Source organism: Streptomyces sp. NPDC000878 (genome assembly GCF_053599695.1).
The window spans coordinates 1-230,686 of record NZ_JBSFMT010000001.1 but is presented as its reverse complement, the minus strand read 5'-3'; the positions used below and the strand labels follow the sequence as shown (position 1 = coordinate 230,686).

Sequence of the window (230,686 nt, the reverse complement as noted above, 5' to 3'; positions counted from 1 at the left end):
GAATTCGTCGGTGTACATCTGGTGGATCGCGGTGTCGGACATCTCGCCGGTCCACACGCGTACGTCGTCCACGAGGCTGTGCGCGTAGTCGCTGTACGCGCCCGAACTGATGCGTCCGCGGCCGATGTTGAACGTGCCCGTGGCCTGCCACGGCTGGGTGAAGACGATGCCGTCACCGGTGTCGTCGTCGGTGTCGGTGTCTCCCTGGGCGCCTTGCCGGACTCCGTTGACGTAGAGGCGCAGTTGGTGGTGGGCACCGTCGTAGACGCCGGTCAGCAGGGTCCACTCGCCGGGGTCGACGAGTTGGGCCGAGGCGATGTTCGCGGGCACTGTCACGACGGCACCGCTCGTGGTGTCGGCGGTCGTGCGGCCGAACACCCACATGCCCTGGGTGGAGCCCGCGGTCTGGTCGTACCACAGGCCCCAGGAGTCGCGTACGCCGCCGGACTGGGTGACGATCCGCATGTGGTGGGCCACCGAGGTGTCGGACAGCGCCGCCGCGTCGAGCCTCGCCCAGGCGGCCACGGTGAAGTCGCCCTGCGAGTCCACGATCGGGCCGGGAGCGGTGGCATCGGCGGTCGAAGTCCCGTCCAGGGAAAGGACATTGCCCCGGCCGCCGTCGGTGTCGGTGGTCCAGGTGCCACCCGAGCCGACGGTGGCGGTGTGGCCGTAGCCGGAGGAGTCGGCGGTACTGGTGCCCGAGGTCTCCTCCATGGCCCAGTCGGCGGCCAGCGCGGGCCGGGCCTGGCCGCTGCTCGCGTCGGTCATGGCCTGGAGGTCGGCGATCTCCTGCTCGAAGAGGGTGCGGTTCCAGACGGCCACCTCGTCGACCTGGCCGGGGAAGTAGTCGGAGAACGCGCCGCCGTACTGGCCCCGGGCGATCTGCAGTCCTCCGGTGGACTGCCAGGCGGTGGTGTAGGCGACGGGGTCGCCCTGCGGAACGCCGTTGACGAAGAGCTGGATGGTCTGATCCTGCGCGTTGTACACGCCCATCAGGTGGGTCCAGACACCGACTTCGGGGGTCGTGGTCGAGGTCGAACGGACGATCGTCGGCGCCGCGACATCACTGGCGTACCGGTTGAAGACCCAGGCGTTGTAGGAAGTCGAGTAGTAGAGGGCGAACGCCGATCCGTTGGTTCCCGCCTGGGAAAGGGCCACGGCGTTGTGGGAGGTGCCGGTCAGCCGGACCCACGCGGAGGCGGTGAAGCTCTTGGTGGTGTCCAGCACGGAGGAGACGGTGGCCGCGTACGAGGAAGTGCCGTTGGCCTGCACCGACTTGCCGAGCCGGGCGTGGTCGGACCAGGTTGCGGACCCGGCCAGGGTCGCGGCCCTGCCGCCGATCGCGTCGGCCGCCGTCGTACCGGTTCCCTCGTCCATGGACCACTGGGAGACCGGACCCGTGCCGGGAGAGACCTTGAAGTTGTAGGTGTAGCTCTGCGAGGAGATGTTCCCCGCCGAGTCCCAGGTCTGCACGGTGAGGGTGTTCAGGTCGCGCACGTCGGGAACGAGCGAGACGGTGTAGCTGCTCGTCGCGGTGGTGAAGGTCTTGGTCCGCACCGGGTCGTCGTTCAACTGATAGGTGTACTTCACCACGTCCGAGGCGCCGTTGGCCTTGAGAGTGAAGGACGCGGGGACACCGACACCTCCGTAGGCCGTGCAGTCGTCAGGGCTGTCCGGGCTCGCGCACTCCTGGTACGTCGTCGAGTCCACGTCCGGCTGGACGGGAGCCGTGGTGTCGACGCGGAACCAACAGCCGGGACTCCAGGCCGAGTACATGTAGCCGGTCGTGCCGTCGAAGGAGTACTTGTACTGGCTGCGGGCGCGGAACCAGTACGTCTGCCCGTTGGTCAGGGCCGGTGTCGTCCATGTTCCGGCGGTGCCGGAGGCCGTGTACGCGGAGGGACTTCCGGAGCCCGCCGACGGATCGGTGGCGCTCGCGTCGTAGCGGTACACCTCGAAGTTCGGGCGCAACGTCGACTGCGAACCGTCCGCCGACTTCGGCGCCGCCGCCAGCGTGGGCGTCGTGTCACGGATCACCGCCGCTGTACCGCGACTCGCGGCGCATGCCAGGTTCGGGTTCGACATCTTCACCCCGGTCGGGGCGCTCGGCTTGGACACGAACGTCACCGACAGGGTGGGCTTGGTGTCCGACGGGGAGGCGAACTGCTTCCACGCGATCTCGTCGTTCTCGTCGGCTGCCCGCAACCCGAGGGTAGTGGCCGAGGCGGACTGGCCGGCCGTGTAGCTGACCGCGCTGGTGGCATCAAAGGAAACGTTTCCTCCCGGGCAGGAGGACGAATACCCCTTCGCGGCACTGACCGAGTCCACCTGCGCGGCCCACGACGGCTGCGCCGACCATTTCGTCGACGCCGAGATCGACCCGGTGCGCCACAACTGCACCGACTTGGCCGTGCAGTTCGCCGACCACACCTCCAGCGCCGTGAAGGTCGCCGACAGGATCTTCCTGCCGCCCAGGGTGTGGGTGTCGAACTGGTACAGCGAGCGCGCCTTCTTGTTGTCGACCCAGGCGTCGTAGCCGACGCCGAGCGAGTGCGAGGTCTTCCAGAAGGACGTGGAGGGCGAGGTCGACCACACCGTCGTCCACCCGGTCAGCGAGGCGCTGGTCGTCTGCGGGTCCAGCACCACGGGGTAGGTGGTGTCGGGGTCGTCGAGGAACGCCTGGTCGGGCTTCAGGGTCAGCGCGTCATCCGAGACCGTCAGGTCCATGGCGGTGGACCTGGCTCCGGGAGCCGGACCGTCCAACGCGTCGGCGTCCGCACTCCCGGCCTCGTCGGACGCGTCGGCTGTGGCGGCTGTGGCGGCTGTGGCGGTGAACGACGTCTTCGAGACCTTGGACGACGTGGCCGCGGCCGGGGCGGGTGCAGGGGTCGAGGAGTCGTACATCAGGGCTGTGCCCGTGGTGAACACCGGGCGCCCCTGGTCGTCCACGAACGCGGCGCCGCCGGAGTCCGTGTCATGGGCGGAGACACCATCGACCGAGACGGGGAACCTGATGCTCGACAACTCCTCCGCCTGGGCCGCTTCCCGTGACTTGACCACCAGGTTCTCGCTGAAGCCGTCCGGCGTGGCCTGGACGACCAGGTCCGTCCCAGGCATGACATCCGCGTACGTCGCCGTGGAGCCCGACAACGTCGGTGCGGGCAGGGTCCACGGCGAGTCGACCCGGTAGGTCTTCCCGCCCTGGCTGATGCTCGCCAGAGCTTCGCGGGATCCGCCCCCGGAGAAGGTGACGTCGGCCGCGGCGGCTTTCGGTACGACTTCGCCGGACGAGGTCGTCTCCAGGTCGGTGTCGACGGGCACCCACCCGGACGCCTTTTCCACCCGCACCGGTACCGGATCGAATTCGACGGTGAATGTGCCGTCCGGCTGCGCCTTGACGAGTTGCGTGGGAGTCGTCTCCGCACCTACCTCGATAGGAGAACCGGATTCCGCGGCTTTCGCCGATGCGATCGCCTCGGGCGACAGATCACCGGTATCGGCTGCCGCCGCCGAGGCTTCCGACGCTGTCGCGGCGACCGCCTGGGAATTGCCGACGCCCAACATGGACACAAGAAGTACTGACGCGACGAGCCAGGCTCGTCCCCCACCCCGCCACATAACCCCCGCCTTGCTTTACAGGTTCCTCACAGCCGGGCGATCAAAGCTCGGGGGGTCATCTCACGTCAACCACTCCCCGTCGGCACAAAATCGAATAATTCCGCCCATGTGTCGCATCGGGCAGGTAAAGGGAAGGAGTAGAATGCACGATGGGAAGGACAGCGAAAGGCAAACGAAGCCCAAAGAGGATTACCCCTGACGACTCAGGGACCCAAGGGATCGACAAGAAAAAGAAAAATACCGACCCTTCGTCGAGCGGGCAGGGGGAAGCGGAGAATTTTCCTTTACTCGCTTCATGCCGACGCCCTGGGGCAGAGCTAGTACTACAGCCGGTGGTTTCACGGTGAGTGAGCGCGTGCGGCTCGGGTGCGGTAGTGGCTGGTTCGGGCTCGGGTCTGGTGGCGGGTGCGCCAGCGGTGCCAGTGCATGGCGAGGCAGGTTCGGGCGGTTCGGGCGGGGGCGAGGACGATCCGGTCGTACAGGCGGCGGATCTCGTTCACGGTCGGGGGTCGGGAGTCATCGGTGGGGCGGGTATGAGCCGGCTCCGGACGGTGACCAGGAAGGCCATGGCGAGCATGCACACGGTGGTGTGCCGGTACCACGAGCACCACTTGCGTACCTCGTGCTCGTCCAGCCCCACCTGTCCCTTGGCGACCTGGAACGACTCCTCCACCATCCAGCGCTGTCCGGCGGCGGCGACCATCTCGGCCAGGGTCGTGTCCGGGTGGGTGTGGCACAGGAAGTAGGCGGTCTCCCGGACGAGTTCGCCGGTCTTCTTGTCCTTCTTGTTGGGCACGGTCGAGCGGCGGATCAGCAGGTGACGTTCCCACTCCGTGGAAAGGGAGGCGAGTTGGACGGCGGCCCAGTCGTACTCGCGAGGGCCCTTGGCGCCGTCGGCACAGGACCGGCGCTCGAAGGCATCCTCCGGCACCAGTGCCCACAGCTCGCGGGCCTGCCGGGTGCGGCCGTCGGGCAGCGGCAGCACCTCGTCCTTCGGGACGGCGAGCACGTAGCGGACCTGGTGTTCCTCCAGCCAGGCGCGCAGCGCCCGGCACTGCCCGTATGCCTCGTCGGCCAGGAAGTAGGTGAACGCCACCGAGGCCGCCAGCGCGCGCTCCAGCATCCGCCGGGCCAGCTCCGGCTTGGTGGCCACCGCGCTCGCGCGTTCGGGCGGGATGCCCTGCTCGGCGCACCGGCGTTCGTGCTCCGCGGTGGCGCCGGCCCAGTTCCTGCCGAGGTAGAGCTCGGCGTCGATCAGCGTGCGACCCCGGCGGGACCCGTACGACAGGTGCACGCTGACCTGGGCGTTCTCGACCCTGCCCGCAGTCCCGGTGTATTGCCGCTGCACCCCGGCGGTCTTGGTGCCCTTCTTGATGTCGCCGGTCTCGTCCGCGATCAGCACCGCGTCGTCGGCGGCCAGGGAGGCGACCGCGACGGCGCGGACCCGGTCGCGCAGTTCGTCCGCATCCCACGCGGCCTTGGCCAGGAAGCCCTGCAACCGGTCCGGATTGGGGTGGCCGGCAGCCTCGGCAAGCTGCCACAGGTTCTTGCGCGGCACCTCGCTCAGCAGCCCACGCACCATCGCCCGCAGATTCTCCCGGGAAGCCGGACGCGCAAACACATCGTCCACCGAGGCGCACAGCGCCTCTAACTCCCCCTCAAGCGACCGGACTTGGCCCTCAGTCAGCTCGTCCGTCCGCACCACGCCCAGCGGCAGTTTCAACCCCACGAACGGAGCAACGAGCCAACCACCGTCACGTCACGTGAACCACCGGCTGTAGTACTAGTCGCCGCCCTCCCCCACCGGCGGCCAGGCATCCCCCCAGTCCGTGTCACGAGCGGCCCGATAGAGCACCCCATGCCGCTTGGTGACCGTGGCCCGGCGCAGCGAAGGCTCCGTCTCGCACAGGTCGAGCAGCACCTGGCCCTTGCGGATCTGCGGCTTCCGTACGACACGGGCGGTGGCCGGAGTCACCGGGAAGCGGGTCGCGGCCACGTAGCTGAACTTCTCGTCCTCGTACGGCAGGGAGCCGCCCTTCACCTTGCGGTGGAGGGAGGAACGGCTGACCCGGGCGGAGAAGTGGCACCAGTCCTCGCCGGGGACGATCGGGCAGGCCTCGCTGTGGGGGCAGGGGGCGGCGATGTGGAACCCGGCACGCACGAGCCGCTCGCGGGCCTCGATGATCCGGAGGTAGCCGTCGGGGGTGCCGGGCTCGATGACGACGACGGCCTGGGCGGCACCGGCCGCCGCGTCGACGACGGAGGCACGGTCGGCCTCCGTCAGCTCACCCAGGACATAGGAGATCGTGACGAGATCAGTGCTCTCGATTCTGAGCGCCGCTCCAATCCGAGAGCGCTGCCACTCCGCCCCCTTCAACTCCGGGTTGGCGGCGGCGATCTCCCGCCCGAGCGCGAGCGCGGGCTCGGCCCAGTCGAGCACGGTCACGGGCCGTACGCCCTCCCACACCGCGTTGACGGCCCAGGTCGCGGCCCCGGTCCCACCCCCGACGTCGACATGACTACCGGGCGCCCAGCCAGGCGCCGCCTCGGCGAAGGCGTCCAGCGCCGAGCACACCGCCTCAAAGGTCGCCGGCATCCGATACGCGGCATACGCGGCCACGTCCGACCGGTCCCGCAACACGGGCGCATCGGTCGGCGTCCGCCCCCGGTAGTTGGCAATCAGCCGCTCGACCGCCTGCGCGGCCACCTTCGGCGGCAGTCCGTCGAGGAGCCCGGCGAGGGAGGCGCGTAGGGCGTCGGCTGGGGAGACGGGGCTGTTCACGGGGTGATTCTAGAGGGGGTATGTGAGGGGGACGGGTTCCCCTCGGGAGCGGCTGTGAGCCGCGCGAATGGTGCGCATGGGTGGGCATGGCTGGGCCTGATCTGAGGGCACCCCCTAGCACCCCCTCAAGCCTCAAGACTTGCCTCATGCAATCGAAGGTATATACCGTTGATTGCATGACGGGGCGCTGGGAGATCGAGATCGAGCCCGAGGTGCGGGATTGGCTGGAGTTGCTTCCGTTCCGCCTCTACCGGCGGGTGGAGGACAAGACGGACCGTCTCTTGGACGAGCCGACGACGCTCGGTGAGCCGTACTCGCGTCACCTGGGCGGCAAGCTGCGTGAGCTGCGCTTCGAGCTGGACGGCGAGGCCGTACGCATCCCGTACTGGCTCGCCCCCGGACAGCGGATCGTTCTGTTGACGGTGTTCCGGAAGACGAGGATGCGTGAGGCGGCGGAAGTCGAGCGTGCGCAGCAGGCCCAGAAGCTCTGCGAGGCCGAGCACGACCACGCCGAGCACACCTACGATCGACGCAAGGAGGACTGATGAATCACAGCACCTGGAGAACGCGCCGGGCCCGACAGCTCGCGGGTGAGACGGTGGAGTACGACCAGGAGTACGTCGACGCACGGCTGGCCGGCGATCTCGGGCAGGCGGTCTACGACCGTCGGATCGAGCTTGGCCTGTCCCAGGCCGAACTGGCCGAGCGGGCCGGGATGACGCAGCCTCAGGTGTCCCGAATGGAGGGCGGCGACACCGTGCCCACTCTCCCGCTGCTGCGACGCCTGGCCAAGGCCCTGGACGGCACCCTGAACCTGGCCATCGACGAGGGCGACTCCCGCGTCACCTTCACCCCGCACGCCGCCTGAACCCGGGCCCCGCCCCCGCTACCTTGCCCCCATGCCCGACGAATGCTTCCAACACCCCCGCCTAGCCGCCATCTACGACCCCCTCGACCCGGATCGCGGCGACCTGGACGCGTACGTCGACCTCACCACCGAGTTCTCCGCCCGTCGCGTCCTCGACATCGGCTGCGGCACCGGCGTATTCGCCCTGCTCCTCGCGCACCGGGGGATCGACGTGATCGGCGTCGATCCCGCCCTCGCCTCCCTCGACGTCGCCCGTGCCAAGTCCGGTGCCGAGCACGTCCGGTGGATCCACTGTGACGCGACAAGCCTGCCGCCCCTCCAGGTCGACCTCGCGACGATGACGGCGAACGCCGCCCAGGAGATCGCCGACCCGGACGCCTGGCAGCGCACCCTGCGCGGTGCCTACGCCGCCCTTCGTCCCGGCGGTCACCTCGTCTTCGAGACGCGGGATCCGGCGAAGCGAGCCTGGGAGCAGTGGAACCGTGACTCCTCGTACCGTGTGACCGACATTCCCGGTGTCGGCGCGGTGGAGACGTGGGTCGAGCTGACCGGCGTCAACACCCCACTGGTCAGCTTCCGTTGGACCTTCGTGTTCGGCGCCGACGGTGAGGTGCTGACCTCCGACTCCACCCTGCGTTTCCGCGAACGGGACGAGATCGAGGGCGAGTTGCTCTCCCAGGGTTACCAAGTGACCGGCGTGCGCGACGCGCCCGACCGTCCAGGACGGGAGTTCGTGTTCCTGGCGCAGCGGCCGGCACGGTGACGCGCCCTCATCTTCCCCGCACCCCCCGAGCCACCCGATCCCCCACCCCCACCCTCGGCCCGTTCCCCACGCGCCCCCAACTCCGCTTCGGATGCACCGCGTTGGTGAGCAGTACCGCGAACGTGTCCGTGGCCCGGTCCAGGACCAGGGACGTGCCCGTGAAGCCCGTGTGGCCCGCCGCTCCTCGCCCCGCCAGCTCCCCCATGAACCACGGCTGGTCGACCGTGAAGCCCAAGCCCGGCCGCGTCAGCAGGAGTTCCACGTAGTCCGGGCCCAGGATGCGGGCCGGGCCGTACGAGCCGCCCGACAGGAGGCAGCGGCTGAAGACCGCCAGGTCGTGGGCCGTGGAGAACAGGCCCGCGTGGCCCGCCACCCCGCCCAGCGCCCACGCGTTCTCGTCGTGGACCTCGCCCCGCACCATCCCCCGTTCCGCCTTGCCCCACGGTCTGCGCTGGTCCTCGGTCGCCGCCGCGTCGGGGCAGGGGCCGAAGTCGGTCGCCGTCATACCGAGGGGGCGGGTGATGCCCTCGTGGATCAGTACGTCCAGCGTGCGGCCCGTGATCCGCTCCAGGACATACTGGAGCAGGAGCATGTTCAGGTCGGAGTACGCGTACACACCCGGCCTTGACGACGGGGCCTCCGACCTCAGCAGTGCTCTGCGCGCCGCGTCGTCCGGGCAGTCGTACAGCGGGAGTTCGGGGCGCAGGCCCGAGGTGTGGGTCAGTAGCTGGCGGACCGTGATGTCGTGTTCGCCCGCCGCCGTGAAGTCCGGCAGGTACGCGGCCACCCGCGCGTCCATGCCCAGCGTGCCGCGCTCCAGCTGCTGCACCGCCGCCACCGCCGTGAAGAGCTTCGTCACCGACGCCAGGTCGAAGGCGGTGTCGACCGTGGCCCGGACCCTGGCCCCCGGCGGGAGTTCCACTCCCGTGTCCGTGCGTTCGTCGTACGACGCGTACCGCACCGCCCAGCCCGCCGCCGCCCGCACCGCGATCACCGGGCCGCGCCCGACGATCACCACCGCGGCCGGGGCCCACGGGCGCTCGCCGGTCGTGAGGGCGCGTACCTCTCGTACGAGGTGACGCATCTCCTCGGGGTCGAGGCCGGCCCGTTCCGGGGTGTCGACGCGCAGTCTCGGTGCGGCGCTCAGCTCTCCGCTCCCTCCAAGGTCGTACGTGCGTTCCAAGGACGGCACATTCCCACGAAGCAGCCGACCGCCACCAGTGCTGCCGCCAACTGGACGACGGCCATCGGGACGGCGGTGTCCTCGCCCGCGATGCCCACCAGCGGGGAGGCGACCGCGCCGATCAGGAAGGAGGTGGTGCCGAGCAACGCCGACGCGGCGCCTGCGGAGTGGCGCGTGCGCAGCAACGCGAGCGTCTGGGTGTTCGGCATCGCCAGGCCCATCGCCGACATCAGGACGAACAGGGCCGTTGCCACCGGGAACAGGCCTGCCTCGCCGAACACTCCCGTCGCCATCAGAAGGAGTGCCGTCGCCGCGAGCGTGATGACCGCCAGGCCCACCGCCAGCACCTTGTCCATCGACACCCGGCCGACCAGCACCTTGCCGTTGATCTGGCCGACGATCACCAGCCCGACCGAGTTCACGCCGAACAGCAGGCTGAACGTCTGCGGGGAGGCGCCGTAGATCTCCTGGATCACGAAGGGGGACGCGGCGATGTACGCGAACAGGGCCGCGAAGGCGAAGCCGCCTGCCAGGACGTATCCGCTGAAGACGCGGTCCGCGAGGAGGGTGCGCATCGAGCGGAGTGCTTCGCCCACTCCGCCGCCGTGGCGGTCGGCCGGGGCGAGGGTCTCGGGGAGGCGGAACCAGACCAGTACCGCCAGTGCGATCCCGACCACCGTGAGGACGGCGAACACTCCCCGCCAGTCCGTCACCCGCAGGATCTGGCCGCCGATGAGCGGCGCGACGATCGGGGCGACCCCCGAGATCAGCATGAGGGTGGAGAAGAAGCGGGCCATGGCCACGCCGTCGTAGAGGTCTCGTACGACCGCCCGCGCGATCACTATCCCGGCCGAGCCCGCCAGACCCTGGACCAGCCGGAAGGCCACCAGGAACTCCAGGCTGGGCGCCATGCCGCAGAGGACGGTGGCGACCACGTACACCGCCAGGCCCGCCAGCAGGGGGCGGCGGCGGCCCCAGCGGTCGCTCATCGGGCCGATCAGGAGCTGGCCGAGGGCCATGCCCGCGAGGCAGGCGGTGAGGGTCAGCTGGACGCTCGCGGCGGGCGCGTTCAGCGAGGTCGTGACCTCGGGGAGGGACGGGAGGTACATGTCCATGGCCAGCGGGGGCGTCGCCGTCAGCCCGCCGAGGGTGAAGGTGACGAGGAGGCCGGTGCGGCGCAGGGAGCGGTCGGGGGCCATGGGCAGGGGGACGGGTGTGGGTATCTCTCCCTGGGAACTTCTCTCGTCCCGCGCGGTTCGGCCACGCTCGGGCATACGCCCCTCCCTTTTCGAGTGATCCGCCGCCTATGCTCTCAGCTCGTAACAGGCTGTTCGTACAGCGTGTTCGAGGTCACAGAGGCCGTAGAGGTCCGAGAGGCCGTTGAGGTCATAGAGGCCGTTGAGGGTTCATGGAGATCACGGGACTAGGGGCTGGCATGTCGGCTGAGCGCGTGCGGTGGGGAATTCTGGCTACGGGCGGGATCGCGGCGGCGATGGCCGCGGATCTGGTGGACATGCCGGACGCGGAACTCGTGGCGGTCGCCTCCCGCTCGGAGGCCTCCGCGAAGGCGTTCGCGGAACGGTTCGGGATCCCCCGGGCCTACGGCGACTGGGCGTCGCTGGCCGAGGACGCCGACGTGGACGTGGTGTACGTCGCCACTCCGCACTCGGCGCACCGGGCCGCCGCCGGTCTGTGTCTGGAGGCCGGGCGGAACGTGCTGTGCGAGAAGGCGTTCACGCTGAACGTGCGGGAGGCCGAGGAGCTGATCGCGCTGGCGAAGGAGCGCGGCGCCTTCCTGATGGAGGGCATGTGGACGTACTGCAACCCGGTCGTCCGGCGGCTGAAGGCGCTCGTCGAGGACGGGGCGATCGGTGAGGTGCGTACCGTGCAGGCCGACTTCGGGTTCGCCGGGCCCGTGTCGCCCACGCACCGGCTGCGTGACCCGGCGCAGGGCGGCGGGGCGCTGCTCGACCTGGGCGTCTACCCGGTGTCGTTCGCGCAGCTGCTGCTCGGGGAGCCCGACGGCATCTCGGCGAGAGCGGTGCTCTCCGAAGAGAACATCGATCTCCAGACGGGAGCACTGCTCTCCTGGGAGAGCGGCGCTCTCGCTTCGGTGCACTGCTCCCTCGTCGGCGGTACGTCCGTCAGCGCGTCGGTCACCGGCACCAAGGGCCGGATCGACGTGCCCGACGGGTTCTTCTTCGCGGACCGGTTCGTCCTGCACCGCGACGGCCGCGACCCCGAGGAGTTCGTCGCCGACCCGGACCACGGCGCCCGCAACAGCTTCCGGCACGAGGCCGCCGAGGTGATGCGCGCCCTGCGGGCCGGCGAGACCGAGTCCCCGCTCGTCCCGCTCGACGGCACCCTCGCCGTCATGCGGACGATGGACACCATCCGGGAGCAGATCGGCGTCCGCTACCCCGGCGAGGCCGCCTGATGACCGACAGGGAGCAGCCGAGGATCGCGGTCGTCACCGGCGCCGGTTCCGGCATCGGGCGCGCGGTCGCGCTCGAACTGCTCGGCGCCGGCTGGTCGGTGGCGCTCGCGGGCCGCCGTACCGAGCGGCTGGAGGAGACGGCGGCGCTCGCGCCCGAGGGCACACCCGAGGACGCCTGTCTCGTCGTACGGGCCGACGTGGCCCAACCCGACGACGTGGCCGCCCTGTTCGCGGCCGTGCGGGAGCGGTTCGGGCGGCTCGATCTGCTGTTCAACAACGCGGGGACCTTCGGTCCTGGCGGGGTGCCGTTCGAGGATCTGGCGTACGAGGCGTGGCAGCACGTCGTGGACACCAACCTCAACGGGGCGTTCCTGTGCGCGCAGGCGGCGTACCGGCAGTTGAAGGAGCAGGATCCGCAGGGCGGCCGGATCATCAACAACGGGTCGATCTCCGCGCACACGCCCCGGCCGCACTCGGCGCCGTACACCGCGACCAAGCACGCGCTGACAGGCCTGACCAAGGCGCTGGCGCTGGACGGACGGCCGTACCGGATCGCGGTCTCTCAGATCGACATCGGGAACGCGGCGACGGACATGACCGCGCGAATGCAAACGGGCGCCCTTCAGGCGAACGGCGAGGTGGCGCCGGAGCCGGTCATGGACGTGGCGGACGTGGCACGCACCGTGCGGCACATGGCGGAGCTGCCGCTGGAGGCAAATGTGCAGTTCGCGACGGTTCTTGCGACATCGATGCCGTATGTGGGGCGCGGCTGAGCGGCACCCATGCACATGTTCGAAGTATCAACCTACACAACTGGAATTGATTGCTCCGTAGCGTTCGGGCCGGTCGCGGGCATATGCTCAGCACGCCTTCTCCACCAGAGCTTCACACTTGATGCTCTGAGGTTCCGGTAGTACGCGCAGTGCAAGCAGCGTAAAACGGACCACACCGAGGGGGGGAGGCGACAGCCGCTCCATGGCGCATCCGGGTGGGGGTGGACCTCGCGTGGGACCGCGAGGTACGCACCGGGTCATGGGGCGGCTGTCGTGTGCTCGGGCACACGAGCACGACAGGCGACGCGCCTTAAATCTTCGTGAGTGTTTCGGCCCCGATTTCTCAGTCCCCGCACACCGTTTACCCAGTTCTCCACAAAGGTTCCTCCCTAGCTTGTGGCAGCGCCCACATGGGGCGCCAAGAACCTTTGAGGAACGGGATGTTTGGCATCTATCTCAAGCGTGAGCTGAGCCGGCGCAAGAAGGCGGCTCTGGTCATCGCCATGGGTCTGGCGCTCGGTATCGCGCTGGTCATCACCGTCAACTCGGTGTCGGCCGGCATGCAGCAGGCACAGGAAAAGGTCCTGCAGTCGCTCTACGGCCTCGGCACCGACATGACGGTCACCAAGGCCAGGACGGCACCGACCGGCAACAGCCAGTCGGACAGACCGAACTTCGAGTTCGACGCCAGCTCGAACGACTCGGACGACACCCAGAGCAGCGACCGTGTGACGACCCAGGGCGGACAGACCCTGAAGTCGGCGCTGGTCACCAAGGTCGCCGACCAGAAGGGCGTGTCGGCGGCGGTGGGCGCGCTGAGCCTCAACGTCACCAAGGTCGACGGCTCCTTCACCCAGGGCAAGGCGCAGACCGACAGCTCGTCCTCGTCGTCCGGCTCCTCGTCCTCCGGTCAGCAGGGCGGTCCCGGTGGCGGCCAGAACAGCAACTCCGGCAGCACCGCTCCGCCGCAGGTGCAGGGCGGCGGCGCGTCGTTCGACGTCAACTCCTACTCCGTCATGGGCATCGACGTGACGAACCAGGAACTCGGCCCGCTGGCCACCACGACGATCACCAGCGGCAAGACGTTCACGACGGCGCAGGCCAACGCGAAGGTCGCGGTGCTCAGCAAGTCGTACGCCAAGGAGAACAAGTACACGGTCGGCAAGACCGTCACCATCTCCGGTACGAAGTACAAGGTCATCGGTATCGCGACGCCCGAGAGCAGCGAGTCCACGACCGACGTCTACCTGCCGCTCAAGCAGGCCCAGACCCTCGGCGACTCCGCGAACCTGGTCACCACGATCTACGTCCAGGCGACCGACTCGAAGCAGATCGACACCGTCAAGTCGACCATCCAGAAGAACATCTCGGGTACGACCGTCACGACCTCCGCCGATCTCGCGGAGACCGTCTCCGGTTCCCTCTCCACGGCCTCCAACCTCGCGACCAGCGTCGGCAAGTGGCTGTCCATCGCGGTCCTCGCGGCGGCGTTCCTGGTGGCCGCGCTGCTCACCTCCTCGGCCGTGTCCCGCCGGGTGCGTGAGTTCGGCACGCTGAAGGCGCTGGGCTGGCCCTCGCGCAAGGTGACCCGGCAGGTCGTCGGCGAGTCCGTCGTGAACGGTCTGATCGGCGGCGCGCTCGGTATCGCCCTGGGCCTTGCGGCGGCGTACGCGGTGACCGCGGTCAGCCCGAAGCTGACCGCGCAGCTCGGCAACACCGGCGGCGGCGGTGGCGGCATGGGTGGCGGCCCCGGTGGCGGTGGCGGCCCGGGTCAGCAGTCGGCGTCCAACACGATGGAGATCGCGCTGTCGGCGCCCGTCTCCCTCACCACGATCGCGCTCGCGGCGGGCCTCGCCATCACCGGCGGTCTGATCGCCGGGGCGATGGGCGGCTGGCGGGCCTCCCGGATGCGGCCCGCGGACGCGCTGCGCAGCGTGTCGTAACCCGCCCGGTAATTCCCCCCGGTTCACCGGTTCGCCGGTCCATCGGTCCATCGGTTTTCCGGTTCTCCCGTTCCCCTGCCCCAATTCCCGTACGTCACGGAGTCGTTCATGTACAAGCTCACCGGTGTCACCAAGAGATACACGCGGGGCAAGGAGACGGTGGAGGCGCTGCGCGGCATCGACCTCGTCATCGAGGACGGCGACCAGCTCGTCATCCAGGGTCCCACCGGCGGCGGCAAGTCCACCCTCCTGCAGATGATCGGCGGCCTGGACCGGCCGACCGAGGGCAGTGTCGAGCTGGACGGTGTCGACCTCGGCTCGATCAGCGAGGCGAAGCTGACCCGGCTGCGCGCCGAGAAGATCGGCATCATCTTCCAGGCGTTCAACCTCATCCCGACGCTCACCGCGCAGGAGAACGTCGAGACGGCCCTCGCGCCGCTCGGCGTGAAGCCCGCCGAGCGGCGCGAGCGGGCGGCCGAGGCGCTGGGTTCGGTCGGTCTCGGCGACCGGCTGACCCACGCGCCGACCGAGCTGTCCGGTGGTCAGCAGCAGCGGGTTGCTATCGCGCGCGCCCTGGTCAAGAAGCCGAAGGTGTTGCTCGCGGACGAGCCCACCGGCAACCTCGACGAGGGGACGCGGGACGACATCATGGCGCTGTTGGAAGGGTTGTGGCGGGAGCATGGGCTGACGTTCATCATGGTCACGCATGACTCGTCGATCGCGCGGCGTGCGCCTCGGGTGGCGACGATCAAGGCGGGTCAGCTGACTGTTACTGAGCAGGATCAGTACGTCAGTTGATTGCTCCGTGGGGTAGGTAGTTTTTTGGCTGCGGGGCGGTGGGGGCTGGTCGCGCAGTTCCCCGCGCCCCTTTGAGGCACGGCCCGCTCACCGTTCCAGCAAGTGGTCGACCTCGGTCAACTGGGCTGCGGTGAGCGGGCCTTTCTTTATTGCGGCGGCGTTTTCCTCGGCCTGGGCTACCGAGCGGAAGCCGGGGATGGGAATGGCGTGGGGGCTGCGCGCCCAGAGCCAGGCGAGGGCGCCCTGGGCGAGGGTGCGGCCGTTGCTGGTGAGGACCGAGCGGAGTCCGTCGACTCGGGCCAGCCAGTCCGGGTCGGCGCCCGTGCCTGCCGTGAAACCCGGGAGCCAGGCGGGCGGGGCGTTACGGATGTCCCCGGCCTCCAGGGCCTGGCCGGCGGCCCGCTTGCCTGTCAGCAGCCCCATGGCCAGCGGACTGCGGTTGATGCTGGCGAGCCCCAACTCCTCGCAGAGGGCGAGCATTTCGGGGGCGTCCTGCATGACGTTGAGACAGTGCTGTACGGCGGCACAGTGCGGGCCCTCGGCGAAGATGGCGGCGCGGGCCGGGTCGTCGGTGCTCCAGGCGTAGGCGCGGATGAGCCCTTCGGCCACCAACTCCTCGCAGACGTCACGGAGTTGGGCGGCTGCCGTCAAGTCGCCCTCGGACAGGTGCAGTTGGTAAAGGTCGACGTAGTCGGTGCCGAGGCGGGCGAGGGAGGCGGTGAGGGCGCGGCGGACGTACTCGGGGCTGTCGTCCTGGCCGTCGGCGACGCGGGTCCGCTCGTCGAAGAGGTTGCCCCATTTGGTGGCGATCACGACGTCCGTACGGTGCTTGCCGAGGGCCCGGCCGAGGACGCGCTCGCTGTGGCCGGTGCCGTAGACGTCGGCCGTGTCGAAGAAGGTCACGCCGAGATCGAGGGCGCGCCGGACCGCCCGTACGGACTCGTCGTCGTCGACCTTGCCCCAGCCGAGGGGCTGTCCGTCGGGCGCGGCCCACTCACCGCCGATCGCCCAGCAGCCGAAGCCGAGGGGGCTGACCTCGATGCCGGTGCGGCCGAGGGTGCGGGGGTGCGCGAAGGTCTCCGTGGTCGCCGTTGTCTCCGTGGTCTCCATGGCTGAAGACGTTAGGAGTTGGAGTTCACTTCAGCGCAAGGGGGTGGGCGATCCGGTGACTCGTACGGGTGTCAGGCCTGGCCCGTCTCGAAGCGCAGGATGCGGCCGTCGTCGACCGTGAAGGTCCACTTGGTGCGCATCTCGCCCCAGGTGTCGTTGCTGTAGTTGGCGACGAGGACGTGGCCTCCCTTGGACTCGTTGGCGACGTCCATGTGCCCGTGGGAGGAGAAGATCTCGCGCTCGGTCCAGTCGGCGAGGTCGCGGTCCGAGCCGTCGTCGGACATGGTCGCGTCGGGGGCCAGGACGGCCTGGAAGGCCTCGCGGTCGTGGGCGTTCACGGCGCTGACGAAGGCCCGGACGGCCGGGTCGCTGAGCTTGGCGGTCTGAATCGTCATGCGGGCCAGACTTGCACCGCACCCGGGCGCCCGCCACCCGAATGTTCCTTCGCCCCCGCCGCCCCTACCCGACCCATCCCTGGGGGCTGCGCCCCCAGACCCCCGCTATCGGCCTGAACGGCCTCGTCCTCAAACGCCGGACGGGCTGGATGGTGCTGCCCGGGGCTGGCATGTTCAGCGCCGGCCGGGGCTGGTTCTTCAGCCCGTCCGGCGTTTGAGGGCGAGCGCGTTTCAGCGCGACAAGCGGGGGTCTGGGGGCGCAGCCCCCAGGGGACGGGAATGGGTAGGGGCGGCGGGGGCGAGAACCCGGTTTTGTCGGCCCCCTACGACGCACTCGCGTTCGACCGTCCGAAGAACTCGATCTCCGCGATGGCCACCTGTTTCTCGGCGGACGCCGCATGCGCGGAGCGGAGTACGAACCGCACCGACGTCACCGCCCCCACCCGGAACGCCCGCCGCTGCCCGCCCGCACCCTGGTCGAGGGTGAGCATCCGCGTCGTCTTCTTCCCGTCGGCGGTCGTGATCTGAGCCTCGATGCGCTTCGGGAGGGCCGACTCGGTGATCGTCTCGGGGCGGGACGAGACACCGGGCGTGATGATGACGTCCAGCAGCCGGGTCGGCTCGGTGAAGCGCGCCTCGATCCACTGCCCGTCGCCGGACTGGGTGACCCCGGGCCCCCACCAGGTGTTGCTCCGCTTGTCGAAGACCAGTTCGGGCTTGTGGCCCGGGTACGAGCGCGAGGCGGTCACCTTGTCCGGGTCGACCGGGGCCCGCTTGGCGAAGTGGTCGCGTATGCCGTTCACCGCGTCGCCGACGTTCATGATCGCCACGATCGCCAGGGTCAGCACCAGCACGCCGACCACCCAGTTCAGGACGCGCCCGAAGCCCCGGCGCAGTCGCGGACGGTCCCCCGCCCACGGCGTCTCACCATTGCGGAGGTCGAGCAGCCGGCGCCACCACGGCCGCCGCAGACCGGGCTGGTCGGGGCCATGGCCCGACATGGGCATGGCACAGCGACCGCAGAAGTGCCGGTCGGGCATGTTCGGCGTGGCGCACCAGGGGCACGGCAGGCCGCCCTGTACGCCGGGATCCCGCCCCGGGGTACGGACCTGCGGGCGGTCGGCGACCGGGCGGCCGGGCAGCACCGGAGCGACGGACGGTTCCGGGGCGGCCCGGGGTTCGGGGTCGGCGACCGGCACGAGGAGGGACCTGGCGCGGGCCGCCGCATCGTCCGGCGCAGGCTCAGGCGCGGCGGGCACCGCGGACGCGGAGGATGCGGAGGACCCGGAGGATGCGGCAGACGCGGAGGACGCAGCAGACGCGGAGGCATTGTCCGCGCCCGGTACCGACGGCTGGGGCAGGGTGTCGTCGTCGGCCCCCTCCGGAGCCCCCGGAGCCCCCGGCCGCTCGTCCGTGCGTTCACCGAGCCGCTGATCCAGCCGCTCGTCCAGTCGCTCCAGCCGTTCACCCAGCCGCTCCAGCCGTTCCTCCGACCGCTCCGGCCGCTCCGGCTGTTCCTCCGTCCGGGCCGGCTGTTCCTCCATCCGGGCCGACGCCCTACGAGGCGGCACCCCGGTGCCATCGGGCCCCTGGCGGGAGAACGCGTCCCGACCGGGTGCGGGGGCCGTGGACGCCCCGCTCGCCGACCGGGTCTCCTCACGACGCGTACCCGCCGTGCCCGCCGCACCCACAGGCTCCCCCGCCGGCACGCGTACGGGATCGGCGCCACCCCGGGCGGCGCTCTCCCGGTCCGACCAGCTCAGCACCGCCCCGCAGGCGTCGCAGAAGGACTGGCCGGGCTCCGCCCGTGTTCCGCATTCGGCGCAGCTCTGGCTGGTCATCTTTCCGGGGTCCTTTCGGCGGCGGTCACCTTGACCGTGTAGGGCATGTGGGCGGGTCGGGCTGCGGCCACGAGGCTGTCCAGCCGGTGTTCGTCCGCCGGTGTCGGGGCGGGCAGCCGCAGGGTGACGTGCAGATGGGGGCGGGGGTCGCCGGGGACGGGTCCGAGGGGGCGGGCGTGCCAGTCGGCGGCGCCGCTCTCGGTGATCTCCGGGATCACCCCGAAGGCGAGCCGTACGGCCTCGGACAGGCCTCGTACGGTGCCGCGTACCCGGTGCAGATACGCGGCGGCGGCGACGGCCGCACGCAGCCGGTCCTCCGGTTCGGTGCCGTCGATCTCGGCGCCGACCCAGCTGCCGAGCCAGGTGGTGAAGTCGAGGGGGGCCAGGGACGGCGTGAAGTAGGAGTCCAGGCAGTCCAGGGCGTTGAGGATCGGGGCGACTACGTCGTCCAGCCCGCCGACGAAGCGTTGCGCGAGGTCGTCGTCGGCGAAGACCGCCGGGAGCATCGCGCCGATGGGCGCGGAGGAGCCGAGTCCGTCGATAGAACCTCTCAACGGTCCCTCCCACATGGGAAGTTTGGGAAGTCAACGAGATTCATGCACCGTCTCCGATCACACGCACCCGGTGGTCGAAGGAGAACACCAGGGAGGGCGGGGCGAGATCGATCCGGTTCGTCGCCTCGCCGCGCTTGCCGGTGAGCGGGTCGGCCGGGTGCAGCTGCACCTCGTCGACCAACTCCACGCCGGGTACGCGTTGCAGGACCGCGAAGACCTCGCCGGACTGCACGGGACGCCCGAAGGGCCAGCCCTTGCCGTCGGTGCCGCCGGTGAGCGGGTCGAGGTGGCGGTAGAGCGCGTCGTGCGCCTTGCGTCGTACGCGGTCCGTGTCCACGCCCCGGAAGGCGTGCACCGTCGCGACCACCGTCACCCCCTGGTAGAAGGGCGGCCCGACCGCCAACCGCGTCCCGATCAGGCGTCGTTCGTCGAGATGGCGGGTGATGCGCTGCAACAACGCATCGCCCGGGACGAGTTGCTCGAAGCGCAGGCGCCCGCCAGGATCCGGAACCGCCTGCGGCACCACCAACACCCGTACCGCATAAGCCCCGTACTCACCCTCCTCCCCCTCCAGGCAGGTGATGCGGGCGGTCTCGGGGGCGGCTCGGCGGGCCAGCTCCTCGTAGTCCCGGAGGGTGACCGCACGTTCCTGGGCGCGCAGGGTGATCGGCGCCCTCACCTTCGCCTCCTCGACGGTCTCGCCGTCGACGCCGCCGCGCGCGGCCTCCCGGTTGATCACCTCGGAGACGTACGGGATCGAGCTGCGCAGCACCTGTACGGCGCCCCGGGCGACGTTGCCGGACCTGCCGCCGCCGGTGCGGTAGCGGCGGGCGCGCAGGACCGCGCCCTTGGGCGGGACGGCTCCGTACTGGCGCAGGGTGCCGTCGGGTTCGCGGACGGCGGGGCCGAAGGCGATCTCGCCGGTCGCGGCGTCGAGGGTGAGATGGCGGTCGTCGGGGGCGGAGGCGGAGAAGTGCGGGACGACCTGCCAGTCCGTCCAGCCCTCGGCGCCGGCGGCGGACTGGAGGAGCAGGGGCGGGTCGTCGCCGACGACGGGCGCGTTGGCCAGGCGAAGGCGCTGGCCGGGCAGGCCGCTGGACTCGCCGAGGGCCTCGTCGTACACGGTGTCGGCGTGGACGGCGCGGGTGGTGCCGCCCATGGTGAAGGCCTCGGCGGACCGGATGGTCGGTGAAGTGGTGTAGAAGGGCTGGTTGTTGAGGGGTTCGGTGACCCGGCAGCGCAGCCAGCCGGCCTCCCGGCCGCCGGTGCGGGAGAGGGTGTGGCCGCCGGGGATGTGCAGGATGACCTCGCCGGGGCGGTTGAGGCCGCCGGTGCCGTCGCGGTCGACCTCGCAGGCCGCCCAGCCGTCCTCGGTCCAGGCCTCCCACAGCAGCGGCGGCTGGCGCGGGTCGACGCCGACGCCGTCGACGCGGCTGTCGAGGTCGAGGGCGATCGCGCAGTGCGGTACGGCCGCGCTGAGCCCGAACAGCATGCAGTCGCCGGGGCTCGGGGCCTCGGCGAAACACAGCACGTCCTTGCCCTCGGTGAGGTCGGCGGTGCGGTCGGCGACGGGCACGCCGTCGTTCTGCACCACCAGGTGCCCCAACTCGCAGGGCACGATGGCCAGTTCGCGCTCCGTGGCGAAGACGACGGCCTCCTCGCTCTCGGTGCGGAGCGTGGCCGCCTCGGTACCGGTCGGCAGCAGCACGGTCTCCTCCTGCGGCGCCGACAGCCAGAACGTCACGTCCGTGCGGGCCGCCGAGGGCGGGAAGAGGGTGATGCCGACCAGGTCGAGGAAGGCGAGGTGGTTCTTCTCCGGGACGCGGTTGAGGCGGTAGACGATCTGGTCCGCCATGTGCGCGACCGTCTCCACGAGGGTGACGCCGGGGTCGGAGACGTTGTGGTCGGTCCACTCCGGGGCGCGCTGCTGGATGTAACGCTTGGCGTCGTCGACGAACTGCTGGAAGCGGCGGTCGTCAAGGTTCGGGGAAGGCAGGGCCATCGGTGATCAGCGGTCGCTTTCAAAGGAGTTGCCCAGATCGCCGGAGCCACCGAAGTCACCGGATTCACCGGAGCCACCGGACGCGTCGGGCTCCTCGTGGGAGGGGATGACGTAGAAGGGGAAGACGAGACTGCGCGGGTTGTTGGTGCCCCGGATCGAGTAGCGGACGTCGATGAACAGCACGCCCTGTTCGGCACCGGCGGTGACCTCCACGTCGTCGACCTCGATGCGCGGCTCCCAGCGGTCGAGGCTGGAGTACACCTCGTGCTGGATACGCCCCGCGGTTGCCTCGTTGACCGGCGCGAACACCAAGTCGTGGATGGCACAGCCGAATTCGGGCCGCATCGGCCGCTCCCCCGGCGCGGTGGCCAGCACCAGCCGGATGGCCTCCTCGACCTCCCGCTCCCCGCTGACGAGGGCGATGCCCCCGGTGGGCCCGATGCGCAGCGGGAACGCCCACCCGGAACCGACGAACTGCTCGGCCATCTTCAGACCCACCTGCCTTCTTCTGCGCACACTTCTCAGGACCAGGACACTTGTCGGTTGTCACGGGAGCGGGTACGGCTTGTTGTTGACCGCCACGATGCCGTCCAGCTTGAGGTTGAAGGCCCGAAGGCTCACGTTGGCGATGGAGTTGACCTGGACGGTGCCTTTCGCCTTGAGGCTGAGGGCGCCGACCGCGTCCACGTTGACCGCGCCGCCGAGCGACTTGAGGCTGACGATGCCGCGGCCCTGGAGGTTGAGGATGCCGCCGCTCCTGATGTTGATGGCCCGGCGGGCGCTCAGCGTCAGATCGGTACCGGCGTCCACGGACACCGAGGTGCCGCCCGTGATGCTGACGGACCCCTTGCTGTCCACGGTGATCTCGGTCTTGGTGCGGTCGAGGTTGATGGTCAGCCGGTCGTTGCCGCTCGCGATGCGCACCCCCTGCTTACGGAGGCCGGTCTGCTGGCTGAGCAGGTCGACCCGGTTGCCCTCCCGGTCGGACAGGGTGTGCCGGATCGCCTTCTTCTTGAGCGGGTCGTGCAGCCACACGTCCTTGACGACGGTCGGCTTGTCCCGCCCGTTGTAGAGCCCGCCGACGACGAACGGATGGTCAAGTGCCCCTCGGTCAAAGGCGACCAGCACTTCGTCTCCCACATCAAGCGGAAAGATCCCGCCCCCGCCCTTCCCGCCCAGCTGCACGACCCGCGTCCAGTCACTCACGTACGCGTCGTCCAGCCACGGGAACTGAAGCTTCACCCGCCCTTGTTTCAGGGGGTCCTGTACGTCCGTGACCAGCGCGTTGGCCACGCCGGGCAGCCGGGGTGCGGTGGTCGCGGCGCCGCCGGAGGCGAGGCCGAACAGGGAGCGCCACTGGCGTCCGCTGACCGTCACGAGGGTCTCGTAGTGGTCGCCGTCGCCGAAGACGTGCCGTACGGAGGTGCAGGTGTACTTGCCCTCGAAGGGCTTGCCGACGTCGGCAAGCGTCACCGGAACTCCCGGCCGCAGCTTGGGATTTCCCCGCACGGTGACCTCCAGCTCGGCGAAGGAGGAGGTGACGTCGTCGGCGAGGGCGCCGGCCGCGAACTTGACCTCGGACTGACGGTCGTACGGCGTGTCGGTCTCGACGAGGATGCCCGCCTTGAAGGGCGCGGAGGCCTTCTTCGGGGTCGTGCCGATGCCGATGAGCGGGGTGGTGGCGGCGGGCGAGGTGGCGGTGAGCTTCTTCTTCGTCGTCACGTCCCATCCCCGCGCCTCGACCTTGGCGATCTGGTCGGCGGAGGTGACGGCGGCCCGGCAGCGCAGGACGTCCCCCGTACCGGCCTCCAGCACGAACGGGCTACTCGAACCCGGGGTGCTGACCGGCGGCGCGCCCGACGCGGGATCGGGCTTGAGGAACTGGAACTTCCCTTTTTCATCAAGGGACATGACCATCTCGTTCTCGTCGGCGAGCCGCGCGAGGAAGTCCCAGTCGGTGATGTTGGCCTGACTGATGAACTCGTAGACGGTCTTGGTGGCCTCCACCTTCCCGACCTGAACTCCCGCCGTGGCGACGACCTTTCGGACGATGTCGGAGGCGGTCTGATTGCGGTAGGCGGCCACTCTGCGCTGCCGCATCAGCCGGTGCCCGGGGTCGTAGCCACGGATGATGGTGAAGGTGCCGGTGCCGTCGTAGTCGGTCTCCATACCGGTGACCTCGCCCGTGATCAACGGGTCGGAGGCCCCCTTCCCGGCCGCAACGGGCGCCAGGACCACGGGAGTTCCGAAGTCGACGCCGAGCTTGCCGAGAACGAGGTGGTAGGGGTCGCGGAAGGTGAGCCGGAAGGCGCCGGGCACCCCGGCCCCCAGATCGACCCAGCCGCCGACAAGCAGGGAGGCGATGTCGTCGGGCAGCTTGGCGCCGCCGATCTTGACGCTGATGAGGCTGGAGAAGGCTATCTGGACCATCAGGCGCCCACCTCCTCGGCGGCCGGCAGGACGAGTTCAAGTCCGTTCGGCAGCCGGTTGGGGTCGTCGATGCCGTTCAGCTCGGCGATGGCGCGCCAGGCGCTCGCGTCCCCGTACTCCCGCCAGGCGAGCGACTGCAACGAGTCCCCGGCGACGACCCGGTGCACGCGCTGCGCGGTGAGCGCGCCCGATGTCGGGTTCTGCCCCTTGGTGTTGCTGGGAATCTCGTGCAGATGTACCTGACAGGTGGCCCGGATGGGCACACCGGTCGTCCCGAAGAGGGTGTAGGTCGCGTCCACGGCACTGACGTACGCGGTGAACCGCGCGGTGGAGAACGACCCCCACTCGAAGACGGCCCAGGGCGTCGACGACTGGTTGGCGGCGATGCTCTTCGCGGTCGTCTCACAGCAGGCGAACAGCGCCTCGACCTTCTTCAGCACGCTGTTGCTGGTCGGGTCGTCGGAGGAGTCGAGGAAGATCTCGACGGTCATCTCGCGCGGCAACGGCCCCTGGAACTCCGGCAGCGAGCCCTTGCGGACGGCCGCGGTGGGAGTGGTCTTCCACTGGGCGCGGCGGCTGAGCGAGAGCTGGGAGGGGTTGAAGTCGAAGCTGAAGTTCTTGATGAGCGCGCCGGGTGTGGTGCTGTAGCCGATCGGCGGCTCGTGAATGGCGAGCGTGGCCCGCACCAGGCTCTTCCCGGCACCGCCCTTGCCGCCCTTGCTGCCCTTTGCCATGTGGTTCCTGCCTCTTCCCGTCCTCTTGCCGTCCTCTTCCCGTCCGCTCGCTCAGTCCGTGAAGCCGTGGTGGGTGATCTCCAGGACCTCGGTGGCCACGCTCGGGTTGGCGGGGTCCAGGGAGGGGCCCTGCCAGCTCACGGGCAGTACGTCGATCAGCCCCCAGCGCGCCACCTCCGAACCGTCCGCGCGCAGCGCGGCGATCTGGGCGGTGGGCCGGGTAACTCCCGTGGTCACGCTGGAGATCCAGGCGGCGACCTTGGAGGTGTCCGGCGTCAGCGGCCGGGTCAGCCGGATGTTCGAGAACGTCACCCGCGACGGAAGCGCCCACACGAACCCGTTGTTGCCGCCCTCCTGGTGGTGCTCGATCTCCACCGCGGACGACAGGCCCTCGCACCCGTTGAAGTAACCGAGGCTCTCGCCGTCGATGGTGAGGGTGAAGAAGATCGTGGAGCCCGGGTCGGTATCGGTGGGCATGGGGGCCTTTCAACGGACTTGTCGTCGACGGGAGTTCGGTGGGGAGTTGAGGGAGCTGTGTGTCAGTGACGGGGGTCGCGCAGCTTCCCGATGCGCTCACGGTCGAGACGCAGTTCGGTACGGACCTTGCGGGTGACCCTGTCGATCAGACGGTGGGTGAGTTCGTCGAGCTGATGGTCGTCCAGGGCCTTCGCGTCGAAGGGGGGAGGGGACTTGGGCTGCGACTGGGACTGGGCTTGGGACTGGGATCGGGCTGTGGGTGGTGGCGGTGTCTGGGGGGCGCTCCGGGACGCGGGCATGCGCCGCTGGATACGGACGGCGGCGGGTACGGGGGCCTGCGCGGGTGCGCTGGTGGTGATCGGCGGGCGCGGCGGCGCCGGTGGAGCGGAGTGCGTTCGCTGTACGGGGGTGCTGCTGCCGGAGACGCCGTGCGCGACCGGGGGTGGCGGCAGGGGCACGGGGGTGTGTCCGACGGGGGTGGCGGTCGGGTGGCCGGCGGTGGGTGCGGCGATAGGTGTGGGGCGCTTCAGGGGTACGGCCTTGCGGGCGACGGGGAGTGCCTGGGGGGCGCCTGTCGCGACGCGGGATGGCACGGGGACCGTCGTGGTCAGGGGGTGGGCGGAGGAGAGGGCGCGCTGGATTCGGGGTGGGGCGGGGCGTACTGGGCGTACGGGGGCTGCGGCTGCCGGGGGCACGGGGGCTTCGTTCGGGGTGGGGAGGCTCGGCGTGGGTGCGTTGTTGGTGCCGGGTGCTGCAACTGCCTTGGCCGGTACGGGGATCGAGGGTGCCGGGGGTGGGGTTGCGGCGCGCTGGACGGGCGCACCGGGTGCGGGCATCGGTGTCGGTGTCTGTATCGGTGTCGCGGGGGCACCGGCGTTGGTTCCGGGGATGGCGGGGGCCGTCGGTTGGGCACGCCTCGCCAAGGGGGTCGCGTCTGCGGGCGGTGCGGAGAGCGGCGCTCCCAGGGAGGTACGGCGGCGGGGCGCGGGCGGTGCCGGGGTGGTCGACGTGGGCTGGGCCGCACTCCGGGTCCCGGCGGCGGCAGGCGCTCGCTGGATCGGGGCGGCCAGTCCGGCCAGGGGCTTGGTCTGGGGGTTCGGTACGGGAGTGGGGGCCGCCGCCGAGTTCGTCGGGGCGTCGGCGTGCGGCGCCTGGGCGGGAGCCGGGGGCGCGCTGCGGGGGACGGCGTCGCGTGGGGTGCTGGGGGCCGTGGGCTCTGGCGCCTGGGCTGCGGAAGTACGCGCCGGGGCGCCCGAGTTGGCGGCTCGCGTGCCGACGCCGACGGAGGGCGTCTGTCGGACCGGGGTGCCGGACGCCGCGGCCGGGGGTGCGGTAGCGGTGACCGAGGGCGCGGGGGTGGAGGCCGGGATCGCGAAGGACGTGACCGGCATCGAGGAGGCGGGGTCTGCGGCTCGCGTGCCGACGTCGCCAGAGGGCGTCTGCCGAACCGGGATGCCGGAGGCCGGGGCCGAGGTCGAGGTCGCGGAAGAGGCGACCGAGGGCGCGGGGGCGGCGGCCTGCAACGGGGAAGCGGGGTTGGCGGCTCGCCTGCCAACTTCAGCAGAGGGCGCCCGTTGGACCGGGGCCCCGGACACCGGGGCCTGGGATGCGGCAGCGGCAACCGAGGACACGGGGGCGGTGGTCGGGATCGCGGAGGACGCGACCGGCATCGAGGAGGCGGAGCTGGCGGCTCGCCTGCCAACGTCAGCAGAGGGCGCCTGTCGGACCGGGGCCCCGGACACCGGAGCCGGGGGCGCGGCAGCGGCAACCGACGACGCGGCAGCGGTGGTCGGGATCGCGGAGGACGCGACCGGCATCGAGGAGGCGGAGCTGGCGGCTCGCCTGCCAACGTCGGCAGAGGGCGCCCGTTGGACCGGGGCCTGGGATGCGGCAGCGGTAACCGAAGGCGCGGGGGCGGTCGCCTGCATCGGAGAGGCCGGGTTGACGGCTCGCGCGCCAACGCTGGCAGAGGGCATCTGCCGAACCGGGGCGCCGGACGCCGAGGCCGGGGTCGCGGAAGAGGCGGCCGGGATCACAGGGGACGCGACCGGGATCGCGGAGCTGGTCTCCGGTGCCGTCGAGGCGGCGGCTCGTTGCACCGGGGGCGGGTTCAATCCCGCCGGGGCCGGGTTCGATGCCGCAGAGAGACCAACCGGTCCCGGAGGTACGGCACTTGGGCTCGACGGCGTGACGACGGGGCGTGTTGGTGCGACACCCTGTGCGACAGCAGGAGTGGTTGACGGCCCCGCAGAGGCGGAACCGGGGCTTGGCGGCCCGGCAACCGGGCGTACCGGAGCGGTGGTTGGCCCAGCTGGACCGGCGGCCCGTTGCACCGCCGGGGGCGTGATCGGCACGGACCCCCGGGAGGAGTTCGGAGCGGAACCCTGGGATGCGTCAACCGGCCTTGTCGGAGCGCCGGTTGATGCCGCAGAGCTGGGCGACGTCTGCGCAACGGCCGCGTTCGACGCCGAGGACGCAGCGGAACGCGACGCCACCGGCCCGGTGCCGGGCACGGCAGAAGTGGTCGCCGACCCCGGAGACACGGAACGGGAGCCGGAGCCGGACGGTGCGGCAACGGGGCCCGCCGGAACAGCAGTTGACCCCGCCGAAGCAGCAGACCTCTGCACCGCGGCCCGCGCATCGACCGGCCGTACCGGCACGTCAGCCGCCGCCCCCGACGCCTCGGGGGCCAACCGAACCGACGCGGCACCCGAACCCGAGGAAGCCGCAGTCGGACGTACAGGAGGAGTGGCCGATGCCGTCGAGGTGACGGTCGGCCCCGCCGGAAGCGCGGCCGAGTCCACCGAGTTCGAGACGCCTGCCGAGGACTCCGGGGCGGCACCCCGAGACACGGGAGCGGCAACCGGAGCATCCGGAGCAGCAGCACCCGTACCGCCACGGGAACCCCCGGTAGGCGCCCCCGCAGCCTTCCTGGTCGCCACCGGCAGGCTCCGCCGCTGCACCACCGGCGCACCGGAAACCCTGGTCAGCGGCACAGCACCGGCCACGGACGAGGACACGGCAACGGAGGAAGCCCTGGAACCGGCCGCACCCGCACCCGCCTCTCCACCCGCCCCCGAGCCGGAACCCGCACCCGCACCTGCACCCGCGGAAGACCTCTCACCGGCAACAGGCAGCGCCCCTGCCGAGGCAGGAGCCGCCCCGACAACCGGGCGCCGCTGCACAACCGGCACAGCCCCCACAACGGGCCGTCGCCCGACAACCGGTACCGGTGCCGGTACTGGCACCGCACCCGCACCCGCACCACCAGCCGAGCCCGCGCCGACGGAAGCCCCCGAAGCTGCCGCCCCGCCCCCCGAACTCCCCACCACCGGCACAACCCGAGGCCCCGCCGCCCGAGCGACCGCCCCCGGAAAACTCACCCGCTGGACGGAAGCCACTCCAGAGGCTCCACCCGTCTGCTCGCCACCAACCGGCTCCTCCTCCGTCATCGCCAACGGCAGTGACAGTGAAGGCAGTTCAAGGCCCGTGCCCGGGCCCCGTGACTCGGCGAGTGCCCCCTTCACCAGGCCGCTCGGTGCGTCGTCGAGGACGGCGTGGGAGAGGGTTCCGGTGAAGGAGGGGTTCTGCCAGGTCGTGAGCCGGGCGGCGAAGCCGGCGTCGGCGACCCCCGGGCGGCCGACGGTGGTCGCGCGCTGCATCGGCGGCAGCGCGGACCACCCGGCCGACGGAACACGAGCCCCGGGACCGGGCAGCACATCCCCGGCCCCGGACTCGGACTCGTTCCCGTCGTCAACTCCCCTACCAGGGAGGGAACTTGCTGCCGTCCGGGACGCTGCGGCTTCCTCGGCCCCCCGACGACGTGCCCTCAACCGCCCGACGATGCCCACGCCCTCACCCCTCGCCCGCGGCGCGCGTGACAAGGGCCGCGATCTGGTCCGTGTAACGGCGCCGGTCGCGGTGTTCGAGGTCGAGGATCTCGTCCATGCTCCAGTGGAAGTGGTAGGCGACGTACGCGATCTCCTCGTACAGCCGGTCGGTCGCGTACGTCACGATTCCCCCAGGCGGCTCCCGCCGAGTTCGACCTCGAAGGGCTGCTCGCAGTGCGGGCAGGTCACCCCGGCGCGGGTGTGTCCCTCGGCGTTGATCTGCCGGTAGAAGTCCTGGAGGAAGGCGAGGTCGGAGGCGAACATGTTCTCCACCACGCCGTCGTGGACGAGCGGCAGCGAGCCGAGCCGGGTGACGACCCGGCCGAGCAGGACCACCGACAGATACGCCGGGTTCTCCTGAACGCGCATGTCCCGCAGGGGGATCAGCTCGTCCCGGGCCGTGGCCAGCCGCATCACACCGTCGCGGTGCACCGTGCCGGCCTCGTCGACGTAGCCGCGCGGCAGCTCGAACTCGAACTCGGTGCGCAGCCGTTGGGGAGTGGCGGCGGCGACCTGTTCGGTCGCCGGTGCCGCCTCCGCCCCGAGGGAGGCCGGACCGGGGTCGGCCATCGCGACCCCGGCCTGCCTGGGTGACGTACGGCGCATTACTCGATGACCAGTTCTTCGAACGTGATCGTGACCGTCTCCTGCAGCGCGGACGCCTCGCCGGCCTTCACCGTGCTGGTGTCGATCTTGCTGCACCAGGCGTTGCGCATGTTGTAACGCTTGACCGGGTTGTTCTGGTAGTCCATCACCATGATCGTGGCGTTCTTGCGGGCGGTGCTCATCTGCCCGGCGACCGACTCGGTGATCCACTGGTTGAAGGCGGCGGACTGGGTCATACCGCGCACGACCGTGCAGGTGCCCGCCTTCTTCACGCCCGGCAGCTTCTTGGTGACGGGCTTGCCCTGGGCGGAGACCTGCTGGTACTCGATGACGTCCTGCTCGATGCTGAGGCCGCTGACCTCGGCGAGGTACTCGACCATCACGCCGTCGATCTGCAGGCCGAAATTGTGTGAGGTGAGGGCGTCACCCGGCTGGAGACTCATCTGGCTCTCTTAACTCTCTTAATTCTCTGTGTGTCTGGGGGACTTGACGATCACGTGCGAAGCCAGAGCGGGCCTACTCCTCCAACTCCCCGCTGCCGCCCGAGAACTGGGCCAGCCGGAAGATCACGAACTCGGCGGGCTTGACCGGCGCGATGCCGATCTCGCAGACGACACGGCCGAGGTCGACCGACTCCGGCGGGTTGGTCTCGTCGTCGCACTTGACGTAGTACGCCTCCTCCGGCCGCTGGCCGAAGAGCGCGCCGCTGCGCCACTCGTTGACGAGGAACGCGGAGACGTTGCGCCGGATCCGGGCCCACAGCTGGTGGTCGTTCGGCTCGAAGACCACCCACTGGGTGCCGATCAGGATCGACTCCTCCAGGTAGTTGAAGTAGCGGCGCACGTTGAGGTAGCGCCACGCCGGGTCGGAGGACATCGTGCGGGCACCCCAGACGCGGATACCCCGGCCCGGGAAGGCGCGGATGCAGTTGACGCCGATCGGGTTGAGGAGGTCCTGCTCACCCCGGGTGATCTGGATCTCCAGGTCCACCGCGCCGCGTACGACCTCGTTGGCGGGCGCCTTGTGCACCCCGCGCTCGGAGTCGTTGCGGGCCCAGATGCCGGCGATGTGACCGCTCGGCGGGATCATGCGGGACTGGCCGGTGGCCGGGTCGAAGGCCTTGATCCAGGGGTAGTACAGGGCCGCGTACTTGGAGTCGTAGCCGGCCGTCTCCTGGCGCCAGACCCGGACCTGACGGGCGTTCAGACCGGGCGGCGGGTCGATGACGGCGACGCGGTCGCCCATCAGCTCGCAGTGGGCGATCAGACCGAGCTGTACGGCCTTCACCGCCTCCAGGTCGATCGCGCCGCGCTGGTAGGCCGCCATCAGGTCGGGCACCGCGACCATCGAGATCTCGTCGACCGCCTCCAGGCCACCGAAGCCGGTGCGGTCGGCGGAGTCGCCGAGGTACTCGGCGGGGCCCGCGTGCGCGCCCTCGTCCTCCGCCGTCGCCGGGACGACCGGGGCGGGCGCGGCCGGGGCGGCGAGCGCCACGGTCTGGTTGTCGGGGCGGGCGAGCTGCGCGGCGGGCGCCGACTCCTGCACGGTGATGAGCTTGGAGCGCTCCTTCACCTGCGTGACGACGTAGTTGCGGCCGCCCTTCTTGGCGGTCACGTCGAAGGTCTCGACGGGCTTGTCGCCGTCCTTGACGATCAGCTTGAACCGCTCGGCGGGGCCCTCGCCCTCCGGGTCGGCGACCTCGACGCTCAGCGAGCCGCCCGCGATCGCGGTCACGCTGAAGGTGCCGAGCTGCTTCGGCTCACCGGCCGGCAGCGCGGCCCGATCGGCCGCGCCCGCAAGGGACTTGGCGGGCACGGAACCGCCCGCAGCGCCACCGGGCGCACCCCCGACGCGGACGACGTACGCGGCCGAGCCACCGTTGTTGAAGAAGCCGTAGACGCTGTGGGCGAGGTAGTAGCCGTCGGTGAAGTCCCCGAAGGCAGCGACGTACTGCGTCCAGTTGGTCACCAGCGTCGGCTCGTTCAGCGGGCCGGTCGGCGCGAGTCCGACAAAGGCGGCGACCGAAGTGCCCACTCCCTCGATCGGACGCGAGCCGCTGGCCACCTCCTCGACGTATACGCCGGGCGACAGGTAGGACGGCATGCTCTGATCTCCTCGGGGTACGAGACAGGACGTCTCCCACCTTCACGCGCGCAAAGGGCCCGGCGGAACGGCCTGCGGTACCTGATGCGGGGCAACTTCTGTGCCCACAAGGGCAATCCACGCGGCCTGCGACCCCCGGACGCCGTCTGTCCTGCCCGTACGTCTGCCCCTGCGGCTCTCCCGGCAACCCTCCCGCACGGGTAAGGCTGGGGGGCCGACCGGTCCGGATCGCGGCCGAGTTCACCTACACAACCGGGAAGTGAACAACCCAGTGAGCCTTTGGACTTCCCTGGAGCCCGCCTCCGCGACCGTCGACCCCGGCGGCAGCACGACCGTCCGGCTTCGCCTGCGCAACACCGGTGACGTCGTCGACGAGTACCGCTTCGAAGCGGTCGGCCCCATCGCCCCCTGGACGACGGTGGAACCGCAGACGCTCCGCCTCTACCCGGGTACGACGGGCTCGGTGGACCTGACCTTCGCCCCGCCCCGCACCCCGGACGCGACGGCGGGCCCGAACCCGTACGCCATCCGCATCACGCCGACCGAGCACCCGGAGGCGACGACCGTCCCCGAGGGCAATCTGACGATCACCCCCTTCAGCGAGGTACGGGCCGAACTCGTCCCACCGACCGTGAAGGGCCGCTTCCGGGGCCGCCCGAAGCTGGCGGTCGACAACCTCGGCAACACCAAACTCACCGCCTCCATCAGCGGCAGCGACAACGGCGACAACCTGTCGTACGACATCCACCCGGGCAGCGTCCAAGTCGAGCCGGGGCGAGCGGTGTTCGTCGACGCACGCCTCAAGCCCCGCCAGATCATCTGGTTCGGCAGCAAGGAGGACCGGCCGTACACACTGGCCGTGCAACGCTCCGGCGCCGTGCCGATCGACGTCGACGGGACGTACGTACAACGCGGATTCCTGCCCCGCTGGTTGGCGACCTTCCTCGGGGTCTTCCTCGCGCTCGCCATCACCTTCGTGATGCTCTGGATCTCCTACAGGCCCCAAGTCACCACCAGGGCGACGGAGTTGACGGAGGCCGGCGTCGTGAGCACCCTTCCGCCGCCCAGCCCCACGGCCTTGGCCACGGCGCCGCCCGTCGCGCCCAGTGAGGAGCCCGTCCAGGAACCCGTCGTGAGCGCACCCCCGCAGGCGGCGGAGACCCCGGCCGCCGGGGGCGGAAGCGGGGACGGGAGTGACGGCGGCGGTGGCGCGCCGGAGAAGGAGACCAAGGCGCCCGAGGTGACCGCCGCCACGGCGGTGACGCAGCTGGCCGCGCGCAGTGCGGGCCGGCACATCTGCTACCGCGCCTATGTCGCCGACCAGGGCTGGCAGGAGCCGGTGTGCGACGGTGCCGAGGCCGGCACCACGGGCAAGGAGCTGCCGATCAAGGCCCTCAACATCGCCGTGTCCGGCACCAAGGGAACCCGGGGCAGCGGTGCCTTCCAGTACAAGAACTGGAAGGGCACGAAGTGGACGGGCGCGGCGGACGGGATCGACAACTACCTCGGCAGTACCAAGGAGTCGGACGAACCCCTGCAGGGCCTCACGATCCAGGTCCTCGACGGCTCCGTCTGCGGCAACCCCCATGTAGAGGACGGCGGTTGGCTGGGTCTGGTCTGCACCGACCCCGGCAAGTGGAAGTACATCGGGAGCAACATCGAGCAGCACAAGCAGCTGGAGGCGGTCCGCTTCACCGTGTGAGCCGAACTCTCGGGTGAGGCACGTCGGGGGTCGGGGGTCGGGGAGTCATGATCCGGTGGCCTTCCCTGTCCCTGGAGTGCTGTCCGGCTACCAGGAACCCTCGCCCGGCACCAGCCGCCCGGCCTTGCGGTACTCCCGTTCGGCGCCCTCCACCAGGTCCGCCGTCGTGACCGGTCCACCGCGTCCGGCGGCGGAGTAGGCGGCCGTGACGACCGCGCTGCGGATCGAGCCGCCGGCCAGTTCGAAGGCGCCGGCGACCCGCGCCGCGTCGGTGCCGGGGGCGCACGGCACCCGGGCGAGGCTGTGCCGCCACAGGGCGAGGCGCTGGCCGGGGTCCGGGAACGGGAAGTCGACCACCAGGTCGAGGCGGCGGGTGAACGCCTCGTCGATGTTGGCGCGCAGGTTGGTGGTGAGCAGCGCGATCCCGTCGAAGGACTCCAGCCGCTGGAGCAGATACGCGCTCTCCATGTTGGCGTACTTGTCGTGCGCGTCCTTGACCTCGGAACGCTTCCCGAAGACGGCGTCGGCCTCGTCGAAGAGGAGCACGGCGTCGGTACGGTCGGCCTCGGTGAAGATCCGTTCGAGGTTCTTCTCGGTCTCCCCGACGTACTTGTCGACGATGGAAGACAGCTGAACTACATACAGATCCAGGCCCAGTTCGGCGGCGACGACCTCGGCGGACAGCGTCTTCCCGGTGCCGGACTCCCCCGCGAACAGCCCGAGCACGCCCCGGCCCCGGCCACCGCCCGCGCTGAGCCGCCAGTCACCGAGGACCTGGTCGCGATGGCGGGCGCGCAGGGCGAGTTCGTGCAGCTGGGCGAGCGGTTTGCCGGGGAGGACGAGATCCGCCCAGCCGACATCGGGCCGGATGCGCCGGGCATGCCGCTCAAGCCCGGACGCCGACTGCTGCCGCGCGGCCAGCCGCAGATGGGCGGCGGTGACCGGGGTCCCGTCGAACCCGGCGAGGCGCTGAGCTGCGCGGGCGGCCCGGGTGATGTGGTCGACGCCGAGGCGGTAGGGGGCGACTGTGGCCGCCAGGTCGAAGCCCAGGTTCGGTGGTTCGTCTCGGGCCGGGTGGGCGAGGCTCGGGTCGTCGGGGCTAGGGGCGGCGAGGCTCGGGTCGGCATGGCCTGGGCCAGCGGGGCTCGGGGCGTCAGGGTCCGGGCCAGCGGGGTCCAGGCCGGCGAGGTTCGGGCCAGCGGGGTCCGGGTCGTCGAGGTTCGGGTCCTCGGGGTTCGGGGCGGCGGGGTTCGGAGCGTCAGGGCCCGAGCCAGCGAGGTTCGGGTGCTCGGGGTCCAGGCCAGCAAGGCTCGGACCGTCAGGGTCCAGACCGGCGAGGCTCGGGGCGTCAGGGTCCAGGCCAGCGAAGCTCGGGTCCTTGGGGTCCAGGGCAGCGAGGCTCGGGTCCTCAGGGCCCAGACCGGCGAAGCTCGGGCCGTCGGGGTCCGAGCGCCGGCGCAGCGCGTCCCCCCAGGTGTTCACCTGGCCGGCGCGCTGCCTGGGTGACTCCAGGACCAGGGGGTCGTCCTCGGACCACTGGGGGTCGTACGGGCGGGAGCCGGTGAGCAGTACGGGTACGTCCGACACGTCCGGGCCGGTCAACGCCCTTACGAGGGTGGCGGGTTGGTCCGACAGGGGGGACACGACGACGACCCGCCCGCTGAGCCGGGCCTCGCGGAGGAGGTCGGGGAGCCGCTCGTCGGGGCCGGAGAAGTGCAGCGCGCCGAGTCCGGCGGTGCGCAGGGCCGCCGCGACGCAGGCCAGGCCGTCGCCCTCGCGGTGCTCACGCAGATAGACGGTGGGCGGCGGGGCGGTGGACGCCTTGCCTGTCAGCAGTGCCGCCAGTTTGTCGGTGAACTCGGTCGCGTACGAGGGGTACGAGGCGTTCGGTGCGAGGGGGCGTACGTGACCGGCGAGGGCCGCGTCCAGGGTGTCGTCGCCGAGGAGGTGGGCGGCGACCCGGTCGGGGACGCGCAACGAGCGGCTGGGGAAGGGGCGCTCGGGTTCCTCGACGACCAGGAGGCCGAGCGCGGTCAGGGGCGCCGAGGGGTGGAAGCGGGCCCTGGCGGCCGGTTCGTGCACGGGGAGTCCGCACAGATCGAGGGCGAGCCCGGTGGTGGCCCGGCGACGGCCGACGTCGTCGTTGAGATAGCCGTACAGGGGCTCGAAGGAGCGGTCGAGGTCGGGGGCGAGGGCGGCGAGGAGGATGTGGACGTCCAGGGCGACGAGGCCGAGGCGGGCGGCCAGCCGTGCAAGTGGGTCGTCGCCGTCGATCGTCGCCAGACTGTTCCCGGGTGCCTGGGGGACGGGCCGTCGGAGCAGATGCCGTATCGCCTCCTCGGACAGATACAGCCCCCGCAGCGGATCACCGGCCGTCGGATCGTCGGCGCTGCGGCGCTCGACCAACTGGGCTGTCTGGGAGCGGAGTTGGAAGAGGCGGGTGAGCAGCCCGGAGGAGGTGGGTGCGAGAGTGGGGACGCCGACCGTCACGGAGTACGCGTCCCCGTTCGCCCCGCCTGACCTGCATGCCCTGCTTGCCCCGTCTGCCCCGTCCGGCCCTTCTCCAAGTGCCGTGGCTGATGGGCGCGTTCGGGTGAGTCCTCCAGGGAGCCGTCGATCGCGCGGACGCGGACGGCGGCGCCCTCGGTGACCGGGGGTCCGGCGTCGTACTCGGGGAAGCCCGGGAAGGGGGCCGTGACCACGAGGTCGAGGGACGGCTTGAGTTCGCCGCCGAGGGCGGACCAGATCTCGGCCAGGGACCGGGACTCCGTATGGGTTCCGGACACGCTGAGCGGCACGGACAGACCCAAGTCACCGAGAGCGCCGGGGAGTTCCTCGGGGGACAACAGCTCGCGGGGCAGCAGGTTGGTCAACACGGCCGACAGCAGCCGGTGTTCGTCCTGGGGCTGCCTGGTCCAGGCGGTGACGAGGTACGACAACCGGAACCAGCGGGGCGGCTGGCGGCGCCGTACGATCACGTCGCGTTCGTCGCGGACGGAGACGGTGCCGCGCTGGCGGCGGGCGACGTCCTCGCGGATGTCGTACAAGTAGGCGTTGATCGCCGGGCCGTTGCGGCGGGCGGCCCAGTCGCGGGTCGGGGCGTCGAGGAAGACGTCGATGCCGGATCCGGCCAGGGCGCCACCGCCGAGCAGCCCCTTGAGGACCTCGTCCACCTCGTGGATCACTGTCGCGCTCCCGCCGCCCTGCCCGTCGTACCCCCGTGTGCCGTGCCCCTGTGTGCCGCACATGTCTCATGGCCATAGTGCCGTCCGGGGTGCCCGTCCGCGCAGGCACGCAAGGGACGGACGATGGGCACGAGTTGGTGTCCGCGCGCCGCGTTCGATTGCCCGTTCGGTCAGATGTAGCCTTCGCGCAGGGCATAGGCCACGGCATGCGCCCGGTTGCGCAGGTGCAGCCGGGTGGTGAGTCCATGCATCACGTTCTTGACCGTGCGCTCGGAGTAGGACAGCTTGCTGGCGATCTCCCCGGTGTCGAGTCCCTCGGCGACGAGGCGCAGGACATCGACCTCGCGCGGCGCGAGGCCCGAGGTGGGGGCACCGGGCTGGCCGGCCGCCGAGCGATGCAGTGTGCCCACCTGGCTGATGAGCCGGCCGAGCAGATCGGAGGGCAGGTCGCCGTCGCCCCGGGCGGCGGCGAGCACGGCCTGTGCCAGCCGGTGTCCGGTGGCCTCGTGGCGCCAGACGATGGCTCCGACGCCGCACTCGATGACGTCCAGGAGTTCGTTCTCGCGCAGCATGCCCACCACGAGAACGGCTTTGGCGCCCTCGCTGCGGACGAGCCGGCGCAGCCGCGACAGCGTGGCCTCGTCGAGGCTCTCGCTGACCAGCAGGGCAACGATGCCGGGTCCGGTGTCGGTCTCCTCGCGGAGGTCGACGACCGGGTGCTGCCGCAGCTGGCTGACCGCGCCGGCGCGGGAGATCGGGTCGGACGCGTGCACGGCGACGGGTACGCGGCGCCCGGGTTCGGCGGGTGCGGTACCGGCGGTCCTCGTACCGGGTCCCGTACCGGCGGCCCTTGTACCGGCCCCGGTGCCGGGGCCCGTGGTGCGGAGTGTGGTGCGCAAGAACTGCCCCCAGGGTCAGGTGCCGCCACCTGTGAGCGGTCGGTGGCAGACGTGCACAGCCAACACTTCTGTTGCTCATGGGGCGCGCACAATCGTGGACCACCACGAGACACACCACGAGATCGGCCGGCGGTTCAACCTTTTCGGCCTGTCCGGCCCTCTAGACCAAGAGAACTCGGAGAACCCGGAGAACCCGGAGAACCCAGAAGACCAAGAGAACCAAGAGAACCAAGAGAAGCGAGCGAACCAAGAGACCGGCCGGTTCCCACCCGCGACAGGACTACCCACGACAGGAGGCAGGCATGCAGCCCCCATCCTCACCGCTCTCATCGCTCTCACCGCTCTCCTCGCTGTATGAGCGCCGGGAGGCCCTGGCACTGGTGGCCGACGAGGCCGCACGCGCCCGCGCGGGATCGGGCCGCCTGGTCCTGCTGCGCGGCGCCACCGGCACCGGCCGCACCGCACTCCTGGAGGCCGCCACCGACGACGCGGAGGCGCACGGCATGCGCGTCCTGCGCGTCCGCTGCTCCCCACAGGGCAGCACGACGGGCGCCCATCTCCCTGTCGTAGAACAACTCCTCTCCCCCATACAGGAGTTGTGCGAGCCGGCGGCCACCGCGGCGGACGAGCCGCAACCGGCCGCCGCCCGGCTCTGGCGGTTGCTGCGCGCGTACGCGGCCGAGGGCCCGGTGCTGGTCGCCGTGGACGACGTACACCTCGCGGACGAGAACTCGCGGTGCTGGCTGATCGAGGCGGCGCGCAGGGTCGACCGATTACCAGTACTGCTGCTGGTGACGGAACGCAGCCAGTACGACGTGGCCCCGCCGTCCGCCGGCCTGGTCCACACCCTCTCCCCCGCCCTCGTACGCACCCACACCCTCGCCCCGCTGAGTCTGGACGCGGCGACGGACCTGGTGCGTTCGGCCGTGGGCGACGTGCCGAAGAAGTGGGTGGCGGACTACGTACGGGCGAGCGCGGGCAACCCGCTGCTCCTGCGTGCCCTCCTGGAGGACGTGAGCGCCGCCGCTGCGCCGGCCGCGCTCCCGGAGACGTGCGCGGCGCTGTATCCGGGTGCGTACCCGGCGGCGGTGTCCTGGTGGCTGGAGTGCGCCGGGGCGGCGACGGCCGAGGCGGCGCGGGTGCTCGCCGCGCTGGACGAGCTGGACGGGCTGCCGGAGGGTGTCGACGTCGACCTGTTCACCGAGACCGTGGAGACCCTCGGAGCCGACCCGGCCCGGGTACGGGGCTGGCTGACCGCCATGCCCCGGCTCGGCATGCTGCGCCGCGGCGACGACGGCGGCCTGCCCCGCTATGCCCACCCGCTGCTGCGGGACGCGGTGCTCGCCGGCTGGTGCGCCGCCGACCGGCAGGCGGCGCACGGGGCGGCGGCCGAGGCGATGCTGCGGCGCGGTATCCCGACGGCGACGGTGGCCAGGCTGCTGCTGCGCTCGGGCACGATGGGCGAGGTGTGGGCGACGGACGCCCTGCTGGACGCGGCGGGCGGCGCCGTCCGCGACGACCGTACCGAGGACGCGGTGGTGTTGATGCGCCGGGCGCTGGACGAGCCGATGTCGGACGGCCGCCGGGCCGAGGTGCTGACCGAACTGGGCTCACTGGAGTTCGCCTCGGTACGTTCCTCGGCGGGCATCCCACGCCTGACCGAGGCGATGCGCCTGCCGGGCCTGCCGCAGTACCGCGTCCAGGCGGCGGTGGCCCTGGGCACGGCGCTGGCCAGACGCGGCGAGACACGCGCGGCGGTGACGCTGCTCCGCAACCTGGACGGCCAGCTGACGAACCACCCGGACCTGCTCCGCACGGTCCAGACGGCCTCGGCACTCCTGAGCGACCACGACCAGACGATCCGCAAGGAGATGTACCGCTGGCTGCGCGACACCGCCGAACACTCCCCGGAGGCACTGGGCCCCGCAGGCCGCGCCCTCCTCGTACGGTACGAGGCGACAGCGGGCCTTACGTCGGCGGACGACGCCATGAAGCAGGTACGCGCCCTGCTGGCGGAACCGGCCGACCCCCTGGCGGAGCCGTTCCTCCTGGGCACGGCGGCAGCGGTGGCCCAATGGGCCGACGAACTGGACGAAGCCGAACGCCTGACCGACCGAGGCCTGACCGGCCAACGCCCGACCCTGCTCCATCCGATGCACGAGGCGCTGCTGAACGTCCGGGCGGACATAGCCGCCGCCCGCGGGGACTACGCGCAACTGCTGAGCGAGCCGGAGTCGTGGCGGAGGGACGGCGCGGGGACGAGTGATGTCTCGAGGCCGGGGTCGGGGTCGGGGTTCAGGTTCGGCCTGGAGTGGGCAACGGGGGCAGAGGAGGCCCCGTGGAGTGAAGGGAGTAAGGGGAGCGAGGGAGGCACTGGGAGCGAAAGGGACAATGAGGAGAGGGCCGAGCCCGGAGCCGCCGGCCCCGGCGCCGCCCCCGGAACAGGGCCGACGAACGTGGAGGCACACGTCCTACTGGCACTCGTCGAGACGGGCCGCCTCGCCGAGGCCCGGCAGCTGGCCGACGCGTTCGACCTTCGCGAGTCGCACGACTCCTGGGAGCTGAACCGTTTCCTGTACGCCCGGGGCGTGGTGCGCGCCACCTCCGGTGATCCGGCCGGCGCGCTGGGGGACTTCCTGGAGTGCGGACGCCGCCAGTCGGCACGCGACGTACTGAGCCCGGTGGTCACACCGTGGCGGGCAGCCGCCGCACAGTGCAGGCTGGCGCTGGGCCGCCCCCGGGAGGCCCTGGCACTGGCGGAGGAGGAACTGCACCTGGCCCGGGTGTGGAACACCCCACGCCTGGTGGGCCGTTCACTGCGGGTACTCGGCACGGCAACAGGCGGACGCCACGGCCTGGACCTGACGGACGAGGCGGTACGAGTCCTGCGCGAGGTCTCCGTCGAAACGGAACTGATCCCGACCCTGATCGCCCGGGGCCGCCAGCTCATCGCCGCCGGCGAACGCACCCGAGCCCGCAAGTCCCTCCGCGAGGCCGCCGAACGAGCCGAACGCCTGGGCGCCGTACGCCTACGCTCGGCCGCCGACGAGGCCCTCCGCGAGGGCGGCGCCCGCCGCACCACTACGACACTGACGGCGAGCGAGCGCCGGATAGGAGAACTGGCGGCAGACGGCCGCACGAACACGGAGATAGCGGAGCTGCTGCATGTGGCACGACGGACGGTGGAGACACATCTGACCAGCGCTTACCGGAAGTTGGGGATCCGGAGGAGGGCGGAGCTCACGGTGGCACTGGGTCGCGCCCCCGGCGCCCGTAGCTGACGTCAGTGGCTGCCGTAGCTGACGTCAGCGGTTGTCGGCGCCTGCAGCGAGCAGCCCGTTGATCACCAGGGTCGCCAGCGATTCGGCGGTGGCGGCGAGCTGTTCCGGTGTGGCGGGGTGGGGCCGGCCCAGCCGTCGGGCCAGCGGAAGGTCGATCATCCCGGAGATGGGCGGGAAGACCGCGAAGAACAGGACGTCCATCGGGATGGGCGCCATCCGCCCGGCGGCCACCAGTCTGTCGATGCTGGGCACCAGGGTCTGCAGGGTGGGCCCGATGTAGTGGTCGTACAGATAGTCGAGGCGCTCGGTGTCCCGGGACAGCTCGTCGACGAAGACCCGACCGAGCTGCGGGGTGTCGACCGAGGTCAGATAGAACCCGGTGACGATACGACGAAGCCGCTCGGCATCGTCGGGTGCCTGGCCCGGGGGCTCCTCCAGCGGCAGCTGGGCCAGCTGCGCGCCCAGCGCGAAGTCGACCACCGCGCGCCAGAAGGCCGCCTTGGACCCGTACCGGTCGTTGATGAAGTTGTGACTGACACCCAGCCGCCGGGCCAGCTCACGGGCGGAGGCCCGGTCGTACCCGAGCTCGGCGAAGGCTTCGAGGCCCCGCTTGAGGATGCTCGCCTCGTCGGGGAGGGCACGGGTGTCGGCGCTGGGCCGCCCGGGCCGCCGAGCAGATGCGGACTGGGACTGGGATTCGGCTGCTGTTCCCACGTGATGGCCTCCCTGACTGATTGAACGCACGATCACCTTACTTGACGGGTGTCAGATTAAGGGTAATCTGACAAGTGTCAGACGGGCTGGATCCGACGCATCCGTCCACGCCCCAACCGGAAGCCTGACCTGCCCTCCCCCGTTTCCCTGTCTCCCCCGCCTCCCTTCATCTGGAGCCTCGCCATGCCCAAAACCACCGCCACCACCGCCGCTGCCGCTGCCGCTGCCGCTGCCGCTGCCGCTGCCGACAAGCTAGACGGGGCCACCGTGTCTCCTCTCCCTCCTCCGGAGGGGCCTCCCCGCCACCGCTGGTGGATCCTCGCCGTCATCGGCGTGGCCCAGCTGATGGTGGTCCTGGACTCGACAATCGTGAACATCGCCCTCCCCTCGGCCCAGCAGGACCTGGGCTTCTCGGACGGCGACCGCCAGTGGATCGTCACCGCGTACGCCCTGGCCTTCGGCAGCCTGCTCCTGCTGGGTGGCCGGATGGCGGACCTCTTCGGCCGCAAGATGACGTTCCTGGTGGGCCTGGTCGGCTTCGCGGGAGCCTCGGCGATCGGAGGGGCGGCGGGCAGCTTCGAAATGCTGGTGGGCGCACGAGCCGTACAGGGGTTGTTCGGCGCACTACTGGCCCCGGCGGCCCTCTCCCTCCTCACGACGACGTTCACCGACGCGAAGGAACGCGCCAAGGCCTTCGGCGTGTACGGCGCGATCGCCGGCGCGGGCGGCGCCATCGGCCTGCTCCTGGGCGGCGTACTGACCGAACACCTGGACTGGCGCTGGACCCTGTACGTCAACATCGCCTTCGCGGCGGTGGCGTTCATCGGCGGGGTGGTGCTGCTCCAGCGCAGCACTCGCGACAAGACGGCGAAGGTCGACGTCCCGGGCGCGATCCTGGTCTCGGCGGGCCTGTTCTGCCTGGTCTACGGCTTCTCGAACGCGGAGACACACGACTGGAGTTCCGCGGCGACTTGGGGCTTCCTGGTGGCAGGCGCGGCGCTGCTGGCGGCGTTCACCTGGTGGCAGACCCGCTCCCCGCACCCGCTCCTCCCCCTCCGCGTCCTGCTCGACCGCAACCGCGGAGCGTCGTTCATCTCGGTCCTGCTGCTGGGCGCGGGCATGTTCGGCGTCTTCCTCTTCCTGACGTACTACCTCCAGCAGACGTTGGGCTACACCCCCATCGAAACGGGCCTGGCCTTCCTCCCGATGATCGCCGCGCTGATGCTCGCCTCGACGGTCGCGACGACGGTGCTGGTCCCCCGCATCGGCCCGAAGCCGATAGTCCCGCTGGGCATGGGCCTGGCGGCGGCCGGCATGGTCTGGCTGACGGGCCTGAGCCTGACCAGCGGCTACGCCGGCGACATCATGCCGCCGCTGGTGGTGGCAGGGCTGGGCCTGGGCCTGGTGATGGCTCCGGCGATGGCTCTGGCCACGGAGGGGGTTCGGGCGGAGGACGCGGGGGTTGCTTCGGCGGCTGTCAACACGATGCAGCAGGTCGGGGGTTCGCTGGGGACGGCGCTGCTGAACACGCTGTCCACGAGCGCGGTCGCGAACTACCTGGAGGGGAGGAACCCGAAGGACCCGGCGGTGCTCGCGCAGGCGGGCCTGGAGGGGTACTCGACGGCTTATTGGTGGTCGGCGGCGTTCTTTGGGGTGGGGCTGGTGGTTAGTGCTGTGCTTTATCGGCGGGGGGTGCCGGCTGCGGATGCGGGTGGGGCGCAGGTGGTGCACATGTGAGGCATGGGAGGCCTGAGTGGTTTGGGGGTGCCTGGCGTTCCGAGGACGCCAGGCACCCCGATGCCGTTCTAGACCTAGACCTGGTCGTCGGCGTCGGTATCGGCGTCCGTCGCCGCCAGCACCGTGACCCGGGTACCACTGCGATCGAGTACGGCGAAGGCCACGTCCGCCGCGTCATGGTGGAACCAGTCCGTGAACGCCATGAACCGCAGCCATCGGCAGTCGGCGGCGTGCCGCACCGCATCCGGGAACGGGGTGTCGTCGGGCAGCCCCATCAACGCGTACAGACTGTTCCAGGCATGCAGTCGGGCGTACGCGGCACCCTGCCCCTGGCCGTTCACCCCACCGTTGTGTGCTGCCGCGAACAGTTCGTTGATCACGTCGTCGGCTGTGGTGTGGCAGGTGAGCGCACCGCCCCGGCGTGTGCCCTCACCTGCCAGGCACTCCAGGGACAGCTCCTTGATGAACGCGATGTTGAAGTCGTCCGGTTCAAGCGTTCCCTGCAGCGTGAAGAAACGCGCCTCGGGCTCGCGGGACCAGCCACTGACGGTGAAGGGCTCGGCGACCGTCGCCGCGCGCCCGGCGTCGGGACTCTCGACGGCCGTACGCCCGGCTGCCGTGCCGCTGCCGGTGGGGGCAATCTCCGGGAACCGGGACCGTAGCTGGTCCGGGGTTTTCACGGACCCAAGGCCCCGGACACGAACCCCGAACCGATGCTCGACGTCCAGGCGAGTCCTCGGCGGCCGGGCCAGCGGGTGCCCCAGCTCGCGCAGCCGCTCCGCGTATGCGTCCAGGGCGGGCCGGCCCCGCCCCGCGCCGATCATGGCGAGTTCGCCGAGAACGCAGGCCCGCACCTCCACCGCGGGGTCGTCGAGACGCACCGGCAGCTCGCCGAACAGGGCTTCCAGGTCCCGCAGTTGTTGGGTCTTGACCAACTTCTCGGCCACCGATCGCCTCACCCGGTCGCCTTCCGCCCGCTGCGCGGGTCGGAGCGATAGCAGCCCCGCGATGTCCACGGCGAACCTCGCGCAGTCCCGGGAGCGTGTCTCGGCGAGGGCATCGGCGATCCGTCCGACGGCCCGCACCGCGGAGGGCCCCTCAGACCTGTCGGACCCTGCACCGAACGCCGTGCGGCCCAACTTCTCCGCCGCTTCATACAGTTCCTCCGGGCGGGACTCGGCCAGCTGTCTATCCGGTATGAAGGAGGAGGAATTCAGCGACATCCGAACCTCTCCAGGGCAACCTGTCCAACCAACGGTCGCGACACATCGACGACGAACACCGCCTTCTCTACCCAACCTCCTCACATCCAGGACTCATTCTCCGACACCAACTCCGCCGGTTGATATCCATAGGGGCATCAAGCTCGCCGTCCGAGACGAGGCGACCGTGCCGATCGCAGCCCGAAATCAATGGCTCTGGACCGGCAGGTGGCCCTTCGGTCCTCTCTCACCAATCCCGAGTGGCAATCAGCTCCTCTACATCCGCGTCCGTGAACCCGTAGGCCGACGCGACAAACCAGAAGTCCTCAGCTATCACTTCGCGCGCGACCGTCTCGATCTCACTCCCAGCTGCATCGAACTCGGCCTCCAGCAGGTTGAACTCCTCCGTCGCGGCCTGTGTGAGCACATACAGGGCCGCCAGGTCCGACGGCTGTTCAGCCTCAATCCGCTCGCACAGCCGAAGCAGAATCGCTCTGCCCTTGTCGACGATGTGATCGGGGAAGTACGAGTCCTCGTACATCTGCCGCAGAAACGCGTGCCCCGCTACCTGCTGAGTTGTGATCGGCATAGCGCTTTTCCATCCCGTAGAAGAACCGACGCGCCGATCATGCACGACACCACTGACAACGACGGTACTCATTCTCCAAGGCGACCTCCGTCCGCTCCGCCCCTCGTTGTGATCCGCACCCTGACCTAAGATGACGAGAACCATCTCAGCGGCCCGACGGGCTTCCTGATCCGCCCGGCGCGGCGGACATCGGAGGACATGCCCCCACCCGCACGAGTCTTCTTCGTGCTGCCTGGGGGCATTTTCTTGCTGTTCCGTGAGTCTGCGGCGTCCGTGGCCGCCCGCCTCCTCGAAGGGTCGCTGGCGCTGCATCTGACCGAGAACTTCCGTCACCAGCACGGCCGGAGGCCCGCAGCAGCGGAAATACGGTCCTGGGAACGAAGCCTTCCGGCGCTCGTCAACGCACTCATCGAGGCCGGGCTCGACGACGTCGAAGTCCTCATCGAGTACAGCCTCCCCCTCACCAGCAAGCGCGCGGACGCCGTACTCGCCGGTGTGCATCCGACCACGGGCGAGCCGTCGTACGTCGTCGTCGAACTCAAGCAGTGGAGCGCGGCCTACCCGGAGGAGGACGAGCCTCTGCTGTGCCGGATCGACGCGTACCCACAGCCCGTTCTCAACCCGATCGAGCAGGTCCGGGGCTACTGCGAGTACCTGCTGTCGTTCAACGGCGCGCTGGAGCGGATGCCCAGGGCACTGGCCGGTGTGGCGTACTTGCACAACGCCACCGAGTTCGGGGTCGCCGGTCTGCGGGCCGTCACCGAGGACCTGCACGGCCGGATGTACACGGGCGAACAGCGCGGCGCCTTCCTGAACTTCCTGCGCTCGCGGCTCGCCGCGAAGCCCGGAGCGGAAGCAGCGGACGTACTGCGCGACGCCAAGATCCGGCCCTCCAAGCAGCTGATGTCGGTCGCGGCGGCCGAGATCCGCGACCGCGAGCAGTTCGTGCTCATCGCCGAGCAGCGGGTCGCCTACGAGCAGGTGATGTCCGCCGTACGCAAGGCCAAGCGGTCGAACCACAAGCAGGTGGTCGTGGTGACCGGCGGTCCCGGCTCCGGCAAGAGCGTGATCGCGATGTCGCTGCTGGGCGAGCTGTACCGACGCGGGGTGCCCGCACTGCACGCGACAGGGTCGCAGTCGTTCACGAAGACGATGCGCAGGGTCGCGGGGGCGAAGAAGCGCGAAGTCCAGCAGCTGTTCAAGTACTTCAACAGCTTCATGGACGCGGAGCCGAACGACCTCGACGTGCTGATCTGCGACGAGGCCCACCGCCTCCGGAAGACCTCCGCCAACCGCTACACCAAGGCGGAACTCCGCACCGGCCGCCCCCAGGTGGCGGAACTGATCGACGCGGCCCGAGTGCCCGTGTTCCTCCTCGACCAGCACCAGGTGGTGCGGCCCGGCGAGATGGGGACCAAGGACGAGATCAGGCGGGCCGCCGCCGAACAGGGCCTCGACTGCACGGTGGTGGAGCTGGACAGCCAGTTCCGGTGCGGCGGCAGTGACGCGTACGAGAAGTGGGTCGTCGACCTCCTCGGCCTGGAAGGCGGCACTCCCGGCCAGTGGGAGCCGGACGGCAAGTTCGAGCTGCTGACCGCCGAAAGCCCCCAGGAGCTGGAGGACTTCCTCATCGCACGCCGCGAGGAGGACTACGGCGCCCGAATGTCCGCCGGTTACTGCTGGAAGTGGACCACCAAGGTCACCCCTGACATGGCCACCCTGCCCACCGACGTCGTCATCGGCGAGTGGGCCCGCCCCTGGAACGTGTACGGCGACCGGTCCCTACTCGGGGCGCCGCCCGCGCCCCTGTGGGCCACCGACCCGGCCGGCTTCGGCCAGGTCGGCTGCGTCTACACCGCGCAGGGCTTCGAGTACGACTGGTCGGGCGTGATCATCGGGCCCGATCTGGTGTGGCGAACGGACCGCTGGGTCGTGGACCGGTCCGCGTCGAAGGACCCGTCCTTCACGAAGGCGACATCGGAGGCGGACATCAGCCGACTCATCCGCAACACCTACAAGGTGCTGCTGACCCGGGGCATGATCGGCACGATCGTGTACTCGACGGACCCGGAGACTCGGGAGAAGCTGCGGTCGCTTACTCAGCCGGTGTCTGGAGTGGGGGCGCCCGCGCTCGTGTAGTGCCGTGTATACGGAAGGCTCGACCACGGCGTTGCGGTCCGTGAACAAGAGGCCGTGCACATGTGCGTGCACGGCGGTATGGGGCGAGCGATGTGTGAGCGGTCGTGGCGCTGTCCCACTCACAGCCCGTGCTCCTCCATGAGGCCCAACAAGTTCCGCTTGCGTCTCTGTACGGTCCGCAGGGCGGCGACGTACACGGCGAACTCACCGGGTGTGCCCAGCCGTCGGTGACAGTCTCAGATGCTCAGCAGCAGGCTGACAAGCTGCGCGTAGACGCCGTTGCCGGTCTGCTTGGTGAGCGGCTCGGCCAGGCGCAGGTAGACGCCGAGCGCGTCGGCGGGACGGGTCGCGCTTGCCTGGTCGGCGAGGGCGAGCCGCTGCCGGTCGTGGGTAGTGGCACCGTCTTCGGCGGCGGCCTGCCAGGCTGCCTCGACATCCTTGTCGTCGAGCAGGGCGTCGACCAGGACAGGGCCGCCGTACCAGCCCCCTTGCCGCCGCCCCGCGTCGGCGCGCAGCAGGGCCAGTGCTCCCTCGCGTTCTGCAGGCCAACAGTCGGCAGCCCGCGCCGCGGCGCGCAACTGCTGGTACGCGAGCAGGGTGCGACGGGCGCCGAAGTGATCCCGGCGCAGGACGACGGCGTCGGAAAGCCGGGCCGCCTGCTCGTATCGCTCGTGGAGATAGTCGACGAGGGCTGTGTCGACGGTGTCGAGGTCCCGGGCTTCCCGGACTCCGCGTTCCGCGTTCCGCGTTCCGCCCAGTGCAGGGCCTCGTCGGGGCGTCCGGCGGTGTCCAGCTCGCGGGCGATGACCAGGTGCGTGTGGCCGTTCGCGGCAAGGTCGGCCGCGTGCACGGCGATCACCGCGTCGACGTCGCCTCCCGCCTTGGCCAGGCGCTCCATGAGGTGCTTCTCGGCCCAACCTGTGCGCCTGCGCCGCCACGCCTCGGTCGCCAGCTCTCGCAGGACGGTCATCCCACGTTCGCCGAGGACATCCTCGTAGTCGAGCGGATCGATGTCAGTGATGCCGTCGAAGTCGCCGAGCACGTGGCCGACCAGCCAGCGGGCGAGCTCATCCGGATCGAGGTGTGCCGCACGGCACGCGTCGAGATGGGCGTCGGCGAGGGCGGCGCCGACCTGCCCGAGCCCTCCATCGGAGTCGTCCACGCTCTCCAACGCCTCGGCCAGCATCCGCATCGCCTCCCGCGCCAGAGTGATCGCGTCGGGGGCCCGGCCCGAGCCCGTGAGCGCCCTGATGGCGGACACCGCATGCCCGGCCTGGTCGGCGTAGGCTCGGGCATCCGCGTACTCGACGTACCCGTACTGCGCGAACGGACCGATGTCTAGCAGCTCACGGATGCGCGCCCGGACCGCGGCGAGGTCCCCGCGGGCACTCGCGGCCCGCAGCTCCAGGCGGCGCCGCAACTGACGGTCCTCGCCGAGCTGTTCCCGTACCAAGGCAAGCAACTCGCCTTGGGACAGGGCTGACAGCCAGGCGTCGAGTTCCTGCGCTCGATTCCCGGCTGCCCTGCGCTGTCGCGGCAGGCTCTCCTTCTGGGCAAGCGCGGTCAGGCCGAGGGCGACCAGATGCTTGCAGAAGTTGCCCTCCAGCCCGTATGGGCAATCGCACTCACCGGTCAGCCCTCCGGGCCCGTCCAGGATCAGCTCAACCTCGTACCGGTCCGTGCCGTGGACGGTCGCGGTGATCCAGCCGTCGCCGACCTCGACCCCGGACACCGCGTCGAGGTATCCGAGCCCGCGCTCGTAGGAACGGGCGCCGGCCAGCGTCTTGAGGTTCGCCTCAGTAAGGCTGCCCATGGCTCTTTCCACCCTTCCTGGCGTAGTTCTGGCGACCGTCAGCTTATGACTGCTGCTCAGTTCAGTCCGCCGGTGCATCGGAAAGCCATTCTCAAGAGCACACGGTCCTGCATATGTCGACGAGCAGCACCTTGTAGGTGTTGCGTACGCGATGCACGAACTTCCCCGAAACACGGGCGCCGACAGTGCCCTCGCCGACCTTCCTGGCGGCGATCCAGACACGGTCACGCCGCACCGGGCTGGGGCGGGGGTCACACAAATCCAGTCGTATTGTCAGTGGCTTCTGGTAGACCTTGGACCCCTGGTCGCCATCCGTGCTCCCGGCCTGCTGGTGGCATCACGGACGAACTGCATCACAGAACTCTCTTGCGGAGTCACCTCGTGAGGAGGACCGGAGACGGAGGTGCATGCCGCGGTCAGCGACCCAGCTACGGTACCGGCAACCCAACGACATGAGATGCGACGCCACTTCCTTCAGAGTGAACCGAATGGAGAATCACCGTGAGTGAAAGGGAAATTCCGACAGGATGGATCTGGGTTCGCTTGGCAGACGTACTCAGCGAGCCACTCTTCAACGGCCGATCCGCGAGGACCGCAGCCGATGGATTTCCTCTTCTGCGTCTCACAGCACTCAAACGAGGAGGGGTGGATTTCTCTGAACAGAAAAACGGCGCGTGGACGCAGGAGCAGGCCGCTCCATTCCTCGTCTCCGCTGGGGACTTCCTCGTGGGTCGCGGGAACGGATCTCTCAAGCGAGTTGGACGGGGAGCCCTCGTGCAGCATGCGCCTCCCCCTATAGCCTTTCCCAGTACCATGATTCGCGTCAGACCGCATCCGGGAGTCATAACTCCCGAATTTTTAGCATACGCCTGGGAGTCTCCACTCGTGCGACTCCAAATCGAGAAGGCTGCGTGCGCCGCCGCAAACCGCGCCTACACGATCACCCACGACACCTTGTCGAATATCCGTATCCCGCTGCCACCAATAGCAGAACAGTGCCGCATCGTCGAAGCCCTGGAAACTCATCTCACCCGCCTCGATTCAGGACAACTCGGCCTCCAGCGGAGCATCTCACTCATACCGAAACTCCGCTCAGCTGTCCAAAATACCGCAATTTCTGGATGCATCCCGGCCGCTCCTCCCCCCACCCAATGGAGATGGGGAAACCTGGACGACGTTATTGCACGGATCGAGACAGGGAGACACCTTCCCTGCGAACGCCGACCTGCCGAAGAAAATGAGTGGGGCATAATCAAAGCCAGTGCCATGACGCGGGGGATTTTCGAAAATGACGAAAACAAAGCCATTCAGGGTGACATTAAAGTCGACCCACGGAACGAGATAAAGCAGAATGACATATTGGTCAGCCGTGCCAATACCAGCGACCACGTAGGTGCCGCAGTCCTTGTAGGCGAATGCCGTCCACAGCTGCTACTCAGCGACAAGAGCCTTCGCCTTGTCCCGAAGGATGGAATAGAGAAGAAATGGCTAATCCAGATTCTCTCGTCACCCTATGTCCGCAGAGAGATTTCACATAAGGCCACTGGCACCCTGAAGTCCATGCACAATATCACTCAACAGAATCTGATGCGTATACAAATACCCATCCCACCTCGCGAGGAACAATCAAGAATCGGTGAAGCGCTCAAAGCTGACATCGAGCGCATTGATCGACTGGCGGAGCAACTAGAGTCACTTCGGTTTCGGCCGGAGCACCTAAGGCAGTCCCTCCTGGCCTGCGCCTTCGAGGGCGAACTCGTTGACCAGGATCCCGCCGACGAGTCGACCAGTGTCCATCTCACTCGCATCCGGGCCGAGAGGGAAGCCCAAGGCCGCACGAAACAATCGGCGCGCCGACGCACTCACAGACCTGGGCCTTCATCATCCTCACCCCTTATCCACACTGACATTCAGCTGGAGTTCGAGCTTTGACAGGCACAATGCCCACCCAAATAGGTAAAAAAGTCAACCCGTTGGCCGCCAAGCTCTGGGAATACTGCAACGTCCTCGGTGACAACGGCTTATCCACCGCCGAGTTCGTCGAGCAGCTCGCGTATCTCATTTTCCTCAAGACTACTGACGAGATCGCGCCGGCCGGATATAACTGGAACTCTCTGGCGGAAAAGGAAACTTCGAACCTCGGAGACCACTACCGTGCCGTCCTCGCCGAACTCGCCAAGGCGGACCCTGCCACCACAGTCGGCAGCCTCTTCGCCGGGAGCCAGAATCGAATCCCGAATGTCGACCTTCTCCGAAAACTGATCGTCGATCCGATCGATGCAGTGGACTGGGAAGGACCGATCGCCAATCTCACGGGCGACGCGTTCGAGGTCCTGCTTGCCAGGAGCGCGGAAGACACCAAGACCGGAGCGGGCCAATATTTCACTCCACGCCCGCTCGTCAACGCGATAATTGATGTGATGCAGCCGCGGCCGACCGACACCATCACAGACCCGGCCTGTGGTACTGGCGGTTTCCTCATCGCCGCGCACCGCTACATTCTCGAGCATCATTTGCAGGAACTTTCCCCACAGGAAATTCTTGCCCTTGGCTCGGGCAGGATATGGGGGCAGGAGCTGGTCCCGAACACCGTTCGCCTGGGGGTGATGAATATGCTGCTGCACGGCCTGGGATCCGCCGCCGGGCAGTCGCTCGTGATGACGGAGGACGCTCTTCTCAGGCCGCCGAGTCGGCACGCTTCCCTCGTCCTTGCCCATCCCCCGTTCGGCAACACGCTTTCGATAACCACCGTAGACAGAAACGGCATGCTGGAGAGGGAGGATCCTCACTATCGACGCAACGATTTCGAGATAACCACCACCAATAAACAGATCAACTTTCTTCAGCACATCATGTCATTGATGGAGATGAATGGACGCGCAGCTGTCATCGTCCCCGACAATGTGCTGTTCGATAAAAGTGGCGCTTATTTGACACTGCGCCGTCGACTGCTCGAGCATTTCGACCTGCATACAATTCTGCGACTTCCCACCGGTATCTTCTACGCCAGCGGCATCAAAGCAAACGTCCTATTCTTCGATAAAATACCTCGCATCGACGGAAAGCCCAATACTTCTCAAGTCTGGGTCTACGACTTGCGAACCGACATGCAGTTTTCGCGCAAGCAGAAATCACTACAACAAGCCGATTTGGCCGATTTCGTCGAAGCGTACCTACCAGGAGGATCTCACTCGGACAGGTCCGAGACGGAGCGCTTCAGGTGTTTCCCCTACGCCGAACTGATCGCCCGCACCCATCTCAACCTGGACATCGTCTGGTCGGAGGAGCCAGCCCCTGACGACACCCACAGCGTGCTTCCCCCAGAGGTGATCGCCAGAGAGATCGTCGAGAACCTGGAATCCGCTCTGAGCCAGTTTGCTTCCATAGCCGACGCGCTGAGTGGTGAGTCTTTGCCTCAAACGGACAGGTAGCAACAACCGTTCTTCGACCACGAGTTGGCTGACTCCGGACATGTGGAGCAGCCACTCACCATGTAGGCCGGAGCGAGGAGGGCAGCTCGGGACTTCGCAGCAAAACCTCCATCCACCGCTCCGGCCAGGAGAATCAGTCCGATCCGAGGCTGTAGCGACTACGCCCGCACAGCACTCGGTGGTATTCGACGCACTCTTCGTCGATGGCATGCCGGGGATCGCGTATCAGGGGGCTGATCAGTTCCCCGTCTCTGCTTCGCCGCACGTTCCACTCCTCGTCGATGAAGAGGAAGAGCCTGTCGAACTGGACATGATGGTTGGGGCAGAGACACAACAAGTTGGACAGTTCGTCCGGTCCGTAGTGCGGGATTCCGAGTCCCTGGATGTGCGCAGCTTCGCTGTAGTGTCCGAAACGTGTCTCCAGCCGCACTCCGCATACCTGGCACCCGTGCTGATAGAGCAGCTTGATGTCCTCGACGAGGTGGAGGTCTCGATCGGGGCGCGACGAATTCACCTGTCGCCGCTTTCCGTGCCCAGCGGACTCATCCCCGCCCTCTCGGCCCTCGGCCTCCCCTCCTGCGTTCCCGCTGGCATGGGCGTATCCGGCCAGGCCGAGGCGCGTCAGCAGAGCACCTTGGTCGACATCCTGGAAGTAGGTGGTGCAGAGCAAGCCGATCGCTTCGGCACGGGTGAGTGGCTTCTTCAGCAGCTTCGCAACCTCTGGCCGAAGCCCTGCCACGATTCCGGACTCGGCCAAGGCCACCGCCAACGCCGAGTCGAGCCCCTCGTCGTCTGCACCTTCCACCTCCCACAATCCGCTGCTCCGCAGGTGCCGAAACGGGCTCTCAGGTGCCACCTCGGTATCAGAGCCACCGAACTCCAGCAGGAGAGGACCGATCTCGGTTCTGAAGTCGTCCCACGGCACAAGGCGGCTCTGCCCCGATACGAGCCGACCGATGGACCACAACAACGTCAGCGCTCCGTGGTGCGTACGTGACTCCTCCGGCACGCTGGCGTCCAGGGTGCCCAGGGCGCGCAGGAGCCCCTCGCGCCCCAGCTTGACTGCCGCCGCCACAGCAGCCTCTCCGCTCGTAGGCCGGCCTACGGCGGTCACGTTCCCGCCCACCAGCTCGTCCAGCAGCCCCAGATGGCGCCGCCGCTCCGCAGCCCGCACCAGCGTGAGGTAGCGCACCTCCTTGCCCACGGCCAGCGCGGTCAGGATCGGAGCCGCCGGGATCCTGAACTCCACGACATCACCCAGAACCATGATGTATTCCCAGGTCCGCCCGTCCTTGAGCTCCCCCCAGATGGCTCTGGCCAACTCGGGATTGCGGAGCAGCCTCAAGATGCGGGCTTTGGCGATGAACTCCTTCTCGGCGTAGAACAACACCTCGTCGCCGACCTTCTGCCCTCGCAGTGCGACGCCTTTGGCATGGCTTTCCTTCTTGACAGGCGTTGCCCCCCACAGCCGCGCCACCCCGTCGGGAAAGAGTCGCTTGAGTTCTACCGTGTCCTCGCCCAGGACGTGCTCATACTCCGCGAGCCGGATGCCTTTCCGTATCGAGCGCTCGAAGTTCTGAGGCCCACGGAGGCCGGGCCCACCCCTGGGCTGCAGCAGCCACTGCACCGAGGCGTCGGCTTCCTTGGCGAGGTCCGTACCATCCCGATTGTCCGTTACTGGGCCAGCCTCGAAGATCGGGCGGTCACCATGCTCATTCCCCATGGCGATCAGATTTTCATACTAACGAGGGCTATCCGTCAGGGCCTTGGCCGTCCAGTCGCAGACGGCTCTGCTTGAGAGGCAGTCGGGCACTCCCATGTAACGACGGTTGATCACCGACGTGGGCCAGCACCTTCCGTACCCCAACCGCTACGATCTGAGCGGGGAATTTTGCTGCCTGAGCAGCAGTAATCGAGACAGAGCGACACGAAGCGGGGATGGCACATGCGGGACGGCCGGTGGACCGCGGTCACCGAATCCGAGTTCCAGCATGAACACCGGGGCCTGGAGGCCATCCGCGAGAAGCTCGCGGACAACGACCCGTGGCGGGCCTGGTCGAACTTCACCTTCACCGCGCACACGGGCCACGTCCGGGAGGTGGACCTCCTGGTGATCGCCCCGGGCGGGGTCCACCTGATCGAGCTGAAGGACTGGCACGGCTCCGTCGAGTCCCGCAACGGCACATGGCTGCAGACCCAGCCCAGCGGCCGGCAGATCCCCCACGGCAACCCGCTGCACCTGGCCAACAAGAAGGCGAAGGAACTGGCCGCGCTGCTGCAGCAGAACGGCGAGCGGGTGTGGGTCTCGGAGGCCGTCTGCTTCACCGACTCCTCGCTGCGCAACCGGCTGCCCGCCCATGACCGCAACGGCGTCTTCACCGTCCCCCAGCTCACCGAGATGCTGAAGGAACCACCGAAGGACGAGTACCGCCGGATCGACGCCGCACGCTCGCGCCGGATCAAGGCGGCCCTGGAGCGCATCGGCATCGCGCGCAGCGACGCCGAGTACAAGGTCGGCCCCTACCTGCTCAGCCGGAAGGCGTTCGACTCGGGCCCGACCTGGGCCGACTATCTGGCCCAGCACAGTGAAATGCCGGAAGCCGCCCGCGTCCGTGTCTACCTGCGCGAGCGCGGCTCCGACGCCGAACTCCGCGCATCCGTCGAGCGGGCGGCCCGCCGCGAAGCCGCTGTGCTGCGCCACTTCCGGCACCCGGGTGTCGTCCAGCTCAAGCAGTACGACCCGTCCGGGCATTCCGCGGGCCCCGCGCTGATCTTCGACTTCGATCCGCGGACCCTGCGCCTGGACGAGTACCTGATCCAGTACGGCGAGAGGCTGGACATCCTCAGCCGGATGGCGCTGGTGCGGCAGCTCGCCGAGACGGTGCGTTCGGCGCACGGCCGGCGGATCTTCCACCGCACCCTGGCGGCCCGCGCGGTCCACGTGATCCCGCGCGGCCGTACCCGCCGGGGCGACTCCGAGAGTGAGACCGGCGCCTGGTCCAACCCGCACCTGCAGATCTCGGACTGGCAGGTAGCCGTCCAGCGCAGCTCCGAGCACGGTGTGACCGGCAACGGCGAGCGGTTCGCGCCGACGACCTTCTCCCGGGCGGGCGCGCATCTCGCCGAGGGCGCGGACCCGTATCTGGCCCCGGAGCTGACCGCGCTCAGGCCCGACCCGGTCGCCCTGGACGTGTACGGACTCGGAGTGCTCACCTACCTGCTGGCCACCGGCAGGCCCCCGGCCGCCAGCCAGGCCGAACTGGTGGCCCGGTACGAGGCGGGCGAAGGCCTGCGTCCCAGTTCCGTGGTGGACGGTCTCTCCCCGTACATCGACGAGCTGGTGCAGGCGGCCACGGCCTACGACGTCTCCGCCCGCTTGTCGTCGGTGGACGACTTCCTGGAGATGCTGGAGGTCGTCGAGGCGGACCTGACCGAGCCTCCGTCGGCCGAGGCCCCGCGCCCGGCCGAACCCGAGAAGGATCCCCTGGACTCGGTCGCGGGAGATCTGCTGGCGGGCCGCTGGGAGGTCAGGCGCCGCCTCGGTACGGGTTCGACGAGCCGCGCGTTCCTGGTGCGGGACCTGACCGCCGGCCCGGAGGTGCGCTTCTCGAAGTCCCTGGCGGTGCTGAAGGTCGCGACCTCGGACAGCCGCGGCGCGGTACTGCGCCGCGAGGCCGAGGTACTGGGACAGCTGCGCCCCGACTCCCGGGTGATCCGCCTGGTCGAGCCGGAGCCGCAGAACATCGGGCCCCGCACGGTCCTGGTCATGGAGTACGTGGGCGACGAGCGCGACGACAGCGCTGAGCCCTCCGCACCGGGCGCGAAGCGCCGGCGCCGGGAGGAGACCGTCGCCCGGCAGCTGCGCGAGTTCGGCCGCCTGTCCGTGGACCAGCTGGAGGCGTACGGCGACTACCTGTTCGGCGCGGTGGACTTCCTCGAGGGCGAGGGTGTGTGGCACCGCGACATCAAGCCGGACAACATCGCGATCCGCATCCGCCCCAACCGCACCCGCGAACTGGTCCTGATCGACTTCTCCCTGGCCGGATACCCGGTGAACGAGACGGCGGCCGGTACGGACGGCTACCTGGACCCGTTCATCGGCACCCTCACCGACCGCTCGGTCTACGATGCGCACGCCGAGCGGTACGCCCTGGCCGTCACCCTGCACGAGATGGCCTCGCGCGAACTCCCGGTGTGGGGCGACGGCAGGGTCTCGCCGCGCCAGACCGACCCGGAGAAGGAGCCGCACCCGAGGATCGCCGCCGACGCCTTCGACTCGGCGGTACGGGGCGGCCTGGTCGCGTTCTTCCAGAAGGCCCTGCACCGGGACGCCTCCCAGCGCTTCCCGGACCTCAAGCCGATGCGGGACGCCTGGAAGAAGATCTTCCTCGACATGGACGAGGCGAAGCCCTCGTCCCGCCGCCCATCACAGCACGCGGCGCAGCCCGCACAGGGCGAGGCGGCGCAGCCCGCCCCGGACGCGGCCATCCCGGAGGCGGAGGAGGAGAGCGCCGAGCAGCAGCGCGAACGGCTGGCGGGCCGGGTCGACCGGGACACCCTCGTCTCGTCGTCCGGTCTGAGCCCCGCCGCGGAGTCCTTTGTCTACGGCCTCGGCGTCAACACGGTCGGCGAGTTGCTCGACTACAGCCAGCGCCAGCTCGTCAACGCCCCCGGTCTTGGCGCCAAGACCCGCAAAGAGGTCCTCAGCCGCATCAAGCAGTGGCGGCTCAAGTTCGCGGAGCAGCCCACCGCGCCGCTCACGCCCGAGGGCCGCAAGGCCGCGAAGGAGGAGCTGTCCGCCGCTGAGGCTGCGGCGGCCGGCGCCGTGGCGGCGAACGGCGGCGCAGGAGCGCACTCGCTGCCGGAGCGCGCGCTGCGCAGCGTCAGCCTGGACACCCTCGCGACGGTGTTCGTACCGCCGCTGCGCAAGGACGACTCGAACCACAACGAGTGCGAGATGGTACGGCTGCTGCTGCGCCTGCCCAACGAGCAGGGCATCCTGCCGTCGGAGGTCGGGGTCTGGCCGACGCAGACAGACGTCGCGCACGTGCTCGGGCTGTCGCGGGGCCGTATCCCGCAGATGCTGAAGAACCAGCGCACCCGCTGGAAGAAGCATCCTGCGGTACGGGCACTGCGCGCCGAGGTCCTGGAGTTGCTGCGCGACCTGGGCAGGGTCGCTTCGGCGGCGGAGATCGCGGACGCGTTGACCGTGCGTCGCGGCACCCAGCTCCAGGAGCGCGAGCAGCGCCGGGCGCTGGCCCTGGCCGCCGTACGAGCAGTGGTGGAGGTCGAGCAACTCGTCCCGGAGGACGCCGAGTTCGGGCACACCCCGAACCGCGACGCCGCCGACGAGGGCATGGGCGCGGGCCTGTTGGCCCTGGAGGTGGGTTCTGACGACGCGCCGGACACACCGTCCGCGCCGGGCCTGCTGCACTACGCCCAGCGGCTCGGCCGTATCGCGGACCGGATGGCCGAGCTGGACACCCTGCCCACGGCGGCGACCGTGGTGGCGGAGCTGGGCGCCGTACCGCCGCCGAGCGCGACGGTGCAGTGGGACGACCGGCGGATGGTGGAGATCGCGGTGGCCGCCTCCCGCCACGCCGCCGCGACACCCCGCCTGGAGGTCTATCCGCGCAAGCTGCCGCTGGTACGCGCGCTGCGCCTCACCCAGGCCGGCCTGGTCCCGCTCATCCCCGGGATGGCGGAGGCCGAGCAGCCCGGCCTGACGGGAGAAGACGTCCACGAGCGGGTACGGGCCCGCTTCCCGGAGCTGCTCAACGAGCGCGGCGGCCACGCCCTGCCCACGGGAGGCCCGCTGACGAGGGCGCTGCGGCAAGCCGGCTTCGACCTCGTACTGTCGACGCGCAAGGGCACGGGAACGCTGCGCTATCTGCCGAGCAGTGCGGACGGCGTGTCGATCTACCTGTCGTCGGACGCCCGGCGGCGGCCGACGGGCACCGTCTCCGCGCACCGCTACTCCGACGACCCGGACCTCGCGGCGGCGGGCACGGCCGAGGACCGGCTGAAGGCCTCGGCACGCCGGGACGGCTTCCGTGTACTGACGGTGCCGACGGAGTGGGCACGGGACGCGATAGACGAACTCGGGCGCGACGACTTCGCCGGCGGGGCCGTGGTGGTTTCGGCGGCCGAGTTGTTCGTACGGGCACTGCACGAGTTGGTCGACCCTCGCCCCAAGCCCAGCTGGGAGACGATCCTGCGCGCGGACGTGGCGAAGTCCGGGTCGCCGGGGGCGATGAAGTTCGCCGAGTACGTGGGTACGGCGTGGGGGCTGGTAGAGCCTCGGATCGGCGAGCTGCTGGTGCCGGGGGCTGCGGGTTCCGCGAGTCCCGCCGGAGGCGGGGTGGCTGCTCCGTTGCTGCTGACGGACGCCGGTGTCTTCGCCCGGTACGACGCGATGGGCATGCTGGAGCGGCTGGCGGAGCGGTCGCGTGGCGGTGGCCGCGCACTGTGGCTGCTGTGCCCGCAGAGCGACCCGGCCCGGCCGCCCCGGCTGGGGACGGTGGCGGTGCCGTACCAGGCGGGGCTGGGCGAGTGGATCGTACTGAACGAGTTCTGGGTGCAGAACGCGCACCGGGCCGAGTCGAAGAGCGCCGTGGCCGCTGGCCCGCAGGATTGAATCGCTGAGCGTGTGCCGCACACAGGTCCGCTCGCGTGTGGGTGTGAATGACGACAGGAGACGTGACCAGGTGATCGACCGCAAGTCGAAGGCACTGCTGACAGACCTGATCAAGCAGGTCAAGGCGGTCGAGGTCGACCTCGACCAGCAGGTCCGGGACGGCGAGTCCGTCCTGAAGCCGCTACGCACGGAGTACGGCAAACTCCAGAAGGCTGACCCCAAGGGGAGCCCCAAGTGGGGGGCCTGGCTGGAGGAGCGGCTGGCCGAACTGCCGGAGGAGCGCGCCGAGCTGGTGCAGGCGGCGGAGTCGGTCGCCGGGAGGCTGCGGGCCGAGTACGACCAGGCGTTCAAGCTCGGCCGTACGGGGGCGACTTGGGGCGCGTGGCTGGACGAGCGGGTTACGCAGGTCGCGGTGGCTTGGGTGCTGGGCACGGTGTTCGTGCGGTTCTGCGAGGACAACTTGCTCATTCCGGAGCCGTATCTCACGGGGCCGGATACTGAGCGGCGGGACTTGGCGGAGGCGCGGTACCGGCAGTACGTCGAGGACGATCAAGACCCTACGTTCCGGGGGTGGCTGGAGCGGGCGTTCGCGGAGTTGGGCTCCGGGCAGGCCGGCAAGCTGCTGTTCGACGGGCGGCGCAACCCGCTGTATCAGATCCCGGTTTCGCACGATGGGGCGCGGGCTCTGGTGGAGTTCTGGCGGGAGCGGGGGGAGGACGGGGAGCTTGTTCATGACTTCAGCGACCCGCTGAGGGAGGGCGGCACGGAGGGGTGGGACACGCGGTTCCTGGGCGACCTTTACCAGGACCTGTCGGAGGCTGCCCGGAAGACGTATGCGCTGCTCCAGACTCCCGAGTTCGTGGAGGAGTTCATCCTCGACCGGACTATGAATCCGGTGGTGCGGGAGATGGGTGGTCGGTTTGGCGAGCTGAAGATGATCGACCCTACGTGTGGGTCGGGGCACTTTGTGCTCGGTGCGTTCCGGCGGATGGTTCAGCTTTGGGCAGAGCGGGAGCCTGGGCGGGATGTGCATGAGCGGGTGCGGGATGCGTTGAACTCCGTGCACGGGGTGGACATCAATCCGTTTGCGGTGGCTATTGCGCGGTTCCGGTTGCTGGTGGCGGCTATGGCTGCTTCGGGGGTGCGAACACTGGAGGAAGCGGGGCGGTATGACTGGCCGCTCCATCTGGCGGTGGGCGACTCGCTGATCAAGGCTCGGCAGCTTGAACTGACGCTGGGGGATGAGGAGTCGGGGGATCCGCTGGCGGAGTTCTCGTATGCCACGGAGGACTTGGACGAGCATCCGAGGATTCTGGAGCAGGGGCGGTATGACGTGGTCGTGGGGAATCCTCCCTACATCACGGTCAAGGATAAAAAGCTGAACGAATTGTATCGGAAGCTTTATGCGTCCTGCTCGGGAAAGTATGCACTTTCCGTCCCCTTTGCTGAGCGCTTTTTCCAGCTGTCGAGGGTAGGTAAACCCGGCGGTCACGGGTACGGCATGGTTGGCCAGATCACCTCGAACTCATTCATGAAGCGAGAATTTGGAACGAAGCTAATCGAGGAATACTTCGCACACAAGGTGGAACTAACCGAGGTTATCGACACCTCCGGGGCATACATTCCAGGACACGGGACACCTACGGTAATCCTCATCGGGAAGCGACGATCGGGCAGCGTCCGCACCCAGACCATTCGTACGGTCCGTAGCGTCCAAGGCGAGCCCTTCGCACCAGGGAACGGCGAGGACGGACTGGTATGGAAGGCGATTGTCAAACATATCGACCAACCAGGATCCGCCTGCCAGTGGGTATCGGTGGACGACCTGGAGCGCAATCGATACTTCGGCAGACAACCGTGGGTACTCGCTGATGGCGGACTGGAGATGATTGAAAAGCTAGGAGCCGCCTCAACAGCCCCCCTATCTCGCGCGACTGAATCCATTGGATTCGCAGCCATCACGGGAGATGACGAATATTTCGTCCTCCCACACCCGCTGGCAACATGGATTCGCGGCCGCAATCTTCCAAGGCGGTCATTCGTTACCGGAGACCAAGTGCGCGACTGGGGTTGCCATTTGGATGCCGATGCCATCTTCCCTTCAGAGGCATCAGGCGAGCAACGTACGACTCTAGAAACGAGAACCCTCTGGCCGGGGCGCCAAATTCTGCGCAACGGTCTAATGTTCTCCACCACCAAGGAGCAACGTGGCCTCCCGTGGTCTAACTACGCCTTCCACCAGGAAGGTCGACTCACGGCAAAATTCTTGATCACGTTCCCATTCGTGGCCACACACAACCACTTTACACTTGGCCGCGAGGGCAAGGTATTCAATCGACACGCACCAGTAATTAAGCTGCGAGACGGAGCGAGCGAAGAAGAACATCTACATCTAGTCGGCCTACTCAATAGCTCCACCGCCTGCTTTTGGCTCAAGCAAGTGAGCCACAATAAAGGAAGTACCGTGGACACCAAAGGAGCACGCCAGTCGACGATCCCGTTTGAAGATTTCTATGAGTTTACTGGCACAAAATTGCAGGAATTCCCTCTTCCCTCCAGCTATCCAACAAGACTCGCAGCCTCTCTTGACGCCCTCGCCCAGCAACTAAGCGCCACCAGCCCTACCGCGCTAGCAACACCCGAAAAACCTACTCCTGCCGCTTCGCTTCTCCGCAAAGCCCAAACGCAATGGGAATCTACCCGCGCCCGAATGGCCGCCCTCCAAGAAGAACTAGACTGGCAGGTTTATTCCCTCTACAACCTGCACTCGGAGGACCTTCGCGCCCCCGAGTCCGAAGTCCCTGGACTCGCCCCTGGCGAGCGAGCCTTCGAGATCGTTTTGGCTCGGCGGGTAGAAGAGGGTGAGGCATCCGACGAGTGGTTCAAGCGGCACGGGTCCACCCCTATCACCGCACTCCCCGACCATTGGTCGGACGCGTACAGGGCCACCGTCCAGAAACGCATAGACGCCATTGAGTCGTCCCGCGCCATCAGCATGGTCGAACGCCCTGCATACAAGCGCCGATGGGTGACGGGGGGTTGGGACGCGCTCCAGGAGAAGGCTTTGCGCTCCTGGCTACTCGACCGCATCGAGGCCCGCAAACTCTGGTTCCAGGACGGCCAACCGACGATCCTCACCCGCGCCCAGCTCGCCTCCGCACTCGCCCTCGACGAGGACTTCGTCTCCGTCGCCAAGTTGTACGCCCCCCGCAAGGAGCTGGCGACCGTCGTCGCAGATCTCCTCGCCAACGAGCACGTCCCCTTCCTCACTGCCCTGCGCTATAAGCCCACCGGCCTGAGGAAGCGCGCCGACTGGGAGCACGTCTGGGATCTCCAGCGTCAGGAAGACGCCGCCCCGGACGAGCCCGCAAAGCGGAAAATCCGGGACTCCATTCCCGTACCGCCGAAATACACGTCAGCCGACTTCCTCAAGCCGTCCTACTGGCGCGCCCGTGGAAAGCTCGACGTGCCCAAAGAGCGGTTCATCTCCTACGCCACCGGCGCGATCTCCGGCACCCCGGACCTGTTCGGCTGGGCAGGCTGGGACCACCAGGAGCAGGCACAAGCCCTCAGCACGTACTTCACGAACCACGACGAACTGTCCGACGAACAGATGACCCCGCTGCTCGCCGGCCTCCTCGAACTCCAGCCCTGGCTCACCCAGTGGCACGGCGAGTTCGACGCACTGTACGGCGGCTCCCCCGCAGCCTTCTTCGCGGGCTACCGGGCGACCAAGCAGGGTGAATACGGTCTGACCGACGACGACCTGCGCGCCTGGCGTCCCGGGAAGCCAGCCAGGGGCTGATCACCCCGGCGTGCCTTCCTTGCCTTCCCGCGAGGAGGGCACGCCATCGTCCCGGACAGACAACGGCTCGGCCGCGTGCACCCGTAGCGCCGGGCCCTTGTCCAGTCCGAGAACAACGGCGAGTCCGCCAGCCGCGTACGGCTCGGTGCGAACCGAATGGACGGCACGCCACACGCCCCACATCCGTACCCGCTGCCCGGTCCGCACCATGACCGCCGCAACCTCTCTCTCCACGGGGTCGGCCACGATGTCCGGCGCCTTCAGCTCGACCCACACCGTCTTCCCGATCCCGCCCGCGCGCTCCTCGACGCCCCAGCGGTAAGCCAGCGCCTCCACCAGCAGCAGTCCGCGCCCGCCGATCTCCTCGTCGTCTGGCGTCCGCACTTCGGGCCTCCCCGAGCCCGCGTCGCTGACCTCCAGCCGCAGCAGGCCGTCCTCCAGCAATCGCGCGATCCGGACGCCCACCTGCCGATCGCTCGGTACGCGCACTCGGAGCGCGTTGGTCACCAGCTCTGAAAGCACCAACTCCGCTGTCTCCAGGGCACCTTGACTCACGCCCCACTCGCCAAGCACGGCGTGCGCCAGCGCCCGTGTTCTGGGCACGCTGCGACGGCAACGGGTTAACCGGAAGGTGACTTCGTTCGGTGCAGCCATAGCAGCCCCCAGAGGGTCGAAGCGCGGTCGGAGCCCCATAGAGACAGCCAGTTGGGCCGTGGGACGCCGATGTCCATGCCCAGCAGGATGTATGCGCATCACCCGAATCTGCAACGTTGCCAACTAGGATGGCAGCAATCTTCCATCTTTCGAGTTAATCCCACCCAGATGCATCCACGACTCTGCTAAACGTGTTGGCATGCTTGCCAAGAGCACCACCCCGAACCCCTCGACCGTGCTCGGCCGCCAACTCGGCGACGAACTACGCCGGTTGCGGGAGGCGGCCAAGCTGACCACCACTCAGGCAGCCGAGGCCCTTGACTGCACCAAAGGCAAGATCAGCCGGATCGAGAACGGCCGAGTGGCGGTCCGCCTTCCGGACCTGACGGCGATGCTGCACGCCTACGAGGCGGCGGACCCCGAACTCCGTGAGCGGCTGAGTGCGCTGGCCCGTAAGGCCAACCGCCGTCGTAGGCAGGGATGGTGGAACCAGTACGGATCTGTTCTCGCCGACACTTACCGCGACTACATCGCCCTGGAAGCCATGGCCGGAGAGATCCGCACCTTCCAGGCACAGCTTGTTCCCGGCCTGCTCCAAACCCCGGACTACGTCCGTGCCGTGACGGTGGCCTCGCGGCAGTGGCAAACGGCGGACGAGATCGAGAAGTTCGTCCAGGTACGCCTCGCCCGGCAGGAACGACTCATCGGCGACTCTCCCTTGCATCTCTGGGCTGTGCTGTCAGAGGCCGTTCTTCTTCAACAGGTCGGCGGACCCCAGGTAATGCAGACACAGTTGGAGCACCTCCTGGCCAACTCCGAGCATCCCAACGTGACCATCCAGGTCCTGCCGTTCTCGCGCGGAGCGCACGCGAGTATGTTCGGCCCGTACGTAGTACTGGGTTTCCCGGAGGAGGCAGCGCTCGACGTGGTGCTGGCGGACAACCCGACCGGTTCCATCTGGCTGGAGCGGGAGGCAGAAGTCGCCCGTTACCAAGACCTGTTCGATGCCGCTCGCACGTCCGCGCTCTCTCCGATGGAATCCCGCGCCGTCATCCAACGCAGGGCCAAGGAGCACAGAGCATGAAGCGCGCACGCCACAGCACGCCGGACCTGTCGGGCGCGAGGTGGCGCAGCAGCAGCTACAGCGGCGGCAACAACGAGTGCGTTGAGATCGCCGACGGCATCCCCGCCCTCATACTGATCCGCGACAGCAAGCACCCCGCCGACCGCGTGATCGCCTTCTCCCCCCACACCTGGCACGCGTTCATCGCGCACCTGAGCTGAACCCGACCACCCGCAAGGCCCGGCAGCTCCTGCGGTGGAGAGCGGGACTAGGCGCCCTCCGATGGCGTCAGCCGCCCCGGATCAGGGTCCCCACCTCGTGCTTGAGGAAGGCGTCCTGGCAGAACTCGAAGTGGTCCACCCTGCGTAGATCGAAAACCTGCCGGATACCTCGCTGCCGGGCCAGCGCGACGACGTCGTTGAATCGCTGCTCGAAGTGAATCGAGAAGAACACGCGTGTTCTGTCGCTGATGGCCCTGATGCGGTCGACGCGCTGGAAGAACAGGTCGTACTGGCCGTCCGGTTCCCAGTAGGCCCACAGATCCGCCGCGTGGCGCTGGACTTGCGCCAGATCCTTTCCGCTGATCTTGTGGAGGTATTCACAGACGTTCTGGAACTCGATGAGCGTTTCCGGAATCTGCGCAATGCGCTTCAATTCCGCCAGCGGCTGCTCCGGGTTGAGATGAGCCATTTTTTCTGAAATGACCATGGTCGAGTGGTTGATGTTCGGGTCGAGAAGCAGCACCGACTTGATCTTGGGCTGCCGCTCCGGGTGCTCCCGCCACAACTCGGCCAGGCGGAACAGCATGTCGCAGCCGACCGAGAACCCCACCAGGGTGATCCGCTTGTACGGGTACTGACGCTGGAGATTGTTGATGGCTCCGCTGATGAGGTCGGTATGGGCGGCTATACCGATCGGGCGATAACGGTCGTCCCGCGCTTCATCGGCGTTGTGCCCGAACAGGGTGATGGCGGCGGTGTGCTGCCGGGCGACGTTCATGAACGGACGGAAGTCGTCCGCGTCCAGCCCGAGTCCGTGCAGCAGGATGGTGAGATCGGCGGATTCCGTGCGGCGCTCCAGATACCAGAGTTGTCGGCCTATCACGGCGTTGTCCGAGGGAAGGTCCTCCTCGAAGTCGTCCGCGTGGATGTCGAAGGAATGCCGCACCACTTCGCGGCGCAACTCGCGGCGGCGCTCGGCGAGTCCACGGGCCCACCAGGCGAGGGAGAAGACGGTTGCCACGGCAAGGGTCACCAACGTGCCACCGGCGACCACATGACTCCAGGTCCAGCCGATGACGGAGCGAGCCTCATCGCTGTAGATCCCGATGGCGGTTCCCACGACGGCGCCCACCAGGGTGACGGCCGCCTTGTACCGACCGATGAATCCTGCCGCCCTTTCGATGAACTGCGAGCCGTGAATCACTGTCCCCCACCCTGCCCTACAAGCTCCGTCAGTCCGTCGCGCACGGTCACGGTGCCCATGAAGTGGGCGTCGGACACGTCAGCGACATGAAGCGGCCGTGTGCTGCTGTTCTGATAGGCGTGCACGACACAGCCCTTCCGCGCCAGTGCATGGCTGGGCTCCATGCTCAGCAGCACGCCCGGGGTCTCCAGAGCGCGCAGTACCGTCTCGACGACCCGGCTCCTGACGTCGTCGCTGTACTGATAGAGAACGAAGTTGCAGGTCACCACATTGATGCGATGGACGCGCAGAAACGCCTCCAGGGCAGGGAAGTCGAGGATGTCCAGCGGCTGCAGTGCCACCTCCGTACCAGCCGTCTCCGCCTGGCCCAAGGACCACTGCACCTCTTCGAATCGCTGCTCGTAGTAGTCCGACGGGCCATGGCAGGCGCGCACCCAGTCGAGCGTCGGCAGCGGTGGGCGGTCGACGCCGCCGACGTAGTCCAGTGGAATCCCCCGGAAGGGCAGGGGCTCGGGGTTCCAGTGCAGATCTCCCGCGAACCGGTCATAGATCGCCTTGTTGTTCAACTGGCGCGGAAGCAGTCCGATGCTGGTACCGAGGTCGAGGACACGGACCTGTTGGATGTTCCGGAACCTGGCGAAGGCCCCTATGACAAGCTGCGGGAGGAGGAACCTGCGGGCTCCGGTGTAGGAGTTCGAATGGCTTTCCATCAGGCGTATGAGATCGAGCGCCCTTTCCGACAGAGCGCGCGCGAGGGCGGGTACACGCTGCGAAGCGGACAGTTCGGCGCGGAACACGTCCGCCGGCCCTCCGTCCTGGAGCGCCAGTTGCCGTACGGCTATGCCAAGCAGGGTGATGGCGTGGGCGTCGCTGATGTGCGGCCGCTGTTGCCACATCGCGGACAGCAACCGGTCGAGGCCGCCGGATGCCTCGGACTCGGCCACTTCACTCAGACACTCGTGGAACAGGGACCAGCCGTGGTTGCCCTGCTCGTGCTGCCCCATGTCAGCCAGGGCTGTGAGCAGCGACTGCTTGCGCGTTGAGAGCACGGGCCTGCACTCCTTCGCAGACGGAGGATGGGAGATCACGCAACCGCCATGTGATTCGGCAGCCGTAGCTGTGCCGGGGAGAGTCCTCGCAGCGTGTGACTCTCCGCGAAGCGCTCCACCGCGCCGAACACCTCCGGGGACACCCCAAGTCGCTGTAATCCCGCCAAGGCCAGCAGCATGACCATCCGCGCGCGGTCCCCCACACCAGGGGCGGCCAGACCGCGCCGTGCGGCGTCGATCCAGTCCTGGCGCGTGGGTGCTGTCGCGGTACGGCCGATGAGAGCGGCGACGGCGTCGGACGTGGCCTTGTCGTCCATGAGCGCCGCCACCACCGCGACGGGGACCACCCAGTCGTCGCCGGTCTGGGCGTCGAGCATGCGCAACTCCAGATGGCCGCAGGCACGGACGGGCGGAACCAGGGACTTCAGGTGATGGAAGACGTCGTCGACGTGTACGGGCCGTGGCCCTGTACCCCGCAGCCACCGCCTGAGAGACAGCCCGGCGGGCGCCGGCTCCCAGATGGTCGAGCGGTCTTCGGCCGGGACGGGGCCCTTCTGCTGTATGGCCATCACCTGCGCGTCGAGGGCGAACCGGGTCCATACACCACGTGGGTCGCCGCCCGACGGCAACGGTCCGTTACGGAACCGGTCCGTCCGGAACCGCAACAGCTGCCGCCCAGAGAGCGCGATTGCCTCACGGGGGCCGCAGACCTCCAGGACGGGTGAGTTGGCGAACACTGCCATCAGCAGCGGACCGAGCGAATTGGCGATCAGCCACCTCCGGGACCGCCCCCGCCACCCGTCGGAGTCGTCCCCGGCGTCCACGTTCACCTGCACGGACGCGGTGTTGCACAGCAGAGCGTCGCCGGCGCTTCCGAGGTGTGCGTAATAGCGCTGCAGCGCCTGGTAGCGCGGCAGCGCGACGGTGAACCGAGGGGGCCGATGGTCGAGCCCGGCTCCCACCAACCGCATCCCCACCTCGTGCGCTCGGCTGCGCAGGAAAGCCAGATCGACAGCCGTGGAATCGATGCAACTCTGAAGCGAGGCATACGGGAGACCGCTCAGCTCCAGTTGCCCACCGGGCTCCCACGAGACCTGGCCGCCTTCCGGCAGGGGTCTCCCGACCAGCCGATCGACCTCTGTCAGCTCTTCGGGACTCGCTCGGCGTGCCGGATCATCCACCGGCAGTACGAGCCACTCCAGCTCTACGCCAATCCGCCCCACCCGATCTCGCGACAGTGAGTGATCGAAAATCAGTCGCTTCGCGTCCAACTCACTCAACGCACTTTTCAAAGAAGCACGCCCCCCGGTCGTTGGATGTTCAAGTCGTACCGCCATCATTACGCCAGACACTTTCTACCCGCGTCCAGAGGGCGAAGGCGCGCGGAGTGAAAACCCCCAGATAAATCCCGATTCCGCCACTGGCGGACCGGGTATTGGACTATGGTCTTGGGTCTCCGACAGTGGGGGTTCGACCCGTGCTCACAAAGAGAGTGGCTGATTCCATGACTACCATTTCGTCCCCCGCCCCCTTGACGCACAAGCGTTTCGGACAGTTGACCTATTTGGAGCGTATGGCCGACTCTCATAGGATCAGTGTCTTCTTTCACGGTCTCGGGTTGGATGCGACGGATTATCAGGAGTACCTGGAGACCCATGAGACCCATGGGATTGCCGTCAGCCTGGCCGGCTACGCCCCGGGGCGCACGGATCCACTCCCTCCGGTTCCCGCCAGCCAGCATGTCGAGATGGTGGCGGGCCTGGTCGAGCTGATCAGCCGAAACAATCCGGACAAGCGGATCAACCTGATCGGTTTCTCGCTAGGTGCCGACCTCGTGCTCCAGCTTGCGGAGTGGTGGACGGCCGACCCGGGGCGCACGCGCCCTCCGATCTCCGGCGTGCTCTTGCTCGACCCCAACGTGAATCAATCGACCATGACCATCTCCCGGCTTTTCGCATCAGCGGATCGACGTGACCCGACGCCCGCCCTGAAGGAGCTGGTCGGGTTGGCACGGGATCCTGATGTGCTGCGCTCACTGTGCGGCTATGCCATCAAAATTTCGTCGAAGGATTTCAGCCAGGTGCATCGACTTGCCAATGACATGATCCGGTACTGGGACCCGGTCGGATACGATCAGTTTGGGGCCCGTGTCGCTCGCGTGGCTGAAATCTCGGATGCGGTGAGCATCGCACTCTCTGCCGATTACAGAGAGCATCTCACGGGAATGAAGAATGCGGTGCGACGTAAAAGCTCTCGAGCGGATGATGTGGTCTTCAATATCACGGAGCTGGATCATTTCGGGCTCATTGAGAATGATTTCCTGTCGCGTGAGTTGAAGTCGATGGGGTGAGGGCGGCGAATCGCAGGGATCTGAGCGTCGCAACAGCTCCCCCGAAATCACTCAGCGCAATCAGTTCGATACTCACATTCTCCATACTATGGTTCACTTGAGTATGCTCAACACGAGCAACCTCGAAAGGTGACCCATGCCAGGCTTCGTAGGCCGCACATCCGAGCTGGCCGCCCTGAACCGCCACCTCGCCTGGGTGATCGACGGCCGAGGCGACCAGCGCGGCCGGGCCCTGCTGCTTCGCGGCCGGCGTCGGGTCGGTAAGTCGCGGCTCGTGGACCTCTTCTGCGAGCGCGCCCAGGTGCCGTACGTGGTCCACCAAGCCACCCGAGGCGAGGACGCCCAACGGGAACGGGCTCGCTTCCTCGCCGAGGTCCGGCACTCCGCACTGCCCGACACCGCCCTCCTAGCCGGCGTCACGACCGTCGCCGAATGGGACACCGCCCTGCGCCAGCTCGCGGCGGTACTCCCGGACGACGCTCCCAGCATCGTCGTACTCGACGAGCTGCCATGGATGCTCGAAGGCGACCCGGTTCTGGAAGGCACCCTGCAGACTGTGTGGGACCGGGTACTGAGCCAGAAGCCTGTGCTCCTCATTCTCATCGGCGGCGATCTCGCCATGATGGAGCAGCTCTCCGCCTACGGCCGTCCCTTCCATCAGCGCGGGGTCGAGATGGTTCTCGCTCCCCTCTCCCCCTCCGAGGTCATGGCAATGACCGGGCTCCCGGCCGCCGACGCCTTCGACGCCCATCTGATCACCGGCGGCCTGCCCCTCATCTGCCAGGAGTGGCAGGAAGGCGAGAGCCGCCCCGATTTCCTCTCCCGCACCCTCGGCGACCCCACCTCCCCCCTCCTCGTCTCCGCCGAGCGGGCACTGGCCGCCGAGTTCCCCACCGCCCTCCAGGCCAGGCACGTCCTCTCCGTGATCGGCAGCGGTGAGCGGACCTTCGGGACGATCGCCGCGAAGGCGGGAGCGGCCGATCGACCGCTCCCGCCCGGCTCGCTCAACCCCGCCCTGCGCACCCTCGCGGGCAAGCGACTCGTCGCCGTCGACACCCCTCTCTCCACCCACCCCGGAGACCGCGACCGCCGCTACCGCGTCGCCGACCCCTACCTCCGTTTCTGGCTGGCCTTCCTGGAGCAGGGGATCCCTGAGATCGAGCGCGGGCGCAGCCGGATCGTGGTCAAGGCGGTCGAACGCGGATGGACCTCGTGGCGCGGGCGGGTGATCGAACCCGTCGTGAGGGAGTCCCTGGCCCGGCTGCTCCCTGACGACACGTGGCCGCAGGTGCGGGAAGTGGGCGGCTGGTGGCCTCGTACGAACAATCCCGAGGTCGACCTGGTGGGGGCGGACCGGTCGCCGGCGCGCGAGATCGGGTTCGTCGGCTCGATCAAATGGCATGAGCGCGGCTCCTTCGACCGCCGCGCCCTGGCCGCGTTGGCCCGGGACGCCCTGGCCGTACCCGGTGCCGACGAGGACACTCCGCTGATCGCGGTGTCCCGCTCCGGGTTCACGGTGGACGGGCTGGCTGCGACGTACGGGCCCGAGCAACTGATGGAGAGCTGGGGTTCCGTGACGTGAGCTCGCTCCTCCACGCCGGGGGACGCGTGCCCGTCACGCCTCCGCCGCGGGCGGACGCCATTCCCCCGACGTGAACGCGCTCAGCAGTTGCCTGCCGGCATTCGTGAACGGGTGCTCGGAACCCAGGCCGCGTTCGCGTCTGGCCACGACATCCGTCATCAGCTCGATCCCCGCGTCCACATGACCGAGCGCGGTGCGGGGTCGGGAGAGAAGCTGCTGGGCCGAGAGTGTGATCGGGTAGACGGGGCCGAAAAAGACGCCGGGAGTCGTCGGTGACATGCCATATCTCGTGGTCGGCCTCGTCGAAGCGGCCCAACAGGTACAGCGCCCAGGCGCGGTTGTGGTCCGGGGCTCGCTCCGAGTGAGCGCGGAGGGTCCCTTCCTCCGCTCTCCTTCCGCACGCGCACGGTCCATGTCAGACGCACCCGATACGATCGAAGACCGTCCGTGCCCATATGAACGGCGACGGACGGTACCTCCGGGACGACGAGCCGCGCTGAGCGTCACGTCATGTCCCGGACGACGGGGGACGCGCCGCGCTGCCCGGTGGACGTAGACGCAGACCGTAGGACACAGAAAACAGGAGACACGAGACAGAGATGGCCCCGACCGCCGCCACGGCCCCCCTCCTCCGCGATGTCATCGACATCAAGCCATCGATCTCCACGTCCGACTTCGTCCTGAAGCTGGCCGAGGCAGTCACCAGGGAGGGCGCCGAGCGAGCACTGCGGGACTACGTCGTCACCGAGCGGCTGCTCGAGAACTTCGACGACGCCATGAGTCTGATCAAGAGCGCGCTGGACGGACAGACGTCGAAGGCCGCGTACCTGCACGGCTCGTTCGGTTCCGGTAAGTCGCACTTCATGGCCGTGCTGCACGCCCTGCTCCGGGGCGACGAGACCGCCCGCGCCCGGACCGATTTCGATCCCGTACTGGCCAAGCACGAATGGCTGAGCACCGACGGGAAGAAGTTCCTGCTCGTGCCCTACCACATGCTCGGGGCCAAGTCCCTGGAGCAGCGGGTGCTCGGCGGGTACGTCAGTCACGTCAAGGCACTGCATTCCGAAGCGCCCACTCCGCAGGTCTACCGGACCGACTCCCTCTTCGCGGACATCCGCGCGCTGCGGGAACGTATGGGCGACGACAAGTTCATCGAAGGGCTCGCCGGAGCCGCGTCCGGCGAGGCCGACTCCGCCGCCGACGAAACCGCCGACGAGTGGGGCGACTCCTTTGCCTGGTCCCCGGCGCTCCTCGAAGCCGCCCTCACCGCCGAGGAGTTGGACGGCGGCGAAGTGAACCTCAATCTGGTGAACCCGACCACCCCGGCCGAACTGCGCGCCAAGCTCGTGCACGACGCGAGTACCAGCTGGTTCCCCGGCTTCGCCAAGAACGCGGCCGAGGACGAGCACGGCTTCATCTCGCTGGACGCCGGCCTCGCCGTCATCGCCGAGCACGCGAAGTCACTGAAGTACGACGGGCTCATCCTGTTCATGGACGAGCTGATCCTCTGGCTCGCCAACCGTATCCACGACCAGAAGTTCGTCTCCCGCGAAGCGGACAAGATCACCAACTTCGTGGAGGGCTCCGACTCCCGCCGTGCCATCCCGATCGTGTCGTTCATCGCGCGCCAGCGCGATCTGCGGGAGCTGGTCGGCCAAGAGGTCTCCGGCGCGGCTGAGACCGCGATCCAGGACAGCCTCAACCTGGCTTCCGGCCGCTTCGACAAGATCACCCTGGAGGACCGCAACCTCCCGCAGATCGCCCACGCCCGTCTCCTGAAGCCCAAGGACGCGGAGGCCGCCGCCAAGCTCGAGGCGGCGTTCGCGAAGATCAAGCGGGTCGGGCCGCAGGTGTGGGACGTACTGCTGGGCTCCGAGGAGGGGACGACCGGCGCCGACGAGGCGTCGTTCCGGCTGACGTACCCCTTCTCCCCCTCCTTCATGGACACCCTGGTTCACATCTCCTCGGCGCTGCAGCGCTCCCGTACCGGTCTGAAGCTGATGGGCCAGCTGCTCGCCGACCATCGCGACGACGCGACGTTGGAGCAGCTCATCCCGCTCGGTGACCTCTACCCGGTCATCGCGGACGGCGGCGACAAGCCCTTCGTCGACAGTCTTAAGGTGGAGTTCCAGGCCGCGGACAAGCTGTACAACACCAAGCTGCGGCCCTACCTCCTGGCGATGTACGACGTCACCGAGGAGGACATCGAGCGCTACCGCCACCGCCGGGAGACCGTGACCGATCAGGGGCTTCTCCAGCGGTGCAAGGCGTTCGTGGGCGACGACCGGCTGATGTGCACGCTCCTGCTGTCCGCGCTGGCGCCCAGCGTGCCCGCGCTGCGGGATCTGACGATCCGGCGGCTCGCGGCCCTCAACCACGGCTCGGTCATCTCCCCCATCCCGGGTGCGGAGGTCGGGGCGATCCAGTCGAAGGTCGACGAGTGGGCGGCCCGCTTCGCGGAGATCAAGCCCACCGGCACCAAGGTCAACCCGGGCGTACGGCTCGAGTTGGCCGGCGTGGACGTGGACTCCGTCCTCGCCAACGCCAAAGTCAACGACAACCGCTCCAACCGACGTGCCCTCGCCAAGCGACTGCTCGCCGAGGAGCTGGGAATCGACCTTCAGGAACGGCTCACCGCGGACGAGCTGAAGTTCGTCTGGCGTGGCTCGAACCGCACCGTGGAAGTCATCTTCGGCAACATCGCCGACCACGACGACCTGCAGGACCACGAGTTCGCCCCCAGCCAGGACGGGCTGTGGCGGATGATCATCGATCTGCCGTACGACGAGGGCGAGTACGGGCCGCGCGAGGACGCCAACCGCATGGCCGAACTCCGTCGGCTTCCCGGCAATCGGCCACGGACCGTGGGATGGATTCCCACCCATCTCTCCACCGGCCGCTTCCAGGACTTCCAGCGGCTGGTCGTCATCCACTACGCCCTCGCCGACCAGCGGCGCTTCGACACCAGCTACGCGCAACACCTGAACGCCGACAACCGGGCGCGTGCCAAAGCGCTACTGGAAAATCAGCGTGACACCCTCACCAAAACAGTGAAGGCGGCCTTCAAGCAGGCGTACGGCCTCGCGGCCAAGAAGCCCGGCGACGTCAATCCTGATTTCAACGAGCACCTGGAGCCGCTGCCCGACGTGCCTGATCTGCGTGTCTCCATCGGGCAGTCCCTGCACGACGCGGCCCGGCACGTCGCGGGCAAACTGCTGGCCCACCAGTTCCCCGCACATCCGGACTTCGACCCCGACGGCACGGGTACCGTCGTCAAACTCGCTGACGCGCGGGCCGTGTTCGGGTATGTCCGCGCAGCCTCGGAGGCCGGCGACCGGCAGGCTGAGATCCCGGCCAACCAGCGTGCGCTCATGCGGCGCATCGCCGCGCCGCTGGGGCTCGGCCAGCAGAAGGAAGCGTACTTCCGTCTCTCGACCCGCTGGCCGGAGCACTTCGCCCTCCAGGCGCGTGGCGAGGCCGGTCCCGGCGACCTGAGCGTCGTCCACCTCACCGAGTGGATCGACCGTCCCGCGACGATGGGTCTGGAGCCGTTCCTCGCCCACCTGGTCATCGCGTCGTACGCGGAGATGGACGACCGGGTCTGGGTACGGGCGGGTGCACTGCTCGACCCCCCGCCCGAACTCTCCGCGATCAAACCGCAGGACGCGCTGCGTTCCCAGCCGCCGCCTGAGGAGCATGTCTGGGAGGAAGCCGGGAGCCGCTACTGGGAGATCTTCGGCGAGGAGCCGCCCAGGCTCCGCCGGGGCCGGATGGTCGGACAGTTCGCCCGGCGGATCACAGAGCAGGCCCGCTCATATCAGCCGCACGCGGCCGATCTGGTGGCGCAGTTGGAGAAGCACACGCCGCTGCTCGGTCTGGACGGCACCGACGAGTCCGGCCGACTGGCCATCGCCCGCCGGGCCCGGGACCTGCTGGACGAACTGCGCGGGCTGGATCAGGGTGTGGCCGGCGGTTCCGCTGCGGCCAAGCAGGTCATCTCCGCATTCGCCGGCTTCGATCTCGGCGATGTGCCGACGAGCCGCTACGGTGCGTCGATCAAGCAGGCCGAGGCCGTCGCGGCTGCCTTGGCCACCGCCGCTTGGGACATGCTCAAGCTCGCGCCCAACTACGGTCCGCAGGGCGAGGCGGTGCTGGAGGAGTTGCGTGGCGCGGCGCGTATCGATCAGCGCACCAAGGACCTCAAGGAGGCGCTGCGGGAGGCGCGGCGGTCCATCGTCGCCGTTATCGAGCGCAGCCAGGCACACACCGCCGACCCGCGTAGGGCGTACACCGCGCCCACGCCGGCCGAACCTCTCACAAAGCCCGACGCGATCAGTCTGAGCACCGACGCCGGCCAGCCTCCCGTGCCCTCCGCCCACCCCGACATCGGCATCGGACGACGTACGGGACGCCGCTCGGGCGGGGGCCGGACCACGGCCTCCCGAGCGCTGGCCGAGTTGAGGGCCGAACTGGACGAACTGGCGGCTGCCGAGCCGGATGCTGAGATCGAGATCAGCTGGCGGGTCGTGGAATGAGCGGAAGGCAGCGGGCGGAGAGGGCGTGGGACCAGTGAGTGCGGCGGCCGTGACCACCACGAGCGCGGTGCGGCTCAACGCCGCGACCATCACCCAGTACCTGGCGTCGCAGCCCGGTCTCAAGCCGGACAAGCGCAGGGTCGTGCTGCTGCGGGCCGCGCCCTCCTGGGACGGCCCGGACGAGCTGCCCTGGGGTGAGCAGCGGCGGGCCACGGTCGCGGCGGCGCCTTCTCCCCTCGGCGTGTACGAGCTGCTCCTCGCGCATCAGAAGCCGTCGGCCACCGGGCCCGACGTGCTGGTGGTGCTCACCGACCGGGAAGAGGCGGAGCTCGGGCCCGACCTGCTGGCCAAGGTGCACCGACAGCGGGTCAACGCCGTCGACACCTGGGACGTCGTACGCGAAGCATTCGGTGCGAGCGCCTCCGACCACCGGCTGTTCGAGGAGAACTGGGCTGCCGAGGCGTTGCTGGACGCCGCTCCGCCGCACGGCGGATGGCCGAAGCTCGCGGGCGGTGTGCTGTCGCGGCGTGAGGCCTTGACCGCGCTCGCCCTGCGCAGGCTGGGCATCGGCCGCTACGACCCGGATGCCCAAACCTCCCGCGCCGTTGCGGCAGGCGGTGACGAGCTGGACATCCACATCCTGCTGCGATGGTCCCTGGTGCCGGGCGGCCCCGAACGGCTCCTGGCGCTGCGCGCGCCCGAGCGGGCCGGGCTCGTGCAGTTCCTCGGCGAGGAGGAGCAGGCCGGGCGCGCCGGGCAGGCCCTGCTCGCCCTCGTGACGGCGGAACACGGGCCCGACGCCGTCGCGTTCGGGCTGGTCTGTGCGGCGCTGTGGGGACACGCGGACGCCGCGGCGGACGCGGAGGACTACCGGGCCCGGGGAAGGGCCGAGCGCTGGTTCGGAGAGGAGCCGCCCGCCCAGGGTGAGCATCTGGACGTGCTCGCGGCCGCCTTCGGGCGGTCCTGCGAGGAGTTCGTCTCCGCCCTGCTGATGACGGGACGATCGGAGAGCGACGAGGCGGCGGAGGCCCGGCGGCTGACGGGTTCCGTGCTCGACCGGGCGGCAGCCCTTGTACGCCAGTTGAGCGCGGAACGGGCGGCGGGCGCAAGTCCCGTACTGGCGGCGGGGATTGAAGCCCGTTTCACGACTGCCGGCGAGGCTCTGGTGAGCGGTGCCCCCGAGCGGGTCGTAGCCGCACTGAAGGCCCTCTACGATCACCGGCTCGCCCGGGACCCCGACAACAACGTCCGTATCGGGCGGGTGCGCATGGCGCAGCGGCTGGCACGGTGGCTCACGACCAGCCCGCCGACGGAGACAGACACGGTGGCGGATGCCATCGCCCGTCACGTCGCCGAGACGGGCTGGGCGGACCTGGCGCTGGAGCACATCGAGTCCGGAGGCGATCCCGACCCGGTACTCCGGTCCGCGTACGACGCGGTATGCGCCTCGGCGCGCGACCGTCGGCGCGAGATCGACCGGCACTTCGCCCAGGTACTCGCCGCCCGGGCCGCAACCGACCGTGGCCCCGGTTCGATGCTGGCCGTGGAGACGTTCCTCCCCGAGGTCGTCGCCCCGGTGGTGAAGGCCGGGGAGCGGAGGGTGCTGCTGCTCGTGCTCGACGGGATGAGCGCCTCAATCGCCGCCGAGCTGGGCGAGCAACTGCGCGACCACTGGGCCGAGTACGACCCCCTGCCCGGAGCGAAGGACACCCCGCGCCGCCGCGCGATGGCAGCGGCGCTTCCCACGGTCACGGCCGTGTCGCGGACCTCGCTCTTCGCCGCGCGGCTGATGAAAGGTACGCAGGCCGACGAAAAGAGGCTGTTCCCCAGCCACAGCTTCTGGGGCGGGGAGGACGTGGCGGTCTTCCACAAGGACGATCTGCGTGCCGAGAGCAGCGGTGAGCCGTTCGGGCCCGAACTGCACGCCGCTCTCGTCGGCGACCGCACGCATGTGGCAGTGGTCCTCAACACCGTCGACGACCGGCTGGCCTCCGAGCAGAAACACGGGGACGGTGCCTGGCGACTGTCCGACATAGGGGGCTTGCGAGCACTCCTTCGGTCTGCCGCCGAGCATGGCAGGGCGGTGATCCTCACCAGCGATCACGGCCACGTCATCGATCGGCGCGCCGTGCGGCTCGACGCCGAGGACGTCCGGTCCGCTCGGCATCGTGGGCCCGGTGGTCCGCTCGCCGCACAGGAGGTCGCTCTGACCGGTCCACGCGTCCTCGACCCCGGACCGGAGAGCAGCGTCGTGGCCCTCTGGGATGCCGACGCCCGCTACACCTCCCGCAAGGCGGGGTACCACGGCGGAGCAGCTCTCGCGGAGTTCGCGATCCCGGTTCTGGCCTTTCTGCCCTTCGGAGCGAAGCCGCCGAGCGGCTGGCGTGAGCTCGCGAGCCAGCAACCGACGTGGTGGTCGCCGACCTCGCAGGCACAAGCGCAGCCGTCGCAGGTCCGTACCGCCGCGGTCCCCGTGCCAACACCGAAGAAGTCGCCCAGGCGGTCCAAGAGCGAGGCGGAACTCGCCAAGAGCCACGAGTCGTTGTTCGACGTGGCGCTGGTCCCCTCCGACTCGGCAGACGGCGCCCTGTTCTCCGCGGCCCCCGTGTCACCGGACGACGCGCTGGTCGAGGCGTTGCTCAAGTCCGAGGTCATGGCGGCGCAGGTGCAGTTGCTCGCCCGCAAGCCGGATCTGTCCCGGGTGGAGAAGGCCGTACGCGCCCTGCTGGACGCGGGTGGCACGCTGCCAGTGACCGCTCTGGCCCAGCGCATCGGTCTCCCGGCCAGCCGACCGGCAGACGGGTTCGCGGCCGTGCTGCGGCAACTGCTCAACTACGACGGCGTCCAGGTGCTGGAGACGCTGCCGGACGGGCGGACCCTGCGGCTGCACATCGGGCGGCTGCGGGATCAGTTCGAGCTAGGGTGACGGGTCGGGAGCCGATACCTCTCGGTAGCGGCTCCCGTCTGCCGTCAGGTGAATTGGCGCAGCAGGCCGACGAACTGACGCAGTTCCTCGCAGCGCTGCGGTGACAGTGGCTCCGCGTCGAAGTGCGCGATCCGGTTGCGGATGTTACGCACGCGATCGAGCTGGTGCACGAACTGGACCCGGTTCACACCGGTCCAGTTGAGCGCCTGCCAGTTCTGGTCCGCCGCTGTGCACATCGCCTCCAGTCGCTGCCCGTTCCTGTTGCGCTGGTCACCGTCGAGCAGCTTCACGTACTGCCCGAACCCGAGGTCCGAGATCTTCCCCGTCTTCTGGTCGTTCCGCTGCACGCCTCGGATGGCGTCCTCGCTCATCTTCGCTCCGAGGCACTTGCGCAGGAGAAGCTCGATCTCACCGACGATGAAGAAGGGCCATGCCGTGGCGTCGAAGCGCTGGGTGATGTCCGTGGCCGTGACGACGCCGCTGATACGGCCGTTGTTGGCCCTGACCAGCACATAGCCGTGCTCGCAGATGGTGGGGAGCATCGCGAAGAAGTTGTCGTGGGCGTGCACGATCGGGGGGTCCGCCACGATCGCGTTGGCCAGCACCGCCTCCTTGTTCGTGTCGTACATCTTGGCCACCGAACGCCAGGTGACGACCCCGACCACCGTGTACTGGTCCTCCAGCACCGGGATCTGGGAGTAGTTCTTCGTGTACATGATGTACGTCGCCTCGGTGAGCTTCGAGGCGGACGTGATGGAGTCGACGCCGTCGTTGGCACACGGAAGGTCGCCGATCCTGAAGGGCTGCTGCGGCAGAGCGCCCGGCAGCAGACCCGACTCGTCTTCCTGGTCCTCGTCGGCGCCCTCAGGCTGCTGCTCGGCGGCGGTCTCCCGCGCCACGATGTGAATCTCGGACTGTCTGGCGCAGTTGGCGAAGTACGGCAGGGTCGCCAGACCAGCGTCCTTCAGCACCTGATCGATGTGCAGCTCGGCCTGCATGTTGCGCACTCGGGCACCGAAGTACGTCAGCAGTTCCACAAGAGGGATGCGCTGCCCCTTGAGCGCGAGCAGTTCCTCCTCGGAAGGGGTTCGGAGCACGGCCGCGTCACCAGCCCTTCACGTCGGCGTCGCCGCGGAAGACGGTGCGCTTGCCCATGGCGGACACCACGAGGTCCACCAGCTGCTTGGACCGGTTCTCGTAGAAGGCCTCGAAGTCTCCCCCGTGCAGGGCGACCGGGTCGATGAGGTGGGTGGCGACGACATCGTCGAACCACTCGGCGCGCATGCCCGATTCGAGCGCCAAGGTCTTCAGATATCCGCCGGGTGAGCCGGCCATGCTCTTCGAGGCCCGCAGCGACAGAGGTGTCTTGTTGACGATCGAGTTCGCCCGCGCGCTGTAGTCGCGGTGGTTCTTGTCGATCCACGCCTTGGGGAAGATCTGTCGTACGTCGACGCTGTACTCGGCCAGGCGCGCGGCGTTCAGCGGCGCCTCGGTGAAGTACCAGTCCACCGCTCCCTGCTTGACCAGGAGCGCGTAGATCCCCTTGTAGGCGGCGCTGTTGCGCGTGGAGAGGGTGTCCAGACGGTCGTCGAGAAACGCCGCCTCCGTGATCGTGTCGGGGACGACCTCGGTGTTGCCCTGCAGTCGCTCGAGGAGCTGCTCCACGTCACGCGTGAAGCGGCTTTCCGTCGACCCGCCGTACATCTCGCCGAGCACCCCGCACCAGTACCACTGAGTGATCAGCTCGTCGCCCATACCGGAGTCCGTCCCGGCGCCCAGGATGGTCCGTACGGCGGCCAGCGGCACGAGCTGGGTGCGGTACGGCAGGTCGGCGGCGCGCACGATGCACTGCTGCTCCAGGAAGCCGCCCACCCACTCGAAGGCCTCCGCCACCCGTGGCGCCAGCCGCACGAAGTCGGCGAGCGGCAGTTCCAGCAGATCCCGGCGCTTGCAGGCCACAGCGCTGCGAGAGTTGGACTGCTTGAGCTCCCAGGTGCGGACCAGCGCCACTGCCTGCAGGAAGTCGCTACTGCTCAGCCCGTCCTCGACGCCGGCCTCCATGCGGCCGAACACCGGGTAGGAGGAGGTCAGATGCTTCTTGATCCCGTGCCAGACGTCCGGGAGCTTGTAGTAGTCGCCGTTCTCCGCCACGTACACCCGGTTGCCGGCGTAGGTCGCGGTCAGCAGCTCGAAGACGTTGAGCGGCACACCACCGGTGTTCACCCGCTCGAAAACGGCGCAGACCGCATCCATGGTCGTGGAGGAACCGAGCTTGATCATCGGCACCTGAAAGGACCGCATGCGATTGAGGACGTGCTGTTGGAACTCCCCCCACAGGCCCCAGTTCGTGACATCCGCCTTCACGAACTCCTGGTGCCAGGCATTCACCCGCTGGGTGTCGAAGACGTAGTGCAACGGGAAGTAGCCGGCCGCGCACTCCCCCTCGATGGTGCTCAGGTCGATGACTTCCCTGCGGTTGAAGCCGGTCTTGAGGATCCGGTCCTCCGGCACGGACACGATGGCGTCGTCACGGTCGGCCGGTGATTCGACGGCCTTGGCGATGTCGACGTAGTACCAGCGGCTCAGCGGCTTGTTTCGGGCGTCCACCGTCTCCACCGGACTGTCCCGGTGCAGTGCCTGGAAGAGCGAGGTCATCCGCTGCTGGCCGTCCAGCAGCAGAAGGTCGGGCATCCGCCCCGCCGCACCCTCGGCACCCTTTAACGTCCGGGTCCGGAAGATGGAGGTGCCGTTGGTCTGCAGTGCCATCACCACACCGAGCGGATAGTCGAGGGTCACGGTCGCGATGAGCGCCTTGATGCGTTCGTCGTCCCACTTCCATTCGCGCTGGAAGTCCGGAAGCTGCAGGGCGCCGGAAGCGACCTCCGCAAGGACGTCACTGAGATTCAGACTGTCGAGTGCCACGCTGTGTCTTCCCGTGTCGGACCTGAACGGTGAAATGTCACCGGTCACCGTCGGTGAACAGACCATTCCACCAACGGAGTTGGCGGGAGTCAAGATGAAATTGACCAACGGGCCACCAGGCCAGGGGCACCAGGGTCCGGAGCAGGTTCTGGCGGTCGGTCGCTTCTTCGGACCGTTTCGGTCGGTGCTGCCGCACCCGGGAGTCCGATCCGATGGGAAACTGTCGGGGTGAGTACAGACAGCCCCGGTCGAAGCGGACCCGTCAGCGCGGCCAGACGTCGCGACGTGATCGACGCATTGCGACGCGGAGCCGTACCTGAGAGCGGGCTGGATCTGCTGGCGACCGGCCTCGACCGGTTCCAGGCCGCACTCGACGCGGAACTCGACGCCGTGACCTCAGGGGCCTCGGTGTTCAAAGCGGTGCGAGGTGAGTACGGCTCGGGCAAGACGTTCTTCGCACGCTGGCTCAGTGAGCGTGCCAAGCGGCGCAACTTCGCGGTCGCTGAGATTCAGGTATCGGAAACAGAGACGCCCCTGCACAAACTGGAGACCGTCTACCGCCGTCTCACCGAACGGCTGACCACGTCCGGCTTCCCGCCGAGCGCTCTCCGCCCGGTCGTGGACGCGTGGTTCTACGCGCTGGAAGAGGACGCGCTTGCCGCGGGGACAACCGAGGCCGGCCTCCCCGAGGCAGTCGAGCGGCTGATGACGGCCCGCCTCACCGAGGTGTCCCGGCATGCCCCTTCGTTCGCGACGGCCCTGCGGGGATACCGTGCCGCCGTCTCCGCAGGTGACGAGGCCACCGCCTCAGCCGTCATGGCCTGGCTGGGCGGGCAGCCGCATGTGGCCGCAGCGGCCCGCAGGGCCGCCGGGGTACGCGGCGACCTCGACCACTTCGGCGCTCTCGGCTTCCTGCAAGGGCTGCTCACGGTGCTCCGCGACTCCGGCCACACAGGCCTCCTAGTCGTCCTCGACGAGGTCGAGACCCTGCAGCGGGTCCGGTCCGACGCACGCGACAAGGCCCTGAACGCACTGCGGCAGCTCATCGACGAGGTGCACTCCGGGCGCTTCCCCGGGCTCTATCTGCTGATCACCGGGACTCCGGCCTTCTATGACGGCCGACAGGGGGTGCAGCGCCTCGCACCCTTGGCCCAGCGGCTGGCGACCGACTTCACCACCGACCCGCGCTTCGACAACCCGCGCGCCGTGCAGCTGAGACTCCCGGGCTTCACCCTCGAATCACTCGTGGGACTCGGACTGACCATCCGGGACCTGTACGCGTCCGGGTCCTCGGAACCCCAGCGTGTGAAGGAGGTCGCGGACGACGCGTACGTCGCCGACCTGGCCAGGGCCGTCGGTGGAGCGCTCGGCGGAAAGGTGGGCGTTGCGCCCCGGTTGTTCCTCAAGAAGCTCGTCGGTGACGTGCTCGACCGCATCGACCAGTTCGAGGACTTCGATCCTCGCAGGGATTACGCGTTGACGGTCAACGTTGCTGAGCTGAGCGAGGTCGAGCGCAACGCCGCGGCGGCAGAGAGTGCCGACGACGTCGAGCTGGACCTTCCATGAGCGAGGGCGCTCCGGATGATCCCCTTGACCAGCTTCATCCTGGGCTGGTCCACCACATCGTGAACACCTTGGGCTGGCCTGGTCTGCGCCCGCTCCAGGAGGAGTCGATCACACCGTTGACGGCCGGCTCCGACGCCGTACTTCTGGCTCCCACCGCTGGGGGGAAGACCGAAGCCGCGTGTTTCCCTCTGCTGTCGCGGATGGCACAGGAGAAATGGGACGGCACGTCGGTGCTCTACGTGTGTCCGCTCAAGGCCCTGCTCAACAACCTGCTGCCACGGCTGGAGACGTACACCTCGTGGCTGGGGCGCACGGCCGCTCTCTGGCACGGCGACGTCTCGCAGACCCGCCGAAAGCGGATCCTGCGCGAGCGACCGGACCTGCTGCTGACCACTCCGGAGTCCCTGGAGGCCATGCTCGTCAGCGCGAACGTGGACCATCGGGCGTTCTTCTCCGGGCTACGCGCGATCGTCGTCGACGAGGTGCACGCCTTCGCCGGCGACGACCGGGGGTGGCATCTACTGGCCGTGCTGGAACGGCTGGAGCGGGTTGCCGGACGCCCGGTCCAGCGTGTCGGTCTCTCCGCTACGGTCGGAAACCCTGAGGAGTTGCTGACCTGGCTGCAGGGCGCGACGGCCGGAAAACGCGCAGCGCAGGTGGTCGCTCCGCACCTCCGGGAGGAAACGCCGGACCTGCCTCCGCCCGGTGACATCCAGCTCGACTACGTGGGGTCCCTGGCGAACGCCGCCACAGTGATCACCGCACTGCACCGAGGCGAGAAGCGTCTGGTGTTCTGCGAGTCACGCAAACAGGTCGAGGAACTCGGCGCTGCGCTGCGCTCGAAAGGCGTGACGACTTTCCTGTCCCACGCGTCGCTCTCCGTGGACGAGCGACGGCGGGCAGAAGAGGCATTCGCGGAGGCCCGGGACTGCGTGATCGTCTCCACCAGCACGCTGGAACTGGGGATCGACGTCGGCGACCTCGACAGAGTCATCCAGATCGACGCCCCCGCCACCGTGGCCTCCTTCCTGCAGCGCCTCGGACGCACCGGACGGCGGCCCGGGTCGGACCGCAACTGCCTGTTCCTCGCCACCACCGAGGCCGGCCTGCTGTCGGCCTCGGCGCTTCTTCTGCTGTGGTCCCGCGGCTGGGTGGAACCCGTCAACGCGCCCCGGGAGCCTCGGCACATCGTTGCCCAGCAGGTCCTCGCGCTGTGCCTGCAGGAGCACCGAGTCGGCGAACGCCTGTGGCAGGAGTGGTGGGGAGGTCTCGGGCCTTTCGGTCCCGCTGCCGAGCCCATCGTGCGTCACCTCATCAACGAGGGCTACCTCGACCAGGACGGCGGGATGCTGTTCATCGGCCCCGAGGCCGAACAGCGTTTCGGGTACCGGCATTTCATGGACCTGACCGCTGTGTTCACCGCCGCCCCGGAGTTCACCGTGTTGTCGGGCCGGACGGAGATCGGCACAACGGATCCGGTGCTGCTGACCGGCGAGGTCGTCGGCCCCCGGCGGCTGCTGCTCGCGGGCCGCAACTGGCAGGTCACGTACATCGACTGGTCCCGGCGTCGATGCTTCGTCGAGCCGGTCGAGGGGGGAGGACGGGCGCGCTGGGGCGGCGTCGGCTTCGCCCGAAGCGCTTCGTACGAGCTCACGCGAGCAGCGCGCGAGGTCTTGCTGGGCACTACTCCTCCGGTCAGGTGTACCCGTCGCGCCGAGAGCGCCCTCGCTCAGGTACGCGAAGACGGCGCCGAACTGGTGTGGGGCGATGGCAACGTCATCGTGCGAGGCGGACGCGACACCAATGTGCGGTGGTGGACGTGGGCGGGCTACCGAGCCAACGCCACCCTGGCCGCCACTCTCACCACCATCGCCGACCCTTTGCAGCGTCCCACAGATACGTACGTTCGACTGCGCGAGGACGTCACTCCCGGTGAATGGAAAAAGGCCGCCAAGGAGGCACTTGAGCATCTGTGTTTGCCGGTGGTGAATCCTCGCGCGCTGGACGGGCTGAAATTCAGCGCGGCTCTTCCTCCACGCCTGGCCGAGGCGACACTCGCTACTCGTCTGGCCGACCTGAATGGTGCCGCAGCCTCACTCCGCGAGAGCGTCAGGTTCACGGCCAGATAGGAAGCGTGTACGCGCAGGTGGAGGTCACCGGCATGTGCGATCCGAGCGTGGGTTCAGGCAGCAGCTGCCTGCGAGGCCTGTCTCGACATGGGCGTCTTCGACCTCGGCGACTCCAACCTCGACCTCCTGATGCCCCAGGACATAGAAGATCGCCGAGGCCCTGAACCGCGAGCGGTTCGCGGCCGAGGAGTGGGAGCGAGTCGCCGAGGTGGAGCAGGCCGTCGCGGAGGGTGGTGCCGCCTCGTAGCTGTACGAGAAAGGGGTGAGCCCCCACCACCAAGCGGCACCGGAGGCTCACCCACTACACCCACCCAAAGGCCAATCACCTCACCCAAACGCCAACTTATCGTTCCACCCCGACCCAATAACCGTCTTCACCGGAGCGTTGGTATTAGTAGTAGACGGGTGATAAACGGACATGTGCCCGTCAGAAGCAAACCGAGCCCAAATATCCGGCACCCCATCCCCGTTGATGTCCGGAACCCCAATAGCCGAATTGACATTGGCCTCCGTCCAACTGGTCCCGAACGCCTCGTCCCCGTTGACCGCATTGGCCGCCAGCATCAGCGAGTTGAGGTCGACGCTCCCCGCCCCCGCAGCCCCCACCTTCCCCCGCCGCAGATACATGCTCCCGTTGTCCAGGTTCCGCCACAGCAGGTCCGCGATCCCGTCCTTGTTCATATCGGCCAGGTTGACGATGTCCCGCCGAGCCCACGCGTCCGCGTTCATCTGTGTCGCCGTCTGGACGCTGCCGCCCGTGTAGCCGGACAGCACCCAGAACCCCGCGGCCGTGCGCAGCACCAGGTCCGGCAGCTTGTCGCCCGTGATGTCGCCCAGCGCCTTCAGTTGGGTCCAGGTCGACGGCGCCGGCGCGTTCGACGGCAGGCGGATCTTCATCCGCTGCCCCACGTCGAACGAGCCGTAGCCGTCGCCCGGGTAGAGCCAGAAGCCGCCGTCCGGGGTGCGGGCGAAGAGGTCCGTCGTGCCGTCGCCCGGGTACGTGTCCTGGTGGTGGGCGATCAGCGCGGCCTTGTTGCCGAGCGTCGACGCCGCGTCGTACCAGTGGCCCGGCGGGTTCAGGGTCACCGTGCCGTCGGCTGCCTTCGTGTACGACGAGACCAGTGAGCCGTACAGTTCGCCGTCCGGCTTCTGGCCCGCGTACGTCCGCAGGACACCCGCCGCGTCGATGACCATCAGGTCGGGGGTGCCGTCGCCGCCCGTGTCGCCCGGGGTGTCGGCGTTCTCCTTCGGCGGGACGTACGTCGTGTAGTCCGTGCGCACGCTCGGGTTGCCGAGGCTGTCGTAGGCGTACACCTGGAGGGTGTTCGGGCCGGCGTTGAAGGGCTTCAGGTCGGGGACTGTGGCTATGCCGTTCGCGTCGGCGTTGACCGACTGCGGGCTGACTCCGCCCCACGCGTACTGGAATCGGACCGCGCCCGGTGACTCGAAGGTGATCGGGCCGGTCAGGCCGAAGTTCACCTTCGCCCAGGTCATGCCGTCCGGGGTGGACTCGAGGAACACGTCACTGGTGACCTCGGGCTGGGACGGGCCGCTCGGGTCGACCGTGATGCGGCAGGGTTCGGTGCCCGGCGGGTAGTTGGTGGACGTCGCGCCCGCCAGGTCCTCGCCCAGGGCGTCCCAGGAGAACGTGGTGTTGGTGGTGATGTCCTTGAGGCGTGCGTCGGTGACCGGGATGGTCAGCGAGGAGGTGCCGCCGGACGCGCCGATGGTGACGTATGTGCCGGCCGGAACCGTGCCGCCGGTCTTCCAGAACCGGAAGCGGACCTTGCTCATGTTGCTGTCGGGGTCCTTGGCGGTCACCGACAGCGTGATGTTGGTCTTGCCGACGGTTATGCCCGCGCCCGGTCCGGGTGTGCAGGCGCCGCCGGGCTTGGAGGTGCCCTTGGTGGGCTCGGACGGCGGGCGGTTGTAGACGGCCTCGATGGTCGCCGAGGTCGCCCTGAACTTGCGCCAGGTCTGGGTGTCCGACTCGCTGGTGGCCCGCATGCCGAGGGTGACGGTCGAGTGGCCCTTGTCCGTGGCGTACTGGGCGGCGTCCTTCACGTTGAAGGCCTCGTAGTCGTCCGGGCAGGAGGACGCCGACCAGCCGTGGGCGAAGGACCTGCGCTGGAGTTCGTCGGACCAGCTCGGCTGCGCGTTCCAGGTCGTGCCCGACGAGATCGAGCCGGTGCGCCAGATCTGGAACTCGCGGTTGGTGCACGACCAGGAGTGGTTGTTGAGCACCTTGAAAGTGGCGCTGGTGATCTCCGCGCCCTTGATGCTGCTGGACCAGTCCATGCGCCAGAAGGAGCGGGCGGTGCCGCCGGTGTCGTCCTCGTGGCCGACGCGGGCGTCGGAGGTGCCGGAGGAGAAGTTGGTGCCGTTGAAGAAGCTGGTGCTGGGGTACGGCTTGTAGGCCACCGTCCACGCGTCCCAGCCGGGGTTCAGCGGCGGATCGACGTACAGCGGGTACGTGACGCCCTTGCGGTCGGCAAGCCCTGTGGCCGCGACGCCCAGGCCGAGTCGGGCGGCACCCGTGTTCTCGCCGTCCAGGGTGATCGGCAGCGGCGCGGAGTGGGCGCCCGGCTCGATACCGGTCAGGCCCGACAGCTTCAGCACATCGGCCGGGGTGGCGACCGACGTTCGGTTCGGGGTGCCCGGGGGCAGTTCGGGGTCACGGCCGCTGGAGTCCCACGCGAACGGCGTCGGGATCGAGCCGACCTCCTTGCCTGTTTCGTCCAGGACCCGGACCCTGCTGGCCTTGCGGTCCTGGCGGAACACGGCGGTGTCGGAGCGCAGTCCGTACGTGACGGTCTTCAGCGCCTCCTGCCGTGCCGCCTCGGGGGTCTTGACGATGAGGACCTGCGCCATACCGCCCTCTTCGCGGGCCACCAGCAGCAGGTCCACGCCGGGCAGCACCTCGGAGTAGAGGGCGCGCGGTCCGTCCAGCACCGGCTCGGGCAGGGCGCCCGGCCAGGTGTACGCGACGGTGTGCTCGCCCAGCTCCACCTCGGCGAGGACCGTCTCGCCGGACGTCTCACCCGACTTCCCGAGCCCGCCCAACGCCTCGACGCGGGCGAACGACCGGTCGGCGCGCGCCTTTCGGTCGGTGCCGCTCGCGAAGCGGACCGGGACGACGGGGTTCGCGGGTGCGACGCCGAGTCCGCGCGGGGCCTCGGCCGTCCGCTTGAGCTTGTTGTCGACGGAGGCCCACGCGCCCGCGGCGTTCTTCGCCCGGGTCGGCGCGGCCGTGATCCGGGTCTTGAACTGTCCGTCGGGCAGTGCCCAGGTCAGTGCGGTGGCCGTGGTCGCCGTGTCGACGAGCACCTGCTTGCCGGTGCGCCTGGCCTGGGCCATCGCGGTGGCCTCGTCGCGCGGGCCGGTCGAGGCGCGGGTGGCGTCGGTGGTGGTGCCTCCGGCGCGGGCCGGCGGGGTGTCTTCCGGCTGCCACCACGGCAGCAGGGCAGCGGTCAGGGCGGCCAGCACGAGGCCGAGGGTCAGGGACAGCCGTGTGCGTGTGCGCACGAAGGGGCTGAGAAATCGGGGCGGCGCAGTCACGGCGGTCTACTCCCGTGGGAACCAAGCAGATGGAGGGCAACGAGAAAAACGCAGACAGCCCCGTCCGGCAGGCCGCGGGGTTGAAGGCGGGCACACGATCACACATTCGCCGTAGCACGTCTATGTGTGAATAAGTTAAGGATTTGTTATGAAACTACGAAACTGATGTGGCGGTGTGTCACCTGTGCCCGGTTCAGGGCTTTTCGGAGGCCACATTGGCGATGATCAGGTGATTCCTCCGGTCCGCCCGATGAGTCGCCGACGGGGGGTTCTGGTGCGTTTCACACCGTGACCCGGATCACTCGGCAGGACTTTTCGGCCCTTTGGCCGATCTTGAATTGTGCGGGGGACATGACACAGAGTGCGCACGCACGCGTCTGAGCCTGACGTGTGTTTTTGGTGAATTACCAGGTGGGGGTCGACGCGTATGCGTGCTTCAGGTCGGCTGTCATGGCTGGGGCCAATACGCCCAGTCCTGACAGACTCACAGAGACGGCGTCGGCGGCGAAACCGCACGGCGACCGTTCTTCTGTTGTCCTCGGTACTGACGGTGACCAGTCTGGGCGGTGAGGCACTCGCCGTCCCCGGCCCCGACATGAGCCGCGAGAAGTCGATCGCCGAGGTCGACCTCCCGGACCTGCCGGAGGCCACCGAGGTCGACGGCGACGAGGCCGCGGACAAGACCCTCACCCTGGCTCCCCAGAACCCGGTCGTCCCGTACACCCCCGACGCCATCGCGCCGTGGACCTCCGGTACCGGCAGCGCCACCCTCTCCACGGCCGACGCGCCCGGCACCACCAAGCCGGTCAGCAACAACCTGCCGGTCGCCATCGGCGTTCCGGCAGGCGGTGACCCCGCCGACCTGGCCGGCAACTGGACCGTGGGCGTGGCCCCGCAGACGACCTCGCAGGACGCAGGCGTCTCCGGCATCGTCATGAAGCTCACCCCGCCGGCCACCGTCGACCCGGCCGCCGAGGTCGCGATCAGCATCGACACCACGGGCTTCGCCGACCTCTACGGACCGCAGGCCGCCGACCGCTTCGGTCTGATGCTGCTGCCCGACTGCGTCTACTCCTCGCCCAACGAGGGCGACTGCGCCGACGCCGGCGGTGTGACCACGATGTCCGTCCCCCAGGGGGACAAGGACGTCAGGAACGGCAAGGAGAACTTCCAGCGGCTGCGCAGCACGGTGAAGACCGTGGCGGCCAAGGACGCGCCCACCAACACCACGACGGCCAGGAACGCCAAGACCCGCAAGATCCTCGGCGGCAACATCCCGGTCGCCGGCCTCGTCGGCGAGGGCTTCGTCTCCTCGAAGACGACGAAGGCGTCGCAGGCCTCCTTCCAGGACGGTGTCCAGCCCGCGGTCTCCGCGAACGGCGGCGGCACCGTCGGCGGCCTCGACACCGGCTCGTCGGTGTCCGGTGACTTCACGGCCTCGCCGCTGCTGTCCTCCGGCTCCTGGTCGTCGGGCTCGTCCTCGGGTGCCTTCACGTACTCGTACCAGGCGCAGGTCCCGGAGACCGCCGGCGGTCTGATGCCGAAGGTCAACCTGGCGTACTCCTCGCAGTCCGTGGACGGCCGTACGTCCTCGACGAACAACCAGGCCTCCTGGATCGGTGACGGCTGGGACTACAACGCGGGTTCCATCACCCGTACGTACGCCAACTGCCGTCAGGACTCCAAGAAGGCGGGCTCGAACAACTCCACGCACCGCACCGCGGACCTGTGCTGGGGCTCGGAGAACGCCACCCTCTCCCTCGGCGGCATGACCACCGAGCTGGTGTGGGACGAGACCAAGGGCAAGTGGTTCACGGGCAACGGCGACGGCTCCACCGTCCAGTTGGTCAAGGGCGAGGCCACCGGCAACGGCGCCAGGGACGGTGAGTACTGGGTCGTCACCACCAAGGACGGCATCAAGTACCACTTCGGCAAGAACAAGCTGCCGGGCTGGTCCGACCGCGGCACCGCCGCCGACGACCCGACCACCAACTCGGTCCTCACGGTCCCGGTCTACGGCAACCACTCCGACGAGGACTGCTACAAGGGCCCGACGACCACCGACTGGACCAACTCCTACTGCACGCAGGGCTGGCGCTGGGGCCTCGACTACGTCGAGGACGTCCACGGCAACGCCATGTCGCTGTGGTGGAAGAAGGACCAGAACTACTACGCCCGGAACTTCAACTTCAAGGAACCGGTCGTCTACGACCGCGACGGCTGGCTCGACCACATCGACTACGGCCAGCGCAGCAGCAGCATCTACACGGAGACCGCCCCGGCCCGGGTCGGCTTCTCGGTGGCGGAGCGCTGCTACACCGTCGCGGACGTCACCTGCTCCGAGGCCAACTTCACGTCGAAGGACCCGCGCAACTACCGGCCCTGGTTCGACACCCCGGCCGACCTGCGCTGCGCGTCCGGCAAGAAGTGCTGGAACGCGGGCCCGACCTTCTGGACCCGTAAGCGCCTCGACAAGATCACGACCTCGGCCCAGCGGCGCACCGACACCGCCGCCCGCCAGGTCGTCGACGAGTACCAGCTGAAGCAGAGCTTCGCCAAGCTGAAGACCGGCCCGAACACCGCCCTGTGGCTGGAGTCCGTCGAGCGCACCGGGTACGCCCGCAACGGCACCACCGACGCGAAGGTCACCCTCAACTCGGTGCGGTTCGAGTCCAACGCGGAGGACATGCCCAACCGGGTCAAGGCGGTCCACGCACACCGTCCCGGCTTCTCCCGGCTCCGTATCACCCGGGTCATCAACGAGTACGGCGGCGAGACCATCGTCCGCTACAAGCCGGTCGAGGGCGACTGCCTCACCGGCGACCTGCCCGTGCTCGACGTGCAGCCCGGCGACGACCGCGCCGCGGAGCTGGCCCAGCTGCAGGCCCAGCTCAAGACGAACAACCGGCTCTGCTACCCGTCGTTCTGGAACCCCGACCCCGAGGTCGAGGACATCGACTGGTTCCACAAGTACGTCGTGGACACCGTCGAGGAACTGCCCAACATCGACGGCAACTTCACCACCAGGACCGAGTACAAGTACAAGAACCCGGCCTGGAAGCTCGCCGAGGCCGAGTTCACCAAGAAGTCCCAGCGCACCTACTCGCAGTTCGCGGGCGTCGAGCAGACCACGGTCCTGACGGGGCCGATCAACGACGAGGGCACCGCGGACACCGCCGGCCAGCGCTCCAAGGCCGTCACCCGCTACTTCCGGGGGCTCGGCGACACCGTGTCCGTGAAGGACATCACGGGCGCCGAGATCGCCAAGGACGAGGAGCCGTTCGCCGGCCGGATCGCGGAGGAGCTCAGCTACGTCGACTCGACCAGGGCGGACTCCGACTGGCTGACCCGCTCGATCACCAAGCCCGCGGCCACCGAGCTGGCCAAGCGCAACCGTGAGGACGGCCTGACCCCGCTGCGGGCCTGGCGGGTCACGGAGCCCGAGGAGATCGCGTACACGAAGTCGTCGGGCACCAACTCCGACGACACGCGCACGGTGCGGTCGGTGAAGACGACGACGTCGTACGACCCGACGTACGGGCTGCCGGTCCAGGTGGAGTCGGTGGGCGACACCGGGAAGTCCGGTGACGAGTCCTGCACCAAGTCCGAGTACGTGCACCAGACCGGCAGGAACCTGATCGGTCTGAGCAAGCAGGTCCTTGTCTCGCCGACCACCTGCGCGGCCGCGAACTGGAGCGACCTCACGACGCTGAGCGGGGCCACCCGCACCGCGTACGACGGCGGGGCCTACGGCGCGACGCTCGCCGCGGACACCCGTGCTCTGGCGACGGAGACCTGGTCCCTCAACGGCACCGGCACCGGCTTCCAGACCAACGGGACGAGGGGCTTCGACGCGGTCGGCCGTGTCATCCGGCAGACCGACCCGGACCAGCTGAACCAGCCGCTCCAGAAGTCCTCCACGATCACCTACGCCTCCGAGGGACCGGCCACGGGGCAGGTCTTCAAGGTCACCACGACCAACCTGCTCGGTCACAGCCAGATCCAGGAGCTGGAGCCGGGCCGCTCGACCACGCTCAGGACCACGGACGCCAACGGGCATGTGAGCGAGGCGAAGTACGACCCGCTGGGCCGGCTCTCCGAGGCCTGGGCCGCGGGCCGCACCCCCGGCAGCGGCGTACCGGACTTCCGCGCGGTCTACACGATCCCGCCGGAGGAGGCCGACGCGGAGGACCCGAACATCAAGATCCGCAGGCCTCCGTACGTCACCACCTACACGCGGGGCTACGAGGACCGGATCGAGACCTCCGTCACCCTCTACGACGGCCTCGGCCGCGAGCGGCAGACGCAGGAGGAGGCCGACAACGACTCCGGCTGGCTGATCACCGACACGCTGTACAACACGTCCGGTGAGGTCTACCAGACGAACAACGCCTACCTGACCCAGGAGGCCAGGCCGGGCGAGCTGTTCACCCCGGTCACCGACACGGCCGTCCCCAACATCACCCGCTACACCTACGACGGTCTCGGCCGTGTGCTCCAGGAAACCCCGTACATGAAGTACGCGGACCCGGTCACGAAGGAGTCCAGCTCGAAGGCGTACCCGGAGCGGGGCGTCCGCTACGAGTACGGCGAGGACTGGTCGAAGGTCGTCCAGCCCGTGGGCGACTCGTCCTACCGCGTCTACACCGACGCGACGGGCCGGACCGTCCGCACGGACACCTTCAACCCGGCGGCTCCCGGCGGGTTCACGTCGACGCGCTACGAGTACAACGCGCACGGCCAGGTCGCGAAGGCCACGCCCTCGGCGGACCCGACGCACCCGTGGTCGTGGACGTACGACCACAACGGCCGGATGGAGACGTCCACCGACCCCGACGCGGGCACGACCGGCGTGGAGTACGACGCCCGCGGCCGCGTCCTCACGACGGCCAACGCCCGTGGCGTCAAGGTCTGGAACAGCTACGACGAGCTGTCGCGCCCGAAGCAGCAGCGCCTGTCCGGCTCGACCGGCACCGTGCTCGCCGACTTCACGTACGACACCGCCCCGGGCGGCAAGGGCATGCCCTCCGGCGCCACTCGCTACACGGACACGCTGGCGTACACGCAGTCGATCGGCGGCTACACGAAGGACTACCAGCCGACGTCGACCACGGTGTCGCTGCCGCAGTCGATCGTCGACACGTGGGGCTTCGCCAAGGACTACAAGTACGAGTACGCGTACTCCGACACCGGCATGCTGGAGGAGCAGACCCTGCCCGCGGTGGGCAGGTTCGCCTCGGAGAAGCTCGTCGTCCGCTACAACAAGGACGGCAGGGCGCTCTCCGTCTCCGGCAAGGACTGGTACGGGGCGGAGACCGCCTACGACGCGTACGGCCAGGTCCTCCGCTCGACCCTGGGCGCCCAGCCGTACCGCGTCTGGACGCAGGCGTCGTACGACGAGGGCACCGGCGAGCTCAAGGAGCAGTCGGTCTACCGCGAGAAGTCCGGCACCGGCACGGACACCTCCGTCGTCGGCGGCAACCTGGTCTCCGACCGGGCGTACACCTACGACCCGGCGGGCAACGTCACCTCGATCGCGGAGAAGTCCGTCGGGATCGAGGAGCGGCAGTGCTTCGTCTACGACCCGATGGGCCAGCTGAAGTCGGCCTGGACCTCCGACGACCAGGCGAACTGCACCACCCCGAAGGACGCCGACGGCACGCTCAACGTCGCCGCGGGCAAGGACAACTCGGGCTACTGGCAGGAGTACGAGTACGACCTGCTCGGCAACCGCACCAAGCTGACCGAGAAGGACCTCACCGGCGCCACCGCCAAGGACGCCACCAGCGGCTACGCGTACGGCAAGGCCGACGGCACCCAGCCGCACACGCTCACCAAGGTGACGAAGACCTACACCACCCCCGCGGGTGCGCAGGTCAAGGCCGAGGCCACGCGGCTGTACGAGCTGACCGGCGAGACCAAGTCGGTCACCTCGATCCAGAACGGTGACAAGCAGGACCTGACCTGGACGCCGGACGGCAAGGTCGACCGGATCACCGGTGCGGGCACCGGAGGCAGGACCCCGTACGTGGGGCTGGCCGACAAGTGCCTCGACCTGAAGTCGGGGACGACCACCGCCGGCCAGCCGATGCAGCTCTACCCCTGCAACGGCTCGGTGGCGCAGAACCTCAGGTTCACGCCGACCCCGGCTCCTGTCGGAGGGACGCAGACCGACCCCGACCGGGGCACCCTGTCGCTCCACGACTCCTGGTGCCTCCAGCCCACCTCGAACGCGGTCGGGGCGGCGGTCCAGATCCAGAAGTGCGGCACCACCGCCGCGCAGGTGACCGCCCAGGAACTGCAGCGCAACACGACCGGGCAGCTGACCCACAAGGCCTCGGGCCTGTGCCTGGCCGTCCAGGGCGCGAACTCGGCCAACTCCACACCGATCGTCCTGGCGACCTGTGACAGCTCGTCGTCCGCGCAGATCTGGCAGCCGCAGAACGAGACCCGGCACATCTACGGCGCCGACAGCAACCGTCTGCTCACCATCAAGGGCAGGCAGGCCACGCTGCACCTGGACGAGGCCGAGGTCACCGTCCAGCGGGGCGGTGTCCTGGTCAACACCCAGCGCACCTACTCCGCCCCCGGCGGCGCGGTCATGCGCTACGCCTACGGCACCGGTTCGGAGACCCTGGTCGCCCAGACCTCGGACCACCAGGGCAGTGCGTACACGGAGGTCGTCCTCAGCGGCGGCATGTCGGTGCGCATCCGCAAGCAGGACCCCTTCGGCAACGAGCGCGGCACCGCCGGTGTCAACCTGCAGAACCACAAGGGATTCCTCGGCAGGACCAGGGACGACGCCTCCGGTTTCCAGCCGCTCGGCGCACGTATGTACGACCCGGTGGTCGGACGCTTCCTGTCCGTCGACCCGGTGCTCGACCCGAACGACCCGCTGCAGTCCAACGGGTACTCCTACGCGCAGAACAACCCGGTCACGTACTCCGACCCGAGCGGTCTGTCGATCAGCCTGACCGCCTCGGAGAAGAGCGCGGCCCTCGCGGGCGCGGGTCTGTCACCGTCGCAGGTCGCGCAGGCGCAGGCCATGATGGGCAAGTCGCTGTCCTCGGTGATCCTCGCGATCGCCTGGGAGACGCTGAAGGACTTCATCGGCATCAACGACGCCATGGCCTGCTTCGGCGGGGACATGTGGTCGTGCGGAAGCCTGATCATCGGCGCGATCCCATGGACCAGGCTGGGCAAGATCCCGTCGGTCCTGAAGGCGATCAACCGCACCATCGACGCCATCCAGGCCTTCAAGGCCGCCAAGAGGGCGGCGGAGGCCGTCCTGAAGGCGGCCAAGGCCGCCGAGGCCGCCGCGCTGCGGGCCAAGAAGGCGGCCATCGAGAAGGCGAAGAGAGAGGCCGCGCAAAGAGCCAAGAAGAAGGCGGCCGAGGCGGCCAAGAGGAAAGCCGACGAGGCTGCCGCCGCGAAACGGAAGACGGGCAACCCGGTACAGAAGCAGGCGCAGGCCAAGGCGGCTCCGAAGGCTTCCTCCCACCCCGGTGGAAGCGGCAAGGGCTCCGGCGGCGGTGGCGGTGGCGGCAAGTCCGGCGGTTCCTCCCGGAGCAACGGCGGTACCAGCGGCAGCGGCGGCTCGGGCAAGGCGGCCGACTCGCCCGGCTGCAACAGCTTCGTGCCCGGCACGAAGGTGCTGATGGCCGACGGCTCCACCAAGGCCATCGAGAAGGTCAGGACCGGCGACAAGGTCGTCGCGACAGACCCGAGGACCGGGGAGACCCGCGTCGAGACGGTCACCGCCGAGATCAAGGGCCAGGGTCTCAAGCACCTGGCAGAGGTCACCGTCGACACCGACGGCGGGGCCGGTTCGAAGACGGACCGGATCACGGCGACCGCCGAACACCCGTTCTGGGTCCCCGAGCTGGGCCGGTGGCTCGACGCCACCGACCTCAGGCCCGGTCAGTGGCTCAGGACCAGCGCCGGTACGCATGTCCAGATCACCGGAGTGCAGCGCTGGACGTCGCTGGACTCCACGGTCCACAACCTGACCGTCGGCGACCTGCACACGTACTACGCGCTGGCGGGTGCGGCACCTGTCCTGGTCCACAACGACAGCTGCCCGACCGGCACCGGCAACTCACCGACCTACGTGGGCACGCCCAAGGACCCCGGGGTTCCTGAGCTCGTCGACGCGATCGAGGCTCGTTACCCTGGCCACGTGAAGGCGGTCGAGATCAAGATCGTCGGCGCGGACGGGAAGGACATCACCGACTTCGACATCGTGACCCGCAACGCGGTGATCCAGGTGAAGACCGGCACCGGCAAGGGCTCCGCCGGCGACCACGAGCGATACGAGTCGGCGACCGACCTACCGGTCATCAGTTTCATCTGGCCGAGCAAGAAGTTGAGGGGATCGGTCGTCCAGAGCCAGGAGAGGGCGGGCCATATGGTCACGACCGACCTCGAAGAACTCCTGGCGGTGATCGCCCCATGAGACGTGCGAGAACGGGGAGGTAGCCATGTCCTGGCCTTCCGTGGTCCTGCTGGCGAGCGCACGCGAGTGCGCCGCCATCGAGGCCGAGGTGCGGTCACTCGGAGTCGAGAAGGACCCGCTCAGTGACGGAGACTTCCTGCACTGGAACGGGAACTCCTACGCTCTGGACTTCTCGGGCGACGTCCTCTCGGACTTCGAGCCGGACGAGATCGAGGACGCGCGGGGGAGGATCGGGGAGGAACCCCGTGCGATCTACGTGTCCTGTCAGTCCATGGACGCGGCGCGCATGTTCCTGTCCTCCGTCCTCCGGGGCTTCTCGGGTCTGATCGACACGAACCACGGCGACGTCGTCGAGTTCGCCGAGTTCGTCGATCTGGTCGAGAAGCACCCGCGGTGGGACTGGCGCCGAACGGAGATCGCCGAGCTGCTCGGGCTTCCGTGAGGCTCCGCGAAACGAGGAAGGCCCCGCCGAACGGAGACGTTCGGCGGGGCCTTCCGGCGTGAGATGAGAGGGCAGACGAGTCGGGCTGTACGCCGGGTTCTGTGCCGAGGGTCCTCGCGGACGTCTCGGCGACGGCCATCCATCTAGGGCCGGCGTTGCCGCCGGCCTCGTGCGGTCTACCCGCGGACTCGGGCGGGCAGCCCTCGAACGTCCGCGCAGAACCGCCTTTTACAGCGGCTCCTTTTGACCTTGCTCCGGGTGGGGTTTACCTAGCTGCCCAGGTCGCCCTGGGCACTGGTGGTCTCTTACACCACCGTTTCACCCTTACCGGAGATCGAAATCCCCGGCGGTCTGTTTTCTGTGGCACTGTCCCGCGGGTCACCCCGGGTGGCCGTTAGCCATCACCCTGCCCTGTGGAGCCCGGACGTTCCTCGGGGAGCGCCCCCGAAGGGGAGTCCACGCGGCCGTCCGCCCGGCTCGTCTGCCGTGTCGACCATGCTACCGGGCGCCCGCCCCGACGCGGTCCAGTGGCCGTCGCCAGGACCGATCCCGCCAGGATCAGGGCGAAGGCGGCGAGGATGCCGGCGGTCAGGGGTTCGTCCAGGAACAGGGCGCCCGCCGCCACCGCTACCGCCGGGTTGACGTACGTGAACACCGTGGCCCTCGTCGGGCCGGCCTCCTTGATCAGCTCCAGGAACGCCACGAAGGCGAGGGCCGTGCAGACCACGCCCAGGACGGCCAGGGCGGCCAGGACGTCGGGGGACGGAAGTGTCGCCGGACGGGTCAGCACCGCCGCCGGGGCGTAGACCAGAGCCGCCAGGGCCAGACAGGGCGCCGTGAGGTGGAGTGACGGGACGTCCTTCAGGTGGCGTGCCACGATCAGCGGTGCCGTGGCATAGCCGACGACCGTCAGCAGCACCTCCGCCAGGGACCGCGCGTCGCCGCCCGTCAGGTGCGGGATCGTCAGGACCGCCACGCCCGCCAGGCCCAGGGTCAGGCCCGTGAGCCGCCGGATCCCCAGCCTCTCCGTGCTGCCGAAGAAGCGGGCCAGCGCGAGGCCCACTATCGGTACCCCCGCGATCAGCAGGCCCGCCGTCGAGCTGGACAGGTGGCGTTCCGCGTCCGTCAGGGTCCACCAGGGGCCGATGATCTCGATGACCGCGAAGGCCAGCATCGGGCGCCAGTACGTGCGGATCGTGCGCGGCAGGCCGCCCTGGCGGATCGCGAAGGGGAGGAGGAGCGCCGCGCCCAGCGTGCAGCGTACGAACACCACCGTGGACGGCGACAGGTCCGCCTCCACCGCCACCTTGATCAGCAGATACGGGATGCCCCAGACCACTCCCATCAGGGAGAACAACAACCAGCCGCGTGCAGTCATGCGGGCAAGTGTCGGCTGCCTCCCCGCCCGCCGTCTTGAACGCTGTTGCGGTACGCCGCCGGGGTCACCCCCAGCACCCGTCGGAACCAGCGGGTCAGGTGTGCCTGGTCGGCGAAGCCGACGAGTGACGCCACTTCGGCGGGCCGTAGTCCGGTCTCCAGCAGACCCCTGGCCCGGGTCACGCGGTACTGGGCGAGCCAGGCGTACGGGGGTATCCCGACCGTCGTGCGGAAGGCGCGGAGGAGTTGGTAGCGGGAGAGGCCCAGGTCGGTGGCGAGGTCGGCGAGGGAGGGCGGGGTGGTCAGCTCGTCGGCCAGACGGGTGCGTACGGCGTGGGCTATGCGGTCCGCGCCGGGGATCCGGTCGTCCGCCGGGCGGGCCGTGGAGTGGCGGCGGGCCAGTTCCGCCAGGAGCCAGGACAGCCGGGACTCGGTCTCCAACGGGTCGGGGCAGGCGCTGAGTTCGATGTGCGCGATGTGGAAGGCGGCGGCCAGTTCGGGGTCGTCGACGAGCGGCTCGCGGAAGTGCGGGAACCGGCCGTCGAGGGTGCCGTCGGTGAGGAGGGCCGGGTCGGCGTACAGGGCCCGGTAGGAGTACCCGGCGGAGGTGGCGGGGCCTCCTGTGTGGATCTCTCCGGGCTCCAGTACGACCAGGGAACCGGGGTCGGTGCAGATGCGGCCTCCCCGGTAGTCGATGACCTCGACGCCACTGGAACTGACGCCGACCGTGAACTCGTCATGGGCGTGCGGGGCGTAGACGTGGCGGTCGAAGCGGGCGGTGAGCAGGTCAAGGGCGGGGCCGCAACGGCCCAGTCTCGCTCTGGTCCACAGTGCCTGTTCCCGTCTGCCCCCGGCTGCGTTCACCGCTCCACGTTACTGCGCGGACGTCAGAGGAAGTCTGTCGTGTCCAGGTGCGGCATCGCGCCGATGCACCGCCCCGGGACCGAGGGGCGTTCCCTCGTTCGTGGTACGTCCTGACAGGCGCCGCAGGTTCTCGCTTGACCCTGCCGCAACGTCAGCGTTTCTACTGGTCCCATGCGGATCGGAGAGCTTGCCATCGCCGTCGGGGTCACGACTCGGACCGTGCGGCACTATCACCACCTGGGGCTGTTGCCCGAGCCCGAGCGGCTTGCCAACGGTTACCGGGACTACACGTTGCGGCACGCCGTCGTGCTCGCCCGGATCAGACGGCTGACCGAGCTGGGCCTCGGGCTCGCCGAGGTGCGGGACGTGCTCGCGGACGAGGCCGGGCGGGATCTCGTCGAGGTGCTCGCCGAGCTGGACGAGGACCTGGCCCGGCAGGAGGCCGCCATTCACGAGCGGCGGACGCGGTTGCGCGTACTGCTGCGCAATGCGGAGTCGCTGTCCGCCGAAGGGCCCGTCTCGCCCGAACTGGCCGCCATGTTCGCCGAGTTGGCGCATGTCTCCGACTCCCCCATGGCCGCCAAGGACCGCGAGATGCTCGCGCTCATCGAGACCACGGCGCCCCCGGAGGACCGGAAACGGCTGATGGACGCGCTGGGCGGTGCCTTCGCGACGCCGGAGGGGGCGGCGCGGGCGCACGAGGTCTATGTGCTGCTCGACGCCCTCGTCGACGCCTCGGCCGACGATCCGCGCGTGGCGGAGGCGGCCCGCGCCCTCGCCGGCTGCCTTCCCCGCGAGCTGTTCCTGGAGGCCGACATCGACCTCTCCCCCTCCCGGCTTCGCGCGAGCGGGGGGACCCCCGCCGACAGTTTCCTGCGCGCCGTCTACGACGACTTCGCGCCCGCGCAGGCCGCCGCCATCCGCGGTGCGCTGCGGATCGTCACCGGAGGAGAGACATGAGGATCGCAGGCATTCTGCTACGGCACGAGGGGCGGCTCCTCGTGAGCCTGGTCCTGTGGCTGACGCGGCGCCGGCACGGGATCGGGGACGGCGGACAGGCCTTCGGATACGCACGGGGGCAGGGCTCGACGATGTTCGCGTTCGCCTTCGTCTGCCTGGTCGAGACGGTCGCGATGTTCGTGCTGCTGCGCAGCTGGCCGATCGCGCACTGGACGGTACTCGTCCTGGACGTCTACACGATCGAGTTCGTCATCGGACTGCACGCGGCCTCCGTCGTCCGCCCGCACGTCCTCGACCTCAACTCGCGCTCACTGCGCGTCCGTCATGCCGCCCACGTCGATCTGAGGATCCCCCTGGAGAAGATCTCGACCGTACGCCGTGAGCTGCGGCTCACCCACCAACGGACCGAGGGCGAACTCAACCTCCCCATCGGCTCCCAGACCACCATCACCCTCGAACTCGCCCAGCCGGTCGCCCACTTCACCTTTTTCGGCCGCCGACAGGACATCCGACTCGTCCGCTTCCACGCCGACGAGGCCACCGAACTCGTACGCGCGCTACGGGCCGTCATGCCGGAGCGAACCGTACCCCCGCCGTCCCGAGTTCTGCCCTCGTGAGGCGTACCCGCAGCCGTTCGCCGAGGGGCAGCGGGGCGCCGTCGCCCTCGATGCGCGCGACCACCGCCGGAGACTCCAACTGCACTGTCCCGACCGTGGGTTCGTGTTCCCGCACGTCCACCACGCATCCCTCGAAGACCTCCCCCACCCGGTCCCTGAGCAGCGCCGCCTCGACGATGTCCACGCACCCGCGCTCCACCGCGCCCGCCCGTCTGCCGCCCTCGGCCATCTCCTTGGGCAGCGCGTCCAGTGCCGCCGACACCCAGTCGGGCGGGGGCTGTTCGGCGACGGCGGCGAGGCAGAGTTCGGAGGCGTACCGGTCGGCGAGGCGGCGCAGTGGGGCCGTGCAGTGGGCGTAGGGGGCGGCCACCGCGGAGTGGGTGGTGATCGGCGGGAGGTCGCCGTCGCGGAAGACCGTGTAGCCGGCGCCTCTCAGCAGCGTCGTGCACTCCTGGAGGAAGGCCGCGTGGTGGGGGCGGCGCGGGTCCAGGGAGCGGATCAGGGCCGCGTACGAGACATGGTGCGGCCAGTCGATGCGCAGGGCTTGTGCGGTGCGGCGCAAGCGGCCGACCGCGCCGTCCGGGGCGGTGGGGAGGGTACGGAGCACTCCCGTGCCGTACGTCAGCATCAGCTCGGCCGCCGCCATCCCCGTCAGGAGGGAGATCTGGGCGTTCCAGCCCTCGGCGGGCAGGGGTGCGCGGTAGGTGAGGGAGTACGTGCCGTTCTCCTCGACCACGATCTCCTGCTCGGGCACGTTCAGGGAGATGCCACCGCGTTCGACCTCCAGGCGTTCCCTGGCCCCGCCGATGTCCTTCAGCAGGGCCAGCGGCTCCTCCGCCGTCCCCGCGTCCAGTTGCCGCTGCACTCCCTCGTAGTCGAGTTTGGCCCGGCTGCGGACCAGGGCCCGGTGAACGTCCGCGGCGACGGTACGGCCGTCCGCGTCCAGGTCGATCGTCCAGAGTGCCGCCGGCCGGGTCCGTCCGGGCAGGAGGCTCGCGGCGTCCTCGCTGAGCGTCGGCGGGTGCAGCGGGGTCTTCTCGTCCGGGAAGTAGAGGGTCGTGACCCGGCGATGCGTCTCGGTGTCCAGGGGTCCGTTCGGTACGACGAAGGCGGCCACGTCCGCTATCGCGTACCGGACGCGGAAGCCGCCGCCGGGGCGGCGGGCGAGGTGCATCGCCTGGTCGAGGTCGGTGGAGGTGGGCGGGTCGATGGTGAGGAACGGGATGTCCGTGGCGTCGTCCGGCTCCGGGAGCGACGGAGACTTCGCCGTGGCCTTCGCCATGACCTTCGCCGTCCGCTCCGCCTCGGCCAGGACGGCGGGCGGGAAGCTCTCGGGGACGCCGAGTTCGGTGCGCAGGGCGGTGAGGGCGGCCCGGAGGGGGGCTTCGGGGGCGCCGGTCACGCGGATGTGGCGGCGGGGCATGAAACGAGCGTAGGCACAATCCGGCCCACCCGCCTCGCCACGCGACCGGTCCACTCGCCTCGCCACGTAACGGGCCCACCTACCTCGCCACGTAATCTGACGCGAGTCGAGCCCGCGTACCCGTTTGGAGAACTCACCGTGCTTGTCCTGCTGCCTCCCTCCGAAGGCAAGGCCTCTTCCGGGCGCGGCGCCCCGCTCAAGCCGGAGTCACTGTCCCTGCCCGGCCTCGCCGACGCCCGCGAGGCCGTCCTCGGGGAACTCGTCGAGCTGTGCCTCGGTGACGAGGACAAGGCGCGCGAGGTGCTCGGGCTCAGTGAGGGGCTGCGGGGCGAGGTCGCCAAGAACACGGAGCTGCGGACCGCCGGGACACGGCCCGCCGGGGAGATCTACACCGGTGTGCTGTACGACGCCCTCGACCTCGCCTCCCTCGACGCCGCCGCGAAGAAGCGGGCCGCACGGTCGCTGCTGGTCTTCTCGGGGCTGTGGGGTGCTGTTCGGGTCACGGACCGTATCCCCTCGTACCGCTGCTCGATGGGGGTGAAGCTGCCCGGGATCGGCTCGCTGGCCTCGCACTGGCGTGCGCCGATGGCCGCGGCGCTGCCGGAGGTGGCCGGGGGTGGGCTGGTTCTTGATCTGCGGTCCTCCGCGTATGGCTCCGCCTGGAAGCCGAAGGGGGAGGTTGCTGGGCGGACGGCGACCGTGCGGGTGTTGCATGCGCCGACTCGTAAGGTCGTCAGCCATTTCAACAAGGCGACGAAGGGGCGGATTGTGCGGAGTCTGGTGAGTGTGGGGGCGGTGCCCTCCGGGCCGGGGGAACTGGTGGAGGCGTTGCGGGATTTGGGGTACGTGGTTGAAGTTGAGGCGCCCAAGAAGGTGGGGACAGCTTGGGCGCTTGATGTGTTGGTGGACGAGATTCACTGAGCGGTTGGTTGTTTGTTGTCTGCTGCGCCGTCGTGGCTTGTCGCGCAGTTCCCCGCGCCCCTGAAGGCCGATAGCCGCGCCCTATTGCAGCATGTGCAACGTTCTTTGCGTGTGCTGCAAACTGCGGGCAGGATGGCGCGCATGCCCGCTTCCCTCGTCCCCTCCGTCCTCGACCTCGCCCCTGTCATCCCCGTGGTCGTCGTTGAGGAGCTGGTCGATGCCGTGCCGCTGGCCCGGGCGCTCGTCGCTGGGGGGCTGTCGGCCATTGAGGTCACTCTTCGTACCCCCGTCGCGCTCGATGCCATTCGGGCCATCGCCGACGGGGTCCCGGACGCGGTGGTCGGTGTCGGTACCGTCGTCTCGCCCGTGCAGGTGTCCGATGCGCTGGCCGCCGGGGCGCGTTTCCTGGTCAGCCCGGGCTGGACCGACGTACTGCTGGAGTCGATGCGGGCGTCCGGGGTGCCGTTCCTGCCGGGGGTGTCGACGACGTCGGAGGTCGTGGCGCTGTTGGAGCGTGGGGTGCGGGAGATGAAGTTCTTCCCGGCCGAGGCTGCGGGCGGGGCCGCCTATCTGAAGGCTCTGGCCGGGCCGCTCCCCCAGGCCCGGTTCTGTCCGACCGGGGGGATCGGTCCCGCGAACGCCCCCGAGTATCTCGCGCTGCCCAACGTCGCCTGTGTGGGCGGGAGTTGGATGCTTCCGGCGGATGCCATCGCCGCGCGCGACTGGGACCGGGTCGAGGCGCTCGCCCGCGAGGCGTCCGCCCTCAAGTAAGCAGCGCGGCGCCTCAGCGCAGGTGAGACGTGTCGTTGAACAGCCGTACGCTCGCATTGCCGTCCGCGTAGTACGCCACTGCCGACAGTGAGGCCGCCGAGAGTTCCATGCGGAACAGGGACTCGGGCGGGGCGCCAAGCGCGAGGCGGATGAGGGTCTTGATGGGGGTCACGTGGGTGACCAGCAGGACCGTACGGCCCGCGTGGGCCGCGATCAGCTTGTCGCGGGTGACGGCCAGTCGGCGTGCGGTCGCCGCGAAGCTCTCGCCGCCGCCCGTCGGTTCGGCCTTCGGGGAGGCCAGCCAGGCGTTCATGTCGTCCGGGTAGCGCTCGCGCACCTCGCCGAACGTCAGGCCCTCCCACGCACCGAAGTCCGTCTCGCGCAGCCCGTCGTCGATCGTCACGTCGAGGCCCAGGCGGGTCGCCACAGCGGCGGCGGTCTCACGGGTGCGGGTCAGGGGGGACGCGATGATCGCCTCGATCGTGCCGCGCCTGGCCAGGGACTCCGCCACCCGCTCGGCCTGGTCCCGGCCCACGTCCGAGAGGGACGGGTCCGTGCCGCCGCTGCCCGAGAAGCGCTTCTGGGGGGTGAGGGGGGTCTCGCCGTGGCGGAGGAGTACGAAGGTGGCGGGGGCGCCCATGTCCGCCGGGGCCCAACCTGTGCTGGGGGTGGCTACGTTGCGTGCGGCGCGGGCGTCGGCTTCGGCTTTCGCGTCAGCGGTGGTCGTCACAGTTGCGGTCAGTGGGGGCTGGTCGCGCCCGCGCGGCGGAGCCGCATGTGTCACAGCCCCGCGCCCCTTAGGTGGGACGCCTGAGCCTGCGCTGCGAAGTTCCGCCGTCGAATCCGCCGCCGACCACTGCTCGCCCCGCTTGCCCGCGTCCATCGCCTCGTTCGCCAAGCGGTCCGCGTGCTTGTTCTGCTCCCTCGGGATCCACTCGTACGTCACCTGCCCGGCCGCCGGGAACACCCGCGCCGCCTCCGCGGCCAGCGGCTTCATGTCCGGGTGCTTGATCTTCCAGCGGCCCGACATCTGCTCGACGACCAGCTTGGAGTCCATCCGGACGTGGATCTTGGCCGTGGAGTCCAGTTCGCGGGCCGCGCGCAGGCCGGCCACCAGGCCGCGGTACTCGGCGACGTTGTTCGTGGCGACGCCGATGTACTCGGCCACCTCCGCCAGCGTCTCGCCCGTGGCCGCGTCGATGACGACGGAACCGTAGCCCGCGGGCCCCGGGTTGCCCCGGGAACCGCCGTCCGCCTCGACGATGAACTCCCGCACGCCACAAGCTCCTTGCTCATCCAGCAGAACAGAACTGCTACAGACCTGACTCCGACGTGCGCACCAGGATGCGACGGCAGTTCTCGCAGCGCAGTACGGCGTCCGGAGCCGCCGCCTTCACCTCGTTGACCTCGGTGATGTTCAGCTCCAGGCGGCAGCCCTCGCAGCGGCGCTGGTAGAGACGGGCGGCGCCGACCCCGCCCTGCTGCGAGCGCAGCTTGTCGTACAGCTTGAGGAGGTCGTCGGGCACCACACCCGCGATGACCTCGCGCTCCTTCGTCGCCGTGCCCACCTCGCCGGCGAGGGACTCGTAGGCCGCCTCGCGCCGGGCGGTCGCGTCGTCGATCTTGCCCTGGACGGCGCCGACGCGCTCGGTCAGCTCGGCGACGCGCTCCTGCGCGGACTCGCGGCGCTCCATGACCTCCAGGACGACATCCTCCAGGTCGCCCTGCCGCTTGGCGAGGGAGACGATCTCGCGCTGGAGGTTCTCCAGGTCCTTGGACGAGCTGACGGCACCGGAGTCCAGGCGCTGCTGGTCGCGGGTGGCGCGCTGGCGCACCTGGTCCACGTCCTGCTCGGCCTTGGTCTGCTCGCGGGCGCAGTCGCTCTCCTCGGTCGTCGCGGCCACCAGCAGGTCGCGCAGCTGCGTGAGGTCCTTGGTCAGCGACTCGATCTCGGCGTGCTCGGGCAGCGACTTGCGCTTGTGCGTGAGCTGCTGGAGGCGTACGTCGAGGGCCTGGACGTCGAGAAGTCGGATCTGGTCGGCGGGCGCGGCGTTCAGTTGGGGGCTCCCAGTGCTTCAGAGGTGGTGGTGGACGCCGCGTGGGCGGTCCAGGGGTCGGTGACCGTGGCGGAGACGTGGACGCGAAGGCCCCATCCGTTCCGGTCGGAGATCTCGTCGAGCTGGGCGGCGGCCAGCTCGCACCAGGGCCACTCGGTGGCCCAGTGCGCGGCGTCGAGCAGCGCGAGGGGCTTGTGGGTGCCGTCGGCGCCACTGCCATGGGCGCTGTGGGCGCGTGCCTCCGACACGGGGTGGTGGCGCAGGTCCGCGGTGAGGAAGGCGTCGACGCCGGCCGCGCGTACGTCGTCGAAGAGGCTGTCGCCGGAGCCGCCGCTGACGGCGACCGTGCGGACGAGCGCCTCGGGGTCGCCGGCGACCCGGATGCCCTGCGCGGTCGCGGGCAGCCGTTCGGCGGCGCGTGCGGCCAACTCGCGGACGGTCAGCGGGTGGTCCAGCTCGCAGACCCGGCCGAGGCCGCGCCGGCCTGCCGGGTCGGAGGAGTCCGGTACGAGCGGACGTACGACCCGCAGGCCGAGGGCGCCGGCGAGGGCGTCGCTGACTCCCGGGTCGGCGCGGTCGGCGTTGGTGTGGGCGACGTGGAGGGCGATGTCGTGCTTGATGAGGGTGTGCACGACCCGGCCCTTGAAGGTGTCCGCCGCGACCGTGGTCGTACCTCGGAGGTAGAGCGGGTGGTGGGTGACCAGCAGGTCCGCGCCCAGCTTCACCGCCTCGTCGACGATGTCCTGGACGGGGTCCACCGCGAACAGGACCCGCGAGACCTCCTGGTCGGGGTCGCCCACGACGGTGCCGACCGCGTCCCAGGACTCGGCCCGCTCGGCGGGCCAGAGGGCGTCGAGGGCGGCGATGACTTCAGACAGACGGGGCACGAACGCAAGGCTACCTGGCTGGTCTGTACGGCTGAACCGGTACGCCCGCCCCACCGCCGTCCCCACCGCCGTCCCCACCGCCGTCCTCACTGTCACCCCACCGCCGTCCCCACTGCCGCCCCACCGCCGTCCCCGGTCCCGGCCAGCACACGCGTCACGGTTTCCTCAGGCGAATCGTTCCTTGGCCACCCTTATGTGTGAAGTGGGAGCCGCCCGGTCCCACGCCCGTGCGTGCGAAAACTAGCTTCGTCGCTGGAGGTGACCGATCGATGACAGCCTGTGCGATCGAACCCGGCACGGAGGACGGGTTGTCCCCGGGGGCGGAGTGCGTGATCACTGCGGACGGTGCCTACGCGGCCCGGCTCGCGCGGAGCGGCGACTCCTGGTTCCCGGAGCGCTGGACACTCGACGGACCCGAGCCGTACGCCGTACCACTGCCCGGCAACCAGCCGGAGGAGCCCGGCACGCAGGTGCTGCCGATGGGCGACGGGCGGGTCCTCATCCACCGCCTCGTCGACGGCCGGCACACCTTCGCGCTGCTCTACCCGACCGGCCCCGGCACCGGCGAACTCCCCCTCGGCGCGGTCGAGTGCCCCGACGCCGGCACCCCGCTGCGGCTGCTGCCCCCGGCGCCGGGCGGCGACCGCGCGTACGCCCTCGCCCTGGGCCGGCGTTCGACGACGGTGTGGCTGGTGGCGGGCGGCGCCTTCGGGCCCGAGTACGTCACGGAGGTCCCCGGGCGCTGCTCGGGCGGGGTCTGGCTGGACCGTACGGGCCGGCTGCTCGCCCTGGACCGGGAGGTCGCGGGGCGGACGAAGGCGGTCGTGGTCGATCTGGAGCGCCACGGCGAGGTGTCACCGCTGCTCCAGATCTCGGCGGAGAGCAACGACCGGCTACTGCTCGCGGACGCGGACAGCGGGCTGCTGCTGATCGGCTCGGACGCGCCCTCGCCCGGCGGGCCGGAACGGCTGGGCTGGGGAGTGCTCGGCAGCACCCTGCCGGTGCGGTTCCCGGAGTGTCTGCGGGTCGAGGGGTGCGCGCTGACTCCGTTCGCGATCCAGCCGGGGCAGGTGCTGACGCCGGAGGGGTGTGGGGTGGCGCTGCGGATCGACGGTTCGGCGGGGAGCTGGGTCGGGGTGTGGCGGCCCGCCGGGCGGCAGGTGCGGCACTTTCCGGCACCGGAGGGGTGGCTGCGGGGAGTTGGGCTGTGGAGCAGGGACGGGGAGCTTCAACTGCCGTACGCGACGGGGGAGGTGCCGTGCGGAGTGGCCCGGGTGCGGGCCGAAGAGCCGGAGGAGGAGGCGGAAGGGGAGGCGACGCCGGGTCCGGAGGAGAGTGCTCCGACGCCCGTCGTGGTGGCTCGGCCGGTGCCGCTGCAACAGGCTCCGCTGGCGCGGCTCGTGACGAAGGCCGAGAAGCCCGGTAACGAAGTGACGAAGCTTGTAACAAACTAGTTCCGGTCGGCGTGTGCGGCTCGTGTCACCCCGAGGCGCGCCGGTTAAGATCGTCCGGCTGTTAGAAAGATCATGTTGACGGGGTGAACCATTCCGATGAACGACGCAAGCAACAAGCAGCCGATGTCCGCCGACGCCCACGAGAGTACGGGCCACGGCAAACACCGGGGACCGGTCTCGGTCCAGAACGACGAGGCGACCCCGAACGGCCGTCACCGCAAGCCGTCCGAGCAGGCCGAGAACAGGGCCTGACGGTACGTCGAGCGACGGTACACAAGCTGTACACGGCTCCGCCCTTCTCGTATGGGCGGAGCCGTTGCCGTTTCCGTAAGTCGCTTGCTACTGCCCGCGTTTACTGCCCGCGTTTGAGTCCGAGCACCTCCGCCGCCGCGAACGTCTCCCCCGTGGGCCGCTGCGCGTAGTGCGGGGTGAGGAGCGCGTCCAGTTCGTCGTAGGTGAAGGTGTCCTGCTTGCTGTCGAACTTGGCGGCCACCCGCGGGCGTTCGACGACGGCGACCATTCCGCCGTGGACGACGAGCAGCTGTCCGTTGACGTGTTCGGCGGCGGGCGAGGCCAAGTAGCCGACGAGCGGGGCGACATGCTCGGGGGCGAGGGGGTCCAGGCCACTGTGGCCGCCGTCCGGCTGCTCGAAGCCCTGGAAGACGTCCTCGGTCATACGGGTCCTGGCGCGGGGGCAGATCGCGTTCGCCGTGACGCCGTACTTGGCGAGGGCGAGGGCCGTGGAGGTGGTCAGCCCGACGATTCCGCCTTTCGCGGCGGCGTAGTTGGGCTGTCCCGCCGAACCGGCGAGGAACGCCTCCGAGGACGTGTTCACGATCCGCCCGTACACCGGAGCACCGCTCGCTTTGGACCGTTCGCGCCAATACGCGGCGGCGAAGTGGGTCGTGTTGAAGTGGCCCTTGAGGTGAACTCGTATGACGGAGTCCCACTCCTCCTCCGTCATGGAGAAGACCATGCGGTCGCGCAGGATGCCCGCGTTGTTGACGAGGACGTCCAGCTTGCCGAACTCGGCGATCGCCAACTCGACGAGTTCACGGGCCTGTTGGTGGTCGGCGACGTCTCCGGTGTGGGCGACCGCCGTGCCGCCCGCCGTGCGGATCTCGGCGGCGACCTCCTCGGCGGGGGTGGCGGACGCCTCTCCGGAGCCGTCCCGGCCGGGCTGCCCGTAGTCGTTGACGACGACGGCCGCGCCGAGCCGGGCCAGCTCCAGCGCCTCGACCCGGCCGAGACCGCGCCCCGCGCCCGTGACGATCGCGGCGAGCCCCTCAAGTGGCAGTGACATCCTCACCCCTCCGCCTTCAGCTCTCAGGTGTCAGATCTCGATGCACGTACGCAGCGCGGTTCCCGTACGCATCTGGTCGAGGGCCTCGTTGATGCCGGAGAGCGGTACGCGGTGGGTGATGAGGCCTTCGAGGTCGACGCGTCCGGCGCGCCAGAGGGCGATCGTGCGCTCGTAGGACCGCAGGACGTCGCCGCCGCCGTACATGGACGGCAGGATGCGCTTCTCGTCGAAGAACAGCTCGAACATGTTGAGTTGGAGGTTGTCGTCCATGGCGCCCGCACCGACGACGACCATGGTGCCGCCGCGCCGGGTGGTGTCGTAGGCGGTGCGGGCGGTGGCGGAGCGGCCGACGACCTCGAAGACGTAGTCGAACCCCTCGCCGCCGGTGACCTGTTGCTTGGCGTCGGCCAGCTCGTCCGGCGAAACGGCTTTCGTGGCACCGAACTTGAGCGCGGACTCCCGGCGCGAGACGACCGGGTCGACGGCGACGATCTCGGCGGCGCCCTGGAGCCGGGCGCCCTGTATCGCGGAGATGCCGACGCCTCCGCAGCCGATGACGGCGACCGACGAACCGGCCGCCACATTCGCGGTGTTGATGGCGGCGCCGAGTCCGGTGGTCACCCCGCAGCCGATGAGGGCGGCGATGTCGAAGGGCACGTCGTCGGGGATGGGGACGGCACAGCCGGCGTCGACGACGACCTCCTCGGTGAAGGTTCCGGTGCCCGCCATGCCGAAGACATCGCCGCCGGGGCGACGGAAGTTGGGGGTGCCGGCGTTCATGAACCCGGAGAGACACAGTTCGCTCTGCCCGCGCTTGCAGGCGGGACACGCCCCGCAGGCGGGCAGCCAGCACACGACGACCCGGTCACCGGCCTTCAAGTGCCCGACGCCGTCCCCGACTTCGAGGATCTCGCCGGCGCCCTCGTGGCCGGGGACGAAGGGCGCGGGCTGTGGCAGTACGCCGTTCATCGCGGAGAGGTCCGAGTGGCACAGCCCGGTGGCCCGTACCCGGATCCTCACCTTGCCGGGACCGAAGCCCACGGCCTCGACGTCGTCGAGGACATCGAGCTTGTCCTGCCCGATCTCGTGCAGTACGGCTGCGCGCATGATGCGGCTCCCCTCAGGAATGTGCTCGGCTCAACTCACGGGCGTACGACTCACGGACGTGTGGTTCATGGACGTGCGGTTCATGGACGTACGACCCACTGACGTACAGCTCATGCGGAGTGTTCGACGACGGTGTCGGCCAGTACCGGCGCGTCGTCCCGTTCGACGGCGGTGACCGACACCTGGACGCGGTCCGGTTCGGGCGTCCACATCCGGATGCGCAGGGTTTCGCCGGGGAACACGACCCCGGCGAAGCGGGTGCGGTACGCGCGGACCCGGCCGACGTCCCCGCCGAGCACCGTGTCGACGACCGCCTTGAGGGTCATGCCGTACGTGCACAGCCCGTGCAGGATCGGCCGTTCGAACCCGGCGCGGGCGGCGAACTCGGGGTCGGCATGCAGGGGGTTCCAGTCGCCGGAGAGCCGGTAGAGCAGCGCCTGGTCCTCCCGGACGGTCCGCTCGACGACCTTCGCGGGCTCACCGTCGGGCACCGGAAGCCGGTTCGAGGGCCCCCGGTCGCCGCCCCAGCCGCCCTCCCCGCGTACGAAGATCTGCGCGTCGCTCGTCCACAACGGACCGTCGGCGTCGGCGACTTCGGTGCGCATGACGAGGATCGCGGCGCTGCCCTTGTCGTACACGGCGGCGATGCTCCCGGTGGCGAGCGCCCTGCCCTCGACCGGGATCGGGCGGTGGACCTCGATGCTCTGGCCGCCGTGCAGGACGTGGGCGAGGTCGACGTCGACGCCGGGCATCGATAGGCCGCTGATGACGTCCGGGGAGTCGTTGCCGGCGACGGTGGCGAAGCTGGGCAGGACGTGCAGCCGGGATTCGAGGGTGTAGCGGAGTTCGCCGGGGTCGGTCGCGGGGACGCCGGCGCCGATGCCGAGGTGGTAGAGCTGGACGTCCTTGCGGCCCCAGGCGATCTCTGCGGACCGGGGTTCGGCGGCGACGGCCTTGGCGGCGTCAATGGGCATGGGACTCCTGATCAACTGGCGGAACGGACATCGCAGCAGTACGAACATCTCGCGGAACTGAGACCTCGGTACGGTCGTCCGCACCGTCGGCCGCACCGAGGTCGATACGGGCCGTTCTAGAACGCGTTCCAGTCCGGCGCCTTCTGTTGTATAGCCGAGCGGTCCTGAGTTGTGAAGGCTCCTGACACCCCGTCAGCTGTGTGCATGATTCACGGGACCGGGACATTTGTCCTGCCGGAGTCCGTACATCGGCATCTGCCCGGGGCGACGATCGCTTCGTACGCTGTTGTCCATGTTCAGGATGCGAGGGGCCGTCCGGCAGGCCGGCGAGTGGCGGGCCAGGAAAACGCACCGACGGACGCGCCGACAGGCGGAGCCGGAGAACCCGGGCCCGCCGCCGACCGGCTTCGCCCTGCTGCCCTGGCTGCTGATGGGCCTGGGCTCCTTCTCCAACCTCCTCCAGGGCCGCACCCCGCTGCCCTGGATCGGCGCCCTGGGCCTGCTCACGTTCAACTCCCTCTACGTCTACGTCACGTTCCGCGCCTTCGTGAAGGAGAAGCGGGACGCCAGGTCGACGCGGGTCGCGCTGGCCCTGATGGGCGTGGTGACCTGCGCGCTGGCGATCGTGTACGGCGGCAGCTGGCTGTACTTCTTCCCGCTGCTCGGGCTGGCCACGGGCGCGGCGATGCGGGGCCCGTGGCTGGGCCGCGCCGGACTCGCGCTCACCGCCCTCGCGGCGGCCGTCTCCGCGGTGCGGGACGGCTGGGACGCGCTGAACGTCGCGTACGGGACGTTCCTGTCGACGATGGTGACGGCGGCGATCCTGTCCCTGACCGAGGCGGTACGTGAACTGCGGTCAGCACGTGAGGAGTTGGCGCGCCGCGCGGTCGAGGAGGAACGGCTGCGGTTCTCCCGCGACCTGCACGACCTGCTGGGCCACACCCTGTCGGTGATCGTGGTGAAGTCCGAGGCCGCCCGACGCCTCGCGCCCCGGAACATGGACGCGGCCCTGCTCCAGATCACGGACATCGAGTCGGTGGGCCGCCAGGCCCTGACGGAGATCCGCGAGGCGGTGACGGGCTACCGGCAGGGCAGCCTGGCCACGGAACTGGACCGCGCGGACTCGGTCCTGACCGCGGCGGACATCACCCCGGTGATCCACCGCTCGGGCCCACCCCTGCCCGCGTCGGCCGAGGCACTCCTGGGCTGGGTGGTACGGGAGGCGATCACGAACGTCGTACGGCACAGCGGCGCCGCCCGCTGCGAGATCAGGGTGGAGGGCACGGGCGAACGGGTGCGCCTGAGCATCGCGGACGACGGCACCGGCGTACAGCCGCCCGAAGGGTCCACACGTCCGGGTGTCGGCGGCACCGGACTGAAGGGCCTCAAGGAACGCCTGGCGGCGGCGGGCGGCTCACTGGAGGCGGGCCCGACACCCCGGGGCGGCTTCCTGGTGACGGCCGAACTCCCCACGGAGTCACCCACGGAACCCCCCACAGAGGTGCCCGCAGAAGTTCCCGGAGAAGTTCCCGCAGAGGTGCCCTCGGAGCTTGCCACGGAGATGCAGGAGTCGCCGCCTCCCTCCCAGCTCAGCCCCCACCCCCGCCCTACCCTTAACCCGTGAACGAGATGCCCCGGGACCACCGTCCCGCGAAGTCCGTCAGAGTCCTGCTCGCCGAGGACCAGGGAATGATGCGAGGCGCTCTCGCCCTGCTGCTCGGGATGGAGCCGGACATCGAGGTCGTCGCCCAGGTCGGGGCCGGGGACGCGATCGTCGACGCGGCCCTCCTGCACCGCCCGGACGTGGCGCTACTCGACATCGAACTGCCCGGCATGAGCGGCCTGGACGCCGCCGCCCGGCTCCGCGACGAGGCCCCGGACTGCCGCGTACTGATCCTGACCACCTTCGGCCGCCCCGGCTATCTGCGCCGGGCCATGGAGGCGGGCGCCGCCGGTTTCCTCGTCAAGGACGGCCCCGTGGAGGAGCTGGCGGCGTCGATCCGCCGCGTACTGACCGGCGAGACGGTCATCGACCCCGCCCTCGCCGCCGCCGCGCTCAGCGCCGGCCCCAACCCGCTCACGGCCCGCGAGGGCGACGTCCTCAAGGCTTCGGCGGACGGCGCGCCGGTCGCCGACATCGCCGCCAGACTCCACCTCTCGGAGTCGACGGTCCGCAACCACCTCTCGGCCGCGATCGGCAAGACGGGCACCCGCAACCGGATGGCGGCGGTACGGGAGGCGCGCCAGCAGGGGTGGCTGTAGCCCCCTCCCCCGGCACGCACGCCACGGCGATACCCATGAGCAGGTCAAGAACCAGCAAGAACTAGTTAGTACGCCAAAACATCGGAATAGTTGCCCAGGCACACAGGTTCATCTCACACGTACCCCGTCCCCACGGCGAAACGCCACGATCACCGCCCTGCCTGGAGGCCCCACCCCATGACGCACACGACGACCGACCGGCCCACCGGGGAAACCGGTGACACCGGCAGAACGGGCGGGGCCATAGTCCCGGTGCTCGCCTTCGCGGGCATTGTTGTCGCGGTCATGCAGACCCTGCTCGTTCCCGTCATCAAGGACCTGCCCCAACTGCTGAGCACCTCGCCCAGCAACGCCACCTGGGTGCTGACCTCGACGCTCCTCTCCGGAGCCGTGGCCACGCCGATCATGGGCCGGCTCGGTGACCTGTACGGCAAGCGGCGCCTGCTGATCGCCAGCCTCTCCGTGATGGTGGTCGGCGCCCTGGTCAGCGCGCTCACCAGCGACCTGCTGACCATGATCGTGGGCCGGACCCTCCAGGGCTTCGCCATGGGCGCCATCCCCCTCGGCATCGGTCTGATGCGCGACATGCTGCCCCGCGAGAAGCTCCTCTCGGCGATGGCCCTGATGAGCTCCTCCATAGGCGTCGGCGGCGGCCTCGCGCTCCCCCTCGCCGCGCTGATCGCCCAGAACTCCGACTGGCACGCCCTCTTCTACGGGGCCGCCGGCCTCGGCGCTCTCGCCATCGCCCTCACCCTGTTCGTCGTACCGGAGTCCCGGATGCGCGCCGAGGGCACCTTCGACGTGCTCGGCGCCATCGGACTCTCCGTCGGTCTCGTCCTCTTCCTCCTTCCCATCACCAAGGGCAGCGACTGGGGCTGGACCTCCGGCACCACGCTCGGCCTGTTCGGCGCGTCCGCCCTCGTACTCCTCCTGTGGGGCGTACTGGAGCTGCGGCTGAAGGCCCCGCTGGTGGACCTGCGGACCACGGCCCGCCCGGCGGTGCTGTTCACGAACCTCGCCTCGATCATGGTCGGCGTCTCCTTCTACGTCGTCTCGCTCGTCCTGCCCCAGCTCCTCCAGCTGCCCACCTCCACCGGCTACGGCCTCGGCCAGTCGATGGTCATGGCGGGCCTGATCGTGGCGCCGCTCGGCCTGACGATGATGTTCACGGCCCCTGTCTACGCGCGGTTGTCCGCCAAGTACGGGCCCAAGGTCACCCTGATCCTCGGCCTGCTGATCATCGCGATCGGCTACGGCGCCGGCCTCGGCCTGATGAGCGCGGCCTGGCAGTCCCTCGTCATCGCGGTGATTCTGGGCGCCGGTATCGGACTCGCCTACTCCTCCCTCCCCGCCCTGATCGTCGGCGCGGTCCCGGCCTCCGAGACCGGCGCGGCCAACGGCCTGAACACCCTCATGCGGTCCATCGGTACGTCCGTGTCCAGCGCCGTCATCGGCATGGTGCTCGCCAACACCGCGAACCATGTGGGCGGGGTCGCGATCCCCACGATGCACGGGTTCCGCGTCTCGTTCCTGATCGCTACGGGGGCTGTGGCCATCGGGCTGGTGCTGGCGCTGTTCCTGCCGGGGCGGCGGCCGGTGAGCGGGCTGCAGCTGCGGGCCAGCAGCGAAGAAGACGCTGCGCTTGGGCGCGCGGACGCGGCGCTCGGCGCCGGGTTCCGTGGGCGGGTTCTGGGGGCGGACGGCGTTCCGGTCGCGCGGGCCAAGGTCACGTTGATCGACCGGCGTGGGCGGCAGGCCGGCGCCACCTTGTCGGCGGAGGACGGTAGCTATGCGCTCGCTGTTCCTGCTCAGGGGGCGTATGTGCTGGCCGCGCGGGCTTCTGGGTATGGGCCGCATGCATCGTCTGCGACGCATGCGGGTGGGGTGGGGGCGGTTGACTTGGACCTTTCCTTGCCCGGGGAGACCGTCAGCGCGTAAGCGCTCCGCGCGAGCGAGGGGCGGGGCGGGGTTGTGTGTTGGCTGCGGGCCCGTGGGAGCTGGTCGCGCAGTTCCCCGCGCCCCTGTCCACGCACCCCCCGTCGTTTCGTCGCCCGGGTTGTACGGCAGCATGGGGGGCCCGCACGCTCGTACGACCGAAGGGACCCCCCATGCCCCCGGCGCCCAAGCCCGAGATCCTGGCCGCGTTCGAAGGGGCCAAGGGGTTCATGCCCGTGGATGAGGGGCTCGCGCTGTACTCGGCCGCCGTTGAGGCGGGGGCGCTCGGGCTGCCGTTGCTCGAAGTCGGGACGTACTGCGGGCGTTCCACCATTCTGCTCGCCGATGCGGCCCGTGCCGCCGGGGTCGGCGCTGTCACCGTCGATCATCATCGGGGCAGTGAGGAGCAGCAGCCGGGGTGGGAGTACCACGACCCCGACACGGTCGACCCGGAGCTCAAGGTCATGGACACGCTTCCGCTGTTCCGACGGGCCCTGTACCAGGCCGGTCTGGAGGACCACGTGATCGCGGTCGTCGGGCGGTCGCCGCAGGTGGCGCGGGTATGGAACTCCCCGCTCGGCCTCGTCTTCATCGACGGCGGGCACACCGACGAGCACGCCACCGCCGACTACGAGGGCTGGGCCCCGCATGTCGCCGAGGGCGGACTGCTCCTCATCCACGACGTCTTCCCCGACCCCGAGGACGAGTTCACCGGCCAGGCCCCGTACCGGATCTACCTCCGCGCCCTGGCCTCCGGCGCCTTCACGGAGGTCTCCGCGACCCGCTCGCTGCGCGTACTGCGACGAACGGGGGGCGGGGTCTGAGGGCCGGTTAGAGTCGCAGACGTGTCCTACGCAGGCCCCGGCTTCGAGCCGCCCCAGCCCCCTCGTTCCTTCGTGCGCCGTCCCCTGGCCGTCGCCCTCGCCGTGCTGGTGCTGGGTGGGGCGGGCGGGTGGTTCGTCTGGGGGGCCGTCGCCGATGACGGCGGTGACGGGAAGGGGGATGTGCTGTCCAGCGGTGACTACGAGCCCCTCTCGCCGATCGGGACGCCCGGCATCAGCGTCCCCAGCGAAAGCGAATCCGCCGGCCCCCTCGCGGGCAAGGTCGTCGTCGTCGATCCCGGGCACAATCCCGGGAACTTCAAGCACACCGCCGAGATCAACCGCAAGGTGGACATCGGTACGAACTCCAAGGAGTGCGACACCACCGGTACCGCCACCAACAGCGGTTACACGGAAGCCGAGTTCACCCTCGATGTCGCGCGGCGGCTGCGGACGGTGCTCGAACAGCAGGGCGCCACCGTGAAGTTCACGCAGGACGGCGACCTGGCCTTCGGGCCCTGCGTCGACGAGCGGGCCCGGATCGGGAACGCCGCGCGCGCCGATGCCGTCGTATCCATCCATGCGGATGGGAGTTCGGCCGGTAATCGGGGGTTCCATGTGATCCTGCCGGGGGCCGTGCACGAAGGGGACGCCGACACCCGGCCGATCGTCGCCTCCTCCAAGCTGCTCGGGCAGGACATCAAGGACGGGTTCGTCCGCGAGACCGGCTCCGCGCCCTCCAACTACATCGGCGGCGGCACCGGTCTCGACACCCGTACGGATCTCGGCGGTCTCAATCTGTCAACGGTTCCGAAGGTGTTCATCGAGTGCGGCAACATGCGCGACAGCGCGGACGCGGCCCTGCTGACCAGCGGGACCTGGCGGGAGAAAGCCGCCCAAGGGATCTCTGAAGGAATCGTGAGTTTCCTGCGCGGTTCGTGATCAACGCGTGCATCCCGGCGGACAGCCCGCTCGGACGGACGATAATGTCGTGCCCCTACGAACGATCGATTGACGACGACACGACCTACGAAGGACCTGAGGACCTGAAGTGAATATCCGCTCCCTCACTCGAGGCGACGGCGTGGTGATCGGAGCAGCGGTGTTGCTGTTCATCGCGTCGTTCCTCGACATCTACTCCGTCGACGGTGCCACGGGCCTCGACATGCCGAGCGCCTGGGCCAGTGGACCGGTCCTGCTGGGCGTCGTCCTCGCCGGTCTCATCGGCGCCGCGCTCGTCGTGGTGTCGCACGGTCTGCCGCAGGTGCCCAAGGTCGCGGGCATCGACCTCGGCCAGTTCGGTGTCGCCTTCACCGTCTTCGCCGCCTGGAGCGCGCTCGGCAACATCTTCGACCCGGCGGGCGGCGCCAACAACGTCGGTGAAAGCGCCAGTTCGGGCCCGGACGCCGGCACCGGTCTGATCCTCTCCCTCGTCGCCACGGTCGTCATGGCGGCTGCCGCCGTCGCCACCCCGCTGGTCCCGGCCCTGAAGGGCGCCCTGGTCGGCGCCCCCAAGCCGCCCGCCCCGCAGCCCTACGGCGGCCAGCCCTACCCCGGTGGCCAGCCCCAGGGCGGCTACGGCTACCCGGGCGCCGGCGCGCCGCAGCAGCCGTACGGCAGCCAGCCGCAGGCCGGTCAGCCCTTCGGCGCCGGTGCGGGTGCCGGTGCGGGCGCGGGAGCCGGTCAGCAGCAGGCGCAGGCCCCGGCCGCCGACTTCTCCCCGTTCTGGTTCGCCGTGCCGGTGCCGCGTCCGCTGTTCGCGGAGGACGGTTCGCCGACGCCGATCGCCGAACTGGCCCCCGGTACCTGGTACCTGGCCGTCGAGCAGCGCGGCCAGGGCCTGATCGCCCAGACGCAGGACGGCCGCCGTGGCGTCCTCCAGGACACCTCCGGCATCCAGCGCGGATAACCCGTCGAGCCCGTCGCGAGCCGCCGCGGCCCCTTGCCCTTCCGGGTGAGGGGCCGTTGCCGTACAGTCGCCGCCGGCATTCTCTTGTCTGACGTACCGTCAGGAGGCAGGCATGCGGCTCGGTCTCGCGCTCGGCTACTGGGGGCGCGGCCCCTCCCCGGACCACGTTCCGCTCGCCCAGGAGGCCGAACGGCTCGGCTACGACTCCGTGTGGACGGCCGAGTCCTGGGGCTCGGACGCGTTCACCCCGCTGACCTGGATCGCGGCGCAGACGTCAAGGATCAAGCTGGGTACGGCGGTTGCGCAGATGGCGGCCCGCTCGCCGACGACCACCGCCATGCACGCCCTCACCCTCGACCACCTCTCCGGCGGACGCGTCCTCCTCGGGCTCGGGCTCTCCGGCCCGCAGGTCGTCGAGGGCTGGTACGGGCGCCCGTTCCCGAAGTCGCCGCTCACCGCGACCCGGGAGTACGTGGATGTCGTACGCCAAGTCCTCAGGCGCGAGGCACCCGTTGAGGTGTCAGGGCGCTTCCACTCCCTGCCCTACGACGGGCCGGACGGGGCCGGTATCGGCAAGGCCCTCAAGTCCATCACCCACCCGCTGCGCGCCGAACTCCCTGTGCTGCTCGGCGCGGAGGGGCCCAAGAACATCGCGCAGACGGTCCGTATCGCCGACGGCTGGCTGCCCCTGTACTGGTCCCCGCTGCGGACCGAGCTGTACGAGGCCTCGCTCGTCGGTGCCGCCGACAGCTTCCTCGTCGCGCCCATGGCCCAGGCCCGCGTCTGCTCCGACGTCTCCGAAGGGCTGCTGCCCGTCAAGACGATGCTCGGGTTCTACATCGGCGGGATGGGGCACGCGGCCCGCAACTTCCACGCCGACCTGATGGCCCGCATGGGGTACGAGGAGGAGGCCCGGCGGATCCAGGAACTCTTCCTCGCCGGGCGGCGGCAGGAGGCCGTACTGGCCGTGCCGGACGCCTTCGCCGACGAGATCTCGCTCGTCGGGCCGCGTGAACGCATCGCGGAGCGGCTGGAGTTGTGGCGCAAGGGGCCGGTGACCGACCTGCTCGTCCTCTCCCCCGACCCGCACACCCTGCGCGTCCTCGCCGACCTCAACTCGTAGGCTGCGTTCTTCCTCCCGGCGCCCTGGTTTCATCCTGGATTCGAGGGCACTCGAAGAACATGTCCCCTGACACTCGCCGCAAGTCGAACCGGGCCGGCGCCGTCTTCGCCGTCGCCGCTGACATCATGGCCCTCATCCTCGGGCTCTGGATCCTGTTCTACCTGCTGGACGCGGACCGCGCGAACGACTTCGTGGAGTTCGTCCACGACGCGGCCACCTGGCTGGCGGGCTGGTCGTACGACCTGTTCACGTTCGACGAGCAGTGGGCGCGGGTCGTAGCCGGGTACGGACTGGCAGCCGTCGTCTACCTGTTCGTGGGCCACGCCCTCAGCAGGGTCGGCCGCCGCTAAGTGATCAGCCGCGCCCCCAAAGGGGCGCGGGGCTGTGCCGATATGCGGCTCCGCCGCGTGGGCGCGACCAGCCACGACGCACCCGCACGCGAAAAACTCGACGTCCCGCCGGGCGGTCAGGTGCAGCAGTCGGGGTCCAGCCCCGTCGGCAGCAACTGACCGCCGAACACCGCACACGTCGCCTCGTGCCCGCCGAGTGCCGCGACCGCGAGCAGCAGTGACCCCGCCGTCCACGTGGTGAGTTCACGCGGCCAGACCGCCTCCGCGTCGAACACGTACCCCGTCCAGTACAGGCCGCTGTCCGTGTCCCGCAGATGCTGGATCGACTGGAGGATCTCCAGGGCCCGGTCGGACTCGCCCACCGCCCAGAGCGCCAGGGCGAGTTCGGCCGACTCGCCGCCCGTCACCCACGGATTGGGCACGACGCAGCGCACCCCGAGTCCGGGGACGACGAAGCGCTCCCAGCCCTCCTCGACACGGGACTTGGCCTCCGTAGCCGTCAACGCACCGCCCAGGACCGGGTAGTACCAGTCCATCGAGTAGCGGTCCTTGTCGAGGAACCGCTCCGGGTGCCGGCGGATCGCGTGCCGCAGCGCGCCCACCGCCAACTCCCAGTCGGGCTGCGGCTCTTCACGTTCCTCGGCGATGGCTAGCGCACAGCGCAGCGCGTGGTGGATCGACGAACTCCCGGTCAGCAGCGCGTCCTTGAGGTCGGTGCCGTCGTCCTCGCGCTTCCACCCGATCTCACCGCCGGGCTGCTGGAGCTGGAGCACGAACTCGACGGCGGCGAAGACCGTCGGCCACATCCGGTCCAGGAAGATGTCGTCGCCGGTGGCCAGGTAGTGGTGCCAGACGCCGACCGCTATGTAGGCGACGAAGTTGGTCTCCCGGCCCCGGTCGGTGACGGCGTCCGCGTCCCCGTCGGCGTACGCCGCGTACCAGGAGCCGTCCTCGGTCTGGTGGGCGGCCAGCCACAAGTAGGCCCGCTCGGCGGCCTCGTGCTCGCCGGCCGCGTCCAGAGCCATCGCGGCCTCGGTGTGGTCCCACGGGTCGAGATGGTGCCCCCGGAACCACGGGATGGCCCCGTCCTCCCGCTGCTCCGCGAGGATCCCGCGGACGGTGAGGGCGGCCTCCTCGGCGGTGAGGACCCCGGGCAGGACGAGGTGTTCTGTCCGGGGGGTCGTCACTTGGCTTCCACGAGGGGGAGGTGCGGCTTGGTCGCGTACGCCACGAAGCTCTTACCGATCAGCGGGTTCAGCGCCTGCTCGGCGACCCGGGTCGCGAGGGGTTTCTTCATGATGTCCCAGACCAGCAGCTTGTGGTACGCGCGCACCGGCAGCGCCGTGTCGTTGTCGACGCCGAACGCGCACTTCAGCCACCAGTACGGGGAGTGCAGCGCGTGGGCGTGGTGGGTGCCGTACGGCTTCAGCCCGGCTTCCCTGATCTTCGCGAGCAGTTCGTCCGCCTTGTAGATCCGGATGTGGCCGCCCTCGACCTCGTGATAGGCGTCGGAGAGGGACCAGCAGACCTTCTCGGGTCCGTAGCGCGGCACGGTGATCGCGATCCGGCCGCCGGGCTTCAGCACCCGGACCATCTCCGCGAGTACGCCCTTGTCGTCCGGGATGTGTTCCATGACCTCGGAGATGATCACGACGTCGAAGGACTCGTCGGGGAACGGCAGGGCCAGGGCGTCGCCCTCCATGGCCGTCGCGGTGGCCCCGGCGGGCGCCTCGCCCGCCTCCTGCATCGCCGCGAACCACTTGGCGACCTCGCGGATCTCGTCACTGTTCTGGTCGAGCGCCACGACCTGGGCGCCACGCCGGTAGCACTCGAACGCGTGCCGGCCTGCTCCGCAGCCGAGGTCCAGGACGCGGTCGCCCGGGGCCAGCGGGAACCGGGTGAAGTCGACGGTCAGCACGGGGTCCTGCTTTCGCGGTCGGGGGTCACGGTGGGGGGCGCCGCGGAGCGGCTGGGGGGCTTGGGCGCGGAGCGGCCCGGAGGGGGGTTCTGGGCCGCGGAGCGGGCCATTGCCTCGCGGTAGTGGGCTGCCGTGCCCTGTGCCGCTCGGGCCCAGGTGAAGCGGGTCAGTACGCGCTCACGGCCCGCCCGGCCGAGGCGCGCGCGCAGTTCCGGGTCGGCGAGGAGGGTGGCCAGGGCAGTGGCCAGGGCTCCGGGGTCGCCGGGGGGTACGGAGAGGCAGGTCTCGCCGTCGGGGCCTGACACCTCCGGGATCGCTCCGCCGGTGGTGGCGACCAGGGGTGTGCCGGTGGCCATCGCCTCTGCCGCCGGGAGCGAGAAGCCCTCGTACAGGGACGGTACGCAGGCGATCTCCGCCGAGCGCACCAGGTCGACGAGTTCCGCGTCCGAGATGCCCTTGACGAACTCGACGGCGCCTTCGAGGCCGTACCGCTCGATGACCTGGGCGACGGGTCCGTCCTCGGCGCGCTTGCCGACGACCACGAGGTGGGCGGCGGGGTGTTCCGTACGTACCTTCGCCAGCGCCTCGACGAGGAACACCAGCCCCTTGAGGGGAACGTCCGCGCTGGACGTGGTCACGATGCGGCCCGGTACCTGGCGTACCGCCGGGTCGGGTGAGAAGAGGTCGGTGTCGGCGCCGATGTGCACGACGTGGATGCGCTCGTCCCGTACGCCGAGATGGTCGACGATCTCCTGCCGCGACGTACCCGAGACGGTGAGCACGGAGGGCAGGCGGCGCGCGACTCGCTTCTGCATGCGCGTGAAGCCGTACCAGCGGCGTACGGACATCCGGCGGCGGATGCCGTCGGCCGCGTCCAGCTCCAACTGGCGGTCCACGGTGATGGGGTGGTGGATCGTGGTGACGAGCGGGGCGCCGATGTCGCCCAACAGCCCGTACCCGAGCGTCTGGTTGTCGTGCACGACGTCGAACTCACCGCGCCGGGCACGGAGTTGGCGGCGGGCGCGGAGGGAGAAGGTGAGCGGCTCGGGGAAGCCGCCGGTCCACATCGTGCCGACTTCGAGGGCGTCGATCCAGTCGCGGTACTCGTCCCGGGCCGGGGTGCGGAAGGGGTCGGGGTGGCGGTAGAGGTCGAGGCTGGGGAGTTCGGTGAGGACGGGGGCGGTGAGGCCCGCGTCGCCCTTCCCGTCGGGTGCTTCCAGTCCGCCCAGTCCGTCCAGCACGTCCAGTACGGGGTACGGCTGGGAGCCGATGACCTCGACTCGGTGGCCGAGGCGGGCTAGTTCGCGCGACAGGTGGCGTACGTAGACGCCCTGGCCGCCGCAGAACGGGTTCCCCTTATACGTCAGAAGCGCGATGTTGAGCGGTCGCTCGCCGTCCGCGGCAGGATCCCCCAGAGGGCCCGCCTCGCTGGCCTCAGCGGTCACTCCCGGCCCCCTTCTGCCCGCGTTTTCCCGCGAGACTACGTCGGGACGCTAATCTAGAACAAGTTTCAGACTTGATCGTTCAGGAGGCTCCGAATCTACCGGCAGGCACCTCGGCTGTGAGCGGTGGATCAGGTGATTCGCGCCACGGCGGACGCACGACGCGGCGTGCGATGCTGACTGACCGCTGACTGATCACTGACTCACCGCTGACTGTTTGCTGCTACATGACTGCCCGATCGCCGCGCGATCACCGACTGTCACGGAACGGGACCCATGCCTGCCGACGCGAAGGTGGAAGCACGTACGGCGCGACCGAGTTCGCCGCCGCCCTCCGCTCCGCTCACCGAGCGGCAGGAGGCCCGCAGGCGCCGGATCCTGCACGCGAGCGCGCAGTTGGCCGCGCGGGGCGGGTTCGACGCGGTGCAGATGCGGGAGGTCGCGGAGTCCTCGCAGGTCGCGCTCGGCACGCTGTACCGGTACTTCCCGTCCAAGGTGCATCTGCTGGTCGCCACGATGCAGGACCAGTTGGAGCATATGCACGGGACGCTGCGGAAGAAGCCGCCGACGGGTGAGACGGCGGCGGAGCGGGTGGCGGAGACGCTGATGCGTGCGTTCCGCGCACTCCAGCGTGAGCCGCACCTGGCGGACGCGATGGTGCGGGCGCTGACGTTCGCGGACCGGAGTGTCTCCCCGGAGGTCGACCATGTCTCGCGTCAGACGACGGCGATCATCCTGGACTCGATGGGCCTGGGCGAGCCGGGCTCCGGTCACCCGACCCCCGAGCAGCTGTCGGCGGTTCGCGTCATCGAGCACACCTGGCACTCGGCGCTGATCACGTGGCTGTCGGGGCGGGCGTCGATCGCCCAGGTGAAGATCGACATCGAGACGGTGTGCAGGCTGATCGACCTGACGGGTCCCTCCGGGAAGAGCCAGTGAGGATTCTCGCCCCCGCCGCCCTTACCCGTCCCATCCCTGGGGGCTGCCGCCCCCAGACCCCCCTTGTCGCGCTAAAACGCGCTCGTCCTCAAACGCCGGACGGGCTGGGTATTCAGCCCGTCCGGCGTTTGAGGACAAGGCCCGTTCAGGGCCGTAGCGGGGGTTCGGGGGCGCAGCCCCCGAGGATGGGACCGGTAGGGGCAGCGGGGGCGAAACCCTTCTCACCTGCGCCTTCTCTCGCACCACGCGCCGTTGTCAGTGGGCTGCGCTAGCTTTCATCGTGTTGGGTCGCGATGGGGCGACGAAGACAGCCATGGGGTGGGTTGGCGATGGGTGACGGCACTGCTACTGCGACGACAGACCTGGACCTGCGACTCGAACGGCACCGCGTCGAGCTGACCGGGTACTGCTACCGCATGCTCGGCTCCTCCTTCGAGGCCGAGGACGCCGTGCAGGACACCATGGTCCGCGCCTGGCGGAGCTACGAGAAGTTCGAGGGGCGGTCCAGTCTGCGTTCCTGGCTGTATCGCATCGCTACGAATGTCTGCTTGGACATGCTCACCGCCGGCAACAAGCGCGCCCGCCCCATGGACCTCACCGACTCCACCCCCCTCGCCCAGGCCGCCCTGTCCCCCCGCCCGGACAACACCTGGCTGGAGCCGATGCCGGACGCCCGCGTGCTGCCCACCGTCGAGGACCCGGCGGAGGCGGCCGTGGCGAAGGAGTCCGTCCGGCTCGCCTTCATGGCCGCCCTGCAGCAACTCCCCGCGAAACAACGGGCCGTGCTGATCCTCCGCGAGGTGCTGGCCTGGAAGGCCAGCGAGGTCGCCGAGCTGCTCGACACCTCGGTCGCGTCCGTCAACAGTGCCCTCCAGCGGGCCCGGGCCACCCTCGCCGAACGCGACCACGGCGGCGCCGACGCCGCCGTCTCCGACCCGCTCGACGAGGAGCAGCAGAAGCTGCTCGATCGCTACGTCGCCGCGTTCGAGGGGTACGACATGACGGCGCTCACCGCGCTGCTGCACGAGGACGCCATCATGACGATGCCGCCGTTCGACCTGTGGCTGACCGGGCCGGCGGACATCACCGGCTTCATGACGACACTCGGCGCCGCCTGCGCGGGCTCACACCTCGTGCCGGTCTCCGTCAACGGCCTGCCGGGCTTCGCCCAGTACAAGCCGGACGAGGAGACGGGCGGCTTCTCCCCCTGGGCGGTCCAGGTGCTGGAGATCTCAGACGGCCGGATCACCGGGTTCCACTGCTTCCTCGACACAAAGCGCTGGTTCCCGCTCTTCGGTCTCCCTCTCCACTTCCCCCTCGACGTCGAAGGGGAGACCGACCAGGTCCAGGAAGGCCAGTAGCGCGGGGGTCGGGTCCCGGAGGCGGATCCCGCCTCCGGACCGGCGGGCCGTGAGCTGGAGCCGGGCCAGCAGTTCCACCGCGTCCAGGCCCGGTGGGCCCAGCCCCGCCACATCGCACACCAGCACCCCGCTCCCGCCGGCCCCCAGCAGCGCCCGCACGTCCTCGCACAGCCCCGGCACCTCATCCCTGGTGACGGGGCCGGTCAGCACGAGTACAGCGGGTGTCATGGCGTCCACGATCGGTAGACCGGACGGGCACCCGTAACTCATCGCCACCACCCCGGCTCCTCTCCACCTCTGCGTCTCGCCCACCCGTTGAGATCGCTTTGACTCGCTCCCCTCCTCCCCCGGAGAGTTGCGTGTATGCCCCATGAACCGGCCCCGCCCGCGATACCCCACGGCCTCCTCCCGGCGAAGCCCGACCAGCCCGCCCAGCCGGCGAAGGAGGCTCCGTGCAGGGGGTGCTGACCGGGTTCGCGGTGATCGCCGTGGTCATCGGCGTCGGTTATGTGATCGGGCTGCGCGGCTACCTCGGGGACAACGGACGCGAGGTCCTGACCAAGCTCGCCTTCCACGTGGCGACCCCGGCCCTGCTGTTCACCATGCTCGCCCGGGCCGACCTGTCGGTGATCTTCTCCAGCCGGCTCCTGATCACCGCGCTGAGCACGCTCGCGGCGGCGAGTGTCTTCATCGTGGTGGGTGTCGTACGCCGCTGGGGCGCCGGACGTACGACGATCGGCGCCCTCTGCTCCAGCTACGTCAACTCCGGCAACCTCGGTATCCCGATCGCCGTGTACGTGCTGGGGGACGCCTCGCTCGTCGCGCCGGTGCTGCTGTTCCAGCTGATCGTCGTCACGCCGGTCGCGCTGACCGTCCTCGATCTGACGAGCACCGGTGAGAAGGGCCCGCTCTGGCGGCAGTTGATCACGCCGATACGCAACCCCATCGCCGTCGCCACGCTCGCCGGGGTGCTGGTGGCGGCGACGGGGCTCAGCGTCCCCGCGCCGGTCATGGACCCGCTGACGCTGATCGGCAACATGTCGGTCCCGGCGGTGCTGATGGCGTTCGGTATCTCACTGTGCGGCAGCACCCTGCCGTTGCGCGGCTCGGAGCGGACTCCCGTACTGCTGTCGGTCGCGCTGAAGTCGGTGGGGCAGCCGTCGGTCGCCTGGGCGCTGGGCGCGGGGGTCTTCGGCCTGCACGGCGCGCCCCTGCTCGACGTGGTGGTGACCTCGGCGCTGCCCGCCGCCCAGAACCTGTTCACGTACGCGGGCCGCTACCGCGTGGCGGAGACCCTGGCCCGCGAGTCGATCCTGCTGTCGACGATCCTCGCCGTACCGGTGCTGGTGGTCGTGGCCGCCCTGCTGGGCTGACCGGCTGACCGGCTGACCACAAAAAAATGCGCCCGGACGGGGACTCCCCCACCCGGGCGCACCTCAGCACCTGCCTACCGGCTCAGGCGATCCGCTCCAGCACCACCGGCGCCCCCGCGAAGTCCGACCCCGCCGCCCCGATGTCGTACGCACCCTCGACCGCCTGGAGGGCGTACTCGAAGCGCTCCGGGGTGTCCGTGTGGAGGGTCAGCAGGGGCTGGCCCGCCGTGACCGTGTCCCCCGGCTTGGCGTGCAGCTCGACGCCCGCGCCCGCCTGCACCGGGTCCTCCTTTCGCGCCCGCCCCGCGCCCAGCCGCCAGGCGGCGACGCCGACGCCGTACGCGTCCAGGCGGGTCAGGACGCCCGAGGCCGGGGCCTTGATGACGTGCTGTTCCTTCGAGGTCGGAAGCGCGGCGTCCGGGTCGCCGCCCTGGGCCGCGATCATCCGGCGCCACACGTCCATCGCCGAACCGTCCGCCAGCGCCTTCGCCGGGTCGGCGTCCTTCACACCGGCCGCGTCGAGCATCTCGCGGGCCAGGGCGAGGGTCAGTTCGACCACATCGGCCGGGCCGCCGCCCGCCAGGACCTCGACCGACTCCCGTACCTCCAGCGCGTTGCCCGCCGTCAGGCCGAGCGGCGTCGACATGTCGGTGAGGAGGGCGACCGTCTTTACGCCGTGATCGGTGCCCAGGCCCACCATCGTGGACGCCAGTTCCCGCGCGTCCTCGATCGTCTTCATGAAGGCGCCGGTGCCGACCTTCACGTCCAGGACCAGGGAGCCGGTGCCCTCCGCGATCTTCTTCGACATGATCGAGGAGGCGATCAGCGGGATGGCCTCGACCGTGCCCGTGACGTCCCGCAGCGCGTACAGCTTCTTGTCGGCCGGGGCCAGTCCGTCGCCCGCCGCGCAGATCACCGCGCCCGTGGTGTCCAGGACGTGCAGCATCTCCTCGTTCGACAGCAGCGCGCGCCAGCCCGGGATCGACTCCAGCTTGTCCAGGGTGCCGCCGGTGTGGCCGAGGCCTCGGCCCGAGAGCTGCGGTACGACCGCCCCGCAGGCCGCCACCAAGGGGGCCAGCGGCAGGGTGATCTTGTCGCCTACGCCGCCCGTCGAGTGCTTGTCGGCCGTCGGGCGGGACAGGGCGTCGAAGTTCATGCGCTCGCCGGACGCGATCATCGCCGCCGTCCAGCGGGCGATCTCACGGCGGTTCATGCCGTTCAGGAGGATCGCCATGGCGAGCGCGGACATCTGCTCGTCGGCGACCTCGCCGCGCGTGTACGCGTCGATGACCCAGTCGATCTGCTCGTCACTGAGTTCGCCGCGGTCCCGCTTGGTGCGGATGACGGAGATGACGTCCATGGCCATGGCTTGGCTTCCTTCCGGTGGTTCCAGTAGTTCTGAGAACCGGTCGTTCTGCGAAACTGTGCGGCCCCCCTGAGACCGAGTGATCGCCAACTCAGGGGGGCCGTACGGGAGTTACTTGGCGAGATGGTCCGGGCCGAAGGCCTGGGGAAGCATCTCGGAGAGGGGCAGGATGCCCGCCGGGGTCTCCAGGAGCAGGGTCGCGCCCCCGAACTCGTACAGCAGCTGTCGGCAGCGACCGCAGGGGACGAGGACGTCGCCCTTGCCGTCCACGCACGTGAAGTGCGTCAGCCGGCCGCCGCCCGTCAGCTGCAGCTCGGAGACCAGGCCGCACTCGGCGCACAGCCCGATCCCGTACGACGCGTTCTCGACGTTGCAGCCCGAGACCGTGCGGCCGTCGTCGACCAGGGCCGCGGCGCCGACCGGATAGCCGGAGTAGGGGGCGTACGCCCGGGACATCGCGTCCCGCGCCACCGCCCGCAGCTTTTCCCAGTCGACCCGGTCGGCGCTCACTTGCCCTGCCCCCTGCGGTACGGCATGCCGTCCGCCTTGGGCATGCGCAGGCGTTGCGCCGAGAAGGAGAGCACCAGCAGGGTCACGATGTACGGCGCCGCCGTCACCAGCTGACGCGGGACCTCGTTCGTGTCGGCGTACCAGAAGAACATCAGGGCCGAGATGACCGCGGTGACCACGGCGGGCACGTACCGCTTCTTCCACACGAGGTAGGCAGCGCCGACCACCAGCAGGATCGCGAGCAGCAGGATCAGCGCGTGCACGTTGGTCGTGCCGCCGCGCAGGTTGAGGCTGTCGGTGTAGCCGAACAGGCCCGCGCCGAGGGCGAGTCCGCCCGGCATCCAGTTGCCGAAGATCATCGCGGCGAGGCCGATGTAGCCGCGGCCTGCCGTCTGGCCGTCGAGGTACACGTTCGAGGCGACGATCGACAGGAAGGCGCCGCCGAGACCGGCGAAGCCGCCCGAGATGATCACGGCCAGGTACTTGTACTTGTAGACGTTGACGCCGAGCGACTCGGCGGCCACCGGGTTCTCGCCGCAGGAGCGCAGGCGCAGCCCGAAGGCGGTACGCCACAGGATCCACCAGCTGCCGGGTACGAGGGCCACCGCGATGACCGTCAGCGGGGAGAGGTCGGTGACCAGACCGCCGAGGAGGCCGCCGATGTCGGAGATCAGGAACCAGTGCTTCTGGTTGAGCGTGTCCAGCCAGCTCGACAACCCTGGGATGTCGAAGGTGCCGAGGGAGTCGATCGGCGGGGACTGCTTGGAGGAGCCCCCCTCGGCGTTCTCGAAGGTGAACTTCGAGAGATAGCGGGCGGTGCCGAGAGCCAGGATGTTGATGGCCACACCGGAGACGATGTGGTTGACGTTGAAGGTCACCGTCGCGATGGCGTGCAGGACGGCCCCGAGGGCACCGCCGATGATGCCGAAGAGGATGCCGATCCACGGGCCCCACTGGTAGCCGGCCCAGGCACCGAACCAGGTGCCGAGGATCATCATGCCTTCGAGGCCGATGTTGACGACGCCCGCGCGCTCGGACCACAGACCGCCGAGGCCCGCGAGGCCGATCGGGACGGCGAGCCTCAGGGCCGTGGACATCTGGCCGGTGGAGGTGATGCCGTCGGCGCCGGTGATCAGGCGGACGACCGACGTCAGGACCAGCACACCCGCGATGATCAGCAGGAGTACCGGGAGCGAGATCCGGCGCTTGCCCTTGCCGGGCTGCTGCGCCTGCGGCTTGGCGATGGTCTGGGTGCTCATCGGGCCGCCACCTCCTTCTGGGTGGTGTTGTTGTCGGCGGCGGCTGCGGCCAGTTCGGCGCCCACCTGACGCTGCTGGCGGCGCAGGCCCCACTGACGTACGGCCTCGTACGAGATGACGACCGCGAAGACGATCAGGCCCTGCATGATGGTGGCGATCTCCTTCTCGTACGCCACCGGGGTCGCGTAGTCGAGGGCGGGGGACGCCTTGTCGAGGAAGGCCCACAGCAGCGCGGCGAACGCGATGCCGCCGGGGTTGTTGCGGCCGAGGAGGGCGATGCCGATGGCGGTGAAGCCGAGGCCCGCGGGGAAGCTCAGGCTGTAGGTGTGGACCTCGCCGAGCAGCAGCGGCAGGCCGGACATGCCCGCCACACCGCCGGAGATCAGCATCGAGATGAGAACCATGCGCTTGGCGTCGACACCGGAGGCCGCGGCGGCCGACTCGGACTCGCCGGTGGCGCGCAGGTCGAAGCCGAAGCGGGTGCGGTTGAGGACGGCCCAGTACAGGATGCCGAGGAGGACGGCGAGGAAGACCAGGCCGTAGATCTCGCCGACGTCCGCGCCGAGGTCGATGCCCGGGAACCAGCCGGACTCCTTGATCACGCCGGTCGTGTTGTTGTTGCCGACCTGCACGCCCAGGTTGTCGGAGAGCATCAGCCAGCCGATGAGGCTGGTGGCGATCGCGTTGAGCATGATCGTCGCAACGACCTCGCTCACACCCCGGGTGACCTTCAGGATGCCCGCGATACCGGCCCAGAAGGCGCCGGTGAGCATGGCGACCAGGAGGAGCAGGGGGATCTGGAGGAAGGACGGCAGCGACACGTTGGCGCCGACGGCGGCGGCCATCATCGCGCCGAGGCGGTACTGGCCGTCGACGCCGATGTTGAACAGGTTCATGCGGAAGCCGAGGGCGACCGCGAGGGCGGCGATGTAGTACATCGACGCCTGGTTGACGATGAGGACCTGGACGTCGGAGAACGACGCCTGTTCCAGCATCAGGGAGTACGGCTCGAACGGGTTGCGGCCCGAGGCGAGCAGCACCACCGAGGTCAGGGCGATCGCCGCGACGAGCGCGATGACCGGCCCGGCCAGCGCCAGGAGCAGCCGCTCCTTGTCGAACTTCTTCATCGGGCCTCGTCCTCCCCGGACTCGACGTGCTCCAGGTGGCCGGTCGCGGCACCCGTCATGGCCGAGCCCAGCTCTTCCGGCGTGATGGTGGCCGGGTCGGCGTCGGCGACCAGCCTGCCGTTGTAGATGACGCGCAGGGTGTCCGACAGGCCGATCAGCTCGTCCAGGTCGGCGGAGATCAGCAGTACGGCCAGTCCTTCGCGGCGGGCCTCGCGGATCTGGTCCCAGATCTGTGCCTGGGCGCCGACGTCCACACCCCGGGTGGGGTGGGCGGCGATCAGGAAGCGCGGCTTGTGGGTCATCTCGCGGCCGACGATCAGCTTCTGCTGGTTGCCGCCGGACAGCGAGGCGGCGGTGACGTCGATGCCGGGTGTGCGGACGTCGTACGCCTCGACGATGCGGCGGGTGTCCTCCTGGGCGCCCTTCGGGTCGAGCCAGAAGCCGCGCTTGCCCTTGCTGTTGGGCTTCTCGGTGACATGGCCGAGGATGCGGTTCTCCCAGAGCGGGGCTTCGAGGAGCAGGCCGTGGCGGTGGCGGTCCTCGGGGATGTAGCCGATGCCGTGCTCGCGGCGCTTGCGGGTGGGCCAGGGGGTGATCTCGTCGCCTTCGAGGGCGATGGTGCCGACGTCGGCGCTCTTGAGGCCGATGAGGGCTTCGATCAGCTCCGTCTGGCCGTTGCCCTCGACACCGGCGATACCGAGCACCTCGCCCGCGTGGATGGTGAAGGACACGTTGTCCACGGCGAGCTTCACCGCGCCGCGCTCCACCTCGGACATCAGCATGCCGGCCGGCGTCTGGTTGCTCAGCTGGATGGTGCCCTTGTCGATGACGGTGAGGTCGCGGACCTCGATCACCGGCCGGTCCGTCACCGTCGACTCCGCGGTCTCCGGCGTCGGCAGCTCGCTGCCCACCATCAGCTCGGCGAGCTGGCGCGGGGTCGTGTCGGCGGGGACGGCCGTGCCGACCGTCGTACCGCGCCGGATGACGGTGATCTCGTCGGCGACCGAGAGGACCTCGCCCAGCTTGTGGGAGATGAAGATGACGGCCAGGCCCTCGGACTTGAGTTCGCGCAGGTTCTCGAAGAGGGCGTCGACCTCCTGCGGGACGAGGACGGCGGTCGGCTCGTCGAGGATGAGGGTCCTGGCGCCGCGGTAGAGGACCTTGAGGATCTCGACGCGCTGGCGGTCGGCGACGCCGAGGTTCTCGACGAGGGCGTCCGGGCGGACGTTCAGCCCGTAGCGGTCGGAGATCTCCTTGATCTTCCGGCGGGCGCCGCCACCGATGCCGTGGAGCTTCTCGCTGCCCAGGACCACGTTCTCCAGGACGGTGAGGTTGTCCGCGAGCATGAAGTGCTGGTGGACCATGCCGATGCCGCGTGCGATGGCTTCGGCCGGCGACGAGAAGGCCACCTGCTCACCGTCGACCGCGATGGTGCCCTCGTCCGGCTTCTGCATGCCGTAGAGGATCTTCATCAGGGTGGACTTGCCGGCCCCGTTCTCGCCGACGAGGGCATGCACGGTGCCCTTCTTCACCACGAGGTGGATGTCGTGGTTGGCGACGACACCGGGGAACCGCTTGGTGATGCCCGTCAGCTCGACCGCGGTAGTCGATTGCGCGGCGAGCGGAGGGCTGCTGGACGCGTCGATGGCGCACTCTCCTCTGGAAAGGGGCCTCTCTACGCGCGTAGCGCCCCTGCTTTAAATAGTGCCCGGACCCGACCGGACTTGATCATTTACTGATTGATCCGTACCGATCCGTACTCTGCCAGTCCCGGCATACTGCCGCGTGAACGGGGCGCGGATTGGCCATCCTCTCCGCGCCCCGTTCCATGGCCGTAACGCTGTTATTACAGCGCCTCGTGGACCACGCTCAAGTCCCCTGGCGTCAGGAGGTCTTGACCTTGATCGAACCGTCCTTGATGCCGTCCTCGGCCTTCTTCAGCGCGGCCTGGAGTTCGGCGTTGTCCTTGAAGACCGGGTTGGAGTCGGCCAGGCCGACACCGCCCGAGGCGAGGTCGGCGCGCACGACGCCGGTCTCCGGCTTGCCGTCCTTGACCGACTTGGCCAGGTTGTAGACGGCCCCGGCGACGTCCTTCATGGCCGAGGTCAGGATGGAGTCCTTGTACTTGGCCAGCGCGTCCTGCTTGTACTGGTCCGAGTCGACACCGATCGCCCAGATCTTGTTCGCGGCGGCGGCCTTGATGACGCCCTGGCCGGAGAGACCGGCGGCGGCGTAGATGACGTCCGCCTTGTCGTCGATCATGCCCTCGGCCGCGTTCTCGCCCTTGTCGGGGCTGGAGAAGCCGCCCTCCTGCGCGGTCTCGGTCAGGTACTGCGACTTGACCGTGATGCCCTTCTTGGTGTCCTCGACGCCCTGCTTGTAGCCCGCCTCGAACTTGTGGATCAGCGGGATGTCCACACCGCCGACGAAGCCGACGACGTTCGTCTTGGTGGTGAGGGCGGCCGTGACACCGGCGAGGTAGGAGCCCTGCTCCTCGGTGAAGACCATGTCGGCGACGTTGTCGGCCTTGATCTGCTCGTCGTCGACGACACCGAAGGTCACCTTCGGGAACTTGGCGGCGACCTCCTTGACGGCGGGCGCGTAGGCGAAGCCGACGCCGATGACCGGGTTGTAGCCCTGCTTGGCGAGCTGCTCCAGACGCTGGGCCTTGTCCGCGTCCGACTCGCCGTCCTGCGGCTCGACGGCGGTGCTCTTGTAGCCGAACTCCGCGTCGGCCTTGTCCATGCCGGCGGTCGCGGCGTCGTTGAAGGACTGGTCGCCCTTGCCGCCGATGTCGTAGGCAAGGGCGAGGCCCTTGCCCTCACTGTCGCTGCTGCTGGAGGAGGAAGAAGAGGACGAGCTGCCACAGCCAGTGGCGATGACGGCGAGGGTGGCGGACGCGATACCCGCAACCGCGATTCGGGACAGCCGGCGCATGGGACGAGACTCCTTTGTGCAAGCGCCCATACCAGGCGCTGGTTCCGCCGCAGCGTAACGCGCGTAGACCAGACGGAAAACCCCAACTGTCCGGTCCGTTATCGAGCTGTGGCCGCAGTCGCAGCCCACATTACGGACAGGAGCGCGCCCCTCGCGGGAGGCAAGGGGCGTATGTACTGGAAGGATGCCCGGCCGGGCGTATGAAGGATGCCTGGCCGGGCATGTCAGGAGCCGGCCGTACGGCGGTCCGCTGACCGAAGGTTGACCAAAGCCGACGGAAGGTTGACCGAGTACAGACACAGACAAAACCAAGCCCGTCCTACGTTCTGGCCCATGCCCCCACAGCCACCCCCGCCCGCCAGGGCGCCCGCCGCCCTTCCCGTGCTGCCGTACCGCAAGCCCACCAAGGGCCGCGACTACTGGGTCCTCGACGACGTCCTGCCGGACGTGGACGCCGTACGCGAGCGGTGTCTCGCCAAGGACGACTGGACCGAGGGCCACCCGTACACCTCGGAGAGCTGGCCCGGGCTGCGGGCCATGCCGGGGCTGGAACCCGCCGAGCTGGGGCGGATCGAGCGGCTGGTCCGGCAGGCGACCGGTGCGCGGGAACTGTGGGTGCAGCAGACGCCCGGCGGCGGCACCCTCAACCACAACTGCGTCCAGGTGGTCGGCGAGGGCGAGAGCACGCCCCGCCCGCACACGGACTCACGGTCGCTGTGCCGGTACGCGGCCGTGCTCTACCTCAACCCGGGCGTCCCCAAGGACTGCGGCACCAGCTTCTTCCGCCAGTCCCTGCCCGGCGGCCGACTGGGTGGCAACACGGTCCAGGCCCCGCACAACAGCCTGGTCGAGGCGCTGGGCACACGGTTCGTGGCACCGGACGCCTTCGAGGAGGACGTACGGGTCCCCCACAAGTACAACCGCCTGCTCCTCTACAACGCCAACCTCGTGCACAGCGCGACCGGTTACTGCGGGACGACGCTGGCGGAGAAGCGGATGACGGCGGTCTTCTTCTGGATGGCGTGAGCCGTCTTCGACTTCCGTTTCCTTCTGTTTCCTTCTGTACGACGGACAGCGCCCCGGTCTCGTGGGCCGGGGCGCCGTCTGTTGTCCGACTCGGCTCATCGGCCCGTCGGTGTCACTTGGTGTTGACGGTGACCTTGCCGTCGATGATGTCCTGCTTGGCCTTGTCGACCGCGGCCACGACGTCGGTCATCGCCTTGTACTTCGGGTTGGAGTCGGCGAACCCGACACCGCCCGTCTTGAGGTCGGCGCGCTGGACGCCGGACAGCGGCTTGCCCTCGTACACGGACTTGGCCAGGTCGTAGACCGCGCCGCCGACGTTCTTCAGGGCCGAGCCGAGGATGTAGTCCTTGTACTCGGCAAGCGCCTGCTGGCTGTACTGGTCGGAGTCGACGCCGATCGCCCAGATCTTCTTGGCGGCGGCCTCGGAGATCACACCCTGACCGGACAGCCCGGCCGCGGCGTAGATCACGTCGGCGCCGGACTCGATCTGGCCGCTCGCCGCGTCCTTGCCCTTGTCAGGGCTGGAGAAGCCGCCCTCCTGGGGCGTCTCGGTCAGATACTGCGACTCGATCTTGATGCTGGGGTTGACGGACTTGGCGCCCTGGACGAAGCCCGCCTCGAACTTGTGGATGAGGGGGATGTCCACACCGCCGATGAAGCCGATGTGGTCCACCTTCGTCACCTTGGCGGCGGCGACACCGGCCAGGTAGGAGGCCTGCTCCTCGTGGAAGACCATGTCGGCGACGTTCTTCGCGGCGACCGACTCGTCGTCGATGATGCCGAAGGTGGTGTCCGGGAACTTGGCGGAGACCTCCTTGACGGCGGCCCCGTAGATGAAGCCGACGCCTATCACCGGGTTGTAGCCGGCCTGGGCGAGCTGGGTCAGGCGCTGGACCTTGTCCGCGTCGGACTCGCCGTCCTGCGGCTCGATGTCCCGGCCGCCGATCTTGAACTCGGTGTCGGCCTTCTCGAAGCCGGCGTAGGCGGCGTCGTTGAAGGACTGGTCGCCCTTGCCGCCGATGTCGTAGGCGAGGCCGATGCCCTTGCCGGTGTACTTGCCGGACTCGTCGTCGGAGGTGCCCGAGCTGGTGCTGGACTCACCGCAGCCGACAGCCGTGAGGGCGATGACCGCGACGGTCACCGCAGCTTGTGAGAACCGAGTCCTCCGAGAAATAAGACGCACAGCAGGCACCCCTTCATCCCCACGGCACCGTCCCCGGCCCGCATACCCAATACGCCACCTACGGCAGCGATTGCGGCGCACAGTAACGCGCGTAGAAAGGGAGGGGAACGGGGTTTCGAAAGGCCGTTATCGATTCGTGCCGAGGGGGGTTACGTTTGCCCACGCAGGGTTACGTCGGGATGAAACAAAGGGACGAAGCGGGACGGAAGGGATACGGGAAGGGGCACCGCACAGGGTGCCCGCCAGCGCCCCCTCCCCCGGCACTCCTACCGCTCTCCGTCGATCAGCGCGGCGGCCGTGAACAGCTCCACGCCGACCGTGATCGCGTACTCGTCGGCGTCGAAGTCGCCCTGGTGCAGATCCCGCACCCCGCGCTCCCCCGGCCTGCGCACGCCGAGCCGGGCCATCGCGCCGGGCACCTGCTCCAGGTACCAGGAGAAGTCCTCGCCGCCGAGGCTCTGTTCGGTGTCCTCGATGGAGTGGGCGCCGCGCCGGGCGGTCATCGCGTCGCGCAACAGCTCGGTGATCACCGGGTCGTTGACGACGGGCGGCACCCCGCGCACGTAGTTGATCTCGGACTTGGCGCGGTGCAGGTTGGCGATCTCGTCGATGGCCGCGTGGACGAGGTCGGGCGCCTGGTGCCAGGCGTCGAGGTCGAGGCAGCGGACGGTCCCGGACAGCTCGGCGTGCTGCGGGATCACGTTGCAGGCGTGCCCCGACTCGATCCGGCCCCAGGTCACGGCGAGCCCGCTGCGGGCGTCGACGCGCCGGGCGACCAGCGCGGGCACGTCGGTGACGACGCGGGCGGCGGCGGTGACGAGGTCGGTGGTGAGGTGGGGGCGCGCGGTGTGGCCGCCGGCGCCGTCGAGGGAGACCTCGAGGCGGTCGCAGGCGGAGGTGATGGGGCCGTGGCGCAGTCCGATGCGGCCGGCGTCGACCTTCGGGTCGCAGTGCAAGGCGATGATCCGCCCGACCCCGTCGAGGGCGCCGCACTCGATGGCGTCGGTGGCACCGCCGGGCAGCACCTCCTCGGCGGGCTGGAAGAGCAGTCGCACCGGCCGCGGCAGCCGGCCCTGCTTGTGCAGTTCGGCGAGCACGAGCCCGGCGCCGAGGACGACGGTCGTGTGGATGTCGTGGCCGCAGGCGTGGGCGCGGTCGGGCACGGTGGAGCGGTACGCGCACTCACTCTTCGTGTCCGGGATGGGCAGGGCGTCGATGTCGGCGCGCAGCGCGAGCACGGGCGGAACGGTTCCGCTGTCCGACTCTTCGGGGTCGACGCCGATGTCACAGATGAGGCCGGTTCCGATGGAGAGCACGCGCGGCTTGAGGCCGGCCTTCTCTAGCCGTTCCTTGATCGCGGCGGTGGTGCGGAACTCCTGGTTGCCCAGCTCCGGGTGCATGTGCAAGTCACGCCGGAACGCGACGAGTTCGGCGCGCAACGCCTCCGGCAGTGTGCCGGGAAGCGTGGCTTCCCCGGGGAGATCGGCCTCGGACTCTCGGGACATCAATTGGTTCACCCTTTGAAGGGTAGGACGCCCGGGCGGTCAACTGACCCACGATCAACAAAAGTTCAACCTGTTAGGGGAAGAAATTCTGACCGCCAGAGGCATATTCGTGCACTGGAGTGGGTAAACTCGCCCGCCTTTCCGGCCGATTCGGATCACGAGGGCACTTTCCGGGCACCCTTGTCCGTCCACCCCCCTCCACGATGCCACGCTGCCGGTCGCCCCGCCGGATCTGTCCACCCACCGAAACGGCCAAGGGCACACCGCATGAACACTCGCCGCAGCCCGCGGAAACGCCCCCTCCGCCGCACCGCCCCCGGGTAACGTGCACCCCCGTGACCGCCCCGACCCATGACTTCATCCACGCCACCCGTGCGTCCTACGACGCCATGGCCACCGACTACACAGAGCGATACGCGGACCACTTGGCGGACCTTCCCCTGGACCGCGCCCTCGTCGCCGCCTTCGCCGAGCTGGTGCGGGCCCAGGGCACCCAGCCTGTCGCGGACGTCGGCTCGGGCCCCGGCTATGTGACCGCGAGACTGCACGCCCTCGGCGTCCCGGTGTTCGGCGTGGACCTGTCCCCGCGCATGGTGGCGCTGGCCCGCCAGGCCCACCCCGAACTCCGGTTCCACGTCGGCTCGATGACGTCCCTGGACCTCCCCGACGAGACCCTCGGCGGGGTCCTGGCCCTCTACTCGATCATCCACGTCCCGGACAGCGACCTGCCCACGGTGTTCACGGAGTTCCACCGCGTCCTGGCCCCCGGCGGCCACGTACTCCTCGGCTTCCAGGCGGGCTCCGACGACGACCGCCTGCACCTCACGGAACGCTTCGGCCACGAGATGTCGCTGGACTACTGGTTCCGTACGCCGGACCGGGTCGCCGAACTCCTGACCAAGGCGGGCCTGACGATGCAGGCGCAAACGATCCGGGAGCCGTACGAGGAGGAGACCCGCCAGCGGGCGTACCTGCTGGCACGCAAGCCGGTCGACTAGACCCGCGCCCGACGGGCCCCGCCGACCTGTCTTTCTGCCGGGGGTCCGGGGGTTGTCCCCCGGGAAGATGCAGTGTGCTGCTGGACCCGGAGGACAACGAGTTCTGCGTGATGAAGGTGATGGATTAGGGCGGGCGTCAGCCCGTCGCCTTCGCTTCCTTCGCCGGGTGGTCCGACTCCGTCGACACCCGTTGTACGTCCCGGGCCGAGCCCGTGACGCCCGACAGGAAGCCCTGGGCCCTCGGGGAGGCGTTCGCCGTCAGCCAGGCCGGGTCGATGTCGCAGACCGCGACCTTGACGTCCGTGCCCGCCAGGGCCAGGGGGAGGGTGTGGACCACCGTGGAGGGGAAGCTGAGGATGGTGCGGCCGATGGGGCCTCTGCGGGCGATCAGTTCCAGGGGGAGGTCCGGGCGGACCACCTCCAGGCCCGTGCAGGCCGCCAGGTCGTGGAGTTTCTCGGGGCTCTCGCGGCGGTGCGCGAAGTAGCGCGTCACGCCGTGGGCCTTGGCCAGGGTGCGGACCGCCTCGCGGTAGCTGTCGGCGTCGACCACACCGGTCTCCACCAGCGACGTACCGACCATGTCGGCGCCCTCGGAGATGTGCGGGGGGCCGAAGCGGGAGCGGGTCCAGGCGAAGTCGTTGGAGGTGACCTCGACGCCCTTGGGGGTGTCCTCGATCGGCATCGAGGAGAAGATCTCGACCCGGCGCCTGCCGCCCGGGGTCAGCCTGCGGCGGGCCTTCGACGACACCGGGATGAACAGCAGGTCCCGCGCTCCGGGGCGCTGGGACTTGCGGTGCCAGCGCACCAGGCGTTCACCGCGCGCCAGTTGGGAGACGAACTCCATGGTCGCCGTGCCGTCGTCGACCACGACGAGGTCACGGGCCTTGGTGATGTTCAGGAGTACTTGTACGTAGCGGGAGAAGGGGTCTCCCATCACGATCCGCTGTGTCCTGCGCAGGAGCGGGGCCAGGCCGCCGATCGTGCGGAACGGGGCCGACGTACCGGCCCGCGCGTCCTCCCAGCGGACCTCGTGGCCTTCCTCACGGGCGAGTTCCGCCATGCGGCGCAGCTGGCCCCGGGTCATCGGGTCGACCGGGGACAGGACCACCAGGGTCAGTCCGCCGACGGCGCCTTCCCGGTGGACCGTCGGCCGACTCTGGCCTCTGCGCCAGCGGCGCGACGCCTGTCCGGGCACCCTCGCGGAGAACTTGCCCTTTTTGCGGGCGGAAACAGCCGACGCCGGACCGCCGGCCCCCTCCGGGCTGAGCGCGTGCGCATGCACATGCGCCCATTCCAGCACGTTCAGGAGCTGGACCGGGCTCTCGACGAAGGCGAGAGTTTGGGGGCCGGTGGTACCGGCGCGAGGGCTCATCGACGTACGACCGTCGCTTCCGTGAGTACGGACTGGGGAATCCGCTGGACGACAGTGGTCACCGGCTGGTGCCGGTGAAGCCGCTGAGAGATGCGGATCAGGCGGTGACGGGCTCGCCCGCGGCAGCCGCGATCTCCGCGTCGGCGATGACGCCGGAGATACGGCGGAGCTTCTTCATCGGGCCGATCTCGGACTCGTAGACCTTCTTGACGCCGTCGCCGAGGGACTCCGAGATGATCCGGATGTCACGGACGAGGCGGGTCAGGCCCTGCGGCTCGACGGAGGCGGCCTGGTCGGAGCCCCACATCGCGCGGTCGAGGGTGATGTGACGCTCGACGAAGGTGGCACCGAGGGCGACCGCGGCCAGCGTGGTCTGCAGGCCCGTCTCGTGGCCGGAGTAACCGATCGGAACGTTCGGGTACTCCTTCTCCAGCGTGTTGATGACGCGGAGGTTCAGCTCCTCGGCCTTCGCCGGGTAGGTCGACGTCGCGTGGCAGAGCAGGATGTTGTCGCTGCCCAGCACCTCGACCGCGTGACGGATCTGCTTCGGGGTGGACATACCCGTCGACAGGATGACCGTACGGCCGGTCTTGCGCAGGGCGACGAGCAGCTCGTCGTCCGTCAGGGACGCGGAGGCGACCTTGTGGGCCGGGACGTTGAAGTTCTCCAGGAACGCGACGGCCTCGGTGTCCCACGGGGAGGCGAACCAGTCGATGCCGCGCTTCTTGCAGTGCTCGTCGATCTGGCGGTAGTCGTCCTCACCGAACTCCACACGGTGGCGGTAGTCGATGTAGGTCATGCGGCCCCAGGGGGTGTCGCGCTCGATGTCCCACTGGTCGCGCGGGGTGCAGATCTCCGGGGTGCGCTTCTGGAACTTGACCGCGTCGCAGCCGGCTTCGGCGGCCACGTCGATCAGCTTGAAGGCGTTCTCAAGGTCACCGTTGTGGTTGATGCCGATCTCGCCGCAGATGTAGACGGGCTGACCGGGGCCGGCGGTCTTCGAACCGAACGAGCGCAAGCGGGTGGAGGTCATGACTTTTGTTCCTTACTTCTTGTTGAGGGGGTCGAGAGAGGGGCCGAGGATCCAGCTGGCGATCTCTCGGATCGCGCCGTCGCCGCCGGGAACGGTGGTGACCGCGCGTGCGGCGCCGCGCACAACGTCGTGGGCGCTCGCGACCGCCACGGGCCAGCCCACGAGGGCGAAGCACGGGAGGTCGTTGACGTCGTTGCCGACGTAGAGCACGCGCTCCGGCGCGATGCCCTGCTCCTCGCACCACTGCTTCAGCGCGAGGTCTTTCCGGTCGATGCCGTGCAGCACGGGCAGCTGTAGCTTCCGTGCGCGGGCGGCGACGACCGGGTTCTGTTCCGAGGACAGGATCAGCATCTTGAGGCTGCTCTTGCGCAGCGCCGCGATGCCGAGTCCGTCCCCGCGGTGCACGGAGACGAATTCCCGTCCCTCGGAGTCGATCAGCACCCTGTCGTCTGTCTGGGTGCCGTCGAAGTCGAGTACGACCGCGTCGATGTCGTCGGCGGTCGGGAGGGCGCCGGGGCGTTCCGCGTCGAAGAGCGTCGCGAGGGCCCGGGCGCGGGCGAGGTCGTGCGGGTCGTCGATCTCCAGCACACGGGCCGGGTCGGTGCGCACGGGTTCGGTGTGACCGAAGAAACGGTGCTTCGACTCACGGAAGCCGGTCGCGTCCATGGCGTAGACGGCGCCGGTCTCCAGGAGGTCCTGGGGGCGGTCCTGGCGGCGGGGCCGGAAGGACTTGTCGTGATTTACGCCATAGCCGCCGCCGACGGTCACCGTTTCGGTGGTGGTCACGGTGTCGGTGCCGCCCTCGACGGCCGCGCTCTCGCCGGGGACCGGCTGCGGGTCGTCGGCGGCGTCGCGCCAGATGAAGCCGTGGAAGGGGGCGACGGTCAGCGCGCTGTCCGCGCCGTTGTTCACGACCGCGCCGACGACGCCGTCGACGTCCTCGCGGATGATGAACGGGCTGGTGCACTGCACGAGCAGGACCACGTCGACCTTGGCGCCGTGCAGCGTCTCGTGGGCGTCCATGGCGTGCAGGACGGCGGCCTCGGAGGTCGCGGTGTCACCGGCGATGGCGGCGGGGCGCAGCACGACCTCGGCGCCGGCCTGGCGGGCCGCGGCGGCGATGGCCTGGTCGTCGGTGGAGACGACGACGTCCGTGACCAGCTTGGCGGCGAGGCACTCGCGCACCGCGCGGGCGACCAGCGGGACCCCGCCGACGGGCAGCAGGTTCTTCGCGGGCACGCCCTTGGAGCCGCCTCTGGCGGGGATCACCGCGAGCACGCGGGGCCGCGCGGTCGCTCGGCCCGCTTGCGGGTTGGACTCCGGCTTGGACATTGCCTGTACTCCTTGACGCTCTTCGCGTGCTTGACGTTCGTGTGCCTGGCGGGGAACCCGGTCGGTCACAGCTCCCCCATGCGCCGGATCACGGGCGCGACGCGCTGCACGCCGTGCCGGTAGGCGCCGCGGGCCGCGCGACGCACGATCTGCCGCACCGCTCCCGGCTCCTTGTCGGCGGCCGGGGCTCCGGGCAGCGGAACGCCGTCGGGGCCGAGGTGGTGCCGAGCGAGAATACCCGGCAAATATCCCGGAGCCGTCATCGGTGTGTAGTACGGGGCCAGGGGCGGAAGCTTCGAGGATCCCAGAAGACGGTCGATCCTGTCGCGTGCCGCGTCGAAGGCAGTCTCGTACGAGCCATCGGCCGCGACCCCCTGCCGGGCCACCCAGTCCGCGTCCGGAACGGGCTGGTGACCGGCGTCCAGCTGCTCCCAGGAGGCGAGGCAGCCGGAGCCCACGAAGTGGTGGTTGCCGAGCGCCTCGCGCACGCCCAGGTCGCTCAGCACGACGGTCGGGATGCTGCGGTGCAGGGACTCCAGCGCGGCCGTGGAGCTGATGGTGACCAGCAGGTCCGTGCGGTCCAGGACCTCGCCCATGTGCCCGTAGACGAGCTTGAAGTTCGGCGGAAGGTCGGCGCGCTGGGCCAGTTTCTGGTAGGGCAGTTCCTCGATGTGCGTGGTGTGCTCGCCGGGCTTGGAACGCAGCTTGAGCAGCACCTCGCGCTCGGGGTGCAGCTTGGCGTGCTGCACGAGCCGGTCGAGGAGATACGTACGGTCCTTGCGGCTCTCCGGGACGGAGGGCTGAGCGGCGAACACCACGGTGTACGGGTGACCATGCTCACCTGTGTAAGTCGCGCCACCCAGGAAGGGGAGTGCGACTTCGGTCACAGAGGACGAATCGGCGCCCACTCCGTCGTAGACGGCCTTGAAACGGTCGGCGTCCTGACGGGAGTTCGCGAGGACCAGGTCGGCGCCGTGGCGCAACAGGAGGCCGTCGGCGAGCTTTTCGTAGACGACCCCGACATAGCCGGTGACGACGACCGGGCGCAGTGCCGTGTCGTCCCACACGTGCGCCAGGCCGTGCAGCATCGCCTGGACGCCGCCGCCGACGAGGGCGAGCACAAGGATGTCGTACGGCTCCTCCTGGTCCATGGCCCGCAGGAACTCCAGGGCGGTCACCTCGCGCAGGGAGTCCGCCTTGACCCCGACCTCCTGTAGTTGGCGGGCGGTGGGGGTGGCCCGGCCTCTGAGGAGGTAGCCGTCGAGATGAATGTCCGAATTATCAGGAGAAATACGGCTGGCTGTGAGCGCACCCCATTTCCACCGAGTGTCGGAATCGGCGAGGACGGCGACCCTCATGGGGCTCGTGGTACTGGCTGGCACGCCCAAGACCTTAAGCCGACATGGGGGGCTTCCGCCGAATCCGGGGGCAACAAAGGGTTAACAAAAGGTCGCGTCGGCTTGAATCAAGACGTCAAACGTGCAGAAACCCCCTTGATTCACCGGCCAGACACATGTAGTTCACCCGACATCAAACCCCGGGTAAAGTGAGACCACCGGAGAGGCTCTAACCTCGGACGCGTGGTCAAGCTCTCCGTCATCGTGCCGTTCTACAACGTGCAGCAATACGCGCCCGACACTCTGAAGAGCCTGCGCGCCAACGCGCGCGAGGACTTCGAGTTCATCCTCGTCGACGACTGCTCGCGCGACGAGACTCCGGACATCCTCGCGCGCGCAGAGCGCGAGCTGCCGGGCGCCGTGCTGGTCAGCCACGAGAAGAACGGAGGCCTGGCCACCGCCCGCAACACCGGTATCGACAAAGCGCGTGGCGAATACCTCACGTTCCTCGACGGCGACGACTGGCTCGCGCCCGGCTATTTTCCTCAACTCCTCGCCGCTATTGAGGACTTGGGCTGCGATTTCGTTCGTACGGATCATGTCCAGTGCACCAACCGGACCCGCGCGATCCATCGGGTTCCGCACGGCCGTCGCGGAGTGGTGATGTCGCCGCGGGACGCGATCCTGCCGACCGACCGCTCCACCTCCGTCGACTACGCCTACGCCTGGGCGGGCATCTACCACCGCCGGCTCGTCGACCGCGGCATCCTGCACTTCACCGACGGACTGCGTACGGCGGAGGACCGGCCGTGGATCTGGAAGCTGCACCGGGAGGCGGAGTCGTTCGCCGCCGTGGGGCTGCTCGGCGTCTTCTACCGGCGCGGGGTCGCCTCCTCGCTCACCCAAATCGGTGATGTTCGCCAACTCGACTTCATCCGGGCCTTCGACCAGGTCATCGAGGAGACGGCCCGGGACCCCGAGGCCGATAGGCTGCTGCCGAAAGCAGTGCGCACCTACTGCGCGATCATGGCTCATCATCTCGGAGCGATCGAGAGGTTCGAACCCGCCGTGGCCCGAAAACTGCGCTCGCTGAGCGCCGCCGCGCTGAAGCGGATGCCGCAGGACGTCCTCGCGGAGGCCATCGACTCGATGGACGCCCAGCGGGCCAACCGACTGCGGAAGGTGCGGCGCAGGCCCGTCTCCGCGTCCGCCGGGACGGTGTCCGTCTGATGCCCGGCACCAATCCGACCCGCAGCAACAAGACCCGTACGACTCAGATCTTCTGTGCGTCGACGCTCTACGGCGCCGCCACGCTGGCCGCCGCCCTCGACGCCGGGCTCTTCGGGCCGGCCGACCGGCGGATCCTGCTGGTCACCAACAACGCGGCCAACCCCGAGATCACCCCCGGGGTCGACGCGATGTCCGGTTTCGACCGGGTGCGCGAGCGGTTCGACGAGGTCCTGTCCTGGAACGAGACGATCGCCCCGTTCCACCCCAGCGGCTGGGGCCCGCGCGCCGACGACGTCCCGCTGTGGGAGCGGCATCTGCGGCTGCTGTGGAACCTCGGCGACGACAACATCGAGCTGGCCGTCGAGTCCGTGCAGGTCAACCCTGCCCTGGCGCTGTGCCAGCTGTTCACCGGCGCCCCCGTCGACGTCTACGCGGACGGCCTCATAAGTTATGGCCCCACACGCGAGAAGATCGACGCGCTGGTCGGCACCCGTATCGGGCGGCTGCTCCACCTCGACCTCGTCCCGGGCCTCACCCCGCTGCTGCTCACCGAGTTCGGCGTGCCCGCCGAACTGGTGCCGTCCGAGGCGTTCCTGAAGGTGCTGGGCGAACTCGCCGAGGCCGAGCCGGAGCTCGCGGCGGCCCCCGCGAAGGACGCGAAGGACCAGCCCGTGCTGCTCCTCGGCCAGTACCTCTCCGCGCTCGGCATCCTCACCCCCGCCGAGGAGGAGGAGCTGCATCTGCGCATGGTGCGCGGTGCCGTCAAGGCCGGTCACCGCTCGCTCGTCTTCAAGCCGCACCCGACCGCGCCCGCCGCCTGGTCGGGCTCGCTGGAGACGGAGGCGAAGAAGGTCGGCGCCGAACTGACCGTCCTGGACCGGCCCGTGCTCGCCGAGGTCCTCTTCCAGCGGCTGCGTCCCGCGCTGGTCGTCGGCTGCTTCTCGACCGGCCTGTTCACGGCGGCGGGCCTGTACGGCATCCCGGTCGCCCGGGTCGGCACGGACACCGTGCTGGAGAAGATCGCGCCGTACCAGAACAGCAACCGCGTGCCGCTGACCATCGTGGACGTCCTGCTGCCGGACCTCGCGGACGCCAAGGCCGTGAAGAAGTGGTCGATGCCGTCGCAGAAGCAGGTCGGCAAGGAACTCGCCGGGCTCGTCAAGGCGATCGGCTTCTGCATGCAGCCCCGGATCTACCCGCGGCTGCGCCCGGAGGCGGAGAGCTATCTCTCCAAGCACCTCACCGAGCAGACCTGGCGCTACTTCAAGCGCCGCCGCCTGACCTCGCTGGCACTGCCCGGCGCGCTGCCGTCCCAGCTCTCGTTCATCCCGCGCAACGCGACCGTGCGCCGGATCGCACGCCGGGCCCGCGCGCTGAGCAAAACGGTGAAGCGATGACAAAGCGATGACAACAGGCCCCGCGGGCATCTAATCTGCCGAACGCGTCGCCCCCGATTCGTATACGGACGGGTGGCGACGCGTTGGTGTGTGCACGCGTCGATGTCGGTACCCGTGCACGGACACGTCAATGAGCCGACCGGTTGTTCATCCGTGAGAGTTCTGTGCTACCTCTTTGGGTTGCCACTGACTCTCCTGGTTCCCGTCGTTGAGTCAGCTTCGCTTCCCCCCCTCTTGTCCCCGCTGCGAAAGGCCACCCGATGACCGCGGCCGACCAGACCATGGCACCCCCGCTCCCGGCTCCCCCGCCGGGTCCGCGGTCCGGGGATGCCGAACCGGCCGTTCCGCCCTCCGCCGAGGGTGCCAAGGCCGCCCGTCCGGTCAGCCGGCTCAGGGCGCTGGACGGACTGCGGCTGGTGGCCGCGCTGATGGTCTGCATGTACCACTTCGCCGGCAAGAACGGCACGGTCGCCGAGTCCTGGCACCAGTCGCCCGGTGTGATGTTCCCGACCCTGTCCCGGTTCGCCACCTACGGCAGCCTCGGGGTGCAGTTCTTCTTCGTCATCAGTGGCTTCGTGATCTGCATGAGCAGTTGGGGCAAGACGCTGGGCGACTTCTTCCGCTCGCGCATCGCCCGTCTCTACCCGGCGTACTGGGTCGCGATCGTCATGGTCACCGCCGCCTCGTTCGCGATGCCGGTGGTCGTGCACCACGTCCGCGGTGACGAGTTCCTGCTCAACCTCACGATGATGCAGCAGCCGCTGGGCGCATCGCGTGTCCTGGGCGTGTGCTGGACCCTGTGGGTGGAGCTCAAGTTCTACGTGCTGTTCGCCCTGTTCGTGGTCTGGAAGGGCGTCACCTACCGCCGTGTGGTGACCTTCTGCATCCTGTGGACACTGGCCGGCGCCTTCGCCCGGGTCGCCGACAACCCGCTGATCTCCGAACTGACCTTCCGCGACCACGCGCCCTTCTTCATCGGCGGCCTGGCCCTCTACCTGATCCACCGTTACGGCAGCGACCTGCTCCTGTGGGGCATCGTCGGCATGTCGTTCCTGCTGGGCCAGCGCTACTCGGTGACGGCCCTGTGGCACCCGGGCGCGCAGGGCGACTTCGTCCGCAACCCGCTCGTCATCCAGGGGATCGTGCTGCTCGCCTTCGCGTCCGTCGCCGTGGTCGCGCTGGGCTGGACGCGCTGGGCGAACTGGAACTGGCTGACGATCGCGGGCGCGTTGACGTACCCCTTCTATCTGATCCACGAGCACCTGGGCTGGTTCTTCATCCGGGTCCTGCACCGTGGCTGGGGTCTCGACCCGTATCTGACGATCCTCGCGTCGGTGGCGAGCCTGCTGTCGCTGGCCTGGCTCATGCACAAGTTCGTCGAGAAGCCGTTCGGGCCGCGGCTGAAGCGGACGATGACGCTTCAGTCGAAGCAGCTGGGCGAGAAGCTGAAGATGTCGAAGTAAGAGGCCGGCATGCGGAGAGGGCCTGGGGTCGGATTCCGACCCCAGGCCCTCTCCGCATCCACACTCGTTGGTTGGTCTGCCGTCAGCGCATCCAGTCCGGTGTCGGGACAACCGTGAACTCGTTCCAGGCCAGGCAGTACGCCCGGGATTCGGGGCCGACGTGCTCCCAGACCGCCTGGAGATCGAATCCCTTGTCCCAGGCGTTGAGGAACGCCTCGAAGAAGCCCGTGGCGACCGCCGTACTGTCGTACTCGCTCCCGGACCGCTGGACCTCCTCCAGGATTCCGAGCACCCGCTTTTTCTGCTCAGACGTGTGCTGAGCGGCTTGGTCGGCGAACACCGTCCCCAGGGCGGCAAGGCGCAGGGTGAGCGGCGGGACGTCATCCGCGTCGGCGTCCGTGCGTTCGGTCCCGCCGCGCCAACTGACGACCTCGGCACGGTCCTTGGCGGCCAGTACGTCGCTGATGTCGAGAAGATCACCGAACCAGGCCGGGGTCGAGAGCCTGGTGTTCACGGCACTAGCCTCGCGCGTTGCGGGCGAACTCCCCGGCCTTGGCGCCGACCAGGAAGGCATGCCAACCGCCGGGGGCGAAGGTGAGCATCGGGCCGTCGGCCTGGTTCTTGCTGTCGCGCACGGCTCGGCCGCCTACGGCACGGGGGGCAACCTCAACGCAGTTGCCTTCTCCCGTGGAGTACGACGACTTCCGGAAGGGGCCTACGACCTTGGTCACGATGATTCGTCCTTGCTGCTTCGCAGTGCGCTCCGGACAAGCCGCGCACTGGCGTCCGGACCTAGTGCCGCCGATCGTAGTTGGTCGTATGCGTTGGCGTAAGTGGCGAGATCCTCAGGGGCCTCAAGGACCGAAGTGCCCCGCAGATTGTCCATGGTTACGGCTTCGACGGTCGGCTCAGTTCCGAAGCTGAAGGAGGAGAAGGCGTAGGTGGACCACGCCACGGCTCCCGCGCTGAACGGCAGTACCTGCACCGTGACGTTCTTCCGTTTCCCGGCCTCAAGGATCGCGGACAGTTGTTCCCGGTGGATCTCTGCGCTCAGCATCGGGTTCGTGATGACCGACTCCCAGAGGATGACGGCGTAACTGGCCCCGCCCTCCTCGATCTTCGCCTGTCGCTCCTCGCGTACCTTCATCAACTGGGTGACCCGCTCAGGTGCGATGTGGTGCGGAGTCGCCACGATGACCGCCTTCGCGTAGGCCGACGTCTGCAGCAATCCCGGCACCAGGACCGGCTGCCACTCGCGGATGTACGTGGCGTCGTCCTCCAACGCGATGTGGTCGAGGTAGTCCGGCCGTAGGTGATCGGCGTGTTCGAGCCACCAGCCGCGGCGACCACTGTTCTTCGCGAGCCACACCAGGTGCTCGCGCTCCTTGTCGTCCTCAACGCCGTACCTGTCCAGGAGCAAGAGAACCTCTGCCGGCTTCGCGGTGGTGATGCCGTCCTCCATACGACTGATCTTGGAACGCGATCCGTAGATGAAGTCGGCGGCCTGCGCCTGATCGAACCCGGCGTTGACCCTGTGCCGCTGCATCTTGCGGCCGAACCGCCTACTGCGGACGGTCGGCCTCCCGTTTGCGGGCATGTCGCCGCCTCCTTCTTGTAGCCGGTACGGACTGCCAAGTCTGCCTGTTTTCGAGGCTCTTGGGATCCGCATCACACGAAAGCATGAATCCATGCACGTGTGCATAAGATTTCGTTGCCTGAGTTGCGCGTACGACCCTAGCCTCGGTGCACATGCACCGCCGCACGGCGTGTATGTGACCGAGCGTCAGGGGGTACTCCGCCATGCACGAACCCACCTCACCCCAGCCCCAGCCCGCCCAAGCCACCACCTTCCGCATCCCCAAACACCCCAGAAACGTCCCCGAAGCCCGAGCCCAGGTCCGCAAAGCCCTTGCCGACTGGGGCCTGCCCACCGACCTCGCCGCCGACGTCGCCCTCGTGGCCACCGAGTTCGTCACCAACTCCGTACGGCACTGCGAAGTGACCTTCTCCCTAGTCGAGATCTCCCTGACCCTCCAGGACGACCAACTCCTCCTTGAGGTCTCCGACCCCGACAAGGAGAAACTCCCCACACCCCGAACCGCCGGCCAACAGGACGAGGACGGACGCGGATTGGCCGTCATCGCGGCCCTCGCGATGCACTGGGGATACGACCTGCGCCGCTTCACCAAGTGCACGTGGGCCACCTTCCCGCTGCCGGAAGTCGCCCCCGCATGCTCCGGCTGATCGCCCGCTTGGCCGCCGCACTCCGCCCCCACACACCTGCCCCTGCGGTACTCACCCAGCCACCACGCGCCCCGGACCCGTACGTCTGGACCCTGCCCAACCCCCGCGACGCACGCTGGCGACGCTGGCACCGACGTACGCAACGCACGCCTCCGTCCGACCGGGCAACCCCGCTCCTTCCCGAAGAAGACTGCTGGCGGTCGCCCGCGCCCACTCCCACGTCCCACCCCTTGAACTGGGCACCGCACGACGACGTCGTACGCCTCTACGTGCTCCAAGCCGAGAGGGTAAGGAGGAGCCGAGTTGAGCTGTGTGATGATGCACGGACGATGACCGGCCCTGGGGAGGGTCCGGGTAGGTGAGAAGGGCGGGGCCCATCGTGAGCAAGGGTGAGGAGTCCATACCGGACGAAGAGTGGGAGCGCTTCCTTCGTGAAGCCAAGGCGGGGGCTAAGGGGGCGCCCGAGGAGCCGTCGGCGAGGGCCCGGATGGTGACGCGGCGGCTCCGGGAGGAGACCGGCCGACCGGAGCCGTGGCGGAGTCACCAACCGGCCCGGCGGCAAGGAGGTAAAGGCTGGTACGTGATCGGCCTGCTGGTTGCGGTCGTCTTGCTCGTCGTGGCACTGGATCCAGGGCGGGTGGTTGGATGGTTCGGAGGCGGAGGTGGAGGCGGCGAGAATGCGCCGCTCGCCGTGGAGTCGGAACGTCCGGATCAGCCGCCGTCGGCGGAAGCGGCGGCCCAACCTCCGACCCTGGAGCAGCCGTTCAGGGGGTCGCCCGCGGCGCAGTGGGGTGACGGGACGGCTGGGATCGGACTGCCTGAGGCACGGGCGACCGGGTGGATGAGCAAGGGGCAGGTCGTGCAGGCACTCGAGAAGACACGGGACTTCCTCGCCGCGTCCAGTCTGGATCCTGGCGTGCTGCGCGGGGAGCGACCGAGGAAGGCGATCGCGTTGATCAATCCTCATCAGCAGGATGTCCAGGACTACCTGGCGACCTCGCTCCGCGCGCCCAGCCGGGAGAACGATCCTCTGCTGCTGTTCAGCCGGTTCGAGAAGACGAAGGTCCGGCTTGTCGGGGATGTGGTCAAGACACGAGGGCGGATCACGTACCGAGAAGGTAAGCGCGGTGCGGTCGAGGTGACCACCGATGTCACGTACGTATATCCGGTCGTACGCGCTGCAGCGGGAAGCGACGAAGTCGCGCGTACCATCGTGCGCCGCGAGGTCGTGATGAGTTGGGACGACCCGGCGAAGGTCGTCGTCGAGCCGGGTACGTTCTCCTTCGTCTCCTACAAGGTGGACACCACCAACGGCGGCTGCGATACCTTCACCGGCTACCTCACCCCCGAGTTCAACGCAGAGCGCGCTGCCTCGCGCCCGGGAGACGGCCCCGAGGTCGACCCGTACGACCGGAGCACGTCGATGGACACGCGCATGCGGGAGGCCGGCGATGCGGGTTGCGGGACTGCCACACGGTCGTGAGCGGCAGTCGCAGGGAATCAGAACTGCATGGTCGGCCCCGCTTCGCCCCTCTCGGCCCCCTCCGCTTCGGCCACCCCAATGACACGGCAGGCTGACTGACATCCCTCTGACCCGGCGAGCCGGGCAGTTGGGCAGTTGGGCAGTTGGGCAGTTGGGCAATCACGGCGCTCGACTACGCAGCGGCGGGCACCGTGTTGGGACCAGGCCCACCAGGCCGGGTGTCACGGTCCGCGTGGGCGCCGGGTCGGACAGGATTTCCCCGAACGGCTTCCAGTCATCATCGTCCTCCAGACCCCGGGCGAGGTCTACAACGACGAAGGGCTCCCGGCACCAGCCGGGAGCCCTTCTCCTTCTCTTTCGGTTACGCCGGGAAAGCTCGGTCCAGAACCGATCGCGTTTCCCTGATCTCGCGCTTCCATTGATCACTCTTCATGATCTCGCGATCCCAGACGACCACAGGTTCGTCCCCTGCCACGCAGTAACCGTAGATCTGGTCCGCGATGTCGTCGGTGAAGAGGTGGTCGAAGTGAAAGGCCCCCTCGAACGTCACCCACGCGATTCCCTCCGCGTGCGCAGCCGCTTTCCGCAGAAACTCTCGCAGATAGCTGGGGAAATACGGGTCGTCCAGGCGATCGTCCTCGAAGGTGAGATCGTACTCCCAAACAGTAGCCTCCCACTCTTCGGGCTCGGAGACCATCTCGTAGAGTCCGACCTCGTCCGGTCGCGTGCCGGAGAGCTCGAACTCGCCCGGGTCCAGGCGGGAGTCGGCTTGCCCGATCGTGAAGAGGATGACAACCGGCGGGCCGCTCCATGTGATGGCGTCCTTGAGGGAGATCATAGGAGGCCCCACTTCGCCATGTTCTTGCCACCGGGCACCATAGCGGTAATGATCTTGCCCTGACAGTTACCTTCCTTTGCCACCATGATCACCAGTACCTGGCCATTGACCTTCTTGGCGAATCCCTTGGCCTCTGTGCCACCGCTCCTCCAGTCGAACGTCTTGTCCGGCGACGTCAGAATCTGCGAGAAATTCTCCTGGAAGTACTCGAGCTGGGAGGCAACGCTTCCCTCACTGGGAATCAGCCCGTCTTCCTTCACGTGATGCATGGCGTGACCGCCCCCTTTGTTCATACTGGAAGGGGCGCGCAGATTCTCGACGGCTCCCGTGTCCTCAGCCCGAGGCTGGCGCTATCAGTCGATCAGTGACCGTGCGACTTCATTGCCTTCTTTTGTATTGGCGATCCAGGCGCGACTGCCCAGCTTTGGATTCCAGGAAAGGCGCTCAAGGTCATCGAGTACCAACTGGACAACTTCGCCAGCCTCCCCCCTCCACGGCGAGAATCCCTCTGCAGCAAGTTCACCGATCTGGATCAAGCCATTTTCGAGCAAGAAGTGCAGTATCTCGACGAAGAATTCCTTCCACGGGCGGCCCTTCGCCCCTTCCCTCGCTGCCCAGATGAGCTGATCGATTGGGACCCAATCGTCCAGCCCTTCGATCAATACGTCAGCGAAAATACGTCTGTCAATCATGGCAAGTGAACCTTCAATGGCTTCCCACCGCTACCAGGCTGGATATCTACTGTCGCTCCACCGGAAGCAGATGCCGTTCTCCACTGAATCACGGTGCCATCTTCGAGTCGATACACCTCGGGGATCTTTGGACCACGCGCTGGGAGTCGCTCAGCGCCAGCAGTCCAGCGCTCGAAGGCATCGCGCATCGTCTGCTCATCAGGCATCTCCCGAACGTGCCCCTGTCTACCCTTCGGCAGATTGTCGAACTCGGACTGCCATACACCGCACGATCCGTTGCTGTTGTGAACGAGGACCGGCGTGGCCCCCGCCACCACATAGTAGGTGTGGAAGTCGGCGATCGTCAGATTGTGGACGCTCTGCTCGGGTGTGGCCCACGCCTTGGTCTCGCTGACCTCGGCGGAGGTACCGGCTTCGGTCCGCAGAGTGTCGCCGGGTTCGAGCTGACCGGCGTCGGTCCAGGTGTTCTGGTCACCCGCCACCCAGAAGGGGTGGTTGTCGGTGGCGACCAGCGTGCCCGTGGACTGCCCGTCGGGACTGGTGACGGTGACGTCCACGAGGTTCTTCTGCCCCCTGCTGCCAATGGTCAGCTGGACGCGCTTCGCCTCGGTACGGCCGGACTCCGGGTCGGTGGCCATGACCTGGTCGCCGATCCGAACGTCCTCGATCGCCCTGGTCCGGCCGTCGGCCATCAGGACCCGGGTGCCCGGCGTGAAGCTGCTCTTCCCGCAGTTGATCTTCCTGAAGATCTTGATCTTGAGGGCGCTGAGGGCGAGGCCCTTGAGGCACGAGAGCTTCTTGGTCGCCAGGCACTCCTCGATCTCCTCGGCACCGACGTACCAAGCGATCAGGCGGTCGAGATATGTGGTGGTGATGCAGCCCAATCCGCCTGCGCCGTCACCGCCGCAGACCAGGAGCGTCTCGCCCGGCTTCAACTCCTGGTTCTCCCAGGGGTTCCCACGGAATTCGATCAGCCGCTTCTCCAGTACCGCGCGCAGCTCCGCGTCGCTGAGCGGCGTGCTGGTCTCCTGGGCGGCCTCCTCCTTGATCTGCGCCTTCAGTTCCGCGACCAGCAGGTCGGCGGCGGTCTTCATGGCCTCGGTGGACGCCTTGGCGGCTGCCGCGGAGTCCGCTTCCGCCGCCAGCGCGGAAAGACCAGCCTGATAGGCGGAGTTGTTGGCCTCCATGGAGTAGTCGTAGGCGATGGCAGCGGAGTGCTGGGCACGTTCGGCCGAGCGGGCCGCCGACTGTGCGTCCGCCTGGGCCGCCGCGGCCGCGTTCCGGGCCGTCTTCGCGGACTCGGCCGCCTCGGCGGCGGATTCGGCGGCCTGGTCGGCCGACTTGTCGGCCTGCGCGGCGTACGTGTCCGCCTGGGCGGAGGACGCTTTGGCCTTGTTGGCCCACGAGGTGGCCTCGGCGGCGTTCTTACGTGCCTCCGCAGCGGCCTTCTGCGCCTCGTTGGCGTCCTTCGCCGCGAGCGCCGCCGACTTGTAGGCGGCCTGCAGCAGAACGTTGACCTCGGCGATGTGCGCGGCGGCGTTCGCATCCCGCTGGCGCGCCTTGTACAGGCCGATCTCCAGGAAGGGACGCAGTCCGGACGCCGGTCCCGACAGCACGGCCTGCGCCGCGGCCTGGACCTCGGGGCCACCGGCGGCGAGGGCCTCGGCGACCGCCACGCGGTCGTCGTCCTCCTGAGCCTGGTACTGCCCGGTCTCCAGGAACTCCGCCACGTCGGCCGCGGTACCGTCCAGCGCCTCGCTCGCGGCGGCTTTCACACCCGGACCGCCCTCGGCGGAGATCTTGGCCACGGCGATCCGGTCGTCGTCGTCCTTGCCCGGGTAGGCACGCGTGCGCAGCCACTCGCGTACCTGGTCGATCGGCTTGTCCAGCACATCCAGCGCGGCCTGCCGCTGCGCGGGGACCTCGCTGTTCACGGCAAGGTGGCCGACGCTGGCGCGGTCGTCCTGTTCCAGAGCCAGCGCCAGCCTGGCGCGTACGAACTCGGCCACGTCGTCGTCGCTGCCCGCCAGTGCGTCCCCTGCCGCGTCCCGGACCCAGGTTCCGCCGGTGGCAAGCAGGTTGACCGCTGCCTGGCGTCCCTTGGCGGCCGTGACCGACAGGTCGGAGGCCGCTGCGGCCTCGGACACCAACTGCTCTGTCTGGGCGCTGAGTTCCTGGATACGGCCAATCTCCCACTGGGAGGCGGCCACCTTCTCATCGTAGGCCTGAGCGGCCTCCTCGGCCGCCAGGACCGCCTCGTCCTGCTGCTGGGCCAGCCGCTCGGCGTCCGCCTTGCGCGCCAACTCCACCACGGTCGAGGCCTGGTCGGCCGCCTTCAGCGCGTTGTTCGCGGCCTCGGTGGCCGCGTTCGCGGCCTCGGTGGCGTCCTTGGCGGCGTCCACTGCCTCGCCCGCCGCGTCGGCAGCCTTGTTCGCCGCGATCGCCGCCGCCTCGGCATGCGCCGCGGTCTCGTTGGCCGCGTCACGCGACTGTCGGGCAGCCGTGCCAGCCTGCTTGGCGTTGGACTGCGCGACACCCGCCGCGCGGGTGGCCTGGTCGGCCAACCGCTTGGCCTTAGCCGCCGCCGCGGCAGCCTCGTCGCCCTTGGCACCCGCCTCGCCGGCCCAGCGGCCCGCATCTGCGGCTGCGGCGGCCGCAGCCGCCGCGTTCGCCCCCGCGCTGGCCGCGGCCCCGGCGGCGACCGCCGCTTGGTCGGCGGCGATACCGGCCTGGTCTGCGGCGACCGCCGCCTTCCGGGCCCCGGACGCTGCGGCGTTCGCCCTGTCCGCCGCCTCGCGTGCCGCATCGGCCCGCGAAGCGTCACCGGCCGCCGCACCCGCAGCGGACCGGGCCGCGGACGCCGCGTTTCCGGCCTGGCTGGCGGCGAAAGCCGCCTGCGCCGCAGCCGAAGCGGCCACGCGTGCCGTCGCGTTCGCCGCCGCCGCCGAGGACAGCGCCGTACGGGCCGCCTGGGCCGCCCGGTCGGCGGCAGCCGCCGCCCGCGACGCCGCCGCAGCAGCCCGGCCAGCAGACTCCTTGGACTCCAGTGCCTCCTGGGCCGCGACCTGCGCCGCCGCCTTGGCCGCCTGCGTGGCCTTCTCCGCCTTGGCCGCCTCCTCCTTGGCAGTCTCGGTCAGCTCCTTGGCCCGCTTCTGTGCCGTGTCGGCGAGTACCGCCAGCTGCGCGACGGTCAGCGTCTCCTGGTCACGCGCGGCCGCTACCGCCCACCCGTCGTCCAGGAAGTCCTGTACGTCCTCGTCCGTACCGTCCAGTGCCTGACCTGCGAGCAGCTTCACGTTCGTGCCGCCGGTGTACATCAGCTGACCGACCCGGACCCGGTTGTCGTCGGCCCGCGCCTTGTACTGCCCCGTCTCCAGGAACGCGCTCACGTCGTCGGCCGTGCCGCTGAGAGCCGTGTTGCCGGCCTTCTTCACGCCCGAGCCGCCGAAGGCCATAACCTGCGCTGCTTGGACGCGCTGGTCCTCCTCGTAGGCCGCGGTGAAGTCACCGTCCAGGAAGGCCTGGAGCTCAGTCTCAGCGCCGCTCAGCGCGGCGTTGGCCGCATCGCGCACACCAGGACCGCCGAGCGCCATGATCTGCGCCACCTCGACCCGCAGATCCTCGAGCTGGGCGGCCGGCAGGTCCACGTCCATGAACGTCTGGACGTCGTCGATCGAACCCAGCAGGGCCGCCTCGGCCGCGCGCCGGACGCCCTGACCGCCGTACTCCCACTCCATGAGGACGTCGGCACGTCCGTACTCCGGCGCCTCGTCGGCTGCCGCGGCAGGACGCAGATCGATGCCCATGACCATTACCAGGGCTATCAGCGCCGCCACGATGCCTCGCCATGCCGGAACGGCCCTCAATCTGACACTCAACGCGTTACTCCCTCTTTCCATTGACATTCAGTTCGTTCGATATTCAGCAGATTCATGTACGCCATCACCTCTCACTTACCGACCTCAGCCCTTTAGTCGAACCTTACAGTTTCTTTGTGTGCTTCATGGAAAAATTCAACCACCCTTTTACCGGAAGATCCCTTTCGTGAACTATCACCGATAAATACCGCACCATTTCGTGACCTTTCCTTTATCTAAATCAATACAACCCTTTCTAGATGTGACCGATCCCACGCCGACCCTCCATTATTCGTCCGAATTATTCCATTCCATGAAGTGGACAGACCCAGGGGTGCAGGGTTGCATATGCGGTACCGGCAGTATTCGGTAGATGGCCAGGGGTTCATTTTTTGCCCGGGAGTGGGAGCTGCGCGTATCAAATTTGCACCCCCCTCATACCCGTGCGTGAAATGCTTTCCGGCTTGCTATTTCTCATCCGGAGCAACAAAGTCAGGATTGTAATGAAGGAGCTTTTCCCTATGTCACCGAGGTCATACCGCAGGAGACTCATAGGGACGGCCCTGGCCGCTCTTGCCGCCGGGGCTCTCACGTGGACCGCCGTGGCGGGCAGTGTCTCCGACCAGGGGAGCACCTCGAACCGGACGTCCGGGGCGGTGGCGGCGGTGGCCGACGAGGCTCCCGGTTACGCCGTCGAAAACTTCGACTACCCGCAGGCGGACAAGATCCTTGCCGAGAAGAACATCGTGCTCAAGCGCGGCGACGGTCACATCACACTCGCCGACTGCGTGACCGGCACCGGCCAGCTCGAGGTCATGGCGCGCGACCAGAGCAAGATCTGCTTCGGCGTCAAGGGCACCTCCGGTTGGCTGACGCTGGAGCTGCCCTCGGTCTATCTGATCAGGGGCAACGACTACGCCACCCAGGCCGACCTGACTGTCGGCACCGAGGAACAGACGTACGACATCACCAAGAACACCTGGACCCCGGTCGGGGAGAGCGCGGACGAGCAGGCCCGTGAGTGGACGCTCCTGGAGCTGAGGACCGCCAAGTAGCCCTGTTCCAGGGCTACTTGCCCTTCGCTCTTCAGAGGGCCGCCCCCGCCCCGCAGATCTCCAGCCCAAGGAATCACGTCATGCGACACACCAGACCGAAGCGCCTGTCCGCGCTCACCGCGGCCATGCTCGCGATCCCGGTCGCACTGGGCGCCGCGCCCGCGCCCGCAGCAGCCGTCACCGGCACCCCCTCCACCGACACCACCTACGCCTACACCGCGCAGATCACCATCGGCGACCACGACCGCGGCTGCTCCGGCGTCCTCGTCGCCAGGCAGTGGCTCCTCACCGCGGCCAGTTGCTTCGCCGACGACCCGGCCACGAGCATCTCCGTGCCCGCAGGCAAGCCCGCCCTCACGACCACCGCGATCATCGGCCGGTCCGACCTGACCAGCACCGCGGGTGCCGTGCGCGAGGTCGTCGAGCTGGTGCCCCACGCCGACCGCGATGTCGTCCTGGCCCGCCTGAACCGCCCGGTCACCAACGTCACCCCCGTCGCCCTGGCCACCACCGCGCCCACCGCGGGCGAGGAGCTGAAGTTCGCCGGATACGGGCGCACCAAGACCGAGTGGGCGCCGCTGAACCTGCACACCGGCGCGCTGTCCGTGGACGCCTCGGACGCCATCACGGCCACGGTCACCGGCAAGGACGGTGCGGCCGTCTGCATGGGCGACACCGGCGGCCCCGTCATCCGCACGGTCAGTGGCACCCCGCAGCTGGCAGCCCTCAACAGCCGCTCCTACCAGGGCGGTTGCTTCGGCATCGACGCTGCCGAGACCCGTACCGGCGGCATAGCCGCCCGCGTAGACGGCCTCGCCTCCTGGGTCGCGGGCTCCGTCGACGCCTACCGCCCCCTCGTCAACGTCGGGACCGAAGGGTGCCTGGCCGTCCCCAAGGACAGCACGGACAACGGCACCCTCCTGATCCAGTGGACCTGCAGCAACGGTACGGAACAGCTGTGGCGCCTGGAGAATGTCGCGGGCGGGAACGGTGACCGCTACGCCATTCGGAACAGCAACAGCAAAAGGTGTATTGCCATGCCCGGCGCCGACATCGACGAGGGCACCCAGGCCATCCAGTGGGCATGCAGCGGTGATGACGAGCAGATCTGGATCCACGACAGCATCGGCCGACTGCGTAACCTGAACAGCGACCTGTGCCTCGTCGTCCCCAAGTCCAGCACCACCCCCGGCACCAAGATCATTCAGTGGGGATGCACGACGAACGACGACCAGAAGTGGACCTGGTAAAACCCCCGCAACGGGCGTAGCCCGTACGGAGATAAGAGGGCCCGGGGTCGGAATCCGACCCCGGGCCCTTTCACGTCGCTGTGCCTGTCAGGACCGCACGGCCCTGACTCTCTTCACGACCTTGCGGACCGTCGGGTTGCGCCGCAGCGTCTCCGCGCGGACCGTGCTGCCGCCGGGGAGGCGGAGGCTGGTCAGGCGGCGGCGCTTGAAGTAGTGGGCGTTCTCCGACAGATGGACCGACAGCCAGGCGGCGACCTCTTCACGCAGCTGCGGGTGCTTACGGGACTGCATGCAGTACCCGACCGCCTTCACCAGCGGTTCCAGCCGCGCGACGAGCCCGGGGTCGTCGGACGGCACCCCGATGCTGGACGCGAGGTCGCGTTCGGCGTCGGGCAGGGCCGCGTCGATGATGGTGAGCGGGATGCGGTTGCTGTTCTCGTACGGCGTGATGGCGTCGAGGAGCGACTCCGTGCCGACCCGGGCGACCGGGATGCCGTAGAAGGTGGCGGCTGTCATCAGCGCGGTGGAGAAGCAGCCGACGACCAGCTGCGGCTTCAGGTACGCGAACACCGTCTCGGCGAGCACCGGTTCGTTGAGCACGCTCAGGTGCACGCCGAGTTCCGTGGCGGCGGTCTGCAGGGACGTGGAGTACGCGGCCGGGGCGCTCGGGTGCGGCTTGAACAGGACGGCGGTGTGGCCGGCCCTGGCCGCGGCCCGGAGCATCCGGACGTGCAGCTCCTCCTCTTCCTCCTGGGTGATGAGGTTGATGGCGGACAGGTACTGACCGAGGAGCACGGCCGTCGGTCGGTTCTCGGCCGGGATGCGGTCGGCGAGCAGGTCGACGCCCTGCTCCCCGATCTCGTTGAGAACGCCGACGATCGGCTCGTTCGGGATCGGCACCGGCTCCACGCCGTACTCGGCGAGGAGCAGGGGCCGCAGTCCCGGTATGAGGTCGAGGTGGAGCACGCGGGCGATGCGGCTGCTCATGCCGTGCGGAACGCGGTTGCGGGTGGGGCCGTAGCTCATCAGGCCGTCCGCGTACACGTGGATCGGACTGTCGGCGAAGATCTCGGCGACCGCGCGCGACGGGTTCGCCTGGATCGACTCGCAGGCGATCTCGACGGGCTCGTCACCGAGGTTCCAGGCCAGGCGTACGGCCTTCTCCCACATGATCGCGTCCTGCGCGCGGGGGGACCAGCCGGCCGGGTGGTGCGGGGAGATGAACTCGTTCCAGGAGCGCACCTCGTCGAACTCGGGCCGCAGCTTCTCGAAGCCGGGCATCCTGTCGAGCGGGGTGCCGACCTCCGGGATGGCGGCCGTGTTGCTGACGACGAGGATGCGGCGGTGCTCCTCGCGCGGGCCGAAGAGGCCGGCGCGGATCGCGGCCGTGACGGTCGCCGCGGCGTACTGCGTCGCCGAGAAGAAGATCTGGATCATGCCGCGATTCCCTTCATACCGCCGCGCACGCGCCGCAGCAGGTGTACGCGCTGCTCGCCCATCCCGATGAGGGCCGCCTGGAGTTCGTCCTCGGTCATCTTGTTCAGCGCGTCGGCGCTCATCTGCCGCAGCTTGGCGGCGGTCGGCCGGTCGAAGCGACTGCGCTGGAGCAGCTGGTGCGCGATGACGACGCAGTAGTTGCGCAGCGCCTTCTTGCGTAGCAGCCCGACCTCGGGGTCGCTCGCGAGTTCGGCGAGGACGAGGTCGAAGGACCGGAAGAAGTCCAGCTGGCGGACGTCACCGATCTGGGTGAGCGAGGTGGTGACGCCCCGGCGGTAGAAGACCCCGCGCAGGCTGGCGACCAGGTAGGAGTCGGCCCTGCGGTGCAGGTCCCAGATCCAGGGGCGGTCCTCGGCGGTCTTGAGACCGTCGTGGAAGCGCAGCATGCCCTTGTCGAGGAGGCGGCGGTGGTAGACGCCGGCCCAGGCGTAGGGGTAGTCGACCATCGTGGTGTCGTCGACGGGGAGGATCGAGGTGCGCGGGTCCAGCGGGATGTTCCGGCGGCCCTCGGGCGCCCGGTGGACGGCCCGCTCCATGCCGTTGACCTGTACGTGGTCGGTGCGCACGAAGTCGACGTCATGGCGCTGGACGGAGTCGACGAGGGCCTGGAGATAACCCGGGCCCAGCCAGTCGTCACCGTCGAGGAAGGTGAGGTAGGTGCCCTCGGCCGCGTCGATGCCGGTGTTGCGGGCGGTGGCCAGGCCGCCGTTCTGCTCGTGCCGGATCACCCTGCCGTTCTTCAGCCGCTTCGTCAGCTCCAGCAACGCCTCGTAGGTCTTGTCCTTGGTCGAGCGGTCCTCGACGAAGATGAACTCGAAGTCGTCCTGGTCGTTGTTGACGAGACTCGTCACTGTGTCCGAGACATAGGTCTCGATGTTGTAACAAGGGACGATAACGGACAGTATCGGGGGACGGTTGGTCACGCGTACACCTGGGCTCTCTCAGCTGCAGATTCCGCGACAGTAAGAGTTATTCGGCGCCGGATGTCAACTCGGGCCCGATCGGACAGCACTCGAAAGATGAGGGCCGGGCCGTACTCCCAAGGCATCACGACGACTTTCCGTACGTCATTCCGTACGTCGCCCCGATTCCTGCGAGCACCAGCTTCAGCCCTTCCTCGAACTGTCGGTCGTAGTCCTGGAAGACCTCGGCGCCGGCCGCGGCCGACAGGGGAAAGTCTGCCATCCGCCGGGCCCGCTCCTCGACGTCGTACCCCTCCCGGCGTTCACCGGGCAGCGGCTGCACGCCCTGTTCCTCCGTGACGAAGCCAATCGTATAGACGTACGCCGTCATGTTCGCGCGGACGGCCTGGGCCGGGGTGAAGCCGGCCTCGACGAAGCAGCGGAGGTTCGCCTCCATCTGGACGGCGTGCTCGACACCGGTGAAACGGGAGCCGGTCACCTGCCCGGCGCTAGCACCGGGCTTGCAGAACGAGCGTCACTGGCGGTGACGTGCCGTTTGCGTCCAGCCCCACCGTTGGGTTTCGGTGGTGGGGCGGGGGCCGTTGACGGGGCCCCGCGTCGCCACAACTCCCACGCGCGTGCGCGGATGTTGCGGGAGCCGTTCCGGTCTGCGTGATCAACGAATCCGCAGCTCCGGCACGCGAACCAGGCCTGTGAGACCCGGTTCGCCTTGTCGATGTGGCCGCATTCGGCGCAGGTGCGGGAGGTGTACGCCGGATCGACGTACACCACCGGTACTCCCGCCCGGCGGGCCTTGTACGCGATGAAGCTTCCCAGCTGGTGGAAAGACCAGCTGGAGTGGGCGGCCCTCCCCCACTGCCTTAAGGGCGTGGGAGGTGCCCCCAGGCTTGCGAAGCCGTACCCGCTCGCGGATGCCCGTGAGGTCTTCCAGGGCGATTCCGCGACCGGTGCGTTCTGCCTCGGCCACCACATGCTTCGAGATCTTGTGGTTGATGTCCTTCGCCCTCCGCGCCTCCTTGCGCCTGCGCTTCTTCAGCCGACGCTTGGCGGACGGGGTGTTCTTCTTCTGGAGCTTGGTGCGCAGGCCACGTTCACGCGCCCCGGATGCGGTTGAGTTCGCGTCCGGCCAAGATCTCGCCGTCGGACGTGGTGGCGATGTTCACGATGCCCAGATCGATCCCGAGGAAGTCGGTTGGATCCTGGTTCAGCGGGGCCTCGGGGACCTCGCAAGTCGCGTTCAGGAACCACATGCCGTCCCGGCACACGAGGTCGGACTCGCCCTTGCGGAACAGGGCCAGGGTGGCCAACTGCTCCGGGGAGGCGGTGAACGACACGTCCTTCACCCGCCCGTGCACGGTCCAGACAGACACTCGGCGTTCGAGGACCTGCCAGGACAGCATCCGGTCGTCGTACGGCTGCGCCCCCTCCGGGCGGAAAATGACCGGCTTCTCGGTGGCGCTGCGATACCGCTTCGAACCGGGCCTGCCAAGGTTCCCGGCCTTCAGGTTCGCCCGCAGCGTGGCGTACGCATCGCACGTCTTCTTGATCACGTGCTGGGCAGCCTGGGCACCCAGCCCCCAGCGAGCCTTCACCTCGCCATAGGTGTGCTCGCGCAGTGCGAAGTTCCGCTTCACATCCCTTTCGAAGGCCACCTGACTGGCCCAGGTGGCGGCCTCGTTGCAGGCACGCAGAGTCCCCTCAAGCGCCGACGCCTGCGCAGGCGTCGGCAGCAGCCTGACCTGCACCACCAGCTTCATAATCACCGAACGTACACACCCGTACGACTCCCCGCCGTCCGTTCCCCACCCATCACCCGATCGAGCGAACCCGTCACTGCATGCACACGGCACTGACACCGCACGGCAGAACGCCTGGCCACTTCGCGCAGACACCAGCGACACCGTGGCGCTCCACACCGCGACCACAAGGATGAGGGCGTCCACCGCGACGAGGCCAGGCGCGGTGAGGCGACCCGGCAGCTCGGCCTCGGCTACCGCGACTCGTCCCTGACGGCGGAGACCCGTCCGGCCCCTGGCCCGGTCCACGCGGGCGACCGCGCACCGGACGGCACGGTGGACGGCGTACGCCTCTTCGACGCGTTCCGGGGCCCGCACTGGACCCTGCTGACGGTGGGCACGACGACGCCCCTGCCGACGCTCCCCGCCGTCCCCACGGTCCGCCTCCCCTCGTACGAGGCGTACGGCGCCGGGATGTTCCTGGTCCGCCCGGACGGTTACGTCGGCTGGGCGGGGGCGACGGCGGTGATGTCGTTCGGTCGGTACAGCACACGCCAGGCTCCGACGGACATCCGGTAGTAGCCGGAGCCGCCCAAGGCACGCGCTTCCTCCGGCCTGGGCGAGTCGCCCAACGCCCGCACCGCCGCCGCACAGGCCTTGGCTCCCACGGGATCGACCTGCCGGAGTCGACGGAACTCCCCCATGGCCTGGTGCTCCCACACAACCGTGTAGCTCACAGTTCGGCCTGCCGGTCCTCGGCCTCCAGCTGGGCCATGAACTCCTCGTGGGTCATCGCCGGGCCGCCTGGAGCTGCCTCGACGGCGCGCGCCTCAGCGATGTCAGCCTGATCACGAAGACGCTCCAGCTCCTCCAGTTCCCCTATCGGCACCAGAGCCGCCGCGGGCTTGCCGTACTCGCTGATCAAGATGTGCTCACCGCCGTGCCGGACCCGGCCGACGAGCTGCCCGAGCTGATTGCGCGCTTCCACGAGCGGATACGTCTCCATACAAGAACTGTACACACCAGCGGCACTGTACGGTCCACCAAGAGCTAGATCGCCTACCGCAGAAGCTCAGAACACATCCCTAGGCGCATAAACCCCCCAAACCCCCCGCAACGCCCCGCACACCTCCCCCACCGTCGCCCGCGCCCGCAGCGCCTCCTTCATCGGGTACAGGACGTTGGCCGTGCCCTCGGCTGCTTCCCGCAGGGCGGCCAGGGCCGCGTCCACCGTCGCCTGGTCCCGGGTCGCCCGTAGCCGCGCCAGCCGTTGTGCCTGCTCGGACTCGATCGCCGGGTCCACGCGGAGCGGCTCGTACGGTTCCTCCTCGTCCAGTTGGAAGCGGTTGACGCCCACCACGACCCGTTCCGCCGCGTCCGTCTCCTGGGCGATGCGGTAGGCGTTCTGCTCGATCTCCGCCTTCTGGAAGCCGTGTTCGATCGCGGTCACCGCGCCGCCGAGGTCCTCGACCCGCCGCATCAGGGCGAGCGTCGCCGTCTCCATGTCGTCCGTCAGCTTCTCGATCGCGTACGAGCCCGCGAAGGGGTCCGCCGTCGCCGTCACGTCCGTCTCGTAGGCGAGGACCTGCTGGGTACGGAGGGCGAGGCGGGCGCTCTTGGCTTTGGGGAGGGCCAACGCCTCGTCGAAGCTGTTCGTGTGCAGGGACTGGGTGCCCCCGAGTACCGCCGCCAGGCCCTGGACCGCCACCCTGACCAGGTTCACCTCGGGCTGCTGAGCCGTCAGCTGGACTCCTGCGGTCTGGGTGTGGAAGCGCAGCATCCATGACTTGGGGTTTCTCGCGCCGAAGTCGTCCCTCATCACCCTCGCCCAGATGCGTCTCGCCGCGCGGAACTTCGCCACCTCCTCCAGGAGCGTCGTCCGGGCCACGAAGAAGAAGGACAGGCGCGGGGCGAAGTCGTCGACGTCCATGCCGGCCGCGACCGCCGTACGGACGTACTCGATGCCGTCCGCGAGCGTGAACGCGATCTCCTGTACGGGACTCGCACCCGCTTCCGCCATGTGGTACCCGGAGATCGAGATCGTGTTCCACTTCGGGATCTCGGCCCCGCAGTACTTGAAGATGTCCGCGGTCAGGCGGAGGGAGGGCGCGGGCGGGAAGATGTACGTTCCCCGCGCTATGTACTCCTTCAGTACGTCGTTCTGGATCGTGCCCGTCAGCTGGGCGGCCGGGATTCCCTGTTCCTCGGCCACCAGTTCGTACATCAGGAGGAGGAGCGCCGCCGGGGCGTTGATCGTCATCGACGTCGACACCCTGTCCAGCGGGATTCCCTCGAACAGCACCCGCATGTCGTCCACCGAGTCGATCGCCACTCCCACCTTGCCGACCTCGCCGTGTGCGATCGCCGCGTCGCTGTCGTGGCCCATCTGGGTGGGCAGGTCGAAGGCGACGGACAGGCCCGTCGTGCCGTGGGCGATCAGCTGCCGGTAGCGCTCGTTCGACTCGGCGGCGGTGCCGAAACCGGCGTACTGGCGCATTGTCCAGGGGCGGCCGGTGTACATGGTCGGATACACGCCCCGCGTGAAGGGGTACGCGCCCGGCTCGCCCAGTTTCTCCGCCGGGTCCCAGTTCACGAGTGCGCCGGGTCCGTACGCCGGTTCGATGGGTAGTCCCGACTCGGTCTCACGCGTCATGGTGTGTGCCTCCGCGTAGCTTGCCAGTCGCCGCACACAACAATCATGAGCTTCGGGGGTCCGGCTTGCGTACTACAGGCATGCGAAAGGCGATTCTTGCTGTTCTCACGGCTCTCGCCCTGGGCGGCTGCACCGTGCAGACCACCGGCACGGACGACGACGCCAGGTCACCCGTGCACATCCGGGTCTCGCACCCGCCCACCGACGACAAACCCGATGACACACCAGGTGACCAACCCGACGCCACGGCGACGCCTGCTCCCAAGAAGGCGATCCCCGTCACCCCTCCCCCCGCCGTTCTCTGGTCGCGCGGGGACAGCGGGCGTGACGTGCGCGAGCTTCAGGCGCGGCTGCGGCAGATCGCCTGGCTCTACGACGGGCCGACCGGGTCGTACGACGATCTGACGGAGACCGCCGTCAAGGGCTTCCAGGGCAAGCGCGGGCTGCCGCGCACCGGGAAGACCGACACCGTCACCTGGCAGCGGCTGCTGCGGATGACGCGCGAACCCGGTCAGTGGGAGCTGTTCCTGATGGGCGGGCAGCCGGCGGCCTATCCCGACCGGCGCTGTCTCACGGGCCGGGTGCTGTGCATCAGCAAGACGAGCCGGACGCTGCGCTGGATGGTCGACGGCCGGACCGTCTCGACGGTGGCCGTGCGGTTCGGCAGCCAGTTCACACCGACCAGGGAAGGTGTCTTCAGCGTCTACTGGAAGTCACGGCACCACGTGTCGACGCTCTACGACTCCCCCATGCCCTACGCGATGTTCTTCAGCGGCGGCCAGGCGGTCCACTTCTCCGCCGACTTCGCGGCCCGTGGCTACGGCGGCGCCTCGCACGGCTGTGTGAACGTCCGGGACGAGCTGGCGATCGCCTCGATCTTCGCCCAGGTGAGCAACGGCGACAAGGTCGTCATCTACTGGTGAGGCGGCGGAGGTGGGGTGATTGGGGGCGCGGACGGGACCGGGGGAACGTGTCCCGCCCGCGCCAGGTGCACGAGCCGTAGGTACGGGGGGAACCCCCGGCTCTGTGCGAGGAACCGATGACCAGTCGGCTCACTGTCTACTGCGTCGGCGCCGCTGAAAATGTCACACCCGGCACGGGAGAACTTCAGCGGCGCGCGTCTTCGCAGGTCAGGGCGGTGCGCTGCGGTCAATCGCGGCGCGGTGGAGTGAGGGGCCCCTGGGACGTACGGGGGGGCAGGTGGCCCCGGGGCGTACGGGGTCAGGTGGCCGTCGGCAGCGGCAGGATGCCGTATGTCGGGTCGGAGGCCTCCGGCGCCGGTTCGTTCTGGGGGGCGTCCTCCGCCTTGAGGACGACGAAGGACGTCGGTTCGGGCGTCGGCTTCGTTGCGGCGCGGTCGCCACGGCCCGTGCCGTTGCCGCGGCCCTCACCGCCGCTGCCGTTGCCCTTGTCGTCGCCGGTCACGGCGTTGCCCGTGCCGCCGCTGTCACCGGCGCCGCTCTGGTCGCCCTCGCCCGCCCCCGTGCCCGTACCGGTGTCGGTGTTCGAACCGACGGCCGGTTCGTCCTTCAGGGTGTCCTCGCAGTACTGCGACACCTTCGTGGAGCCCTTGGCCGCCTTCTCCAGGGCCCGTCTGCGCTCCGCCTCCAGCTTCTTGCCGCTGCGCATGTCACGGCAGGAGGAGGCGAGTCCGCTGCGCCAGTCGCCGGGCAGGCTCATGTCGGAGCGCGGCCCCTGTTCCGGGCCGGTCGTGCCCTCCTGGGCCTCCTCGCGCCCGGCGGAGCCGTTGTCGACGGAACCCCCGGTCGTGCTGTCGGGCCTGAGGGACGGGACGCTCTTGCCCCGGGAGCCGTCCGGTGACGGCGAGGCCAGCATCGGGTCGCGCGACTCGGCGGCCGACACGGTGGCGGCGGGACGGCCGGGATCGTCACCGCGGAACGGGTTCGGCAGGACTCCGGACCCGGCGGCCACCGCGACCGAGCCGACCATGCCGGCGGCCAGCGCGGCACCGAGCCCGAGGCGCAGGGGGCGGCCCCAGCGGGCCGGACGGGCACGGGAACCGGAACGCCCGAAGCCGCCCACCCGTATGAGACCCACGTCCCGCCCCGTCTCCGGGCCCAGGCCGGTCACGGCAGCCGTGTCCGTGGTCGGGCGGGCCTTGCGGAAGGCGGCGAGCGCGGCGGCCTCGCCGGGGAGTTCGACGCCGTTCGGCGGAGTGTCCGCGGAGAGGGCGCCCAGGGTCTTGGCGAGTCGCTCGGCCCGGTCGCGGGTCTCGGGGCCCGCGGACGCCAGTGAAGCCTCCAGTGACTCCCCGCTCAGCAAGCGTTCCGCCGTGGCGCGGTCCAGCCACCTGTACCGGTCGTCGTCGGCCATCACATGTCCTTCTGCGTCCGAGAACGCGTATGCGTCACACCGGCCGACGTCACCGCAGGTCCGTGCGGTTCCCGTGGGGGCGGCAGCGCGTCGAGCGCGGCGGTCGCCTCCGGGTCCGCCCCGAGCAGCTCCGCGAGCCGTTTCAGGCCGCGGTGCGCCGCTGTACGTACGGCTCCGGGGCGTTTGCCGAGGGTCTCGGCGGCGGTCTTGGCGTCGAGGCCGACGACCACGCGCAGGACGACGGCCTCGGCCTGGTCCTGCGGGAGCTGGGCGATGAGGGAGAGGGTGCTGTCGGTGGCCAGGGACTCCATGGCCTCGCCGGCCGTGTCGGAGTCGGCGGCCCGGCCGGACAGCTCGGTCTCGTCGCCGCCTATGACCGGGCGGCGCCCGCGCATCCGTATGTGGTCGAGGGCGCGGTTACGGGCTATTCGCGCGGCCCAGCCCCGGAACCGGTCCGCGTCCCCGCTGAACCGGTCCAGGTCACGGGCGATCTGGAGCCAGGCCTCGGACGTCACGTCCTCGGCGTCCGGATCGCCGACGAGCGTCCGTACGTACCCGAGCAACCGTGGGTGCACCGAGCGGTACACAGTCCGGAACGCGGTCTCGTCCCCGGCCTGTGCCGCAAGCACCGCGGTGGTCAGCTCCGCGTCGTCCCCCTGCACCGAGCACACCTCAAGACCTCAGTGGATGCAGTTTCCTGTCGTCCGCAGCCTGTAGCGAAAGGCACGTTACGGCGTGAAACCGCTGCTCGTCCATGTCCGTACAACGCGCAACCAACCCGTGACGCGGTGAGGGTGTGACAGAAAACGCACGCGCGGCGCTGTAGGAGATACGGGCCGCCGCGCGGCCCGTGCCGCGCGACGGCCGGGGCCTCTCCTGTGGGGGGTGGCGGCTCCGGCCGTTGCCCCGGTGTACCGGTGAACCCCGCGTCCGCGTAAGCCCGTATCCCCGTCCCGTTTCATCGCCTCGCCCGCTGAAGACATGCATACGGTCAGCGCGGGCAGGAGAACGCTTCTCCTGTTCTCCACGTAAGGCGGCACCTTGACGTCCACCGTGCACACCCCCGAAGCAACCGTCTGCGCCACGGGTACGCGGGCGGTCGTGGACGACCTGCCGTGGATCGAGGACGGGGCCAAGGTCGCTCCCAAGGACGCGCGCGTGCTGTCCAGGCTCTTCCTGGACCGGCTGCAGGTCCTGGAAGAGGGCACCCATGACCACCAGTACGCCCGCAACACACTGATCGAGATGAACCTGTCCCTGGTGTCCTTCGCGGCCCGCCGGTTCCGCAACCGGGGCAGCGGCGAGATGGAGGACGTCATCCAGGTCGGCACGATCGGCCTGATCAAGGCCATCGACCGGTTCGACCTGTCCCGCGAGGTCGAGTTCTCCTCGTTCGCGATCCCCTACATCGTCGGCGAGATCAAGCGCTTCTTCCGTGACACCACCTGGGCCGTCCACGTCCCGCGACGCCTTCAGGAACTGCGCGTCGACCTCGCCAAGAGCAGGGAAACCCTCGTCACCGAGCGGGGCCGTGCCCCCACGGTGCGGGAACTCGCCGCCCACCTGAACCTGACCGACGACGAGATCATCGAGGGCCTCGTGGCCGCCAACGGCTATGTCGCCGGCTCCATCGACACCCCCGGTGGCGACGACGAGACCGGCAGCGCGCCGACGTACGCGGACACGATGGGCGACGTGGACCCCGCCCTCGACCTGTTCGAGGACCTGCACGCACTCGGTCCGCTGCTGCAGCGACTCGACGACCGGGAACGGGCCATCATCGAGATGCGCTTCGGTCAGGAGATGACCCAGGCGGAGATCGGCCGCGAGCTGAACGTGTCCCAGATGCACATCTCCCGCCTGCTGACCCGCACGCTCACCACCCTCCGTACCGGCCTCCTGGACGCGTGAGGCTCCGTCCCGCTCCAGTCCCATCCGCAGCGAGCACATCGAGAGGAACGCCGGGCATGAGCACCGAGCACGACCCCCTCCACCAGCCGGCCGCACCGATCGTGACCGAGCCTGTGCCGGATCTCCAACTGCAGATGCTGGTACGCCTGATCGGACAGGACGCCCAGGCGGCTCTGCCGCTGACCCTGGTCGTCGGAGGCTGCTTCCTGTACGGCGACCTGATCTCCCATGAGGCATGGGCAGCCGACTGGGCACACGGTCTGCGCGGCGTCGACGGGCCCGGCGCTCAGCTGCTGGAGCGTTTTCCCCAGCTGGTGGACCAGGCGGTCGTCGACAAGCGGGGGCACGAGGCCCCGCAACGGCTGCCTCAGTGGATCCACGTGCGCGACGCCACCGGCGTCACCGGAAACGGCAGGCCCGTACTCATGCCGCTGTGGCGCGGCCGGCTCACAGACGTGTCGGGCTGGTCCCTGGGCAAGCCCGGCTGATCGTGCTGCGCCTTGGCCGAGGCGACCGTGGGAACGGCCTCAGGACTACGCTGCTTACGGACGTCCCAGACCCCGGCGGCCCACCGCTGTTCGGCGCACCCGCCTGCGGAGAGCGGATCACTCGTCCGGTCGCCCAGCGCATCCCGAGGGAACCGGCTGGGTCCGACGCCCCGGAACATCGGCTGCTGGACCGGTCGTTCACCTGCCCGCACGACAGTACGACCGTGCCGGGATCCCGGCACGGTCTCGTGAACCGAGGCACCCCGCCCATGAGCAGCCCACCCACCCTGAACGTCTACCGGTACGACACCGGCCATCGGGCGCTGGTCACGCTGACCGGTGAGATCGACCTGAGTTCGGCGCCGCTGGTGCACGCGTCACTGGAGCGGTGTCTGCGCGACGGCATCCGTGCCATCGACGTCGATGTGACCGCGGTGACCTTCTGCGACTGCAGCGGCCTCAACGCCTTCCTCTACGCCTTGATGCACACCGCCGCTGCCGGAGGGTCCCTGCAACTGCACCACCCCAGCCCGGCGTTGGAGCGGCTCGTCGCCCTCACCGGCTCCGGCTCGCTCTTCCTCAGGCTCCCGGACACCTTCGCCGGGAGCCGGCCGCCCCCGTGGCCCTCTCCCGTGAACCAGGCCGCAGGCCGGCTCCCCACGGCGCTGCCCACGTTCCCGGGCGGTGTGCTGTGACGGCCCCGCCCGGGTCCGTCCGGCCGCGGAGGCGCGCGGACCGCTCGCCACCCGCACGACGCCGCTGAGTCCGCGCCGGTTCAACCGCTGGCAGGCCGAGCGTCTGCGGGAGGACCTGGCGGACCTGTATACGCAGTCCTGCGCCACGCCACCCGGTGGGCCACCCGGTGGGGAGGACCGCGGCCGGAAGGACTTCCTGCGCCGTCTCACCCGGGACACCTGGCGACCGGGGTTCGCCCTGCTGACCGCGCAGGCACCGGACCTGGCGGGGTACGCGTTCGGATACCCCGTGCCGCGTGACGGCTCCTGGTGGAGCGGATTCCGCGGACCGCTCCCGCGAGCGGTCGGGCAGTTCACCGCGTCCGGACAGATCTTCGCCATCAGCGGGATCGTGGTCCGCCCCGCCGAGCGGTACGACGGCCTGGCCGACCGTCTGCAGGAGCGGCTGCTCGCCGACCACCGGGCGCTGCTCGGCGCGACCCTGGTGGACCGGAGCTGTCGCGCGGCCCGTGCCGGGTTCCGGTCACGCGGATGGCGCGACATCGGCGTGGTCTACCGGCCACCGGGCCCCACGGTGCTGGCGCAAACCGGTCCCGAGACACGAGACAAAGGTGCGTGCGATGGATCAGCAGCTCCTTTCCGCGACGTTCGTCGAACTGGCCGACACCCTGGTCGCCGACTTCGACCTGATGGACTTTCTGTGCCTGCTGACCGACCGTTGCGTGGGCCTGCTCGGAGTGAGTGCCGCCGGCGTACTGCTCGCCGACCGCAACGGCGAACTCCGGGTGATGGCCGCCTCCAGCGAACAGGTACGCCTGCTGGAACTCCTCCAGCTCGAGAACGACGAAGGCCCCTGCCTGGAGTGCTTCCGCACCGGCGCACCGGTCTGCGTCCCCGACGTGACCACGCAGATCCACCACTGGCCGCGCTTCGCCGCACAGGCCCACCACAGCGGGTTCGCGGCGGTCCAGGCCGTGCCGATGCGGCTGCGGGACGAGGTCGTCGGCGCCCTGAACCTCTTCCGGACCGACGCCGGCCCCTTCGACCCGGTCGGCACACTCGTCGCCCAGGCCCTGGCCGACGTCGCCACCATCAGCCTGCTCCAGCAACGCTCCCCCACCGCGGCAACGTCCTCAACGAGCAGCTCCAGACCGCGCTCAGCAGCCGCGTACTGATCGAACAGGCCAAGGGCAAACTCGCCGAACGCCTCGACATCGACATGGAACAGGCCTTCTCCGCACTGCGCGCCCGCGCCCGCAACCGCCGCCTCTCCGACCTCGCCCGCACCTTCACCGACGGCACCGAACCCCTCAACGGCCTGATCGTCTGACCACCCACGACCGGCCTCGGTCGGCTGCCCTTGCGGCTCAGGCTCGTTCAGCGCCAGTCGTCCTGGCGCCGGGTGGGTGCCGTCCGGTGCGCCCCGGAGTCCCTGGCCAGGAGAAACGCGGCGATCGCCGCCCGTTCTCCGTCCCCGGTACCCGCACGCAGGGCGGCGGCGAGCAGCCCTGCCAGTTCCCGCTCCCGTGCCCGGCGGGCGTCTGCGCTGTCGTCGCCGTTCATGTCGGTTCCCCCAGTTGCCGGGCGAGGCGCTTCAGGCCCCGGTGTGCGGCCGTACGGACCGCGCCGGGGCGTTTGCCGAGGACGCGGGCGGCGGAGGAGGCGTCGAGGCCGACGACCACGCGGAGCAGGACCGCCTCGGCCTGGTCGCGCGGGAGTCCGGCGACGAGCCCGAGGGCGTACTCCGTGGAGAGGGTCTCCAGGGCCTGGTCCGGGGTGCTGTACGGGCCGGGCAGCTCCAGTACGTCCTCTTCGAGCGCCGTCCCCCGCGGCCGTACCCGTCTTCGGCGCAGCAGGTCGAGGGCGCGGTTGCGGGCGATGGTCGCCGTCCAGCCGCGGAATCCGGCTCCGTCGCCCTTGAACCGGCCCAGGTCGCGGGAGATCTCCAGCCAGGCGTCGGACGCCACGTCCTCCGCCTCGTCGCCGACGAGCCCTCGCAGATAGCCGAGGAGTCCGGGCTGCACGATCCGGTACGCGACCGCGAAGGCCGCCTCGTCCCCGCCCTGGGCACGCGCGACGGCCTCGCCCAGCTCCTTGTCGTACGCCCGTACTCGGCGGGTTTCCCGTCGTCCCTGGCCCAAGCGCTGTCCTCGTCCGTACCGGCGTACCGAGTGGGAGTACGGGTGTGTGTCCGACTGCCCGTCCTCATGGGCATCTGCGTCGTTCGGCACGGAAGTGTCACAGCTCACGCCGGTTCAGACCGCTGTCGCGTCCCGGCACAGCAGCCGCAGCGACCCGTGTCCGGCGAAACAGCGGCGGGCCTCGTCGACCGGGTCCCACAGCCGCCCGTCGGCGGTACGGAGCCAGTGCCCGCCGTCCGCCTCCAGCCACTCGGCGCCCCCGGCCCGGCGCACGATCACCTCGCCCGCGTACGCCCCGAAGCCGCGCAGCACCGACTCCACGGCGGCGTACGGCGGCTGCTCGCGGCGGAGTTCCTCGATCATCCGGTCGACGCGCCACAGACTCTGGGTCGAGTAGTCGAGGCGCAGCCGGGCGCCCTCGCGCATCGTCGCGACGGTGTCGGCGGCCCAGCGCACGGGTTTCGTGGCGGCGTGCGGGCGGGTCCGGGTCGCTCGTTCTGGTGCTCGTTCGGATACTGGGTGTGCTGCTCGGTGTGCTGTCACATTCCAGGAAAGCGTGCAGGTGGCGGCCGGTGTCACCCTGTTTCGGCGACTGCCCGGGATCGGTGCGGGACCGCCGCAGGTCCATCCCAGGACGACCACAGGAACGTCACGGAAGTCGCATTCCGCCGGGGCTTCCTCGGGGCTTCTTCGGGGTTCAGGTCCGTCCGCGTGCGCGTCGTGACACCACCGCGCGCAGCACCCGCCGCCCCTCCGTCGACACTGCCATCGCCTGCCGCAGTCCGCCGGAACCGTGCTCGGCGAGCAGTTCCAGGACCCTGGTCTGGCGCCGCAGCTCGGCCGCGACGAGCGGCGACATGTCCTCCGTACGGCCTTCCCGGTGGGAGTCGACCGAAGAGGCGCCGGTGGCCGAGGCGTCCAGGAGGCGGTGGATGCGGAGGGCGGCGACGGAGCAGGCGTCGGCCCACTCGCGCACCCCGGCGGCGGACCGGGTCTCGGGCGCGGCGGCGAGCATCCGCCGGGCGAGGAGGGTGGCCTCGCCCTCGGCGGAGGCGCCGGAGACGGTCAGGACGTCCGGTTCGTCGAGGTCGAGCTTGAGCCGGGCCTGTTCCAGCCGGGCCGTCCATTCCCCTGCGTCGATGCCGTCGGCGAGGCTGGCCCACAGGGGGCGCAGGATCTCGTCGTCGCCGCCCAGGAGGGCCACGCACCGATCCAAACAAGCCAGTCCGCTGGCTGTCAGGCCGCGCTCGTCGGCCCGAGCGATCAGTTCCACCAGGCTCATGCACGCCTCCCTCGCCAGGGCGCCGGCCTTACGGAGCCCGCGCTTTCCCTTACTGCGTGCAACGTACCCGGCGCGTCACAGCGGCAGAACACCGAGTCGGTCAAGGAACCGGAAGAACAGGTTTTCGGCCAATGGGTCGGGCTCTGAGGTCAGTACGTCGAGGAGCGGTCCGGCGTTCACGGTGTGGCCGGCCTCGGCGGCCCAGTCGATCGCGCGTTCGGCCGCGTCGGCGGGGTCGAGGAAGTAGTCGTCGAGCGTGAGCCCGCCGTCCTCCTCCTCGGCCTCGCTGTCGCCCTGCCCGGCGCCCAGGTACCCCGCCATGGCCTCGCGGGCCAGACAGGTGGTCCAGGCGCCGCTCTCGGGCGCCGCCGCCTCCAGCACCACACAGCGGCTGTCCATGACGTACCCGAAGAGCGCGGGCGCGCCGGTCTCCAGGGCGAGCGTGTTCATGCTGCCGACGTCACCGTCGCCGCTCGGGTACTCCCACACCTGCCAGCCGTCGTCCCGCCGTTCGCGCGAGGTCAGCCCGTCGCGCACCGCGCGCAGGGCGTCGGTCTCGGCGAGCGGCCGCTCGCTCCTGCCCACGATCAAGTAGCCCCAGTAACCCAATGCCTTCCCCCCGGCCTTTCGGTCCTGCCCGCTCTACGGCTCTGCTCGCTCTGTCGCTCTTCTCGCTCTACCCGCGCCGAATAGACCACAGCCGCAAGGGAGTTGGCCAGTGATCCGACGCGCCGGGCGTGTCAGGCGCTCACGGGGGCGGGGCCGCGCGACGCCTTCTCGTGCTGCATCCGGGTGAGCCGGAGCACGACGAGGATCGCGAGAACGGCGGCGGCGATGTCGGCGACGTCCGAGATCAGCACCTGGCCGACGGCGTCCTGGATCTCGTCGGCAGTGTCGGCGTTGCGGTACGCGGTGTACCCGGCCCGGTTGGTGAGGAACCCGAGGATCCACAGCGTCCACCAGGTGTTGACGAGCCCCTGCGGGGCGCGGGTGCCGGCGGGGCCGCTCGCGTCCCAGATGTCGAGCATGATCCGGCGCGGGAACCACAGGTTCACGACCGGCACGAACCAGCCCCAGCCCGCCCAGGCGCGCTTCTTGCTGTGCCCGAACGGGTTGAACACCTCGGCGTTGACCCGTACGCGCAGGAACCAGATCAGGTAGACGACCGTCGTCGCGACGAGGGACGCGGACTGCAGGTATCCGGCGGCAGCGTAGAGCGAGTCCGCGTGGTCGGCGTCGCGCTGGAGGGCGACGTAGGCGTCGTAGTCGACGTCGGCGCCGTCGTTCGCGAGGGAGCCCATCACTTCGTACATGGTGAGGTCGGCGTAGACGGCGAAGAGGTCGACGGCGACGACCACGCCGAGCAGCACGGCGACGGCCTTGCCGAGGCCGACCGGGGAACGGAGCCAGGCGGGGCCGTGGGGCTGGAAGACGGGGCCGGTCGGCGCGGAGAACTGGCTGTGATTGCTGAACATGTGGATCGATCCCCCGACAAGAAGCCGGGCGCGCCCCCTCCCCGGGGGCACGCCCGACACATGAGTACTGGTACGACTCGTACGACTGATGTTCGACTGTGTTACTTACGCGGAACTTACGGTCCAGTCGGCCCGTCCGTCCAGCGGATTCAGCCCAGCCGGTTCGCCAGCGTCCTGAACTGGGTCCAGGACAGGGATGGCTGGGCCCGGGGGTCCCACAGCTTCTGGACGGTCGCCCGCAGCGGCATCCGTATGCCGGCGGCCACCTGGTTCTGCGTCTGCGAGCCGGCGAGGTCGCACCAGACGGCGAAGACCCCGCCGAGTATCTGGCTGCCGTACGTCGAGGAGACGGCCGTACTGCCGCGCAGCACCCGGGGGGTCCACTGCTTGTAGATCCGCTCGCCGGTGGGATAGACGAAGGTGTTCGGCTGGCCGAGCACGTAGTAGAGGTACTCGTCGTTGTAGTTGACGACCTTGCGGCCCGCGCTCAGATACCCGGCCGGCTGCCGGGCGCCGATCTCCTTGCCGGTCCAGTAGGCGACCTGGATGTTCTTGTCCGGCTGGACCGAACTCGACTGGTAGAAGCCGTCGTTCCAGGCGCGTACGGCCGTCCGGTCGTGGGCGCGGACGGTGGCGGCCCGGTCGTTGAGCCAGCCCGTCGCGAGGTCGGAGACGCCGGCGCCTGACCCGTACTTGGCGGTGGCCGCGGCTGCGAGCTGGGGGTAGGAGGCGGCCGGGCTGGAGACCGTCAGGGCCCGGTACTCGTCGCCGCCGAGGTGCCAGGAGGCGCCCGGGAAGAGGTCGGCGTACTCGCCCAGGAGGTCGTCGACGATCTGCGCGGACTCCGGCTTGGAGATGTCGATCGCCCCGCGTGCCGCCGTGCCCTGGGCGTTGGTCAGCTGGAGGTCGGGGTGGGCGGCGAGGACCGCGCCCAGGTGGCCCGGGGAGTCGATCTCGGGTACGACCGTGATGTGCCGGCTCGCGGCGAGGGCGAGGATGCGGCGGACCTCGGCCTTGGTGAGGTGCTGCTGGGAGACGACCTCGGGGTGGCTGTCGGAGGCGATCCGGAAGCCCTGGTCGTCGGAGAAGTGCAGGCCCAGCTCGTTGAACTTGAGGTCGCCCAGCTCCCGGACACGGTCCTCGATCCAGGCCGCCGTGAAGTGCTTGCGCGCGATGTCCAGCATCAGCCCGCGCTGCGCCTTGGCCGGCCGGTCGCGGACGACGCCCTCGGGGGCGGTGCTCCCGCCGCTCACCTCCTGCTTGAGGGTGCGGGTGCCGTAGAAGACGCCGGCCTCGGCGGGGGCGGCGACGGTGACGCGGCCGTTCGTGACGGTGAGGGTGTAGGACTCGGGCCCGCTCTTCGCCTGCCCGGGGGCCAGCTTGAGCTGGACGTCCCCGGCACGGGGGGCGCCGGTCCCGCCGTACGTCATCTTCAGCTCCCCGGCGAGCAGCTTCCCCTCGTCGGCGAGGGCACCGGCGGTGACGACCACACGGGCGGCCGAGGCGGGGCGCCAGCCGGGACCCCTGGCGGGTATGTGCTCGCGTACGGCGGGGATGGTGCGGGGCGTCTTGGACAGGGGGTAGACGCGGGAGGGGGCGGTCGGGGAGGGCGCGGCGGCGGAAGGGGCGCGGGCCGCGTCGGGTGCGGAGGCGGTGGCTCCGGGTATGTCCGAGGAGCGCGCCGCGCCGGTCGACGCGGTGTCGCTGCCGCCGTCCGGGCCGGTGTCGCCGACCGGCCAGAGGGCGACGGTCACTCCCACGGCACCGACAGCGACGAGAACACCGGCCCCGAGAAGCAACCTGGACCCCTGTCCGTGCGTCTTCCGCTCAGGGTTCCGATGGGGGTTCCGATCGGGGGCGCGTCGCCTCCGCCCGGTCACCGGTTCCCACCTGCCCGAGCCTCACGTATCGCCCGCATGCCACGCACCTCCTAGGTCCACCGTACGTTCCGAAACTATCCCGTTCGGGTGAAATTCAGACGCCCGAGGGACAGCTCCTGACCACTCTCGATAATGTGAGCGGCACTTCTCACACGGCAACCCAGAACTCCGAGGACTCACGCTGCCCGCGCACCGTCTTCCCCACCTCTCCGGCCAGCTCGCCATGCCGGCCCAGACGCGCACCGAGTCCCCCTCTCCTACGCCGACAAGCCTGGAGCGGTTCAACACCGGGCCCGCCGCGGACATCGAGCGCGCCCTCCTCACCTGCCTGCGCAGCCTCCGCTGGGCCCGCCGCCTCACCGACCACCGCCCCTACCCGGACCTGGACTCCCTCCTGGCGGCAGCGGACGAAGCGGCGTACGACCTGACCCCGGCCGACCTGTCGGAGGCCCTGGCCGCCGAGTCCCTGCCCGAGCTGCCGGACGGGGTGTACGCGGCGGCCCACACGGCACTGGGGGCGGCGCATGCGGCGTACGAGAGTCGTTTCGGACACGTGTTCGTCATCTGCGTCGACAGCCCCTCCCCGGACGAGGCCCTCAACCAGGTCCTGACCGGCATCCGGTCACGTTTGACAAACGATCCGGAGGAAGAGCGGGTAGTAGCGGCAGAAGAACTCCGCCGCCTGGCAAGGGAACGGCTGGGGAACGCCCTCAGGGGCGCGGGGAACTGCGCGACAAGCCACTGACGGGCCCGCACCCGGCACTCAACCGCAAGCCCCTCCCCCATAGCCGCACCCAAGCCGCACCCAATAGCCCGTACGAGCCTGTTTGATCACATCGGTAGGCCCGCTGTAAGCGTTCCGACAAGTCGTCGCTACGATGGCCGGGGCCGGTGGACCGTACCCGGCCGGGCCCGTCCGACACACCGAGCCGGCGCGGCCCCGATCCCCGCTCCCGGAGGGTTTTCCGTGCCGGCTGGAACGCTGTACCGCGGCCGGGAAGGAATGTGGTCCTGGGTGGCTCATCGAGTCACCGGCGTCCTCATCTTCTTCTTCCTGTTCGTACACGTCCTGGACACCGCTCTCGTCCGTGTCTCCCCCGAGGCCTACGACAAGGTCGTGGCCACGTACAAGACGCCGATCGTCGCCGTGCTGGAGTACGGCCTCGTCGCCGCAATCCTCTTCCACGCGCTCAACGGTCTCCGCGTCATCGCCGTCGACTTCTGGTCGAAGGGCCCGCGCTACCAGAAGCAGATGCTGTGGTCCGTCGTCGGCCTGTGGGTCGTGCTGATGATCGGGGCGATCTACCCCGTCCTCGGTCACGCCGCTCGTGAACTGTTCGGGAGCTGACGCACATGGCGACGACTGAATCCACCGCCTCGGGCATCGGCCCCGTCGAGGGCGCGGGCGCGTTCTCCGGTTACGACGCCGACAACCCGGCGCCCCTGATCGAGGCCCCGCGCAAGCGCACGAAGAAGACCCCCAAGTCCACCCGGGGCAACTTCGAGATGTACGGCTGGCTGTTCATGCGGCTGTCCGGCATCGTCCTGGTCGTGCTGGTCCTGGGCCATCTCCTGATCCAGCTGGTGCTGGACGGCGGTGTCTCCAAGATCGGCTTCGCCTTCGTGGCCGGCCGCTGGGCCTCCCCGTTCTGGCAGGTCTGGGACCTGCTGATGCTGTGGCTGGCGATGCTGCACGGCGCCAACGGCCTGCGCACCGTCATCAACGACTACGCGGAGCGCGCGAACACCCGGCTGTGGCTCAAGGGCCTGCTCTACACCGCCACGGTGTTCACGATCCTGCTGGGCACGCTGGTGATCTTCACCTTCGACCCGAACATCCGCTAGGCCACGGTGCTGAGGGACTGAGGAAATCCTGATGAAGATCCACAAATACGACACCGTCATCGTCGGCGCGGGCGGCGCCGGTATGCGCGCCGCGATCGAGTCGACGAAGCGCAGCCGTACCGCCGTACTGACGAAGCTCTACCCGACCCGCTCCCACACGGGCGCCGCGCAGGGCGGTATGGCCGCCGCGCTCGCCAACGTGGAGGAGGACAACTGGGAGTGGCACACCTTCGACACGATCAAGGGCGGTGACTACCTGGTCGACCAGGACGCCGCCGAGATCCTGGCGAAGGAGGCCATCGACTCGGTCCTCGACCTGGAGAAGATGGGCCTGCCGTTCAACCGGACGCCCAACGGGACGATCGACCAGCGGCGATTCGGTGGCCACTCCCGTAACCACGGAGAGGCGCCCGTCCGCCGCTCCTGCTACGCGGCCGACCGCACCGGTCACATGATCCTCCAGACGCTCTACCAGAACTGCGTGAAGGAGGGCGTGGAGTTCTTCAACGAGTTCTACGTCCTCGACCAGCTGCTCGTCGAGGTCGACGGGGTGAAGCGGTCCGCGGGCGTCATCGCCTACGAACTCGCCACCGGTGAGATCCACATCTTCCAGGCGAAGGCCGTGATCTACGCGTCCGGCGGCTGCGGCAAGTTCTTCAAGGTGACGTCGAACGCGCACACGCTGACCGGTGACGGCCAGGCGGCGGTCTACCGTCGCGGACTGCCGCTGGAGGACATGGAGTTCTTCCAGTTCCACCCGACCGGCATCTGGCGCATGGGCATCCTGCTGACGGAGGGCGCCCGTGGTGAGGGCGGCATCCTCCGCAACAAGGACGGCGAGCGCTTCATGGAGAAGTACGCGCCGGTGATGAAGGACCTGGCGTCGCGTGACGTCGTGTCCCGCTCCATCTACACGGAGATCCGCGAGGGCCGTGGCTGTGGCCCCGAGGGCGACCACGTGTACCTGGACCTGACACACCTTCCCCCGGAGCAGCTGGACGCCAAGCTCCCGGACATCACCGAGTTCGCGCGCACCTACCTGGGCATCGAGCCGTACACGGACCCGATCCCGATCCAGCCCACCGCGCACTACGCGATGGGCGGCATCCCGACGAACGTCGAGGGTGAGGTGCTGAGCGACAACACGACCGTCGTCCCGGGCCTGTACGCGGCCGGAGAGGTCGCGTGCGTATCCGTCCACGGCGCCAACCGCCTGGGCACGAACAGCCTCCTGGACATCAACGTGTTCGGGAAGCGGGCCGGGATCGCGGCGGCGGAGTACAGCCAGAAGGCCGACTTCGTCGAACTCCCCGAGAACCCCGCGGAGTTGGTGGTCTCCCAGGTGGAGCACCTGCGCGACTCCACGGGCACGGAGCGGGTCGCCGCACTGCGCCTGGAACTCCAGGAGACCATGGACGCGAACGTCATGGTGTTCCGTACCGAGCAGACGATCAAGACGGCGGTGGAGAAGATCGCGGAACTCCGCGAGCGCTACCGGAACGTGTCGATCCAGGACAAGGGCAAGCGGTTCAACACGGACCTCCTTGAGGCCATCGAGCTGGGCAACCTGCTCGACCTCGCCGAGGTCATGGCGGTGTCGGCCCTGGCCCGCAAGGAGTCGCGCGGCGGTCACTACCGCGAGGACTACCCGAACCGCGACGACGTCAACTTCATGCGCCACACCATGGCGTACCGCGAAGTGGGCGACAACGGCACCGAGTCCATCCGTCTCGACTACAAGCCGGTCGTCCAGACCCGCTACCAGCCGATGGAGCGTAAGTACTGATGGCAACCCCTGTTCTGGACAAGGCGGACGCGGCCGGCGAGCCCGAGCCCGGCTTCGCCGACTCCCCGTACATCACGGTCACCTTCCGCATCCGCCGCTTCAACCCTGAGCTGGCGGCCGAGGCGGTCTGGGAAGACTTCCTGCTGGAGATCGACCCCAAGGAACGCGTCCTCGACGCCCTGCACAAGATCAAGTGGGACCAGGACGGTTCGCTGACGTTCCGTCGTTCCTGCGCGCACGGCATCTGCGGCTCGGACGCCATGCGGATCAACGGCAAGAACCGCCTTGCCTGCAAGACGCTGATCAAGGACATCAACCCCGCGAAGCCGATCACGGTCGAGCCCATCAAGGGTCTGACGGTCCTGAAGGACCTGGTCGTCGACATGGAGCCGTTCTTCCAGGCGTACCGCGACGTGATGCCCTTCCTCATCACGAAGGACACGAACGAGCCGACGCGCGAGCGCTTCCAGACGGCGGAGGACCGGGAGCGGTTCGACGACACGACCAAGTGCATCCTGTGCGCGGCGTGCACGTCGTCGTGCCCGGTGTTCTGGAACGACGGCCAGTACTTCGGCCCGGCGGCGATCGTGAACGCCCACCGCTTCATCTTCGACTCGCGTGACGAGGCGGGCGAGCAGCGCCTGGAGATCCTGAACGACCGGGACGGTGTCTGGCGCTGCCGGACGACGTTCAACTGCACGGACGCGTGCCCGCGTGGCATCGAGGTCACGAAGGCGATCCAGGAAGTGAAGAGGGCGCTGATCACTCGGCGGTTCTGACCTTCTGGGCGTTCTGATTGCTTTGGGCGTTCTGATTGCTTTGGGCGTTCTGATTGCTTTGGGCTTTTTGCTCTCGTTGCCCTCCGGTGGCCGTGCCTCTGTTTCGACAGGGGCACGGCCACCTGGCGTTACGGCCCTTGCGGCCGGTCACTACGATTGTCGTGACAATGGGAATCGTTTGGAGTGGACGGGCCATGGTGGACGGCGTCGAGAACCAGGCGGCACAGGGGTCGCGGTTTCGGGTGTGGGTCGGGATCGTCCTGCTCGCGGCGGGCTGTTTCGTCGCCGGGGACGCGGCCCGGCGGATCGGCGAGGCGCTGGCGTTCGGCGCCCACCGGTGGCCGTGGATCCTCCTGACGGTGGCCGTACTCAACCTGCTCCGCTCAGCGCTGCCGACGGGTTCGTACATCGGCCCGCTCGTCCTCGGCGCCGTCGCCCTGGTCGGGCTGGCGATGTCCGACAGCGTCGGCCCGCAGGAGGTGGAGGACATCGCCCTGCCCGGCGTACTGGTGCTGGCTGGTACCGGGCTCGCGCTGGCGGCCTCGCACGATGTACGGACGACCAGCTGGAGCCGGTTCCTGACGACCGGCCGGGTCATCCTGCCGAAGGGGGCGCACGGGCCGGTCACCGTCCGCGCGGTACTGGGCGACCTGCGCGCCGACCTGACCCAGGCATCGCCCGACGACGAGACGACGGTACGTCTGACTGCGATCGGGGGCCATGTGCAGGTGACGGTCCCGAAGGACCGGGCTGTGCGGGTGCACACGTCGGGGGCGGTGCTGACGCATGTCGGGGAGTCGGGGGCCGATCCGGTGGAACCGGGTGCCTCCTCGGATTCCTCGGATTCCTCGGATTCCTCAAAGGGGTTCACGATCCATGTGGTGGGGGTCTGCGGGGCGGTGGGCATCGTGCGGGTGTGATCCACAACTGCACTGCTGGGCTAGGAACTTGGTCAACTCCCGTTACAGACTGGGCACATGACCAACCTGAGGAAAGCGATCGCAGCACTGTCGGCCGTCGCGGCGGCAACGGCCACGCTGCTCGCGATACCCCCCACGGCCTCGGCAACTCCCGCCCCGCACAAGACACTTGCCCGGGAGAACTTCGACCGTCTCCCCCTCGGCCCGGTCACCGCCGGCCGTGGCTGGACGACAGACACCTCCAACGGCACCCTGACCGTCGCCCCGAGCTCGACCGGCAAGGGCCGCGAACTCCGCATCCGTACAGAGGGCAACGGCCGCGCGTTCGTCGTCTTCCCCGACCTCTCGGCGCCCGGCAACAGTTACTGGGCCCGCCTGCGCCTACGCGTGGACGCGTTCCCGACGGCGCCCGACTGGGCCCACTGGACGATCGCGGAGGCCTCGGGCGCCGACTCCCCCACCCTCGTACGCCCGTTGGGCGGCCAGTACGCCCCCACGGACAACGGCAACTTCTGGGGCGTCGGCTCCGACCTGGGCCCGACGGGCGACTGGACGTCGTGGAAGACCTCGGCACCGGCGGTGGCGGGGAGCTGGCAGTGCGTGGAGTTCCATCTGGACGCCAGGGACAACCGGGTCACGGTGTACATGGACGGGGTCGAACAGTCCGACCTGACGGTCTCCACAAAGAACCACGGCGGCACGGCGGACGACTTCACCTTCCCGACGTTCGATGAGTTGAAGCTGGGGTGGCAGCTGTACCAGGCCGACCCGACGCCGTCGTCGTACGAGATGCGAGTGGATGACATCGCGTTGAGTACGGGACGGGTCGGGGGTTGCGGGGACTGACGCATCAGGCCAGTGGGCGGAGTGGTTCGGCTGCTCCGCCCACTGGCTGGAGCGGCCGAACCACCGGGTGGTCTGGTCGTTCACATGATGAAGCGGCAGCAGAAAGAGGCACGTCAATGACCACCTTCCACTCATGGGACGAAGTCAAGGAGGAGGTCTTCGACGCCGAGGACCTGGACGAGATCGCCGCCGGATCCGATTTATTCCGCTTTCCTCCCGTTCCCTGTCGCGCGAAGAACATCCGAGCTACTGCGGATGTCATGACTGAGGCCTACGAGGACGTGCCCTTCAGTGAACTGCTCCACCACCCGGCTGCGACCACGCGGAGGCTCGACGCTGTCCGCGCACTGCGGCTACGGCGGCGCGACGCGGGGGACCTCGCGCTGATGCGGGTCGACCAGATGGAGCGGGATGCCACAGTCGTGGACTTCACCTCACGTCTGCTCGCCGGACTGGTCCGCACCGAGAACATCGAGGCTCTGCGCCAAGCCCTGTCCGAGGCCCTGCCGTGGAGCACTTTCCTGCCCGCCGAGGATGTCGACACGCTCCTCGCGGAACTGGTGGACACCGCACGCAGCGCGGTGGCCCTGGACAATCTCGCCCCCATCGCGCTCCTGCTGACCCAGTGGCGGCACAGCGCCGAGATCTACGCGGACCCCGCCCTGCTGGCCATAGTCACCCGCGTGCCGGAAGGCGACCTCGGCCCCGTACCCATGCCCCAGGGCAAGGAGTGACCCCCAAGCGCGGAGACCGAGCCGCGCCACCTCCGATCGGCGACGAGTACGACATCCGCTTCGCCAACACCGAAGCCGCCGCCGACTGGGAACACCCCTCCCGCCACGCGGCAGGCAACCCGCGCCGCGCCTTCGAGAAGATCCGCGCCGCCCCACGCGCCCTGGACAACCCCGACCGTCAGCACCAACTCAAAGGCAGGCTCGGGACCAGGGCGCTGATCACGCGCCGTTTCTGAGTCCAGCCCGGTCCGGTTCCAGTTCGGTTCCGCTACGGCGGTCAGGGCCCCGTCTCCCAGTTACGCGCCGGGGCGGGGCCCTGTGTGTATGTCAGGTACGTATGTCAGACGTCCGGTGTGCCCGGACCGGAGTCGTTCCCGTCGGCCGTTCCCTGGGCTTCCGCCTTGGCCTCGATGATGAACGCCGATGTGTCGAGTTCGAAGTCGAACGGGGCGGGGACACGCACGGGCCGCCCGAAGGGCACATTGGTCCGCGACCGGTAACCCTTCGGAGACGGATCCCAGAAGACGTTGATCTCCTGCATCTTCATGTCGAGCAGGAGATACACGGGCACGATCCGCCCGTAAGTGTCCAGCTTGTCGAGCCAATCGACATCTTTGGTGGAGTCGGAGGTCAGCTCGGCAGCGAGGGAGAGGGCGGTTGCATCGGCGTGGCGGCCTTCGTCGTCGAAGGCTGCTTCGTCGGCGACGTGGAGGTCAGGCCCGAAGCCGCGCTCGAATCCAGGGAACCTGAAGAGAAAGGGCGCCACATCGGCGTCGTGCCCCTCTGGGACGTGGGGCTCCAGCTGCAACCGCAGAGCCTTCATCACCCTCTTGTAACGCAGCTTCGACCACGGCGACACGACGATCTTCCCCCGGATGAGTTCGGCCTTGTAGCCGGCAGGTGTGTCCATCTCCTCGACGATCCGGAGCATGTCCTCGAAGGACCCGGCCGCAGGAGCGTCTACGTCTATGACTGTCGGACGCTCGGTCATGATGGTCACCACAGTTCTCCACTGGTTACAGAGCGTGTCACGCCTTCCACCATAGCGCCGGGCTGTCCCGGCCGCCGCCCTGTGCTCGATCCGGCCGAGGCCGATGGAGACCGCCAGGAGTTCGTCGGGCTGGGGCCAGCGGCGAAGCCGTCCTCACCCTCGGACGGAATCGATCGCCGCGTGGGAGAACCCCTGCCGCAGGAAAACCGCTGAGCCCCGGCGCACAACCTTCTGGGTACATCGCGGGTCCTATCTGCGCTTCCCGCTCCGGCGGCGACGCCACCGCCCCGACCAGCGCAACCGACTCCGGTACCCGGACGCCGTTCACGCGCGGTACGGAAAGGCAGTACAGCCATGTCCGGACGGGAGCGACCAGACCACCGCGGGCAGCCGCAGGGCCCCGCGTACCGCAGGAGACACATGTCCATACACACCACCGGTCGCCTGGTCCTCGCGACGGCAACGTCCGTCGCGCTGGCCGGCGGCTTGCTCACCCTGTCGGCGGGCTCCGTGACCGCGGCCACCGCGGCCAAGTACGCCGACGACTACAACGGCGACGGCTTCCGCGACTACGCGTTCGGGGACGGCGGCGACTCGGTCACCGTGACCTACGGGACCGCGACGGGTCCCGGTACGAAGAGCAAGAGGTTCACGCAGAACAGCGCGGGTATCCCGGGTACGTCCGGGGACGCCGGAGGGTACGCCGACGGATTCGGCGGCTCCCTCGCGAACGCCGACCTCAACCGGGACGGGTACGCCGATCTGGTCGTCGGCGACCGGTCCGAGAAGGTGAGCGGCAAGACCGCGGCGGGCGCGGTCACCGTCCTGTGGGGCGCCAAGGCGGGCCTGGGTGCCAAGGCGACCCGCATCCCGGTCACGGCCAACTCCTACTACGGCTTCGGCACCGCGCTCGCGACCGGCGACTTCAACGGCGACGGCAAGCCGGACCTGGCCGTGGCCGACGGAGTCGGGACGGTCTACATCTACCGTGGCGGCATCGGCCCGGCCGGTACGACGGGCAAGGTCACCAAGCACAACCACTGGAACCTGGGCGAGACCACCGCGCTCGTCGCCGGACGGGTCACGAAGGACAAGGCCACGGATCTGTACGTCCTCGGCCAGGGGTACAAGGGCGACAACGGGATGACCCAGGCCGCCTGGTTCCTGCGCGGCGGCGCCACGATCACGTCGGGCAGGCTCACGACGTACAACAACTCGCAGCCCGACTACGGCCCGACGGGTGTCATCGCCGACTTCGACAAGAACGGCTACGGCGACCTCGCGGTGAGCGACGTCCCGCACAGCAAGAGCGCGGGCTCGGTCGTCATCCTGCGCGGGAGCAGCACCGGCCCGGTGAGCACGTACTCCCGCCTGACGCAGGCGACTTCGGGCGTCGCCACGAACCCCACGAAGGGCGACGGCTTCGGCTACTCCCTCTCCGCCGGCGACACCAACCGCGACGGCTATCCGGACCTCGCGGTCAGCGCCACCGGCGAGAAGGTCGGCTCGGTCGCGAACGCGGGCGGCGTCCACGTCCTGCGCGGCAGTAGGAACGGCCTGACCGGCGCGGGCTCCAAGTGGTTCACACGAGCCACGGCGGGCGTCCCGGGCAACGCCGCCCAGTACCAGATGTTCGGCCTCGGCATCCGCCTGCGCGACATCGACCGGGACGGCGACGCGGACCTGCTGATCTCGGGGCAGAACGGCAGCGGGAATGTGTTGCTCCGGTCGGCGGGGGCTAGTGGTGTGACGGTGGGGGCTGCGAGTGAGGTGGGGGTTCGGGCCGGGTTTCCGCAGTAGGGGGACCCTTGGCCCGGTGAGGGGCCCGGTGACCGACGTGGGTTGGTTGCCTGTCGGTCACCGGGTCCTGGGAGGTGCGCGTGCGCACTGTGCGCCCAACCCCCAGCCGGGGCCGGAGTTGGCGTCCACGTACGCCATCACGACCACGTCGTCCGGGGCGACGATCAGCCCGTCGCAGTGACGGCATACGTGCAGCGCCGCTGTCATGACACTTCCCCGGACTGGGCGTGGCAGGCGCATCAGCAACAGCCCAGTTCCATGAGGCAAGGGCACGTCCTCGGTCTGGCGCCAGGTGCGATGCAGATCCGCGTACTCGGGTCGCTGCACGACCGTGCATTCCGCCGACGGGGGCGGGAGCCGAGCGATCCGGGGACCCAGTCACCGTGGCTGCGGATGCTCTTACTCAAAGCCGCCATGGCCGCAGCCACCATCGAGAAGCACGGCACGGCCCCTGGCCTCCTAGATGAGGCAGGGGCATCACGCCACGCAGTTAGGTTCTGACGGCAACGCGATGTACACCGCTTACGGGCCAACGAACGTTGCCGTGCACCGCGTTGCTACGTACGTGGGGCTCCGCGAAGACGCCGAAGCCGTCGCCGCCGCAGAGGGCGTTCCGGCCCCTGTCTCGATGCTGTGCCACGCGAACGAGCAAAATCCGCAACCAGTTTCACAAGTTCCGACGGATCCCGTCGAGATCAACCAACCAGAAATGAGATACGCGATACAACAAATTCCCCGTAGGAAAATTCTTGCCCCAGCTCCACAAATCTCGAATATCGATCACGGTCGATCGCGAACGAACACTCCATAATAACCCTCAGGAGCACTCTAAAAGCGAGCTCTGGGCAGATATTCGAAGCGCACTCTCTCAGCGCCGAGACGACACCTGGGACGCCCACAGGAAGACTGTTCGCAATCGCTTCACTCAGTGCAGAATCAAGTTCGTCGATTTCCGCAGTGACCCTGCCGATGAGGCCGCTATATACACTTGCACCTACTTCGACATTTGCGTATGTGCCAGCTTGGGCAAGACCACTTTCGCAGATATCTGCAATTTCCTGGAACCAATCCAATCCACTGACCGAATCACAATCGAGGCGATGATAGGAGCCGGTCGCGCATTCCCAGATAGTGGCAACTGTGTCAGCGTCATCACTAGCTACCAGCCTGAGCGCATCCTCGGCAAGCGCGAGCACGTACAGATCTGACGTTTGGGCGACATAACTCATGACCACATCTCGCGCGCTTCCCAACAGCCTCCAGTCTTGATGGAACATAGAGGCTAGATGCGTGATGCCGAAGTCATCCTCGGTAAACCTGCTCCCCACAGAGATCACCTATCTCGGATATGCGGTCGACACATAATATCCACCCGGATACCCAGGGGCACGCTGAAGGACTATTGTGTACGCGTTACTTGTTGGGGTAATGGATCCGCTCGCATCAGCCCTCACCCCGATTGGATTATTGGCGCCAAATCTACCCTTGATTTCCAGCGGCCCCACGCCACCACCTCGGAGCCAGTTTCCGATGCGCCTCTGGCTTGACGCAATTCCATAGTCGACGACTTGTTGGGCAGTCTGGAGATCAGTGAAGCGAGACTTCACTCCCGAAGTTTGCGCCATCTGCCTCAGCCGCTGATCGCTTACATTCACATGCTCGTCGAGCACGTGCGCAGCCGGGAATCGGGCGTGGTGTGCGTCGTGGCTCTACGGTACGCCGCACGGACCAACTACGGGCACAAGCAAGGAACCTGCCAGAACACTCCATTACCAGCTCATGCAGGCCGAACTTGTTACCTGGGACCCCGCTCAAACTGACCGGCATCCTCCGGAACGAACCGGACCTCGGGGTTTGCCGGATCGAACCGCGGAAGGCCAGGGGGTAGGACCGGGGCCAGGTTCTCGAACGTCCTGCGCATTGCCTCGTCTGAGTACCCTGAGATCGTCTCGGTCGCCTGCAGCACAGTCCCACCCGACGCGAGAGGGACGACTCGGTGAAAGGCACCGGTCCGCTCCAGGAAGTCAGCCCCACCCAACTCTTCGGTCAGCTCCTCAGGACACACCGTGACCCATGCATAACCACGTAGAAAATTCCGCGCCTCGGCAACTGACCTCCAGATTTTTCTCCTCAGGACCGCATCGAGGTTCGTCTTTTGCTGCATTGGCTCACCTACGCAGACCCGACCGAATGCCGGGTTCACCGAGTTCAATGCCGAAATCAGGAAGCCAACGAGGGAAGTGCAAAATATAGCATCGTCGACTCTCGCTGTATCGTCTCCGCTCAGCAAAAGCTGGACTTCGACATTGGGCTGCCTCACCAAAATACTCGAACTACTCACATGCACCGCTGGCTGCTCCGAGTCGGAGAGCGTGACTACTGCAGCCGCAACCTCAGGGCCCCGCATCAACTCCAGGCGCATCGAGTCCCATTCACCCGAGGCAAGTGAGAATTCCCTGTATTTCTCGCCATCCCGCATCTGTGACGTCGCGAGTGATGTGGCGGCGCCTCTGCGCTCAAGTTCCATGAATTCGGCCAGCGGCCCGACGAGAGCCGCCTCGAACCAGGACGCGATTCCCTTTCCCGCCCCACCTTCCGTCTTGGAATCGAGGGTCACGCTCACCAGCAAGCTCACCGAAGACCTCCTTGTTCACACTGTATGCCGTCAGCACACACTCGATCCATTTGCCAATGGACACCTCTGATGCGATTCAGGCAGTTCTTGCAGCCGCCTCTCAGCTGGTACAGCGACCCTTGCGAGTATGCCCGTCTTCACGAGGCGGCTCCTCCCGAGGCGCCCGGCGGCAGACCAAGAGCCATCAGAACGTCCTAAGCTGCGAGTTCGTAGAGAATCGTGGCCCCAGCGCCGATGCCATGGCCCGCTGGCGTCATCAGCACAAAGCCCCCAAGTGCAGACAGAGCCTGACCAGTCTCCGTTCCCCAGAACGATCCCTGTCCCGGCGGAAGTGTCTCGTAGAAACCCGTGGTTGACGGCGAAGGGCCGGCAGTCGGCTGGCTCGACGAGCGAGGGATAGCCTCCGCGTTCGGGCTGGCCCCTGGCGTGGGACTCGGAACTGCCGACCGCTGCTTCCTCCTGTCGCTGTCGGTCCCGTAGTAGCGCATCCCTTGGTAGTCCTGGTCGGACCACACTCGGCCCTTCTTGTTCGCCCCGTACATGAAACTCCCGGAGGCTAGCGCCGGGCCCGCGGCAACGTCTCGATCGTCCCCCTGCCCCTCCAATAGCTCCTCCAGCTTGTTGACATAGCGCGCAAGCTGCACCGGACCCTTCACGAACGCGTACTGGTGTTCCTTGGACTTTGTCGCGGACTTGCTGGCGTACGGCTTCACCTCCCAGATGTAGACCTCTCCCTTCGCCCAGAAGATCACATCCGCATACCCCTTGCTCCCTGAGCCGTCGGCGGCACCACCCGGAATCAGGTTGGCATCATTCGACCCGTCGCCGACGCCAACCGTCACGTATCCCTCGATGCCATTCGTCTGCGCCCAGCTCGCAGCGGCGAACCCGGTATTGCAAACGGCAGCGTCATGCGCTGATTTCTGCATCGACATGCAATTCCTGAGGTTCGTCTCACCTCCGTTGCGTTCGACCCCGGTGGTATTGCCACCACTCCCACCTGACTTACTGCCACCACCACCCCCACCTGACTTACTGTCGACTTTTCCATCGCCGTTCTGATCGGCAGTGGGACACCCGTCACCGAAGCCGGAACCGCAGGCAAGTATCAGTCCCGTGGGGTCGCTCTTGCTGACAGGACTGTTGTTGGCATACGCGTATCCGTTCATCTGGAGCGGGTCCGCGAGATCGATGATCGGGTCGGCCGAGAGGAAGCGCCCCGTTTTCTGGTCATACTCCCGAGCCCCGATGTGCGTCAGGCCAGTCGCCGCGTCGTCGATGCCGACACCCAGGTAGCTGCGCTTGTTGGGCCACGCAGTCGGCTGGACGCCCCGTACCTCGCCGTACGGCTTGAATGCCCGCCTCGTGACCGCCTGGCCGCTCGACAACTCCACCGACGTGTTCGCCGTCCCCAGATGATCCGCGAGAAGCACGTTCAACTTGTGGCCCGTCGTCGCGCCGTTGCTCGTCGTGCGAACCACCGTCGGGGCACCTGGGTGGCCATAGGAACGGGAGGCTCGTGTGATCGTGCCGGTGGAGTCCGTCGTCACCTCGGTCTCGCCCAGATGGAGCGTCGAGCCCGATGGGGAGTTCTCCAGGACGCGGTTGCCGTCGGCGTCGTAGACGTAGGTCGTCTTCTTGCCATCGTCCGTGATCGTGTCAAGCCTGTTCTCGGACGTCCAGGTCAGATCCTGGGTCGTGGAAGCGAGGTCACGGACGGTGGTGTTGCCCGTCGCGTCGTACTGGTAACTGCTGCCCTGGCCTGTCGGGTTGGAGGCGATATAGCCCAACGTGTGTGGCTGCTTGCCCCCGTCGTGGCCGTAGCCGTACTGGAAGGTAACGGTCTTGCTCGCGTCCGCCGGGTCGTGCTCCGTCAGGGTGGCCCGGTTGCCGAGCCAGTCGAAGGTGAACGACTGACGGTAGGACGCGCCGCCCGTGGCGACCGTGCCCTCGGCCGGAGCCGCCGCGGCCAGAGTCGAGGTCAGCGAGGCGTCCGGGTTCGACGTGTCCGCCAACGCGTCGGGGGCGTCCGCCACCGGGCCCGACGACAGCGCGTAGTCGTCGCGGGGGCCCCAAGTCGTGCCGCCCGCCGACTTGCAGCCGATGCCGGTCGTTCCGTCGGGCCTAATGTTTGACGTCCAGGCATTGACCAGCTCGCCCAGCGCGTCGTATGTGTAGCACTGGGTGTCCCAGGTCTCGCCCAAAGAGTCCTGCATCAGGCGAGCGTTGGACGTGATCGTGCCGGAGGCATCGTAGGAGTAGGCGGCGTCCGTGATGCGGTGCGGGCCCGTGGTCTCCCGGTCCGCGATCGTGCGCTGGAGACGGCCGGTGTGCGGGTCGACGAAGTTCGTCGTCCAGACACGGTAGGGCTGCGCCCCGGACACCGTACGCAGGGGCTCACCGTACGGCGAGTAGGTCACATCCGACGTGTACCAGGCCAGACCAGACGTCGACTCCGCCAGACCGTCGCCATTGTAACGGGTGACCACCTTCTCCCTCGGCAGCCCGCCCACCGCTGGCAGCGTCACCGACGACAGTTTCCCCGTGGGGGTGTAGCTGAACGAATACGCGTAAGTGCCGGCCAGTCCCGTCGTCATGCTGCTGGGAGGAACGACCGTCTCGTGGCCGGTTGGCCGGTAACCCACGTCGTAGCCAGTGACGCGGTTTATGTAACTACCGTTCTCAGTGCGTCGAGTCGAGGATGCCTGCTGACCGAGCCCACCGGGCAGGGAGTCGTAGGTGAACTCCTTAACAGGCGTGGCGGTTTCGGAGCCCTCACGGATCTTGGTGATTCGACTCAGGACGTCGTACTCCATGTACGCCGTCTGCTGGCGGGCGTTGGTCAGCTTCTTGGTTCGGTCCGCCTCGTCGTACTCAGTGCGGGTGGTGCCTGTATCCGGGTCGGTGGTGGACATGACCCTGCCGCGGGCATCGTACGTGTAGGTCCAGGCGTTGCCCGCCGGGTCGGTGACCTCATCGCGGTTACCCCGGGCGTCGTACCCGTACGAAGTCGTGCGCCATTGGCTGGAGTTCGTCTTGGTGAACTGCTGGATGGAGGTGACGCGGCCGAGCGCGTCGGTGAACGTTTTGTACGTCGGTGCGGTCAGTCCGGGCGGGTCGACGTAGGTGCTGGTGTCGCCGTGCGTCGTGTATGTCCCGTACTTGAAGTTGCCGTCGTGGTACGTCGACTGGCGGACCGTACGCTCCAGGCCGTCATAGCGCAGCTTCACCCAACTGGGGACCAGCGTCTTGGACTTGGGGGCGAAGAGTGCAGCGGCCGGTTCGCCCTTGGCGAGGTAGGCGCCCGTCTGCTCGTCGGGCAGGCCATGGTCGTTATAGGTGATGTCTGTGACGATCCGGCCTGGGCCGTGAGCCTCGGACTGGGTCTGGACCTGACGCATCAGACCGTCGTAGATCGTCACCTGGCGGCTGTAGGAACCGTCGTCCTTCAACGTGCTGGTCGTGATCGTGGCGGGGCGTGTCGTCTCGGACGTCGCGATCGCCGCCTGGTACTCGATCTCGACATCCGGTGTCTGTGTCCCTGCAGATCGTGCCGTCGACCAGCCCTTCACCAGACGTCCGAGAGCGTCGTACTCATTCCGCGTGACATGGCCGTTGGGGTCGGTGACCTTGAGCGCCAGGCCCCGCCCCGGGTCGAAGGCCATGGTTGTTGCGTGATCCTTGGCATTGATCGTCTTGATCTGCGTAACGGGACCACCCGCATCAGCAGGGGTGTACTGGGTCTCACTGGTGCCCACACCCGGGCTGGTCACGGTGCGGAGCCGCCCCAGTGGGTCGTAGGTGTTCTTTGTGATGACCGAGTGGGTTGTCCCGGTTCCATCGATCTCAGCCACCGAGGTAGGCATGCCTTGGGTCGGAGTCGCTCCGTGGGCCAAGTCGTCGTAGTCGGCCTGTACCGAACTGATCAGCTGAGTGGCAGGGTCAGCCGTGTCGTAGCCCGAGCATGGCGTGGCGGTAGTGCGGCGCTCCTTGGCCAGGCCGATCAGCCAGGCGGATGTGCTATGAACGTAGAAAGTCTTGGAGCAAGTCCGTTCGGACAAGGTCTCGGCAGTTCCGTTGGGCTTGACCACCGCCGTCTCCACCTGGACAGGCAGCCCGTACGTATCCTCGACCGACGTCAGCGTTCGTACCGCCTGCCAGTCCGTGCTGGTCGGCTGCGTCTTGTTCCCGACCGTCTGGATGGCGTCCGTGCGCTTGATGCCGCTGCGGTGGGCGAGCAGCGGGTCCATGTCCACTCCGGTCTCGGCCTCCCGTGGGCGGGACGCGGTCTGCTTCGACCAGGGGTAGTTCAGAGTGCGCTTCAGGACCCGCTTGTCGGAGCTCGCGTACGTGATGGTCTCCGCCGTCATCCCCGCGTACTGCCGTGCGTCGTCCGCGAGGAGCGTGTACGTACTGGTGGAGTCCTTGACCTCGCCTCCGGTGCCCTGGAAGTACCTGGTCACCCCGTACGACTGGGACTGCGGATCCCCGATCTGGGAAGTCGACCTGCTCCCCTTGGTGGCCGCGACCTGGCGGTAGCCTCGCCAGTCGCTGAACGTGCGCAGGGCGGGGCGCGTGAACTCGTCGTCCGCCTTGGACCAGGCCGGGTCCGTGTAGGTGTACCTGGTATGGACCGGCTTGCCGTGGGACGTGACCTTGTCCGTCTCCGTCACGGAGTGGACCACGTACTTGTTGAACCACGCCTTCGCGGGCGTCTTCTCGTCGCCGTCCGGGGACCAACGGACCGGGTAGCAGGTGCCGTTGTCCTTGCCCTTGTCCGTGGCCGGCTCGCTCCCGCAACCGCCCTCGTACTCAACCTCGATGTCGCCGCCGTACTCCGTGGCGACCGTGCCGATGCGGGGCCGGGTGAAACCGGGACGCTGGTCGTTCGAGCCGCTGGAGACCAGGTTCGGAAGCTGGCGGTCCTTCAGACGGCCGTGCAGGGGCGAGGTCGAACCCACCGTGTACTGGGCGAAGCTGATGCCGGCCTCGGACTGGAGGGTGCCGGTGGTGTCGCCGGGGGCGAAGCCTCGGCGGGTGATCGAGTTCAGCCAGAGGCCAGGGGACGTGTCGTACCAGTCCTCCGGGAAGGACTGGTGGAGCTCGTACGTGTCCACCTTGCCCAGGCCGGTCTGGCCGGCACGGGCCGCCTTCGTCGTCACCGTGTCCAAGCGCAGCTGCGTCCAGAAGGACGGGAAGGCGGGGCACAGCTTCGACGTGGACTTGCAGTTGAGGTTGCCGGGGGTGTCCCACCAGGGGCGGTACGCACCCGGGTCAGCGGTCTTGGCGAAGTTGGCGGAGGTGCAGTCCGCCTCCGACTTGAGGCAGCGCTGCTTGACCCCGAAGTCGACCGTCGCGGACGGCTTCGTCAGGTCGGCGCGCATGCCGTACTCGATCGTCGTCGGGTAGGCGAAACGGTCGTACTGCTCGGGGGTCGTGAACTTCTTCTTTACCGCGTAGTAGTTCGTCTCCTGCGCCCAGTTGACGACCAGGGCGTTGCCGTGCACGTCGACGACCTTGTCCAGGCCCCAGCGCCAGGCCTGCTGCTTGCCCGCGCCGCAGCGGGAGTCGGCGAAGGCTGTGGCGTGGCAGGGCTCGGCGGGGTGGTTGCCGAAGACGGGGACGGTGGAGACGGAGTTGGTGTTCGCGTGGCCGCCGCCGACCGCGTTGAGGCCGTAGTAGTACTTCGTGCCGTCCGTGGTCGTGACAATCCAGTACTCGCCGTTGTTGTCGTCGTTGCTGCCGCCGGTACGGCGCTCGACTCGGGTGCCGTCGTCCTGCATGGGGCGGTAGATCTCGGTGTCGGTCTCGGGGTTGCTGCCGGAGGCCGCGTCCCGGACCAGTTCCGTGGTCTTGCCCATCAACGACATCACCGCGTTGTACGACACCCAGCACAGGTCGGACGTCTTGTCCTTCTTGGCCGTGTTGTTGGGCGTACCGGAGTTCAGCGTCTTGCGGTCGTCCTGGCAGGCGCGGTAGCGGCGCTCGATGTGGCCGGGGTCGAAGTCCCAGCCCTCGCCGATCCAGGAGGCCTGGGGCGAGGAGACCGCTGTACGGCCGTCCACCGTCTGGGAGTTGTAGGTGAAGGCGATGTTGGGCGCCGGGCCCGCGGGGGCCGCCGGGATCGTCAGCGGGTACGACCAAGTGAACGCGCCCGAGGAACCTCCGGCCTCCCACTTGCCGTTGGAGGCGAGCGGCGTGGCCTTGAACGAACCTCCCGCGCCGCCACCGGAGTCGACCGCCCCGATGACCGCGGTGTCGCCGCCGGCGGCGGCCTGGGTCGCCGAACTCCGGTAGGAAACCTGCGCTATTGACGGTCCGTCAGGGCTTGTTTCCTCAGCTGCGGCCTGGGTGACGGTGCCGTCCGCCGCGGTGTCGACCGTGGCCGTGATGGACTGGGCCTTCGTGTCGTTGGCCGTCTCCAGTTCCTCGTACTCCTGGCATGCCTCGACGTCCGGGGTCGTCAGGTAGCACTCGGGGAACTGCACGAAGCGCAGGCGGGAGGCCCAGTCAGCACCGTAGAGGTTCTTGAACTTGGTGTAGTCGAGCTTGACCGAGAGCGGGACGGAGCCGGTCGCCGGGGCTTGGACGGTGACGACGGCACCGTCAACGCCCTGGGAGACGGCGGCGGCACGGTCGAAGACCTTGACCTGCCAGGTTCCGGTGGGCGCCGCCTGATCGGGCGCCTGCCCTAGGCTGACGGGCAGGTCCTCGACCGGGGCGAGATCGACCTGCTGGGCGGTCGCACCCACGCGTGCCACGGCCTGCGCCGCGGTGGCGCTCGCCGCCGCACCGAAGGTGACTGTCCCGGTGTCGGCGGGCGGGACTACCGCCGTGCCCGTCGGAGCCTGTTCCAGATCCTCGGGGATGTCGACCTTCAGGGTCTCCAGGTCCCGTTCGAAGACGTTGCCCGTGACGGGCTCCTCCTCTTCGAGCGTCTCCAACTCCAGCGTTTCACGGCCTTCTGGGGCGATGGTCGGGTCGGGCGGCACCGCCAGCGACTGAGCGGGCAGGAGACCCACCAGCAGGACTGCCCCGATGGCGGGTACGACGACCGTGCGCAGTCTGCGCATGTGGCGCGCACGGCGACGGCGGGCAGGTGAAAAGCGACCGAACACGACGAGATCCCCCCGGACCACGTGAAGCGGGACCAGGGTGCGGACCACGCGTGATGGCGTAACAGATGTCGCAGATTCTGTGACGGTTCTGTGGTGTTTCGCTAGATCACCTGTGCGGTTGTGATGATCACCACGGTATGTAACGCCTTGTAGCGGTTGGTGATGGGTGAAGTGCGATCTATCCGAGGTAACGGAATGCGTCGCCTCTTTGCGATCTACTACGCAATTCTTAACTTCCCTTTATAAATGCCACTCGAATCGGGGAAGTTGGAGGCGTTTCATGATGGTTTGGCGTCACGGATGTCTCGCCGCACGGCAGTTGTCGGCGGGGGAGCCAATCACCCATACGGGCCCGGCGATTGATCTGCTCAATCCGCACCCGCATTCGCGGAGCGTGACGACAGCCGATGCATGGGCCATCATCGGCGAGCCCGGGCGCGCTCTGTCACACGCCCGGTTCCAAGGGGGGAAGGGGAACTCGCCCGATGACGCGCAACCCGCGCAGCACGCGCAACTGGCGTCGTATGCCCGGAAGTCGGACCACTGCCGCCGTGCTCGCCGCGGCCCTCGCCGCCACCGGCGTCGTCTTCGTGGGTCTCGGCCTGGACGATGCCGACTCCGTCGGCGAGGCGGACCGCGGCCGGAACGCGAAGCCGGTCACCGAGGCCACGGCGATCACGCGCGCCGCGAAGACCGGGAAGCCTGTCGAGGTCACCGCGCTGCGCACGGCGCGCTCCAGCACCTGGGCGCGGCCCGACGGCCGTATGGCCAAGAAGTTGTACGCCTCGCCGATCCGGGCCAAGGTCGGGGGCGAGTGGAAGCCCATCGACTACGACCTCCGCCGCACCGAGGCCGGCTGGGAGCCCGAGGCCACCAACGCGCGGATCGTGTTCTCGGCCGGTTCCGACAGCGCTGAGGCTCGTGGGCAGGAACGCTCCTCGCGCACGACCGTCCGCCGGGTCTCGCTGCTCAAGGGAGTCAAGAACGCGACCACGGCAGCGGCCGACGAGACCGCGACTCCCCTGGTCACCCTGACCGTTGACGGCGGCTACGACATCCAGCTCACCTGGCCGGGCACCGTCCCCACCCCCATCATCGACGGCTCCCGGGCCCTGTACCCGGAGATCTTCCCCGGAGCCGACCTGGTCCTCACCGCCGAGGACGACGGCTTCGCCCAGCTCGTCGTGCTGAAGAACCGGCAGGCCGCCGCTGATCCCCACGTCCAGCAGCTCTCGTACGGCATCAGCGCCCCGGACCTGACCTTCCGCCTGGATCCGATCACCGGCATCCTCACCGCCGAGAACGCCTACTCCACCGAAGTCGCCATGTCGCCCACCCCGCTGATGTGGGACAGCAGCGGGGTGCCGGCCGTCACGGACGGCGGTGTGGGTGCCACCTCGCAGCCGACCGCGTCCGAGTCCCCCGTGCCCACCGACGGGACCGGCGCCACGCCCAGCGACAGCGCGAGTGCGACCGAGGAAGAACTGGTCGAGTCGGACGAGCAGACGGACGCGGACCCGGAGGACCTGCCGTCGGCCTCCGACGGCCCCGCACCGACTCTGTCGGAGTCCCCGCTGCCGTCCGCGCCCGCCGAGCCGACCCCCGCCCCCTCACAGACCGGCTCGGCCGCCACGCTCAGCCTGCCGTCCCTCGACGGTCCGTCTCCCGACTCACGCGGTGAGCTGGTCGAGGCCGACCTGTCCGGGGCGAACTGGCTGCTCACCCCAGACCAGGACTTCCTCGCCGACCCGGCCACCACCTATCCGGTCTTCGTGGACCCGTCGGTGAAGAAGCACACCCAGAACTGGACCACGGCCTACAGCCGTCACCCCAACGCGACCTTCTACAACGGCAAGGGCTTCAACAAGGGCGGTACGCACGAGGCCCGCGTCGGCTTCGAGTCCGACACCTGGGGCACCTCCCGCTCGTACTTCAACATCGCTTTCGACAAGGACTTGAAGGGGACGAAGATCGAGAGCGCGAAGTTGCGCCTGCTGGAGACGTACTCCTGGTCGTGCAGCGCCCGTTCGATGAGCGTGCACCTCACCGGCGAGATCAACTCCCGCACCAACTGGAAGAACGCGCCCCGACTGCACGACGGCAACAAGTTCGCGACCAAGAGCTTCGCGCACGGTTACAAGTCCGGTTGCCGGGACGCGTTCGAGACGTTCGACGTGCGCAAAGCGGCACAGCAGCGTGCCGACAAGGGCGACGACACCATCACCTTCGGCATGCGCGCGAGCGACGAGCACTCGCAGTACTCCTGGAAGAAGTTCCAGGCCAACGGCGACTTCGCGCCTGTGCTGGAGCTCGTCTACAACCGCAGGCCGACTGGTCCTGACCGCCTCGACCTCGGCCCCGATGCCAAGTGCACCACCACCAAGCCGTACGTCCGTATGGGCGCCGGCAGTCTGACCTTCACCGCCAGGGCGTCCGACAAGGACAAGAACCTCGACTACCTCGACTTCGACCTCTGGCCGCACGGCAAGTGGGGCACCACGGGCGACATGCTCGGCTCCACGGGCACGGTGTCCGCCGGAGCCGACAAAGAGACGGCTCTGCGCACCACCAGCGCCTTCCCGACCAGCAGACTGACCAACGGCACCCTCTACTCCTGGCGGGTACGGGCCTTCGACGACGCGGGCACTTCGTCCAGCTTCTCACCGGCCAAGACGCCGTGCCGTTTCATTCTCGACCTCTCGGCGCCCAAACCGCCCAAGGTCAGCTCCACGGACTTCCCCAACGCCGACGGCAATGAGAACGGCTTCGGCAACAGCGCCGAGGACGCGAACTGGAGCACCAAGAAGTTCGGCACACCCGGCACCTTCACCGTGCGCGCCCTCGACACGGACGTGGTGCGGTACGAGTACGGGTTCAACTCGCCCAGCTACGCGTTCACCCTCAACCGCACGGCCGGCACCGCCGTCACCGTCAGTGCGACCCTCGCGAACGCCAAGCCCCCGGCCGCCGGCCCGAACGTGCTGTACATCCGCACGGTCGACGGCGCGGGCAACGTCTCCGATCCGACGAAGTACCTCTTCTACGTCACACCACGCGACCAGGCCGACGCGCCCGGAGACTTCACCGGTGACAAGCTCGCCGACATGATGGTCGTCACCGGGGCCGGCAACCTGGGGCTGTATCCCTCGCAGGCCACCGCCACCGACCTCACCCAGGGCACCGGCGACCTCGTTGACTACTCGATGCCAGGCGGCTACCGGGACAACCCGGACAAGGACCCCAACGGCGATGACCTACCGCCGTTCGTCCAGGCGCCCGACGGCCACTTCAAGGGCGCCCTGATCACCCACAACGGCGACATCTACGGCGGCGACGGCCTCCAGGACCTCGTCGTGCGCCTCGGCGCGAAGCTGTGGGTCTACCCGGGCGACGGGTACGGCGCCGTCAACATCGACAAGCGCCGCGAGATCCTGCTGCCGGAGGGCGCGCCGAGCCCGTCGACCCTGACTCAGATCGTGTCCGCGGGCTTCGCCACCGAATTCGGGCACACCGACTTCATCGGCACCATCGGAGCCGAACTGTGGGCCTTCACCGGCTACCACGGGGCGACCGTCGACGGGGCGACCCGGCTCTCGACATCAGGCTGGACCAACCGGGACATCGTCATCGCCCGGGATGTCAGCGGTGACGGCATCACCGACCTCATCCTCCGGGACAACAGCACGGGCAAACTGTGGCTCCGCAAGGGTGTCGCCGCCGCCAGCGGCGGGGTCGACCTGCTCTCTCTGGGCAAGGAAGGCACCGACACCGAGTACGGCTCGGCAGGCTGGGGCAACACCAACATGCTGCACCTGATGGGCACGCCCGACGTCAACGGCGACGCCGTCCCCGACATCTGGGCCGTACGCTCCGACGGCACTGTGCGGGTCTACTCGGGTGGCAGGACCAGTGTGGTCGCCGGATCCGGCAAGGAGATCATCGGCGCGGCGCCCTGGTGGCAGAACCGGATCGCCGTCGGATAACCGGCTGACGTGCCGCGAGTACGTCGTCGAGGGCCCCGTTTCCGCAGGAGACGGGGCCCTCTGGCGTGCCGACACACGACCGGGTGACTCGGTGTGAAGGGGACACCGGTATCCCGTCCGGCCCACGATGATGGGCTCTCGATACCGGCTCCAGCAGGAGGCACTGATGTCCGCAACAGCTGTCGAGCAGCCTCGCATCGACGAGCCGTCGTTGCTGAACGCGGCCGACAAGATCATGGCCAGTTATCCGGGCTACCGCGTCGAGATCATCGGTGGCCAGATCCTCATGGCCCCCTCCCCGGAAGCGTCCCACGCGCTCGTCCTGACCGGCCTTGTTCTCCCTTTCGCCGCGGCCGGGCTCCACTGCGACGAAACCAAAGTTGTTCAGAACGTCAGCATCTGGCTCCCTGACGGGCCAGGAGGCTTCGCCACCCCCGACCTCTGTGTCGTCGACGCCGACATCCACGACCACCACATCGAGCGCAACTGCTATGACTCCGTGGCCTTCCGACTGGTCCTGGAGGTGACGTCCAGCCACTGGAGGACCGACCTCCAGACCAAGAGCGACGCCTACGCGGACGCCGACGTTCCCGTCTATGTCGTGGTCGACCGCGAGCACGAGCGCCTCCACGTCCTCACGGATCCCAAGGACGACACGTACACCACCCACCGCATCCACGCCCCCGGCGAACTCGTCACCCTCCCCGACTCCATCGGCGCCAAGGTCACCCTCAACGTGACGGAGATCCTCGACGCCGGCCAGTCGAAGCGGACGCCCTGATCATCGCGCGCCCTGACTCACCGCACGCCGATCACCGCACACGCCTCCAGAGATTCCGCCGACCATCCCGTTAACCTGACGCCATGTCAGATGACGAGTCGTACGAACTGCTCGGTTTCGACAACGTGCTGTTGCCAGTCGGTGACCTCGCCGAGGCGGTCGCCTTCTACGAGCGTGCCGGGTTCGGCATCACCGCCCGGCTCGACGAGGCCGGGATCGCCGTACTGAAGGTCGGCGCCGAGACCCCCGGCCTGCTGCTGCGCGTCGAGGAGGCGCTCGGCCATCGAGCGCCCCCGTGGGCCTCCCCCAGGGTCTGGGTGGAGGTACCGGACGCGAAGGCGGCGTTCCGCGCCCTGACCACGGCCGGCATCACCCCGCTCGACGTCCCGCTCTCCGTCGCCACGGGCTGGACCGTCGAGATCGCCGATCCGTGGGGCAATGTCATCGGGTTCACGGACTACCGGAAGCGGCCGGAACTCGCGCGGTCATGAACCAGGTCACCGACGGTTGATCGCAGTCAGGTCGATGTCGATGTCGAAGGGCACGGTCACCTTCAGACGGTCGTGGAAAATGCCGGTGAGGCCGTAGGCCTGGGTGGCCGGGTCGAGTTCATAGACGTAAACGACCGGGAGCCCTTTGTCTCCGTCCTGCTCGACGCGCCAGAAATGCGCCACCCCGGCCGCCGCGTACTTGCGGGGCTTGACCTCGCGGTCGCGCTCGCGGGAATCGGCGGAAACGACCTCAACAGCAAGGACGACGTCCTCGGGCTTGTACCAGGTCTGGTTCGGACCAGTGACCGCCGTCGTCGGAAAAACGACGATGTCGGGCTCCGGTCGATTCTTCTGGTCCAGCTTGACTGCCATTTCCCGGTCGACGTCCAAGTGCGCTGGCGCCTGGTCCAGCAGGGCGTTGTCCAACAGACGCATCGTGCGACTGTGAAACCGGGTCTGAGCACTCATGAAGACGAGACTCCCGTCGATCAACTCCGTGTGCGGCGGGAGGTCCGGAATCCGGTCGAGGTCGTCCGCGGTCCAGCCCTCGGCGGGCGGGATCGGCCAGCGGTACGCCGGCTCTTCGTTGAGCTCGTCCTCGGATACGGCGCTCATCAGTGCTCCCATGCGACGGAGTCTCGCCTGCCCGTTCAGCGTACCCAGCACCGACCGCCAAGGCGCCACCTGAACGAGGTACCCACTCACGGAACGGATGTGCGGATCGTTCGGATCGCATCGAACGTGACTTGAACGCGTTCAAAAACAGGTCTACAGTCTCCCCGTAAGCACTTTTGAACGCGTTCAAGTCGTTCGGATCGTGCAACGGACACGGGGACAAGGACGAAGAGACATGGACCTCACAGTCGTCGCATACGTCATCTATCTGCTGGTCAGCGTCGCGCTGACCGTCTGGGTCGCGCGGACTCTCAGCAGCAACGGGCGGATCTTTCTCGCCGATGTGCTGCGTGGGAACGAGAAGCTCGCCGACGCCGTCAACCATCTGCTCGTGGTCGGGTTCTATCTCGTCAACCTCGGGTTCGTCGCCCTCTATCTGAGCGGTGACGGGGACATCGGCAGCACTCGGGAGGTCTTCGAGGCCCTCTCCACCAAGCTCGGGGTCGTGCTGCTCGTCCTCGGTGTCATGCACCTCGCCAACGTGTTCGTGCTCAGCAAGATCCGGCGGCGGGGTGTCATGGAGCGGGAGCAGGTGCCGCCCGTCGCGCCGCAGGGGTGGGTCGCCCCCACCGCCGGGGCGTGACCACCATGAGCCACATGAACGTGGTGGGGTCGGGGGACACCACCGCCCGCGCGGACCGGCACGCCACGGGGGGCGTGCCGGTCCGCCGGCTCACCGTCCTGTACGACGCCGACTGCGAGCTGTGCACCTTCGTGCGGGAGTGGCTCACGCGGCAGTCTCAGCTCGTGCCGTTGGTGCTGGTGGCGGCCGGGTCCGAGCGGGCGCGGGTGCTCTTCCCCACCCTCGACCACTCCGCCACCCTCTCCGACATCACCGTCGTCGGGGATTCGGGGCAGGTCTACCGGGGCGCCGGTGCCTGGGTCGTCGTGCTCTGGGCACTGCGGGAGCACCGGGCGCTCGCCCATCGGCTCAGTACACCGGCCGGCGCCCGGGTCGCCAAGGCCGCCGCCCTGGCCGCCGCCAAGTGGCGCGGGGCGCAAGGGGGTGACCACAGGCGCGGTCGGCGGGTGTACCGGCGGCCCGACGGATGGTCGTACGATCCCAGTCTCGGGTGGATCCACAGCCCGCCCGGCTGTGACAGCGGCGCCTGCTCCACTGGTTAGGCTCCCTTCCGTGTCAGCAGCAGCGAAAGACAGCCCCGAGCCGCCCGAGTCCCCTGAGTCGTCCGCCCGCACTCCCGCCAAGAGCGAGCAGACCCGTGCGCTGATCCTGGAGACGGCCATGCGGCTGTTCAAGGAGCGCGGGTACGAGAAGACGACCATGCGGGCCATCGCTCAGGAGGCCGGGGTCTCCGTCGGCAACGCCTACTACTACTTCGCCGGCAAGGAGCACCTGATCCAGGGCTTCTACGACCAGCTGGCCCGTGAGTACCAGGTGGCCGCTCGGGAAGTCCTCGACCGGGAGACCGAGTTGGAGGCGCGGCTCGCCGGGGTGCATCGGGCCTGGCTCGATGTGGCCGCTCCCTACCACGAGTTCGCCGTGCAGTTCTTCAAGACCGCCGCCGACCCGAACAGTCCCCTCAGCCCGTTCTCCGCCGAGTCGGAGCACGCGCGCACGCAGGCCATCGAGGTGCACAGGGAAGTACTCGCCGGGTCCAAGGCCAAGGTGCCGGAGGAACTCCGGGACGTACTGCCCGAGTTGATGTGGCTGTCCCAGATGGGCATGGTCATGTACTGGATCTACGACCGTACGGAGGGCCGGGAGCGCACCTACCGGCTCGCCGGACGCGGCGCCCGGCTCACCGCCCGCGGGGTCACCCTGGCCCGCTTCCGGGTGCTGCGCCCGCTCGTCCGCGAAGTCCACGACCTGTTCAGCGACTTCCTTCCTGGGATGACCAACGCCCTTCCCGAGGAGAACAAGGAGACCGGGAAGGGCGAACACGCCAAGTAGGCGTCAGAGTAGGTCAGTTCACCGTGTCCATCTCGTCCTCCGACGCCTCCGTCAGCTCCACGTCGTACACCAATGGACTGTCCTCCACCGTCACCTGGCGGGCCCTGGTCCCGTACGACTCCGCTGTCGCCGCCAGCAGATACGCGCCCGGGGCCGGGACGGAGAGGATGTACGAGCCGTCCGCCAGGGAGGTGACCCGGTCCAGTTGGCGTCCGCCGCCCTGGGAGAGGAGGGTCACGGCCGCGCCCTCGACCGGCGCGCCCTCCGCGTCACGGACGAAACCGTGGACCACCGAGGCACCGCCCGCCGGCCCAGCGGGGTCCCCGGTCTCCGGAGCCTCCTCCTTCGGCTCCACCGCCAGGTGCGGCAGGCGCTTCTCCAGGCCCGCCGGGAGCCACCAGTTGGAGTTGCCGAGCATGTGCATCGCCGCCGGCACCAGGGCCGTACGGAGGATGAACGCGTCCAGCGCCACCGCCGCCGCGAGGCCGATGCCCGCCATCGCGCCCTCCATGTCGCCGCTCAGGACGAAGGCCGAGAAGACGCAGATCATGATCAGGGCCGCGCAGTTGATGACCCTGCTGGTTTCCGCGAGGCCCACTCGGACCGCCCGCGCGTTGTCCTTCGTGTGCACCCATTCCTCGTGCATACGGCTCACCAGGAACACCTGGTAGTCCATCGAGAGGCCGAAGAGCAGGGACAGCATGATGACCGGGAGGAACGCCGTGATCGGGCCCTCCTTGCCGACGCCCAGCAGCTCCGTTCCCCAGCCCCACTGGAAGATCGCGACCAGCACGCCGAACGAGGCCGCCGCCGCTATCAGGTTCATCAGTGCGGCTGTGAGAGGGACTATCAGGGAGCGGAATGCCACCAGCAACAGCAGGAAGCCGAGCGAGATGATCGCCGCCACGAAGTACGGGAGGCGGTCGCCCGTCACCGCCGCGAAGTCCTTGAAGATCGCCGTCACTCCGCCGACGTGTGCCTCGGTTCCGGAGGCCGGGATGACCTCGTCCCGGAGGCGGTCGATCAGCTGGTCCGTCTGCTCGGACTGGGGTGAGGTCGTCGGGACCACCTGGATCACGGTGATGCCCTGGGACGGCGGCGCCGCCGCTGCCTGCGCCACGCCCTCCGTCGTACGGATCGTCGCGACGAGCGCGTTCGCGTCACCCTCGGCCACCACCACCTGGAGCGGACCGTTGAAACCGGGGCCGAAGCCCTCCGCCAGCAGGTCGTACGCCTGACGGGTGGTCGTCGACTCCTGGTGGTTGCCCTGGTCGGTCGCGCCGAGGCGGATGGAGAGGACGGGGAGCGCCAGGATCAGCATCGCAAGCAGGGCCAGGGCCGCCGTTGAGCGCGGGCGCCTCTCCACGTACGACGACCAGCGCGCCGCCAGTCCGCTCGCCTCGGCCGGTTCCGGGCCCGTCGCGGCCAGCTTGCGGCGCTGCCTGCGGCTGAGGACGCGCATGCCGAGCAGGCCGAGGAGGGCCGGGAGCAGGGTCGTCGCCGCCAGGACGCTCAGGACGACCGTGAGGGAGGTCGCGATGACCACGCCGTCCAGGAAGCGCATGTTCATCACGAGCATGCCGGCGAGCGCGATGCACACCGTGCCGCCCGCGAACAGCACTGCCCGCCCTGAGGTGTTGAGAGCCGTGACCGCCGACTCCTCGGGCTTCATGCCGCGCAGGATGCCCCGGCGGTGCCGGGTGACGATGAACAGGGCGTAGTCGATGCCGACGCCCAGGCCGATCAACGAGCCGAGCAGCGGGGCGACTTCGGGGACGTCGGTGACATGGCTGAGGAGGGACGTCGCCATCAGGCCGGTGCCCAGGGCGGCGATCGCGACCACCAGCGGCAGCAGCATCGCGAAGAGCGAGCCGAAGGCGAGGAACAGGACGACCGCCGCCGCCGCGATGCCGACCGTCTCGGCCACGCCGGCCGGCGGCTCCTGGGTCCTGGTGATCGCCTGGCCGCCCAACTCGACCTGGAGTCCGTCACGTTCGGCGGCCTGGGCCGTGTCGACGACGTCCTCGACGGTCTCCTTGGGCACTCCGTTCGCCTGCTCGGTGAAGGTGATCTGGGCGTAGGCGATCCGCCCGTTCTCGCTGATCTGGGCGGCGCCTGCGCCGTCGGCTGCGTACGGGCTGGTGACCTCTCCGACGCCCGCCATCTTCCCGATCTCCGCCAGCTTCGGCTCGATCCGGGACCGTACCGACTCGTCCTGCACCGAGCCCTCGTCGACCTTCCAGACGACCGTGTCGGTGTCGCCCGCGCTCTGCGGGAAGGCCTTCTCCATCAGGTCGTACGCGCGGGTGGAGTCCGTGTTCGGGAGGGAGAACGTGTTCGCGTAGTCCGTGCCCGCGGCGGAGCCCGCGAAGCCCAGTCCGAACACGGCCCCCACCCATATCAACAGGACCACCAGCCGGTGCCGATAGCACCACCGTGCCAATGCCGCCACGCTCAACACCCCTTGTTCGTCAGGTACTTCAAGTTGTCCGGTCGGTTGGTCCCCCAGGTCCTGGCAACAGAATTGAGGGCGCGGGCGGGCAGGGACATGAGGCGGCCATGACTCTCAAGGAACTCCAAAGCGCGAACCGGGGCCGAGTGTCGGTGGCCCCGCCGATACTGGGGGCATGACAGCTCCAGGCACTGTGCTGGTGGTGGAGGACGAACCGAGCATCGCGGACGTCCTCGCCATCGCCCTGCGGTACCACCGCTTCGAGGTGATGGTCGCGGGCACCGTCCGTGAGGCGCTCACGCTCGCCGAGCGCACCCGCCCGGACGTCGCCCTGCTCGACATCATGCTCCCGGACGGCGACGGCCGGGCCCTCGGGCGTGAACTGCGCGCCCGCAGGCCCGAGTTGGCCCTCGTCTTCCTGACCGCGCGGGACGCGCCCGGCGAGATCGTCGGCGCCCTCGGCTTCGGCGACGACTACATCACCAAGCCGTTCAACATCGACGAGGTCGTCGCACGGATCACGGCTGTGCTGCGGCGGACCCGGCCCGCCGACGTCCTGCCACAGCGGCCTCCGCTGCGGTACGGCGATCTGGAGCTGGACGAGTCGACGTACAGCGTGCACCGCGCGGGCGGCACGGTCGAGCTGACGCCCACGGAGTACGCGCTGCTGCGGTTCCTGGTCCGCAATGGCGGCCGGATCGTGCCCAAGGAGCAACTCCTGCGGCACGTCTGGCAGTACGAGCACACGCCTCCCGAGTCGACCGTCGTCGAGACGTACATCAGCTATCTGCGGCGGAAGTTGGACGCGCTCGGACCGCCCGTGATCACCACCCGGCGCGGTGTCGGATACGGGCTGGCATGAGTCTCCTCGGGATCGGGCTGGGCTGGGGGCGCGTCTTCGGGGCGGGCTGGGGGCGCACCTTCCAGTGCAAGGGCGGGATCCGCTCCCTGCGCGTGAAGCTCACGCTGGCCAATGTGGCGCTGCTCGCGTTCGGCATCGTCGTGGCGAGCGGGGTGAGTGTGATGGGTATGCGGCTGTATCTGCTGGACAGCGTCGACACCCAGCTGATGAGTACGCGGGACTCGATCGGGGGCTCGCGGGTCACGTTGGAGCAGATCGACTCGCTCACCGCGTTCGCCGCGCTGACCGACAGGTATCGGTCCGCCTCCGGTGGCGGTGGCGGTGGCGGTGGTTCAGCAGGGTCCGGTTCCGGGTCCGGGTCCTCCGACGCCGACTCTCTTGTGTCCGACGGCATCTTCGTGGTCATCGGCAAGGGCGGGCGGGCCATGACCGTCGCCGGGTTCGCGCCCACCGCCGATCAGCGTGCCCTCGTGGCCGCCGTGTCCGACCCGGCCGACCTCGCCCGCGCCGACGCACCGCACGACATCCGGGTACGGCACGCTCCGTACCGTGTCACCGCCGCCCGTCTCGCCGACGGTTCGACCGTGCTCCTGGCCACCTCGACGGACACCCTGCACGACGTCCTCGGCAAGGCCCTGAAGCTCGACCTCGCCGTCGGGACGCTGCTGCTCGCGCTGCTCGCCGTACTCACGATGTTCAGCGTGAGCCGCCGGATGGCGCCCCTGGAGGACATGGTCGAGACGTCGACGGCCATCGCCGAGGGTGATCTGACCCGGCGGGTTCCGTCCAGTCGGGAGGCCACCCTCGAGGTCGAGCAGCTGCGGGTCGCCCTCAACACCATGCTCCACCAGGTCGAGTCGGCGTACCGCACGCGCGAGCGCAGCGCGGCCCAGCTGCGGCGGTTCGTCGCCGACGCCTCGCACGAGCTGCGTACGCCGTTGTCCGCGATACGGGGCTATCTCCAGCTGTACGACAAGGGGATGCTGACGGATCCTGCGGAGCGGCGGCGGGCGTGGGACCGGATGAACGGTGAGGCGGATCGTATGGGGCGGTTGGTCGACGAGCTGCTGACGCTGGCTCGGCTCGACCAGCGGCCCGAGCTTCGGTTGCGGAATGTGGATCTGAGCCGGCTGGTGCGGGATGCGGCGGAGGATCTGCGGGTGCAGGAGCCGGAGCGGCCGATCAGTGTGTCCGCGGAGGGGGCGTTGCTGGTGCGGGCGGACGAGTCGGGGTTGCGGCAGGTGTTGGGGAATCTGGTGGGGAATGTGCGGACGCATACGGCTGGGGATGTGGCTGTGCGGTTGGGGGTTGAGCGGGTGGGTGGGGTTGTTCGGGTGTGTGTCGCGGATGAGGGGCCGGGGGTGGCGGAGGAGGATGCGGGGCGGATTTTTGATCGGTTCTTTCGGGTGGGGGGTGGGGCTGGGAGTGGGTTGGGGCTGGCGATCGTGCAGGGGGTTGTGGTGGCGCATGGGGGGTCTGTGGCTGTGCGGACCGCTCCCGGCGAGGGGTTGGCTGTGACGGTTACCTTGCCGGAGCGGGGGGTTTGCTGAGGTTCGGTTGTCGGGTGCGGGTGCGTTGTGGCTTGTCGCGCAGTTCCCCGCGCCCCTTGTCGGGCCGGTCCGGTCCGTTGTCGGGTGCCGGTGCGTTGTGGCTTGTCGCGCAGTTCCCCGCGCCCCTATGGGGCGCTCCTGAGGGGCGCTCCTAAGTCGACGACTTGACCAGTGCCCAGACCGTTTTGCCGTGTCGGCCTCTGTTCCATACTCCCCACGCCTCCGCCATGTTCTCCACCAAGTGGAGGCCCCTGCCGTGTTCCTCCCACTCGTCTACCTCTCGCAGGCGGGGTTCTGTTGGGTCCTCGTCGGAGACCTCTATGAGGCAGGAGCCGTCTGTCAGGGCCGTTATGGCTACCTCGAACTCGCGTTCCATTAAGGGGCCGTGGCGTACCGCGTTGGTTGCCAGTTCGGAGACCAGGAGGACGGTGTTCGTGAGGGTTGGGGCGTCGGGGGCGTGGCCCCAGGCGGTCAGGTGGTCGTGTGTCCGGCGGCGGGCCAGGGCTACGGATGCCGGGTGGCGGGGTAGTCGGAAGGAGTTGCGTCTCGACACGTCTGCTCCTCACGCCGCCCGCACCGTCTCCACACATGGTGCCGTGTCAGATCCAGCCGAGGCTCCAGAGCCGGAAGACCCCGGTCCCGTCCGAGAGGTACTGGCCGCCGCCGACGTCCTCGCTGCTGACGACGTACTCCTTGCGCTGCCACAGCGGGATGACGGGTACGTCCTGGGCGATCTGCTGCTGGAGTGAGCGGAAGTCCTGGGCGGCGCGGGTGCGGTCGGCGTACTTGCGGCTGTCCAGGATGAGTTGGTCCACCGTTTTGCTGCCGTACCCGTTCTTCATGCTGTTGCCGGTGCCGACGAGCGGGCCGGTGAAGGTGTCCGGGTCGGGGAAGTCGGCGACCCAGCCGACGGCGTAGGCGTCCAGTTTTCCGGCCGCGTACCGCTTCTGGTAGTCGGTCCACTCGTAGCCCTTGACGGTGACCTTGAACAGGCCGCCCGTCTCCAACTGCCGCTTGAGCAGGGCGGCTTCCTCGGCGGCGGCGCCGCGTCCCTCGGCGTAGCCGTAGGTGAGGCGGACCGGGAGTTCCACGCCGGCCTCGGTGAGCAGGGCGCGGGCCTGGGGGACGCTGGGCCGGGGGTAGGAGTCGAAGAACGACGTGGTGTGGCCGGTGATGCCCGCCGGGATCAGCGAGTAGAGGGGGTCGGCCGTGCCCTCGTACACCGTGCTGACGAGTTCCTCCCGGTTGACCAGCCAGGCCAGGGCGCGGCGGACCAGCGGGTCGTGGAGGGGTGAGTCGGCGCGGACGTTGAGGATCAGGTTGCGGGTCTCCGCGCTGTCGTCCTCGATGACCCGCTGGCCCGGGTCGCTGGGCGAGAGGCCGGCGAGGACCTTGGGCGGCAACTGGCGGGTGGCGACGTCGATGCGCTTGGCCTTCCAGGCCTTGTCGAGGGCCGCCGGGTCGGCGTAGTAGCGCAGGAGGACGGGCCGGCCGGTGCTCTTCACGGCGCCCTCGTAGCGGCCGTTGGGTTCGAGGACGGCCTGCTTCTCCTTCGTGTACGACTTCAGGACGTACAGTCCGGTGCCGTCGGCGCCGGTGTCGGTGCGCAGGCCGTTCTCCGGGTAGCGCTCGCGGTCGACGATCGAACCGGCCCCGCTGGCCACCTTGAACGGGAAGGTGGCGTCGGGCGAGTTGAGGTGGAAGGTGACCGTCAGGTCCTTCGCGTCGACCGAGCGGAGGGTGCCCAGGAGGGAGGCGGGGCCCACGTCCGAGTTGATGCGTTTGACGCGCTCGAAGGAGAACCTCACGTCGTCGGCGGTCATCTTCCGGCCGCTCGGGAAGGTGAGGTCGTCGCGCAGGACGCAGACGTACGTGCGCAGGCCGGAGCCCTTGAAGGCGCAGCTCTTCGCCGCGTCGGGGACGGGGGTGACCCCGCTGGGCTCGTAGGTCAGCAGTGTCTGGAAGACGTTGCTGAACAGGGCCCAGGAGCCGGCGTCGTAGGCGCCGGCCGGGTCGAGGGAGGTCACGGCGTCGGTGGTGCCGACGGTGATCGTCCTGCTGGTGTCCTCACGGTCCGGCATCAGCTGCCAGGCGACCGCTCCCGCGGCGGCCACGATGAGAAACGCCGCGAGAATCCGTATGCGTACCGAGCGCATCGGTGTGCCCTCCCCAGGACCCCTGCACAGGTCACTCCCCTGTGGTGTTGATCACCTAACCACAGGTGTTTCGGGTGGGGGAAGGGGCTTCTTGCGAGATGGGAAAGACGTTACCGACGGTCTGTTTCCGGCCGGTTTCCCAGCCGGGGGCGCCGGCCGCCGTCACAGCCGGACGGCGACAACTGCCGCTCCGGCGAGGGCACTTGCGACCAGCGCCGCCCACCAGCGCACATCCCGGAACGGTGTCTGGCGGGTACCGCTTCGGGACAGGCCCGCGAGGCGTTCGGCGGCGGGCGCGATGCCGAGCAGGACGTAGGCGCGGAGCGCTCCCTCGACCCAGCTCATGTCGGGGAACCCGTCGAACAGGACGACCGCCCAGGCACCCACGAGGACTCCCGCCTCGAACCACAGACTGTTGACGGCCTTGGTGGACCTGACCGCGACGAAGGCGAGCACCGCGAGCAGAGCGACGAACACGATCGAAATCACTGCGCACCCCTGGAAGTACGAGCCGGGCGAGGCGTTTCCGCCTCGCCCGGCGAGTTGACGTTCACTCAGATACCGCTGGTGTTACCTGGGTGGGTACCGCTGGTGTTACCTGCTCGGCTTGATGGTCATCCAGGGGTAGTAGAGCCAGCCCCAGGAGACCTTGATGCCGATGGTGATCTTCACCTTGGGCTTGGGCAGGGCCGCCGCCACGATCAGCGCCGTGCCGAAGGCCTTCACGCTCAGGCCGATCGCGCTCACCGCGGCGGCCAGGATGGCGGCGTAGCCGGACGGGACAAGAGTCGTGGCGAAGACCGTGAGCGAGGTTCCGCCCCTGCTCAGCGCCTTGCCGATCTTCTTGGCCTTCTTGTCCGTGAGCTTCTTCGACGCCTTCTTCCACCAGCGCTTGCCGTCGAGGTCGTGACCCGTGACCGGGTCGGCCGGGTAGCCGTAGTGGTTCGGCGACCCGTCCACGACGGTGTCGGTCTGCAGGAATCGACCCGTGGTGGCGTCGTAGAGCCGGGCGCCCATCAGGGTGTGGCCGCCGACCGTGCTCGTCGCGCGCTGGTGCACACCGAGCCAGCCGTAGGCCGTGGCGACCGTGCCGTCGAGTGCGTTGCCGTACTCGTCGAAGTGCTGGACGGTGCTGGCGACGGTGGTGTCCAGCGGCTGCTGGACGGTGATGTCGCCGTGGATGTTGGACAGTTGGAGCACCGTGGAGCCGCTCGCCGAGGTGGTGGCGACCAGGTCTCCGGACAGGTCACGGACGTTGCGGCTGACCGTGTCGCCCGTCTTGGCCCACGTGGAGCGGTCACCGTCGGCGCCGTAGTGGCTGGTCGTGGTGGCGCTGGTGGTCCAGGTGCCGTCGGTGGCCTGGGTCTGGGCGGTCTGGACGGCGAGGCGTCCGGCTCCGTCCAGGGTCCAGGTGTTGCGGCCGGTGCCGACGGTCTCGGAGGCGACCAGGTCGTTGGTGAAGTAGGCCAGGGTCGCGGTGCCGTTGGCGGTGGTGCGGCCGAACGCGTCGTACACGTAACCGGAGTTCACCAGACGGTCGGCGCTGTCGTAGGCGTACGACGTGGTGGCCGTGGTGGTGTCGTCGGTCGTGGTGCTGTCGCAGTCGTCCGAAGTGGCCGTCAGGGCCGTGCGGTTGCTGTTCGCGTCGAAGGTGTAGGCGCGGGTGACGCAGCCGCTCGCGGTGGTGTCGGCGGCCTTGGTGAGGCGGCCGGCACTGTCGTAGGTGTAGTCGGTCTCGGTGGTGGCGCCGTCCGTCTGGGTGTGGCCGGCCTGGCGGCCGGTGGCGGTGTAGCCGGCGCTGTCGGAGGCGAGGGTGGTGCCGTCCGAGGTGGTGTACTCACGGCCGGTCTCCTGGCCGGTCGGGTCGGTGGCGACGGTGAGGGTGTGGTCGCCGGGCAGGGTCTCGGAGGTGAGGGTGCCGTCGGCGTCGTAGGTGCCGGTGAAGGTGCCCGCGACCGAGTCGGTGAGCGTGGTGAGGGTGCCCGCGGTGCCGTAGGCGTAGGTGACGGTGGAGGGGGCCGAGTCGGTGGTCCTCACCGGCCGGTCCAGGAGGTCGTACGAGGTGGTGCTGGTGTTGCCCGCGCCGTCCGCGTAGGTGAGCTGACGTCCGAGCGAGTCGTAGCCGTACGAGATCGTCTGGCTGTTGGCGGTCTGGGTGGCGATCCGCCCGTTGGCCGTGTTGTAGGTGAAGGTGGTGGCGGGGGTGGCCGTGCCCGTGCCGCCGGTGACGGCGATGCCGGTCAGGCGGCCCGCGGTGTCGACCGTGTTGGTGGTCGTGCGGGTCACGCTGTTGGCGGTCTCCGCCTTGGTGGCGATCTGGCCCCAGCGGTCGTAGGTGTAGACGGTGGTGACCGCGGTGGTGGGGTTGGTGCCGCCACCGGTGATCGCCGCCGCCGGAGCCGTCCTGCAGAGCAGTCCGGCGAAGATCGCCGAGGAGCAGGTGCCCGTGGCGTCCGCGCTGTAGTAGGTGTACGCCAGCGTGCCCGCGTCCGAGCCGGACGAGGCGGCGGTGCGGGTGGTGGCCACCCGGCCCGCGCTGTCGTACGTCGTGACCACGGCCGAGGCGTTGCCGCCCGAGACCGCCTTCTCCTCGCCGGTGGTCCAGTCGTAGGTGGTGGTGGTCGTGCTGGTGTCGGCGTCGGTGGCGTAGCCGGGGACCGCCGCGCCCGTCACCGCGGAGGTGACCAGGCCGGAGACGGCCGCGCCGCTGGTCCGGTTCTCGTCGTAGGTGTACGAGGTGTGCGTACGGGCCGGGATCACCGTGCCCGCCGCGAGCGTGGACTCGGCGGTGGAGCCGGTGAGTTCCGCGGCGAGGGTGACCTCGTGCAGCGGGCCGTACTCGTCGGTGAGCTGCTTGCCGTCCGCCGAGTACTCCGAGACCGTGGCCAGTTGCTGGGCGCGGTCCGCGGTGGACAGGCCGGTCAGACCGAGCCCGGCCAGCTCGTCGGCCGCGCCGGTGGCGGTGCCGAGCGCCAACTCACGGTTGACGGCGGTGAGTTCGGCGACGGTGTTGCCGTAGTCGTCGTACTCGGTCGTGGTGATCGAGCCGCCGGGACCAGCGGTGTTGGTCTCCTCACCGTTGGCGTTGACGTACGTGACGGTCGCCCGCGAGTACGCGGTCGACGTGAGGTCCCCGCCCGTGCTGGACGACGGGACCGAGTCCGCCGGGAAGACCGCGGTGGCGTCGGTGGGTGCCTCGTCCTGCGCCCAGGTCGCCGTGGTGGTGGCGTCCATCTGGTGCGGGGCGGTGGTGCCGGAGAGCGGGACGTCGTAGACGACGGTGGTGGCCGCCGTACCGGACGTGGTGCTCGCGGAACCCTCGGCCAGACCGGCGCGGGAGGCCTTGAGCAGCATGCCCGTACCCGACGTCAGCGCGGAGCCGGCCGTGCCGTAGGTGAGCGTCCAGGGGAGTTCACCGGGCTGGGTGTACGTGGCGATCCGGCCGTCGGTGTCGTAGGTGTACTCGGTCTTCAGCGCGGGGCTGATCCGGGGGTCCCACACCTGACGCAGCTGGCCCGAGGTGTTGTACGCGTACGACGAGACGGTCTCGGCGGTCGCGGCGGAGGCGCCGGGGACGGTGGTCCACAGCTTCACCGACTTGACCTGGCCCGTGTAGTCGCCGAGCGCGCTGGACGTGGCGGTGGTGGCCGTCGCGTAGACGTACTCCAGGACCCGGCAGCCCTTGGTGGCCGGGGTCGCCTGGCAGGTCGCCGCCGTGACCGCGCCGGTCGGCGAGATCACGTACTTCGGACGGGCCTGTGTCTCGGTGCCGACCGTGACGGTCTCCGAGGCGACGGTGACGGTGGTGTTGTCGGACGCCGACGCCGACGAGGACAGCGTCCAGGTCGTCGCGGCGGTCGCCGCCTTGGCGAACACCGTGGTGTTGCCGTCGGTGTCGGTCAGCGTGAACGAGGTCCCGCTGAGCGTGCCCGTCAGGGTCAGGAACTCGGACCCGGCCTGCGGCGCCCAGCCGCCGGTGCTGGTCGCGGTGAACGCGACGGCGCCACCGTCCGCGTTGAGCAGTTCCACGGACGTGCTCGACGTCTTGCGGACCTGCGTGTACGCGCTGCCGAAGGTGTCGATCAGCGAGGTCCAGCCGGGACCGTAGATCTGCGCCTGGCCCTCGGTGTCGGTGCTGTTGGCACGCGAGGAGTAGGTGCGGTCCGCGCTCGCCTCGAACGCGAGGGCGTCCGTGGCCGACAGCGTGAAGTCACCGGTCAGCTGGTTGAGTTGGCCCGGACCCACCTGGGCGGCGGGCGCGTTACCGGCATCACGGTCGAGCGTGACGTCGACGGTCTGCGAGTACCCGGTGGTCGTGCCGTCGGTGAAGGCGGCACGCAGCTGGATGACACCGTCCTCGGCGAGCGAGGAGACCGTGTTCCAGACCAGCCTGGTGGCGGTGCCGCTGGTGACGGCGACCGGCCAGGCGGAGACGGCGGAACCGGAGGCGGTGACGTCGCCCACGGCCACGGTGTGCCAGGAGTCGGTCTCGCCGCGCCGGTACTGCCAGGTGGCACCCGTGTAGGAGGTGAGCCCCTTGGCGGACAGGGTCACCCGGCGGGCGGTGGTGTCACCGTCGGCCGGGGAGAGGATGGCGGCACCGTCGGCGCCGACACCGAAGCTGTAGGCGGTGGTTGCCGTCGACAGGTTGCCGCCGGAGTCGATGGTCCGCGCGTACAGCGTGTGCCAGCCGTTGGCCGGGTCGATGCTGATGGTCTGGGAGTCGCCGCCGGTGCCGTTGGTGGTGTCGAGCTTCTCGTTCGGGAGCGACGAGTCGTCCAGGCCCCACTGGTAGCCGGCGCCGTCCGTGGAGGAGGTGTCGAGCGTGCAGGACACGGCGGCGGAGGCCTTGGCGGTCCAGCCGTTCTCCGGGTACGTGTCACACGTGACCGTCGGCGCGACCGGCTTGGCCGTGTTCAGCACGAACGTCGTGTAGCCGGTCCAGGAGCCGTAGTCGGTCCCGTCGTACGCCCGCACGCGGTAGCGCAGATGCGAACCGGACGGGAAGGAGCTGGCCGAGGGGATCGACAGCGCCGCCAGCCCGCCGGAGGCCACCGCGAGGGAGGAACCGGTGTACGTGTACGTGGTGTCCGCGTAGGTGGGGTCCGGGGTGACCTCGAACTGCGCCCGGGTCTTCGACCCGTCCGGGTCGGTCACCCGCGCCCACAGCAGCGGGGTCAGCGAGGTCACGTACCGCTTGCCGTTGTAGTCGTTGACCTGCGACGGCGAGATGCTCGCCCAACTGGGCGTCTTCGGATACGAGTTGTACGTCACGGTGAGGTGGGGCTCGGTGGAGCCGTCGCCGGAGACGTAGTTGGCGGAACGGTAGCGGCGCCAGGTGGTGGAGTCGGTCTCCGAACCGCCCGCGATCCGCACCCCGTAGTTCGACGAACCGTCCGCCCAGGCCTGCACGATGGCGTCGACGTCGAAGTTGACCGTGCCGGCCGGGCAGGAGTCGCTGTAGCCCTTGGCCGCCGTGCTCGTGACCGCACCGGTCGTCGTAGTGGCGGGCTGATCGCCCCAGGTGATCGCCGAGGACGTCCAGGACCCCGTGATCCGCCGCACCTGCGTACCCGCACCCGACGTGTCGCACGTCGAGGACCAGTACGAGTACAGGGCGAGGTTGGTGTCGGTGATGTGCTTGCCCTTGAAGGCGGCGACATCGAACTTCAGGTACGAGCGGGCTTTCGTCGTCCCCGCGTCGTACGTCCCCGACTTCAGCTCGTCCGAGGAGACCTGGGAGTCGGTGTAGTTGGTGGCGACCCAGGTGTCCGTGGACACGGCGAGAGTGCTGGTCGGGTCGACCGTGACCGGGTACGTCAGCTTGTTCTCGGTGAAGTAACCGGCGTCCGGGGTGAGGACGAGGGTCTGCGACCCGTCCTCGGCCGTCTCGACCTTCGTTTCGACGCGGGCCTGGTACTTCGACTCGCCGGACTTACGGTCCTTGGAGGAGTCCCACATCATCGGCGCGGGCGCCTCGGCGACCAGCTTCCCGGCCGAGTCCTTCAGCAGCAGGTGCCCGGATTCGGCCACCGACAGCTCAAGTCCCTTGAGCCGCATCGGGATCCGGTACTCCAGCGGACCCTCGGGCGCCTTGTCCAGGACCACGTTCTGACTGAAGCCCTGCGACAGCGCGGTGACTGTCAGGGTCTCACCGTCACCGAGGTCGTAGGAGGCGGTGTCGTCCTTCACCGACGGCGTCGGGAGCTTCGACTCCCAGCCCATCCCGAACGACCGCGCACCCTTCGTCACCGACGCGAGCGCGGTGTCCCCGCCGTCGGAGACGGAGATGTCCGCCGCCGCGACCTCCGGCTCCAGCGCAGCACCCCCGTCGGACAGGGCAGTGTCGATGTTGCGCCAGACTCCGTCCACCTGCTGGCGGATCGGCGCCGCGTACGTCGACGTCTGCATCTGCCCGTTCGGCAGCGCGTACGTCGTCGAACCGGCCGAACGCTCCGACAGCACCTCGATCTTCCGGCCCTGCGTACGGGCCATCAGCAGTGCAGCGGCAGCCGAATCCGCCGACGACGCACCCGACTTGGCCGACTTCACGGCCGTCGACGTCACCTGCGACGCGGTGGCGGAGTCCGTGGCGGCGAAGGCCTGCCCGGTCCCCAGCGACACCAGCGCCGTCTCGGCCGCCAGCACGGCGGCGACGGCGAGCGCGGTACGTCTTGGCGATATGCCTACGGCTCTCGCCCTACCCCGTTTGATTCTCAAGAACGACTCCTGTGATCACGCCATGACGCCTGGTGCGCCATGAACGGACGTGATCCAAGCAGGAGTTCGTGAAGGAACTTCCACTGTTCCCTCAGATGTCGCTCACGGTTACCCTCAGATCTCCCTCAAGACACTTGACTGGAAATCGATCACTGAGTTTCGGCCACGCGGAAGATTCCACTCCCCTGTGCCGTGCCTGTGGATCGATCAAGGCGAATGGGACAGCTGGGCGCCAACTCCCGCCACCGCGCGCCGGATTGACAGACCGCCACCGGGGTTCCATCCACCCGGATTATTTACCGATCCGTGACCTTCACTGACGGTGATCAGGCCTGCGCGGACGCCAGTTCCACCACGGTGATGTCCGACGGCGCACCCACCCGGGTCGGCGGACCCCACGCCCCGGCGCCCCGAGAGACGTACAACTGCGTGTCCCCGTACCGCTCCAGGCCCGCGAGGGTGGGGTTGGCGAGGTCGGCGATGATGTTGCCGGGCCACAGCTGGCCGCCGTGGGTGTGGCCGGAGAGCTGGAGGTCGACGCCGTGCTCGACGGCGTCGTGGATCTGCACCGGCTGGTGGGCCAGCAGCACGCTCGCCCGTGAGGTGTCCCGGTCGCCGAGCGCCTTGGCGAAGTCGGGGCCCTGCCCCTCGCTCTCACCGGCCACGTCGTTGACCCCGGCGAGGTCGAAGGCGGGCAGCTCGACACGGGCGTTCTCCAACGGGCGCAGGCCTAGCCGCCGTACCTCCTCGACCCACTCCTCGGCGCCGGAGAAGTACTCGTGGTTCCCGGTCACGAAGAACGCCCCGTGGCGCGCCCGGAGTTGGGCGAGGGGGGCGGCTGCCGGGCCGAGGTCCTTCACACTGCCGTCGACCAGGTCGCCGACGACCGCGATCAGATCGGGCTGCGTGGAGTTGATCGTGTCGACGACCTTCTGCGCGAACCCCCGGCCGAGGACGGGCCCGAGGTGGATGTCGCTGACGACGGCGATCCTGAACCCGTGGGCCCCGCGCGGGAGTTTGGCCAGCGGTACGGTTACGCGCTTCACGCGGGGGCCGCGTACGACGCCGTAGGTGCCGTATCCGACGGTCCCGACGGCGGTCGCGGCGGCGGCACCGGCCACGACCCGGGAGACGAAGAGACGGCGGGAGGGGGCGGCGAGGAGGCGGGGGCCGGTGCTCGGGTCGGGGGCCGGGTTCGGGCTCTCGGGCACGCCCGGCGGTACGGTCTCCGACTTCCGGAGCGGTACGGGCGGCGCTGCGGGTGCCTCGGCCGGGCGGCGCCGTTCCAGGAACCGTCGCAGCAGTGGCCGTACGGCCTCGCCCGCGATCAGGGCCAGCCCCAGGTAGATGAACAGGGCCAGCCACAGGAAGCCGGGCCAGGCCAGCGTGCGCTGGAGCCAGAAGGGCGCGCCGCCGCGCTCGGCGACGAAGGCCCCGATCATCAGGACCGGCCAGGCGACGAACGCAGCCGTGCCGACACGGCGGGCGAGGCCGGGGCCCGCGGTCGTGTCGCGCACCAGACGGCGCCAGACGTACCAGTGCAGGCCGACCAGGGCGGCGAGCACGACGAGCAGGAAAACGATGACCATGCGGGGGTGTCTCCCGTTGTTCCCGTTGTGAGGTCCGGCGTTGCGAGATCGGGTCTTATGAGGTCTGGCGCAAAGCGCGCAGTCCGCGCAACCCGATGCCTCCGACGATCGTCCCCAATACGAAGGAGACGACCGCCAGCACCAGATGCACCCAGAAGTACGCCGTCGGAGTGCCCGCGTCGTCGAACGCGAGCCCGCTGCCGTCCTTGACCAGATTCTTGATGAAAGTGACCCAGATGACCCAGCTCCACACCCCGAAGGCGAGCAGGAACCAGGAGACGGGGCGGCTGAGTTTCACAAAAAAGGGCCTTTCATCACTACACCGGTCAACTCAGTCCGACCGAGTCGGCCGGGGGTCCGGGGGTTGTCCCCCGGATGAGCACAGCATGCGTCCAGTATCGCCGCCGGGTGCTGGGTCCCTCGGCCGGGGTGGGGAGGGCGGTACGACATCCAGGGGTACTACATGTACGTTCTCGATCGTGTCCGCCTCCAAAAAGACCGCCAAGCGCTCCTTGCTGGTCACCTCCGCCGCCCTGCTGTCCGCCGCGCTGACCACGCCCGCACCGGCGTTCGCGGCCCCCAAGCCGACGCCGAGTGCCACGCCGTCGGCGACTCCCCCGGCGAACATGTCGACCGTGGGCGGGGAGCGGCTCGGGGAGGCCGGGACGCAGGTGAACCTCTCCGACGGGGTGCCGGTGATCCCCAAGGACATCAGCGCCCGCTCGTGGATCGTCTCGGACGCCGAGTCCGGTGACGTCCTCGCCTCGCACAACGCCCACTGGCGGCTGCCCCCGGCGAGCACGCTGAAGATGCTGTTCGCCGACACCGTGCTGCCGAAGTTCCCGAAGACGATGGAGCACAAGGTGACCTCCGCCGAGCTGGCGGACGTCGGCGCCGGGTCCAGCATGGTCGGCATAAAGGAGAAGGAGACGTACACGGTCCACGACCTGTGGCTCGGCGTCTTCCTGCGCTCCGGCAACGACGCGGTGCACGTGCTGTCCCACATGAACGGTGGCGTCGCGGCCACGGTCAAGGAGATGAACGAGCACGCGGAGGAACTCCAGGCCCTCGACACGAACGTCGTGAGCCCCGACGGCTACGACGAGCGGGGGCAGGTGTCGTCCGCGTACGACCTCACACTCTTCGCGCGGTCCGGGCTGCAGAAGAAGGACTTCCGTGAGTACTGCTCGACGGTGACGGCCAAGTTCCCGGGCGAGACGAAGAAGAACAAGCAGGGCAAGACGGTGCGCGGGACCTTCGAGATCCAGAACACCAACCGGCTGCTGGCCGGCGACTCCGACGTCTCGGTCTACCAGGGCATCGCGGGGGTGAAGAACGGCAACACCACGAACGCGGGGGCGACCTTCACGGGGGTCGCCGAGAGGGGCGGCAAGGTGTTGCTGGTCACGGTCATGAACCCGTCGGAGGAGGAGCACAACGAGGTCTACAAGGAGACCGCGCGGCTGCTCGACTGGGGGTTCAAGGCGTCCGGGAAGGTGCAGCCGGTGGGCGAGTTGGTGGCTCCCCAGGGTGCGGCGGGGTCGAGCCCGCAGCCCGGCTCGACCGACGGTGACGCCGGCTCCGGTGAGGCCGGAGGGGGCTCCGGTGACGGTTCGGCGTCGCCGGTGGCGAACGCGTCGGCGGGGGCCGGGGCGGACGGGGGTGGGATCGGGGTCGCGCTGGGGATCACCGGGGGTGTGGTGGTGCTGTTGGCGGGGGGCGCGTTTCTGATCAACCGGCGTTGGCCGTTGCGGCGGCGGTGAGGTCGGATGCGGTTGGGGGTGTTTCTCGCCCCCGCCGCCCCTACCCGTCCCATCCCTGGGGGCTGCGCCCCCAGACCCCCGCTATCGGCCTGAACGGCCTCGTCCTCAAACGCCGGACGGGCTGGAATACCCCGGCCGGCGCTGAAGAGGCACCGCCCGTACTGCGGAAGCAGCGGGGGCGGATGGGCGGGGAAAAAGGGTGGGCTGAGCGCGCTCGTCCTCGAACGCCGGACTGGGCTTGATCTTCAGCACCGGCCGGCACCCTCCAGCCCGTCCGGCGTTTGAGGACGAGCGCGTTCAGCGCGAGCCTTTCCCACCCACCCCGCCGCACTTCACCACCGGCCTGGGCATCTCAGCCCGTCCGGCGTTTGAGGACGAGGCCCGTTCAGGGCCGTAGCGGGGGTTCGGGGGCGCAGCCCCCGAGGATGGGAACGGGTAGGGGCGGCGGGGGCGAAGAAACCCTCTCAAGCGCTCGGCGTCTTGGCCGGTTCCGTCGACGTCCATGCCGCGCAGAACAGGACAAGTTTTGATGTGAAGTTGATCCACAGCAACAGGGCGACCGGGACGCCGAACGCGCCGTACATGCTCTTCGCCGCCACGTCCTGCATATAGCTGCTCAGCAGCAGCTTCAGCAGCTCGAAACCCGCCGCTCCGATCACCCCCGCCACGATCAGCCGGCGCCGGCTCGGCTCCACACCCGGCAGCAGAGTCAGGACGTACAGGAGCAGCAGGAAGTCGGCGAGCACGGCGACGCCGAACGCGGCGGCACGCAGCAGCACCGCGCCCCAGCCCTCCTCGTCGATGCCCAGCCCGCGCGCGGCCCAGCCGACCGCCGCCGAGGCCACGGTGGACGCGGCGATCGTGACGAGCACGGCGCCGCCGAGTCCCACCAGTACCCCGGTGTCCTTCACCTTGCGCAGAACCGGGTTCCCCTCGTCCTCGGGCAGCTCCCACACCGCCCGCAGACACTCCCGCATCGAGCCGACCCACCCGATCCCCGTGAACAACAGCACCGCACCCGCGATCACCCCGATCGTGCCCGCGTTCTGGACCAGACCCTCGATGTTCAGTTGCTCGGAGATGCCGGGCACCTGCTCGGCGATCTTGTCCTCCAGCTCGTTCTGCCGCGCCGTGCTGAGCGTCGCGGCGGCGATCGCGGCGGCCACGGTGAGCAGCGGGAACAGTGCCACGAAGCTGATGAAGGTCATCGCCGCCGCCAGCCGCGTCCACTTCACGCGGTCGAGTCGCTCGTACGACCGCCACGCGTGCGTGGCCATCAGGCGGACGACGATCGGTCCGACGCCGGGGAGCTTTTTCAGCCAGTCCATAGTGACCTTGTACCCCGGAAACGCCTGTCCGTGTGGCGGTTCTACCTGGTCGGAAGGGTGCCGCGCTCCGCATGGGCCGCCTGCGGCGGTACGACGGTCCCGCCGAACGTGAACTCGCGCAGCTTGCGCCACACCGCGTCGGCGCCCTGCTCGTAGAGCGCGAAGCCGGTGCAGGGCCAGTCGGCCTCGTAGTCGGCGAGTTCCGCGAAGGCGCGGTCCATCGCCTCCTCGGCGATGCTGTGCGCGACCGTCACATGCGGGTGGTACGGGAACTGGAGTTCGCGCGCCACCGGACCGGAGGCGTCACGGACCTGCTTCTGCAGCCAGGTGCAGACCTCCGCGCCCTCGACGATCTGGACGAACACGACGGGCGACACCGGCCGGAAGGTGCCGGTACCGGAGAGCCGCAGCGGGAAGGGGCGGCCGGCGGCGGCCACCTCCACGAGGTGCGTCTCGATGGCGGGCAGGGCCGCCGAGTCGACTTCCGTGGGCGGCAACAGGGTGACGTGGGTGGGGATGCCGTGAGCAGCGGCGTCGCCGAAGCCCGCACGCCGCTCCTGGAGCAGGCTGCCGTGAGGCTCCGGGACCGCGATCGACACACCGATCGTTACGGTCCCCACGTCGTCTCCTGTTCGTCGTCTCGGTTTCGTGGTCGCGGTGTTGCTCGTACTGGTGTCGCTCGTACCGGTCGGCTATCGACTGTACGGGCAGGGCGGGTCTGCGGGCAGGCGCAGTCGTAGTGATGTGCAGCGCTCTGGTGCCACGGTGTGCGCCCTGCGGTGGTGCGGGTGCGGATAGGGGTAGCGGGTGCCGGTACGGGCAGTGCTAGTGCTTCGCCGGGAGGAAGCCGACCCGCTCGTACGCCTGGGAGAGCGTCTCCGCGGCGACGGCCCGTGCCTTCTCCGCGCCCTTGGCGAGGATCGAGTCGAGTGTCTCCGGGTCGTCCAGATACTGCTGGGTGCGCTCCCGGAACGGCGTCACGAAGTCGACCACGATCTCGGCGAGGTCCACCTTGAGCGCACCGTAGCCCTTACCGTCGTATTTCTGCTCCAGTTCGGCGATGTCCGTGCCCGTGAGGGTCGAGTAGATGCCGAGCAGGTTGCTGATGCCGGGCTTCTCGGCGGGGTCGAAGCGGATCACGGTGTCCGTGTCCGTGACCGCGCTCTTGACCTTCTTCGCGGTGGCCTTCGGGTCGTCGAGGAGGTTGATGAGGCCCTTGGGCGTCGACGCCGACTTGCTCATCTTGATCGACGGGTCCTGAAGGTCGTAGATCTTCGCCGTCTCCTTCAGGATGTACGGCTTCGGGATCGTGAAGGTCGCGCCGAACCGGCCGTTGAAGCGCTCGGCGAGGTCGCGGGTCAGCTCGATGTGCTGGCGCTGGTCCTCGCCGACGGGGACCTCGTTGGCCTGGTAGAGCAGGATGTCCGCGACCTGGAGGATCGGGTACGTGAACAGGCCGACGCTCGCGCTCTCGGCGCCCTGTCTGGCGGACTTGTCCTTGAACTGCGTCATACGGCCGGCCTCGCCGAAGCCGGTGAGGCAGTTCATGACCCAGGCGAGCTGGGCGTGCTCGGGGACGTGGCTCTGGACGAACAGCGTGCAGCGCTCGGGGTCGAGGCCGGCGGCGAGGAGCTGGGCGGTGGCGAGGCGGGTGTTGGCGCGCAGGTCGGCCGGGTTCTGCGGGACCGTGATCGCGTGCAGGTCGACGACCATGTAGAAGGCGTCGTGGGTCTCCTGGAGGGCGACCCACTGGCGGACGGCGCCGAGGTAGTTGCCGAGGTGGAACGAGCCGGAGGTGGGCTGGATTCCGGAGAGCACGCGGGGACGATCTGAGGCCATGTTTTCATTGTCTCAGAGGTGTGGGGTGGTTTCGGTACGCGGGGAGCTGCGGGCCATCTGTGGCTGGTCGCGCAGTTCCCCGCGCCCCTAAAAGCAGCTCAGCCCAGGTCGATTTCCGGGTACAGGGGGAAGCCCGCCACCAGGTCGGTCGCCCTGTGGGAGATCTCGTCGGAGATCTTGGTGTCCAGGACGTGGGAGGCCTTGCTCGGCGCGCCGGACTTGGTCGTGCCCGGTTCCGTCGCCGTCAGGACTCGGTCGATCAAGGACGCCACCTCGTCCATCTCCGCCGTACCCAGGCCCCGTGTCGTCAGTGCGGGGGTGCCGATGCGGATGCCCGATGTGTACCAGGCGCCGTTCGGGTCGGACGGGATGGCGTTGCGGTTGGTGACGATGCCCGAGTCGAGGAGGGCGGTCTCGGCCTGGCGGCCGGTGAGGCCGTAGGAGGAGGCGACGTCGATCAGGTTGAGGTGGTTGTCGGTGCCGCCGGTGACGAGGGTGGCGCCCCGGCTCATCAGGCCCTCGGCGAGCGCGCGGGCGTTGTCGACGATGCGCTGGGCGTAGTCCTGGAAGGCGGGCTGCCTGGCCTCCGCCAGAGCCACCGCCTTAGCCGCCATCACGTGCGGGAGCGGGCCGCCGAGGACCATCGGGCAGCCCCGGTCGACCTGGTCCTTGAGGGAGTCGTCGCACAGGACCATGCCGCCGCGCGGGCCGCGCAGGGACTTGTGCGTGGTGGTCGTCACGATCTGGGCGTGCGGGACCGGGTCGAAGTCGCCGGTCAGAACCTTGCCCGCGACCAGGCCGGCGAAGTGGGCCATGTCGACCATCAGCGTGGCGCCGACCTCGTCGGCGATCTCGCGCATGATCCGGAAGTTCACCAGCCGGGGGTACGCGGAGTAGCCCGCCACGATGATCAGCGGCTTGAAGTCGCGGGCCGTGGCGCGCAGGGCCTCGTAGTCGATCAGGCCGGTCGCCGGGTCCGTGCCGTACGAGCGCTGGTCGAACATCTTGCCGGAGATGTTGGGGCGGAAGCCGTGGGTGAGGTGGCCGCCGGCGTCCAGGGACATACCGAGCATGCGCTGGTTGCCGAAGGCCCGGCGCAGCTCGGCCCAGTCGGCGTCGGAGAGGTCGTTGATCTGGCGGACGCCGGTCTTCTCCAGGAAGGGCGCCTCGACGCGGTCGGCGAGGACGGCCCAGAAGGCGACGAGGTTGGCGTCGATGCCGGAGTGCGGCTGGACGTAGGCGTGCCGGGCGCCGAAGAGTTCGCGGGCGTGCTCGGCGGCGAGGGACTCGACGGTGTCGACGTTGCGGCAGCCGGCGTAGAAGCGGCGGCCGACGGTGCCCTCGGCGTACTTGTCGCTGAACCAGTTGCCCATCGCGAGGAGGGTGGCCGGGGAGGCGTAGTTCTCGGAGGCGATCAGCTTGAGCATCTCGCGCTGGTCGTGGACCTCCTGGCCGATGGCGTCGGCGACGCGCGGCTCGACGGCGCGGATCACGTCGAGGGCGGCGCGGAAGGCGGTGGATTCGTTGGAGAGGGGCTCAGGTGACATGGGACCTCCGGACGTGGCGTTCTCGGCGTTCACGGCTCGGCCCAGGCGCACGGCACTCACTTACGGAGCCGCTCCCCGATGGTCGGTCCCATCCCAGCGCGCCAGTCACGGCCCGCCGGTCACCTTACCGGGCACACCGGACACCGGGGTCCCGCGTCCACCATCCGAGCGAGGCGAGCTGCCCCACCCGGCGACCGCCCCGGTGACCGGCTCAGCCACTGACTAGAGGATCACGTGGGGCAGGAAGCGGGCGTACTCGTCGGTGATCAGGCCGGAGGACTCCCGGATGCCCAGCCCCGCCGACTCGTTCTCCACGACCCACGCGCCCAGCACGACCCGGTTGCCGTCGAAGTCGGGCAGAGGGGCCAACTCCTGGTAGCAGCAGGGCTCTTCGCGTACGACGGGTGCGGCGCCCTTCTCGTGGACGGTGACGCCCGCGCCCTCCCGGCCCAGGAGCGGCTTGGTCACGTAGCCGGTCGTGTGCGCCAGTTCCCGTGGGCCGTCCAGGTAGGCGGGGAGGAGGTTCGGGTGGCCGGGGTACAGCTCCCAGAGGATCGCGAGCAGCGCCTTGTTGCTGAGGAGCATCTTCCAGGCGGGCTCGATCCACAGCGTCGTACCCGTGCCGCCGCCGTTGTCCAGGGTGTCGAGGACGTGACCGGCGAACTCGTCGGTGGTGAGCCACTCCCAGGGGTACAGCTTGAAGCAGCTGCGGATGAACCGGAGTTGGTTGTCGACGAAGCGGCCGGAGAGCGGGTCCCAGCCGATCTCCTCGATGGCGAGCCAGTCGGTGTCGAGGCCCGCCTGTTCCGCGGTCTCCTTCAGATACGCGACGGTCATCAGGTCCTCGCCGAGTTCGTCGGCGGCGGAGTGCGCGAAGTGGAGGGGGCTGCCGGGCGGGAGGAGGGCGGCCTGCTTCTGCCAGGCGGCGACCAGGCGTTCGTGGAGGGAGTTCCACTGGTCGGCGCCCGGGAAGCGGTCCTCCATCCAGAACCACTGGGGGGAGGCCGCCTCGACCAGGGAGGTGGGGGTGTCGGCGTTGTACTCGAGGAGCTTCGCGGGGCCCGCGCCGCCGTCGTGGCGGAGGTCGAAACGGCCGTAGACGGACGGGAGTTCGGCGCGGCGGTGCCAGGCCTCGGCGACCGCTGCCACGATGTGCGGGTCGGTGATGCCCAGGTCGGCGAAGCGGTTCACGGTGACGATGTGGTCGGCGGCGGCGAGACACATGCCGTGGAGTTCCTCGACGACCTCCTCCAGCGCCTCCACCTCGGGGAGCGAGAAGACGTAGTACGCGCTCTCGTCCCAGTAGGGGCGCAGGGTGTCGTCGGGGTGGCGGGTGAGCGGGTAGATGAGGCCCTGCTCCTCGACGGTTCGCTGCCAGTCGGGGCGGGGCTCGATCGTGCGGCGTTGCATGTCGGGCTCAGCCGCCCGAGCTGCTGTCGCCGCCGCCGAGGCCGCCGCGGTGTACGCCGGTGCCGGAACCGCCGTCGCTCGAACTGCCGCTGCTCTTGCCGGACTTGGTGAAGGAGCCGCCCTTGACCCAGCCGGACTTCTTCTTGCCGCCGTAGTAGTGGGCGCCGTTGACGCTCGTGACGGTCTTGCAGTTCTTCTCGGCGACGACCTTGTAGCCCTTGGCGGCGTTGTAGCTGTCGCGGTCGACGCAGCGCTTGTCGGGGTCGTCGGAGGAGCAGGCGGTGAGGGCGGCGGCGAGCAGGCCCATGCCTCCCAGTACGACGGTGCCTGAGCGGAGTTGTCTGCGTGACTGTCTGCCGGTGTCGGCCATATTCGTGTCTCCCCGTTGGTGTTACGCCCGTTCTGAAGTTCGCTCAGCTTAAAGATCGTCCAAGGACGGGTGTACCCCTACCCCCCTGTACCTCCCGTCCACCTAGAGTCACTTTGTGCTCTTTGGAATGGTGTGCGCGCTCGGCGCGGCGGTCTGCTTCGGTACGGCGACGGTGTTGCAGGCGATGGCCGCGCGGGCGGCGGCCGATGCCCCTGGCCGAGGTGGCGAAGCCGCGCTGCTGCTGCGCGCCGTGCGGCAGTGGCGGTACATCGCCGGACTGGCCCTGGACGGGCTCGGCTTCGTCTTCCAGGTCGCCGCGCTGCGGTCCGTTCCGATCTACGCCGTCGGCGCGGCGTTGGCCGCGAGTCTCGCCGTCACCGCGGTGGTCGCCGCCCGGTTGCTGCGGGTGCGGCTGAGCGGGGTGGAGTGGGCCGCGGTCGGGGTGGTGTGCGCGGGGCTGGGGATGCTGGGGCTCGCCTCGGGGACGGAGGGGGAGCGGGCGGGGTCGGACGCGCTGAGGTACGCGATGCTCGCGACCGCCGTGGGTGTGCTGGTGCTGGGGTTGCTGGGCGGGCGGTTGCCGGAGCGGGGACCGGGGCTGGTGCTCGGGTTGGGGGCGGGGTTCGGGTTCGGGGTGGTCGAGGTGTCGGTGCGGCTCATCGATGAGGTGTCGGTGGGGGCGCTGGTGGGGAACGCGGCGACGTATGCGCTGGTGGTGGGGGGTGGGGCGGCGTTTCTGGCGTTGACGTCGGGGTTGCAGCGGGGGGCTGTGACCGTGCCGACGGCGGGGATGGTGATCGGGGAGACGATCGGGCCGGCGGTGATCGGGGTGGTGTGGCTGGGGGATCGCACGCGGGAGGGGTTGGGGTGGCTGGCGGTGGTGGGGTTCGGGGTCGCGGTGGCAGGCGCGCTGACGCTGGCCCGGTTCGGCGAGGCCCCGGACTGATCTCGCCCCCGCCGCCCCCGAACCCCCGTATCGCGCTGAACGCGCTCGTCCTCAAACGCCGGGCGGGGGGGGGGGGGTGGGCCCCGCCGGGGGTGGGGGAGATG

Annotated in this window: 171 protein-coding genes, 1 other RNA gene, 10 pseudogenes and 1 riboswitch (1 of these 183 cut by a window edge); of the genes and pseudogenes, 79 read left to right on the top strand and 103 right to left on the bottom strand. The window is 69.0% G+C overall.

Features of this window, described 5'->3' with window-relative positions:
- The 3 genes from ACWDR4_RS00910 to ACWDR4_RS00900 all read right to left on the bottom strand — a co-directional run.
- Positions 1 to 3,564, bottom strand: the 5' portion of a protein-coding gene (locus ACWDR4_RS00910) for a LamG-like jellyroll fold domain-containing protein (RefSeq protein ID WP_450402520.1). Its footprint begins 15 nt before the window's first position; the window shows 3,564 of its 3,579 coding nt (coding positions 1-3,564); it begins with the start codon at positions 3,562 to 3,564; its stop codon lies beyond the left edge, outside the window.
- A 550-nt stretch (positions 3,565 to 4,114) separates the two neighbouring features.
- On the bottom strand, positions 4,115 to 5,248 hold the full coding sequence (locus ACWDR4_RS00905; RefSeq protein WP_450402168.1) for an IS701 family transposase: 1,134 nt from the start codon (positions 5,246 to 5,248) through the stop codon (positions 4,115 to 4,117).
- Between the two features lie 153 nt (positions 5,249 to 5,401).
- Positions 5,402 to 6,400, bottom strand: a complete 999-nt coding sequence (locus tag ACWDR4_RS00900; protein WP_450402166.1) for a small ribosomal subunit Rsm22 family protein — start codon at positions 6,398 to 6,400, stop codon at positions 5,402 to 5,404.
- Between the two features lie 176 nt (positions 6,401 to 6,576).
- On the opposite strand from ACWDR4_RS00900, the gene ACWDR4_RS00895 reads away from it, so the two are divergent.
- Genes ACWDR4_RS00895 through ACWDR4_RS00885 form a run of 3 tightly spaced genes read left to right on the top strand, consistent with a single transcriptional unit; the run spans position 6,577 to position 8,031 of the window.
- Positions 6,577 to 6,945, top strand: coding sequence for a type II toxin-antitoxin system RelE/ParE family toxin (locus ACWDR4_RS00895; protein ID WP_450402164.1), 369 nt, complete (start codon positions 6,577 to 6,579; stop codon positions 6,943 to 6,945).
- Positions 6,945 to 7,268: a helix-turn-helix domain-containing protein gene (locus tag ACWDR4_RS00890; RefSeq protein ID WP_361452072.1), complete on the top strand. Its 324-nt coding sequence runs from the start codon at positions 6,945 to 6,947 to the stop codon at positions 7,266 to 7,268. The genes ACWDR4_RS00895 and ACWDR4_RS00890 overlap by 1 nt, the downstream gene beginning before the upstream one ends.
- Before the next feature lie 31 nt (positions 7,269 to 7,299).
- Entirely contained in the window at positions 7,300 to 8,031 is a 732-nt protein-coding gene (locus tag ACWDR4_RS00885) for a class I SAM-dependent methyltransferase (RefSeq protein WP_450402161.1), read from the top strand.
- Positions 8,032 to 8,038: 7 nt separating this feature from the next.
- Here ACWDR4_RS00885 and ACWDR4_RS00880 read toward each other — a convergent pair whose 3' ends face one another.
- Together ACWDR4_RS00880 and ACWDR4_RS00875 are read right to left on the bottom strand one after the other, a co-directional pair.
- Entirely contained in the window at positions 8,039 to 9,223 is a 1,185-nt protein-coding gene (locus tag ACWDR4_RS00880) for a serine hydrolase domain-containing protein (protein WP_450402160.1), read from the bottom strand.
- The gene (locus ACWDR4_RS00875) at positions 9,175 to 10,488 is read right to left on the bottom strand and encodes a multidrug effflux MFS transporter (protein ID WP_450402158.1); all 1,314 of its coding nucleotides are present in this window, start codon (positions 10,486 to 10,488) and stop codon (positions 9,175 to 9,177) included. Before ACWDR4_RS00875 ends, ACWDR4_RS00880 begins: the two co-directional genes overlap by 49 nt.
- 161 nt (positions 10,489 to 10,649) lie before the next feature.
- On the opposite strand from ACWDR4_RS00875, the gene ACWDR4_RS00870 reads away from it, so the two are divergent.
- The 4 genes from ACWDR4_RS00870 to ACWDR4_RS00855 all read left to right on the top strand — a co-directional run bounded on the left by ACWDR4_RS00870 (position 10,650) and on the right by ACWDR4_RS00855 (position 15,165).
- A complete protein-coding gene (locus ACWDR4_RS00870; protein ID WP_450402156.1) occupies positions 10,650 to 11,651 on the top strand; it encodes a Gfo/Idh/MocA family protein in 1,002 nt (333 codons plus the stop codon).
- The gene (locus tag ACWDR4_RS00865; RefSeq protein ID WP_450402154.1) at positions 11,651 to 12,424 is read left to right on the top strand and encodes an SDR family oxidoreductase; all 774 of its coding nucleotides are present in this window, start codon (positions 11,651 to 11,653) and stop codon (positions 12,422 to 12,424) included. Before ACWDR4_RS00870 ends, ACWDR4_RS00865 begins: the two co-directional genes overlap by 1 nt.
- A gap of 440 nt (positions 12,425 to 12,864) precedes the next feature.
- On the top strand, positions 12,865 to 14,367 hold the full coding sequence (locus ACWDR4_RS00860; protein ID WP_450402152.1) for an ABC transporter permease: 1,503 nt from the start codon (positions 12,865 to 12,867) through the stop codon (positions 14,365 to 14,367).
- A 108-nt stretch (positions 14,368 to 14,475) separates the two neighbouring features.
- Positions 14,476 to 15,165, top strand: coding sequence for an ABC transporter ATP-binding protein (locus tag ACWDR4_RS00855; RefSeq protein ID WP_450402150.1), 690 nt, complete (start codon positions 14,476 to 14,478; stop codon positions 15,163 to 15,165).
- An 87-nt stretch (positions 15,166 to 15,252) separates the two neighbouring features.
- Here the strand turns inward: ACWDR4_RS00855 and ACWDR4_RS00850 are convergent, their stop codons facing one another.
- The 14 genes from ACWDR4_RS00850 to ACWDR4_RS00785 all read right to left on the bottom strand — a co-directional run bounded on the left by ACWDR4_RS00850 (position 15,253) and on the right by ACWDR4_RS00785 (position 31,307).
- Entirely contained in the window at positions 15,253 to 16,275 is a 1,023-nt protein-coding gene (locus ACWDR4_RS00850) for an aldo/keto reductase (RefSeq protein WP_450402147.1), read from the bottom strand.
- A gap of 71 nt (positions 16,276 to 16,346) precedes the next feature.
- Positions 16,347 to 16,670: a nuclear transport factor 2 family protein gene (locus ACWDR4_RS00845; RefSeq protein ID WP_450402145.1), complete on the bottom strand. Its 324-nt coding sequence runs from the start codon at positions 16,668 to 16,670 to the stop codon at positions 16,347 to 16,349.
- Positions 16,671 to 16,993: 323 nt separating this feature from the next.
- Complete coding sequence (locus ACWDR4_RS00840; protein WP_450402143.1) at positions 16,994 to 18,511, bottom strand: NADase-type glycan-binding domain-containing protein; 1,518 nt, start codon at positions 18,509 to 18,511, stop codon at positions 16,994 to 16,996.
- Positions 18,508 to 19,065: a phage tail protein gene (locus ACWDR4_RS00835; protein ID WP_450402141.1), complete on the bottom strand. Its 558-nt coding sequence runs from the start codon at positions 19,063 to 19,065 to the stop codon at positions 18,508 to 18,510. The genes ACWDR4_RS00840 and ACWDR4_RS00835 overlap by 4 nt, the downstream gene beginning before the upstream one ends.
- 40 nt (positions 19,066 to 19,105) lie before the next feature.
- Entirely contained in the window at positions 19,106 to 21,067 is a 1,962-nt protein-coding gene (locus ACWDR4_RS00830) for a putative baseplate assembly protein (protein ID WP_450402139.1), read from the bottom strand.
- Positions 21,068 to 21,073: 6 nt separating this feature from the next.
- Entirely contained in the window at positions 21,074 to 21,553 is a 480-nt protein-coding gene (locus ACWDR4_RS00825; protein WP_450402138.1) for a GPW/gp25 family protein, read from the bottom strand.
- Positions 21,554 to 21,613: 60 nt separating this feature from the next.
- Complete coding sequence (locus ACWDR4_RS00820) at positions 21,614 to 23,497, bottom strand: VgrG-related protein (RefSeq protein ID WP_450402135.1); 1,884 nt, start codon at positions 23,495 to 23,497, stop codon at positions 21,614 to 21,616.
- Positions 23,497 to 24,231, bottom strand: a complete 735-nt coding sequence (locus ACWDR4_RS00815) for a CIS tube protein (protein ID WP_450402134.1) — start codon at positions 24,229 to 24,231, stop codon at positions 23,497 to 23,499. The genes ACWDR4_RS00820 and ACWDR4_RS00815 overlap by 1 nt, the downstream gene beginning before the upstream one ends.
- A 51-nt stretch (positions 24,232 to 24,282) precedes the next feature.
- The gene (locus ACWDR4_RS00810) at positions 24,283 to 24,708 is read right to left on the bottom strand and encodes a phage tail protein (RefSeq protein ID WP_450402132.1); all 426 of its coding nucleotides are present in this window, start codon (positions 24,706 to 24,708) and stop codon (positions 24,283 to 24,285) included.
- A 62-nt stretch (positions 24,709 to 24,770) separates the two neighbouring features.
- On the bottom strand, positions 24,771 to 26,231 hold the full coding sequence (locus tag ACWDR4_RS00805) for a hypothetical protein (RefSeq protein ID WP_450402129.1): 1,461 nt from the start codon (positions 26,229 to 26,231) through the stop codon (positions 24,771 to 24,773).
- Positions 26,232 to 28,563: 2,332 nt separating this feature from the next.
- Positions 28,564 to 28,722, bottom strand: coding sequence for a DUF6760 family protein (locus ACWDR4_RS00800; RefSeq protein ID WP_235479579.1), 159 nt, complete (start codon positions 28,720 to 28,722; stop codon positions 28,564 to 28,566).
- Positions 28,719 to 29,204, bottom strand: a complete 486-nt coding sequence (locus tag ACWDR4_RS00795) for a hypothetical protein (RefSeq protein ID WP_450402127.1) — start codon at positions 29,202 to 29,204, stop codon at positions 28,719 to 28,721. The genes ACWDR4_RS00800 and ACWDR4_RS00795 overlap by 4 nt, the downstream gene beginning before the upstream one ends.
- Positions 29,204 to 29,647, bottom strand: coding sequence for a phage tail protein (locus ACWDR4_RS00790; protein WP_450402125.1), 444 nt, complete (start codon positions 29,645 to 29,647; stop codon positions 29,204 to 29,206). The genes ACWDR4_RS00795 and ACWDR4_RS00790 overlap by 1 nt, the downstream gene beginning before the upstream one ends.
- A gap of 73 nt (positions 29,648 to 29,720) precedes the next feature.
- The gene (locus tag ACWDR4_RS00785) at positions 29,721 to 31,307 is read right to left on the bottom strand and encodes a phage tail sheath subtilisin-like domain-containing protein (protein WP_450402124.1); all 1,587 of its coding nucleotides are present in this window, start codon (positions 31,305 to 31,307) and stop codon (positions 29,721 to 29,723) included.
- 271 nt (positions 31,308 to 31,578) lie between these two features.
- On the opposite strand from ACWDR4_RS00785, the gene ACWDR4_RS00780 reads away from it, so the two are divergent.
- Complete coding sequence (locus ACWDR4_RS00780; RefSeq protein ID WP_450402122.1) at positions 31,579 to 33,009, top strand: hydrolase; 1,431 nt, start codon at positions 31,579 to 31,581, stop codon at positions 33,007 to 33,009.
- An 87-nt stretch (positions 33,010 to 33,096) separates the two neighbouring features.
- Here ACWDR4_RS00780 and ACWDR4_RS00775 read toward each other — a convergent pair whose 3' ends face one another.
- From ACWDR4_RS00775 to ACWDR4_RS00765, 3 genes are all read right to left on the bottom strand, one after another.
- The gene (locus ACWDR4_RS00775) at positions 33,097 to 35,499 is read right to left on the bottom strand and encodes an AAA family ATPase (protein ID WP_450402121.1); all 2,403 of its coding nucleotides are present in this window, start codon (positions 35,497 to 35,499) and stop codon (positions 33,097 to 33,099) included.
- On the bottom strand, positions 35,496 to 36,194 hold the full coding sequence (locus ACWDR4_RS00770; RefSeq protein ID WP_450402517.1) for a DUF4255 domain-containing protein: 699 nt from the start codon (positions 36,192 to 36,194) through the stop codon (positions 35,496 to 35,498). The genes ACWDR4_RS00775 and ACWDR4_RS00770 overlap by 4 nt, the downstream gene beginning before the upstream one ends.
- A 170-nt stretch (positions 36,195 to 36,364) precedes the next feature.
- Complete coding sequence (locus ACWDR4_RS00765; RefSeq protein WP_450402119.1) at positions 36,365 to 37,093, bottom strand: helix-turn-helix transcriptional regulator; 729 nt, start codon at positions 37,091 to 37,093, stop codon at positions 36,365 to 36,367.
- 302 nt (positions 37,094 to 37,395) lie between these two features.
- Between ACWDR4_RS00765 and ACWDR4_RS00760 the strand changes: the two genes are divergently transcribed.
- Positions 37,396 to 40,374, top strand: coding sequence for an AAA family ATPase (locus tag ACWDR4_RS00760; protein WP_450402117.1), 2,979 nt, complete (start codon positions 37,396 to 37,398; stop codon positions 40,372 to 40,374).
- Between the two features lie 24 nt (positions 40,375 to 40,398).
- Here the strand turns inward: ACWDR4_RS00760 and ACWDR4_RS00755 are convergent, their stop codons facing one another.
- Positions 40,399 to 41,088, bottom strand: coding sequence for a TetR/AcrR family transcriptional regulator (locus ACWDR4_RS00755; protein WP_450402115.1), 690 nt, complete (start codon positions 41,086 to 41,088; stop codon positions 40,399 to 40,401).
- 183 nt (positions 41,089 to 41,271) lie between these two features.
- Here ACWDR4_RS00755 and ACWDR4_RS00750 point away from each other — a divergent pair, with 183 nt between their 5' ends.
- Complete coding sequence (locus tag ACWDR4_RS00750; protein ID WP_450402112.1) at positions 41,272 to 42,825, top strand: MFS transporter; 1,554 nt, start codon at positions 41,272 to 41,274, stop codon at positions 42,823 to 42,825.
- Between the two features lie 74 nt (positions 42,826 to 42,899).
- On the opposite strand, the gene ACWDR4_RS00745 is transcribed toward ACWDR4_RS00750, so the two are convergent.
- On the bottom strand, positions 42,900 to 43,910 hold the full coding sequence (locus tag ACWDR4_RS00745) for a DUF6183 family protein (protein WP_450402109.1): 1,011 nt from the start codon (positions 43,908 to 43,910) through the stop codon (positions 42,900 to 42,902).
- Between the two features lie 364 nt (positions 43,911 to 44,274).
- Positions 44,275 to 44,616 carry a DUF5713 family protein gene (locus ACWDR4_RS00740; RefSeq protein WP_450402108.1) on the bottom strand — a complete coding sequence of 114 codons (342 nt, stop codon included), beginning with the start codon at positions 44,614 to 44,616 and terminating at the stop codon, positions 44,275 to 44,277.
- Between the two features lie 246 nt (positions 44,617 to 44,862).
- Between ACWDR4_RS00740 and ACWDR4_RS00735 the strand changes: the two genes are divergently transcribed.
- A complete protein-coding gene (locus ACWDR4_RS00735; protein ID WP_450402106.1) occupies positions 44,863 to 46,755 on the top strand; it encodes a DNA/RNA helicase domain-containing protein in 1,893 nt (630 codons plus the stop codon).
- Between the two features lie 119 nt (positions 46,756 to 46,874).
- Here the strand turns inward: ACWDR4_RS00735 and ACWDR4_RS00730 are convergent.
- Positions 46,875 to 48,568: pseudogene (locus ACWDR4_RS00730) on the bottom strand (SWIM zinc finger family protein).
- An 885-nt stretch (positions 48,569 to 49,453) separates the two neighbouring features.
- Between ACWDR4_RS00730 and ACWDR4_RS00725 the strand changes: the two are divergent.
- Complete coding sequence (locus ACWDR4_RS00725; protein WP_450402104.1) at positions 49,454 to 50,500, top strand: restriction endonuclease subunit S; 1,047 nt, start codon at positions 49,454 to 49,456, stop codon at positions 50,498 to 50,500.
- Positions 50,501 to 50,541: 41 nt separating this feature from the next.
- Positions 50,542 to 51,999 (top strand): N-6 DNA methylase, encoded by a 1,458-nt coding sequence (locus ACWDR4_RS00720; RefSeq protein WP_450402101.1) that lies wholly within the window; start codon positions 50,542 to 50,544, stop codon positions 51,997 to 51,999.
- A 133-nt stretch (positions 52,000 to 52,132) separates the two neighbouring features.
- On the opposite strand, the gene ACWDR4_RS00715 is transcribed toward ACWDR4_RS00720, so the two are convergent.
- Complete coding sequence (locus ACWDR4_RS00715) at positions 52,133 to 53,722, bottom strand: HNH endonuclease (protein WP_450402098.1); 1,590 nt, start codon at positions 53,720 to 53,722, stop codon at positions 52,133 to 52,135.
- A gap of 222 nt (positions 53,723 to 53,944) precedes the next feature.
- Between ACWDR4_RS00715 and pglW the strand changes: the two genes are divergently transcribed.
- Positions 53,945 to 58,636 carry a BREX system serine/threonine kinase PglW gene (gene pglW, locus ACWDR4_RS00710; protein ID WP_450402097.1) on the top strand — a complete coding sequence of 1,564 codons (4,692 nt, stop codon included), beginning with the start codon at positions 53,945 to 53,947 and terminating at the stop codon, positions 58,634 to 58,636.
- Between the two features lie 70 nt (positions 58,637 to 58,706).
- Complete coding sequence (gene pglX, locus ACWDR4_RS00705; protein ID WP_450402094.1) at positions 58,707 to 62,441, top strand: BREX-2 system adenine-specific DNA-methyltransferase PglX; 3,735 nt, start codon at positions 58,707 to 58,709, stop codon at positions 62,439 to 62,441.
- Here pglX and ACWDR4_RS00700 read toward each other — a convergent pair whose 3' ends face one another.
- Positions 62,442 to 63,044: an ATP-binding protein gene (locus ACWDR4_RS00700; protein ID WP_450402092.1), complete on the bottom strand. Its 603-nt coding sequence runs from the start codon at positions 63,042 to 63,044 to the stop codon at positions 62,442 to 62,444.
- Between the two features lie 250 nt (positions 63,045 to 63,294).
- Between ACWDR4_RS00700 and ACWDR4_RS00695 the strand changes: the two genes are divergently transcribed.
- Together ACWDR4_RS00695 and ACWDR4_RS00690 are read left to right on the top strand one after the other, a co-directional pair.
- Positions 63,295 to 64,179, top strand: coding sequence for a helix-turn-helix domain-containing protein (locus tag ACWDR4_RS00695; RefSeq protein WP_450402090.1), 885 nt, complete (start codon positions 63,295 to 63,297; stop codon positions 64,177 to 64,179).
- Complete coding sequence (locus ACWDR4_RS00690; protein WP_450402087.1) at positions 64,176 to 64,379, top strand: DUF397 domain-containing protein; 204 nt, start codon at positions 64,176 to 64,178, stop codon at positions 64,377 to 64,379. Before ACWDR4_RS00695 ends, ACWDR4_RS00690 begins: the two co-directional genes overlap by 4 nt.
- Before the next feature lie 67 nt (positions 64,380 to 64,446).
- Here the strand turns inward: ACWDR4_RS00690 and ACWDR4_RS00685 are convergent, their stop codons facing one another.
- Genes ACWDR4_RS00685 through ACWDR4_RS00675 form a run of 3 tightly spaced genes read right to left on the bottom strand, consistent with a single transcriptional unit; the run spans position 64,447 to position 67,969 of the window.
- The gene (locus tag ACWDR4_RS00685; RefSeq protein WP_450402084.1) at positions 64,447 to 65,583 is read right to left on the bottom strand and encodes an alpha/beta fold hydrolase; all 1,137 of its coding nucleotides are present in this window, start codon (positions 65,581 to 65,583) and stop codon (positions 64,447 to 64,449) included.
- A complete protein-coding gene (locus ACWDR4_RS00680) occupies positions 65,580 to 66,632 on the bottom strand; it encodes a hypothetical protein (protein WP_450402082.1) in 1,053 nt (350 codons plus the stop codon). Before ACWDR4_RS00680 ends, ACWDR4_RS00685 begins: the two co-directional genes overlap by 4 nt.
- A 35-nt stretch (positions 66,633 to 66,667) precedes the next feature.
- Positions 66,668 to 67,969, bottom strand: coding sequence for a glutamate-cysteine ligase family protein (locus ACWDR4_RS00675; RefSeq protein ID WP_450402514.1), 1,302 nt, complete (start codon positions 67,967 to 67,969; stop codon positions 66,668 to 66,670).
- A 167-nt stretch (positions 67,970 to 68,136) separates the two neighbouring features.
- Between ACWDR4_RS00675 and ACWDR4_RS00670 the strand changes: the two genes are divergently transcribed.
- Positions 68,137 to 68,982, top strand: coding sequence for an alpha/beta fold hydrolase (locus ACWDR4_RS00670; protein WP_450402079.1), 846 nt, complete (start codon positions 68,137 to 68,139; stop codon positions 68,980 to 68,982).
- 136 nt (positions 68,983 to 69,118) lie between these two features.
- Complete coding sequence (locus tag ACWDR4_RS00665) at positions 69,119 to 70,564, top strand: ATP-binding protein (protein ID WP_450402077.1); 1,446 nt, start codon at positions 69,119 to 69,121, stop codon at positions 70,562 to 70,564.
- 33 nt (positions 70,565 to 70,597) lie between these two features.
- On the opposite strand, the gene ACWDR4_RS00660 is transcribed toward ACWDR4_RS00665, so the two are convergent.
- Entirely contained in the window at positions 70,598 to 70,843 is a 246-nt protein-coding gene (locus ACWDR4_RS00660) for a hypothetical protein (protein WP_450402075.1), read from the bottom strand.
- A gap of 320 nt (positions 70,844 to 71,163) precedes the next feature.
- On the opposite strand from ACWDR4_RS00660, the gene pglY reads away from it, so the two are divergent.
- Both pglY and pglZ read left to right on the top strand, forming a co-directional pair.
- Entirely contained in the window at positions 71,164 to 75,099 is a 3,936-nt protein-coding gene (gene pglY, locus ACWDR4_RS00655; protein WP_450402073.1) for a BREX-2 system ATPase PglY, read from the top strand.
- Positions 75,100 to 75,133: 34 nt separating this feature from the next.
- The gene (gene pglZ / locus ACWDR4_RS00650) at positions 75,134 to 78,025 is read left to right on the top strand and encodes a BREX-2 system phosphatase PglZ (protein WP_450402512.1); all 2,892 of its coding nucleotides are present in this window, start codon (positions 75,134 to 75,136) and stop codon (positions 78,023 to 78,025) included.
- Positions 78,026 to 78,069: 44 nt separating this feature from the next.
- On the opposite strand, the gene ACWDR4_RS00645 is transcribed toward pglZ, so the two are convergent.
- Both ACWDR4_RS00645 and ACWDR4_RS00640 read right to left on the bottom strand, forming a co-directional pair.
- Complete coding sequence (locus ACWDR4_RS00645; protein ID WP_450402070.1) at positions 78,070 to 79,122, bottom strand: CBS domain-containing protein; 1,053 nt, start codon at positions 79,120 to 79,122, stop codon at positions 78,070 to 78,072.
- 7 nt (positions 79,123 to 79,129) lie between these two features.
- A complete protein-coding gene (locus ACWDR4_RS00640) occupies positions 79,130 to 80,947 on the bottom strand; it encodes a GmrSD restriction endonuclease domain-containing protein (RefSeq protein WP_450402068.1) in 1,818 nt (605 codons plus the stop codon).
- Between the two features lie 228 nt (positions 80,948 to 81,175).
- Here ACWDR4_RS00640 and brxD point away from each other — a divergent pair, with 228 nt between their 5' ends.
- The 3 genes and pseudogenes from brxD to ACWDR4_RS00625 form a co-directional block, all read left to right on the top strand.
- Positions 81,176 to 82,513, top strand: coding sequence for a BREX system ATP-binding protein BrxD (brxD, locus tag ACWDR4_RS00635; RefSeq protein ID WP_450402065.1), 1,338 nt, complete (start codon positions 81,176 to 81,178; stop codon positions 82,511 to 82,513).
- Entirely contained in the window at positions 82,510 to 84,642 is a 2,133-nt protein-coding gene (locus ACWDR4_RS00630) for a DEAD/DEAH box helicase (RefSeq protein ID WP_450402062.1), read from the top strand. Before brxD ends, ACWDR4_RS00630 begins: the two co-directional genes overlap by 4 nt.
- A gap of 72 nt (positions 84,643 to 84,714) precedes the next feature.
- Positions 84,715 to 84,889: pseudogene (locus ACWDR4_RS00625) on the top strand (aminobenzoate oxygenase); the annotation flags it as partial.
- A gap of 80 nt (positions 84,890 to 84,969) precedes the next feature.
- On the opposite strand, the gene ACWDR4_RS00620 reads toward ACWDR4_RS00625, so the two are convergent.
- The gene (locus ACWDR4_RS00620; protein WP_450402060.1) at positions 84,970 to 88,200 is read right to left on the bottom strand and encodes a DNRLRE domain-containing protein; all 3,231 of its coding nucleotides are present in this window, start codon (positions 88,198 to 88,200) and stop codon (positions 84,970 to 84,972) included.
- 595 nt (positions 88,201 to 88,795) lie between these two features.
- Between ACWDR4_RS00620 and ACWDR4_RS00615 the strand changes: the two genes are divergently transcribed.
- Complete coding sequence (locus ACWDR4_RS00615) at positions 88,796 to 96,655, top strand: ricin-type beta-trefoil lectin domain protein (RefSeq protein WP_450402509.1); 7,860 nt, start codon at positions 88,796 to 88,798, stop codon at positions 96,653 to 96,655.
- Between the two features lie 25 nt (positions 96,656 to 96,680).
- Positions 96,681 to 97,097, top strand: coding sequence for a hypothetical protein (locus ACWDR4_RS00610; RefSeq protein ID WP_450402058.1), 417 nt, complete (start codon positions 96,681 to 96,683; stop codon positions 97,095 to 97,097).
- 72 nt (positions 97,098 to 97,169) lie between these two features.
- Here the strand turns inward: ACWDR4_RS00610 and rnpB are convergent.
- The 3 genes and pseudogenes from rnpB to ACWDR4_RS00595 form a co-directional block, all read right to left on the bottom strand.
- Positions 97,170 to 97,577: RNase P RNA component class A (rnpB, locus tag ACWDR4_RS00605), an RNA gene on the bottom strand.
- A 115-nt stretch (positions 97,578 to 97,692) separates the two neighbouring features.
- Positions 97,693 to 98,475: pseudogene (locus ACWDR4_RS00600) on the bottom strand (DMT family transporter); the annotation flags it as partial.
- Positions 98,472 to 99,338, bottom strand: a complete 867-nt coding sequence (locus ACWDR4_RS00595; protein WP_450402057.1) for a helix-turn-helix domain-containing protein — start codon at positions 99,336 to 99,338, stop codon at positions 98,472 to 98,474. The gene ACWDR4_RS00595 and the pseudogene ACWDR4_RS00600, both read right to left, overlap by 4 nt.
- Before the next feature lie 171 nt (positions 99,339 to 99,509).
- On the opposite strand from ACWDR4_RS00595, the gene ACWDR4_RS00590 reads away from it, so the two are divergent.
- Complete coding sequence (locus tag ACWDR4_RS00590; RefSeq protein ID WP_450402055.1) at positions 99,510 to 100,298, top strand: MerR family transcriptional regulator; 789 nt, start codon at positions 99,510 to 99,512, stop codon at positions 100,296 to 100,298.
- On the top strand, positions 100,295 to 100,915 hold the full coding sequence (locus ACWDR4_RS00585) for a hypothetical protein (RefSeq protein ID WP_450402054.1): 621 nt from the start codon (positions 100,295 to 100,297) through the stop codon (positions 100,913 to 100,915). The genes ACWDR4_RS00590 and ACWDR4_RS00585 overlap by 4 nt, the downstream gene beginning before the upstream one ends.
- On the opposite strand, the gene ACWDR4_RS00580 is transcribed toward ACWDR4_RS00585, so the two are convergent.
- Positions 100,866 to 102,338, bottom strand: a complete 1,473-nt coding sequence (locus tag ACWDR4_RS00580; protein WP_450402051.1) for an RNB domain-containing ribonuclease — start codon at positions 102,336 to 102,338, stop codon at positions 100,866 to 100,868. The two genes, ACWDR4_RS00585 and ACWDR4_RS00580, sit on opposite strands and share 50 nt — an antisense overlap.
- A 138-nt stretch (positions 102,339 to 102,476) precedes the next feature.
- On the opposite strand from ACWDR4_RS00580, the gene yaaA reads away from it, so the two are divergent.
- Positions 102,477 to 103,259 carry a peroxide stress protein YaaA gene (gene yaaA, locus ACWDR4_RS00575; RefSeq protein WP_450402050.1) on the top strand — a complete coding sequence of 261 codons (783 nt, stop codon included), beginning with the start codon at positions 102,477 to 102,479 and terminating at the stop codon, positions 103,257 to 103,259.
- 141 nt (positions 103,260 to 103,400) lie between these two features.
- Complete coding sequence (gene eda, locus ACWDR4_RS00570) at positions 103,401 to 104,030, top strand: bifunctional 4-hydroxy-2-oxoglutarate aldolase/2-dehydro-3-deoxy-phosphogluconate aldolase (RefSeq protein ID WP_450402048.1); 630 nt, start codon at positions 103,401 to 103,403, stop codon at positions 104,028 to 104,030.
- 13 nt (positions 104,031 to 104,043) lie between these two features.
- On the opposite strand, the gene ACWDR4_RS00565 is transcribed toward eda, so the two are convergent.
- The 3 genes from ACWDR4_RS00565 to ACWDR4_RS00555 are packed head-to-tail and all read right to left on the bottom strand — an operon-like array spanning position 104,044 to position 106,974.
- On the bottom strand, positions 104,044 to 105,306 hold the full coding sequence (locus tag ACWDR4_RS00565; protein ID WP_450402045.1) for a bifunctional RNase H/acid phosphatase: 1,263 nt from the start codon (positions 105,304 to 105,306) through the stop codon (positions 104,044 to 104,046).
- 37 nt (positions 105,307 to 105,343) lie between these two features.
- Positions 105,344 to 106,087 carry a zinc ribbon domain-containing protein gene (locus ACWDR4_RS00560; RefSeq protein WP_450402507.1) on the bottom strand — a complete coding sequence of 248 codons (744 nt, stop codon included), beginning with the start codon at positions 106,085 to 106,087 and terminating at the stop codon, positions 105,344 to 105,346.
- Positions 106,084 to 106,974, bottom strand: coding sequence for a Nif3-like dinuclear metal center hexameric protein (locus ACWDR4_RS00555; protein WP_450402043.1), 891 nt, complete (start codon positions 106,972 to 106,974; stop codon positions 106,084 to 106,086). The genes ACWDR4_RS00560 and ACWDR4_RS00555 overlap by 4 nt, the downstream gene beginning before the upstream one ends.
- A 269-nt stretch (positions 106,975 to 107,243) precedes the next feature.
- On the opposite strand from ACWDR4_RS00555, the gene ACWDR4_RS00550 reads away from it, so the two are divergent.
- Positions 107,244 to 108,428: a hypothetical protein gene (locus ACWDR4_RS00550; protein ID WP_450402041.1), complete on the top strand. Its 1,185-nt coding sequence runs from the start codon at positions 107,244 to 107,246 to the stop codon at positions 108,426 to 108,428.
- Positions 108,429 to 108,524: 96 nt separating this feature from the next.
- Positions 108,525 to 108,680 carry a hypothetical protein gene (locus tag ACWDR4_RS00545; protein WP_450402038.1) on the top strand — a complete coding sequence of 52 codons (156 nt, stop codon included), beginning with the start codon at positions 108,525 to 108,527 and terminating at the stop codon, positions 108,678 to 108,680.
- Between the two features lie 100 nt (positions 108,681 to 108,780).
- On the opposite strand, the gene ACWDR4_RS00540 is transcribed toward ACWDR4_RS00545, so the two are convergent.
- From ACWDR4_RS00540 to ACWDR4_RS00530, 3 genes are all read right to left on the bottom strand, one after another.
- The gene (locus ACWDR4_RS00540) at positions 108,781 to 109,731 is read right to left on the bottom strand and encodes a 3-oxoacyl-ACP reductase (protein ID WP_450402035.1); all 951 of its coding nucleotides are present in this window, start codon (positions 109,729 to 109,731) and stop codon (positions 108,781 to 108,783) included.
- 30 nt (positions 109,732 to 109,761) lie between these two features.
- The gene (locus ACWDR4_RS00535) at positions 109,762 to 110,838 is read right to left on the bottom strand and encodes a Zn-dependent alcohol dehydrogenase (protein ID WP_450402032.1); all 1,077 of its coding nucleotides are present in this window, start codon (positions 110,836 to 110,838) and stop codon (positions 109,762 to 109,764) included.
- 110 nt (positions 110,839 to 110,948) lie between these two features.
- Positions 110,949 to 111,812 (bottom strand): MaoC/PaaZ C-terminal domain-containing protein, encoded by an 864-nt coding sequence (locus ACWDR4_RS00530; protein ID WP_450402029.1) that lies wholly within the window; start codon positions 111,810 to 111,812, stop codon positions 110,949 to 110,951.
- Between the two features lie 301 nt (positions 111,813 to 112,113).
- Here ACWDR4_RS00530 and ACWDR4_RS00525 point away from each other — a divergent pair, with 301 nt between their 5' ends.
- The 8 genes from ACWDR4_RS00525 (at position 112,114) to ACWDR4_RS00490 (ending at position 120,212) form a co-directional block, all read left to right on the top strand.
- Entirely contained in the window at positions 112,114 to 113,436 is a 1,323-nt protein-coding gene (locus ACWDR4_RS00525) for a sensor histidine kinase (RefSeq protein ID WP_450402505.1), read from the top strand.
- Between the two features lie 5 nt (positions 113,437 to 113,441).
- The gene (locus ACWDR4_RS00520; RefSeq protein ID WP_450402503.1) at positions 113,442 to 114,074 is read left to right on the top strand and encodes a response regulator; all 633 of its coding nucleotides are present in this window, start codon (positions 113,442 to 113,444) and stop codon (positions 114,072 to 114,074) included.
- A 177-nt stretch (positions 114,075 to 114,251) separates the two neighbouring features.
- Positions 114,252 to 116,012: an MFS transporter gene (locus ACWDR4_RS00515; protein WP_450402026.1), complete on the top strand. Its 1,761-nt coding sequence runs from the start codon at positions 114,252 to 114,254 to the stop codon at positions 116,010 to 116,012.
- A 170-nt stretch (positions 116,013 to 116,182) separates the two neighbouring features.
- Complete coding sequence (locus tag ACWDR4_RS00510; protein WP_450402024.1) at positions 116,183 to 116,833, top strand: class I SAM-dependent methyltransferase; 651 nt, start codon at positions 116,183 to 116,185, stop codon at positions 116,831 to 116,833.
- Positions 116,834 to 116,854: 21 nt separating this feature from the next.
- Positions 116,855 to 117,772, top strand: coding sequence for an N-acetylmuramoyl-L-alanine amidase (locus tag ACWDR4_RS00505; protein ID WP_450402021.1), 918 nt, complete (start codon positions 116,855 to 116,857; stop codon positions 117,770 to 117,772).
- A 109-nt stretch (positions 117,773 to 117,881) separates the two neighbouring features.
- Positions 117,882 to 118,739, top strand: coding sequence for a hypothetical protein (locus ACWDR4_RS00500; RefSeq protein WP_450402018.1), 858 nt, complete (start codon positions 117,882 to 117,884; stop codon positions 118,737 to 118,739).
- Between the two features lie 112 nt (positions 118,740 to 118,851).
- Positions 118,852 to 119,862: an LLM class F420-dependent oxidoreductase gene (locus ACWDR4_RS00495; RefSeq protein WP_450402015.1), complete on the top strand. Its 1,011-nt coding sequence runs from the start codon at positions 118,852 to 118,854 to the stop codon at positions 119,860 to 119,862.
- 59 nt (positions 119,863 to 119,921) lie between these two features.
- Entirely contained in the window at positions 119,922 to 120,212 is a 291-nt protein-coding gene (locus ACWDR4_RS00490; RefSeq protein ID WP_450402013.1) for a hypothetical protein, read from the top strand.
- A 116-nt stretch (positions 120,213 to 120,328) separates the two neighbouring features.
- On the opposite strand, the gene ACWDR4_RS00485 is transcribed toward ACWDR4_RS00490, so the two are convergent.
- Genes ACWDR4_RS00485 through ACWDR4_RS00475 form a run of 3 tightly spaced genes read right to left on the bottom strand, consistent with a single transcriptional unit; the run spans position 120,329 to position 123,575 of the window.
- A complete protein-coding gene (locus ACWDR4_RS00485) occupies positions 120,329 to 121,399 on the bottom strand; it encodes a prenyltransferase (protein ID WP_450402010.1) in 1,071 nt (356 codons plus the stop codon).
- Positions 121,396 to 122,130: a class I SAM-dependent methyltransferase gene (locus ACWDR4_RS00480; RefSeq protein ID WP_450402007.1), complete on the bottom strand. Its 735-nt coding sequence runs from the start codon at positions 122,128 to 122,130 to the stop codon at positions 121,396 to 121,398. Before ACWDR4_RS00480 ends, ACWDR4_RS00485 begins: the two co-directional genes overlap by 4 nt.
- Positions 122,124 to 123,575 (bottom strand): glycosyltransferase family 4 protein, encoded by a 1,452-nt coding sequence (locus ACWDR4_RS00475; RefSeq protein ID WP_450402004.1) that lies wholly within the window; start codon positions 123,573 to 123,575, stop codon positions 122,124 to 122,126. The genes ACWDR4_RS00480 and ACWDR4_RS00475 overlap by 7 nt, the downstream gene beginning before the upstream one ends.
- Positions 123,576 to 123,848: 273 nt before the next feature.
- On the opposite strand from ACWDR4_RS00475, the gene ACWDR4_RS00470 reads away from it, so the two are divergent.
- Together ACWDR4_RS00470 and ACWDR4_RS00465 are read left to right on the top strand one after the other, a co-directional pair.
- A complete protein-coding gene (locus ACWDR4_RS00470; RefSeq protein WP_450402001.1) occupies positions 123,849 to 124,511 on the top strand; it encodes a TetR family transcriptional regulator in 663 nt (220 codons plus the stop codon).
- 329 nt (positions 124,512 to 124,840) lie between these two features.
- Entirely contained in the window at positions 124,841 to 125,872 is a 1,032-nt protein-coding gene (locus tag ACWDR4_RS00465; protein ID WP_450401999.1) for a sigma-70 family RNA polymerase sigma factor, read from the top strand.
- Between the two features lie 30 nt (positions 125,873 to 125,902).
- Here the strand turns inward: ACWDR4_RS00465 and ACWDR4_RS00460 are convergent.
- Positions 125,903 to 126,100 (bottom strand): annotated as a pseudogene (locus tag ACWDR4_RS00460) (STAS domain-containing protein); the annotation flags it as partial.
- A 224-nt stretch (positions 126,101 to 126,324) separates the two neighbouring features.
- On the opposite strand from ACWDR4_RS00460, the gene ACWDR4_RS00455 reads away from it, so the two are divergent.
- Positions 126,325 to 127,245, top strand: a complete 921-nt coding sequence (locus ACWDR4_RS00455) for an AEC family transporter (RefSeq protein ID WP_450401996.1) — start codon at positions 126,325 to 126,327, stop codon at positions 127,243 to 127,245.
- 82 nt (positions 127,246 to 127,327) lie between these two features.
- Here the strand turns inward: ACWDR4_RS00455 and ACWDR4_RS00450 are convergent, their stop codons facing one another.
- The 6 genes from ACWDR4_RS00450 to ACWDR4_RS00425 form a co-directional block, all read right to left on the bottom strand.
- Positions 127,328 to 128,611, bottom strand: a complete 1,284-nt coding sequence (locus tag ACWDR4_RS00450) for a thymidine phosphorylase (RefSeq protein ID WP_450401994.1) — start codon at positions 128,609 to 128,611, stop codon at positions 127,328 to 127,330.
- Positions 128,612 to 128,722: 111 nt separating this feature from the next.
- Positions 128,723 to 129,121 (bottom strand): cytidine deaminase, encoded by a 399-nt coding sequence (locus tag ACWDR4_RS00445; RefSeq protein WP_450401991.1) that lies wholly within the window; start codon positions 129,119 to 129,121, stop codon positions 128,723 to 128,725.
- Positions 129,118 to 130,380, bottom strand: a complete 1,263-nt coding sequence (locus ACWDR4_RS00440) for an ABC transporter permease (RefSeq protein WP_450401988.1) — start codon at positions 130,378 to 130,380, stop codon at positions 129,118 to 129,120. Before ACWDR4_RS00440 ends, ACWDR4_RS00445 begins: the two co-directional genes overlap by 4 nt.
- Positions 130,377 to 131,507 (bottom strand): ABC transporter permease, encoded by a 1,131-nt coding sequence (locus tag ACWDR4_RS00435; RefSeq protein WP_450401986.1) that lies wholly within the window; start codon positions 131,505 to 131,507, stop codon positions 130,377 to 130,379. The genes ACWDR4_RS00440 and ACWDR4_RS00435 overlap by 4 nt, the downstream gene beginning before the upstream one ends.
- Entirely contained in the window at positions 131,504 to 133,153 is a 1,650-nt protein-coding gene (locus ACWDR4_RS00430; RefSeq protein WP_450402500.1) for an ABC transporter ATP-binding protein, read from the bottom strand. Before ACWDR4_RS00430 ends, ACWDR4_RS00435 begins: the two co-directional genes overlap by 4 nt.
- A gap of 238 nt (positions 133,154 to 133,391) precedes the next feature.
- Entirely contained in the window at positions 133,392 to 134,444 is a 1,053-nt protein-coding gene (locus ACWDR4_RS00425) for a BMP family lipoprotein (RefSeq protein WP_450401983.1), read from the bottom strand.
- A 333-nt stretch (positions 134,445 to 134,777) separates the two neighbouring features.
- Between ACWDR4_RS00425 and ACWDR4_RS00420 the strand changes: the two genes are divergently transcribed.
- Positions 134,778 to 135,470 (top strand): DUF6445 family protein, encoded by a 693-nt coding sequence (locus ACWDR4_RS00420; RefSeq protein ID WP_450401980.1) that lies wholly within the window; start codon positions 134,778 to 134,780, stop codon positions 135,468 to 135,470.
- Between the two features lie 112 nt (positions 135,471 to 135,582).
- Here ACWDR4_RS00420 and ACWDR4_RS00415 read toward each other — a convergent pair whose 3' ends face one another.
- Both ACWDR4_RS00415 and ACWDR4_RS00410 read right to left on the bottom strand, forming a co-directional pair.
- Positions 135,583 to 136,611, bottom strand: a complete 1,029-nt coding sequence (locus ACWDR4_RS00415) for a BMP family lipoprotein (RefSeq protein WP_450401977.1) — start codon at positions 136,609 to 136,611, stop codon at positions 135,583 to 135,585.
- A 308-nt stretch (positions 136,612 to 136,919) separates the two neighbouring features.
- On the bottom strand, positions 136,920 to 138,158 hold the full coding sequence (locus ACWDR4_RS00410) for a M20 family metallopeptidase (protein WP_450401974.1): 1,239 nt from the start codon (positions 138,156 to 138,158) through the stop codon (positions 136,920 to 136,922).
- Positions 138,159 to 138,493: 335 nt separating this feature from the next.
- Here ACWDR4_RS00410 and ACWDR4_RS00405 point away from each other — a divergent pair, with 335 nt between their 5' ends.
- Entirely contained in the window at positions 138,494 to 139,156 is a 663-nt protein-coding gene (locus tag ACWDR4_RS00405; protein WP_450401971.1) for a class I SAM-dependent methyltransferase, read from the top strand.
- A 136-nt stretch (positions 139,157 to 139,292) separates the two neighbouring features.
- Here the strand turns inward: ACWDR4_RS00405 and ACWDR4_RS00400 are convergent, their stop codons facing one another.
- The 4 genes from ACWDR4_RS00400 to ACWDR4_RS00385 all read right to left on the bottom strand — a co-directional run bounded on the left by ACWDR4_RS00400 (position 139,293) and on the right by ACWDR4_RS00385 (position 144,275).
- Positions 139,293 to 140,528 (bottom strand): hypothetical protein, encoded by a 1,236-nt coding sequence (locus tag ACWDR4_RS00400; protein ID WP_450401969.1) that lies wholly within the window; start codon positions 140,526 to 140,528, stop codon positions 139,293 to 139,295.
- A 97-nt stretch (positions 140,529 to 140,625) separates the two neighbouring features.
- A complete protein-coding gene (locus ACWDR4_RS00395; RefSeq protein WP_450401966.1) occupies positions 140,626 to 141,561 on the bottom strand; it encodes an N-acetylneuraminate synthase family protein in 936 nt (311 codons plus the stop codon).
- A gap of 12 nt (positions 141,562 to 141,573) precedes the next feature.
- Positions 141,574 to 142,893: a cytidylyltransferase domain-containing protein gene (locus ACWDR4_RS00390; protein ID WP_450401963.1), complete on the bottom strand. Its 1,320-nt coding sequence runs from the start codon at positions 142,891 to 142,893 to the stop codon at positions 141,574 to 141,576.
- A gap of 65 nt (positions 142,894 to 142,958) precedes the next feature.
- Positions 142,959 to 144,275: a DUF6716 putative glycosyltransferase gene (locus tag ACWDR4_RS00385; protein WP_450401961.1), complete on the bottom strand. Its 1,317-nt coding sequence runs from the start codon at positions 144,273 to 144,275 to the stop codon at positions 142,959 to 142,961.
- A gap of 198 nt (positions 144,276 to 144,473) precedes the next feature.
- Between ACWDR4_RS00385 and ACWDR4_RS00380 the strand changes: the two genes are divergently transcribed.
- The 3 genes from ACWDR4_RS00380 to ACWDR4_RS00370 all read left to right on the top strand — a co-directional run bounded on the left by ACWDR4_RS00380 (position 144,474) and on the right by ACWDR4_RS00370 (position 148,320).
- Positions 144,474 to 145,460, top strand: a complete 987-nt coding sequence (locus ACWDR4_RS00380; protein ID WP_450401955.1) for a glycosyltransferase family 2 protein — start codon at positions 144,474 to 144,476, stop codon at positions 145,458 to 145,460.
- Positions 145,460 to 146,857 carry a polysialyltransferase family glycosyltransferase gene (locus ACWDR4_RS00375; protein WP_450401953.1) on the top strand — a complete coding sequence of 466 codons (1,398 nt, stop codon included), beginning with the start codon at positions 145,460 to 145,462 and terminating at the stop codon, positions 146,855 to 146,857. The genes ACWDR4_RS00380 and ACWDR4_RS00375 overlap by 1 nt, the downstream gene beginning before the upstream one ends.
- Before the next feature lie 260 nt (positions 146,858 to 147,117).
- Positions 147,118 to 148,320 carry an acyltransferase family protein gene (locus ACWDR4_RS00370; RefSeq protein ID WP_450401950.1) on the top strand — a complete coding sequence of 401 codons (1,203 nt, stop codon included), beginning with the start codon at positions 147,118 to 147,120 and terminating at the stop codon, positions 148,318 to 148,320.
- A gap of 82 nt (positions 148,321 to 148,402) precedes the next feature.
- Here the strand turns inward: ACWDR4_RS00370 and ACWDR4_RS00365 are convergent, their stop codons facing one another.
- From ACWDR4_RS00365 to ACWDR4_RS00355, 3 genes are read right to left on the bottom strand one after another with little or no spacing between them, the layout of a single operon-like run.
- Positions 148,403 to 148,834 (bottom strand): DUF7674 family protein, encoded by a 432-nt coding sequence (locus ACWDR4_RS00365; RefSeq protein WP_450401947.1) that lies wholly within the window; start codon positions 148,832 to 148,834, stop codon positions 148,403 to 148,405.
- Positions 148,835 to 148,838: 4 nt separating this feature from the next.
- The gene (locus ACWDR4_RS00360) at positions 148,839 to 149,051 is read right to left on the bottom strand and encodes a DUF397 domain-containing protein (RefSeq protein ID WP_450401945.1); all 213 of its coding nucleotides are present in this window, start codon (positions 149,049 to 149,051) and stop codon (positions 148,839 to 148,841) included.
- The gene (locus ACWDR4_RS00355; protein WP_450401942.1) at positions 149,048 to 149,917 is read right to left on the bottom strand and encodes a helix-turn-helix domain-containing protein; all 870 of its coding nucleotides are present in this window, start codon (positions 149,915 to 149,917) and stop codon (positions 149,048 to 149,050) included. The genes ACWDR4_RS00360 and ACWDR4_RS00355 overlap by 4 nt, the downstream gene beginning before the upstream one ends.
- A 203-nt stretch (positions 149,918 to 150,120) precedes the next feature.
- On the opposite strand from ACWDR4_RS00355, the gene ACWDR4_RS00350 reads away from it, so the two are divergent.
- Together ACWDR4_RS00350 and ACWDR4_RS00345 are read left to right on the top strand one after the other, a co-directional pair.
- A complete protein-coding gene (locus ACWDR4_RS00350) occupies positions 150,121 to 150,564 on the top strand; it encodes an ATP-binding protein (protein WP_450401940.1) in 444 nt (147 codons plus the stop codon).
- 379 nt (positions 150,565 to 150,943) lie between these two features.
- Positions 150,944 to 152,047 (top strand): hypothetical protein, encoded by a 1,104-nt coding sequence (locus tag ACWDR4_RS00345; RefSeq protein WP_450401938.1) that lies wholly within the window; start codon positions 150,944 to 150,946, stop codon positions 152,045 to 152,047.
- Positions 152,048 to 152,408: 361 nt separating this feature from the next.
- Here the strand turns inward: ACWDR4_RS00345 and ACWDR4_RS00340 are convergent, their stop codons facing one another.
- The 4 genes from ACWDR4_RS00340 to ACWDR4_RS00325 all read right to left on the bottom strand — a co-directional run bounded on the left by ACWDR4_RS00340 (position 152,409) and on the right by ACWDR4_RS00325 (position 157,455).
- Positions 152,409 to 152,885: a hypothetical protein gene (locus tag ACWDR4_RS00340; RefSeq protein WP_450401935.1), complete on the bottom strand. Its 477-nt coding sequence runs from the start codon at positions 152,883 to 152,885 to the stop codon at positions 152,409 to 152,411.
- Positions 152,882 to 153,154 carry a hypothetical protein gene (locus ACWDR4_RS00335; RefSeq protein ID WP_450401933.1) on the bottom strand — a complete coding sequence of 91 codons (273 nt, stop codon included), beginning with the start codon at positions 153,152 to 153,154 and terminating at the stop codon, positions 152,882 to 152,884. Before ACWDR4_RS00335 ends, ACWDR4_RS00340 begins: the two co-directional genes overlap by 4 nt.
- Before the next feature lie 84 nt (positions 153,155 to 153,238).
- Complete coding sequence (locus tag ACWDR4_RS00330; protein WP_450401930.1) at positions 153,239 to 153,577, bottom strand: hypothetical protein; 339 nt, start codon at positions 153,575 to 153,577, stop codon at positions 153,239 to 153,241.
- Complete coding sequence (locus ACWDR4_RS00325) at positions 153,574 to 157,455, bottom strand: polymorphic toxin-type HINT domain-containing protein (RefSeq protein ID WP_450401927.1); 3,882 nt, start codon at positions 157,453 to 157,455, stop codon at positions 153,574 to 153,576. Before ACWDR4_RS00325 ends, ACWDR4_RS00330 begins: the two co-directional genes overlap by 4 nt.
- A 500-nt stretch (positions 157,456 to 157,955) precedes the next feature.
- Between ACWDR4_RS00325 and ACWDR4_RS00320 the strand changes: the two genes are divergently transcribed.
- From ACWDR4_RS00320 to ACWDR4_RS00310, 3 genes and pseudogenes are all read left to right on the top strand, one after another.
- Entirely contained in the window at positions 157,956 to 158,489 is a 534-nt protein-coding gene (locus tag ACWDR4_RS00320) for a hypothetical protein (RefSeq protein WP_450401925.1), read from the top strand.
- Between the two features lie 80 nt (positions 158,490 to 158,569).
- Positions 158,570 to 159,340: pseudogene (locus ACWDR4_RS00315) on the top strand (S1 family peptidase); the annotation flags it as partial.
- Positions 159,341 to 159,739 (top strand): annotated as a pseudogene (locus ACWDR4_RS00310) (RICIN domain-containing protein); the annotation flags it as partial. It lies immediately after the preceding pseudogene.
- An 87-nt stretch (positions 159,740 to 159,826) separates the two neighbouring features.
- Here ACWDR4_RS00310 and ACWDR4_RS00305 read toward each other — a convergent pair.
- The 4 genes and pseudogenes from ACWDR4_RS00305 to ACWDR4_RS00290 all read right to left on the bottom strand — a co-directional run bounded on the left by ACWDR4_RS00305 (position 159,827) and on the right by ACWDR4_RS00290 (position 163,916).
- Positions 159,827 to 161,176, bottom strand: a complete 1,350-nt coding sequence (locus ACWDR4_RS00305) for a polysialyltransferase family glycosyltransferase (RefSeq protein ID WP_450401922.1) — start codon at positions 161,174 to 161,176, stop codon at positions 159,827 to 159,829.
- A complete protein-coding gene (locus ACWDR4_RS00300; RefSeq protein ID WP_450401919.1) occupies positions 161,173 to 162,159 on the bottom strand; it encodes a glycosyltransferase family 2 protein in 987 nt (328 codons plus the stop codon). The genes ACWDR4_RS00305 and ACWDR4_RS00300 overlap by 4 nt, the downstream gene beginning before the upstream one ends.
- Before the next feature lie 124 nt (positions 162,160 to 162,283).
- Positions 162,284 to 162,634: pseudogene (locus ACWDR4_RS00295) on the bottom strand (TetR/AcrR family transcriptional regulator C-terminal domain-containing protein); the annotation flags it as partial.
- Positions 162,634 to 163,916, bottom strand: a pseudogene (locus ACWDR4_RS00290) (RNA-guided endonuclease InsQ/TnpB family protein). The pseudogenes ACWDR4_RS00290 and ACWDR4_RS00295, both read right to left, overlap by 1 nt.
- A 180-nt stretch (positions 163,917 to 164,096) precedes the next feature.
- Here ACWDR4_RS00290 and ACWDR4_RS00285 point away from each other — a divergent pair.
- Positions 164,097 to 164,474: pseudogene (locus ACWDR4_RS00285) on the top strand (aromatic-ring hydroxylase C-terminal domain-containing protein); the annotation flags it as partial.
- 154 nt (positions 164,475 to 164,628) lie between these two features.
- On the opposite strand, the gene ACWDR4_RS00280 reads toward ACWDR4_RS00285, so the two are convergent.
- The gene (locus tag ACWDR4_RS00280; protein ID WP_450401916.1) at positions 164,629 to 164,901 is read right to left on the bottom strand and encodes a type II toxin-antitoxin system prevent-host-death family antitoxin; all 273 of its coding nucleotides are present in this window, start codon (positions 164,899 to 164,901) and stop codon (positions 164,629 to 164,631) included.
- Positions 164,902 to 164,967: 66 nt separating this feature from the next.
- Positions 164,968 to 166,548, bottom strand: coding sequence for an acyl-CoA mutase large subunit family protein (locus ACWDR4_RS00275; RefSeq protein WP_450401914.1), 1,581 nt, complete (start codon positions 166,546 to 166,548; stop codon positions 164,968 to 164,970).
- 80 nt (positions 166,549 to 166,628) lie between these two features.
- Here ACWDR4_RS00275 and ACWDR4_RS00270 point away from each other — a divergent pair, with 80 nt between their 5' ends.
- Positions 166,629 to 167,471 (top strand): L,D-transpeptidase family protein, encoded by an 843-nt coding sequence (locus ACWDR4_RS00270; protein ID WP_450401911.1) that lies wholly within the window; start codon positions 166,629 to 166,631, stop codon positions 167,469 to 167,471.
- A gap of 298 nt (positions 167,472 to 167,769) precedes the next feature.
- Here ACWDR4_RS00270 and ACWDR4_RS00265 read toward each other — a convergent pair whose 3' ends face one another.
- Together ACWDR4_RS00265 and ACWDR4_RS00260 are read right to left on the bottom strand one after the other, a co-directional pair.
- Positions 167,770 to 168,882, bottom strand: coding sequence for a hypothetical protein (locus ACWDR4_RS00265; protein WP_450401908.1), 1,113 nt, complete (start codon positions 168,880 to 168,882; stop codon positions 167,770 to 167,772).
- Positions 168,882 to 169,544: an RNA polymerase sigma factor gene (locus ACWDR4_RS00260; RefSeq protein ID WP_450401905.1), complete on the bottom strand. Its 663-nt coding sequence runs from the start codon at positions 169,542 to 169,544 to the stop codon at positions 168,882 to 168,884. The genes ACWDR4_RS00265 and ACWDR4_RS00260 overlap by 1 nt, the downstream gene beginning before the upstream one ends.
- A 379-nt stretch (positions 169,545 to 169,923) precedes the next feature.
- Here ACWDR4_RS00260 and ACWDR4_RS00255 point away from each other — a divergent pair, with 379 nt between their 5' ends.
- The 4 genes and pseudogenes from ACWDR4_RS00255 to ACWDR4_RS00240 all read left to right on the top strand — a co-directional run bounded on the left by ACWDR4_RS00255 (position 169,924) and on the right by ACWDR4_RS00240 (position 173,306).
- Positions 169,924 to 170,793 carry a SigB/SigF/SigG family RNA polymerase sigma factor gene (locus ACWDR4_RS00255; RefSeq protein ID WP_450401903.1) on the top strand — a complete coding sequence of 290 codons (870 nt, stop codon included), beginning with the start codon at positions 169,924 to 169,926 and terminating at the stop codon, positions 170,791 to 170,793.
- A gap of 56 nt (positions 170,794 to 170,849) precedes the next feature.
- The gene (locus tag ACWDR4_RS00250; RefSeq protein ID WP_450401900.1) at positions 170,850 to 171,281 is read left to right on the top strand and encodes a hypothetical protein; all 432 of its coding nucleotides are present in this window, start codon (positions 170,850 to 170,852) and stop codon (positions 171,279 to 171,281) included.
- A 269-nt stretch (positions 171,282 to 171,550) separates the two neighbouring features.
- Positions 171,551 to 171,976, top strand: a complete 426-nt coding sequence (locus ACWDR4_RS00245) for an STAS domain-containing protein (RefSeq protein WP_450401897.1) — start codon at positions 171,551 to 171,553, stop codon at positions 171,974 to 171,976.
- 620 nt (positions 171,977 to 172,596) lie between these two features.
- A pseudogene (locus tag ACWDR4_RS00240) lies at positions 172,597 to 173,306 on the top strand (GAF and ANTAR domain-containing protein).
- Positions 173,307 to 173,353: 47 nt separating this feature from the next.
- Here the strand turns inward: ACWDR4_RS00240 and ACWDR4_RS00235 are convergent.
- From ACWDR4_RS00235 to ACWDR4_RS00205, 7 genes are all read right to left on the bottom strand, one after another.
- Positions 173,354 to 173,539, bottom strand: coding sequence for a hypothetical protein (locus tag ACWDR4_RS00235; RefSeq protein WP_450401895.1), 186 nt, complete (start codon positions 173,537 to 173,539; stop codon positions 173,354 to 173,356).
- Positions 173,536 to 174,117 (bottom strand): RNA polymerase sigma factor, encoded by a 582-nt coding sequence (locus tag ACWDR4_RS00230; protein WP_450401893.1) that lies wholly within the window; start codon positions 174,115 to 174,117, stop codon positions 173,536 to 173,538. Before ACWDR4_RS00230 ends, ACWDR4_RS00235 begins: the two co-directional genes overlap by 4 nt.
- Before the next feature lie 114 nt (positions 174,118 to 174,231).
- Positions 174,232 to 174,573 (bottom strand): DUF6278 family protein, encoded by a 342-nt coding sequence (locus ACWDR4_RS00225; RefSeq protein ID WP_450401891.1) that lies wholly within the window; start codon positions 174,571 to 174,573, stop codon positions 174,232 to 174,234.
- A 241-nt stretch (positions 174,574 to 174,814) separates the two neighbouring features.
- Positions 174,815 to 175,399 carry a hypothetical protein gene (locus ACWDR4_RS00220; protein WP_450401889.1) on the bottom strand — a complete coding sequence of 195 codons (585 nt, stop codon included), beginning with the start codon at positions 175,397 to 175,399 and terminating at the stop codon, positions 174,815 to 174,817.
- 75 nt (positions 175,400 to 175,474) lie between these two features.
- Positions 175,475 to 176,008, bottom strand: a complete 534-nt coding sequence (locus ACWDR4_RS00215; RefSeq protein WP_450401887.1) for a hypothetical protein — start codon at positions 176,006 to 176,008, stop codon at positions 175,475 to 175,477.
- A 131-nt stretch (positions 176,009 to 176,139) separates the two neighbouring features.
- Entirely contained in the window at positions 176,140 to 176,874 is a 735-nt protein-coding gene (locus tag ACWDR4_RS00210) for a DUF4328 domain-containing protein (protein WP_450401884.1), read from the bottom strand.
- 149 nt (positions 176,875 to 177,023) lie between these two features.
- Positions 177,024 to 178,628, bottom strand: coding sequence for a beta-N-acetylhexosaminidase (locus tag ACWDR4_RS00205; protein WP_450401882.1), 1,605 nt, complete (start codon positions 178,626 to 178,628; stop codon positions 177,024 to 177,026).
- Positions 178,629 to 178,977: 349 nt separating this feature from the next.
- Between ACWDR4_RS00205 and ACWDR4_RS00200 the strand changes: the two genes are divergently transcribed.
- From ACWDR4_RS00200 to ACWDR4_RS00160, 9 genes are all read left to right on the top strand, one after another.
- Positions 178,978 to 179,499: a 2-oxo-4-hydroxy-4-carboxy-5-ureidoimidazoline decarboxylase gene (locus ACWDR4_RS00200; RefSeq protein ID WP_450401879.1), complete on the top strand. Its 522-nt coding sequence runs from the start codon at positions 178,978 to 178,980 to the stop codon at positions 179,497 to 179,499.
- A gap of 222 nt (positions 179,500 to 179,721) precedes the next feature.
- Entirely contained in the window at positions 179,722 to 180,102 is a 381-nt protein-coding gene (sdhC, locus tag ACWDR4_RS00195) for a succinate dehydrogenase, cytochrome b556 subunit (RefSeq protein ID WP_450401876.1), read from the top strand.
- 5 nt (positions 180,103 to 180,107) lie between these two features.
- A complete protein-coding gene (locus ACWDR4_RS00190; RefSeq protein WP_105973588.1) occupies positions 180,108 to 180,599 on the top strand; it encodes a succinate dehydrogenase hydrophobic membrane anchor subunit in 492 nt (163 codons plus the stop codon).
- Positions 180,600 to 180,630: 31 nt separating this feature from the next.
- Positions 180,631 to 182,385 (top strand): succinate dehydrogenase flavoprotein subunit, encoded by a 1,755-nt coding sequence (gene sdhA / locus ACWDR4_RS00185; protein WP_450401874.1) that lies wholly within the window; start codon positions 180,631 to 180,633, stop codon positions 182,383 to 182,385.
- Complete coding sequence (locus tag ACWDR4_RS00180) at positions 182,385 to 183,164, top strand: succinate dehydrogenase iron-sulfur subunit (RefSeq protein WP_105973590.1); 780 nt, start codon at positions 182,385 to 182,387, stop codon at positions 183,162 to 183,164. Before sdhA ends, ACWDR4_RS00180 begins: the two co-directional genes overlap by 1 nt.
- Before the next feature lie 167 nt (positions 183,165 to 183,331).
- Entirely contained in the window at positions 183,332 to 184,084 is a 753-nt protein-coding gene (locus tag ACWDR4_RS00175; protein ID WP_450401870.1) for a hypothetical protein, read from the top strand.
- A 57-nt stretch (positions 184,085 to 184,141) separates the two neighbouring features.
- The gene (locus ACWDR4_RS00170) at positions 184,142 to 184,930 is read left to right on the top strand and encodes a hypothetical protein (protein ID WP_450401868.1); all 789 of its coding nucleotides are present in this window, start codon (positions 184,142 to 184,144) and stop codon (positions 184,928 to 184,930) included.
- A 116-nt stretch (positions 184,931 to 185,046) separates the two neighbouring features.
- On the top strand, positions 185,047 to 185,664 hold the full coding sequence (locus ACWDR4_RS00165; protein WP_450401866.1) for a hypothetical protein: 618 nt from the start codon (positions 185,047 to 185,049) through the stop codon (positions 185,662 to 185,664).
- Positions 185,661 to 185,900 carry a hypothetical protein gene (locus ACWDR4_RS00160; protein WP_450401863.1) on the top strand — a complete coding sequence of 80 codons (240 nt, stop codon included), beginning with the start codon at positions 185,661 to 185,663 and terminating at the stop codon, positions 185,898 to 185,900. The genes ACWDR4_RS00165 and ACWDR4_RS00160 overlap by 4 nt, the downstream gene beginning before the upstream one ends.
- Before the next feature lie 104 nt (positions 185,901 to 186,004).
- Here the strand turns inward: ACWDR4_RS00160 and ACWDR4_RS00155 are convergent, their stop codons facing one another.
- A complete protein-coding gene (locus tag ACWDR4_RS00155; protein ID WP_450402497.1) occupies positions 186,005 to 186,655 on the bottom strand; it encodes a Uma2 family endonuclease in 651 nt (216 codons plus the stop codon).
- A gap of 420 nt (positions 186,656 to 187,075) precedes the next feature.
- Between ACWDR4_RS00155 and ACWDR4_RS00150 the strand changes: the two genes are divergently transcribed.
- Complete coding sequence (locus ACWDR4_RS00150; RefSeq protein ID WP_450401860.1) at positions 187,076 to 188,455, top strand: FG-GAP and VCBS repeat-containing protein; 1,380 nt, start codon at positions 187,076 to 187,078, stop codon at positions 188,453 to 188,455.
- Positions 188,456 to 188,512: 57 nt separating this feature from the next.
- Here ACWDR4_RS00150 and ACWDR4_RS00145 read toward each other — a convergent pair whose 3' ends face one another.
- From ACWDR4_RS00145 to ACWDR4_RS00125, 5 genes are all read right to left on the bottom strand, one after another.
- On the bottom strand, positions 188,513 to 188,662 hold the full coding sequence (locus ACWDR4_RS00145) for a hypothetical protein (RefSeq protein ID WP_450401858.1): 150 nt from the start codon (positions 188,660 to 188,662) through the stop codon (positions 188,513 to 188,515).
- A 488-nt stretch (positions 188,663 to 189,150) separates the two neighbouring features.
- Positions 189,151 to 189,684, bottom strand: a complete 534-nt coding sequence (locus ACWDR4_RS00140) for a hypothetical protein (RefSeq protein ID WP_450401855.1) — start codon at positions 189,682 to 189,684, stop codon at positions 189,151 to 189,153.
- Positions 189,685 to 189,792: 108 nt separating this feature from the next.
- Positions 189,793 to 190,125, bottom strand: a complete 333-nt coding sequence (locus tag ACWDR4_RS00135) for an RNase A-like domain-containing protein (RefSeq protein ID WP_450401853.1) — start codon at positions 190,123 to 190,125, stop codon at positions 189,793 to 189,795.
- 125 nt (positions 190,126 to 190,250) lie between these two features.
- The gene (locus tag ACWDR4_RS00130) at positions 190,251 to 191,090 is read right to left on the bottom strand and encodes a hypothetical protein (protein ID WP_450401851.1); all 840 of its coding nucleotides are present in this window, start codon (positions 191,088 to 191,090) and stop codon (positions 190,251 to 190,253) included.
- Between the two features lie 194 nt (positions 191,091 to 191,284).
- Complete coding sequence (locus ACWDR4_RS00125; protein ID WP_450401848.1) at positions 191,285 to 198,163, bottom strand: RHS repeat-associated core domain-containing protein; 6,879 nt, start codon at positions 198,161 to 198,163, stop codon at positions 191,285 to 191,287.
- 530 nt (positions 198,164 to 198,693) lie between these two features.
- Here ACWDR4_RS00125 and ACWDR4_RS00120 point away from each other — a divergent pair.
- The 3 genes from ACWDR4_RS00120 (at position 198,694) to ACWDR4_RS00110 (ending at position 203,463) form a co-directional block, all read left to right on the top strand.
- Positions 198,694 to 202,191: a DNRLRE domain-containing protein gene (locus ACWDR4_RS00120; RefSeq protein WP_450401846.1), complete on the top strand. Its 3,498-nt coding sequence runs from the start codon at positions 198,694 to 198,696 to the stop codon at positions 202,189 to 202,191.
- Between the two features lie 166 nt (positions 202,192 to 202,357).
- A complete protein-coding gene (locus tag ACWDR4_RS00115) occupies positions 202,358 to 202,972 on the top strand; it encodes a Uma2 family endonuclease (protein ID WP_450401843.1) in 615 nt (204 codons plus the stop codon).
- A gap of 83 nt (positions 202,973 to 203,055) precedes the next feature.
- Complete coding sequence (locus tag ACWDR4_RS00110) at positions 203,056 to 203,463, top strand: VOC family protein (protein ID WP_450401840.1); 408 nt, start codon at positions 203,056 to 203,058, stop codon at positions 203,461 to 203,463.
- Positions 203,464 to 203,469: 6 nt separating this feature from the next.
- Here the strand turns inward: ACWDR4_RS00110 and ACWDR4_RS00105 are convergent, their stop codons facing one another.
- Entirely contained in the window at positions 203,470 to 204,078 is a 609-nt protein-coding gene (locus ACWDR4_RS00105) for a Uma2 family endonuclease (protein WP_450402494.1), read from the bottom strand.
- A 235-nt stretch (positions 204,079 to 204,313) separates the two neighbouring features.
- Here ACWDR4_RS00105 and ACWDR4_RS00100 point away from each other — a divergent pair, with 235 nt between their 5' ends.
- Genes ACWDR4_RS00100 through ACWDR4_RS00090 form a run of 3 tightly spaced genes read left to right on the top strand, consistent with a single transcriptional unit; the run spans position 204,314 to position 206,050 of the window.
- Complete coding sequence (locus ACWDR4_RS00100) at positions 204,314 to 204,721, top strand: hypothetical protein (protein WP_235475356.1); 408 nt, start codon at positions 204,314 to 204,316, stop codon at positions 204,719 to 204,721.
- Positions 204,722 to 204,735: 14 nt separating this feature from the next.
- Positions 204,736 to 205,263 carry a thiol-disulfide oxidoreductase DCC family protein gene (locus ACWDR4_RS00095; RefSeq protein ID WP_450402491.1) on the top strand — a complete coding sequence of 176 codons (528 nt, stop codon included), beginning with the start codon at positions 204,736 to 204,738 and terminating at the stop codon, positions 205,261 to 205,263.
- Positions 205,264 to 205,273: 10 nt separating this feature from the next.
- Complete coding sequence (locus tag ACWDR4_RS00090) at positions 205,274 to 206,050, top strand: TetR family transcriptional regulator (protein ID WP_450401838.1); 777 nt, start codon at positions 205,274 to 205,276, stop codon at positions 206,048 to 206,050.
- A gap of 13 nt (positions 206,051 to 206,063) precedes the next feature.
- Here the strand turns inward: ACWDR4_RS00090 and ACWDR4_RS00085 are convergent, their stop codons facing one another.
- Positions 206,064 to 208,493 carry an MMPL family transporter gene (locus ACWDR4_RS00085; protein WP_450402488.1) on the bottom strand — a complete coding sequence of 810 codons (2,430 nt, stop codon included), beginning with the start codon at positions 208,491 to 208,493 and terminating at the stop codon, positions 206,064 to 206,066.
- A 184-nt stretch (positions 208,494 to 208,677) separates the two neighbouring features.
- Here ACWDR4_RS00085 and ACWDR4_RS00080 point away from each other — a divergent pair, with 184 nt between their 5' ends.
- Positions 208,678 to 209,364, top strand: coding sequence for a response regulator transcription factor (locus ACWDR4_RS00080; RefSeq protein WP_450401835.1), 687 nt, complete (start codon positions 208,678 to 208,680; stop codon positions 209,362 to 209,364).
- Positions 209,361 to 210,914 carry a sensor histidine kinase gene (locus tag ACWDR4_RS00075; RefSeq protein WP_450401833.1) on the top strand — a complete coding sequence of 518 codons (1,554 nt, stop codon included), beginning with the start codon at positions 209,361 to 209,363 and terminating at the stop codon, positions 210,912 to 210,914. The genes ACWDR4_RS00080 and ACWDR4_RS00075 overlap by 4 nt, the downstream gene beginning before the upstream one ends.
- A gap of 151 nt (positions 210,915 to 211,065) precedes the next feature.
- Here the strand turns inward: ACWDR4_RS00075 and ACWDR4_RS00070 are convergent, their stop codons facing one another.
- The 6 genes from ACWDR4_RS00070 to ACWDR4_RS00045 form a co-directional block, all read right to left on the bottom strand.
- Positions 211,066 to 211,467, bottom strand: a complete 402-nt coding sequence (locus tag ACWDR4_RS00070) for an ATP-binding protein (protein WP_450401830.1) — start codon at positions 211,465 to 211,467, stop codon at positions 211,066 to 211,068.
- Positions 211,468 to 211,513: 46 nt separating this feature from the next.
- A complete protein-coding gene (locus ACWDR4_RS00065) occupies positions 211,514 to 213,070 on the bottom strand; it encodes an ABC transporter substrate-binding protein (RefSeq protein WP_450401827.1) in 1,557 nt (518 codons plus the stop codon).
- Positions 213,071 to 213,232: 162 nt separating this feature from the next.
- Positions 213,233 to 213,559, bottom strand: a complete 327-nt coding sequence (locus ACWDR4_RS00060) for a hypothetical protein (protein WP_450401824.1) — start codon at positions 213,557 to 213,559, stop codon at positions 213,233 to 213,235.
- Between the two features lie 105 nt (positions 213,560 to 213,664).
- Entirely contained in the window at positions 213,665 to 219,790 is a 6,126-nt protein-coding gene (locus ACWDR4_RS00055) for a DNRLRE domain-containing protein (protein ID WP_450401821.1), read from the bottom strand.
- Positions 219,791 to 220,116: 326 nt separating this feature from the next.
- Positions 220,117 to 221,379: a metallophosphoesterase gene (locus ACWDR4_RS00050; RefSeq protein ID WP_450401818.1), complete on the bottom strand. Its 1,263-nt coding sequence runs from the start codon at positions 221,377 to 221,379 to the stop codon at positions 220,117 to 220,119.
- A gap of 55 nt (positions 221,380 to 221,434) precedes the next feature.
- Positions 221,435 to 221,677 carry an SCO4848 family membrane protein gene (locus tag ACWDR4_RS00045; protein WP_239149644.1) on the bottom strand — a complete coding sequence of 81 codons (243 nt, stop codon included), beginning with the start codon at positions 221,675 to 221,677 and terminating at the stop codon, positions 221,435 to 221,437.
- Positions 221,678 to 221,858: 181 nt separating this feature from the next.
- Here ACWDR4_RS00045 and ACWDR4_RS00040 point away from each other — a divergent pair, with 181 nt between their 5' ends.
- On the top strand, positions 221,859 to 223,142 hold the full coding sequence (locus ACWDR4_RS00040) for a D-alanyl-D-alanine carboxypeptidase family protein (RefSeq protein ID WP_450401815.1): 1,284 nt from the start codon (positions 221,859 to 221,861) through the stop codon (positions 223,140 to 223,142).
- Positions 223,143 to 223,606: 464 nt separating this feature from the next.
- Here the strand turns inward: ACWDR4_RS00040 and ACWDR4_RS00035 are convergent, their stop codons facing one another.
- From ACWDR4_RS00035 to ACWDR4_RS00010, 6 genes are all read right to left on the bottom strand, one after another.
- Positions 223,607 to 224,470: a YihY/virulence factor BrkB family protein gene (locus ACWDR4_RS00035; protein WP_450401812.1), complete on the bottom strand. Its 864-nt coding sequence runs from the start codon at positions 224,468 to 224,470 to the stop codon at positions 223,607 to 223,609.
- A 41-nt stretch (positions 224,471 to 224,511) separates the two neighbouring features.
- The gene (locus tag ACWDR4_RS00030; protein ID WP_450401809.1) at positions 224,512 to 225,090 is read right to left on the bottom strand and encodes a 2'-5' RNA ligase family protein; all 579 of its coding nucleotides are present in this window, start codon (positions 225,088 to 225,090) and stop codon (positions 224,512 to 224,514) included.
- Positions 225,091 to 225,295: 205 nt separating this feature from the next.
- On the bottom strand, positions 225,296 to 226,309 hold the full coding sequence (gene trpS, locus ACWDR4_RS00025; protein WP_450401806.1) for a tryptophan--tRNA ligase: 1,014 nt from the start codon (positions 226,307 to 226,309) through the stop codon (positions 225,296 to 225,298).
- 98 nt (positions 226,310 to 226,407) lie between these two features.
- The gene (locus ACWDR4_RS00020; RefSeq protein ID WP_450401803.1) at positions 226,408 to 227,856 is read right to left on the bottom strand and encodes a glycine hydroxymethyltransferase; all 1,449 of its coding nucleotides are present in this window, start codon (positions 227,854 to 227,856) and stop codon (positions 226,408 to 226,410) included.
- Between the two features lie 32 nt (positions 227,857 to 227,888).
- Positions 227,889 to 227,975: riboswitch (ZMP/ZTP riboswitch) on the bottom strand.
- A gap of 103 nt (positions 227,976 to 228,078) precedes the next feature.
- On the bottom strand, positions 228,079 to 229,266 hold the full coding sequence (locus tag ACWDR4_RS00015; RefSeq protein WP_450401800.1) for a glutathionylspermidine synthase family protein: 1,188 nt from the start codon (positions 229,264 to 229,266) through the stop codon (positions 228,079 to 228,081).
- 7 nt (positions 229,267 to 229,273) lie between these two features.
- Entirely contained in the window at positions 229,274 to 229,636 is a 363-nt protein-coding gene (locus tag ACWDR4_RS00010) for a hypothetical protein (RefSeq protein WP_450401797.1), read from the bottom strand.
- A 127-nt stretch (positions 229,637 to 229,763) separates the two neighbouring features.
- On the opposite strand from ACWDR4_RS00010, the gene ACWDR4_RS00005 reads away from it, so the two are divergent.
- A complete protein-coding gene (locus ACWDR4_RS00005; RefSeq protein WP_450402486.1) occupies positions 229,764 to 230,582 on the top strand; it encodes a hypothetical protein in 819 nt (272 codons plus the stop codon).
- The last annotated feature ends 104 nt before the right edge of the window (positions 230,583 to 230,686 follow it).

Coding starts and splice junctions, on each gene's coding strand:
- ACWDR4_RS00580 (WP_450402051.1), bottom strand. CDS start 102,338: ATGCCCCGCCGCCACATCCGCGTGACCGGCGCCCCCGAAGCCCCCCTC.
- ACWDR4_RS00870 (WP_450402156.1), top strand. CDS start 10,650: ATGTCGGCTGAGCGCGTGCGGTGGGGAATTCTGGCTACGGGCGGGATC.
- ACWDR4_RS00200 (WP_450401879.1), top strand. CDS start 178,978: ATGCCGGCCCAGACGCGCACCGAGTCCCCCTCTCCTACGCCGACAAGC.
- ACWDR4_RS00520 (WP_450402503.1), top strand. CDS start 113,442: ATGCCCCGGGACCACCGTCCCGCGAAGTCCGTCAGAGTCCTGCTCGCC.
- ACWDR4_RS00110 (WP_450401840.1), top strand. CDS start 203,056: ATGTCAGATGACGAGTCGTACGAACTGCTCGGTTTCGACAACGTGCTG.
- ACWDR4_RS00715 (WP_450402098.1), bottom strand. CDS start 53,722: ATGGGGAATGAGCATGGTGACCGCCCGATCTTCGAGGCTGGCCCAGTA.
- ACWDR4_RS00435 (WP_450401986.1), bottom strand. CDS start 131,507: ATGAAGAAGTTCGACAAGGAGCGGCTGCTCCTGGCGCTGGCCGGGCCG.
- ACWDR4_RS00550 (WP_450402041.1), top strand. CDS start 107,244: ATGACAGCCTGTGCGATCGAACCCGGCACGGAGGACGGGTTGTCCCCG.
- ACWDR4_RS00535 (WP_450402032.1), bottom strand. CDS start 110,838: ATGCGCGCAGCCGTACTGCACGAGATCGGGCAGGACAAGCTCGATGTC.
- ACWDR4_RS00515 (WP_450402026.1), top strand. CDS start 114,252: ATGACGCACACGACGACCGACCGGCCCACCGGGGAAACCGGTGACACC.
- ACWDR4_RS00210 (WP_450401884.1), bottom strand. CDS start 176,874: ATGTTCAGCAATCACAGCCAGTTCTCCGCGCCGACCGGCCCCGTCTTC.
- ACWDR4_RS00665 (WP_450402077.1), top strand. CDS start 69,119: ATGCCAGGCTTCGTAGGCCGCACATCCGAGCTGGCCGCCCTGAACCGC.
- ACWDR4_RS00840 (WP_450402143.1), bottom strand. CDS start 18,511: ATGACCAGCCAGAGCTGCGCCGAATGCGGAACACGGGCGGAGCCCGGC.
- ACWDR4_RS00190 (WP_105973588.1), top strand. CDS start 180,108: ATGGCGACGACTGAATCCACCGCCTCGGGCATCGGCCCCGTCGAGGGC.
- ACWDR4_RS00080 (WP_450401835.1), top strand. CDS start 208,678: ATGACAGCTCCAGGCACTGTGCTGGTGGTGGAGGACGAACCGAGCATC.
- ACWDR4_RS00020 (WP_450401803.1), bottom strand. CDS start 227,856: ATGTCACCTGAGCCCCTCTCCAACGAATCCACCGCCTTCCGCGCCGCC.
- ACWDR4_RS00335 (WP_450401933.1), bottom strand. CDS start 153,154: ATGCATCACGTGAAGGAAGACGGGCTGATTCCCAGTGAGGGAAGCGTT.
- eda (WP_450402048.1), top strand. CDS start 103,401: ATGCCCGCTTCCCTCGTCCCCTCCGTCCTCGACCTCGCCCCTGTCATC.
- ACWDR4_RS00545 (WP_450402038.1), top strand. CDS start 108,525: ATGAACGACGCAAGCAACAAGCAGCCGATGTCCGCCGACGCCCACGAG.
- ACWDR4_RS00140 (WP_450401855.1), bottom strand. CDS start 189,684: ATGAGTTATGTCGCCCAAACGTCAGATCTGTACGTGCTCGCGCTTGCC.
- ACWDR4_RS00895 (WP_450402164.1), top strand. CDS start 6,577: ATGACGGGGCGCTGGGAGATCGAGATCGAGCCCGAGGTGCGGGATTGG.
- ACWDR4_RS00695 (WP_450402090.1), top strand. CDS start 63,295: ATGCTTGCCAAGAGCACCACCCCGAACCCCTCGACCGTGCTCGGCCGC.
- ACWDR4_RS00235 (WP_450401895.1), bottom strand. CDS start 173,539: ATGAACGGCGACGACAGCGCAGACGCCCGCCGGGCACGGGAGCGGGAA.
- ACWDR4_RS00615 (WP_450402509.1), top strand. CDS start 88,796: ATGAGCCGCGAGAAGTCGATCGCCGAGGTCGACCTCCCGGACCTGCCG.
- ACWDR4_RS00890 (WP_361452072.1), top strand. CDS start 6,945: ATGAATCACAGCACCTGGAGAACGCGCCGGGCCCGACAGCTCGCGGGT.
- ACWDR4_RS00510 (WP_450402024.1), top strand. CDS start 116,183: ATGCCCCCGGCGCCCAAGCCCGAGATCCTGGCCGCGTTCGAAGGGGCC.
- ACWDR4_RS00845 (WP_450402145.1), bottom strand. CDS start 16,670: ATGACGATTCAGACCGCCAAGCTCAGCGACCCGGCCGTCCGGGCCTTC.
- ACWDR4_RS00035 (WP_450401812.1), bottom strand. CDS start 224,470: ATGGACTGGCTGAAAAAGCTCCCCGGCGTCGGACCGATCGTCGTCCGC.
- ACWDR4_RS00610 (WP_450402058.1), top strand. CDS start 96,681: ATGTCCTGGCCTTCCGTGGTCCTGCTGGCGAGCGCACGCGAGTGCGCC.
- ACWDR4_RS00100 (WP_235475356.1), top strand. CDS start 204,314: ATGGACCTCACAGTCGTCGCATACGTCATCTATCTGCTGGTCAGCGTC.
- ACWDR4_RS00470 (WP_450402001.1), top strand. CDS start 123,849: ATGCCTGCCGACGCGAAGGTGGAAGCACGTACGGCGCGACCGAGTTCG.
- ACWDR4_RS00410 (WP_450401974.1), bottom strand. CDS start 138,158: ATGTCCCGAGAGTCCGAGGCCGATCTCCCCGGGGAAGCCACGCTTCCC.
- ACWDR4_RS00530 (WP_450402029.1), bottom strand. CDS start 111,812: ATGCCCATTGACGCCGCCAAGGCCGTCGCCGCCGAACCCCGGTCCGCA.
- ACWDR4_RS00540 (WP_450402035.1), bottom strand. CDS start 109,731: ATGTCACTGCCACTTGAGGGGCTCGCCGCGATCGTCACGGGCGCGGGG.
- ACWDR4_RS00105 (WP_450402494.1), bottom strand. CDS start 204,078: ATGAGCGCCGTATCCGAGGACGAGCTCAACGAAGAGCCGGCGTACCGC.
- ACWDR4_RS00155 (WP_450402497.1), bottom strand. CDS start 186,655: ATGACCGAGCGTCCGACAGTCATAGACGTAGACGCTCCTGCGGCCGGG.
- ACWDR4_RS00590 (WP_450402055.1), top strand. CDS start 99,510: ATGCGGATCGGAGAGCTTGCCATCGCCGTCGGGGTCACGACTCGGACC.
- ACWDR4_RS00395 (WP_450401966.1), bottom strand. CDS start 141,561: ATGACCTCCACCCGCTTGCGCTCGTTCGGTTCGAAGACCGCCGGCCCC.
- ACWDR4_RS00440 (WP_450401988.1), bottom strand. CDS start 130,380: ATGAGCACCCAGACCATCGCCAAGCCGCAGGCGCAGCAGCCCGGCAAG.
- trpS (WP_450401806.1), bottom strand. CDS start 226,309: ATGGCCTCAGATCGTCCCCGCGTGCTCTCCGGAATCCAGCCCACCTCC.
- ACWDR4_RS00220 (WP_450401889.1), bottom strand. CDS start 175,399: ATGAGCCTGGTGGAACTGATCGCTCGGGCCGACGAGCGCGGCCTGACA.
- ACWDR4_RS00245 (WP_450401897.1), top strand. CDS start 171,551: ATGAGCAGCCCACCCACCCTGAACGTCTACCGGTACGACACCGGCCAT.
- ACWDR4_RS00180 (WP_105973590.1), top strand. CDS start 182,385: ATGGCAACCCCTGTTCTGGACAAGGCGGACGCGGCCGGCGAGCCCGAG.
- ACWDR4_RS00810 (WP_450402132.1), bottom strand. CDS start 24,708: ATGCCCACCGATACCGACCCGGGCTCCACGATCTTCTTCACCCTCACC.
- ACWDR4_RS00330 (WP_450401930.1), bottom strand. CDS start 153,577: ATGATTGACAGACGTATTTTCGCTGACGTATTGATCGAAGGGCTGGAC.
- ACWDR4_RS00305 (WP_450401922.1), bottom strand. CDS start 161,176: ATGATCCAGATCTTCTTCTCGGCGACGCAGTACGCCGCGGCGACCGTC.
- ACWDR4_RS00400 (WP_450401969.1), bottom strand. CDS start 140,528: ATGAGCCCTCGCGCCGGTACCACCGGCCCCCAAACTCTCGCCTTCGTC.
- ACWDR4_RS00585 (WP_450402054.1), top strand. CDS start 100,295: ATGAGGATCGCAGGCATTCTGCTACGGCACGAGGGGCGGCTCCTCGTG.
- ACWDR4_RS00175 (WP_450401870.1), top strand. CDS start 183,332: ATGGGAATCGTTTGGAGTGGACGGGCCATGGTGGACGGCGTCGAGAAC.
- ACWDR4_RS00005 (WP_450402486.1), top strand. CDS start 229,764: ATGGTGTGCGCGCTCGGCGCGGCGGTCTGCTTCGGTACGGCGACGGTG.
- ACWDR4_RS00855 (WP_450402150.1), top strand. CDS start 14,476: ATGTACAAGCTCACCGGTGTCACCAAGAGATACACGCGGGGCAAGGAG.
- ACWDR4_RS00750 (WP_450402112.1), top strand. CDS start 41,272: ATGCCCAAAACCACCGCCACCACCGCCGCTGCCGCTGCCGCTGCCGCT.
- ACWDR4_RS00760 (WP_450402117.1), top strand. CDS start 37,396: ATGCAGCCCCCATCCTCACCGCTCTCATCGCTCTCACCGCTCTCCTCG.
- ACWDR4_RS00165 (WP_450401866.1), top strand. CDS start 185,047: ATGACCACCTTCCACTCATGGGACGAAGTCAAGGAGGAGGTCTTCGAC.
- ACWDR4_RS00280 (WP_450401916.1), bottom strand. CDS start 164,901: ATGGAGACGTATCCGCTCGTGGAAGCGCGCAATCAGCTCGGGCAGCTC.
- ACWDR4_RS00075 (WP_450401833.1), top strand. CDS start 209,361: ATGAGTCTCCTCGGGATCGGGCTGGGCTGGGGGCGCGTCTTCGGGGCG.
- ACWDR4_RS00340 (WP_450401935.1), bottom strand. CDS start 152,885: ATGATCTCCCTCAAGGACGCCATCACATGGAGCGGCCCGCCGGTTGTC.
- pglW (WP_450402097.1), top strand. CDS start 53,945: ATGCGGGACGGCCGGTGGACCGCGGTCACCGAATCCGAGTTCCAGCAT.
- ACWDR4_RS00815 (WP_450402134.1), bottom strand. CDS start 24,231: ATGGCAAAGGGCAGCAAGGGCGGCAAGGGCGGTGCCGGGAAGAGCCTG.
- ACWDR4_RS00370 (WP_450401950.1), top strand. CDS start 147,118: ATGACCGCGGCCGACCAGACCATGGCACCCCCGCTCCCGGCTCCCCCG.
- ACWDR4_RS00795 (WP_450402127.1), bottom strand. CDS start 29,204: ATGCGCCGTACGTCACCCAGGCAGGCCGGGGTCGCGATGGCCGACCCC.
- ACWDR4_RS00050 (WP_450401818.1), bottom strand. CDS start 221,379: ATGGTCATCGTTTTCCTGCTCGTCGTGCTCGCCGCCCTGGTCGGCCTG.
- ACWDR4_RS00785 (WP_450402124.1), bottom strand. CDS start 31,307: ATGCCGTCCTACCTGTCGCCCGGCGTATACGTCGAGGAGGTGGCCAGC.
- pglY (WP_450402073.1), top strand. CDS start 71,164: ATGGCCCCGACCGCCGCCACGGCCCCCCTCCTCCGCGATGTCATCGAC.
- ACWDR4_RS00825 (WP_450402138.1), bottom strand. CDS start 21,553: ATGGCCGAGCAGTTCGTCGGTTCCGGGTGGGCGTTCCCGCTGCGCATC.
- ACWDR4_RS00095 (WP_450402491.1), top strand. CDS start 204,736: ATGAACGTGGTGGGGTCGGGGGACACCACCGCCCGCGCGGACCGGCAC.
- ACWDR4_RS00790 (WP_450402125.1), bottom strand. CDS start 29,647: ATGAGTCTCCAGCCGGGTGACGCCCTCACCTCACACAATTTCGGCCTG.
- ACWDR4_RS00320 (WP_450401925.1), top strand. CDS start 157,956: ATGTCACCGAGGTCATACCGCAGGAGACTCATAGGGACGGCCCTGGCC.
- ACWDR4_RS00830 (WP_450402139.1), bottom strand. CDS start 21,067: ATGGCCCTGCCTTCCCCGAACCTTGACGACCGCCGCTTCCAGCAGTTC.
- ACWDR4_RS00065 (WP_450401827.1), bottom strand. CDS start 213,070: ATGCGCTCGGTACGCATACGGATTCTCGCGGCGTTTCTCATCGTGGCC.
- ACWDR4_RS00355 (WP_450401942.1), bottom strand. CDS start 149,917: ATGCCCGCAAACGGGAGGCCGACCGTCCGCAGTAGGCGGTTCGGCCGC.
- ACWDR4_RS00670 (WP_450402079.1), top strand. CDS start 68,137: ATGACTACCATTTCGTCCCCCGCCCCCTTGACGCACAAGCGTTTCGGA.
- sdhA (WP_450401874.1), top strand. CDS start 180,631: ATGAAGATCCACAAATACGACACCGTCATCGTCGGCGCGGGCGGCGCC.
- ACWDR4_RS00145 (WP_450401858.1), bottom strand. CDS start 188,662: ATGACAGCGGCGCTGCACGTATGCCGTCACTGCGACGGGCTGATCGTC.
- ACWDR4_RS00525 (WP_450402505.1), top strand. CDS start 112,114: ATGCGAGGGGCCGTCCGGCAGGCCGGCGAGTGGCGGGCCAGGAAAACG.
- ACWDR4_RS00850 (WP_450402147.1), bottom strand. CDS start 16,275: ATGGAGACCACGGAGACAACGGCGACCACGGAGACCTTCGCGCACCCC.
- ACWDR4_RS00450 (WP_450401994.1), bottom strand. CDS start 128,611: ATGGCCATGGACGTCATCTCCGTCATCCGCACCAAGCGGGACCGCGGC.
- ACWDR4_RS00420 (WP_450401980.1), top strand. CDS start 134,778: ATGCCCCCACAGCCACCCCCGCCCGCCAGGGCGCCCGCCGCCCTTCCC.
- ACWDR4_RS00350 (WP_450401940.1), top strand. CDS start 150,121: ATGCACGAACCCACCTCACCCCAGCCCCAGCCCGCCCAAGCCACCACC.
- ACWDR4_RS00150 (WP_450401860.1), top strand. CDS start 187,076: ATGTCCATACACACCACCGGTCGCCTGGTCCTCGCGACGGCAACGTCC.
- ACWDR4_RS00275 (WP_450401914.1), bottom strand. CDS start 166,548: ATGACGCGTGAGACCGAGTCGGGACTACCCATCGAACCGGCGTACGGA.
- ACWDR4_RS00490 (WP_450402013.1), top strand. CDS start 119,922: ATGTCCCCTGACACTCGCCGCAAGTCGAACCGGGCCGGCGCCGTCTTC.
- ACWDR4_RS00740 (WP_450402108.1), bottom strand. CDS start 44,616: ATGCCGATCACAACTCAGCAGGTAGCGGGGCACGCGTTTCTGCGGCAG.
- ACWDR4_RS00660 (WP_450402075.1), bottom strand. CDS start 70,843: ATGTCACCGACGACTCCCGGCGTCTTTTTCGGCCCCGTCTACCCGATC.
- ACWDR4_RS00170 (WP_450401868.1), top strand. CDS start 184,142: ATGACCAACCTGAGGAAAGCGATCGCAGCACTGTCGGCCGTCGCGGCG.
- ACWDR4_RS00860 (WP_450402152.1), top strand. CDS start 12,865: ATGTTTGGCATCTATCTCAAGCGTGAGCTGAGCCGGCGCAAGAAGGCG.
- ACWDR4_RS00115 (WP_450401843.1), top strand. CDS start 202,358: ATGTCCGCAACAGCTGTCGAGCAGCCTCGCATCGACGAGCCGTCGTTG.
- ACWDR4_RS00495 (WP_450402015.1), top strand. CDS start 118,852: ATGCGGCTCGGTCTCGCGCTCGGCTACTGGGGGCGCGGCCCCTCCCCG.
- ACWDR4_RS00270 (WP_450401911.1), top strand. CDS start 166,629: ATGCGAAAGGCGATTCTTGCTGTTCTCACGGCTCTCGCCCTGGGCGGC.
- ACWDR4_RS00690 (WP_450402087.1), top strand. CDS start 64,176: ATGAAGCGCGCACGCCACAGCACGCCGGACCTGTCGGGCGCGAGGTGG.
- ACWDR4_RS00675 (WP_450402514.1), bottom strand. CDS start 67,969: ATGGCGGTACGACTTGAACATCCAACGACCGGGGGGCGTGCTTCTTTG.
- ACWDR4_RS00875 (WP_450402158.1), bottom strand. CDS start 10,488: ATGCCCGAGCGTGGCCGAACCGCGCGGGACGAGAGAAGTTCCCAGGGA.
- ACWDR4_RS00010 (WP_450401797.1), bottom strand. CDS start 229,636: ATGGCCGACACCGGCAGACAGTCACGCAGACAACTCCGCTCAGGCACC.
- ACWDR4_RS00265 (WP_450401908.1), bottom strand. CDS start 168,882: ATGGCCGACGACGACCGGTACAGGTGGCTGGACCGCGCCACGGCGGAA.
- ACWDR4_RS00375 (WP_450401953.1), top strand. CDS start 145,460: ATGCCCGGCACCAATCCGACCCGCAGCAACAAGACCCGTACGACTCAG.
- ACWDR4_RS00125 (WP_450401848.1), bottom strand. CDS start 198,163: ATGCGCAGACTGCGCACGGTCGTCGTACCCGCCATCGGGGCAGTCCTG.
- ACWDR4_RS00425 (WP_450401983.1), bottom strand. CDS start 134,444: ATGCGCCGGCTGTCCCGAATCGCGGTTGCGGGTATCGCGTCCGCCACC.
- ACWDR4_RS00120 (WP_450401846.1), top strand. CDS start 198,694: ATGACGCGCAACCCGCGCAGCACGCGCAACTGGCGTCGTATGCCCGGA.
- ACWDR4_RS00885 (WP_450402161.1), top strand. CDS start 7,300: ATGCCCGACGAATGCTTCCAACACCCCCGCCTAGCCGCCATCTACGAC.
- ACWDR4_RS00015 (WP_450401800.1), bottom strand. CDS start 229,266: ATGCAACGCCGCACGATCGAGCCCCGCCCCGACTGGCAGCGAACCGTC.
- ACWDR4_RS00465 (WP_450401999.1), top strand. CDS start 124,841: ATGGGTGACGGCACTGCTACTGCGACGACAGACCTGGACCTGCGACTC.
- ACWDR4_RS00390 (WP_450401963.1), bottom strand. CDS start 142,893: ATGTCCAAGCCGGAGTCCAACCCGCAAGCGGGCCGAGCGACCGCGCGG.
- ACWDR4_RS00630 (WP_450402062.1), top strand. CDS start 82,510: ATGAGCGAGGGCGCTCCGGATGATCCCCTTGACCAGCTTCATCCTGGG.
- ACWDR4_RS00250 (WP_450401900.1), top strand. CDS start 170,850: ATGAGCACCGAGCACGACCCCCTCCACCAGCCGGCCGCACCGATCGTG.
- ACWDR4_RS00865 (WP_450402154.1), top strand. CDS start 11,651: ATGACCGACAGGGAGCAGCCGAGGATCGCGGTCGTCACCGGCGCCGGT.
- ACWDR4_RS00820 (WP_450402135.1), bottom strand. CDS start 23,497: ATGGTCCAGATAGCCTTCTCCAGCCTCATCAGCGTCAAGATCGGCGGC.